This is a genomic window from Pseudacidovorax sp. NFM-22, assembly GCF_021401245.1.
In the GTDB taxonomy this organism is placed as follows: domain Bacteria; phylum Pseudomonadota; class Gammaproteobacteria; order Burkholderiales; family Burkholderiaceae_C; genus Xenophilus.
The window spans coordinates 393,375-584,287 of record NZ_JACBFY010000005.1 but is presented as its reverse complement, the minus strand read 5'-3'; the positions used below and the strand labels follow the sequence as shown (position 1 = coordinate 584,287).

Below are 190,913 nucleotides of genomic sequence, written 5' to 3'. Positions count from 1 at the left end.
CCTTTTTGTCCGCGTCATTTACATCCATCACGTTTGTGTGCTCCACGAGTAACAACGGTCGCCCTGAGAAAGTTGGTAGCTATTAGGATTTAAAGGAACCTTTTTGTCCAAGGCAGGTTCCTGCGGGCGGCGCGCGTGGGGGGCGTACTGGTCTAAACAGAGATCAGGCGGGGGTCAGCTTGCCCATGGGCGGGGCGCCGGCCGATGGCCTGTACGGGGGTATGGACGCCCCGCTGGCGCGGCACCTGGAGCGGCTTGAGCGGGAGCTTCGCGCCGTGCTGGAGACGGTACAGGCCTGCCGCGAGGTTCTGGGTGCGTCGCAAGAGGCTGACAGGGCCGATCGGGCCGGGTCTGCGGCCTCGAACACGTCGAGTGCGGCCTGCGCGCGGGCCACGTCCTTCGTGGCGTCGGCGCCGCTTCCGTCCTTACCCTTTTCGTCCCCGACTCTCTCCTTCCCGCTGTCGTCCCTGCTGGCCTCGCCGGCGGCTGCGAACGACCGGGGCGCGTGCGCTTCGAGCGCATCCGACTTCCTCTCTTCGGCGAGCGCGGCCTCTGGCAGCGGTGGTGCTGGCGGCGTGCTGCCGCGCATCGACGGGGCGCTGGGCGAGACGGGGTGGTCGCTGCTGCGCGACGGATGGGTGCTGGTGGCGCCGGATGGATTCCGGCTGAGGCTGAACCTGTGCGAGCGGGCGATCCTGAGCGCGATGGTGTGCGCGCCGCAGCATGCGCTGTCGCTGGGTGGGCTGATCGAGCTGCTGACGCAGACGCGGGCGAGCTTCGGGCAGAAGCCGCTGGCCACCAGCAGCATGCGCATGATCCTGATGCGGCTGATGAAGAAGCTCGAGCGCTCGGGCGCGCCGTGTCCGATCCTGTCGGTACATGGCTGGGGCTACCGGCTGAGGGTGGGTGACGAGCCGGCGGGCGGGCGTGGGCAGATGGTGCAGGTGGGCCAGATGGCCACTACTGCTGCTGCTGCTTGCGTGCCCATGGCGCCGGCCCTCACGCCGTCCAGGACGGCCTCCACTGCACTGTTGCAGACCTCGTCCTTCGGCGAGTCGTTGACCCCGTCCACCCCACCTTCCATCCCGCCGTCCTTCGCGGACGCCTTCGCTGTTCCCGCAGCCACTGCTGCTGCCGCTGCCTCACGCACGCCGGTGCAGCCGACCTCCCCGATGCCCGTTTCCGCTGCCCGACACGGCACGTCGTCCGTGCGTGCGGGCGTTGCGCAGCGGACGTCTGGAGCGCTTGGCGGATGACGCGCCGATGCGTGCCCGTGCCTGTGTGCCGCGTGCTGCGGCCGCCCCTGCCTTCGAGCGGCGCCCCTGTGAGGGCGCCCGCGTGTTTGACCCTGTCCTGTAGCAGCCCTGAAGACCTGAAAGAGGTGAAGACCATGAAACGCCGCCTGATGAATCCCTTGATGAACGTGCGCCTGATCGCGCCGGCCTTGCTGAGCGTGGTGCTGGCCGTGCCGGCCTTTGCGCAGTTGGCGCCGTCGGCGTCCGCCTCCGCTCCCGCGAAGGTCGAGCAGAAGGCCGAGCAGAAGCCCATCACGGTGGAGCTGACGCAGAAGAAGGTGGTCAAGGACGAGCGGGGCCGCGAGAAGCTGGAGGAGGTCGACGGGGTGCGCCCTGGGGACGTGCTCGAGTACCGGGCGGTCTACAGGAACGTGGGCAAGCAGGCGATGAAGGGGGTGGCAGCGAACCTGCCTCTGCCCGAGGGCCTGGAGTACGTGGCGCGCTCGGCACAGCCGGCCCGTGGCGCGCAGTTCGCGCTCAAGGCCGACGGGGCCTACGAGGCGGAGCCCCTGACGCACGTGCTGCGCCTGGACGAGACCACGCTGCCGGTGGGCGCGACGGTGGCGATCCAGGGCAACCGCAATGCCGGCACGCCGGGCAGCCGCTTCGTGGACCTCAAGAAGGGCGAATTCCACAAGGCCAACTTCCCGCTGCAGGGCTGCGGCAACGAGGCCACCCAGAAGGACGTGCAGGCGCGCCGCGCGGCCGCCGCCAAGAACCTCGACGCGGAGCTGGCCGGGCAACTGCGCAACCGGCTGGATCCCAAGGGCCAGGTGGTGGTGGCCAGCGACACGCGCGGCATGCCGGCCGCGGGCCAGATCAACGGCAGCGGCGGCGGCGCGGGCGCCTCGCTCACGGCCACCACGGGCCCGCTGATCGCGCTGCCCGGGGCGCCGCAGCGTGCGGCCGGGGCGGGTGCGGCCGGTGGCGGTGTAGGCGGGGGTGGCAACTTCCTGGACGGCACCGGCAGCGTGGGCGGCACCGGCACGCTGGCGGCCGCGCAGCAGGTCAAGTCGCTGCCGGCCACGGGCCAGGTCCCCAGCGCTGGCGTCGGCGTCGGCAGCCAGGCCGCCGGCCAGCCCGGCAGCGTCACCGCGGGCCTGGTGCCCCAGCCGGTGGCACCGAGCAGCATCGAGCTGGAGAAACTCCTGCCCGAGCTGGACAACAAGCCCGGCTTCGTGGAGCTGCGCGACGGCGACACCCTGCCCGGGCAGGCCATCAACGTGCGCGTGAAGGGCCCCGCGGGCGCCGTGCTGCAACTGAGCGTCAACGGCGAGGCCATCGACGGCCGCCGCGTCGGCAAGAAGGCCACCTTGCCCAAGACCGGGACCAGCGCTTGGGAGTACATCGGCGTGGCCTTCAAGCCCGGCATGAACCGCCTGCGCCTGCAGGTGATGGACGAGATGGGCAACGCCCGCGGCGAGCCGGTGGAGATCGGCGTGACGGCCCCCGACAAGCTGGGCCTCGTGCGCATCGTGGTGCCCACCGACGCGCGTGCCGACGCGCGCACCCCCGTGCCCGTGCAGATCGTGCTGACCGACGCGGCCGGCGTGCCCGTCACCGCGCGCACCCAGATCACGCTGGAGAGCGACGCCGGCCGCTGGCAGGAGGAGGACCTCAACGACAAGGAGCCCGGCCTGCAGGCCTTCATCGAAGGCGGGCGCGCGACCTATCACCTGATCCCGCCGGGCACCCCGGGGGACGTGCGCGTGCGCGTCACCGTCAACGCCATCGTGCAGGAGGCGCGCCTGGCCCTGCTGCCGGACCTGCGCCCCATGATCGCCGTGGGCATCGTGGAGGGCACGCTGGACCTGACCAAGCGCGGCAAGCTGGGCATCGACCAGCTGCCCGCAGGCGCCGCCTTCGAGCAGGAGCTGTCCTCATTGGGCAGCAACGGCGATAGCGGCAACAGCCGCGCCGGGGGCCGCGCCGCGTTCTTCCTGAAGGGCGCCATCAAGGGCGAGTACCTGCTCACGGCCTCTCTGGACACGGCCAAGTCCAGCGCCGACCGCATGTTCCGCGACATCCGTCCGGACGAGTTCTACCCCGTCTATGGCGACGCCTCCGAGCGCGGCTACGACGCGCAGAGCTCGCAGAAGCTCTACGTGCGCATCGACAAGAACCGCTCGTACCTGCTGTACGGCGACTTCCAGACCGCCAGCAGCACCGAGGTGCGCAAGCTCAGCCAGACCAGCCGCACGCTCACCGGCATGAAGGGCGTGTACGACGAGGGCGGCATGCGCGTGACCGCCTACGGCTCGCGCACCTCGCAGACCCAGCAGATCGAGGAATTCGCAGGCAAGGGCATCTCCGGCCCGTACTACCTCGCCGGCAACCTGGGCGACATGGTGGAGAACAGCGAAACGGTGGAGATCGTCTCGCGCGACCGCAACCAGGCCAACGTGATCCTGAAGGCGACCACGCTCACGCGCTTCGTGGACTACACGCTGGAGCCGAGCACGCGCCGGCTGATGTTCGTGAGCCCGGTCTCGGCGGTGGATGCGGACCTGAACCCGCAGTCCGTGCGCGTGACGTATGAAGTGGACGCGGGCGGCCCCAAGTACACCGTGGCAGGCGTGGATGCGCAGTTCAAACTGGGCGAGCGCGTGCAGGCCGGCGTGGTGGCCCATGTGGACGACGACCCCAAGAACCCGCGCCGCCTGGCCGCCGTGACGGGCCTGGCCCGCCTGGGCGAGAACACCAGCATGGCCACCGAGGCCGTGCGCACGCACAGCGACGACAAGGGCTCCGGCTCGGCCAGCCGCATCGAGCTGCGCCACCAGACGGAGAACCTGGGCGTCTCCGCGCAGGTCGCGCGCGCCTCCAGCAGCTTCGACAACCCCGCGGCCGGCTTCGGCGCGGGCAACACCGAGGCCAGCGTGCGCGCCGAGTACCGCATCGACTCCACCATGGCCGCGCGCGCCGAGGCGCTGTACAGCAAGAGCGAGGGCACCAGTGCCAGCCTGACCACTGGCAGCGACGGCACGAGCCTGAGCACCGCCACCGCGGCCACGCCGGCCGCGCGCGGGCAGAGCGTGTCGCTGCTCAAGCGCTTCAACGACTACTTCAGCGCCGAGGTGGGCCTGCGCCATGGGGCCACGGCCAACAGCAGCTCGGCCTCGATGTTCAGCTACGACCAGGTCTCCAGCTACAGCGGCGCAGCAGGTTCCTCGGTGACGGCCCTGGGCAGTGCGGCCAACAGCAGCAGCTCCCTGGCGAGCGACCAGAACAGCCTGACCACCGTGCGCGCGCGCCTGACGGCCACGCTGCCCGGCGCCCCGCAGGCGCAGGTCTTTGTGGAGGGCGAGCAGGACACCAAGGACAGCGGCCGCCACATGGCCGCCGTCGGCGGCAACTACGCCATCACCAGCAAGACCCGCATCTACGGCCGCTACGAGCTCAGCTCCAGCCTCTACGAGGACACGGACAGCACCACCAGCAGCACCAGCCGCAACGTGGGCATCCTGGGCGTGGAGAGCGCCTACATGGAGGGCGGGCGCGTGTACAACGAGTACCGCCTGGCCGATGCGGACAGCAGCCGCACCGCGCAGATCGCCAACGGCATCCGCAACACCGTCAAGCTCGGCGAGCACTGGCAGCTGACCGGCGGCATCGAGCGCACCCGCGCCCTGGGCACCGTCTCCAGCACCAGCCTGGCCTCGGGCCTGGGCAGCTCCACCGCCGTGACCAGCGGCGTGGAGTACACCCACGGCGCCTTCCGCGCGAGCGGCATCCTGGAGAAGCGCACCGGCTCGGACGCCGACACGGTGCTCAATAGCCTGGGCGTGGGCTACCGGCTGAACGACGAGTGGACGCTGCTGGCACGCAGCATCTACAACAGCAGCAAGGGCGTGGGCGACCAGCAGGGCAACGAGCGCACCCAGTCGCGCCAGCAGCTGGGCGCGGCCTACCGCCCGAAGGACGACGACCGCTTCAATGCGCTGGCCCGCTACGAGCACCGCAGCGAGACCATCCGCGGGGACACGGCCACGGCCGGCAGCATCAGCGGCAACGCCTTTGGCTCCGATGCGAGCCTGCCGGGCAGCTACCGCTCGGACATCGCCTCGGTGCCAGCAGCAGCGTGTAGCCATCGGGCGGCGCCTTCGAGACGTAGTTGACGGCGATGGTGCCTGCGGCGCCCGTGCGGTTGTCGACCACCACGGGCTGACCCAGCCGCGCCGACAGCTTCTCGCCCAGGAAGCGGGCGAGCACGTCGGAGTCGCCGCCGGCGGGATAGCCGACGACCAGCGTGATGGGCCGGGCGGGATAGCCGGCCGTGCCCTGCGCGAAGGCGGTCAGCGGTGCGATGGCCGCGAGCGGGGCGGCAGCGCAGGCCAGCAGGTGCTGGCAGAGGGAGCGGCGGTTCATGGCGATGTGCGGGTTCATGGGCAAAGGGGATGAGGGCGGAGGCGGACGGGCAGGCGCTCAGAAGGCATGGCGCACGCCCACGTTGAAGGCGCGGCTGCCCAGTCCCTGCTCGGTGGCATTGCCCACGCGGTAGAAACCGGTGGCGGCGCCGGCCGGGGCGTTGTTGTGGATGCGTGCGATGGACACGTACAGGGCGGTGCGCCGCGAGAGGTTGTGCACGTAGCCCATGGCCCACTGGTTGGCATCGTTGTTGGCGAGGGTGCGGTCGTCCTTGCGGATGTACGACGCAAGAAACCGGCCGGGTCCGTAGGGCACGGAGACGCCCAGCAGCACGTCGCGCGAATCGCGGTTGAGCACCCCGAACACCGACGAGCCCTTGTTGATCGCGTAGTTGAAGTGCGCGGTGAGCAGGCCGAAGTCGTACTTGGCCGCCAGCAGGCTCATGCTGCCCGGCCTGCCGTTGGCGTCGTTGACGTTGTGATGGCCCAGCTTGACGTACACCGGCCCCGACACGTAGCCGACCGCGGCGCCCCACTCGCGCGAGAGGCTGGCGTCGTTGGTCTTCTCGCCGAAGCCGTAGGCCAGGTCCACGGTGAAGCCCTGGCGGGTCTCCAGCGCATAGCGCACGGTGTTGTCCATGCGGTTGCTGCCGCCGGCGCCGCCGGGGCTGATCAGATTGGCCGAATCGCCGGCCAGCCCGGTGCCGAAGGGGTCGGACTCGGCCTGGAGGAAGGCCACCGGCGTGTACTGCCGGCCCAGCAGCACGCGGCCCCAGTCGCCCTGCAGGCCGACCCAGGACTCCCGGCCGAAGCCGCGGCCGCCCTGGCCCAGGGTGCCGGTGTCGGCATTCAGGCCCATCTCCAGCCGGTAGACGGCAGAGAGCCCGCCGCCGAGATCCTCGGCGCCCCGGAAGCCGAGCCGGGAACCGGCGGAGACCCCGCTGGTCAGCTTGCTGGCCTCGGCGCCGCCCGGCCCGCCGCTTTCGCGCACGAAGCCGAGGTCGACCAGCCCATAGACTGTGACGCTGCTTTGCGCCAGGGAGGAGGTCGCCGCGCTCGCAAGCGCCAGGGCAACAAGACAGGGGAGGGGACGTGCAGAGGTCATGGGACGGAAGGACAGGGATGCGAAGCGGCAAATGGGACGGATGAACCGATGCGTTTTTCATGTGGCGCTTCGGATTTCATGAAATCTACAAGTTTCATGAAATATTGCCGTTCGTATAATGGCGTATTTACTTCATGGAGGCATCCGTGTTAAACGAACCTGTGCCCGACGCCTCCGGCTCGCGGACGGAGCGCGCCTACGAGCGGCTGCGCCAGGAGATCCTGCGTGGCGAGCTGGCACCCAACGAGCGGCTGCGCGCCGCCGACCTGGACAAGCGCTTCCAGCTCGGCCTGACACCCATCCGCGAGGCGCTGGCCCGCCTGGGCAGCGAGGGGCTGGTGGCGATCGAGGCGCATCGGGGTGCGCGTGTGGTGGAGTCGTCGCCGGCCGAACTCATCGACCTGACCCGCACGCGCCGCGAGATCGAGCGGCTGTGCCTGGCCGATGCCATCGCCCATGGCGATGCGCGGTGGGAGGCCGGCATCGTGGCCGCATTGCATGTGCTGCACCGCACGCCGCTGCCCGACTTCACCCGCAGCGACGCCATGGCCTCGGAGTGGGAAGTGCACCACCGTGCCTTCCATGCCGCGCTGGTGGGAGCGTGCACCTCGCAATGGCTGCTGCGCTTCTGGAACCAGCTGGCGGACCATTCACAGCGCTACCGCAAGATCCGGCTGGAGAGTGCCCACCTGCAGGCGCGGGACGTGAATGCCGAGCACCAGGCCATCGTCGATGCGGTGCTCGCGCGCGACGCGGAGACGGCCATCGCGCTGATGGACCGCCACCTGCAGGAGACCGAGAACGCGGTCAGGCAGGCGGGGTCGTCCGCGCCAGACGCCGCCGGGGCGGCACCGGCGCTCAGCGCCCCGCGCGCACGGGCTGGGGCGAAAGCCGCACGCCCCAGCCCTGTTCCACCAGCGCGGGGCTCAGCGCGCTGAGTGCCTCGAACTCGATCTGGCGTGCGGCGGCGATGCCGTCGTAAGGGGTCGAGCCGATGGCCGGGTGGCACATGAGCACATCGCCGTCCTGGCACTGGGCGATCCACGCGTCCAGCGACCGCGCATAGGCCTGCACGTCGCGGTCGAAGCCATAGACGCCCAGCAGGCGATGGCTCAGGGGAATGCCCCGGCGCCGGGCGAGCCGCCGGGCGCCCGGCCCGCCCAGGCGGTGGATGAGCTGCTGCTTGAAGGCGACGGCGCCCGATGCCGGGCCGGGCCGCGTGCCACGCAGCCAGGGCAGTGCACGGCCGTAGCGCTGGTTCAGCAGCTCGGCCAGCGTCTCGCGCACGCCCGGCAGCTGGTGCACATGCCGGTGGCCGTCCACATGGCTGGGTGGCCGGCCCATCGCGTCCTCGAAGCGGTCCAGCTGTTGCCGCAGGAGCGGGCGCCAGTGGTCGGCGCCGCGGGGCATCAGCATGCTGCGTGCCGCGAGGCCCGCCAGGCTGGCCTCGCGGGCGGTGCCGTCCACGTTGGTCAGGTCCAGGTGCAGGCCCACGTCGACGAGGTCGGCCCTACGGGCGCGCAGCCAGGGCGCGTCGGCCGCCCAGGCCTGCCGCAGCACCATGCAACTCGTCGCCGTGACCACGCCCTGGTCGATCAGCGCCAGGATCGCGCGGTCGATGCCCTGGCTCAGGCCGAAGTCATCGGCGCACACGCACAGGCGGCGCAGGAAGACCGGGTGCGGTGGGCTCATGAGGCGCCGGCCCAGGCGGGCAGTGCCCCGGGCGTGCCGTGGCCCGACAGGCAGTCCGGCCCCTCGCCCGCGCGCCCGTCGTGGCGCCAGACCGCGATCTCGGTGTTGAAGGTGACCAGCTTCATGCCCAGCACCCAGGGCGCGGCGAGCTGCGCGTTGGAGGGGCCGATCACCCAGGTGCGGCCCGGGGCGCAGATCCGCGCCGGTTGGGCGTCGACGCCCTGCAGCCACGTGGCCCGGGTCGCGGGCTCGAAGGCGCCGGCGTCGGCCAGTTCCTTGCGCCAGTTGTCGCTGGCCTGGGCCACGGCGGGCCGCCAGTCGGACGCCACCGTGACGGGGCCGGGAAGCTGCCAGTAGAAGGGCAGTTCGTAGAAGTAGTGGTCGAGCATCACCACGCGATCCCCGGGCCGCACGGACTCGCCCGCGGGCAGCTGCAGCCGGGCGTCGGGCGGGGTGCCGTAGTGCCCGGCCGCCGCCACGCCTCCCACGCACAGCAGGGCGGCGAGCGCGCCGGTGGCGCCCAGCGCCCTGGCGCGCCGCGGCGAGCCGGCCAGGGCGCGCTCCAGGCCCAGCGCGACGAGGGCAGCCAGGGGCGGCAGGGCCGGCAGCACGTAGCCCACCAGCTTGGAGCGCGGCAGCGAGAAGAACACCACCACCACGCCCATCCACACCAGCATCAGCAGCGGCAGGCCCTGGGTGCCGCGCGAGGGCGCCGGCGCGGCCTTGCGCCACCACAGCAGCAGCCATGGCGTCCAGGGCAGGCACAGGCCCAGCACCACCGGTGCATAGAACCAGAACGGATGCTCGTTGTTGAAGCCGCTGGCCGCGAAGCGGCGGAAGTGCTGCGTGATGACGAAGTAGTCGAAGAACTCCGGGTAGCGCAGCTGCATGGCGACGAACCACGGTCCGGCGACGAGTGCCATCAGCAGCCAGCCCGGCCACCACACGGCCATGCGCAGCGCCACGCGGGTGCGGCGTGTGAGCAGGGCCCACAGCACGATCACGCCGCCCGGCAGCACCACGCCGATCAGTCCCTTGGCCAGCAGGCCCAGCCCGGCCGAGGCGAATGCCAGCCCCAGGGCGATGCGCCAGGGGCGCTCCTCGTCCAGGCACAGCAGCGCATCCGCGGCGCAGGCGACGGTGGCGGTGATGCAGCCGGCCACCAGCATGTCGAGGTTGGCGAACTGCGCGCCGACGAAGAAGAAGGGGCTGGTGCACAGCGCCAGCGTGGCCCCGCGCGCCAGGCGCAGGTCGGCATGCCGCCGCAGGAAGGTGTAGAGCGATGCGGCCGCCAGCCAGGCGCCCAGCACCGAAGGCAGGCGCGCGGCCCATTCGTGCACGCCGAAGAGCTGCATGGCCCCGGCACCGAGCCAGTAGAACAGCGGCGGCTTGTGGAAGAAGGGCAGGCCGTTGAGCCGCGGCACCAGCCAATCCCCGGACTCCAGCATGGCGCGCGCCACGCCGGCATAGCGGCCCTCGTCGGGGGCGGTCAGCGGGCGCAGGCCGGCCGTCCAGGCCAGCCACACGCCGACCATCAGCAGGAAGGCGGCATGCCCCTTCCACCACGACGACGTGCCGCGCGCCTGCGCGGCGGCGCTCACGGCGTGCGCTCCGCGAGGCCGTGGCCGTGTTCCTCGCGCACGAGGAACAGCGGCCGGGCCTTGACCTCCTCGAAGATGCGGCCCACGTACTCGCCCACGATGCCCACCGACACCAGCTGGATGCCCATGAAGAACATGAGGCTCACGACGATGGTGGACCAGCCCGGCACATCGCTGCCCGAGATGAAGTGGCTCAACACCAGGAAGACGCCATAGCCCAGCGCCGGCACGGCCAGCAGCAGCCCGATCACGCTGATCAGCCGCAGCGGCCAGGTGGTGAAGGAGGTGATGCCGTCCAGCGCCAGGTTCAGCAGTCGCAGCGCGCCGAAGCGGCTCTGGCCTTCGGCCCGCGGGGCCGGCGTGTAGGGCAGCGCCACGGTCTTGAAGCCCACCCAGGCGTACAGGCCCTTCATGAAGCGGTTGCGCTCGGGCAGCGCCAGCAGGGCATCCACCACCTTGCGGTCCATCAGCCGGAAGTCGCCCGCGTCCTCGGGCAGCGGCGTGCGGCTGGAGATGTTCACCGCCCGGTAGAAGAGCCGCGTGCCCACGCGCTTGAGGGCGCCTTCGTCGGCCCGGTTCTCGCGCACCGCGTAGACCACTTCGGCGCCGCTGCGCCACTGCTCGACCATCTTGCCGATGAGCTGCGGCGAATGCTGCAGGTCGCCATCGAGCAGCACCACGGCATCGCCGCGCGCGGCCTTGAGTCCGGCGCTCAGCGCGGCCTCCTTGCCGAAGTTGCGCGACAGCCGCACCAGCCGGAAGCCCGCCAGCTGGCACCAGGTGCGCGCCACGTCGGAGGTGTCGTCGCTGCTGCCGTCGTCCACCACGATGACTTCCCAGCGCAGGCCGATGCCCTGCAGCAGCTGCTCCAGCAGGGGCAGCAGCAGGCGCAGGTTGGCCGCCTCGTTGAAGCAGGGGATGACGCACGACAGTGCCGCCGCGGCGAGCTGCACGGGGGGCTGGGCGACGACCTCGTCGGTCTCGACGACCTTCAGGCGCGCGGTGGGGGCATGCACGGCGGCATTCATGGCAGCGGTTTCTCTCGATGCGAAGGGGCGATGGCCGGGGGCGTGAGCGGCGGCGCGACCGGTTGGGCGCCCAGGCGTATCCGGAGTTGCCACTGCAGAGCCAGGAAGCCGGTCAGCAGCGCCGCAGCGAGCCCCAGTCCTGCCACAACGTCCAGCGGGAAGTGCACGCCGACATGGATGCGGGCCCAGCCCGTGGCAAGCGCCAGGACCATGGCCGCCAGGCCATACCAGCGCAGCGGCCGGCGCACCAGCAGGCCGAAGGCGACCAGGCCCATCACGGTGGCATGGGTGCTCGGCAGGCCGTCGCTGCCACCATGGGGGAGATGGCTGGGTGTCAGGCCCAGCATGAAGGGGCGGGGATAGCCCAGCGTGCTGGCCAGCGCATGGGCCACCAGGGAGGCGATCGCCGCCATGCACAGCAGCGCGAGCAGGTAGCCACGTTCGTCGCGGTGGCGCAGGCCGGCGCCGAGCATGACGGCCGCGCTGAGCCAGGGACCGAAGCGCGCGAGTGCGCTGGCGATGGACAGCAGCCAGGGCGTGGGCGAACTGCCGGCCGTCATCGCGAGGAAGAGGGCCATGTCGGGGCGGGTCATCGCGCGACCCCGCAGCCGCATGCGCCGACGCGCCGCCCGTCACGGCGCATGCGCGTGAACGCGGGATGAACGGGCGCCGGAGAAGGGTCGGTCAGCATGGCGGCGGATGCTAGGAGTCCGCCGTGAATCCTTCCTGACCGTGCGTTTCAGACGCCGTTCAGGCTGGCCGGCGCGGGCCGGCCGCCGCGCTCACTCTTCCTTCATGCCGGTGGCCTTGACCACCGCGCCCAGGCGGGCCCGCTCCTCGTCGACGAACTTGACGAAGCTGGCGCGCGTGCCGCCGATGGGCTCGATGCCCATGCCCTTGAGGCGTTGCACGGTGGCCGGGTCCTTCATGGCCTTGTCCACGGCCTCGGCCATCTTGTCGAGGATGGCCGGCGGCGTGCCGGCCGGCGCATGCACGCCCGCCCAGTGGGCGATGCGGATGTCCTTGAAGCCCAGTTCCACGGCCGTGGGCAGCTCGGGGTAGGCCGAGATGCGCTGCGTCCAGGTGGTCGCCAGGGCCTTGAGCTTGCCGGCCTTGACGTAGGGCAGCACCACGATGCTGGCCTCCGACGTGGCATCGACCTGGCCACTGAGCACGGCGGTGATCGACTCGGAGCCGCTCTTGTAAGGCACCACGTCGAGCTTGGCACCGTAGTTCTTCTCCAGCAGGCCTTCGACGAAGTGCGGCGTGCTGCCCGTGCCGGCGGTGGCGAAGTGCAGGCCCTGGCCCTGCTTGGACTTGTTCACGAAGTCGGTCAGGTCCTTGTAGGGCGAGTTGGCCGGCGCCACGATCACCGAGGGTGCCAGGCCGATCATGGCCACGGGCACCAGGTCGCTGTCCTTGTAGGGCACCTTGCGGATCATGCTGTTGGAGACCACGCCCGCAGCGCTGATCAGGAAGGTGTAGCCGTCGGGCGCGCTCTTGGCGACCACGTCGGTGCCCAGCACGGCCCCGGCACCGGGCTTGTTGTCCACCACCACCGGCTGGCCCAGCGCCTTGGAGACGCCGTCGGCCGCCGCGCGGCCCATCAGGTCGTTGGCGCCGCCAGCCGAGAAGGGCACGACGAAGTGGATCGGCTTGGTGGGCCATTGCTGCGCCGAGGCGCCGGCGGCCAGCAGGCCGGTGGAAAGGGCGACGAGCAGCGCACGGCGGCGCGAAGGGGCGAGAGTCATGGCGAGGGTCCTGTCTGTCTAGGTGTTGGAATGCTTCAGGAACCGGCCGGAGGCCGGGCCGGGATCATGCCACCCGGCCCACGCCCTGCCATGAGGGGAGACCGCAGCACAAGGCGCCCTGGCCTGTGCCCGCAGGTGCTCAGCTTTCTACCCAGGTCAGCACTTCGTCCAGGCCCGCGCGCGTGGTGCGGAAGCCGTTGGCCGGATGCGTGTCGTCCGCAAAGCCGAAGGAGATTCCGCAGACCACGCGCCGGTCGGCCGCCAGGCCCAGTTGTTCGCGCAGCACGTCCGCGCGCGAAGCCAGCGCCGCCTGAGGCACGGTGGCCACGCCCAGGCTGGTGGCGGCCAGCATGAAGTTGGAGACGAAGGCGCCGCAGTCCACCGCGCCGTACACGCCCAGTGCCTCGTCGCTGGTGACGATGGCCACGTGCGGCGCGCCGAAGAAGCGGAAGTTCTCCAGCGCCTGCCGGGCCGAGGCCTCGCGGTCGCCCTTGGCGACGCCCACGGCGTCGTACAGCGCGAGACCGCATTCGCGCCGGCGCGCCTGGTAGACGCCGTGGTATTCGCGCGGCCAGGGGAAGTCGGGCTGGGGCGGCTGGGCCTGCGCCGCGAGCAGCGCCTCGCGCAGGCGCTCGGTGCCCGCGCCGCGGGTGACCACCACCTGCCACGGCTGGGCGTTACACCACGAGGCGGTGCGCTGCGACAGTTGGACGATGCGCTCGATGGTGGCGCGGGGCACCTCCTGCGGCAGGAAGCCGCGGCAGCTGTAGCGTTGGTCGAGCAGGGCCTGGAGCGCCAGGGCGGGCTCGGCGGGGGCGGGCGCAGGCTCGCCACGAGTGGAGGCTGGGTCGATGGGCATGGAGAGATGTTGCAGTGAAGGGGCAGGGTTCGGTGGCTACCGCTCGCACAGCCGCCAGTGCAGCAGCGAGAACGCGGGTTGCGTGTCGCGATGGTGCGCGAAAACGCCCTGCACCGCAGCACCGATGGCGACATCCTGCATCGGGTCACCCAGCAGGTTGCCCACCATGCGCACGCCGCCAGCGTGTGGCAGCGCGACCAGCGCCACGCGATAGGGGCGGTGCCCGCGCAGGGCCGCATGGGCCGGATGCCACACCCGCGTCCAGCTGTGGATGACGCCCTGCGGCGGCACCTCGGTCCACGCCGGGTCGAAGGCATGGCAGTGGTGGCAGATCCATTCGGGGCCGAACTGCCAGGTGCCGCAGTGCGTGCAGCGCTGCACGCGCAGCCGCTCCTCGCACAGGCCCTGCCAGTACGGGGCCGAGAGGCCGTCAGGCTCCGACACGGGAATCGGCAGGCCGGCGGGCAGCGGCGGGATCGAGGTCTCGCTCACAGCGTGGCCTCCGATCCCAGCAGAAGGTTGCTCACCGGCGACACCATGGGCGCGCCGATGACCAGTGCGGCGTCGCGCCGCGGTGCCTGGCTGGTGGAGGTGCCGCGCACCTGGCGTACGGCCTCCAGCACCAGTTCGAGGCCGTGCATGTAGCACTCGGCCAGGTTGCCGCCGCTGGTGTTCAGGGGCAGCCGGCCGTGGGGGCTGACGAGGTTGTCGAGGATGAGGAAGTCGTTGGCCTCCTCGGGCCGGAAGAAGCCGTGCTCCGCCAGCGCCATGACCACGCCGCCGGTGAAGTTCTCGTAGCTCTGCACCGAGCCCACGTCCGAGGGTCCCAGGCCGGCCATGCGCCACAGGTCTTCGGCGACGGCGGCGTAGCCGGCGCTGCCGTAATCGGGCGCGTTGTGGGCCGTGGCGGCGGCGCGGTGCGGTGCGCCGGCCGCGGCGCCGAGCAGGTAGACCGGCTCGGCCGCGAAATCGCGTGCGCGCTCTGCCGCGACCAGCACCAGCGCCGCCGCCCCGTCGTTCTCCATGCAGCAGTCGAAGAGATGGAAGGGCTCGGTGATCCAGCGCGAGGCGTCGTACCGGGCGGCGTCGAGCGGCCGCCCGTGCATCAGCGCGCGCGGATTGGCCTGCGCATGGTGGTAGCAGGCCAGGGCGATGGCGCGCAGCGCCGCCTGCTGCACGCCGTGCTCGTGCATGAAGCGTTGCACCCGCATGGCGAAGCGCTGCGGCGGGGCCAGCACGCCGTAGGGCATCAGGTAGGCCTTCTCGCCCGAGATGGTCGACACACCCGACACCTGGCCGAAGCGCCCGTGCTCGCCCTGGGCCAGGGCCCGGAAGACCACCACGCAGTCCGCCATGCCGGCCGCGATGGCGGCGGCGGCATTGGCCACCGCGGCGCAGCAGCCGCCACCGCCGCCGCCCCACTGCATCGTGGCCGAGCGCAGGCGGTGGATGCCCAGGGCCGTCGCCAGCCGCGAGGCGTCGTTGCGGTCGTCGCCATACGAGGCGAAGCCGTCGATCTCCCGCGGGTCCAGGCCGGCGTCCTGGCATGCGGCCAGGATGGCCTTGAGGGCCAGCTTGAATTCGGGGTCGGGCGACTGGCCATGGCGCCAGTAACCGCCCTCGCCGATGCCGATGACCGCCACCTGCCCGCGCAGCGTGCGGGCGGCGCGCGCCGCAACGGTGGCGCCGGCCCGGCGCGTGTGCGCTGGCATGGGGGTGCCGCTCACATCTGGATGTTGGCCTTGCGCACCACCGGGCCCCACTGCGCCGCCTCCTTGCGGATCAGTTGCTCCAGCTGCTCGGGCGTGCTGCTGCGCGCCTCCACCTTGCGATCGGCGAAGAGGCGCCGCACCTCGGGCCGTTCCACCGCCGCGCGCACGGCCGCGTTCAGCCGCGCCGCCACGTCGTCGGGAATGTTCCGTGGGGCCAGTACCCCGAACCAGGCCACGCTCTCGAAGCCGGGAACGACCTCGGCGATGGGCGGCAGCTCGGGCACCGCCTCGCTGCGCTGCGTGGTGCCCACGGCCAGGTAGCGCACGCGGCCGGAGGCCAGCAGCGTGGCGCCATCCAGGCCCGTGACGAAGGCTGCCTGGATCTGCCCACCGACGAAGGCGGTGGTCATGGGCGCGCCGCCGTTGTAGGGAACGTGCTGCATCTGCGTGCCGGCCAGCTCGTTGAAGTAGGCGCCGGTGAGGTGCGACAGCGATCCGTTGCCCACCGAGCCGAAGTTGAGCGCCGGGCCCTCCTTGCGCGCGTAGGCGATGAAGTCCTTCAGCGTGCGCGCCGGGCTGTCGGTGGGTACGGCCAGGATCATGGGCGTGATCGCCACGGTGGAGATCGGCCGCAGGTCCTTGAGCTCGTCATAGGGCACCTTGCGCATGAGCGAGACGATCGCATTGGGACCGCTGTTGCCGAACACCAGCGTGTAGCCGTCCGGCGCTGCCTTGGCGACGCTGTCCACGCCGATGGTGCCGCCGGCGCCGGGCTTGTTGTCGACGATCACCGGCTGGCCCAGGAACTCGCTCATCGGCTGCTGGATGGCCCGCGCCAGCTGGTCGGTGCTGCCCCCGGCGGCATAGGGCACGACGATGCGGATCGGCTTGCTGGGATAGGACTGCGCGAAGGCCGCGCCGACGGCGAGCAGGCTGATGGCGGCGAGCGCTGCGCGGCGGTTGAAACGGTTGAAGGGGGCAAGGGTCATGGGGCGTCTCCGGAATGTTCTTGGGATGAAGGGGCCGGCGCGGCATCGGCCAGCCGGTCGGTCCAGTAGCGTCGGGCGCGCTGCATGTGGCGCAGGATCAGGGCCTGGGCCTCGGGTGCGCTGCGCGCGCGCAGGTGGGTCAGCATCTGGCGGTGGTCCTGCTCCGAGGCCTGGCCCTGCGCCAGGTTATGGAACAGGGCCTCGCGCCGCAATGCGGTGAAACGGTAGAAGGCGTTGAGCACGCGCACCAGCACCGAGTTGTGCGTGGCCTCGACCAGGGCGAGATGGAACTCGCTGTCGGCCTCGGCGATGTTGCCGCCACCCGCCAGGATTGCGCGGGTGCGGGCCAGGATGCCTTCCATGCGCTGCAGGTCGTCCTCGGTGCGGCGCTTGCAGGCCAGGCCGGCGGCCAGCAGTTCGAGATGGGCGCGCACCTCCATCGTCTCGGCCACCTCGGTGGGCGTGGGGGTGGCGCCCATGTCGGCCAGCATCACCAGCGCCTCGAAGCTGCTGTCGCGGCCCATGTGGCGCAGGTAGACGCCCGAGTTGGGGCGGCAGTCCACCACCCGCAGCGTGCCGAGGATGGCCAGGGCCTCGCGCACCGCATTGCGCCCCACGGCCAGGCTCTCCGCCAGGTCGCGTTCCGAAGGCAGGCGGTCGCCCGGCTGCAGCCTGCGCTCGCGCAGATAGGCCAGCACGCCGGAGATCACCGTTCCGATCTGGCCGCCGCCGTCGCGCGGGCGCGCGGGCGCCTGGGCGCCACGCGCGTGCATGGGCTCGATGGCGGTGCGCGGGTCGGGCATGAGGACGGCTCAGGGCGTGTAGCCGAAGTCCTTGCCCAGTTCGGCACGCATGTGATCGCCGCCGAGCGTCATCCAGTCGCCGCCGGCGGGAATGGTGATGGACACGGCGCGCTTCATGAACAGCCCGGGCTCTGCTGCCGACACCGGCGGCGTGCCGGCCTTCAGCTGGCGCACGCCCTCCAGCAGCACGCGCCGGGTGCGCGCGATGCCGCTGTCGCTGGTGCCCAGGTGCTCCTGGCTGCGGTCGTAGATGGGCTGCACGCCCGATTGGCAGGCCGCGTCCTGGATCCACAGGCCGGGCATGCCCGCGTTGTATTTGCTGACCTGCTGCGCGTAGTCGAAGTGGTAGGCATTGCCGCGGTTGAAGCGGCTCCAGTACGTGTGATACGGCTCGGTCACCGGCCGCTTCTCGTAGGCGCCCTCGGAGTGATGGCCGGTCTCGCGGCCGGCGTGCCCGTTCTTGAAGACCTGGCGCGTCTTTTCGTAGAAGGGCTGGGCCGGCGTGTACGAGAACATCACGCACAGCGTGTGTTCGTCGTCGATGGGCACCCAGGCATGGCCGCTGAGGTCGGGGAACTGGGCCTGCGGCGGCACCAGCGTCCAGAACGGCAGCATGAACTGGTTGACGCGCACGTAGTTCTGGCCGTCCGGCGTCTTGCGGCGCGCGGCGATGCTCACGCCGGCATCGTGTTGCACGCATTCGAAGGTCGGCGTGAGGTCGGCGCCCTGCTTCCACTGGTTGATGGTGCCGCCGACATCGACGCGGCCATGCAGGATGGCGGCATGGGCCGAGTCGATCTCGCCTTCGAGGGCCTGCAGCCAGTTGCACTCCTGGACGCGCATGGAGATGGCCACCTGCGTTTCGGGCACCAGGTTCCATTCCACGGCGGGCAGCTCGGGCGGGTTCTCCTGGTCGGGGCCCATGTAGGCCCACAGCATGCCGTTGCGCTCGCGCACCGCATAGGCGGTCACGCGCATGCGCTTGCACATCGGGCTGCCGGCCGGCTCGACGGGGATGTCGAGGCAGCGGCCGTCCACGCCGAACTTCCAGCCGTGATAGACGCAGCGCAGTCCGTCGGCCTCGTTGCGGCCGAAGACCAGGGGCGCGCCGCGGTGCGGGCAGGCCTGGGCCACCAGGCCCACGCGGCCGCTGCTGTCGCGGAAGGCGACGAGCTCCTCGCCGAGCAGCCGCACGCGGTACGGCTGGCCGTCGGGCGCGACGTCCGAGGACTTGAGGAAGGGAATCCAATACAGCCGCATGAACTGGCCCATGGGCGTCTGGGGGCCGACATGGACGAGGGTTTCGTTGTCTTCTCGGGAGAGCATGGAGTTCGTGGGGCCGGGTGGGTCGGCCGGAGTAGATTGGTTGAGCCAAATTGGTAGAACCAATTCTATGAAACTCGTTCGGCACGTCAAGCGCCTCGGCACGAGGCGCGCAAAAGGAGCGCGGACCGGCACCTTGTGCGCGCCCCGGCCTCAGCTGCCACCGCGGCCCGCTGCGCTGGCATGGCGTGCGATGCGGTAGGCCTGGGCCATGCCAGGCCCCAGCGTCGTGCCGGGGCCGGGATAGTGGCCCTGCATCGGCGAGGCTGCATCGTTGCCGCAGGCATAGAGCCCGCCGATGGGGCGACCGTGCGCGTCGAGCACGCAGCCCTGGGCGTCGGTGGCCAGCCCGGCGCTCGATGCCGCATCCCCGGGCCATACCGCCATGGCGGCATACGGTCCCGGCCCTACCGGTCCGACACAGGGATTGGGGGCGTGTGCCGGATCGCCGTTGAAGCGGTCGAACACCGAGGCACCCTTGTGGAAATCCGGGTCCTCGCCGAGCCGGGCCCAGTGGTCGTGGCGCTGTACGGTGTCGGCCAGGGTGGCGGCCGGCAGGCCCAGCGTTTGCGCCAGCGCATCGAGCGTCGGCGCGACCACCAGCATTCGACGCGCCACCCAGGGCCGCAGGTCGCGCGTGCCGGGCGCGATGGCGCCCAGCCCGTGGCGCCGGATGAAGGCGGTGCTGCACACCAGCTGGGCGGGCACCGCGTCCGCACGCACCATGCCTTCGACGAAATGGTGGTACGACGCCGCCTCGTCCACGAAGCGGCGGCCCCGGCCGTCCACGGCGATCAGACCGGGCTTGGCCCGGTCCAGGAACAAGTGCGGAAAGAGGCCGGTCGAGCCGTCCTTGCGGTGCACCACCGACACCGGCTGCCAGAGGAATGGCCGCTCCAGGCCCGTCAGCGCCGCCCCGGCTGCGCGACCCGCACCCAGGCCGTCGCCGCGCACCGCCTCGGCCGCGAGCGCGAGCATGGTCGGCCCCTGCGGCGCAAGAAGATGCCGCAGCGCCGCGTCATGGCCCACGCCGCCCGTGGCCAGCACGACGCCCCGGCGTGCACGCATCACCCGCGTCTGGCCATGTGCGTCCACCCGTGCGCCCACCACGCGCCCGCCTTCCATCTCGAGCCCGCGCAGCCGGGTGCCGAAGTGCAGCTGCACACCCGCCGTGCGCAGGCTGTGCAGCAGTCGGCCCACGAGAGCATTGCCCATCACCCACCGGGCCCCGCGCGGATGCCGGATGCGCTCGCGGGCGTGGCGCAGCACCAGCCGCGCGCTGTGGATGAAGGCCCGCCATGAGCGATAGCGGCCGACCAGGGCGGCGATGTCTGCCTTGCCGAGCATCATGCCCCCCAGCACCATGAACTCGGCCAGGGGTGGGCGCACGCGTCCGAAGTCGGCGCCCAGCAGCCGTCCATCGAAGGGCAGGGGAGAGACGGCCCGGCCCCGGACGGCCGCGCCGGGCAGATGCGGAAGGTAGTCCGGATGCATGCCGGCACTCGCGAACCTCACGGCCGTGCGCGCTTCGAGGTAGCGCAGCATGGCGGGTCCGCTGCCCAGAAAGGCCTCGCGTCGGCCGTCGTGGTCGGGCTCGCCGATCAATGCATCGAGGTAGGTGCGTGCGGCGTCCACCGTGTCCCCATGGCCCGCGGCGACGCCCTGCGGATTGCCCGGAATCCACAGCGTGCCGGCGGAAGTGGCGGTGGTGCCGCCCACCTGCTGCGTGGCTTCGCACAGCACCACGCGCAGTCCCTCCAGCGCGGCGACGAGCGCGGCCGTCATGCCTGCGGCGCCGGCGCCGATCACCAGCAGGTCCGCTTCCGTCTCAGGGATGTCCAGGGTCATTTACCGATTGCCTCCCGGTGTGCTTGTGCAAGAATGGTAGAACCATACACATTTTCGAGGACGGACAGTGTTCGATCAAGCAAGAATCAACGCCTTGCCCGAGCAGCCGGTGCCCCCAGCGCGCACGCCGCAGGCGCTCCAGGGCATCCGGGTGGTGGACTTCACGCACTTCGTGGCCGGGCCGCTGGCCACCATGACGCTGGCCGACTTCGGTGCCGACGTCATCAAGATCGAGGCGCCGGTCAAGGGGGAGGACTTTCGCTACTACCCGCCGATGGACCCGGAGCTGCCCGCGCAGGGCGCGCCCTACATCTGGACCAACCGCAACAAGCGCAGCATCGGCGTGGACCTCAAGTCCGAAGCGGGCCGCGAGGTGGTGCGCGCCCTCATCGAGACCGCCGACGTGGTGGTGGAGAACTTCTCCACCGGCGTGATGGAGCGCTTCGGCTTCGACTACGACAGCTGCGCGCGGCTGAACCCGAAGCTCATCTACTGCTCGGTGTCCGCCTATGGCCGCACGGGGCCGCATGCAGACCGGCTGGGCTTCGATCCCATCGCGCAGGCCGAAAGCGGCTTCATCTCGATGAATGGCTACGCCGACCGCCAGGGCGTGCGCAGCGGCGCGGCGGTGATGGACGTGGCCACCGCCATGTCCGCCACCAATGCGATCCTGCTGGCGCTGATGGCGCGCACCCGCGACGGCCAGGGTCAGTTCGTGGAGGTGGCGCTGTTCGACACGGCAGTGCTGATGACCGGCTTCGGCGCCATGCAGCACCTGACCACCGGCTACGAGCCGCAGCGCAACGGCAACACCAGCCCGGACACCTGCCCATCGGGCGTCTTCCAGTGCCAGGACATGCCCTTCTACATCAACTGCGGCAACGATGGCATCTTCGTGCGCCTGTTCGAGCAGGTGCTGGAGCGGCCGGACATCGCGCACGACCCCGTGCTGTCCAAGCGCGCCAACCGCCTGCAGCAGCGCGACTACCTGTTCGACATCATGCAGGCCGAGTTCGGCAAGCATCCCTGGCGCCACTGGCAGCCGCGGCTGCGCGCGGCGGGCGTGCCATCGGGCGAAGTGCGCACGCTGGCGCAGGCCCTGGCCTCGGAGGAGGCACGCGACCGCCAGCTGGTCACGCGCATCCCGCATCCAGTCAAGGGATGGGTGCCCAATGTGGCGACGCCGCTTCGGCTGTCGCGCACGCCGGCCGTGGTGGAGCGGGCGGCACCGGCCGTGGGGGCGGACACCGAGGCCGTGCTGGCGGACGCGCTGGGCCTGGACGAGGAGCGCATCGAGGCGCTGCGCGCGGCCGGCGCCTTCGGCGCACCTGCTTTGGTGGCCCAGCCATGAACGCCCCGGTCCACGCCCGAGCGCGAATCCCGGGGCGCCCTGCGCGGAGGGCCGTCCCGTGAGCCGCGCCGTCGCCATCGTCGGCGCGAGCGCCATTCCGGTCGGCCGCCACCAGACGGCCGACGACGCCGCCCTGCAGACGCTCGAGCACGAGATCATGACCCGCCTGGTGGTCGAGGCCGTGCGCGATGCCGGCGTCGACAAGCAGGACATCCAGAGCCTGGTCTTCACGCTGCCGCGGCCCTACACGCGGCAGAAATACTTCCACACCTTCCTGATGGGGCAACTGCGCCTGGCCTGTCGTGGCAATGTGATGGAGGTGATGGGCAACGGCATGACCGCCGCCCTGGCCTTCGACCAGGCCTGCAACGACATCCTGCTGGGCCGGGCCAATGTGGCGCTGGCCCTGGGCATCAACATGGAAAGCGCGGTGTCCGCCACCGAGCACATGATGAGCAGCATGCGCACCACCGGCGACGTGGACTTCCACACCTCGGCCGGCTTCACGCCCATTGCCTGGTACGCCATGGACGCCATGCGCTACATGCACGAGCACGGCGCGACGCGCGAGCAGATCGCGGCGGTGGCGGTGAAGAACCGGCACCATGCCTCGCTCAACCCGCTGGCCCAGTTCCGCAAGCCGATCACGCTGGAGGAGGTGGTGGCCCAGCGCCCCATCGTCGAGCCGCTGGGGCTGTACGAGGTGCCGCCGCGTGGCGATGGTGCCGCCTGCCTGGTGCTGGCCAGCGAAGAAGTGGCCAAGTCGCTCGGCCGGCCCTACGTGCTCGTGCGCGGCCGCGGCTTCTGCCACGACGGCTCGCACCAGATCAGCGACGTGCCCAACGACATGATCGTCTTCACGGCGGCGCGCCAGGCCGCACAGGACGCCTACCGGCAGGCGGGCATCGGCCCGGAGCAGCTCGACCTGGCCGAACTCTATGCCCCCTGCACCATCGTGGAGGTGCTGGTGAGCGAGGCCATCGGCCTGCTGCCGCGCGGCCAGGGTGCGCGGGCCGCGGCCGAAGGCCAGACCCGGCTGGGCGGGCGCATTCCGATCTCGACTTCGGGCGGCCTCACCTCCCGTGGCCATCCGGCCTACGTGACCTCGCTCTACAACTATGTGGAACTCGCCGAGCAGTTGCGTGGCCGTGCGGGCGAACGGCAGGTGAAGAACGCCCGCTTCGGCCTGGCCACGGGCGAACTGGGCAACTACAACGCCGCCCTCATCCATGTCATGGAGGCCGTGCAATGACGCCGCCCCTGCCGCAACTCCCCGTGGCCGAGGACCGGGCCTATCCGCCGCGGGAATCGGCGTTCACGACCACCTTCTGGCAGGCACTGCGCGAAGGCCGCTGGATGAGTACGCGCTGCAAGTCCTGCGCGCGCCAGACCTTTCCGCCCAAGCCGGTGTGCCCGCACTGCTGGTCCACGGACGTCGAGTGGGCCCCGCTGGGGCGCACCGGCACGCTCTATTCCTGGACCCGCATCCACGCCGCCCCCGCGGTGTTCTCGGCCGAAGCACCCTATGCCTGCGGCATCGTCGATCTCGACGATGGCCTGCGGCTGGCCTGCCGCCTGGTCGAGGACCCCCAGCGTCCGCCGGTCATCGGCCAGGCCGTGGAGATGGTGGTGCTGCAGTACCGGGACGGCCCGCTGTTCGCCGCGCGCCCGCTCGGCTGAGAAGGGCCTTCGCCTTCAACCCGATTCGATACACAGGAGAAAGAAAGCCATGAGCTTGTTCAACACCACCGGCCTCACCGACGACCAGCGCATGATGCGCGAGGGCGTGCTCGACCTGCTGGGCCGCCATCTGCCCTGGGAGAAGATCCGCAAGATGGACGAGGCCCGCGAGTTCCCGCTCGAAGCCTATGAAGCGCTGGCCGATGCCGGCTACATCGGCCTCTTCTATCCGGAAGAGCTGGGCGGCACCGGCGGCTCCTACCGCGACATCGCCATCTTCCTGGAGGCCATGGGCTACCACTACACCGGCATCGCGCAGGCCATCACCACCTCGGCCGTGTATGCGGGCATGCACATCGCCAAGTTCGGCAGCCCCGAGATGAAGAAGGACCTGGTGCCCCGCATCATCGCGGGCAAGGCCAAGCTGGCGCTGTGCATGTCGGAGCCCGGCACGGGCTCGGACGTGGCCGGCGTCAAGACCTTCGCGCAGCGCGAGGGCGACGACTACATCCTCAACGGCAACAAGGTGTGGATCACCTGCGGCCATGTGGCGGACTACTTCGTCGTCATCACACGCACCGACCGCGATGGCGCCAACCGCCACCAGGGCATCAGCACGCTGCTGGTCGACGCCAGGACGCCCGGCGTGACGGTGCGGCCGCTGCAGATGCTGGGCCGCCGGACCTCGCATGCCAACGAGGTGTTCTTCGAGAACGTGCGCGTGCCGGCGCAGAACCTGTTCGGCGGCGAGGGCCGGGCCTGGAAGAACATCATGAGCTGCCTGGGCCTGGAGCGGCTGGGCCTGGCCGCCATCTCGGCCGGCCATTGCTTCAAGATCACCGAGTACGCCCGCGGCTATGCCAAGGACCGCGTGCAGTTCGGCCAGCCGATCTCTCAGTTCCAGGTGATCCAGCACAAGCTGGCGGACATGCTGATCCTGTCGGAGACGGCCCGCCAGATGGTCTACCGCGCGGCCGACGTGCTGGACTCGGGCACCCCGGCGGTGACCGAGGCCTCCATCGCCAAGATCGTCGCCACCGACAACAACTTCAAGTGCGCCGATATCGGCATGCAGATCATGGGCGGCGCGGGCTATTCGATGGAGTACGACATGCAGATGTTCTTCCGCGACTCGCGCGTGGGCCCCATCGGCGGCGGCACCAACGAGATCCAGCGCAACATCCTCGCCAAGCAGATGGACCTGGGCTGAACGGGTCGGCCCGACTCCATCAGGGGGCGCAAGCCCCCTTTTTCATGGCCGCTGCGCGGCTTCGCCTGGGACTTCCCCTGACAGCCTCGACGTGCGTGGACGTGCTAGTATTCGATTGGTTGAACCATAAGAAACGGCGCATGACCCATCCCCGCCTCGCCGCCCTCCGCCACCCCGACAAGGCGGCCGTCATCATGGCTGGCACCGGTGCTGTCCTCAGCTACGCCGCGTTGACAGCGCGCGCCAATCAGGGCGCGCACCTCCTGCGTGCCCTCGGGCTGCGCCCGGGGGACCACATCGCCGTGCTGATGGAGAACAACCTCCGCTTCTACGAGGTCTATTGGGCCGCGATGAGTGCGGGGCTGTACTTCACACCCATCAGCACGCACCTGAGCGCCGCCGAGGCGGCGTACATCGTCAACGACTGCGGCGCCGCGGCGCTGGTGTCCTCGGCGGCCATGCAGACGGTGGCACTGCAACTGCCGGACCTCTGCCCCGCCGTGGCGCACTGCCTGGCGGTGGACGCATCCTTCGGCGCCTTCGCGCGGTGGGAAGAAGCCGCGGGCACTCGCCCCGACACGCCCATTGCCGACGAGGTGGGGGGCCACAACATGCTGTATTCCTCGGGCACGACGGGTCAGCCCAAGGGCATCAAGGTGCCCTTCGCCAACAACCCGGTCGAGGCCATGGTGCCCATCATGGCGACCTTCGCGCGCACCCTGGGCTTCGACGAGGACACGATCTATCTCTCGCCGGCACCGCTCTACCATGCGGCGCCGCTGGGCTTCAGTACGACGGTGCAGCGCATGGGCGGCACCGTGGTGGTGATGGAGAAGTTCGACCCCGAGGGGTTCCTTGCCGCCGTCCAGCGCTTCGGCGTGACGCACACGCAGGTGGTGCCGACGATGTTCGTACGCATGCTCAAGCTGCCCACCGAGGTGCGCGCGTCCTATGACGTGTCCTCGCTGCGCTGCGCCCTGCATGCCGCGGCACCCTGCCCGGTGGACGTCAAGCAGCAGATGATCGACTGGTGGGGGCCGTGCATCGTCGAGCAGTACAGCGGCTCGGAAGGCTCGGGCTGCACCTTCATCACCTCCGAGGAATGGCTGTCGCACCGCGGCTCGGTCGGCAGGTCGCTGCTCAACACCATCCGCATCGTGGACGACGAGGGCCGGGTGCTGCCGCCCGGCGAGCCCGGAACCATCTACTTCGAGGGAAGCCGTCGCTTCACCTACCACAACGACCCCGGCAAGACCGAGGGCGTGTTCAACGCGCAGGGCTGGTCCACCCTGGGCGACGTGGGCTACCTTGACGAGGAAGGCTATCTCTACCTCACGGACCGCAAGGCCTACATGATCATCTCGGGCGGGGTGAACATCTATCCGCAGGAGGCCGAGGGGGTGCTCACGCTGCATCCGAAGGTCATGGACGTGGCCGTGTTCGGCGTGCCCAACGCCGAATTCGGCGAAGAAGTGAAGGCCGTGGTCCAGCCGGTGGACATGGACCAAGCCGGCCCCGCGCTGGAAGCGGAACTGCTGGCCTTCTGCCGCTCGCGCCTGGCCGCGCTCAAGTGTCCGCGCAGCATCGACTTCGAGGCCCAGATGCCACGCCAGGACAACGGCAAGCTCTACAAGCGGCTCCTGCGCGAGCGTTACTGGAGCGGCCGCAGCAGCCGCATCGTCTGAAGCCGGCCGGGGCCCGGCGTTCGACCCCATTCAGGGGCGGAGGGCGCCGCGGCACCCGGGTCCGCCGCCATTGCCATCAATCATTGGTTGAACCATAATTTTCTGCGGGCCGCCTTTCCGGGCCGGCCCCATCGAGAGGACTGGATGGATCTGGAGTTCACACCGGCGCAGCGCGCCTTCCGTGCCGAGGTACGGGCCTTCATCGACGAGCGTCTGCCGGCGGACATCCGCTCGCGTCTGCGCGCCGGCCATCCGGCGCGCAAGCAGGACACCGTGACCTGGCAGCGCATCCTCAATGAGCGCGGTTGGGCCGCGCCGCACTGGCCGGCGCGCTATGGTGGCGCCGAGCTGGGGCAGATGGAGCGTCTGATCCTCATGGACGAGCTCTACCGCGCGCCTGCACCGCTGCCGCAGGTGTTCAACCTCACCATGCTGGGCCCGGTGCTGATGAAGTTCGGCACGCCGGCGCAGTGCGACCACTTTCTGCCGCGGCTCGCCAACCTCGACCTGTGGTTCTGCCAGGGCTTCTCGGAACCGGGTGCCGGCTCGGACCTGGCCTCGCTGCGCACCCGCGCCGAGCGCCGGGGCGACCACTATGTGGTCAACGGGCAGAAGATCTGGACCACCACCGCCCACCTCGCCGACTGGGTGTTCGCGCTGGTGCGCACCGACCCCGAAGCCCGCAAGCAGGCCGGCATCTCCTTCCTGCTGATCGACCTGAAGTCGCCCGGCATCACCATCCGCCCCATCCGCTCCATCGACGGTGGCCACCACCTCAACGAGGTGTTCTTCGACGACGTGCAGGTGCCCGTGGCCAACCTGGTGGGCGAGGAGAACAAGGGCTGGGACTGCGCCAAGTTCCTGCTCGGCAACGAGCGCACCGGCATCGCCAACGTCGGGCTGTGCCGCGAGCGGCTGGACCTTGCACGCCACATGGCGGCCCCGGCGCTGCCCCAAGGCGGGCGGCTGATCGACGATGCCGGGCTGCGCGCCGAGATGGCGGCACTCGATGCGGAGATCCGCGCACTCGAGCTGACCAACTACCGCTTCCTGCTCACCCCCGCCGAGCAGCAGGCGCTGCCGGCCTTCGCGTCGGTGCTCAAGCTCAAGGGCGTGGCGCTGCAGCAGGCGGTGAATGCGCTGCTGGCGCGGCTCGCCGGTCCGGCCGGCCTGGAGCAGCGCGAGGGCGACGAGGAACTCGTGCACGGCCCGCTGGTGCCACGCTACTTCTACTCGCGCGCCGCCAGCATCTACGGCGGCACCAGCGAAGTGCAGAAGGACATTCTGGCCAAGGCCATCCTGGGATGAGGCAGGGAACCCGATGAATTTCGAACTCGACGATGAACAACGCGCGCTGCAGGACAGCCTGACGCGCCTGATGGCCGAGCGCTACGGCTTCGAGCAGCGCCGCGCCCATGCTGCCAGCGAGGGCGGGCAGGACCCGCAGACCTGGCAGCACCTGGCCGAGCTGGGCGTCACCGCGCTGGCGGTGCCGTCGGCGCACGGCGGCTTCGACGGCGGCGCCCGCGCCCTGCTGCCGGTGATGCAGGCCCTGGGTGGGGCCCTGTGCCTGGAGCCGCTGCTGCCCCAGGTGTTGGCTGCGACGGTGCTGCGACTGGGCGCCGACGAGGCACTGTGCGCCGAGCGGCTGCCCGCCCTGGCCGACGGCAGCGCGCGCATGGCCTGGGCCCATGACGAAATCGCCGGCCGGCACGCGCCCTGCTGGATCGAGACCCGCGCCACGCGCCGCGGCGGAGCGTGGGTGCTTGATGGCGCCAAGGCCCATGTGCTCGGTGCGGGCTCGGCCGGCCACGTCATCGTCAGTGCCCGCATCGACGGCAGCGCGGACAGCCCGGCTGGCCGTGCGCTCTTCCTCGTCGATGCCGGCGCCCCCGGGCTGCAATGGCGCACCTACCGGCTGGTGGACGACACGCCGGCCGCCGAACTGAGGCTGGTGGCCGTGCCGGCCCGTCCCCTGGCCGAACCCGCCGACGGCGATGCGGGCGGCCGTGCCATCGACGGTGCGGTCGCCATGGGCATCGCGCTCGCCTGCGCCGACATGCTGGGCGCGGCGGAGACCGCCAACCGGCTCGCGGTCGACTACCTTCACACCCGCAAGCAGTTCGGCCGCGCCATCGGCGAGAACCAGGCGCTGCGTCATCGGGTGGCCGAGATGCGCGTGGACCTGGAGATGGCCCGCAGCATGGCCATGGCCGCCGCGGTCGCGGTCGATCTGCCCGAGGGCGACGAGTCGAGCCTCGACCTGCACCGTGCCAAGCTGTGCGTCGGCCGCCATGCACGCGAGGTGGCGCATGGCGCCATCCAGCTGCACGGGGGTATCGGCATGACCGAGGAATACGCCGTCGGCCACTGCCTGCGCCGCATCCACGTGATGGACCAGCTGTTCGGCGACAGCGGTGCCCATACGGCGCGGCTGGCGACCGCGCTGGCGGCGTGACGGGCGCCGATGACCAGCCCCCGATAGAAACATCAGAGACAACGAGCAGAGCAAGACGGCCATGAACGAAGCCATGATCTATCTGGATGACCAGGGCGTGCCCCGGTCGCAGGTGCAATTGCAGGCCCGGCGCGCAGCCACCGGTATGGCCGAGCTGGGCGTTGCCGAGGGCGACTGCGTGGCGCTGCTGCTGCGCAACGACTTCGCCTTCTTCGAGGTGCAGCAGGCGGCGGCCGCCATCGGTGCCTACGCGGTTCCGCTGAACTGGCACGGCAAGGCGGAGGAACTGCTCTACGTGCTGGAGGACGCCCGCCCCAAGGTGCTGGTGGCCCATGCGGACCTGCTGGCGCCGCTGCGCGGCCGGCTGCCGGCCGGGCTCGTCGTGCGCGTGGTGCCCACGCCGCCGCAGGTGCTGGCGCGCTACGGCATCGACGCCGCGCAGGCCCGACCCGCGCCCGACGACGTGCTCTGGCCGCAATGGTGCGAACGCTTCGCGCCCTGGGACGCGGCGCCGCGGCCGAGCCGCGCGACCATGATCTACACCTCGGGCACCACCGGGCATCCCAAGGGCGTGCGGCGCCATCCCTCCACGCCCGAGCAGGCGCAGGCCTACCGGGAGATCATCGAGCGCGTGTACGGCCTCGTGCCCGGCGTGCGGGCGCTGATCACCGGCCCGCTGTACCACGCCTCGCCCAATGCCTATGGCCGCCAGGCCTTCGGTGCGGCCGAGCTGCTGGTGGTGCAGTCCAAGTTCGACGCCGAGGAAACCCTGGCGCTGATCGCCCGGCACCGCATCACCCATGCGGTGATGGTGCCCACCATGTTCGTGCGCCTGCTCAAGCTGCCGGCCGAGGTGCGCGCGCGCTACGACGTGGGCTCGCTGCAGTGGGTCACCCACACCGGCGCGCCGTGCCCGCGTGAGGTCAAGCAGGCCCTGATGGACTGGTGGGGGCCGGTGGTCTACGAGACCTACGGCGGCACTGAGGTGGGCACGGCCACGCTGTCCACGCCGCAGGACTGGCTGGCGCACCCCGGCTCGGTCGGCACCCCCACGCCGGGCACGCGCGTGGCCTTCTACGGCGAGGACGGCCGCCCGGTGCCCGAGGGCGAGATCGGCGAGATCTACATGCGCGTGTCCGCCTATCCCGACTTCACCTACCTCAACAACGACGCCAAGCGCAGCAGCGTCGAGCGCGACGGCCTGATCAGCGTGGGCGACGTCGGCTACCTCAAGGACGGCCGGCTGTACCTGTGCGACCGCCGCTCGGACATGGTGATCTTCGGTGGCACCAACGTGTATCCCGCGGAGATCGAGATGGTGCTGGCCCAGTGCCCGGGCGTGCGCGACTGCGCCGTCTTCGGCATTCCGGACGAGGACTTCGGCGAGTCGCTGGCTGCGGCCGTGGAGCGCGAGCCCGGCGCGCAGCTCACGGAGGCGGACATCCGCCACTACCTGGAAGCCCGCCTGGCCCGCTACAAGGTGCCGCGGCGCATCGACTTCCATGCCAGCCTGCCGCGCGAGGACAGCGGCAAGATCTTCAAGCGCCGGCTGCGCGATCCCTTCTGGCAGAACACCGGCCGGCAGATCTGATGGCCGCGTCGCCAAGCGACGAAGTCGCGGACGCGCTGGGCCGTGTGCTGGCGCGCCGCTCCGGTTCGACCGGCGAGGTGCGTGGCCTGCAGCGGCTGACGGCCGGCGGGACCAAGGCCACCTGGTCCTTCGACTGGGCCGTGCCGGGCGCGCCGCCGCAGCCGCTGATCCTGCAGCAGACGCCCCCACTCGGTGCCGCCGCCGGCCAGGTGCCCAAGCTGAACGGCCCGCAGGAGGCGGCGCTGATGCAGGCCGCCCGCGCCGCCGGCACGCCCGCGCCCGTGGTGGAGGCGGTGCTCGCGCCCGAGGACGGCCTGGGTGAGGGCTACGTCACCCGGCGCGTGGCCGGCGAGACGCTGGGCCGGCGCATCCTGCGCGACGAGGCCTTCGCAGCTGCCCGCACCCGCATGGCGGGCCAGTGCGGCGAGATCCTCGCCACGATCCATCGCACGCCCATCCGCGGGCTGTCCTTCCTGCAGGCCTTCACGCCGGCGCAGGAACTGGCGGCCTACCGCGCCCTGCTCGATGGCTGCGGCGTGCGCCATGCCGCGCTCGACCATGCCATGGCCTGGATCGGCCGCCACCTGCCGCCGCCGGTGGCGCCGGCGCTGGTGCATGCCGACTTCCGCACCGGCAACCTCGTCGTCGGGCCGGACGGTGTGTGCTGCGTGCTGGACTGGGAGATCGCCCGCATCGGCGATCCCATGCAGGACCTGGGCGTGCTGTGCATGCGCACCTGGCGATTCGGCGGCCCGGGCGAAGTGGGCGGCTTCGGCGCGCGCGAGGCGCTCTATGCCGCCTATGAGTCGGCTTCCGGGCAGCCCGTCGACCCGCAGCGGGTGCGCTTCTGGGAGGCCTTCGCCAATCTCAAGTGGGCCATCGCCTGCGCCCGCCGCGGCAGCCAGAAGCGGCCCGACGGCCGCCCCGCCAGCCTGGAACTGGCCGCCATCGGCCGCCGCATGGAGGAGCCGCTGTGGGACTTTCTGAACCTGGTCGCGCCGCTGGAGATGGCGCCGTGAGCGCCCCCTCCGCAGGCAAGGCCGAAGACCGCCCCGTGTCCACACGGGTGCCGCCCGCCGAGGTGCTGCTCGATGCCGCGGCCGACTACCTCGACCTGGAACTGCGCCCCTCGCTGGACGGCTATCACGCCTTCCAGCTGCGGGTGTGCGTCAACGTGCTGCGGCTGGTGGCGCGTGAGCTGCGCCTTGGCCCGGCGGCCGACGCGCAGGCGCGGGCCGGGCTGGCCGCGCTGCTCGGTGAGCGCTCGGCCGCAGAGGCGCAAGCGGATGCCCTGGCCCCGGACGACGCCCTGCGCGCGGAGATCGCCTCCGGCCGGCTGCCGCTCGATTCGCCAACCCTGCTGGCGTATCTGCGCGATGGGCTGCGGGATGCGCTTGCCATCAACAGCCCCCGCTGGGTGCAGCCGGGCGGCGACACCGGCGGCTAGGGATGCTCGCCCGACTCCGCAGATGCCGACGGCGCGCGCACTCGTGAAGCGCACCCGAAGGCCAGTCAACGCCATGCATCCGCTGCCGGCGAAGGCACACGGGGCGCCACCTTCGCGTTATTCCCGAGCGCGAGGCGCCTCCGTCCTGATAACGTAGATGGTTCAACCAATCAAAGAGACGCACACCATGGAATTTTCCCGGCGACAGGTGCTGGCGGCCGGCCTGGCCACCCTGGGCGGCGCCGCCACCACGGCGGCCCAGGCGCAGGGCTATCCCAACAACGTCATCCGCTTCATCATCCCCACGCCCCCGGGCGGCGGCCACGACATCATGATGCGGCTGGTGGGCCAGAAGCTCACCGAGCGGCTGGGCCAGCCGGTGATCGTGGAGTCCAAGCCCGGCGCCACCGGTGCCATCGCGGCACAGACCGTGGCCCGGGCTGCCCCTGACGGCTACACGCTGCTGCTGGCCTATAGCGCCTTTCTCAGCAACCTGCTGCTGATGTCCAAGCCGGGTTACCGGCAAGAGGACTTCAGCACCGTGGGCATGCTCGCGCTCACGCCCATCGCACTGGGCATCAGCGAAAACCTCGCGGCCTCCACGCTGCGGCAGTACGTGGCGCTGGCCAAGACCCGGCCGGGGCAGCTCGCCTACGCCTCCTACGGGCAGGGCTCGGGTGGGCACTTCGTCGGCGAGCTGTTCAACGTGGCGGCCGGCATCGAGACCATCCATGTGCCCTACAAGGGCGAGGCGCCTGCGCTGCAGGACGTGATCGGCGGCCAGGTGCAGGCCGTGTGCGCCTCCATCGGCGGCACCAAGCGCTACCCGGGTCGCATCCGCACGCTGGCCGTGGCCTCGGCCGAGCGCTCGCCCAGCTATCCCGACGTGCCCACCTTTGCCGAACTCGGCTATCCCGGCGTGGACATGCCGGGCTGGGCGGCGCTGATGGCACCCGCCGGCACGCCCAAGGCCGTGGTGGACCTGCTCACGAAGGAGGTCAACGAGATCGTGCTGCTGCCCGACGTCAAGGCCAAGATTGCCGAGCTGGGCTTCGACTCGGTCGGCTGGGCGCCGGATCGCACGCACGCCTTCTTTAAGGAGCAGCTGGCGAGTTCGGAGAAGCTGGTGCGCTCGGGGCGCGTCAAGCTCTGAGAAGGGGCCAAGCCGGCGGCCCGGGGCCTCTGGGGCCTGGAGCCACGGCGCCTGCGGGCGCCGCAGGCCTCACCAGCTGGGTCGCACCGTGCCGTCGCCGAAGGGTTCGTCCCGCCGACGTGCGGCGGCCTTGAAGCCCATCGCCGCCACGTCGGCATCGAATTCCCGCTTGGCGCGGCTCAGGTGGGCCCGGCTGTCCATCTCGGCGGCCAGGCGGGCGATGGTGCCGGCACCCGCGAGTTCCAGTGCGATGTTGACGATGCGCTTGTTGGTGGCCAGCAGCTCCGCATCGATGGTGGCGAGGCGGCGCGCCAGGCTCATCACCTCTTGCTCCAGCGCCTCGGCCGGTGCGCTGGCCACGGCCAGGCCGATTCGCGCCGCATCGGCACCGCTGACCACATCCCCGCTCAGCAGCAGCCGCTTGGCCCATTGCGGCCCCACGTTGTAGAACCACATGTGGTTGGGCGGCGAGCCCATGGCGCGCGTGGCCGGGAAGCCGATGCGGGCGTCGTCCGCGGCGATCACCATGTCGCAGTACAGCGCCAAGTCGGTGCCACCGGCCACGCAATGGCCATGCACCTTGGCGATCACCGGCTTGTGCAGCGTGAAGGGCGTGCGCAGCAGTTCCTGGAAGCGCTCGAGCTTCCAGGCATCGTCGTCGAAGGAGCCGCTGCCGCTGCGGTAGACGTCCGCGCCGGCCTCGCCGGCGGATTCGCTGGCATAGCGCGCGTAGGCCGACTGCATGTCGTAGCCGGCGCAGAAGTCCGGCCCTGCGCCTTCGAGCACGATGACATGCACGGCGCGCAGGTCGTCCGCCTCCAGCAGCGCGGCCCGCAGCTCGACCAGCATGTCCCACGACAGGGCGTTGCGGCGTGCCGGATGGTCGAGGGTGACGCGGGCGACCCCGTCGTCCACTGTCATGCCGACGAAGCGCGCTTCGGTTCGCCACTTGCCCATCACGCCACCTGCACCGGTTGGCCCGCCGCAACGCCTGGCATCGGCTGCCCGACTGGCATGGACGGCGCCGCCTTGCCGAGTTGCAGCGCCTGATCGGCAATCTGGTTGGCCGTGAGAAAGGCGAAGGCCATGTTGGGCCCGTGCGTGATGCCCGCGGCCGGGTAGTTGCCACCCATCACGCTGGCTCGGTCGTTGCCCGCCGCATAGAGGCCGGGAATCGTGCTGCCGTCACGGCGCAGCACTTCGCCGGTGACGGCAGTGCTCAGGCCGTCGAAGGTGCCCAGGTCGCCCATCAGCAGCTTGATGGCGTAGAAGGGCCCCTGGGCGAGGGGCGCCACGCAGGGGTTGGGTCCGTGTTCGGGGTCGGCCAGGTAGCGGTTGAAACTGGTGCTGCCGCGACCGAAGGCCGGGTCCTCGCCCCGCGCCGCGGGCTGGTTGTAGTCGGCCACGGTGCGGGCCAGACCGTCAGGGTCGATGCCGGCGTTGCGGGCCAGCTCTTCCAGCGTGCGGCCGCGCAGGAGATAGCCATTGCGCAGCAGCGCGCCATGCGGAATCGGCGCCGGCTTGACGTAGCCCAGGCCGTACTTGCTGAGCGCAGCCTGGTCGCAGACGAGCCACATCGCGGTCTCGGGCATGCCTTCGCAGGCCCGGTGCAGGGCGGCGCCGACGTCGTGGTAGGAGTTGGATTCGTTGGTGAAGCGCCGGCCGTTGGCCATCACGCCGATCACGCCGGGCTTGTAGCGATCCAGCAGATGCGGGAACACGCCGGTCTGGCCGCCGCCGAAATCCACATGGGTGACGGGCATCCAGGCGGCGGGCTCCTGGAAGCGGATCTCCACCACGCCGCCGGCCGCTTCGGCCATGGCGCAGCCGTCGCCGGTGTTGCTCTGCGGCGTGGGCGACAGGTGGCGGTGGCTGCGTCGAAGGTGCGGGTAGGCCTGCGCGATCCGGCGGGTGTCGTGCGGAAATCCGCCGCAGGCAAGGATCACCCCATGCCGTGCCCGCAGCGTGCGCTCGGCCCCGTCCGGTCCGGCCACCACGCCGGTGACGCGGCCGTCCTCCACCAGCAGACGTTGTGCCGGCATGCCGGTCAGGATGGGAATGCCCAGGTCCAGCGCGGACTGCGCCAGCCGTGCCGCCAGCGCATTGCCGCTGGTGACCTGCACGGCGCGGCGGTAGAGCAGCAGCTCCTTGAGGTGGTTGGCCAGGCGCCGCGCCACGTAGAAGAAGGAGGTGAGCGACTTGGTGGCCCGGAAGAAGTGCTTCAGGTCGGCGTTGGACGAGTTGAACATCATCCCCATGAAGGTGATGCTGCGCAGCGGCGGCTTGAGCCGGGCCATGTCCTTGCCCAGGCCGCGGATGTCGTAGGGCTTGGCCAGGATCGAGCGGCCGACGTCGGCGCCGCCCGGCGCGGTGGGGTGGTAGTCGGGGTAGAGCGTGGGCACGAACTGCATGGCCGTCTCGCGCTCCAGGAAGTCCACCATGCGCGGGCCGTTCTCGATGAAGGCGTCCACCGCGGCTGCGTCGTAGAACCGGCCGGTCTCGGCCTGCATGAAGGCACGTACTTGTTCTGCGGTGTCGGCCGGGTTCTGCCGCAGGCCGTGGTGCGTCAGCGGAATCCACAGCACGCCACCCGACAGTGCCGTGGTGCCGCCGAAGACGGGCTCCTTTTCGAGCACCACCACATCCAGCCCGCGCTTGCGGGCCGTGATCGCGGCGGTCAGGCCTGCTGCGCCAGAGCCGACGACCACCAGGTCGTGCTCCGCCGCTTCGGGGGCGCGCGCGTTCATTCCGCCTTGATGTTGAACTGGGTGACGATCTCGCGCAGCTGATCGGACTCGGTCCTCATCATCTGGGCGAACTCGGCCGGGCTGGTGGTGCGAGCCACGGCCCCGGTGGCGAGCAGCCGGGTCTTGAGCCCGTCGTCGGCCATGACCTTGCGGAAGGCGGCGTTGAGCCGTTCCACCACGGCGTCGGGCGTTCCCGACGGTGCCATGACGCCGAACCAGGCCTGGGCCTCGTAGCCGGGCACGGCGCGGTTCAGGGGCGGGGTGCCCGGTACCACGCTGGAGGGTTCCCGGGTGCCGACGCCCAGCAGCTTCAGGTTGCCCTGCTGCACCTGGCCCAGCATGGCGGAGGAGGGCGTGGTCACCAGCATCTGCACCTCGCCCGTGCGCGCCGCCATGGTGGAGGCCGCCTCGCCCTTGTAGGGAATGTGTTCGGCCTTGATGCCCGACAGCTGGATGAGGCGGGCCGTGGAGAGATGGCCGTAGGAGGCCGTGCCGGCGGAGGCGTACATGACGCCCTTGGGCTGCTTGCGCGCCCATTCGAAGAAGGACTTGGCGTCGTCCGCAGGCACGGCCTTGTTGACCACCAGCACCATGGGCACCACCGAGGTCAGCGTCACGGGCCGCAAGTCCTTGAAGGCGTCGTAGCCGGCCTTGTCGTTGAGCAACGGCGTGGTCAGCACACCGTTGTTGGGATAGAGCAGGGTGTAGCCGTCGGGCCGTGCGCGCGCCACCAGCTGGGCGGCGATGGCGCCCGAGGCGCCGGGGCGGTTGTCCACCACGATGGGCTGGCCCAGTTCCTTGCCCAGCGCGTCCTGGAACATGCGAACCTGGCCATCGCTGGTGCCGCCGGCCGCGTAGGGCACGACGATGGTGATGGGCCGAGTCGGATACGCCTCCTGGGCGGCGGCGAGTGCCGGCGCCGCGGCAGCGAAGGCCAGGCAGAGGATTCGGGCGGCGGTCGGGCGGTGCATGGGCTGTCTTCCTTTTGGCGGCGCGTCGGTGGGAAATCAATGGTTGGGCCAATAAGATTGTGGCCCGTCCCTGCGCGCTGTCCACCTAGGGGTTGACCGGAGGCCGCCCCCTGGCGGCGCATGCCCGGCCGTCGCCGCGGTCAGGCGGCCGTCGGCCGGCAGCGGTACATGTTGCCGATCACCATGGTGTGCACCGTCTCGCCGCGCTGGTTCTTGACGATGCGTTCGCAGGTCACGATGCCCTTCGTGCCGCTGCTGGTGAGCTTCTTCTCCACCGGCGTGATCAGCGCATGGATGGTGTCGCCCGCCTTCACCGGCAGGTGCATGCGCCACTGGTCCAGGCCCGTCATGGCGATGATGGTGCCGTCGTTGATGCCGGTGAGGCACTGCAGCCCGCCCACGATGGCCAGCACCAATGGACCGTGCGCGATGGGCTCGCCATAGGACTGGGTCTTGCAGAACTCATGGTCGACGTGCGGCGCGTTGTGGTCGCCCGACAGGCAGGCAAAGTTGACGATGTCGGTCAGCGTGACCGTGCGCCGCGAGGTGACGATGGTCCGGCCGATCTCGAAATCCTCGAAATACATCCCGCGCGGGGTGCGCTCGTAGGTGTAGGACATGGTGGTGGCCGCACGGCTGCAGGCCATGCATTTGTCAATGGTAGAGCCATTCTATGGCTCGAAGACGCATGCACGCAACGCGGCCGCACCGGGCAGGCGGCCGCGAGCATCCGCCTTCGCCAACGGCGAGGCAGGAAAGACAGGAAAAAGGAAGCGGGGCGCGACCCCGCGGCGCTCAGCGCTTCTTGGCCGGTGCGCGGCTGCGGGGCGCGGGCGCCGACGTAGCGTCATCGGTCGCCAGGTGCGAGAGGTAGCCCTTCTGCAGGCGCTTGAGGCTGGCCTCCATCTCGGCCACGGCGGCGTCGACGTCGCGCGCCTCCATGTGCTTGAGGAAGCGCTTGCGCGAGGGCAGCACAAAGGCGTTCTCGTACTCGCCCAGGGTCTGGATGAAACGGCTGAGCACGGCCATCAGGCTGTCCATCATCAGCACCATGAGCGGGTTGCCCGTCATGCGCGCCAGGATGCGGTGGAAGTCCAGGTGCATCTCGGCGCGGCGCTGGAAGTCGCCGTCCTTCGTGGCCTGAGCGGCGGCCTCGACGTTGTTGCGCAGCGCCTCCAGGTCCGCGGGCGTGGCGCGGCTGCAGGCCTCGCGCACGATCACCGATTCGAGCCAGATGCGCGCCTCGGTCAGGTGGGCGGGCGTGATGGTGCCGATGTGGTACAGGTCCATCAGGCTGGTGGTGATGGCCAGGCCCGAGCCTTCGCTGATGAAGGCACCGCCGCTGGCGCCCTTCTGCAGCCGCACCAGGCCGCCGTGTTCCAGCGAGCGCAGTGCCTCGCGCAGCGTGTTGCGCGACACGCCGAACTGCACCGCCAGGGCCCGTTCGGCCGGCAGGCGGCTGCCCACCTTCAGCCGGCCTTCGGCCAGTTCGGTGCGGATCTGGTCGGCGATCTCCTCGAAGGCGCGGGCCGAGCGCACGGCCTGGAAGCGCACGGCCGGCGCCGCCGGGTCGGGATGCGGCGCGGCGGAGAGAGCGGAGGGAGACGAAGTCTTGGTTGCCATGGGTCTGGAGAGCTGGGGCGTCAAGCGGCCCGGCGGGCAGCGGCGCGCTTGGTCGCGGCCTTCTTGCTTTCGCTTTCGAGGTAGTCGCTGATGAGCTTGAGGTGTGCCGTCATGGCCGCCGCCGCGGCCGAGGCATCGCGGGCGCGCAGGTGCGTGAGCACCTTGCGGCGCACCTGCATGAAGTCCTTGCGCGGACGCGGGTCCACCTGGGCCAGCAGGCCGCGGATGATTTCCGACAACGCATCGACCATCGCCGTGAACACCTCGTTGTGGGTGGCCTCGGCGATGAGCTGGTAGAAGCGGATCACCGAATGGGTATTGCGCGAGCCGTGGCCTTGCCGGAACAGGTCGGTGTGGTAGTCGATGTCGGCCTCGATGGCGTCGATCTCCTCCTCGGTGGCCCGCTCGCAGGCCAGGCGGATGGCCACCGCCATCAGCTCGATGCGGGCCTCGGTGACGTGGGCGATCGACGCCTGCTGCAGCGACACCATGTCGCGCACGGACTGGGTCAGGCTGGTGGGCTTGCCGTTGCGGATGAAGAAGCCGCCGTTCAGGCCGGTGAGGGCCTCCACCACGCCCGCCGACTCCAGGCTGCGCAGCGCCTCGCGCACGGCGCTTCGGCTGACATCGAACTGCTCGGCCAGGTCCTTCTCGGCGGGCAGCCGGTCGCCGGGGCGCAGCTCGCCGCGGGCCAGCTGTTCGCGGATCTGACTGGCGACCGCCTCGAAGGTGCGGCGCGTGCGCACCGGCTGGAACAGGGGCGTGACGGCCGGTTCTGCGAGGGCGGCTGTGGCGCCGGGGCCGGCCTTGGCGCGCGGAATGGACGGGGAGATGCGCTTCGTCGGCATTGGATGAACCTCTTTGGGCAATCGTAATACAGCGACGACGCGTCCCCGGGCCCCGGCAGGACGCTCGGGCGATCGCGCTCAGGCGGCTGGCGGGAAGCCGCGGTACGGCGGCGGCCGCCGGGCCAGCATGGCCTCGATGGCTTCGCGCGGCTCGGGCGCCGCGAAGGCGGCGGCCTGGCTGCCCGCCTCCATGCTGAACAGGGTCTGCTGGTCCGCATCGAGCGAAGCATTGAGCGCGGCCTTGGTCAGGGCCAGGGCCGTGGGCGCGGCCTGCGTGAGGCTGCGGGCGACGGCGGCGGCGCGGGCCTCCAGCGCTTCGCTCGGATGGACCTCCATCGCGATGCCCAGGCGCTGCGCCTCGTGCCCATCGATGTCGCGGGTGGAGAAGATCAGCTCCTTGGCCCGCTGCACGCCCACCGCGCGCGGCAGCAGGTACATCGCGCCCAGATCGGGCACCAGTCCCAGCCGCAGGTAGGCCATGCAGAAGCGCGCACGCTCGGACGCCAGCACGATGTCGGCCGTGAGGGCCAGCGCGAAGCCGGCGCCCATGGCCGGGCCGTCCACGGCGGCGATGACCGGCCGCCCCAGGTTCAGCATGTCCTGGACGAATCGCAGCCCGCCGCGGATGCGCTGCTGCCAGTAGGCCGGCCCGGAATCCATCTGCGCCTTGAGCAGATGCAGGTTGCCGCCGGCACAGAAGGTGCCGGGCGTGGCGGTGAGCACCAGCACGCGGATGCTGGGGTCGTCGCGGACCTGCTCCAGCACGGTCATCAGGTCGGCACGCAGGTCCGCGTCGAAGGGGTTGTGGATGGCGGGACGGGACAGGCGCACCCAGCCGACCTGGTCCCGGACCTCGAACTGCAAGGTGTCCATGGCGGCGCCTTTCAGCTGGGCGTGAACATGGGCACCAGCGTGCCGTCTTCGGCAGGCTTGAAGCGCACCTGCACGCGCTGGCCGATGTGCAGCGAATCGAGGTCGCAATCCACGATGTTGGTCAGCATGGTGATGCCCTCGTCCAGCGTCACATAGGCGATGGCATAGGCCACCGGACCCGCGCGGCGCGTCACGCTGACGCTGTAGATCGTGCCCTTGCCCGACAGGCTGCGCCACTCGGTGTCGCCCTGGCAGAAGGGGCAGACCGGCCGCGGGTACCAGTGGGGCTTGTGGCAGCTCGTGCACTGGCGCGTCAGCAGCAGGTGTTCGGCGGTGCCGGCCCAGAAGCGCTCGGTGGCGGCATCGTGCGGTAGCGTGGTGAGGGGGCGTTCGGTGTACGGGGTCGCCATGATGTCATTCCCTTTCCATGATGAGCGTGGCGCTGCCGTGGCGCGAGCCGAGCAGGCCGCCCGTGCCCTGTGCCAGCGCCAGCCGGCAGTCGGGCACCTGTACCTTGGGATGGGCCTCGCCGCGCAGCTGGCGCACCGCCTCGATCACCTTGGTGATGCCGCCCCGGTTGGCCGGGTGGTTGTTGCACAGGCCGCCACCGTCGGTGTTGAAGGGCAGCCTGCCCACGCCGGAGATCAGATTGCCGTCGGCCACGAAGCGGCCGCCCTGGCCCTTGGGGCAGAAGCCGAGGTCTTCCAGCTGCATCAGCACCGTGATGGTGAAGCTGTCGTAGATCGAGGCGTACTGGATGTCGGCCGGCTTCACGCCCGCCTCGGCAAAGGCGGCCGGGCCGGACACGGCAGCGCCCGACCAGGTCAGGTCCACCGCGCCGCCGAGCTGGCCCTTGATGGTTTCGCCGGCACCCAGCACCCGCACCACGGGCCGCTTGAGCCGGCGTGCGATCTCGGGCCGCACCACCACCAGGGCACCGCCGCCGTCGCTCACCACACAGCAGTCGAGCTTGTGCAGCGGGTCGGAGATCAACGGCGAGGCCAGCACCTCCTCGACCGTCACGGTCTCCCGCAGCATCGCATGCGGGTTGTGCTGGGCATGCTGCGAGGCGGCCACCTTGATCCAGGCCAGCTGTTCGAGGGTGGTGCCGTACTCGTGCATGTGGCGCGCGGCGGCCAGGGCGTACATGTTGACCGTGACCGGCGAGTACGGCATCTCCCACGCCGCGTCGGGCGTGGCGGCCGTCACCAAGCGGGCACCGACGCCCACGCCGCTGCCGCCTTCGGTGCGCGGCCGCCCGGCCAGGGTGATCAGCGCCACGTCGCACTTGCCGGCGGCGATGGCCTGCGCGGCATGCGACACGTGGATGAGGTAGGCGGAGCCGCCGGTATCCGTGGTGTCGACGTGGCGCAGGCGGGTCAGGCCCAGGTAGTCGGCCATGCTGTTGGCGCCGAGGCCGGGCGCGTCGCCGGCGCAGAAGTAGCCGTCCACGTCCTGCAGCGTGAGGCCGGAATCGGCCAGCGCGCCGCGCGCGCATTCGGCATGCAGCTGGGCCACGGTCTTGTCCGGCGCCTTGCGCGTCGGATGCTCGAAGGCCCCTGCGATGCAGGCCTTGCCCTTGATGGTCATCGGCGTTTCTCCTGTGAACCTTGAAAGATGATCGCCGCCATAATATTGGTTCAACCAAATAGGGACGAGACACGGACGCGACAGATGCGCGGGCCGGCCACCGGGACGACCGTTGACGTCTGAATCTGCCAACATCTAACATTGGTTCAACCAAACAAAATGGAGCACCGACTCATGAACCCTATCGTCACTCTGCAGGACCGCACGGTCGTCGTCACCGGCGCCGGCCAGGGCATCGGCAAGGCGCTGACCGAGCTGATCGTTCAGCTCGATGGCCGCGTGGTGGCGGTGGACATGAACGGCGACGGCCTGCGCTCCGCCATGGCCGAGCTGCCCGCCGACCGGGTGATGACGGTGGTCGGCAGCGTGACAGACGCCGCGCTGGCCACCCGCGCCGTGGACGAGGCGGTGGAGCGCTTCGGCGCGCTGCACGGCCTGGTCAACAACGCCGGCATCACGCGCCCGGCCATGATCGAGAAGATGACCGACCAGCAATGGAAGGACGTGATCGACGTGCACCTCACCGGCAGCTTCTACTGGCTGCAGGCCGTGGGCCGGCACATGGTGGCGCGGTCGCGCGGCGGCGACACCCGCGGCGGTTCGATCATCAACATCTCTTCGGACGCTGGCCGCAAGGGTTCCATCGGCCAGATCAACTACGCCGCCGCCAAGGCCGGCCTGCTGGGCATGACGATGACCGCCGCCCGCGAATGGGGCCGCTACAACATCCGCACCAACTCCATCTGCTTCGGCGTGGTGGAAACGCCCATGACCGAAGTGGTGCGCGGCGAGAAGTTCAAGGACGGCATGCTGGCGCAGATTCCCCTGGGCCGCTGGTCCACCGCCGAGGAGGCGGTGCGCATGCTGGCCTTCCTGCTGTCCGATGCAGGCAGCTACATGACCGGCCAGCACATCGGCGTCAACGGCGGCTTCCACATCAGCCTCTGAGCGCCGCGACCCGTCAGGAGCCCCCATGTACATGCCCCCCGACACGCGTCTGCGTCTCGATCCCCGGGACGAATACACCCACACGCCCGAAGCCGCAGGCAACTACAACGAAAGCATGTACTTCAATGCCTTCGACACGGTCGCGGGCATCGGCACCTGGTTCCGGCTGGGCAACCGGCCCAACGAGGGCCACGCAGAGATGACCTGCTGCATCTACCTGCCCGACGGGCGGGTGGCGTTCATGTTCGGGCGGCCGGCCATCGACAACAACGACGCCATGGACGCGGGCGGCATGCGTTTCGAGGTGATCGAGCCCTTCCGCCATCTGCGCTGCAGCTACACGGGCGAGCTGCTCATCATGGACGATCCCCTGGCCATGGCCGATCCGAGCCGGGCCTTCAAGACCTATCCGAAGAGGCCCGGCAGCTTCGTGCTGGACTTCGAGGGCATCTCGCCCATGCACGGCGGCGAGATCGTCACCCTCGACGGCCGGCCCATCGACGTCGACCCGGACCTGTCGGTCTACCGTGGCCACACCGAGCAGAACCTCGCCGTCACCGGCCACATCACGGTGGACGGGCAGCGCCACCACATCGTGCGCGGCACCGGCTACCGCGACAAGTCCTGGGGCCCGCGGCATTGGCACAGCTTCTTTTGGTACAAGTGGATCCCCGCCACCTTCGACCGCGACTTCGGCGTTCTGCTGTCGATCAAGGGCCGGCCCGAGGGCGGACCGCACTGCATCAGCGGCAACGTGCTGCGCGGCGGCGTCTACGAACCGGTCATCGATGGCCACATCGAGGCGGCGTACGACGAGGCTTGGTACCCGCGTGCGGTGACCGCCACCGTCACCACCGCCCAGGGTGTCTATGTCCTGCAGGGCAGGGTCCTGCGCACCGTGCCGCTGCGCCACAAGCGCCGCGGCAGCAGCGACTGGCGCAGCTACACCCGGATCACGGAGAGCCTGACCGAATGGCGCTGTGGCGACCGAACGGTGCTGGGCATGGCCGAGTTCTGCGACCTCATGGAAGACGGGGTCCCCGCCTCCGAAGCCCACCGCGCCACCGCCACCGCGGCAACGCCGGAGCCCGCCCGGTGAGCGACACCCACGGCCTGCAGGTGGGCCGCGAGGCCGCTGTCGCCGTGCTCACCCTCGACCGTCCCGGCAGCCGCAACGCGCTCAGCCCGGCCCTGGCCGAAGCGCTCACCGCCGCGCTGCGCGACGCCCAGCAGGACGATGCGGTGCGCGCCGTGGTGCTGGCCGGTGCGGGCGGCGACTTCTGCGCCGGGGGCGACCTCAAGGTCATGGCCGATGCCGGCCCGCGCACGGCCGAGCAGCGCCTGGCCGGCATGCAGCGCTACCGGATGCTGACCGAAACCCTGCTCGGCCTGGACAAGCCGCTCGTCGCCGCCATCGATGGCGTGGCCTTCGGCGCGGGGCTCAGCCTGGCCCTCACGGCCGACATCGTGCTCGTCAGCCGCCGTGCACGGCTGGCCATGGCCTTCCATCGCGTGGGCATGGTGCCGGACCTGGGCGCCTGGTACACGCTCCCGCGCGTCGTCGGTCTGCAAAGGGCCAAGGAGCTGATCTTCTCCGCGCGCGAATTCGGTGCCGACGAGGCGCGGCAGATGGGCCTGGCGCTGGAGGTGCTCGCGCCTGCGGCGCTGCTGCCGCGCGCCCTGGCCATCGCGCAGAGCTTCGGCGGCGCATCGCCGGTGGCCATGCGCCTGAGCAAGCGGGCCTTGCAGGCCTCGCTGCAAAGCGGGCTCGGCGCCATGCTCGACCTGGAGGTGCTGTCCAACCCCGTCGTCGCCGCGAGCGACTACGTGGCCGAGGCCGTGCGCCGCTTCGCCCACAAGGAGCCGGCCCAGTTCCAGTGGCCGGCTTCCCCTTCCGCCAACGACGCCTGAACCGGCGCTTTTCCCATGATCGATCCCGACAAGACCCGTGCCTGGAATTCCGGCGACGTGCGCCAGACCTACACCCCCAAGGACTGCATCCTCTACGCCCTCGGCCTCGGCGCGGGCGCCGATCCGCTCGACGCGCAGCAGCTGCGATTCATCTACGAGAAGGAACTGGCGGCGCTGCCCACCATGGCGGCGGTGCTGGCGTCGCCCGGTTCATGGATGCGCGAGCGCGCCGAACTGGGCATCGACTTCCTGAAGCTGGTGCATGGCGAGCAGGCCGTCACGCTGCATGCGCCGCTGCCGCCGGCGGCAGCGCTCGTCGGCCGCAGCCGCGTCACCCGCCTCGTCGACAAGGGGGAGGGCAAGGGCGCCGTGATGCATGTCGAAAAGGTGCTGACCGACGAGGCCACCGGCCAGCGGCTGGCCACCTGCGAGCAGGTGCTGTTCCTGCGGGGCAACGGAGGCTTTGCGCCCGGCGCGGCCAGCGACGCGCCGGCCCCGGCCCCGGCCGCCGTGCCCGACACGGCGCCCGACCTCAGCGTGACGGTGGCGACGCGGGCCGATGCGGCAGCGCTCTACCGCCTGTCCGGCGACCTGAATCCGCTGCACATCGACCCGGCCGTGGCCACGCGCTCGGGCTTTCCGCGGCCCATCCTGCACGGCCTGGCCACCTGGGGCATGGCCGGCCTCGCCGCCGTGCAGCACTTCTGCGATGGCGATCCGGCGCGCCTCACGGGCCTGCGGGCGCGGCTGTCCTCGCCCGTGTTCCCGGGCGAGACGCTGGCCGTCGACTTCTGGGAGCTGGGCGCCGGCGAGCTGGCCCTGCGCGCCCGCGTGCCGGCGCGCGACGTCGTCGTGTTGAGCCACGGGCGCGTCACGCTCCGCGCATGAGCGGTTGCGTTTCCATGAAGACACGCGTCACAGCAGCCCTGGGCATCCGGCTGCCGATCATCCAGGGCGGCATGCAGTGGGTCGGCACGGCCGAGATGGCCTCGGCCGTCAGCAACGCCGGCGGCCTGGGCACCCTCAGCGCACTGACCCAGCCCACCCCCGAAGACCTCGGGCGCGAGATCGAGCGCTGCCGCGGCATGACGGACCGGCCCTTCGGCGTCAACGTGACCATGCTGCGCACCATGAACCCGCCGCCCTACGAGCGCATCTTCGAGGTGATCGTGGCGCGGGGCGGACGCGTGGTGGAGACGGCGGGCAACGTGCCGGCCGAAATCTTCGACCGGCTCAAGGGCGCGGGCATCACGATCATCCACAAGTGCACCTCGGTGCGCCACGCGCTGGCGGCCGAGAAGCGCGGTGTGGACCTGGTGAGCATCGACGGCTTCGAATGCGCAGGCCATCCCGGCGAGGACGACGTGCCCGGCCTGGTGCTCATCCCGGCCGCGGTGCGGGCCCTGCGCGTTCCCGTGATCGCCTCCGGCGGCATCGCCACCGGCGCCGGCATGGCGGCGGCCCTGGCGCTGGGCGCCGAGGGCGTCAACATGGGCACCCGCTTCGTCGCCACGCAGGAAGCGCCCGTGCATGCCCACATCAAGCAGGCCCTGCTTGCCGCGCGGGAGACCGACACCCGGCTCATGTTCCGCACGCTGCGCAACACCGCCCGGGTGCTGCGCAACGCCGTCAGCGAAGAGGTGATTGCGCTCGAGAGCCGCCCCGGCGGCTGCAGCTTCGACGACCTGCGTCCGCTGGTGGCCGGCGCCCGCGGGCGCGCCACGCTCCAGTCCGGCGCCGTCGACGACGGCGTGGTGTGGGCCGGCCAGGTGGTCGGCCTGGTGGACGACGTCCCCTCATGCGCCGACCTGCTGGCGCGCATGGCCCGCGAATGCCGCGAGCGCCTGTCGGCAGCGGCGGCACTGGCGGCCAGTGACGACGTGGACGAGGCCGCCATGTCGGTTCGTCCTGCCGGCACCGTGCGCAGCGCCTGAATGCGGCGCCTCTCCTGGCGCGCCTTTCCCTTCATCCAGCCCCTACGAGGATTCCCATGAACGAAGCGATGATCTTCGACGCCATCCGCACGCCGCGCGGGCGCGGCCGTCCCGATGGCAGCCTGTACGAGGTCAACCCGGTCGACCTGCTGGCCGGCCTGATGCAGGCGCTGCAGCAGCGCAACGACCTGGACACCGCCGCCGTCGAGGACGCCCTCATCGGCTGCGTGATGCCCTATGGCGAGCAGAGCGGCTGCATCGCCAAGACCGCCGCCCTGCGCGCAGGCTGGGATCTGCAGGTGCCCGGCGTGCAGCTGGACCGCTACTGCGGCTCGGGCCTGGAGGCCATCAACATCGCCGCCGCCAAGGTCCGCTCGGGCTGGGAGTCGCTGATCGTGGCCGGCGGCGTGGAGTCGATGTCGCGCATCTCCATGGGCGGCGCCCCCGGCCCGCGCGACACCAAGCCCGAGATGGTGTTCCAGCTCAAGCCCGTGCCCACCGGCGTGGCGGCCGACCTGCTGGCCACGCTGGACAGGCGCAGCCGCGAAGACGTGGACCGCTATGCCCTGGCCTCGCACCAGCGCGCGGCGCAGGCGCGTGCCGAGGGCCGCTTCGCGCGCTCCCTCGTGCCGGTGAAGGACGCCAACGGCCTCACGATCCTGGCCGAGGACGAGGCCATCCGTCCCGACACCACGCTGGAGAAGCTGGGCGCGCTCAGGCCCTCGTTCCAGGCCATGGGCGAGCAGGGCGGCTTCGACGCGCTGGCCCTCATGAAGTACCCGCAGCTCGCCCGCATCGACCATGTGCACACCGGCGGCAACTCTTCGGGCATCGTCGACGGTGCAGCGCTGATGCTGGTGGGCAGCGAAGACCATGGCCGCGCGCTGGGCCTGGTGCCGCGCGCGCGCATCGTGTCGGTGGCGGCGCTCGGCACCGAGCCCACGCTCATGCTGGCCGGCCCCGCGCCCGCCACGCGAATGGCCCTGCGCAAGGCGGGCCTGGCGATGGGCGACATCGACCTGATCGAGATCAACGAGGCCTTCTCGTCGGTGGTGCTGCGCTTCCTCGAAGAGATGGATGTGGACCCGGCCCGGGTCAACGTCAACGGCGGCGCCATCGCCATGGGCCATCCGCTGGGCGCGACCGGCTGCATGCTGATGGGCACGCTGCTGGACGAACTGGAGCGCCGGCAGCTGCGGCGCGGCCTGGTTACCGCCTGCGTCGCTGGCGGCATGGGCATCGCCACCATCATCGAACGCGTCTGAGGAGATCGCCGTGAGCCAGGACTACATCCAGGAAGCCATCCGCTGGGACAAGGACGCCAGCGGCGTCGTCACCCTGACCTTCGACATGGCCGGCCAGTCGGCCAACACCATGAACACGGTGTTCCGCAGCGCCTATGCAGCGGCCGTGGACCGCATCGCCGCCGAGATCGACAGCATCACCGGCGTCATCCTCAGCTCGGCCAAGAAGACCTTCTTCGCCGGTGGCGACCTGAACAGCCTGCTGGCCGTGGGACCGGACGGCAAGGCGGCGCTGTACGAGCGCTCGCAGGCCATGAAGGCGGTGCTGCGCCGGCTGGAGACGCTGGGCCGGCCCGTGGTGGCCGCCATCAACGGCACGGCGCTCGGCGGCGGCTTCGAGCTGTGCCTGGCCTGCCATGCGCGCTTCGCCCTCGATGACCCGCGGCTGATGCTGGGGCTGCCCGAGTCAGGCCTGGGCCTGCTGCCTGGCGGTGGCGGCGTGGTGCGGCTGGTGCGCATGCTCGGGCTCGAGGCGGCGATGCCGCTGCTCGTCGACGGCACCACCTTCGACCCGGCGCGCGCGCAGGCAATGAAACTGATCGATGGCGTGGCCGCCGACGCCGACGTGCTGATGGCGCTGGCGCGGCAGTGGATCGCGGCCAACCCCGCCCCGGCGCAACCCTGGGACCGCAAGGGCTGGCGCCTGCCCGGCGCCACGGCCACCGCGCCGGCCTCGCTGACCTACCTGCGGACGGCGCCGGTGCTGCTGATGAAGAAGACGCGTGGGCGCTATCCGGCGCCGCTGGCCATCATGTCGGCCGCGGTCGAAGGCGCGGTGGTGGACTTCGACACCGCCACGCGCATCGAGAGCCGGCACTTCGTGGGCCTGGCCACCGGGCCGGTGGCCAAGAACCTGATCACCACCTTCTTCTTCCAGATGAACGAGGTGAAGTCCGGCAAGGGGCGACCGGCCGGCGTCCCCACCGGCACGGTCGGCCGCATCGGCATCCTCGGCGCGGGGCTGATGGGGTCGGGCATTGCCCAGGTGTGCGCGGCGCGGGGCATTGCCGCCGTGCTCAAGGACGCGACGGCCGAGCAGGCGCGCAAGGGCCTCGAGCGCGTCGCGGCCAACCTCGACAAGCGCGTCGCCAAGGGCGCCCTGGCGCCCGAGAAGCGCGATGCGCAGCTGGCGCGGATCACGCCGACGGGCGATGCCGCCGACCTGGCGGGCTGCGAGCTGATCGTGGAGGGCGTGTTCGAGAACCGGCCGCTCAAGGCCCAGGTGACGCGCGAGGCCGAGCCCATGCTCGCCCCCGGCGGCATCTTCGCCTCCAACACGTCCACGCTGCCCATCAGCGGACTGGCCGAGGCCTCCGAAAGGCCGGAGAACTTCATCGGCCTGCACTTCTTCTCGCCAGTGGACCGCATGCCGCTGGTGGAGGTCATCAAGGGCCGCAGGACCTCGGCCGAGACGCTCGCGCGGGCGCTGGACTTCGTGCAGCAGATCGGCAAGACGCCCATCGTGGTCAACGATGCGCGCGGCTTCTTCACCAGCCGCGTGTTCGGCATGTTCACCAAGGAGGGCGCCGCGATGCTGGCCGAGGGCGTGGCGGCGGAGGTCATCGAGAACGCGGCCCTGGCCGTGGGCATGCCGGTCGGGCCGCTGGCCGTGATGGACGAGACCTCGATGGCGCTGGCGATGTCCATGCGCCGCCAGACCGAGGCGGACCTGGCGGCCGAAGGCCAGCCGCTGCCGCAGCATCCGGCGTGGGCGGTGATCGAGCGCATGGTCGACGGCCTGAAGCGGCCGGGGCGCGCGGGCGGCGGGGGCTTCTACGACTATCCGGCGGACGGGCCCAAGCGGCTCTGGCCGGGCCTGGCGGCGGAGTACGGCAAGGGCGGTGCCGACGTGCCCATGGAGGACCTGCAGGACCGCCTGCTGTATGCGCAGGCCATCGAGTCGATCCGCGCCATGCAGGAGGGCGTGGTCGAGACGGCGCGCGACGCCAACATCGGCTCCATCCTGGGCATCGGTTTTCCGCGCTGGACGGGCGGCACGCTGCAGTTCGTCAACATGGTCGGCACCCGGGCCTTCGCCGAGCGGGCCATGGCGCTCGCGCAGAAGTACGGCGAGCGCTTCGAGCCCCCGGCGCTGCTGCTGAGCAAGGCCGAGCGCAACGAGCGCTTCGAGTGAACGGACGGCCTGCGGGCGACTCGGCGTGAACCCCGCCTCGACACAGCCCGGCTCGCACGGCCTTCGCTTCGACGGCCAGCGCGTGCTCGTGGTGGGCGGCACCAGCGGCATCGGCAACGGCATCGCGCAGGCCTTTCGCGCGGCGGGCGCGCAGGTGCACGTGTGGGGCACCCGTGCGCGCGCCGAGGACTACCGGGCCGAGGAGGGCAGCGATCTGCAGGGCCTGCACTTCTCGCAGGTGGACGTGGGCGATGTGCGGGCCATCGGCGCCTGGACGCCGCTTTTCGACCGGCTGGACGTGCTGGTGCTGTCGCAGGGCATCGTCGAGTACGGCCGGGCCGAGTTCGACCTCGACACCTTCCGCCGCGTGGTCGAGGTCAACCTCCACAGCGTGATGGGCTGCTGCATGCATCTGCACGGGCCGCTCAAGGCGGCGGGCGGCGCCGTGGTCGTCGTGAGCTCGGTCTCGGGCTACAGGTCGGCCGTCGGCAATCCGGCCTATGCCGCCTCCAAGGCGGCGGCGATCAACCTCACCCGCACGCTGGGCGTGGCCCTGGCGCCCGACGGCATCCGCGTGAACGGCATCGCACCGGGCCTGGTGGACACCAAGCTCACGCGCGTGACCACCCGCAATCCGCAGCGCCTGCAGGCCACCCTGCAGCGCATACCCGCCGCGCGCATCGGCACGCCGCAGGACATCGCCGCCGTGGCGATGTTCCTGGCGTCGCCGCTCGCGGCCTATGTCGTGGGCCACACCATTGCGGTGGACGGCGGCCTGACGGCCTGACAGCAGCAGGAGAGAACGCGATGGCCTGGGACTTCGAGACCGATTCCGACTTCCAGCAGCAGCTGGACTGGGTGGACCGCTTCGTGCGCGAAGAGGTCGAGCCGCTCGAGCATGTGCTCGTCAGCCCCTATGCGGTGCAGGATCCGCTGCGCAACCGCCTCGTCCGGCCGCTGCAGGCGCAGGTCAAGGCCCGCGGCCTGTGGGCCTGTCACCTGGGGCCGGCCCTGGGCGGACCGGGCTACGGTCAGGTCAAGCTGGCCCTGCTCAACGAGATCCTCGGGCGCTCGGCCTATGCGCCTACCGTCTTCGGCTGCCAGGCGCCCGATACCGGCAATGCCGAGATCCTGGCGCACTACGGCACGCCCGCGCAGAAGCGCCGCTGGCTCGAACCGCTGCTGGCCAACGAGATCGTCTCCAGCTTCGCCATGACCGAGCCGCACGGCGGCGCCGACCCGACGCTGATCCGCACCACCGCCCGGCGCGAGGGTGGCGACTGGGTGCTCAACGGCCAGAAGTGGTTCGCCTCCAGCTCCAACTACGCCGCCTTCTTCATCACGCTGGCCGTCACCGATCCGGAGGCCAAGCCGCACCGGCGGCTGTCGGCCTTCATCGTGCCCCCGGACGCACCGGGCCTGCGCCATGTGCGCGATGTGCACCTGGCCGGCCGCAAGCCGCAGGGCCATGCCCACGGCTACCTCGCCTACGAAGACCTGCGCGTGCCGGCGGACCACATGCTGGGCGGGCAGGGCGACGCCTTCCTGGTGGCGCAGACGCGGCTGGGCGGCGGGCGCATCCACCATGCCATGCGCACCATCGGCGAGGCCCGCAAGGCGCTGGACATGATGTGCGAGCGGGCGGTGTCGCGCCCGAGCCGGCGCGGCACCCTGGCCGACAAGCAGCTGGTGCAGGCCATGGTGGCCGATTCGTGGATCCAGCTGGAGCAGTTCCGCCTGCTGGTGATGCGCACCGCCTGGCTGATCGACAAGCACGACGATTACAAGAAGGTGCGCAAGGACATCTCGGCCGTCAAGGCCGCCATGCCCAAGGTGCTGCACGACATCGTGTCGCGGGCCATCCAGGTGCACGGCTCGCTGGGTGTGAGCAACGAGATGCCCTTCTTCGACCAGCTGCTGGCGTCCTACGTCATGGGGCTGGCCGACGGCCCGACCGAGGTGCACCAGATCACCCTGGCCAAGGAGCTGCTGGCGCAGGTCCGGCCGGGCGACGAGCTGTTCCCGAGCCAGCACCTGCCCACGCTGGCGCAGAAGGCGCGCGAGCGCTTCAGGGAGGCGCTCTGAGCAGGGGCGCCGACATCGCTGCGGATGCCGCCGCAGTCCTGCCGGTTGCGCTGGATCGGCTCCAGGACTGGCTCGATGGCCAGGGCGTCGGCCGCGGGCCGCTGGAGGGTTGCCGGCTGCTGACCGGCGGCACACAGAACATCCTCCTGCGCTTCGAGCGCGACGGCCAGGCCTATGTGCTGCGCCGGCCGCCCGCGCATCCCCGGCCCGAAAGCGACCAGGCCATGCTGCGCGAGGCCCGCGTGCTCGGCGCGCTGGCGGGCAGCGGCGTCCCGCATCCCGCGCTGGTCGCCGCCTGCGCCGACACGCAGGTGCTGGGCACCGCCTTCTTCGTCATGCGTGCGGTCGAAGGCTTCAACGCCGGCACCGGCGGTTTGCCGCCGCTGCATGCCGCGCGGCCCGACCTGCGGCGGCGCATGGGCCTGGCCATGGCCGAGGCCATCGCGGTGCTGGGCAACCTCGATCCCACGGCCCTGGGCCTGGCGGACTTCGGCCGCCCTCAGGGCTTCCTGACACGACAGGTGCAGCGCTGGAGCCGTCAGCTCGAAAGCTATGCCACCCATGCCGGCTGGCCGGGGCCGGCGGGCCTGCCGGATGTGGCGCCCATCGCCCAGTGGCTGCAGGCCCATCAGCCGGCGGACACGGCGCCGGGGCTGCTGCACGGGGACTTCCACCTGTCCAACGTCCTGTTCCGCCACGACAGCGGCGAGCTGGCCGCGGTGGTGGACTGGGAGATGTCCACCGTGGGCGATCCACTGCTGGACCTGGGCTGGCTGCTGGCCACCTGGCCGCGGCCCGACGGCTCGCACCACCTCACGCTCAGCATCGCCCCGTGGGAGGGCTTCGTGCGCGAGGAGGAACTGGTCGAGCACTACGCCCGCTTCACCCGGCGCGACATTGCCGCCTTCCGCTGGTATGCCGTGCTGGCCTGCTACAAGCTGGCCATCGTGCTGGAGGGCACGCATGCGCGGGCCTGTGCCGGCCTCGCGCCGGTGGCCACCGGCGAGCGGCTGCACCACGCCGCGCGCGGCCTGTTGCAGCGTGCCGCCGGGTGGATCGAGCGCTAAGGATGCCCGCGCCGAACCGCAGCGTCCGAGTGCCGCACGGTTCGTGAAGCGCAGCCCTGAGGGGCCGCGCCCGTTCAGCCCGCGCCGGCGCCGCGCAGGGCCGCGATCTCCGTGTCGCCGTAGCCGAGTTCACGCAGGATCGCGTCGGTGTCCGTGCCCGCGGACACCGGCGGGCGCGGCCGTTCGGGCGCCGAGCGGCTGAAGCGCGGCGCCGGCGCCGGCTGCGTCAGGCCGTCCTGCGTGTAGAAGGCGTCCCGCGCCACCTGGTGCGGATGGCGGGGCACTTCGTCCAGGGCCAGCACCGGCGCGAAGCACACGTCCGTGCCTTCGAGCAGGGCGCACCATTCGTCGCGTGTCTTCTGGGCGAACCGGCGCGCCAGTTCGGCTTTCAGTGCCGGCCAGCGGCTGGGCTCGTGCTGCGGCCAGGCCGCGGGGTCCTCGATGCCCAGCTTCTCCAGCAACAGGGCGTAGAACTGCGGCTCGATGGTGCCCAGCGAGATCCAGCCGCCATCCGCGCAGCGGTAGCTGCCGTAGAAGTGGCTGCCGCCGTCCAGCACGCCGGTGCCGCGCGGCTTGCTGCGGCCCGCGGCCTGCATGCTGTGGAACAGCGTCATGAGCAGCGACACGCCATCGACCATGGCCGCATCGACCACCTGGCCCTGACCGCTGCCACGCGCCTCGAACAGCGCGCAGGCGATGCCGAAGGCCAGCAGCATGGTGCCGCCGCCGTAGTCGCCGACCAGATTGAGCGGCGCCACCGGTGCCTCGGGCGTCCCGATCATGCCCAGCGCGCCCGCCAGCGCGATGTAGTTGATGTCGTGGCCCGCCGCCGCGGCCAGCGGCCCCTGTTGGCCCCAGCCGGTCATGCGGCCGTAGACCAGCCGTGGGTTGCGCGCCAGGCAGGTGTCGGGCCCCAGCCCCAGCCGTTCCATCACGCCGGGGCGGAAGCCCTCCACCACCACGTCGGCGCCGTCGATCAGTCGCAGCAGCACCTCGCGGGCGGCCTCCTGCTTGATGTCCAGCGCGATGGAGCGCCGGCCGCGGCGCGAGATGTCCTGGTGCGGCGGAACCATGCCTGCGCCGGCGGCCGGGCCGGGGCGGTCGACGCGGATCACTTCCGCCCCCATGTCGGCCAGCAGCATGGCGGCCAGCGGGCCGGGGCCGATCGAGGCGATCTCGATCACGCGTACGCCGTGGAGCGGGCCGGGCATCAGCGGGGCGCTCCGGCGGCGGGGATGGATGTGCAGAGGGACATGGGGTCTCCTGAGTTCGGTCGACGTAAATCAATGGTTGGACCAAGGAAATCTAACATGGCCGTCGGCGGCTTGTCGACGGGCGCTGCGAAGCCATCGAAGCCATCGAAGCCGTGATGGCGCCGCAGCGGCGGACGGCCGCCGCAGCGCATCGCTCAGCGGCCCTGCCAGACGGGCGGCCGCTTCTCGAAGAAGGCGCGCAGGCCTTCGGCCAGGTCCTCGCTGCCGCGGATGCGTGCGAGTGCGGCCTCGGTGGCCTGCCAGCCCGCCGCGTCGGCGGCGGCCAGAAGGCCGTTCATGGCCTCCAGGCTGGCCTGGACCGAAAGCGGTGCATTGGCGGCGATCTGTGTGGCCAAGGCGCGCGCATCGGCCTGCGCCTGGCCCGGCTCGCTCAGACGGTTCACCAGGCCCAGCGCATGGGCGCGGGCCCCGTCGATGGGCTGGCCGGTCAGCACCAGCTCGCGCGCGATGGCGGGCGGCAGTGCCTGCAGCAGGCGGAACAGCGCACCGCAGGTGGGCAGCACGCCACGCTTGACCTCGGGCAGGCCGAGCTGCGCATCGCGGGCCGCGACCACCATGTCGCAGGCCAATGCGATCTCCAGCCCACCGCCGAGCGCCAGCCCCTCGATGGCGGCGATGAGGGGCTTGCGCCGCCGTCGGCGGATGAGGCCGTATTCACCACCGCGGGCTGTCACGTAGTCGCCCTTCGCCGCCAGATCGCTGCCAGCGCAGAAGACCGACGGGCCGCCGTCGAGCACGCCTGCGCGCAGGGCGGGATCGTCGTCCAGCATGTTCAAGGCCGCGTCCAGGGCGTCGGCCATGGCGCGGTCCACGGCATTGCGCTTGGCCGGACGGTCTAGCGTGATGCAGAGCAGCGCGTCCTGGCGGGCGACGCGGACGCCGCCGCGCGTGTCGGAAGTGGGCATGGCGACGCGCCTCAGAAGGTGATGACGACGCGGCCCACGCCCTGGCGTTCCTGCGCCAGGGTGGCCGCCTCGTCGAAGCGTTCGACCGGCAGCACCTGCCGGACCAGGGGCCGCACCCGGCCTTGGGTGAACCAGCCGACGCTCTCGCGCAGCAGGGCTGCCGCGCGGGCCGGCTCGCGCTCGCCGAACTGCCGCACGTCCACCCCCACCAGGGCAGCGCCCTTGACGATAGCCAGGTTGGTCTTGAGGGCACCGATCTCGCCGCCGGCGAAGCCGACCATCAGGTGCCGCCCGCCCCAGCCCAGGGTGCGGAAGGCCGCATCGGTGGCCGGGCCGCCCACGGGGTCGAACACCACATCCACGCCGCGCGGAACGGCCAGGCGCTTGACCTGCTCCTTCCAGTCGTCGCTGGCACCGTCGATCACCGCGTCGGCGCCGGCATCGCGCGCGGCGGCGCGCTTGGCTTCGCTGGAGGCCAGGGCGAGCACGCGTGCACCGAGCGCCCGGCCGATCTGCACCGCCGCATGGCCGACGGCACCGGCGGCGCCCAGCACGAGCAGGGTGTCGCCGGCCTTCAGCGCCCCGCGTTCGCGCAGGCCGTACAGCGCGGTGTAGGCCGACGCGCTGGCCACCGCAGCCAGCGTCGGGTCGATGCCGGAGGGCAGGGGCTGCGCGCGTGCGGCCGGCAGGCAGATGTACTCCGCCCAGGCGCCCTGGCGCGTGCCGCAGACCGGGTCGCCCGGTGCCAGGTGCGTGTCCGTGCCCTCGCCGATGGCATCGACGATGCCGCTGTATTCGCTGCCTGGCACGAAAGGCGGCGGCGGGCGCACCTGGTAGGCGCCGCGCGCAAGCAGCAGGTCGACGTAGGAAATGCCGCAGGCCTGCACGCGGATGCGCACCTCGCCCGGCGCGGGCAGGGGCGGGGGCAGGGTCAGGAGGGTGATGCGGTCGTCGGGGCCGTAGCCGGGAACCTGCAGGGCTCTCATGGGGCGATGTCTCCGGGGCGGCGCGGGCGCCGCCAGTCAGCTCGGGTGGGTAGGCCCGAAGATGCTAGCCGATAAATCGTATGGTTGAACCTATTGACGTGCCGCGCCTGCTTTGAAACATTGGCGGGCGCGGCGCACGCGGGCCGCGCGCCACCCCTCAAGACGGAGACACCCATGCCCATTTCTCGCCGCCAGACCCTGGCCCTGCTCGGCATCGCCCCTTTCGCTGCCGGTGCGCAGGCCCCGGCCTTCCCCGACCGTCCCATCAAGTTGATCGTTCCCTACCCGCCGGGCGGGCAGACCGATGCCGTGGCGCGGATGTTTGCGCAGAAGGTGGAAGGGCTGCTCGGCCAGCCTGTGGTGGTGGACAACCGTCCCGGTGCCAATTCGATGATCGGCAGCGAGGCCGTGGCCCGCGCGCCGGCCGACGGCTACACGCTGCTGTTCAACATGACGGCGCTGGTCACGAATCCGCTGCTGCTGCCGCAGGTGAACTACGACCCCTTCCGCGACTTCGTGCCGGTGGCGCGCTGCTACGAGATCACGGGCATCTGGGCCGTGCCTGGACAGGGGCCCCGCACGCTGGCCGAATTCATGCAGCGCGCGCGGGAAGCCCCCAAGCCACTGAGCTTCGGCACCACCGGCCATGCCTCGACCTCGCACTACTTCGGCGAGATCATTTCGCGCGCCGGCGGCTTCAGCCTGAACCACGTGCCGTACAAGGGAGAGGCGCCGATCATTCCCGACCTGATCGCGGGGCGCCTGGATGCCGGCGTGGTGTCGGGCTACTCGGCCATGCAGTTCGCTGCCGATGGGCGCATCCGCGTGCTGGCCACGACCGGCGCGCGGCGCATTCCCTCGCTGCCGGACCTGCCCACCTTCCAGGAGCTGGGCATCGGCGGGCTGACGGCCGAATCCTTCGCCGGCGTGTTCGCCCCCGCGAAGACGCCGCAGCCGGTGGTCGACCGCCTTGCCGATGCCTTCAGCCGGGCCGGTGCGATGCCCGACGTGCGCGAGCGCATCGCCGGCTTCGGCCTGCAGCCGCCCACGCCCATCACGCCGACGCAGTTCGCCGCCGTGATGCGCAAGGCCTACGACGAGTGGGCGGGGATCAAGGGCAAGAGCGCGATCCAGCTGCAATAGCGTCGGCGCCGTCCGGCCGGGCCCCGGCGCGGCGCGGCGTCAGACCGCGCGCTGCGCCATGTCGCGGGCGATCAGCTCCTTCATGATCTCGTTGGTGCCGGCCAGGATGCGGTGCACCCGCACGTTCTGGTACAGGCGGGCGATGGGGTATTCGGTCATGTAGCCGGCGCCACCGTGCAGCTGCAGGCATTCGTCCACCACCTTGCCGCAGGCGTCGGTGACCCACCACTTGGCCATGGCGGCGGTCGCGGGCGACAGCGCGCCGGCCAGGAGGCGGCGGGCGCAGTCGTCGACGAAGGCGCCCGCCAGGTGGGCCTGGGTCTCGCATTCCGCCAGCCTGAAGCGGGTGTTCTGCATCTCGAGCAGCGGCTGGCCGAACACGCGCCGGCCTGCGGTGAAGCGCAGCGTCTCCTCGATGGCGCGCTCCATGCAGGCCAGGGACATCAGCGCGGTGATCAGCCGCTCCCGCGCCAGCTCCTTCATCAGCTGCCGAAAGCCCTGGCCCTCCTCGGGCCCCAGCAGGTTCTCGCAGGGCACGCGCATGCCGTCGAAGAACAACTCGCAGGTGTCCTGCGAATGCATGCCGATCTTGTGCAGCGGCTGGCCGCGGCGCAGGCCCGTCACCTTCGCGGCCTCGACCACCAGGATGGACACGCCGCGCGCGCCCTGCGACGGATCGGTCTTGGCGACCAGGCAGATCAGGTCGGCGCTGGTGCCGTTGGTGATGTAGGTCTTGGCCCCATCGACCACATAGTGATCGCCATCGCGCAGTGCCCGCGTGCGGATGGACTGCAGGTCGCTGCCGGTGCCCGGCTCGGTCATGGCCAGCGCACCGACCAGCTCGCCGGTGGCCATCTTCGGCAGCCAGCGGCGCTTCTGGTCCTCGCTGGCGAAGTTCTCGACGTAATGGGCCACGATGCCGCTGTGCAGCGAGTTGCCCATGCCGCCGGCGATGGCACGGGCCTGCTCGGCAAAGATCACGGCCTCGTGCAGGAAGCTGCCGCCGCCGCCACCGTAGGCCTCGGCGATGCCGGGGCACAGCAGGCCGGCGGCGCCGGCCTTGTACCAGACCTCGCGATCCACATGCTGCTGGGCGCACCAGCGCGGCTCGTGCGGCACCAGTTCGGTTTCGTAGAAGCGCCGCGCGGCATCGCGCAGCGACTCGAGCTCGGCATTCATCCAGTGGGGTTGGTGCATGGCGGGGCTTGCAGAAGAAGAAGGACGCCAGGCATGCTAGCACCTAATTGGTTGAACCATACTTGATTCGCAATGCGTCCCGGCGCACATGCGGCAAAGGCTCCGCGCCGGAAGGCCTTGCGAGCGGCATGGCCGCCTTCGCTGCGCGTAGGCGGCGGACTTCAACGGCATCAGCCGCCGTCCGCAGGGCCTGGATGTCAGGCTGGCCGGATCATCGTCGGCATTCGATCACCCACGAACGTCCGGGAGCCGGTCATGCATTCCATGGAAAAGTACCTTGCCGAAGAGCCCTTCGCCCTGCGTCGCAGCGAGCGCTCCGACATCAACGTCAACGACCGCACCGAGATCCGCCACTACGCCCAGGAACTGGGCGTCGACGAGCAGCACCTGATCGGCGCGGTCGACCGCGCCGGCCTGAACGGCCGTGCGGTGCAGGCGCACCTGGGCTGCTGCTGAGCGCACCCGCCCCTGGCCGAGTCTGAAGCCTCCCATGCCCGCGCCGCCTTCGTGCGAGCGCTGCACTTCCTCTCCCTGACTTCAGACGCCTGATGTCCGCCATCGCGCCCCCCGAACCCGTTGACCTTTCGCCCAAGCCCCGCGACCGCAGCCACAAGCAGCGCCGACACCGCGCCCCCACGCTCTCGATGGCGGCGTGGCGTCAGTTCATGGAAGTGGCCCGCCCCTACTGGGTGGGGGACCAGCGGGTCAAGGCCTGGAGCCTGCTGGGCGTGCTGCTGGTGGTGATGTTGTGCGAGACGCACCTGGCCGTGATGCTGATCTCGCGCACCGGCGAGATGACCTCGGCCTTGGCCGCCCGCGATGCCGACCGCTTCTGGAGCGCCGTACGCTGGAGCCTGGTGGTGCTGGCCTTCGCCGCGCCCATGTACGCCGGCTATTACTACCTGCGCGATTACCTCGGCAACCACTGGCGCCGGTGGCTCACGCACCGCTTCCTCGATGGCTACCTGCAGCAGCGGCGCTACTACGAGCTGGGCAGCCGGCAGGACTTGGACAACCCCGACCAGCGCATCAGCGAGGACATCAACACCTTCACCGGCCGCTCCATCAACTACGCGCTGATCTTTCTCGGCTCGCTGATGCAGCTGGTGGCTTTCAGCGCGGTGCTGTGGTCCATCTCGAAGATGCTGGTGCTCTTCCTGGCGATCTATGCCACGGTGGGCACGGTGGTGGCGCTGTACGTCTTCGGGGCGCCGCTCATCCGGCTCAACTTCTGGCAGCTGCGGCGCGAGGCGGACTTCCGCTTCGGGCTGATGCGCTTTCGCGAGAACGCCGAATCCATCGCCTTCTACCGTGGCGAAGCGCAGGAGCGCGTGGAGCTGGACAACCGCTTCCAGGCCGCCTTCTCCAACTACGGTCGGCTCATCAAGAAGCAGCGCTCGCTCAATCTCTTCCAGCGCGCCTTCAGTCAGCTGACGCTGGTGGTGCCCAGCATCATCCTGGCGGGCGAGGTGCTGGCTGGCAACCTGGAAGTGGGCCGCGCCGTGCAGGCCGGCGGCGCCTTCGCCGCCGTGCTCGGTGCCGTGGGCCTGATCGTGGACAACTTCGAAGGCCTGAGCCGCTTCGTGGCGGGCATCGACCGCCTGCACACCCTCGCCGGCGTGGTGATGCCGGGCAGCACGCGCGCGCCCTCGGCCGTGGCGGTGGCGAGCGCGCCGGCCGGCCAGATCCAGAGCGAATGCGGCAACGACGAGTTGTGCGTGGAGAACGTGACGCTCTACACGCCGCAGTTCAACCGGCTGCTGATCCGCGACCTCTCGCTGCGCCTCAATCCGGGCGAGGGTCTGATGATCGCGGGCCCCAGCGGCTGCGGAAAGAGCTCGCTGCTGCGCGCACTGGCCGGCCTGTGGCGCAACGGCAGCGGCACGGTGCGCACCCTGCCGCCCGAGCAGGTCTTCTTCCTGCCGCAGCGGCCCTACATGCAGCTGGGCACGCTGCGCAGCCAGATCCTCTATCCCGCCGATGCATCGAAGCACACAGACGCGCAGCTGCTGGACATCCTCGACGCCGCGCACCTGGGCGGCCTGGCCGAGCGCGTGGGCGGGCTCGACGCCGTCCACGACTGGGAGAAGCTGCTGTCGATGGGCGAGCAGCAGCGCATGGCCTTCGCCCGCGTGCTGGCCCGCCGGCCGCGCGTGGTCATCCTGGACGAGGCCACCAGCGCGCTCGATGCAGCCACCGAGGCCGCGCTCTACCAGCGCCTGCGCGACACGGGCGCCACCATGGTCAGCATCGCGCACCGGCAAGCGGTGCTGCGCTACCACACGCATGTGCTCGAACTGCTGGGCGGCGGCGAGTGGCGCATGCACGGCGCGCGGGACTATGCCGCCGGCGAGGGCTGATCGCGGTCCAGCAGGCAGTCGATGAAGGCGCGCAGCGGCGCCGGCATGTGCCGCCGGCTCGGGTGGTAGAGAAACAGGCCCGGCCGCGTGATGGACCAATCCGCCAGCACCTGCACCAGCCGCCCGTCGGCCAGCAGCGTGGCCACGCTCTCCTGATCGAAGGCGTAGGCGATGCCCAGGCCCTGCAGGGCGGCCGAGAGGCCCAGGCCGGCATCGTTGGTCACCAGGGGCCCCGTCACGGCGATCTCCAGGCGTTCGCGCCGTCGTTCGAACTCCCAGCGGTAGGCCCGGCCATCGGCCTCCAGCCGCCAGTTGATGCAGGCGTGGTGGTGCAGGTCCTGTGGGGTGGCCGGTGCGCCATGGCGCGAGACGTAGTCGGGCGAGGCCACGGCCACCATGCGGATATCCGGCGTCAGCCGGACGGCGACCATGTCCTTCTCCAGTCGGCCGCCCACCCGGATGCCGGCGTCGAAGCGGCCGGCGACGATGTCGCCGAGCGCATCGTCGACCACGATGTCCAGCACCACGTCGGGGTGCGCGCGATGGAAGCGGTCGAGCCGGGGCGCGATGAGCTGCCGTGCCGCCATGCCCAGCGTGTTGATCCGCAGGACGCCGCCCATCTGCCCGGCGGCCGATGACGCCTCGGCCACGGCGGCCGACAACGACTGCAGCAGCGGTGCCAGCTGCTCGTAGAGCCGGGCGCCGGCCTGCGTCGGCGCCACGCTGCGGGTGGTGCGGTTCAGCAGCCGCTGGCCCAGGCGCGTTTCGAGCTGCCGGATCGTCTGGCTCAAGGCCGAGGGCGAGAGGCCGAGCGCCGCCGCGGCCCGCGCGAAGCTGGCGCGCTCGACCACGGCGGCGAAGGCCTTGAGCTCCGCAAACTCCGATCCGCGCATTCTGTATCTCCTGCTTCATGACCCATGAAGATTCTGGCGGATTCTCTAATCACTCCGCAGCAGGCATCGTGAGGTCTTTCCAACCCAGGAGCACAGAATGAAGACGACCGAGCTTCCGCTACCCATCACCGCCTACTTCGCGGCAGACCGCCAGGACCCGGACGCCGTGGGCGCCTGCTTCACGGCGGACGCCACCGTGACGGACGAAGGACGCACCCATGCCGGCCGGGCGGCGATCCGGGCCTGGAAGGCCGCGGCGTCGACGCAGTACCGCTACACCGTCGAGCCCTTCGCGCTGGAGGCGCGGGACGACGTGTGTACCGTCACGGCGCATGTGCGGGGCGACTTCCCCGGCAGCCCGGTGGACCTGCGGTACCGCTTCCGCCTTGCGCAGGGCCTGATCGCCTCGCTCGAAATCGCGGTTTGATGCAGAGCGCGGCGGGGCGCGGGCGCAACGCCGCCACCCGTCGCTTCCACCATGCCGAGCGCTTCGCGAAGGCCCGGCGTGCCAGGGCGTTTCGTCAGACCCGGAAGCTGCGCGCCTGCGCGGCGATCTTGCCGGCGTCGAAGGCATTGATCTCGTCGATCAGGTCGTTGGTGAAGAAGTCCTGGGGCCGTTGCACCTTCGTCCAGCCGAAGATGTCGATCAGCGCAGCCACCGACTGGGGCCGGAAGTAGCCCCACTTGTGCGTGCTGTCGTTGTCCTGGAAGGACAGCGCCTCGATCTGCGCCGTCATCACACGCATCGCATCCTGCAGCGCCTTGTCGGGGTTGCCGCCCTGGGGCATCTGCTCGGGGAAGGCCTTCCAGTGCAGGCGGATGGCGGCCTCGGGGTTGTTGACGAGAAAGACCGTGCTCTTGGCGATGGCGCGTGCCACGCCCACCACCGTGCGTCGACTGCGGGCGATGTAGTCGCGCCGCGCGAAGGTGCTGGCGCCGAAGAGGTCCTTGAAGCGCGGCGGGGAAGGCAGGGCGCGCATGGTGATGCCCAGGCTTTCGAGCTGCCGCGTCTGCGAGCGCGGCGCGACATAGGCGGCCACCTGCCCCGAGCGCAGCGCCTGCCCGGCCTGCGCGCCCGAGCCCACCGCGATCACGCGCAGGTCCGTGCCGGGCACCATGCCCGCCTCGCGCGCCGCGAAGTCCACCATCGCCACGCCTTCGTTGGCGAGCGTCGGCACGCCGATGAGCTTGCCCCGCAGGTCCGCCAGGGTGCGCGCCGGGTGGTCGGTCGGCACCGCCACCTCCACGGGGTAGCTGCGGATCTGCTGGTAGAAGAAGGTGAGGCCCAAATCCTGGCCCGCGGCGGCGCGCGACATCACCGGAATGAAGGAGCCCGAGCCCATGTCCTGGTTGCCCGAGGCCACCAGCTGCACCGCCCCCGTGATGCCGGCAGCACCGGCGAGCACCGGCTCCACGCGCACGCTTTCCTCGTCGTAGTAGCCGAGCGCGGTGGGGATGGAGGTCTGGTTGGAGATCACCACCGACAGCGTGGGGATCGCCAGCACGTAGCGCACGCGCGAGGGCGCGGCCGCCAGTGCGCGCAAGGGCCCGGCCGACACCGTGGCGGCGGCTGCGGCACGCACGAGGGTGCGGCGCTGGATCAGGGATGCAGGGGTCATGGACGACGGCTCCGGTTCAAGGGTGGGATCGGGGTGCGGGCGGCGCCCGCGGGGCGCGGTCAGACGCTGGGCGTCGCCCGGCGTGCCTTCTCGGAAGGGTCCCAGAACAGCACGCGCCGGCGCAGCATCTTGATCAGGCGGTTGAGCACCAGGCCGATCACCGACAGCAGCAGCAGCACCGAGAACTGGCCGGCCACGTCCATGTTGAAGCTCATGGTCTGGATCAGCGTGCCCAGGCCCGCCTCGGCGCCCACGAACTCCGCCACGATCACGCCGATGAGCGACAGCACCACCGCCAGCTCCAGCCCGGCGATGACGAAGGGCAGCGCGCCGGGCAGGCGCAGGTGCCGGAAGACCTGCCAGGGCGAGGCGCCCAGCGACAGCATCAGGCTGACCCGGTCCTCGTCGGCCGAGCGCAGGCCGGCGATGGTGTTCACCATGAGCGGGAAGAAGCAGATGATGGCGGCGCTGAACACCTTGGACTGCATGCCCAGGCCCAGCCACAGCGCGAAGATGGGCGCCAGCGCCACCTTGGGCATGGACTGGAACATGATGATGTAGGGATACATCAGCATGTCCACGTAGCGGTAGGTGGCGATCAGCGTGCCCAGCAGCAGGCCCAGGCCGGTGCCGATGACGAAGCCCAGCAGCGTCTCCAGCAGCGTGACGGCGCCATGGCGCAGGTACATGCCCGAGGCCAGGCCGCGCACCAGCGCGGCGAACACCTCGCTGGGCGAGGGCAGCACATAGTTGGGCACCGCGCCCAGGCGGCACACCGCCTCCCACAGCAGGAGCGTGCACAGGAACAGCGCGATCACCATGGCCAGTTGTCGTCGGGTCATCATCAGTCCACGCCTCCGCGCAGGTTGAACAGCGCACGGATGTGCGCCACATGGGCCCCGAATTCCGGCGAGGCCATCACCTCCAGGCCCCGCGGCCGGGGCAGGTCGATGCGGATGTCGTCGATGAGCCGCCCCGGCCGCGGCGACATCACCAGCACGCGGTCGGCCAGGTACACCGCCTCGGCGATGGAGTGGGTGATGAGCAGCACCGTCTTGCGCCGCTCCAGCCAGATGCGCTGCAGCTCCACGTTCATGTGCTCGCGCGTCATGGCGTCCAGGGCACCGAAGGGTTCGTCCATGAGCAGCAGCGTGGGGTCGTTGACCAGCGCCCGGGCCAGGGCCGCGCGCTGCTGCATGCCGCCCGACAGCTCCCACGGATAGCGGGACGCGAAATCGGCCAGGCCGACCAGCGCCAGCAGCTCGCGCGCCACGGCGGCATGCCGGGCGGGATCGAGTCGCAGGATCTGTGCCGGCAGCAGCACGTTCTGCAGCACCGTGCGCCAGGGAAAGAGCACCGGCGACTGGAAGACGATGCCGATGTCCTTGCGCGGCCCCCGCACGGGCTCGCCGCGGATGGCCACGCCGCCTTCGGAGTAGGGCTGCAGGCCGCCAAGCGTCTTGAGCAGGGTGGACTTGCCGCAGCCCGAGGGGCCCACCACTGCGACGAAGGCACCTTCCTCGACCGTCACGTCGAAGGACTGCAGGGCGACCAGCGCCTCGCCCCCGTTGGTATAGCGCTTGGTGAGCGCCCGGATCTCGATGGCGGGACGGTTCATGGCGGGCCCGCCCTGCGGGTGATGCGCGTCGAAAGGGTCACGTTCAATCCTTGGTGACTGCAACCGGTTGCACTTGAAGAGAATCGTGCCGCACCTCGTAATGCCTGTCAAACGATTTTGTTTCTCGTACGTTCGCTTGCGCCGGACTGCGAGCTTTGCATATGATCATGCAACCGGTTGCATTCACGCCGGGCATTTCTCTGGAGGTTTCCATGAGCATCGAAGGACTGCCGCGCTTCAGCGACGGCGAAATGGCGCGGCGCCTGGCGGCCGTGCGTGGGCTGGCGCAGGAGCGTGGCGTGCGCGCCCTGCTGCTGTTCGGCCACAGCGGCTCGCGCCGGCACTACCAGGCGGACATCCACTACGTGACGGAAGTGGCGCCCTTCCACGAGGCCTACTGCCTCGTGCCGGTGGAAGGCGAGCCCGTGCTCTGGATCACGCACCACAACCACTTCGCCACCGCGCGGGACCTGTCGCGCATCGCCGACGTGCGCCGGAGCAGCCGCGACGCGCCGGCCGTGATCGCGGCAGAGCTGCGCAGCCGCGGCCTGGCCGATGCCGCCATCGGGCTGGTCGGGCCCATGTTCCATCAGGAGCACACGCGCCTGCTGGGCCTGGTGCCCGATGCGCAATGGAGCGACCTGAGCATGCCCTTCAAGCGCCTGCGCATCCGCAAGAGCGAGGAGGAGCTGGCCTGGCAGCGCGTGGCCGCGGCCGGCTGCGACCGGGTGATGGCGGCCCTGCATGCGGCCATCCGCCCCGGTGTGGAAGAGCGCGAACTGCTGGTGCTGAGCGAGGAAGTGGCCTGGCAGTTCGGCTGCCAGCCCAACTTCCTCTACCTCAACAGCACGCCCATGGCGGCCTCGGAAAGCTGCGTGCCCAACCAGATCCTGTCGCGTCGCAAGCTGCAGATGGGCGACGTGATCAACACCGAGCTGACCGTGAGCTACGGCATGTACTCGGCCCAGCTGCTGCGGCCCTTCTTCCTGGGCGAGCCCACCGCGCAGTACGCGCACCTGTATGGCGTGCTCAAGACGGCGCACGACGCGCTGGCCGAGGCCATGAAGCCCGGCGTCACGCTCGACGAGCTGCGCGAGGTGTCGCTGAGCATCCGGGACGCGGGCTACACCACGGTGGACGGGCTGCTGCACGGCTTCGGCGTCGACATCCTGCCGCCGGCCCTGGGCCCCAACTTCGCGCCGCCGCATGTGCCCTACACCCTGGAGCCGGGCGTGACCATCGTGCTGCAGCCCAACCCGACGACCGCCGACGAGAGGGTCGGCATGCAGCTGGGGCAGATGGGCCTGATCACGCCGCACGGCTACGTCTCCATGCATGCGTCGCCGTCCGAAGTGACCGTCTGCGGCTGAGGCAGCGCATGGCCATCCTCATCCACGGCGGCCATGTCGTCACGATGAACGCGGCGCGGGAGGTCTTTGCCGGCGGCTTCGTGCTCATCGGCGACGACGGCCGCATCGCCAGCACCGGGCCGCAGGCCCGCATTCCCGATGGCTTCGAGGGCGAGCGGCTGGACGCCAGCGGCATGATCGTGCTGCCCGGCCTGATCGATGCCAGCCACCGGCCCTGGGAGCATCTGCTGATGGGCTGGCCGGGCGCCGCAGACCCGGCCCGCTGCGCCGCGGCCGAGTCGATGCTGCACGACGAGGACGTGCGCGCCGCCGCGCAACTGGCGGCCGCCGAGCTGGCGACCGGCGGCGTGACCACCGTGCTGCACCACGTGCCCGGTGCTGCCACGGCCGCGCGGCTGGCGGCGGCCACCGCGGCCTTCGGTGCGCACGGCCTGCGCCAGGTGGCCTGCCTCGACTTCGCCGCCACGGGTGAAGACCTCGCCCGGCACGCCTGCAACGTCTCCGACCCACTGCTGCGCCTGGCCCTGTCGGTGCGCAGCGACCCGGTGTCGATCTGCACCGGCGCCGTGGACGAGGCGCAGCTGGTGCGCGCCGCCGCCCTTGCCGACCGGCACGGGCTTCGCCTCTTCACGCAGCCTGGGGGGCGTGCCGACGAGGCGTCCTGGCAGGCGGCCCTGCGCAGGCAGGGCCGCAGCGCCATCACGCATCTGATGGAGCTCGGCCTGCTCGATTCGCGCTGGCTGATCGAGGGTCTGGACCGGCTCGGGCCGGCCGACCTGATGCTCATGCTGGAGTCCGGCTGCACGGGCGTGGCGCAGCCGCTGGCGGACGCCGCCCTGGGCCGCGCCTGCACCAGCTGGACGGCGCTGCTGCGCCAGGGCGGGCACTTCGCCATCGGCACGGGCGGGCCGGCGGCGAGCTGCACCGTCGACATGGTCGAGGAGATGAAGGCGCTGGTCATGGTCCAGAACACCCTGAACCTCGATCCCACCGCGATGTCCGCCGAGGCGGCACTGGAGGCCGCCACCCTGGGCGGCGCGCGGGCGCTGGGCCTGCTGGACGAGATCGGCTCGCTGGAGCCGGGCAAGCAGGGCGACGTGGCGGTCTTCGACATGCGTGCGCCGCACTTCCAGGTCTCGCACAAGCCGGTCTCCACCTTCGTGTGCTGCGGGCGCGCGCGGGACGCGCATGCCGTCTTCGTGGGTGGTCGCCGCATCCATGCCGCCACGGCGCCGGCCCGGCACGACGACGCCGCGCTGGCCGAGGAAGGCCGGGCGCGACGTGCGGCACTGCTGGCCCGGCTTCACGGGGCGGCGGCATGACGCGAACCCCGGCCGGCCCCCATTCCGCACCGATCGAAGGAACCGCCATGCGCACCCTTTTTGCCAATGCCTGCGTGATCACCGGCAACGAGGCCGGCGACATCCATCCGCAGGGCTTCGTCCTGGTGGAGGGCGGACGCATCGTCGCCGTCGGGCCCATGGCGGCGCTGCCCGGCGTGCCGGACGGCGTGCGCACCGTGGACGCCGGTGGCCGCTTCCTGACGCCGGGGCTGGTCAACATGCACCAGCACCTGCACATGAACCTGCTCAAGGGCCTGGCGGACGGCATGCTGCTCGAACCCTGGGCGCGCGACTTCAGCGCCCACAGCCGACGCGCCATGCGCCGCCCGGCGGTGCGCAACTCGGCGCGGCTGGCCGCGCTGGAGATGCTGCGCACCGGCACCACCTGCGTGCTCAACCACCAGTCGCCCTTTTCCTGGCCCGAGCTCACGCACGACGCGGCCGAGGCCATGGCCCAGGCCGGACTGCGGCAGGTGCTGGCCATTCCCTTCCAGTGCCGCACGCCCAAGCTGCCCGAGCATCCCTGGGACGAGGCCGAGGCCACGCGGCAGATCGGCGCCCTGGTGCAGGCCCTGGAGGGCGGTGCCAACGGCATGACGCGCACGGCCCTGACCGTCGAATGCAATGCCCACCATACGGAGATGGGCCGCAGCTCCGACAGCCTGGTGCGCGCGGGCCATGCGCTGGCCCAGGCGCTCGACCTGCGCGTGGCGGTCCACATGTCCGGCGGCACGCTGTCGATGCGCATGGGCTTCACCAAGTACCGCCGCCAGACTGGCCGCAGCGACGTCGAATACCTGGAGCAGCTGGGCGTGCTCGACCACCGCTGGATCCTCAAGCACGGCATCCATTTCAGCGACGAGGATCTGCAGAAGGTGGCCCGGCGCGGCGCCTCGGTCGTCTACACGCCCACCTCCGAGTCGATCCGCGGCGGCGGCCTGGGGCCCTGGCGCGCCATGCACGAGGCCGGCATCCGCTGCGCGCTCGGCACCGACGGCCCGGCCGTCGACTACAGCGTCGACATGGTCGAGCAGATCAAGGCCTGCTGCTTCCTGCAGGCCGTGCGCTACGGCGACCGCGATGCCATCACGCCCCGCCAGGCGCTGGCCATGGCCACGCTGGGTGCGGCGCGGGCGCTGGGGCTGGAGCGCGAGATCGGCTCGCTGGAGCCCGGCAAGCGCGCCGACCTCGTGCTCTTCGACCGCCGCCGCGCCCATCTGCAGATGATCGAAGACCCGCTCACCGCCTTCGTGCGCGGCTGCCGCGGTGCCGACGCCACGCTGGTGATGGTCGATGGCCGCATCGCGATGCAGGACGGCCACTTTCCGCAGGTGCCCGATGCCGACGCCGTGATGGCCGCGGCACGGGCCGATGCCGCGCAACTGCTGGCCGAGGCGGGCTTCGAACGCCTCGCGCAGCCCCGCTGGCCCGCGCGCGCCTGACCGATTCCGAAGCAGGAGAAATGCATGTCCAGGACGCCCCCGCCTTCGCTGTCGCCGACCCCCTTCCTGCAGGGCCGTACCCCGCCATGCCCCTTGTATGATCCGCCGCTCCATGACAGTGCCGCCCTCTGCGCCCGCCACATTGCGGCAAGTCGCCAAGCATGCGGGCGTCCATCTCTCCACGGTGTCGAGGGCCCTCGATCCCGAGCGGCGCCACCTCATCAGCCGCGACATCGTCGCCAAGGTGGAGGCCGCGGCCAAGGAGCTGGGCTGGCGCCCCAACCGTGCAGCCGCCTCGCTGCGCCGGGGCCGCTCGATGGTCATCGGCGTGCTCGTGCCCGACATGACCAACATGGTCACCGCCCAGATCATGCAGGGCGTGGAGGCGGCCATCGTTCCGCGCGGCTTCTTTCCCCTGGTGGTGAGCATGAACGCCGTGCCCTCGGGCAAGGCGATGGTCGAGCGGCTGCTGTGGCAGCGGGTGGACGGCGTGGTGGTGGCCACGCTGGACGACGAGTTGCTCGCTGCCCTGGCCAAGGCCGGCCTGCCCGCCGTGCTCACCTCGCGGGCCGATCCCGATGGACGCTTCAGCGCCGTGCATGGCGACCGCGAGCGGGCCGCCAGCCTGGCCATCGACCATCTGCATGCGCTGGGACACCGGCGCATCGCGCTGCTGGCCACGCCGCAGAACATGCAACTGGGCATCGAACGGCTGCGCTTTGCGACGGCGGCCCTGGCCCGTCATGGGCTCGAACCCCAAGCCGTGGCCGTGGCCGATGGCACGGGCCGCGATGCCGGCCTGAAGGCGATGCAGCAGCGGCTGGCCGGGCACGGCCCACAGGCGCGCCCGCCCTTCACGGCCGTGTGCGCGGCCAACGACCTGCTGGCGCTGGGCGCCTACGAGGCGGCGCGCCAGGCGGGCCTGGTGGTGCCGCAGCACCTGTCGGTGGTGGGCCAGAACGACATGCTGATGGCCGACCTGGTGAGTCCACCGCTGACCACCGTGCGCATGCAGCATCTGGAGATGGGACGGCAGGCCGGCACCCTGATGATCGAGGAGATCGAGGCGCGCGCCACTGCCGAGGCACCGCGGCCGCCGCGCGTGATCGTGTTCCAGCCCGAGCTGGTGGTGCGCCAGTCCACCGGCGCCGCCGACGCCTGAGGCGCGCTGCCGCGCCTTGTGCAGCGAGGTGCGCATGACCGCCTATCCACTGCGCCTGCTGGCCTTCGACGGCGCCTTCAACCTGCCGATCTGGATCGGCCAGTCGCGCGGAGTCTTCGCCGCGCACGGACTCGCCGTCTCGCTGGCCTACACACCGAACTCGCGCTTCCTGGTGCAGGCGCTAATGAACGGCGAGGCCGACATCGGCCTGTGTGGCTTCGACAACATCGCCGCCTACCAGCTCGGCCAGGGCGAGGCCGAGTTGCCCGAGCCGCCAGACCTGCGGGCCTTCATGGGCGGCGACGGCGGCTTCCTGGCGCTGGTCGCGCGGCCCGAAATCGCATCGCTGCAGGCCCTGGCGGGTTGCACGCTGTCGGTGGACGCGCTCACCACGGGCTTTGCCTTCGTGCTGCGCGACATGCTGGCGCAGGCGGGCCTGGGCGGCGAGCACGTTCGCATCGTGAGCGCAGGCGGCACCGCGGCCCGTTACCAGCAACTGCTGGCCGGCGCGCACGATGCCACGCTGCTGCGCGTGCCCTACGAGCGGCTGGCCGCGTCGCGCGGCTTTCGCATCCTGGCCCAGGCCGGGCCGCTCATCGGCCCCTACATAGGGACGGTGGGGGCGGCGCGCCAGCGCTGGCTGGCGGCCCATGCACCGCAGGCGCAGGCCTTCATGCGGGCCTACCGCGAGGCCATCGACTGGCTGCACGTGCCAGCCCACCGCGCCGAGGCCTGCGACGTGCTCATGGCGCGGCACGAAGGCCTGGATGCGGCGGCGGCCGGTTGCGTGCTCGACGACCTGCTCGCGTCCGACGGCGGGCTGCAGCGCGATCTCTCGCTCGACCCGGCCCGCGTGCGCGGCGTGCTGGCCATCCGGGCACGGCATACGGCGCTGAAGGACATGCCCGCGCTGTCGGATCTGCTGGCCCCGGTCGTGCCGTCGAAGTAGGGCTGGGGCGGCGGGGGCGCGTAGGGCCGAGGGGGCGCTCCCTAGAATCCGTCGCCGCCCCATGCCCTCTGCCCCGCCCATCAACGTCGTCGTCCGTGCCCTGGCGTTGCTGCAGGCGCTCAACCGCCAGCCCGTCTCCACGCTGGACATGCTGCACCGGCAGACGGGCATTCCCAAGCCCAGCATCGTGCGCCTGCTGCACACCCTGCAGGCCACCGGCTTCGTGCGGCATGCGCCGCAATACGGCGCCTACTACCTCACGGCCGAGGTGGCCTCGCTCGCCAGCGGCTACCACAGCGAGCCGCGCATCGTGGAGGCCTCCTCGGCCATCGCCGACCGGCTGACGGCCGAGCTCAAATGGCCCGTCTCGGTGGCGGTGCACGACGGCGATGCGATGGTGGTGCGCTACAGCACCATCCCCCAGTCGCCGCTGTCCTTCTTCCATTCCACGATCAACATGCGGCTGAGCCTGCTCACGCAGGCGCTGGGCCGGGCCTACCTGGCCTTCGCCGACGTGCAGGAGCAGCAGGCGCTGATCGAGCTGCTGGCCCGCACGCCGCATCCCGAAGAGCGCGAAGTGGGCGATGCCGACGCCATCCGCGCCATGCTGGATGAGACCCGCGAGCGTGGCTACGCGTTGCGCGATCCGCGCGTGCGGCCCGAGTCCTCCACGGTGGCGGTGCCGATCTTCGAAGGCCCGCGCGTGGTCGCCACCATCGGGCTCACCTGGTTCTCCTCCGCACTCACGCCCGCGCAGGCCGTGGGGCGCTTCCTGCCGCCGCTGCAGCAGGCCGCGGCCGCCATCGCCCAGGCGCTGGAGGCGCTGGCGTCGCCGCGCGGCTGACTTTCCGCCGCGCGGAAAGTCCGCAATGCCCGCTTGGTCCGCGGGGCAGGGCTGCGCATGATCGCGGCATTCCAACGGAGACACACACGATGAAACGACGCCTTGCCGTGGCGCTGCTTGCCTGCGCCGCCGCCCTGCCGGCCCTGGCCGCCGAGTGGCCCGCCAAGCCCATCACCCTGATCGTTCCCTTCCCGGCCGGCGGCAGCACTGACGCGCTGGCCCGGCTCATCGGCCAGCGCCTGTCGGAGAAGCTGGGGCAGCCGGTGGTGGTGGACAACCGCGCCGGCGCCGGCGGCAACCTGGGCACCGACATGGTGGCCAAGGCCGCGCCCGACGGCTACACGCTGGCGCTCTCCACCTCGGGCCCGCTGGCCAACAACAAGTACCTCTACAAGAACCTGCGCTTCGACCCCCAGAAGGACCTGACGCCGGTGATCGCCATCGGCGAGATCCCGATGGGCATCGCCGTGAGTCCGGCGCTCAAGGTCGATTCGCTGCAGGCGCTGCTGGAGCGTGCCCGCGCCCAGCCCGGCAAGGTGAGCATCGCCAATCCGGGCAACGGCACCATCGGCCACCTCACGGCCGAGCTGCTCAAGAGCCAGGCCAGGGTCGAGGCGCTGGGCGTGCCCTACAAGGGCGACACGCCGGCCATCACCGACACCGTGGGCGGCAACGTCGATGCGGTGTCCATGCCCATCACCTCGCTGGTGCCGCAGATCCAGGCCGGCAAGCTCAAGGGCCTGGCCGTCACCTCGCGCCAGCGCTTCGCGGGGCTGCCGCAGGTGCCCACGGCCATCGAGCAGGGCATTCCCGTGGAGGCCACCGTGTGGATGGCCATCGTCGGGCCCAAGGGCCTGCCCGAGGCCGTGGTGACGCGCCTGAACACCGAGATCAATGCCGTGATCGCCACGCCCGAGGCCCGCGCCCGGCTGGAGCAGTACGGCGCCGCACCCATCGGCGGCAACCCGCAGCAGCTGGTGCAGCTGATGGCGAGCGACAGCGCCAAGTGGAAGAAGGTCATAGAGACCACCAACATCACCCTGGATTGACCCATGAGCGACACCCGTCCCCTGCTGTTCGATGCACATGCCCACCTCGTGGCCGACGACCAGCAACGCTATCCGCGCAACCCCATGCAACGTGCCGCCGATGCGCCCTACCGCCCGCCGGGCGTGATCGGCCGGCCCGGCGGCCACCACGGCCCCAACCCCATCAACGAGGTGCCCGACGTCTCGCGCATGCGCGTGTGGATGAAGGAGGAGAACGTGGACGGTGCCGTCGCAGTGCAGAAGCGCATGGTCTACCGCTACGACAACAGCTACATCCTGGACTCGTCGGACGCGCATCCCGAGCTCTTCTCCGCCGTGGTGATCCTCGATGCCGAAGACCCGGGCACGCCCGACCTGGTGCGCCGCTATGTGCGCGAGCACGACCTCGTGGGCCTGCGCCTCTTCGGGGGCCGCAAGCCCGACGGCAGCATGCCCTGGCTCGATTCGCCCCATGCGCTCAAGAGCTGGGAGGCCGTGGACGAGGCCGGCATCGTGATGGACCTGGAGGTGCTGGCCCAGGGCGGCGGCGGCCCGGCCGTGCCGGCGCTGCTGGCCCTGGCCGAGCGCTACCGCAACGTGCGCATCGTGCTCGACCACCTGCTGGAGCCCGAGCTGCACGACGGCCCGCACTTCGGCATGGACGCGCGCTGGGAGCAGCTGGCCGCCTGCGAGCGCATCTCCTTCAAGTTCACCTCCATCAACCTCGACCACTGCCGCGAGGAAGGCTTTCCCGCCAACCAGGTGCTGCGGCGCGCCGTCGACCTGTTCGGCGCCGAGCGGGTGATGTGGGGCTCGGACATCGGTACCTCGTCGGGCACCTACAAGGACATGGTCCAGCGCATGATCGATGCGTCGGACCTGCTCTCGCCGGCCGAGCAGCGGGCCGTGTGGCACGACACCGGCCGGCGCGTGTTCGCCAAGGGCGGCAGCAGGGCGCGCGCGTGAACGACCACGAGGAAGTCGCCGCTGGCGGCCTGGACACGGCCACGGCCTACCGCCTGATCTGCGGCATCGTGGTGCCGCGGCCGGTGGCCTGGATCACCACGGTCGACCGCGAGGGCCGCGTCAATGCCGCGCCCTTCAGTTCGTACAACTACGTGGCCCACAGCCCGCCCATGGTGGCGGTCAACATCGGCACGCGCCAGGGCACGCTCAAGGACACGGCGCGCAACATCCGCGACACCGGCTTCTTTTGCGTCAACGTGGCGACCGAGGACGTGATGGAGACGCTGCACCAGTGCGGCGCCGACTATCCGCCGGAGGTCGGCGAGCCCGAGGCCCTGGGCATCGCGCTACTGCCCGGCGTGCACACGCCGGTGCCGCGCATCGCGGCCTCGCCCATCCACATGGAATGCCGGCTCGACCAGTTCGTCACGCTGGGCCGCGGGCTCAACACGCTCTACATCGGCGAGGTGCTGAGCTTTCATCTGTCGCGCACCGTCTACGACGGGCGCAACGTCGACAGCCAGCGGCTGCGCCCCATCGCGCGGCTCGGCGGCCCGTACTACGCCGCGCTGGGCGAGACCTTCCACCGCCCGGCCCTGCAGCGGCCGCCGGGCGAACCTGCCGGAGACACCCCATGACCCGCGCGCTTCTTCCCACCGGTGACGACTGGCATGTCGGCACCTTCGTCAAGACCACCTCGCCGCAGTGCGTGGAGATCCTGGGCGGCACCGGCCTGGACTTCGCCGTGCTCGATGCCGAGCACGCGCCCTTCGATCGCGCGGCGCTGGATCTCGCGCTCATGGCGGGCCGCAGCTGCGGGCTGCCGCTCTTCGTGCGCGTGCTGGAGCGCACGGCCGCCGGCCTGCTCTCGGTGCTGGACATGGGCGCGGCCGGCGTGCTGGTGCCGCATGTGGACACCGTGGCCGATGCGCGCGAGGTGGTCGCCCATTGCCGCTACGTGGGTGGCGACCGCGGCTATTCCAGCTCGCCGCGCGCGGCCGGCTATGGCGCCCTGGGCATGAAGGAAGCCATCCGCCAGGGCGACCGCAGCGTGGTGCTGGCGCAGATCGAGAGCGTGGAGGCTGTGCGCAATGCGGCCGGCATCGCTGCCGTCGAAGGCGTGGCCGGGCTCTTCATCGGCCGCGCCGACCTGGCACTGTCGATGGGCCTGGACAGCGCCCAGGCGCCGGAGGTGGCCGAGGCCACCGAGCAGGTCATCCGCGCCGGCCTGGCCGCCGGCAAGCTGGTCGGCATGTTCGTCGGCAGCCAGGCCGAGCGCGAGCGCTACCGCGCACTCGGCGTGCGCTGGTTCATCCATGGCTCCGACCAGGGGCTGCTGCGCCAGGCGGCGCAGGCCATCGCCCGGCCCGCCGCGCCGACTTCCTCTTCCCCTTCGAAGGTGAACGCATGAGCACTTCCACGATCCGCCCGGCCTCTGTCGCCCGCCACCATGACGAGCCGCCGGCGCACGAGGCCGACGGCGCCCGCACCTGGGTGAGCCGCGGCGCCAACTTCATCGTGACCGTGAGCGAGGTCCAGCCCGGCGCGACGCTGGCGCGTCGCGATCAGCCCGACGAGTACTTCGTCTTCCTGCCCGATGCCGGCGCGACCATCCATACGGGCGACGCCCGCATCGAGGCCGGTGCCGAGTCCGTGACCATCGTGCCGCCCGGCGACAGCCGGGTCGTGATGAAGGCGGGCGGGCAGGTGGTCTGCGTCTTCTCGCACCGGGCGGCCGACCTGCTGGCGCTGGCCGGCAACGCGGCCGACTATGCCCGGCCCACGCCCGAGGTGGCGCCGCTCGTGCCCTGGCCCACGCCGGCCGACGGCTTCCGGCTGCGGCACTATCCGCTGGCGCAGCACACGCAGGCCGACAGCAACATGCGCATCTTCCGCAGCACCAACCTGATGGTGAACGTGATGACGCCGCGCATGGTGGCGCGCGACGTGCGCAAGCTGAGCCCGCATTCGCACACGGACTTCGAGCAGGGCTCGCTGGCGCTGCGCGGCGACTGGGTGCACCACATGCGCTACCCGTGGACGGCCGACATGAACGACTGGCGCGAGGACCAGGCCATCCAGGTCGGCAGTCCCTCGCTCACGGTGATCCCGCCCAAGGTGATCCACACCAGCCGCAACACCAACGACGGCGGCGCCTGGCTGCTGGACATCTTCGCCCCGCCGCGCATGGACTTCGCGGGCAAGCCGGGCAAGGTGGCCAACGAGCACGACTATCCGTTGCCCACAGCTTCATGAGCACGCCTCGGCCGAATGAAGCCGGCGGCGCAGAGCCGGCCGCCCCACGCATCTGCGTAGTCGGCGCGGGCGCCATCGGCGGCTGGCTGGCCGCGCGGCTGGCACTCGCCGGCGAGGCGGTCAGCGTGCTGGCGCGCGGCGCCACCCTGCAGGCCCTGCAGCAGCGCGGCCTGGAGCTGCGCAGCCAGGGCGAGCGCCAGGTGGTGCCGGTGCGCGTGGCCGATACGCCCGAGGCCCTGGGCCCGCAGGACATCGTGCTGCTGACCGTCAAGGCGCCCGCGCTGCCGGCGCTGGCGCCGCGCCTCGCGCCCCTGCTCCATCCCGGCACGCGGGTGCTGAGCGCCGCCAACGGCCTGCCCTGGTGGTACTTCCTGGCCGGCGGGCGCAGCTGCGCCGGCCTGCGGCTGCGCAGCGTCGACGCCGAGGGCCGCACCGAAGCGGCACTGCCGCAGTCGCAGGTGCTGGGCCTGAGCGTCTTCGCGGCCTGCCATTGCCCCGCACCCGGCGTGGTGCAGCACGACAGCGGTGGCCGGCTGCTGCTGGGCGAGCCGGCCGGCGGCGACAGCACGCGTGTGCAGGCGCTGGCGCAGCGGCTCAAGGGCGGAGGCCTCGACGCCCAGGTGAGCGAAGACATCCGCCGCGACATCTGGCTCAAGCTGCTGGGCAATGCCTGCTTCAACCCGGTGAGCCTGCTCACCGGTGCGCACACCGACGACATGATCGACACGCCCGAACTCCACGCCCTGTTCGTGCGCATGATGGACGAGCTGCTGGGCATCGGCGGGCGCATCGGCCTGGCGCTGGACATCGAGCCGGCGCGGCGCATTGCGCAGGCGAGGGCGCTGGGCCACATCAAGACCTCGATGCTGCAGGACTTCGAGGCCGGCCGGCCGGTGGAGATCGGCGCCATCCTCGGCGCGGTGCTGGAATGCGCCGCCGCGGTGGCGATGCCGGTTCCGGCCCTCACCACCATCCACGGCCTGGCGCGGCTGCGCGCGCAGAGCAGCGGCATCGCCGCCTGACAGGAAGAAGCGGACATGCCCATCACCAGCGAACAGGTGGCCCAGGTCGCGGCCGACCTCTACGAATGGTCCCTCAAGAAGGTGCCCGACGATACCCAGGCGGCCCTGCGCGACGCGGTGCCGCGCGAGGGCAACGACACCGGCCGCAAGACGCTCACCATCATGCTCAAGTCCGCCGAGGCGGCGGAGCGAACGGGCGGCCTGGTGTGCTCGGACGTGGGCATTCCCACCTACAGCATCAAGGTCGGCACGCGCGTGCGCTTCGAGGGGCCGGTGCGGCAGGCCATCGTCGAGGGGTTCGCACGCATGGCGGCCCGCAGCGATCCGCCCATCCTCAAGATGGTGACCAACCCGCTCACGCACGAGCGCAGCCATGCGGGCAAGGACATGCCCATCGTCACCTTCGACCTGCTGGACGAGGCCGACTACGTGGACATCACCTGCGCGCCCAAGGCCATGGGCACGGGCCGGTGGGAGGCGCTGGACACCTTCGTCTACCCCTCGCTGGAGACCATCGAGAACTACGTGCTCGACACGGTGGTGCGCGCCGGCTCGCAGCCCTGCCCGCCCATCGTCGTGGGCGTGGGCATCGGCGGCACCTTCGACCATGCGGCCCGCATCGCCAAGGAGGCGGTGCTGTGCCCCTTCGGCCAGACCAACCCGGAGCCCGTGCTGGCCGCCATGGAAGGCCGCCTGCTCGCCGCCATCAACCGACTGGGCTTCGGGCCCATGGGCACGGGCGGCGACACGACGGCCATGGCGGTGCACATCAACTACGCGGCCTCGCACGGCTTCGTGCCGGTGGCCGTGAGCCTGAACTGCTGGATCAACCGCCGCACGCGGGCACGCCTGCATGCCGACGGCCGCGTGGAGCGCATCGAATGAAAGCGCTGAGACTGCCCCTTCAGCGCGCCGAGGTCGAGGCCCTGACAGTGGGCGACCTGGTCACCGTCAGCGGCACGGTCACCATGTCCATCGGCCTGCCCACCCACCAGCGCATGGTGGACCACCTGGACCGCGGCGAGCCGCTGCCAGTGGATCTGCAGGACGGCGCCTTCTTCCACCTGAGCTGCTTCAACCGCGAGCGGGCCGACGGCGAGGGCCACGAGGCGCTGTACCTCAACCCCACCACCAGCACCCGCTACAGCCCCTACATGCCGCGCCTGATCGAAGGCGCGGGCCTGAGGCTGGTGGGCGGCAAGGGCGGGCTGGACGACGCCAGCGTGCAGGCGTTGCAGCGGCAGGGCTGCGTGTACCTGTCCTTCCTGGGCGGCGGCAGCACGTTGCTGTCGCAGGCCATCCGGCGCGTGGTGGCCGTGCACTGGACCGACTACATCGCCCAGTTCCGCCTGCTGACGCTGGAGGTGGAGGACCTGGGCCCCGCCACGGTGGCCATCGATGCCCATGGCCGCAGCGTGTATGCCGACCTGCGCCAGCAGGCCGAGCAGCGGCTGCAGGCGCTGCGCGCCGCGGGGGCCTGACAGGCCTGGCGCGAGCGAACCACCGATTCACGCACGGCGCCGTCTCTGGGGCCCATGCCGGGCCCGCGACAGGTCCACCTGCACCGTTCAGCGAGCCTTGCCCAGGTACGCCTCGATGACCTGGGCGTTCTTGGCCAGGTCCGCTGCTTCACCTTCCATCGCCACCACGCCCATTTCGAGCACATAACCGTAGTCGGCCACCTCGAGGGCTGCACGGGCGTTCTGTTCCACCAGGAGGATGGTGACGCCAGTGGCGCGCAGGTCTTCGATGATCCTGAAGATGTCGCGCACCACCAGGGGCGCGAGGCCCAGACTGGGTTCGTCGAGCATGAGCAGTGCCGGTCGGCCCATCAGTGCGCGGCCGATGGCGAGCATTTGCCGCTCGCCGCCCGACAGTGTTCCTGCCTCCTGCCGCCAGCGCTCCTTCAGCCGCGGAAAGAGCGCGTACACGCGTTCGAGCTCGGCTCCATCGCGCTGCTTCCTTTGTCTTGAGTAGGCGCCCAGCACGAGGTTGTCCTGGACCGACATCGTGGTGAAGAGTGCGCGCGTCTCGGGCACCAGGGCGATGCCGCTGCGCACGCGCTCTTCCAGCGTGGTTGCCGCCATCGGACGACCCTTGAAGTCGATACCGCCTTGCGAAGGGATGACACCCATGATGGCGTTGAGCAGCGTGGATTTGCCCGCACCGTTGGGTCCGACCACGGTCACGACCTGCCCCGCGGTCGCTCTGAGCGACACATCCATCAGCACCTGCGCCGCGCCGTATCCGGCGCGCAGGGAATGGATCGACAGCATTGGCGACCTCATGCCGGCTCCTCGTGGACGGTGCCCAGGTAGGCTGCCCGCACGGCCGGATCTGCCTGAACCTGCGCAGGCGTGCCGTCCATGAGGCGGGTGCCGAACTCCATGACGACGATCCTGTCGCAGAGATTCATCACCATGTCCATGTCATGTTCGACCAGCAGGATCGACAGTCCCTCGTCGCGCAGCTGACGCAGAACATCGGCCAGCTGCGCCTTTTCCCGATGGCGCAAGCCCGCTGCGGGCTCATCCAGCAGCAGCAGGACAGGATCGGCGGCCAGCGCCCGGGCGATCTCCATCAGGCGCTGCTGACCGAGCGCAAGGCTGCCCGCGGGCACATGCATGAGGCCGCCCATGCCGATGCGTTCGAGCTGGTCCTGCGCGGTCTTCATCAGCTGCCGCTCTTCCGCACGGTCGATGCGCATCATGGCGCGCCACATGCCGGCGTGGCCGCGCGCGTGCGCACCCAGTGCAACGTTCTCCAGCACGGACATGGTGGGCATCATCTTGACGTGCTGAAAGGTGCGCGCCATGCCGCGCAGGGCGATCTGCCGGGAGTTCAGTCCCTCGACCGGCGCGCCGACGAAGCTCACTTCGCCCGCGCTCGCCGGCAGCACACCGGTGAGCAGGTTGAAGGTGGTCGACTTGCCCGCGCCGTTGGGTCCGATCAGACCGACGATCTCGCCTGCATCGACGTGCAACTCGACGTCCTTGACGGCAACCAGCCCCCCGAAGACCTTGCGCAGTCCCTTCGCCGCCAGGACCGTCTGGCCGCGCGGGGGCTGCGCACGTCGCGGCAGGGGTGCCGCGTCCCGCCAGTCGACGCGACGGGGCAGGCGCGGCAGCTTGCGATCCACGAATTCCCAGACGCCGTCGCGCATGTACTGCAGGGTCAGGATCAGGATGATGCCGAAGCCGATGATCTCGAAATTGCCACTTGAGCCCAGCAGTGACGGAAGCAGCTCGCGCAACTGGTCTTCCAGCAGCTTGACCAGGGCTGCGCCGGCGACGGCGCCCCAGACATGACCGGCGCCGCCGAGCACTGCCATGAACAGGTATTCGATGCCTTTGTTCAGTGCGAAAGGCGAGGGGTTGACCGTGCGCTGGAAGTGCGCGAACAGCCAGCCTGACAACGCCGCCAGCAAGGCGGCCAGTACGAAGGCGTGGACCTTGGCCCTGAACGTGTCGACCCCCATGGCCTCGGCGAGCGTGGTGCCGCCCTTGACCGACCGCAAGGCGCGCCCCGCTCGGGAGTCGAGCAATCGCCTGACGGCCAACGATGCCACGATCAGCAGCGGCCAAACGAGGGCATAGAAGCTACGCCCCGAGTCGAGCGTGAGGCCGCCCGGCAGCGTGAGCGCGGGCACGTCGACGATGCCGTCGTATTTGCCGAAGGTGTCCAGGTTGCCCAAGAGGTAGTAGAGCGAGAGTGCCCAGGCCATCGTCGCCAGGGGCAGGTAGTGTCCGGACATGCGCAGCGTGAGCCAGCCCAGCATTGCGGCGATCACCGCCGTGGCAGAGAGGGCCAGCGGCAGCGTCAGCCAAGGCGAGAGCCCGTGACTCACGGTGAGCCATGCGGTGGTGTAGGCGCCAACGCCCACGAACGCGGCCTGGCCGAAGGAGGTCAGACCGACGATGCCCGTGATCAGAACAAGACCGAGTGCGACCAGGGCGTAGAGGCCGATGTAGACGGCTTGGGTGATCCAGAACTCAGGCACGGGCAGCAGGGGGAGCGCGGCCATGGCGAGCAGGAAGAGGATCAGGCCGGCGCGACGCAGGTCGGGGCCGGGCTGGTCGCTCGTGCCGATCTGCAGTTCGGGCGCGCGCGCCGAGGCGAGCGTGTTGGATGGACTGTGCGGGCGCGACATGGTCATTCCTCTTCGTCGGTGGTCGGATGCGCCCAACTGCGCCATAGCAGCACCGGGAGAATCAGGGTGAACACGATCACCTCCTTGAAGGAACTCGCCCAGAAGGAGCCGAAGGATTCCAGCACGCCCACCAGCAGAGCCCCGGCCGCGGCCAGCGGGTAGCTTCCCAGGCCGCCGATGATGGCGGCCACGAAGCCTTTGAGGCCAATGAGGAAGCCCGAGTCGTAGAACATGGTCGTGGTGGCCCCGATGAGCAGCCCTGAAACCGCACCGATGAAGGCGGCCAGCGTGAGGGCCTGGCTTCCGGCCGCCTGGGTCGAGATGCCCATGAGTCGTGCGCCGAGCCGGTTGACCGCGGTGGCACGCAGTGCCTTGCCTCGAAGGGTGGAGCCGAAGAAATAGAAGAGGGCCACCATGACGAGGGCCATCACCGCGAAGGTCAACAGCGTCTGGCCGCTCCAGGTGAGCGGCCCGGTGGTGAAATTGGCATCCCAGAATGCCGGGTTGCGAAAGCCCTCCGGGCCGAAGAAGTACAACGCCAGGCCCGTGAGCGCGAAATGCACACCCACCGACACGATGAGGAGCACGAGGACGCTCGCATCCGCGAGGGGTTGGTAGGCCAGCCTGTAGATCAAAGGACCGAGCGCCGTCACCAGCGCCACAGCGGCAAGGCTCTGGACCAGCACGGAAGGGCTCGGCGTCGTCGCCCCCACTGCCACGGCCACGGCCAGTGGCGGCCCCACGAGCGCAAGCCACTGCCGGGCGGCACGGCCCGGCGAGACGCCTCGGCGCAACAGTGCCGCGCCCTCCACCAGGCCGGCGAGTGCTGTCAGGCCAACCAGCAGCCACATCACGCCGGGCATGCGCTGGGCATGCAGCCCGGCGAAACACAGCGCACCATAGGCCACGAAGTCGCCTTGGGGAATGAAGATGATGCGCGTCACCAGAAACACCAGCACGGTGGCCAGCGCCAGCAGGGCGTAGACAGCCCCGTTGGCGGCGCCGTCCAGTGACAGGATCGCAGCGATGGAAAGGTCCATGGTCGGAAGAGCTCGGTCGATGACCCTCCGCAGCAGCGGAGGAAGCAGAAAAGCGGCAAGGGCCGCGGCCTAGTTCTCCAGAACCCAGCGACCCTGGGCGTACCGACCCACGCGCAGTGCGCTGGCGTCCAGCCCGGTGTGGTCCGTCGGGGAGGTGTTGTAGACCCCGCGCGATGCGGCCAGCTCCTTCAGGTTTTCCAGCGCGGTGCGCAGTGCCTCGCGGAACTCCGGCGTGCCCGGTGCAGCGCTCTTGGCTGCGACCGGCAGGGCCATGTCCAGGAGCTTGACCGCGTCCCATGCCGAGCCGGCAAAGATGTTGGCGGTATTGGCGCCGAACTTCCCTTCATAGGCCTGCACGAAGTCGGTCGCGCTCTTGCGGCCCGGATCGCCTTGTGGGAGCTGGCCAACGTTCATGACCGCCGCGAAGGGTGCATAGATGCCTTCGGCCTCGGCGCCCGCCAGCTTGATGAAGTCGCCGAAGGTGGCGCCAAGCGTCACGTAGATGCGCCCCTTGAAGCCGCGCTTCCTGAGTTCGAGCAGGGGCATGGCCGCGCCGCCGCCGGAGGCGGCGATCACGACGGCATCGGGCGTCTTCGAGACGATCTTGAGGACCTGCGACGCGACGGACGTGTCCGTGCGGGCATAGCGCTCCTCGGCCACGATCTGCAGTTGGTTCTCGCTGGCCAGTTGGCGGGACATCTTCACCCATTGCTCGCCATAGGAATCGGAGAAGCCGACGAAGGCCAGGTTCTTGACCCCATGGGCCTTCATGTGCTGGAACAGCGGTCGGCCTTCGTGGTCGTCATTGGTCGTCGTCTTGAACACCCACCGCTTCGGGCCCTCCGCGGGAGTCACGAGGATGTTGGCGGGCGCCAGCGAGATGACCGGTGTGCGGCCTTCCGCCACCACACCGATCATCGCCAGCGCGCCAGGCGTTCCGGTGGTGCCGATGATGGCGTCCACCTTGTCTTCCGTGATGAGCTTGCGGGTGAGGCGAGTCGCTTCCGAGGGGTCGCTCGCGTCGTCGACGTGGATCAGTCGCAGCTTCTGTGCCGACTGGTCGGCGGCTGTCGCGACACCGTTCTTCTCCAGAATGCCCAGCGACGCGGCGGGGCCGGTTGTGGACAGAACGACTCCGATGGTGGCCTGCTGCGCCTGCGCCGTCACGCCTAGCGTGAGTGCGCCGCAGGCGGCGAGCAGGCAGATGAACTTCTTGAGATGCATGTTTGTCTCCTGTTGGGGCTGTGGGCGGGCGCCCGAGGCTCAAAGAACTTCGTCTTTCACGGGGTTGCGCAGCGTGCCGATGCCTTCGACCTCGACCTCCACGACGTCTCCATCCTTCATCCACAGCGGCGGAGTGCGCTTGGCGCCCACGCCGCCCGGCGTGCCGGTGACGATCACGTCACCCGCTTGCAGGGGGGCAACGGTGGAGGCGTAGGCGATCAGGCGGGGAATGCTGTGGATCAGCATGCGCGTGGTGGCCCGCTGTACTTCTTGACCGTTCAGTCGCGTGACGATGGTCAGCTCGGCGTCGGGCTCGATCTCATCCGCGCTCACGAGCCAGGGGCCGAAGCCGCCCGTGGCGAAGAAGTTCTTGCCCGGGCCCCATTGGCTGGTGTGCAGCTGCCAGTCGCGAATGGTGGCGTCGTTGTAGCAGGCGTAGCCAGCGATGTGCGTCCAGGCGTCGGCTTCGGCGATGCGCCGGCCTGGCCGCCCGATGACCACCGCGATCTCGCCTTCGAAGTCGAGCCGCGTCGACTCTGGCGGGCGCAGGATGGGCGACAGATGCCCCACCTGCGAGTCCGCGAAGCGCAGGAAATAAACCGGCTTCTCGCTGACCTCCCGCCCGGTCTCGCGTACATGCTCGCCGTAGTTGAGGCCGGCGCACCAAATCTTGCCGGGGTTCGGAATGACTGGCAGCAGTCGCAGATCGCTCAGACGGTGGTCGGGCTCGCGGGCCTGGGCGGCCTGCGCTGCTTGCGACAGCGCGTCGCCAGCAATCAGCGACTTCAGATCGGGATAGCGACTGCCCAGCAGTGCGTGAATGTCGATCACGCCTTCGCCCGCGACGAGGCCGTAGCGCTCCCTGCCCTCGTGGACATAACTGACGAATTTCAAGATGGCACCTTTGATGAAAGAGGGGATCGATGCGTGGCCTTTCAGGCCAACGCGGAGCGGGAAAGGGTTGCGTTCGGCGTCTGCGCTTCCCTGCGCTCGAACGAACTGCCAAGTCCAGGCAGCAGGGTGTCGAAGCTGCGCAGCAACTGCGGCAGCTCGTCACGGCCTGCCACGGCTGCGGCGACATAGCGATCGGGCCTCACGAGCAGCACAGCGCCGCTGCCCGCCGCCTGTGTGAACAGTCCGTCAAGGTCTTCGACGGCGACGGGCGTCTCGCGATGCCCCGCCTGTGCCTCGCGGGTGACCTGCAGGCCGCCGTCCGGACGGAATTCCAGCAGGGCCCAGCCGGCGCCCAGCAGGCGATCGAGCCAGACCGTCTCGCCCTTCGCCGTTCGCACACGCGGCTGGGCCAGCGCCTTGCCGACCAGCGAGGCGACCGCTGGCTGCAAGTGCGGGGCAGGCTCGCGGACGCAGCCCTCGACGAAGTGAGGTTGCCGCAGAAACTTCATGCCCACGATCCACGCCTTGGCGGCGGGAACCAGCCCGAGTGCGGTCAGTGCCCAGTCCCGCATTGCCGTCGCGACAGGGTGAGTGCTCATGACCACCTTGCCGATCCGGTAGGACAGCCGAACCATGTCGGCGGCATGCGGCCGCCGCTCCTGCTCGTAGGTGTCCAGCAGCGCGTCGGTCGCCTGGCCACGGACCGCGGCCGCCAGCTTCCACGCCAGGTTGGCGGCGTCGCGCACGCCGGCATTGAGGCCCTGGCCGGCGAATGGCGGCATGAGGTGGGCCGCGTCCCCCGCCAGCAGCACGCGGCCTTGCCGGAATGTCGTTGCGATGCGCTGCTGGGCCACGTAGACCGCCGCGCGGCGGATGTCGCGCGGTTCGATCGCCTGATACGGCGCCACCAGGCGCACGACCGCATCGGGCTGCAGGATCGTCTGGGGATCGTCCTGCGCAAGCAGCATGAACTCGTAGCGGCAGCGGCCCTTGACGCCCGGCACCACCACGCACGGGCGCCGTCCGTTGCAGTGGAATTGCGAGAAGGGCTCGGGTTCGCCGCGACCGTTGAGCACGTCGATGACGATCCATCTCTGGACCTGGGTGGAGCCCTCCAGCGCGATGCCCAACTGGGTGCGGATGGTGCTGCGTCCGCCATCGCAGGCGACCAGCCAGCGGCTGCGCAGCGTGCGGGTGCCCTCTGGGCCTTTCAGGTCCACCGTCACGCCCTCGGGGTCCATGCGGATCTGGGTCGCTTCGGTGTTGAAGCACACATGGGCCTGCGCTCGCGCACGGGCCGCATCACGCAACAACTGCGCAAGCACGGGTTGGTCGAACTGGGACTTGGCCGGTTGCCCAAGCCGCGGCTGGCGTGCACGCACCTCGGCAAGCAACTGGCCCTTGCGGCCGAAGTAGCGTGCGCCGGTGTCCATCAGCATCTCGGGCGCGAGGCGATCCATGATGCCGATGTCCTGCATCACGCGCAGTGTCTCGTCGGTGATGCTGATCGCGCGGGGTTCGTCCGACACATCGCCGGCGCGGTCGACGAGCAGCGTGCGCACGCCGGCGTCGGCCAGCAGGTTGATCAGCGTCAGGCCGACCGGGCCGGCGCCCACCACGAGCACGTCGACGTCGTGCTGCATGCCCGCGCTCATGGTGCTTCCTCCTTCTGCGCCTTTGTCTCGTCAGAGGGCCGTTCGACGAAGTGCTGATGCGCACACAGCGGCAGGTAGTCCGCCCGCACCGGGGCGAATACATCCACGTTGAGCACGCGCTCCTCTCCGAGCGGCTCGGCACCGTGCAAGGCATCGCCGGGGATGTAGAGCATGCTGGGGGCCGTGATGTCGAAGACCTCGTCATCGACCCAGAAACGAAGGCGTCCCGTGAGCACGTAGCTGAGCTGATCGAAGGGATGGCTGTGGCGGCCAGTGCTGCGGTAGCCTGGCTCGAACCAGTTGACGGTGGTGATGCAGTCGTCCGCGCGAAGCCCGGTCCTTGCGAAGCCGGGGCGCACCGTCTCCAGGGGCATCTCGTCGAGCTTGTAGACCGCCGCGCGGTTGCGGCGCGTCGGTGCCGCGCCGCTCATCGCTGGCCCCCTGTCGCCGGGGCGGGCGCCACGCGCAGGGCCTTGGCGATGATCCGCTGGCGGATCAGCCAGGTACCGTTCACCTGGACATACTCGTCCAGGTAGTCGCCCACCATGAAGGGCCGGGTTTCGGTGGCCGGTTCGCTCTCGCAGCGGTAGACGGTTGCATACAGCGTTCCACGCAGGCGCTCACCGTCCCAGAAGAAGCGGTGATTCGTCTCCACATGGCGCGACACCCGCGGCAGCTTGACCCGGTCCGCGCCCCAGGCGCGTATCGCTTCCCGGCCGATGAGGTCGCGCGGCGGCAACTGCAACAACTCGCCGTCTTCGGCGTACAGCTCATGCAACGTGTCGGCCGCGCCGTGGTCCAGGCGCCAGGCATGTTCATGCGTGAGCGCCAGGAGGGCCAGGCGCAGCTCGGGTGTGATGGGGCGTTCGGGGTGGTTCATGGGTGTTGCTCCAGTTCGGCACAGGCAAGGGCGAAGCCCGTCATCCATTCACGCACCGGCCAGTAGCCTCTGTGCGTCATGCGGTAGGGGCCGATGGCATGCAGGGCGGCGAAGGCGGCGACCCAAGCGCGAATCTCGTGGCCAGAATGACCGCCCTCGGTTTCGATCTGCTCGTTGCGCCAGACGTCGAAAGCCTCCAGCGCGCCGGTGCTCAGCAGGTCGAGCACCTTCCTGTCGAAAGCGGGGTTGACTTCCTGGTAATGCCCGTGGCCCTGGGCATGCGTGCGTCCGGCCTCGATCACGCGCTGCTGGCGCAGCGCACGGGCCTCTGGCGTGGGATTGCGGCCGTCGATCAGGCGGGCCGCCACGTCGGCCGTAGCGTCGGCGAGTCGCGGCACCGGCGGATCATGGGACAGGCCGCCGGAGGCCACGAGCAGCACGCGCCTGTTCCAGCGTGCGACCTCCCGGCCCACTGCTTCGCCCAGCAGTCGAACGCGCTGCATGGGCCCGAGTGGCAGGCCGACGGCGTTGATGAAGACTGGGACCAGCGGCTGCATGAAGCCTTTCCCGAACAGGAACTCCATGGGCTGGGCGATGCCGTGATCGATTACCAGCCGTTCGGACTGGGCGATGTCGATGCCGCTGTCCAGCACAGCCTGTGTCAGGCGCGATGCAGCGGCTCGGTCCACGGCCAGCGGCCCCTCGCGCGTGCCCCAGTCGCCCACGGCCGTGGCCGCTCGACCGATGCAGAAGGCCGGCATCATGTCGTAGAAGACACCGTTGAAATGGTCGGGGCCGAACACGACCGTGACCTCCGGGTCGAAGGCCCGCGCAAAGGCTTGCAGGTGCCTCAGTCCTGCATCCACCTCCGCCAGGACGCCAGCGGCCGGTTCGGCGATGCCGTAGAGCGGCGAGTGGGAAAGTGCGCAAAGCGCCACCGTCATCGAAGTCTCCTGTTTTTGTCACACCGCCCCGCAGCGCATTGCGCATGGGCGGAGCGCCTGGTGTAGTGCACTATCATGAAATAATGCATTATTCGTGAATGATAGACTTAATCATGCCCAATGCAAGCCCTGAGACCCCGGTTCTTGAGCGGATTCGTCATGCCATCCTGGACGGCACTTGGCCGCCCGGGGAGCGACTCGGGCCCCAGGCCCTCGCCGATCAGTTCGACACCAGCTCGACCGTCGTGCGCGAGGCGCTCACGCGACTGGCCGGTGAAAGCCTCCTGGAGGCGAAGACGAACCGCGGTTTTTTCGTGCCACAACTCGACCTGCAGGAGTTCGCCGATGTGACCGAACTGCGGTGCGTGACCGAATCGCTGGCACTGCGCCTGTCGCTGGCCCGGGGCGACCTCCAGTGGGAGACGAACCTGCTGGCGGCCCATCACCGCATGTCGAAGACGCCGCGTCGCCTGCCAGACTCCAATCGCGTCAACGATGAATGGCGGCGTGCCCATTGGGGCTTCCATCACGCGCTGCTGGCCGCGTGCGCCTGCGAGCCAATGCTCCGGATCGCCGCTGGACTCGCGCAGTCCACCGACCTGTATCGGGTGTGGGCTGCCCCGGCCCGCGAAGCCAGCAGACGCGATGTCGAGCATGAGCATCAGGACTTGGTGGAAGCGGCACTGGCGCGCGATGCCGACAAAGCGAGCGCCCTGCTGCGGCAGCATTACGTGGAGACCGCCCGCATCGTGCTGGACGCCGGGCTTGCCGCCGCACCTGGCCGTCGATCCCGATAGCGTCTGCAGGCGCAGTCACCCCGGCGGGAGCGCCGGCAAGATGCGACTTCGGCATTCCCCGAAGCCGAGGGGCACGAAGCCTTCCCGCGTCGCCCTCGCGCGCAGCACCACTTCGTCGCCGTCCTCCAGCCAGTGGCGCCGCTCGCCGCTCGGCAGCGTCAGCGGCACCGTGCCGGCCGCGGTCATCTCCGTCAGGCAGCCCATGGCGCTGGCCTCCTCCCCCGACACGGTGCCGCTGCCCAGCAGGTCACCGGTGCGCATGTTGCAGCCATTGCTGGTGTGATGGGCGACCATCTGCTCGAAGCTCCAGCTGAGGTGACGCGGCGTGGTGGCCGAGAGGCGGACCGGCGCAGTCCCCGCCTCGCGCATCGCACGGGTCTGCAGCCACGCCTCCATGGCAATGTCGAGCGTGCCCTCCGCGGTGGCCAGGTGCTCTGGCGTCGGCGCTTGCCCTTCCGGCCGCGAGGGCAGTTCACCGCGGAAGGGGGCCAGCGCCTCGGCGGTCACCACCCAGGGAGAGACGACCGTCATGAAGCTCTTCCCAAGAAAGGGGCCGAGGACCTGTTCCCACCACTGGATGTCCTTGGCCGACCAGTCGTTCATCAGGCAGTAGCCGAACAGGTGCCGGCCCGCGTCGGCCACGGGAATGCGATGTCCCTGCTCGTTGCCTTGGCCGACGTAGGCGGCGAGTTCCAGCTCGAAGTCCATGGCTGCACTGGGCGCAAATCGCACGCTGCCATCCTTGGACCGGATCTGCCCCCAGGGCCGCACGGCGTCGGTGCCGCTGATACGGATCGACGAGGCACGTCCGTGGTAGGCCACCGGCAGCGAAAAGAAGGCCCGGGGGAGCGGCTCCTGCAGGCCCTTGAAGCGCCCGTGGCGCTCCGTATGCCAGGCGGAGGTGAGGAAATCGGTGTAGTCGCCGATGACCACGGGCAGCGCGAGCATGACCCCTGACATGGGCTCCAGACAGGGCGCGACGCGGCGGCGCAGCGGCGCGGACGCCGTCGTGGAGAGCGCTGCCGACAGCCGTGCGCGCAGATGCGAATGCTGCGCCGGGGGCAAGGCCATGAGCGCATTCAGCGATGGCTGATGCGCCGCATCACGCAGCGCATCGGAGGCAGAGAAGGATCCGGTCTCGAGCACCTTGGCAAGGTCCAGGATCCGGTCGCCCACCGCGACGCCGATCGCAAGTGACGGCCCCTCGAGGCGGCGGAAGACGCCGAAGGGCAGGTTCTGCAATGGGAAGTCGGTGTCTGCTTCGTTGGCGGTGTCCACCCAACTGGTGAGCGCCGGGTCATGGGTGTCGTTCAAATGCAAGATCATGGCGCTTACTCGACGCGGATGTTGGCGTCCCGGATCAGCGTCGCCCAGCGCTGCCTCTCGCTGCGCATGAAGGCGGCCATGTCTGCCGGCGAACTCGTGAGGATCTCGCCGCCCTGTTCGGCCACGCGCTGCCGGTTGGTGGGATCTGCCGCGGCCTTGGCATAGGCCGACTGGAGGCGGTTCACCACCTCCGCTGGGGTTCCGGCCGGTACCGACAGCCCCTGCCACGCCCAGGCCTCGTAGCCGGGCAGCCCCGACTCGGCGATGGTCGGCACGTCGGGCCAGTCCTTGAGGCGCCGGGGTGCGCTCACGGCGATGGCGCGCAGCTTGCCTGCGCGGATGTGCTGGGACGCCGAGGCCAGGTCCAGGAACATCACCGGCACCACCCCACCGAGCAGGTCGTTGGTCGCGGGTGCCGAGCCCTTGTAGGGCACATGGGTCATCGGCATCTTCAGCCCCTGGCGCAGCATCTCCATGGCGAGGTGGTGCGGCGAACCGGTACCCGGCGATGCATACGAGAGGTCGCTGCGGCGCGCCAGCGCGGCAAGGTCGGCCAGCGTGCGCACCGGCGTGGCATTGCCGACCACCAGCACGAGCGCGAACCGTGCCGTGAGGGAGACGGGGGACAGGTTCTCCTGAGGGTCGTAAGGCAGCTTCGGATACAGGCTGGGGTTGACGGCATAGGTCGCGCTGTCGCCCAGCAGCACGGTGTAGCCGTCGGGTGCTGCCTTGGCCACCATGTCCGCGCCGATGGCCGTGGCCGCACCGGGGCGGTTGTCGATCACGATCGGCTGGCCGAGTTCGGCCGCCATGGCCGGAGACACTGTCCTGGCGAAGACGTCCGATCCGCCGCCGGCGGGATAGGGCACGACCAATCGAAGAGGGCGGGTTGGATAAGGCTGGGCGGAGGCCGGGAGCACAGCCCCAGCCGTGAGCAGCAAGAGCGCAAGGGCCTTCCAGAAGCGTGGGCGGGTGAGGGTCATGGTGTCTCCTGTTCAAGTCGCGGGGTGAAGGGCGCGTTGCCCGGCGAGGGGGTGCGCTGATGTTTGGCCGCCGTCCAGGCAGCACATGCGGCATGCGCCTCCAGACGCGCCGTCGCCATGAATCCAGGATCGCCCGTCGGCGTGGTCAATTCCAGCCGCAAGCCGTTCGGGTCCATGAAGTAGATCGAGGACACGAAGCCGTGATCGGTGGGTCCGATCACCGCCACACCCGCGGCCAGCAGCCGGTGGTGGGCTGCCGCCAGGTCTCGTTCCGAAGCCACGCGCAGTGCCAGGTGGTGCACCCATGCAGGCGTGTTGGCGGAAGGCAGTGCGGCCTGGTTGTCGCCCAGGTCGAAGAACGCGAGGCAGGCGCCGTCGCCCAGCTCGAAGAAGACGTGGACGTAGGGGCAGTGCTCGCCGGTGCTGGGCACCTTTTCGGCGCGGATGACATGCACCAGCGGCAAGCCCAGCAGGTCCTCATAGAAGTGGCGGGTCTCTTCCGCATCGCGGCAGCGCCAGGCTGCATGGTGCAGCCCGCCGATCACAGGCATGGGGCGGTGGGTCATGGGGATCCTTGAAGGGGCATGGAAGAGGGGGGGCACGACACGGCGTGGCCCAGCAGGGTGTCGACCCGCTCGGGGTCGCCGCAGTCGAGGGCAAGAGCCAGGGCGACGCGTGCCAGCAGGGGCTCTCTGGCACCCTCCGGGGTTGCGGCCACCACCGCGCCGAGCGCCCGATAGATGCGCTCTGCGGGCGGGAGCACCTCCGTGTGGCGCGGTGCGGACGGATGGGCCATGGCGACACCGCTCGCACCGAGCGCCCGCGCCAGGGCCGCCGACAGCGTGGCGGGGTCCGGTGCGCGCCACCGCCCGGCCACGTGATGGTCGGGACGCAGCAGGTAGGTCGTGCCGTCAACGGCATCGAAGGCCTTGTGAAGGATGCCGCCCGGGTCCGCGATTGCATCCGGGTGCAACGCGGCGGATTCGTCGCGCGTGATGGACAGGCGCCTGCACGGGAGGGCGTCCGTCGCCGGCGCCGGCCCGACACCGGTTCGCGATTCATCGCCAAACACAAGCAGGGTGAATTGCGGACCCAACCAGTCGTGGAGCCAGCCTTGCGATCCGGCCAGCTTCAGGTCGGGAACGATCGCGCCGGGGTGGGGGCCGGCAGTGAACAGGTCGGGGATATCGATCGTGCTCAGCGGCGAGCCGCGAAGCGGCATCTCGCTCGTCTGGCGGGGATTGATGATGTCCGCCACGGTGGGCTGCGCTGGTGCCAACTGCAGAACCGCATCGCGCATCAGGCGCGCGCCCGCGTTGTGAGGGGTCATGAAGCGCGCGTTCCGGTCTGCCAGCGCCGCGTTGTCGGTGAAGGCGCCTCGGCGCTCCACCGTGTAGCTGTCGAGCAGCGCGTCGTCCGCCAGCCCCTGGTGCACGAGCGCGAGCTTCCAGCCGAGGTTCCACGCATCCTCCACCCCGGAGTTGAGGCCGCGGATGCCGAAGATGGGCATGAGGTGTGCCGCGTCGCCGGCAAAGAAGACCCGGCCGTGCCGGAAGCTGTCCAGTGCGCGGCTGTGGGCCCGATACACGCTGTTCCACAGCAGACGCCAGCGCCCATGTTCTCCGATGAAGTCGAGGTGGCGGGCGATGCGGGCCTCCACCGCTGCCGGCTCCTGGGCACCCCGTGGGTCCTCGTCGTCGCGCAGTTGAAAGTCGAGCCGCCACACGCCATCGGGCTGTCCGTGCATCAGCACCGTGGAGCCGGGGTTGGAGGGCGGGTCGAACCAGCAGCGACGGCCCATCTGCATGGCGGTGTCGAGTTCGATGTCCGCAATGAGGTAGCTCGCGTCATGGGTCGAGCCCTCGAGCCGCAGGCCCATGGATTCCCGAACCGTGCTGCGCCCGCCATCGCATGCGACGAGGTGCCGCACCTGCAATGTGTAGTCGCCCCGCGGCGTCTGCACTTCGACGGCGACCGCGTCCGGGCCCGCTTCGACTCGACGCACGCGATGCTGCCAACGCAGGTCGATGCAGGCGTGGCCGTGTGCCGCCTGGACGAGGTAGGCCTCGGCATGGCACTGCTGGATGTTGAGCATGGGGCGAAAGCGCAAGCGCTCGTCGTCGGGCAGGCGAAAGTGCAGGACCTCGCGGTCGCGCCAGAAGCTCCTGCCACCTTGCCACGTCACCCCTTGCTGTGCGATGCCGCTGGCAGCGCCGACGGCGCGCCAGATTTCAAGCGTGCGGCGTGACATGCCCAGCGCGCGGCTGCCCTCGCACACGCGCGCCTCGTCTTCAAGCAGCACGCTCGGCACGCCGTGTTGCGCAAGGGCGAGTGCAAGCGTCAGCCCCACGGGGCCGGCGCCCACGATTCCGATGGGATGCAAATCGACCGTGGCTTCGGCGATGCGAGGGAGAAGGCCCGTGGCAAACGGCCCGGGAAACGGCGTTGTATCGCTCATAAATTCCATTTTCTGGAATTTACATGGATTTATATCGCCTGTTTTATCAGTGCAAATACCATATCCGGGCTGGCTGGTTTGTGGATTGCGCCCCTTACGATGTGGAGATGTCCCAGTTGAACAAGGTGCTGCAGGTGTTGGCGGCATTTACCGAAGCGCGTCCCACCGCAAGTGCAGAAGAAGTGGCGCAGGCTCTGGCGATTCCGCGAACCACCGCCTTCCGTTACCTGGGCCAGCTCTGCGAAAGCGGCTTGCTGGCCAAGCAGGGAGGGCGGTACAGCCTGGGGCCGCGCATCATCCAGCTCGACTACCTCATGCGGCGTAGCGACCCGATGCTCATCGCGGCGCAACCTGTCATGGCGTCGCTGGCGGCCGCCACGCACTGCTCGGTCCTACTCAGCAGCCTGTTCGAAGACCAGATCGTCAACGTGCATCATGAGGCGGGTGCGGATGCCACGGTGTTCAGCTATGGGCGTGGCCGCACGCTGCCACTGCTTCGCGGTGCCGCGTCAATGGTGATCCTGGCCCACCTGCCGCCCGCACGCGTGCAGTCCATCTGCGAATCGCAGGCTGTCGCGCAGCAGGAGGACATGGCGGCGTTCGGCGAAAAGCTGCGTCGCGTACGAAAGGCAGGTCACTACGTCTCCCATGGCGAAGTCGACCCAGGCGTCACGGGCGTGGCGGTGCCTGTCTACGGAGCGGAGGGGCGGCTTTGGGGCAGCCTGTCGCTGGTGTTCGAGTCCCCGCGTGAAGGGCTCTTCAACAACGACCTGCTGGTGCGTCTGCTGCAGCAGGGTGGTCGCACGATCCAGTCGACTTTGAAGAGCCAATCGGGTGGCGGGGCCGAGCACTGACCGGCGGCTGCCGCGTCGCCGCCTGCTGATCGCCTGACGTTCCTGGTCAGAGCGCCGCGGGCGATAGCAAGTCCGGTCGCTGGGCGACGTGCCGCGGAGCCCGCCTGCTCACCTTCTGTCTCCATCCCGTCCGGAGATCGTCGGATGCGACGATATTCCGTCCCGTCGGACTGCTTATGGTTCGTTCCGCGCCGGCCCATGCCGGCACGCAGAACGAACAACGAGCAGGAGACAAACCATTGCTGGTACTGCAGATCGTCATCGCAGGCCTGGCGCAGGGCTGCGTCTACGGGCTGATCGCGCTGGGCTTCGTGCTCATCTACAAGGCCACCGAGACCGTCAACTTCGCGCAGGGCGACCTGATGATGCTGGGCGCCTTCGCCGGCTTCGCGGGCATGGGCCTGTTCGGCTGGCCCTTCTGGCTGGCCGCGCTGGCGGCGCTGGGCGCCATGGCGCTGCTCGGCCTGCTGATCGAGCGGCTGATCGTGCGGCCGGTACTGGGCCAGCCGCAGTTCACCATCGTGATGCTGACCTTCGGCCTGGGCTATGTGATGCGCGGGCTGATCACGATGGTGCCGGGCGTGGGCACCGACACCCACACCCTGGCTGTGCCCTACAAGGGTGAGACCGTGGCACTGGGCGGCGCGGTGGTGCTGGGGGCCGAGCAGCTGGTGGTGATCGTGGCGACGGCCGGCCTCTGCACGGCACTGTGGCTGCTGTTCCGCTTCACGCGCGTCGGCATCGCCATGCAGGCCTCGTCGCAGAACCAACTGGCGGCCTACTACATGGGCATTCCGGTGCAGCGCCTCAACGGGCTGGTGTGGGCGCTGGCCGCCGCGGTGGCCGCCGCCGCCGGACTGCTGCTGGCGCCGGTGACCTTCGTGCACGCCAACATGGGCTTCATCGGACTCAAGGCCTTTCCGGCGGCCATCGTGGGCGGCTTCGGCAGCCTGCCGGGCGCCATCGTGGGCGGTCTGATCATCGGCCTGGTCGAGGCGCTGTCGGGCTTCTACCTGCCCGAAGGCTTCAAGGACGTGGTGCCCTACGTGGTGGTGCTGCTCATGCTGGCCATCAAGCCCACCGGGCTCTTTGGCGACCGCGCCCGCAAGAAAGTCTGAAATGAAACCACCCCGTTTGGACTTCCTCACTGCGTGTGGAAGTCCCATCCCCCTCAAGGGGCGCACCCGGCGGCCGGGCAAAGCCCGTTCCGCGGGTGCATTGGCATGGCCTGCTCCGCGGCCCTTCGATCAGGAGGATGGCGCCGGTTTCATGCCGTGCAGGTGGCGCGTCGGCGCCGTGGACAACTGACATGCGCTTCATCTTCAAGACCCGCTACGACCAGGACATCGACCTGGCCCGCCACGGCGGCCAGCGCTTCTGGTACGGGCTGCTGCTCGTGGCCCTGCTGGCCGCGCCCTGGCTGCTGTCGACCTACTGGGTGGCGCAGCTGACCTTCGTCTTCATCTATGCCATCGTGGCCGTGGGCCTGATGCTGCTGGCCGGCTTCACGGGGCAGTTCTCCATCGGCCATGCGGCCTTCATGGGCGTGGGGGCGTACACCGAGGCCTACCTGATCGCCCGCGGCTGGCCGCTGCCCGTGAGCCTGGCCTGCTCGATGGCGCTGTCGGCGGCGGTGGGCGTGGTGGTCGGCCTGCCGGCCCTGCGCGTCAAGGGCATGTACCTGGCCATCGCCACGCTGTCCTTCGGCTTCATCGTCGAGGAGGTACTTGCCCGCTGGGAGAGCGTCACCGGCGGCAACGCCGGCAAGACGGTGGCCAGCGCCACGCTCTTCGGCCGGCCGCTGGACAGCACCGAGGCGCTGTACTTCCTGTGCCTGGTGTGCGTGGTCGGCGCCACGCTGGTGGTGCTCAACCTGCTGCGTTCGCCCACCGGCCGGGCCTTCGTCGCCATGCGCGATTCGGAGATCTCGGCGCAGAGCATGGGCATTCCGCTGGCGCGCTTCAAGTTCATGTCCTTCGCCATCTCCGCCGCGCTGGCGGGCCTGGGCGGCGCGCTGTATGCGCACAAGATGCAGTTCATCTCGCCCGACCAGTTCGGCCTGGTGCAGTCCATCGACCTGGTGCTGATGATCGTGGTGGGCGGGCTGGGCTCCATGCACGGTGCCTTCTTCGGCGCGATCTTCCTGATCGGCATGCCGCAGCTGATCTCGCTCGCCAAGGACTGGCTGCCGCCCGCCATGGCGCAGGCCGCGGGGCTGCAGAGCGTGGTGTACGGCGGCGTGCTGATCGCCTTCGTGATGCTGGAACCGCTGGGCATCTACGGCCGCTGGCTCAAGCTGCGCACCTGGCTGGAGCTCTACCCCTTCTACCGCCGCGGCATGTTCCGCCGCCAGAAGTCCTATGCCAAATCCGAAAGGCTGAAATGAGCACGCAGCCCCTTCTCTCGGCCCGGCACCTGAGCGTGCGCTTCGGCGGCGTGCTGGCGGTCAACGACGTGAGCTTCGATGTGATGCCCGGCGAGGTCTTCACGCTGATCGGCCCCAACGGCGCGGGCAAGACCACGGTCTTCAACCTCATCAGCCGCATCTACGAGGCCACCACCGGCGAGCTGCAGTTCGCCGGCCGGCGCCTCAACGACGTGCCGCCGCACGGCGTGGCCGCGCTGGGCATCGCCCGCACCTTCCAGAACATCGAGCTCTTCGAGCATGCGACGGTGCTGCAGAACCTGCTGATCGGCCGCCACATCCGCCGCCGCACCAGCGTGTGGAGCGAAATGCTCTTCCTGCCGCAGGTGCGCCGGGCCGAGCGCGAGACGCGCCGCAAGGTGGAGGAGGTGATCGACCTGCTCGACCTGCAGCACTACCGCGACGCCCAGGTGGCGGGCCTGCCCTACGGCGTGCGCAAGGTGGTGGAGCTGGCGCGCGCCTTGTGCACCGAGCCGCGACTGCTGCTGCTGGACGAGCCCTCGTCCGGCCTCAACGTGGAAGAGACCGGCGACATGGCCTTCTGGATCCAGGACATCCGGCGCGACCTGGGCGTGACGGTGCTGATGGTCGAGCACGACATGGGCCTGGTGTCCAAGGTGTCGGACCGCGTGCTGGCCATGAACCAGGGTGCCGTGCTGGCGCTGGGCGAGCCGGCCGCGGTGCAGGCCGACCCGGCGGTGATCGAGGCCTACCTGGGCACGGTGGACGACGTGGCCTCGCTGCGCCGGCCGCGCGCGGAGGTGGCGGCATGAGCGCGCTGCCGATCTCTGCACAGACCCCGCAGGCCGAGCTGCAGCCCACCCTGTCGCTCGCCAACGTCGAGAGCGCCTACGGCCCCGTGAAGGCCATCCGCGGCGTCAGCCTGCGCGTGATGCCGGGGCAGATCGCCGCGGTGCTGGGCTCCAACGGCGCGGGCAAGTCCACCATCCTCAAGACCATCAGCGGCATCATCGATCCGCAGAAGGGCAGCATCGTCTTCCAGGGCGAGGAGATCACGGCGCGCGACCCGGCGTGGATCGTGCGGCGTGGCCTGTCGCACGTGCCCGAGGGGCGGGAGGTGTTCCCGCTGCTGTCGGTGCGCGACAACCTGCTGATGGGCGCCTACACCCGGCGCGACCGCGATGCGGTGGCGCGCGACATGGAGACGGTGTTCGGCTACTTCCCCATCCTGCGCGAGCGGGCCGGGCAGGACGCGGGCCTGCTCTCGGGCGGCCAGCAGCAGATGCTGGCCATCTCGCGCGCCATCCTGGCCGGCCCCGCCATGATCCTGCTCGACGAGCCCAGCCTGGGCCTGTCGCCGCGGCTCACCAAGGAGATCTTCGAGATCGTGGTGCGCATCAACCGCGAGCGGGGCACCTCCATCCTGCTGGTCGAGCAGAACGCCAACATGGCGCTGAACGTGGCCGACCACGGCTACGTGCTGGAGAACGGCCGCATCGTCATGGACGACGCCTGCGACCGGCTGCGCGAGAAGGACGACATCAAGGAGTTCTACCTCGGCATGAAGGAAGCCGGCGCCCGCGGAGACCGGCGCTGGAAGAAAAAGAAGAACTGGCGGTGAGGCGGCGCATGGCACTCTGGAACCTCGATCACTTCGCGCCCACGGACGACATCGTCGTGCCGGGCGACACCATCTCGCGCATCTTCTGGGCCGGCGTCGCGGCGCGCGGCGAGCGGGTCATGATGCGGCAGAAGGACCTCGGCGTCTGGCGCGGCTGGAGCTGGAACGAGGTCGGCACCCTGGTGCGCGAACTCGCGATGGGCCTGGTGGCGCAGGGCCTGAAGCCGGGCGGGTGCGTGTCGATCCTGTCGAACACGCGCGTCGAATGGGTCTGGCTCGACCTGGCGGTGCTGGGCGCGGCGGGCGTGTCCAACGGCATCTATCCCACCGACGCGGCGGCCCAGGTGCACTACCTGTGCGAGGACTCGCGCACGACCGTGCTGGTGGTGGAGGACGAGGAGCAGCTGGACAAGGCGCTGGAGGTGCGCGCCCGGCTGCCGCTGCTGCACACCATCGTGCTCATCGACCCCAAGGGCCTGGCCGAGTTCAGCGACCCGATGGTGATGACGATGGACGCGCTGCGCGAGCGCGGCCGCGCGCACGATGCGGCGCACCCCGGCGAGTTCGAGCGCCTGCGCGAGCTGCGCGGCCCGGAGGACCTGGCCATCCTCATCTACACCTCGGGAACCACCGGCAAGCCCAAGGGTGCCATGCACAACAACCGCAGCCTGGTGACGGTGGTGCACGGGCAGAACCGCATCCTGCCGCAGGACGAACGCGACGAGCGCATGTGCTTCCTGCCGCTGTGCCACGTGGCCGAGCGGGTGGTCGGGCTCTATGCCTCGATCTACACCGGCACGCGCATGAACTTCGTCGAGAACCCCGACACCGTGCCCGAGAACGTGCGCGAGATCGCGCCCACCGTCTTCGCCGGCGTGCCGCGCATGTGGGAGAAGTTCTATTCGGCCGTCACCATCGCGGTCAAGGAGGCGGGCCCGGTCCAGCAGGCGCTGTACCGCTGGGCCATCGCCCAGGGCATGGCGGTGGCCGACCGCGTGCTGGCCGGGCAGCCGGTGAGCGCCTTGCTCAAGCTGCGCTACAGGCTCGCCGGGCTGGCGGCGCTGGACAACGTGCGCCGCTTCATCGGCATCCAGCGCTGCCGCTTCATGGCCACGGGCGCCGCGCCCATCTCGCCGGAGCTGATCCGCTGGTACCTCGCGCTGGGCATTCCCATGCTGGAGGCCTGGGGCCAGACGGAGTCCTGCGGCATCTCGACCAGCATGCCGCCCGGGCGCATCCGCCTGGGCACCATCGGCGCGGCCAGCCCCTACAACGAGGTCCGGCTGGACCCGGCCACCGGCGAGCTGCTGGTGCGCGGGCCCAACGTCTTCATGGGCTACCTCAACCTGCCCGAGAAGACCGCCGAGACCATCGACGCCGATGGCTGGCTGCACACGGGCGACGTGGGCACGGTGGATGCCGACGGCTACTTCCGCATCACCGACCGCATGAAGGACATCATCATCACGGCCGGCGGCAAGAACGTGACGCCCAGCGAGTGGGAGAACGAGCTCAAGTTCAGCCCCTACGTGACCGATGCGGTGGTGATCGGCGACCGCCGCGCCTACCTCACGGCGATCGTGATGATCGAGCAGGAGAACGTGGAGAAGTATGCGCAGGACCACGACATCCCCTTCTCCAACTACGCCAGCCTGACGCGCGCCCCGGAGATCCAGGCGCTGATCCAGGAAGAGATCGACAAGGCCAACCGCAAGTTCGCCCGCGTCGAGCAGATCAAGCGCTTCTTCCTGCTCGACACGCAGCTGTCGGCGGAGGACGAGGAGCTGACCCCCACCATGAAGCTCAAGCGCAGCTTCGTGCAGAAGAAGTACGCCGAGCAGATCGAGGCGATGTACCGCTGAGGCCGCCGATCCACCGTTCAACCGAAAGAGACACCGATGAGCCATTCAGAACTGCAAAGCACCGAACACCTGCTGGACGTGATCGAGCGCCTCACGCGCTGCTGGGACCAGCGCGACATCGAAGGCACGCTGAACTACTACACCGAGGACGTGCAGTACAGCGAACCCGGCGCCGGCGTGCGCATCGACGGCCGCGACCGGCTGCGCAACTACCTGCACAGCTACTTCAAGGCCTGGGACTCGCGCTGGACCATCTACGAGCACCATCGCCTGGAAGGCCAGAACGGCCTGGTCGTGTTCTGGGACATGGAAGTCTGGCGCCCGGGCTCGACCGACCGCGTCATGACCAAGGGCATGGACCTGGTGATGGTGCGCGGCGACCAGATCTCGCGCGACACGGTGTACTTCGACCGCATGCAGCTGAAGTCGCTGCTGGCCGCGGCCTGAGCCGCGGACGCACCCACGCTGCCGAGCCGGGTACGGCGGGCAGGCAAAGGACCGCGCCCCACGCTCGTCGGATACGACGATACCGGCCGCCCCCGCACGCCCTATGGTTCGGGCACGACAACATGCCGGCAGCGCACCGACCGGCCAGCCACTGACGGAGACAACCCCATGCGCACTTCGAGACGCCTTCATTCCTTCATCGGCGGCCTGGCCCTGGCGGCCTGCGGCCTGGCCGCCGCCCAGACCCAGGGCGTGACCAAGGACGAGATCCTCATCGGCACCTTGCAGGACCTGTCGGGCCCGCTGGCCGGCTATGGCAAGGACCTGCGCAACGGCATGCAGATGCGCATCGCCGAAGCCAACGACAAGGGCGGCGTGCACGGCCGCAAGCTGCGGTTGCTGGTCGAGGATTCGGGCTACGACCCCAAGCGCGCCGTGCTGGCCACGCAGAAGCTGGTGAACCAGGACCGCATCTTCGTCATGGCCGGCTCGCTGGGCACCGGCGTCAACAACGCCGCGCTGCCGGTGCTGGCCTCGAAGAACACCCTCAACTTCTTCCCGGCCGCGCTGTCGCGCGACATGTACGAGCCGGTGAGCAAGCTCAAGTTCGCCTTCCTCTCGTCCTACTACGACCAGATCGCGCCGGCGGCGGCGCGGCTCTACCGCGAGAAGAAGGCGGCCAGGCCCTGCATCATCTACCAGGACGACGAGTACGGCCTGGAGATCCTGCGCGGCACCGAGGCCGGCCTCAAGACCGTGGGCGCGGAGCTGGTCGAGAAGACCAGCTTCAAGCGCGGCGCCACCGACTTCTCGTCGCAGGTGGCGCGCATGAAGGCCGCGGGCTGCGACTTCGTGGTCACCGGCACGCTGATCCGCGAAACCGTGGGCACGCTCAACGAGGCGCGCCGCATCGACTTCAATCCCACCTTCCTGGGCGCCTTCGGCACCTACACCGACCTCATCCACAAGCTGGGCGGCAAGCCGATGGACGGCTTCTATTCCACGATGACGGTGCAGCATCCCTACGAAGACACCGTGTCGGACGCGCTCAAGCCCTGGCTCACGGCCTACCGTGGCCGCTTCAACGAGGCGCCGAGCGCCTATTCGATCTACGGCTACGTGATCGCCGACCGCCTGGTGCAGGCCCTGGACAAGGCCGGCGCGCAGCCCGACACCGACAGCCTGGCCCGCGCAGTCGAGGCGCTGAAGACGCCCGCCGACATGTTCGGCGTGCCCGAACTCTCCTTCGCGCCCGACCGCCACCTGGGCTCCAACAAGGCCCGGCTGTCGCAGATCCAGGACGGCCGCTGGAAGGTGGTGCTGGACTACGACCAGATGGCGCGCTGAGCCGTCGGCCCGCTTCGCCCTGCATCGCCACGGAGACACGGACATGCCGCTGCCTTCCTTCCTGCAACGCCCGCTGCGCAACGCCCTCGCGCTGCTCGGTGCCGGCCTGCTCGCCGCCCTTGCCCAGGCGCAGACGCCGCCCCAGGGCGTGACGCCCAGCGAGGTGTTGCTGGGCACCATCGCAGACCTCTCGGGCCCGGTGGCGCCCTATGGCCGCGACGTGCGCAACGGCCTGCAGATGGCCATCGCCGAGATCAACGCGCGCGGCGGCATCCACGGCCGCCAGCTGCGCCTGCTGGTCGAGGACCACGGCTACGACCCCAAGCGCTCGGTGCTCGCGGCGCAGAAGCTGGTGAACCAGGACAAGGTCTTCGGCATCGTCGGCAGCTTCGGCACGCCGCATTCGCTGGCGGCGATGCAGGTGATGTTCCCGAAGGGCGTGTTCAGCCTGTTTCCGATGGCGCTGGCGCGCGAGACCTACGAGCCGCTGAACCCGCTCAAGTTCGCCATGCTGCCGGCCTCCTTCGATCAGATCGCGCCGGTGGTGCCGGGCCTGTACCGCGAGCGCAAGGCCACGCGGGCCTGCGTGCTCTACCAGGACGACGACTTCGGCCATGAGGTGCTGAACGGCACCGAGGCCGGCCTCAAGGCCGTGGGCGCGACGCTGGCCGAGCGTGCCAGCTACAAGCGCGGCGCCACCGACTTCTCCTCGCAGGTGGCGCGGCTGAAGGCGGCCAACTGCGACTTCGTGGTGCTCGGCACCATCATCCGCGAGACCGTGGGCGTGATCGCCGAGGCGCGCAAGCTGGGCTTTGCGCCCACCTTCCTCATCTCGTCCACCGGCTATTCGGAGCTGATCCCGCGCCTGGGCGGCAAGGACATGGACGGGCTCTATGCGGTGCACACCGCGGCCTTTCCTTACCTGGACGACGCTTCCGCGCCGGTGGCCGACTGGGCGAAGCGCTACCAGGCGCAGTTCCAGTCGGTGCCCACCATCTTCGCCGTGTACGGCTACACCCAGATCAACCTGATCGCCAGGGCGCTCGAAGGCGCGGGGCCGCAGCTCACGACCGAGGGTTTCACGCGTGCGATGGAGGGTGTGGACGTGCCGGGCGATATCTTTGGCAACCCGCCGATGCGCTTCTCGGCCACGCAGCACCTGGGCTCCAGCCGCTCGCGGCTCTCGCAACTGCAGAACGGCCGCTGGAAGGTGGTGCTCGACTATGACCAGTTCCGCTAAGGCCATGCAGCCGGTGCACGTCGTCGGCGTGGGCATGCTGCCCTTCACCAAGCCCGGCGCCAGCGAGGCCTACGATGTGATGGGTGCCCGCGCCGCCCGGGCCGCGCTGGACGATGCCGGCGTCGACTACCAGTCGGTCCAGCAGGTGATGGCCGGCTATGTGTACGGCGACTCCTGCTGCGGCCAGGCGGTGTCGTACCGGCTGGGGCTGACGGGCGTGCCGGTCTTCAACGTCAACAACAACTGCGCGACGGGCTCCACGGCGCTGTTCCTCGCGCGTCAGGCGGTGGCCAGCGGCGCCGTGGACTGCGTGCTGGCGGTGGGCTTCGAGCAGATGGGCCGCGGCGCCATCGCCGCGCAGTGGACCGACCGGCCCGACCCCTCGCAGCGGTTGCTGGACACGCTGGAGCAGGTGCAGGGCCGCGACCCGCAGGCGCCCATCGCGGCCCAGCTCTTCGGCGGCGCGGGGCGCATGCACATGCAGCTCTACGGCACGCGGGCCGACACCTTCGGCCGCATCGCGGTCAAGGCGCGGGCCCATGCGGCGCACAACCCGCTGGCACTGTTCCGCACGCCGCTGACGCTGGACGAGGTCATGGCCTCGCCCATGGTGTTCGATCCGCTCACGCGGCTGCAATGCTGCCCGCCCACCTGCGGCGCGGCGGCGGCCGTGCTGTGCTCGGCCGCCTTCGCCCGCCGCCACGGCCTGGACATGCGCGTGCGCATCGCCGGCCAGGGCATGGCCACCGACGGCAACAGCAGCTTCGACGAGCAGGACCTGCGCAAGCTGGTGGGCTACGACATGGCCCGCCGTGCCGCTCGCACGGCCTACGAGGAGGCGGGCGTCGGGCCCGAGGACATCCCGGTCGTGGAACTGCACGACTGCTTCACCGCCAACGAGCTGATCAGCTACGAGGCCCTGGGCCTGTGCCGCGAGGGCGAGGCCGAGGGCTTCGTGCTCGATGGGCAGAACACGCATGGCGGGCGGGTGGTGACCAATCCTTCGGGCGGCCTTCTCTCCAAGGGCCATCCGCTGGGCGCCACGGGCCTCGCGCAGTGCGCCGAGCTGACCTGGCAGCTGCGCGGCGAGGCCGGCGGCCGGCAGGTGCCGGGTGCCCGCCATGCGCTGCAGCACAACCTGGGCCTGGGCGGCGCCTGCGTGGTCACGGTGTACGAACTCGGTTGAACCCTGTGCGCACCGGCGCGCATCGCCGGTAGTATTCCAGTCCCATGAGACTGCTAATCGCCGATGCCGGCGCGCCAGCGCCCGCGCCCGCCGCACCGCTGCCGGTGCCGCTGGCCGGCAAGCTGCGTCCGCCGCTGGACACCGCCTTCGAGCTGCCGCGCACCGAGGTCTGCGAGCGCATCTTCAACGCCGGGGCCGCCCGCCTCGTGCTGCTGCGCGCGCCGGCCGGCTTCGGCAAGACCACCGTCATGCTGCAGGTGCGCCGCCGCTTCGAGGAGACGGGCCTGCCCCATGCCTGGCTGACGCTGGACCGGGCCGACAACGACGTGGGCCGGCTGCTGGCCGTGCTGATCGCGGCGCTGGAGCCGCTCATCCCCGCCCTGCGCCGCCTGCAGCCCGGCGGCCCGGCCGGTGCCGACGAACTCGCCTTCGCGCTCATCGACGCGGTGGCTGCCCATCCCACGCCCTTCGCGCTCTTCCTCGACGACCTGGAGGAACTGCAGGGCGCCGTCGGCCTGGGCCTGCTGCAGGAGCTGATCGCGCAGCTGCCACGCGGCGCGCAGCTCATTGCCGGCTCGCGCGGCGCGCCCGAGCTGGGCCTGGGCCGGCTGCGCGCCCGCGGCCGGCTGCTGGAGATCGAGCCCGAGCAGTTGCGCTTCTCGGAAGCCGAGGTCGACGGCTACCTGCGCGAGCGCCGCGGCCTGGCCCTGCAGCCCGAAGACATCCGCCGCCTGCACCGCAGCACCGAAGGCTGGGTGGCGGCGCTGTGGCTGGCGTCGGTCACGCTGGAGGACCGGGACGAGCCCGGCCGCTTCATCGCCGGCTTCTCGGGTTCGAACGCGGCTGTCATGGACTACCTGATGGAAGACGTGCTGGCCCGCCAGAGCGAGACCGTGCGCGCCTTCCTGCTGCACACCAGCATCCTGGCGCGCTTCGATGCCTCGCTGTGCGATGCCGTGTGCGCCGCGGTGGGCGAGCAGCACGACAGCGCCGGACTGCTGCGCGCCATCGACCAGGCGCACCTCTTCCTCATTCCCCTGCAGGCCGACCGCAGCGAGTTCCGCTACCACGGCATGTTCGCGGAGTTCCTGCGGGCGCAACTGCGGCGCCAGCATCCGGGGCGCATCGCCGTGCTGCACCGGGCCGCGGCCGACTGGTTCCTGGCCAGCGCAAGGCCGGTGCCGGCCATCGAGCATGGCCTGGCCGCGGGCGACCTGGACTTCGCGCTGCCCCTGCTGCGCGCGCATGCGCAGCCGCTGCTCGATCAGGGGCGGGTGCGCATGCTGTCGCGCTGGCTCGATCCGCTGCACAAGGCCGGCCGGCTGCACGACCAGCCGCTGCTGCAGGTGGTGCATGCCTGGGCCGTGTGCCTGGCCGACGGCCCGCGCGCGGCCGGGCCGCTGGCCGATGCGCTGGGGCCGGCGGTGCATGACGATCCGCACAGCCATGCCATCCTGCTGGCGCTGCAGCCATTGCTGCTGGTGCTCACCGACCGCACCGACGAGGCCATGGACAGCGTGGCGCCGCTGCTCAAGGCGCTGCCGTCCAGCGCCAGCTTCGCGCGCAGCTTCCTCGAAGTGGTGCTGGCCAACCTGTCGATGATCGCCGGCCGCTATCCCGAGGCCCTGCGTCTGGCCGATGCCGCGCGCAGCCGCCAGCCGGCGCATGCCAGCAGCTTCAACTTCGCCATCTCCGAGGCGGCCGAAGGCGCCGTCGACCTGACGCAGGGGCGCCTGCACAAAGCCCTGGCCCGGCTGCGGCTGGCGGTGAGCGCGGGCGCCGCCGATTCCACCCGCGCCACCAACGGCAATGCCATGGCCGGCGTGCTGCTGGCCGAGGCGCTGTACGAGGCGGACCAGTGCGAGCAGGCCGAGCGCCTGCTGGCGGTCTACATCCCGCTGATCCGCCGCGTGGGCATTCCCGACCAACTGATCAGCGCGCACATCGTCATGGCCCGCATCGCGCGCGAGCAGGGCGATGCCGACCGCGCGCAGCGCCTCCTGACCGAGCTGGAGCACATCGGCCATCGCGAGGGCCTGCCGCGCGTGGTGGCCTGCGCGCGGGTGGAGCGCGCCCGCTCGCTGGTGGTGGAAGGCCGTCTGGCCCAGGCCCATGCCGAGCTGGAGCGCTGCAACGACAAGGCGCTGTGGCGGCGGGTGAGCCGGCTCTCGCTGCGCGCCAACGAGGTCGAGACGCACGACGTGGGCCTGGCGCGCTGGTCTATCGCCAGCGGCCATGCGGATGAGGTCGCCGACCTGCTGCGCCGCCAGCTGGATGCGGCCGAGCGCGCGCACCGCGAGCGCCGCGCGCTCACGCTGCGGCTGCTGCTGGCCCAGGCCCTGTACCGGCTGGACCAGCGCAATAAGGCCATGCGCGTGCTGGCCAAGGCCGTGCGCCAGGCCGCGGCCGAGGGCTATGTGCGCGCCTTCCTCGACGAGGACGCCTACCTGCTCACGCTGCTGCGCGACCTGCGCGCCGTGCCCACGCTGCTGCTCGATGGCGCAGGGGAGGGCAGTGCCGACGCGCCGCTGGCCTTCATCGACCGCCTGCTGCGCGAGCCGCCCGCGGCGGCGGCCGAGGCCCGGCCCAGCGAGGCACCCGGCGTGCGCAGCGCGGCCGCGGCCAGCGAGCTGCTCACCCGCAAGGAGATCCAGGTGATGCGCCTGGCGGCCGAGGGCCTGTCGAACGACGACATCGCCGAGCGCCTGTTCGTGGCCGAGACCACCGTGCGCACGCACCTGCGCAACATCAACGTCAAGCTCGATGCGCGCAACCGCATGGAGGCGATCGCGCTCACGCGCAAGGCTGGCTTGATTCCCTGAGCGGACGCATTCCGGTGCGGCCGGCCCCGCAATCTCGTCGCAAGCGACGATACCGGCGCGGCCCTGCTTTTCGACACTGCGGCGCATGACGCAGACGAGCGAGCTCTACCGCCCCGACCACGAACTTTTCCGCGACAGCGTGCGCCGCTTCATGGCCGAGCGGGTCGGCCCCCGGCTGGACGCCTGGGCCGAGCGCGGCTGCTTCGACCCGGCCATCTTCCGCGAGGCCGGCGAGCTGGGCCTGCTGTGCCCCACCGTGCCCGAGTCGCTGGGCGGGCCGGGCGCAGACCTGCTCTATTCGGCGGTGCTGCTGGAAGAAGCCGCGCCGTACAGCAACTTCGGCCTGTCGCTGACGATGCATTCCGAAATCGTCACCAACTACCTGCTGCACTTCGCCAGCCCGCCGCTGCAGGCGCAGTGGCTGCCGCGCATGGTGACGGGCGAGGCCATCGGCGCACTGGCCATGACCGAGCCCGACGGCGGCTCCGACGTCAAGGCCATCCGCACGCATGCGGTGCTGGAGGACGGGCACTTCCGCCTCAACGGCGCCAAGACCTTCATCTCCAACGCCACCACCTGCGACCTGGTGATCGTCGTGGCCCGCACCGAGCCCGATGCCGGCGCCCGCGGCATCAGCCTGCTGGTGGTGGACACCACGCTGCCCGGCGTGCGCAAGGGCCAGCCGCTCAAGAAGATCGGGCTCAAGTCGCAGGACACGGGCGAGCTCTTCTTCGAGGACGTGCGCGTGCCCGCCGACCAGCTGCTGGGCGAACGCGGCCAGGGCTTCGTCTACCTGATGAAGGAGTTGCCCTGGGAGCGGCTGCAGATCGCCGTCTCGGCCGTGGCCGCGGCCGAGGACGCCTACCGCCAGACCCTGGCCTATGTGCGCGACCGCCGCGCCTTCGGCCAGGCGGTGGCCGACTTCCAGCACACGCGCTTCCTGCTGGCCGAGCTCAAGACCGAGATCCGCATCGGCCGCACCTTCGTCGAGCGCTGCCTCGCGGACCTGATGGCCGGCCGCCTGGATGCGCAGGCCGCCTCCATGGCCAAGTACTGGTGCAGCGATCTGCAGGGCCGCGTGGTCGATGCCTGCGTGCAGCTGCACGGCGGCTACGGCTTCATGGCCGAGGTGCCCATCGGCCGCGCCTATGTCGATGCGCGCGCCCAGCGCATCTACGGCGGCACCAACGAAATCATGAAGGAACTGATCGCCCGCGATCTTTGAAGGACAGCCGCATGCGTGCATCCGAATCTCCATCCGCCTTTGCCCGCGACGGCATCGCCGTGCGTCACGACGGCCCGCTGGCCGTGGTCGAACTCGATCTGCCGCAGCCGAAGAACAGCTTTCGCGCCGGCAACGCGCAGGCCCTGTCGGCAGCGCTCGACAGCGCGCTGGCGGATGGCGCCCGCGCCGTGCTGCTGCGCGGCGCCGGCCCGGTCTTCTGCGCGGGCTGGGACGTGGCGTCGATCCAGCCCGGAGATGCGGACCCCATGGCCGTGATCGCCGAGGTGGTGGGCCCGCTGCTGCGCCAGCTGCGCGAACTGCCCGTCCCCACGGTGGCCGAGGTGGCCGGCCCGGCGCTGGGCTTCGGCTTCGGCCTGGCGCTGTGCTGCGACATCGTGCTGGCGGTCGAGGACGCGCTGCTGGGCAGCCCCTTCCGCAACCTCGGCATGGTGCCCGACAGCGGCACGCACCACCACCTGCTGAGCCGCCTGGGCCTGGGCCTGGCGAGCGAGCTGATCTACACCGGCCGGCTGCTCAAGGGCAGCGAGGCCGCGGCCCTGCGCCTGGTCAATCGCGCGCTGCCGGCGGCCGATCTGCCTGCCGAGGCGCGGCGCCTGGCCGAGGACATCGCCCACGGCCCCACGCGGGCCTTCGCCCTCAGCAAACAGCTGCTGCTGCAGGGCGGCGACTTCGACTCCATGGTGGCGCACGAGGGCCGGCAACTCCAGCAGGTCTTCGCCACCGCCGACCTGTGCGAAGGCATCGCCGCCTTCCAGCAGCGGCGCAAACCGCAGTTCCAGGGCCGATGACCGGCCGCTCCTTTCTTTTCCCGCTCCCTTCGAACCCATGACCGATGCCTTCATCCTCGACGCCGTGCGCACGCCGCGCGGCAAGGGCCGCGCCAGCGGACGCCTGCACGAAGTGCCGCCCGCCCGCCTGGCGGCCGTGACCCTGGACGCGCTGCGCACGCGCAACGGCTTCGCGCCCGAGCAGATCGACGACGTGATCCTCGGCTGCGGCGAGCCTTCGCTGGAGCAGGCCTCCAACATCGCCAAGGCCGCCACGCTGGCCACGCCGGGCTTTCGCGAGGTGCCGGGCGTGCAGCTCAACCGCTTCTGCGGCTCGGGCCTGGAGGCCTGCAGCTTCGCCTCGGCCATGGTCATGGCCGGCCAGGCCGATCTCATGATCGGCGGCGGCGTGGAGAGCATGTCGCGCGTGCCCATGTTCGCCGGCGGCGGTGCCTGGGTGACCGATCCGCAGATCACGCTGCCCAACCGCCTCGTGCCGCAGGGCATCTCGGCCGACCTGATCGCCACGCTGTACGGCTACGGCCGCCGCGACGTGGACGCCTATGCCGCCGAAAGCCAGCGCCGCGCCGCGGCGGCCTGGGCCGAAGGCCGCTTCGCCCGCTCGGTGGTGCCGGTCAAGGACATGCACGGCAACCTGCTGCTGGACCGCGACGAGCATGTGCGCGGCGACACCACGGTGGACTCGCTGGCGCAGTTGGCGCCCTCCTTCACGCAACTGGGCGAGAAGATGGGCTTCGACGCCGTCGCCCTGCAGCGCTATCCGCAGGTGGGCGCGATTGCGCATGTGCACCATGCCGGCAATTCCTCCGGCATCGTCGATGGCGCCTCGGCGGTGCTGATCGGCAGCCGCGCGATGGCCGACCGGCTGGGCGTCAGGCCCCGCGCCCGCGTGCGCAGCTTCGGCGCCGTGGGCAGCGAGCCCACCATCATGCTCACCGCGCCGGCCGCCGCGGCCGAGGCCGCGCTGCGCCGTGCGGGCATGACGGCCAGCGACATCGACCTCTTCGAATGCAACGAGGCCTTCGCGGCCGTGGTGCTGCGCTTCATGGAGGCGCTGGGCGTGCCGCACGACAAGGTCAACGTCAACGGCGGCGCCATCGCCATGGGCCATCCGCTGGGCGCCACGGGCGGCATGCTGCTGGGCACGGTGCTGGACGAACTGGAGCGCCGAGATCTGGCCACGGGGCTGGTCACGCTGTGCGTGGGCGGCGGCATGGGCTCGGTGATGGTGATCGAGCGGGTGTGAGGAGCAACGAGGACATGGACATGATCGACTACCAGGTGGACGCGGACGGCGTCGCCACCCTGCGCTGGAACGTGGCCGACCGGCCGATGAACGTGATGAACGCCGAGAGCACGGCGGCCTTCGACGCCGCGGTGCGGCGGGTGCTGGAAGACCCGGCGGTCAAAGGCGCCATCGTGACCTCGGCCCGGCCGGAGTTCGTGGCCGGGGGCGACCTGGACCTGATCCGGGGCATCGCCGACGCGCAGCAATCCTTTGCCGCCTCCGGCCCGGTGAGCGCCACGCTGCGCCGGCTGGAGACGGGCGGCAAGCCCTTCGTCGCCGCCATCAACGGCACAGCGCTGGGCGGCGGGCTGGAGCTGTGCCTGGCCTGTCATCGCCGCATCGCGGCCGACAACCCGCAGGCCCAGTTCGGCCTGCCCGAAGTGACGCTGGGCCTGCTGCCCGCCGCTGGCGGCACGCAGCGGCTGCCGCGCATGATCGGCATCAAGAACGCGCTGCCCTATCTGCTGGAAGGCCGCAAGGTCGGCCCGGCCGCTGCGCTCGCCGCCGGCATCGTCGACGAGGTCGTGCCGGCCGAGCAGTTGCTGGCCCGGGCCCGCGAATGGCTGCTGGCCGAAGGTGCCCAGTACGCCGTCAAGCCCTGGGATGCCAAGGGCTTCAAGTTCCCAGGTGGCTCGCCCCAGACGCCCGGGCCCACGCAGCTCTTCTTCGGCGTGGGCGGCGGGCTGCTGCAGAAGACGCAGGGCCTGTACCCGGCGCCCGAGGCCATCCTGGCCTGCGTGTACGACGGCTGCCAGGTGGACATCGACACGGGCCTGCGGATCGAACAGCGGCAGTTCGCGCGCCTGGCCACCTCGCAGGCCACCAAGAACATGATCCGCACGCTGTTCTACGCCATGGGCGAGGCCAACCGCCTGGCCGACCGGCCGCGCGGCGTGCCGGTGCGCAGCTACTCGCGCATCGCGGTGCTGGGCGCCGGCATGATGGGCGCGGGCCTGGCCTATGTGTCGGCGCAGGCCGGGCTGGACGTGGTGCTGCTGGACACCAGCCTCGAGGCGGCCGAGAAGGGCAAGGCCTACGGCGCGAAGATCATGGACGCGCAGGTGGCCAAGGGCCGGCTCGCCGGGGAGAAGCGCGACGCCACGCTGGCCCGCGTGCACTGCACCACCGACTATGCGCAGTTGGCCGGCTGCCAGCTGGTGATCGAGGCCGTGTTCGAGGACCGCGCCGTCAAGGCCGAGGTCACGCGCCGGGCCGAGGCTGCCATGGATGCCGATGCCGTCTTCGCCACCAACACCTCGACGCTGCCCATCACGGGGCTGGCCGAGGTGTCCTCGCGGCCGGCGCAGTTCGTGGGCCTGCACTTCTTCTCGCCGGTGGAGAAGATGCCGCTGCTGGAAGTGATCCGCGGCGGGCAGACCACCGAAGAGACCATCGCCCATGCGCTGGACTTCGCCAAGCGCATCCGCAAGACGCCCATCGTGGTCAACGACTGCCCGTCCTTTTATGCCAACCGGGCCTTCGCCATGTTCCCCTACGAGGCCATGACGATGCTGGGCGAGGGCGTGGACCCGGTGCTGATCGAGAACGCCGGCCGCCAGGCGGGCATGCCCATGCCGCCGCTGGCGCTGATCGACGAGGTGTCGGCCGAGCTGCTGCACAAGGCCATGAAGCAGCTGCGCGCCGACCAGGGCGCGGCCTACCGCGAGCAGCCGCAGGACCATGTGCTCACGACCATGGTGGAGCGCCTGGGCCGGCTGGGCCGCAAGGTGGGGCAGGGCTTCTACGACTATCCGGCCGACGGGGCCAAGCAGCTGTGGCCCGGCCTGGCGGAGGTCTTTCCGCGCGCGGCCGAGCAGCCCACGGTGGAGGAGGTGCGCGAGCGCCTGATGTATTCGCAGTCGCTGGAGGCCGCGCGCTGCGTGGCCGAGGGCATCGTCAGCCCGCGCGATGCGGATGTGGGCTCGCTGCTCGGCTGGGGCTTTCCGGCCGTGCTGGGCGGGGCGCTGGGGCAGATCGACACGGTCGGTTCTGCCGCCTTCGTCGAGGCCTGCGACCGCCTGGCGCGCCGGCATGGCGAGCGCTTCGAGGTGCCACCGGCTCTGCGCGATCTGGCCGCGAGCGGCGGGCGCTACCACCCCGCCTGAGCACCACGCATGGACTACTCCGGCCGCTTCCGCCCGGTGCGCCCGCTGCGGCCGGAGGACGACTTCAACCATGCGGTGGAGGCGCATCCCTTCTTCAACGAAAGCCGCTACCTGCACCTGGTGGACGGCGCCCAAGGGCTGGGCGGCTGGTTCCGCGTGGGCCAGCGGGCCAACCAGGGCTTCGGCGAGATGACGGTGTGCCTCTACCTGCCGGACGGGCGCGTGGGCTTCCACCATGCGCGGCCACAGGGTGTGGACCCGCAACAGGCCGAAGCGGCCGGGCTGCGCTTCGAGGTGATCGACCCCTTCGCGCAGCGGCAGCTCAGCTACCGCGGGCCGCTGCATGTGCTGCCGCACGGTGCGCTCATGGAAGACCCGCGCGCCGCCTTCCAGGCCCATCCCGCCGTGCACTGCGAGGTGGAACTGACCGTGGAATCCGTGGCGCCCCCGCATGGCGGCGAGCTGCTGGACGACGCGGGCCAGCCCTACGACGAAGGCGAGGGCCGTTACTTCGCCCGCGCCCACATCGACCAGTCGCTGCGCGGCCAGGGCCGCATCACCGTCGGCGGCGAATCGTGGACGCTGCAGGGCCATGGCCTCATCGACCATTCCTGGGGGCCGCGCATCTGGCAGGCCATTCCCTGGTATCGCTGGTTCCCGTGCACCTTCGGCACGGACTTCGCCTTCTGCCTGATGGTGGTGCGCCAGGCCGATGGGCGGCTGCTCAAGACCGGCTACCTGCATGACGGCGGGCCCGCGCTGCTGCATGTGGACGAGATCGCGCTGGAGAGCCGCTACGGCGCCGACGGCTACCCCACCGGCTTCAGCCTGCGCTTCGTCGACGAGCGGGGCCGTGCGCACACGGTCGAGGGCGAGACGGCGAATGCCGTGCCCTGCCGCCATGTGCGCCGGCTGGACGACGGCCGCAGCGACCGCACCCGCATCATGGAAAGCCTGACCCGCTACCGCTGTGGCGACCGCGAGGGCTGGGGCCTGGCCGAGTACATGGACCATGTCGATGCGCAGGGCCGCTTCGAAGGCATGGCCGCGGGATGGTGAGCGCCGGGACGGACGCGCTGGCGCCCGCGCTGCTGCGCCACCTGCGCGCGCACGATCCAGCCATCGACGCCGTGGAGGCGCTGCGGCCCGTCACCACCGGCGCCAGCCAGGAGATCTGGACCTTCGACGCCTGCCACGCCGGTACGCGCGAGGCCCGCGTGCTGCGCCGGGCGCGGGTGTGGAGCCGGGACAGCCAGGCCATGAGCGCCGGCATGCCGGCCGAGGCCGCGCTGCTGCGGCTGGCGGGCCGCCATGGCGTGCCGGTGCCGATGGTGTTCAGCGAGCTGGCGGACGACGAAGGTCTGGGCGCGGGCTATGTGATGGCCCATGTGGCGGGCGAGACCGCCGGGCCGCGCATCCTGCGCGAGCCTGCCCTGGTGGCCGCCCATGACCGACTGCTGCAGGACTGCGCGGCGTCGCTCGCGCGGCTGCATGCCATTGCCCCGGCCGCGCTGCCGCCGCTGCGCGGAGGACAGGCGGCCGAGGAGCTGCGCCACTGGGCGCAGGCCCATGCGGCCAACGGCACGGCGCGGCCCGTCTTCACGCTGGCGCTGCGCTGGCTGGAGGCGCACCGTCCGCCTGAGGTGCCGCCGGTGCTGGTGCATGGCGACCTGCGCACCGGCAACCTGGTCGTCGGCCCCGAAGGGCTGCGCGCCGTGCTCGACTGGGAGCTGGCCCACCGCGGCGATCCCATGGAAGACCTGGGCTGGTTCTGCGTGAACGCCTGGCGCTTCGGCGCCACGCAGCGCCCGGCCGGTGGCTTCGGCACGCGCGAGCAGCTGTTCGCGGCCTACGAAGCGGCGGGCGGCGCTCGGGTGGACCCGCAGCGCGTTCGCTTCTGGGAAGTGCTGGGCAACCTCAAGTGGGGCGTCACCTGCGATGCCATGGGCCTGGCCTGGCGCAGCGGACAGGACCGCCGTATCGAACGCCTGGCCATCGGCCGCCGCGCCACCGAGGTCGAGGCCGACCTGCTGCAACTCATCGCGCCCCGCGGCGCCCTTTCATCATGAGCCTGCCTGTCCAGCCCGAGGAGATCCTGGCCGCGGCGCAGGCCGCCATCGAAGCGGCCGTGCGCAAGGGGGAGGGCGCGGGACGGTCCGACTTCGACCTGCGCGTGGCCGCACGGTTGCTGGCTGTGCTGCAGCGCGAGCAGCGGCAGGGCAGGGCGGCCGAAGCGGCGGAACGCGCGGGCCTCCTGCAGCTGCTCCGCACGCAGGGCATGGACGACACCGAGGTCGACGCAGAGGCCGAACCGGCCGGGGCGAACGCGCCCGCCCTGGACGCCCTGCGCCAGCGGCTGTGCGAGGGCATCGCCGCGGGCCGCCTGCCGGCCGACGACCCGGCGCTGTGTGCCCATCTGTGGCACACCACCCTGGCGCGCCTGGCCATCGACAACCCGGCCTACCGGTGGTGAGCAAGCGATCCGCCGCGCAGTTTCAATAAACCGACGCGTCGGGTTATAAACGACGTCGTCGTCCGACTTGCTGTCCGACCCCGCTGGGCGCCGCGCCCCGCATGGCGTCCCGCCGCCGATGCCCGCCCTCATCGCATTCCAAGCCAGGAGCCCCTTCCGTGAACGTGCTGATCGTCCATGCCCACCCGGAGCCGCGCTCCTTCAACCGCGCCTTGCTCGACACGGCCGTACGCACGCTCGGCGAGCAGGGCCACCGGGTCGTGGTGTCCGACCTCTATGCCATGGGCTTCAACCCGGTGGCCGGACCCGACGACTTCAGCGAGCGCCGCTTTCCCGATGCGCTGCAGTACGACCGCGAGCAGAAGCAGGCCTCGCAGCGCGGCAGCTTCGCGCCCGACATCCAGCAGGAGATCGACAAGCTGCTCGCCTGCGACCTGCTGATCCTGCAGTTCCCGCTGTGGTGGTTCTCGGTGCCCGCCATCCTCAAGGGCTGGATCGACCGGGTGTTCGTCAACGGGCTGGTCTATGGCGCGGGCGGCAAGCGCTTCGATCAGGGCGGGCTGCGGGGCCGGCGGGCCATGCTGTCCTTCACCACCGGCTGCTTCCCCGCCATGATGGACAGCGACGGCCTGCTGGGCGAGCGCGACGTGATCCTGTGGCACCTGCAGCATGGCGTCTTCGGCTACAGCGGCCTGCAGGTGCTGCCGCCTTTCGTGGGCTGGGCCATCCAGTACAGCGACGAGGCCCAGCGCGCCGCGCACCTCGACGCATGGGCCGAGCGGCTGCGCGGCATCGCGCACGAGCGCCCCATGCCCACGCATCCACTCTCGGACTTCGGCCCCGACTGGCGGCTCAAGCCCGAGGTCGCGCCGCGCACGGCCGGGCACCGCCGTGCGACACCCGCGCCGGATGCAGGGCTGGACCGATGAGCGCCAGCGCGACGGTGCCCGCCCTGGCCGATCGGCTGCAGCTGCGCGCGGCGGGGCCCGGCCGCTGGCGCAACCTGCACGGCGATGCCAACCAGAACGGCCGCGCCTATGGCGGCCAGCTGCTGGGACAGGCGATGCGTGCGCTGCTGCTGGACATGCCGGCCGGCCGCGCGCCCACGATGATGCAGTTCCTCTTTCTGCAAGGCGCCATGCCCGAGCAGCCCATCGTGTTCGAGGTGGCGCGGCTGCAGGAAGGCAAGCGCTTCAGCGCCCGCCATGTGCGCAGCACGCAGGGCGACCGCACCGTGCTGGATGCCCATGCGACCTGCGCCGCCCCCATGGAAGGGCCGGCGCATCGGCTGGCCAGCACCGCGCCGCCGGGCGAGCAGCCGGCGTCGCTGCCCACGCTGGACGATGTGCCCGCCGCCACCCGGGAGGCCCTGGCCCGCATGGGCGGCTATGGCCAAGGCTGCGATGCCGCCATCGACTTCCGCATCCCGGACATGGACCTTCAGCTGGACCCGCAGCGCGCCGGCCCGCAACTGCGCTACTGGCTCAGGGCGCCGCAGCCGCTGGGCGACGACCCGGCCGTGCAGACCGCGGCCTTCGCCTATCTGTCGGACTGGTGGCTCAACGCCTGCATGCTGCTGCCGCACCTGAGGCAGGCGGGGGAACGCGCCATGTACATCTCCAGCCTCAACCATGCGCTGTGGCTGCATGCCTCGCCGCGCGCCGACGCGTGGCTGCATGTGCAGACCGCCTGCGTGCATTCGGCCGGCGGGCACGGCCTGGCGGTGGCGCAGTACCACGATGCCCACGGCCGCCATGTGGCCACCGCGACTCAGGATTGCCTGATGGCCTTCGCGGGGCGCTGACTCTCAGCCTCTCAGCCCTGCTTCACACCTGCTCGTCGGGCAGTTGCACCCGCACGCCTTCCAGTTCGGCCTGCATGCGGATCTGGCAGCACAGCCGGCTGGTCTCGCGCAGGTCGGGCACGCCTTCCAGCATGAAGGCCTCGGTCTCGGTGCGCGCGGGCAGCAGCGGCAGGAAGGCCGGGTCCACATAGCCATGGCAGGTGGCGCAGCTGCAGGCGCCGCCGCAGTCGCCCAGGATGCCGGGCACGCCGTGGTCCACGGCCACCTGCATCAGGCTGCGCCCCACCGGCGCGTCGACGGCATGTTCGGCACCTTGGGGGTCGATGAAAACAACGGTGGGCATGGGGCTGGGTCCTTGATGAAAGTCGCTGAAACGGGGTTTGACATAGTCCGTCTCGTCGGACTATTATTCCATCAACACAAACGTCGGACAACACACATCCACACCGAACGGAGGACCCCTGGCATGGACCCTTGCGCCCACGTGATCCCCATCGCTCCCGTCGCCTCTGCCGCCGCTGCGGCAGCGCCGCGTTGGGACCAGCTCGTGCGCGACGGCCACGTGCACGGCTCGCTCTACACCGATCCGGCCATCTACCAGGCCGAGCTGGAGAAGATCTGGTTCCGCACCTGGGTCTACGTCGGCCACGAGAGCGAGATCCCCGACGCCAACGACTACGTCATGAAGGCCATCGGCCCCGAGCCGGTGCTCATGACGCGCGACCGCGCCGGGCAGATCCACCTGCTGCACAACCGCTGCCCGCACCGCGGCAACCGCGTGTGCATGACCGAGCAGGGCAATGCGCGCTCCTTCACCTGCCCTTATCACGGCTGGACCTTTGCCAACGACGGCGCCCTCAAGGGCTGGCCCTTCCCATCCGGCTACGAGGGCGTGGACCGCAAGGACCATGGCCTGGGCAAGGTGGCGCGCGTGGCCAGCTACCGCGGCTTCGTCTTCGGCTCCATGGCGGCCGAAGGCCCCAGCCTCGAAGAGCACCTGGGCGCGGCCATGAAGTCCATCGACGCGCTGTGCGAGACCTCGCCCGAAGGCGAGGTGCAGATCACTGCCGGCTTCCTCAAGCACAAGGTCAAGGCCAACTGGAAGTTCCTGGTCGAGAACGAGACCGACGGCTATCACCCCTCCTTCGTGCATGCCTCGATCTTCGAAGTGGCACAGAGCGGCATCGGCACGCTCTACAGCGCCGAGTCGACGGCGGTGTCGCGCGACTTCGGCAACGGCCATACCGAGAACGACCTGCGGCCCGAGTTCCGCAAGCGCGACGAGCCCATGTCCTGGTTCGGTACCACGGCCGACCGGCTGCCCGACTACACCGCGCGCATGAACGCGGCCTATGGCGAGGAGAAGGCGCGGCGCATCATGATCGACGGCACGCCGCACATCATGATCTTCCCGAACCTGTTCATCGCGGAGATCCAGATCTTCGTGCTGCAGCCGCTGTCGGTGAACGAGACCGTGCAGCACGTGACCGCGCTGCAGTTCAAGGGCGCACCCGACCTCAACCGCCGCATGCGCCAGCAGACCATGGGCTCGGTGGGGCCGGCGGGCTTCCTGCTGGCCGACGATGCCGAGATGTACGAGCGCACGCAGATGGGCGTGCAGATGCGCAAGCCCGAGTGGCTGTTCCTGGGCCGCGGCAAGCACCGCGAGCGCCGCGACGAGGACGGCTTCCTGATCGGCGACAACACCGACGAGGTGCCCAGCCGCGGCATCTGGCGCCACTACCGGCAGATGATGGAGGCCGCGTGATGCCGATGAGCCCCGAGCAGCGCGCCGCGCTGGAAGACGTCACCCAGTTCATCTACCGCGAGGCCCGCCTGCAGGACGAGCACCGCTACGACGACTGGGAGGCGCTGTGGACCGACGACGGCGTGTACTGGGTGCCCGCCAACGGCGACGGTGGCGACCCGGAGCAGGTCATGTCCATCATCTACGACAACCGCTCGCGCATCGCGCTGCGCATCCGCCAGTACCACACCGGCAAGCGCTTCAGCCAGACGCCGCAGTCGCGCCTGCGCCGCCTGGTGTCGAACATCGAGGTGGAAGAGGACGACGGCCAGGAGCTGTCGGTGGGCTGCAACATGCTGATCTTCGAGAACCAGACCCGCGGCGACGTGCTGTGGGCTGCGCGCACCGAATACCGGCTGCGCCGCGTGGACGGCACGCTGCGCATGGTGCGCAAGAAGGTGAACCTGGTGAACAACCAGGACGCCCTCTATTCCATGGCCTTTCTGGTCTGACAGCGCCACGACCGCCCCACACGGAGACAAGCATGAACACCCCGACCCAACCCGGCCCCGAGCGGCTGGTGGCCGATGGCCCGGTGCTGCTGAGCCTGCATGCGGATGGCGTGGCCCATCTGCACCTGAACCGGCCCGACGCGGCCAATGGCCTGAACGTGGAGCTGCTGCGCGCCCTGCACGAGGCCGTGCTGCGCATCCATGGCGACGGCCGGGTGCGCGCGGTGCTGCTGACCGGCGAAGGCAGGCACTTCTGCGCGGGCGGCGATGTCCACACCTTCCTCTCCAAGGGCGAGGCGCTGCCCGACTACATCCGCGTGGCGACCGCGCTGCTGCAGCTGGCCACGGCGGCGCTCATCCGGCTCAACCCGCCGGTCGTCACTGCGGTGCACGGCTTCGCAGCAGGCGGGGGCGGCATGGGCCTGGTCTGCTCCAGCGACTTCGTGCTGGCGGCCGAGTCGGCCAAGTTCCTGGCCGGCGCGACCCGCGTGGCGATGGTGCCCGATGCGGGCGTCTCGGTGACGCTCACCCAGCTGGTGGGCTTCCGGCGCGCCATGGAAATCCTCATGCTCAACCCGACGCTCAGTGCGGCCGAGGCGAAGGAGATCGGCCTGGTCACCCGCGTGGTGCCCGATGCCGAGCTGCAGGACGCCGCCTGGGCGCTGGCCCGCGAACTGGCGGCCGGCGCGCCGGCTGCGCTGGCCAACACCAAGCGCCTGCTGTGGAACGGCATCGGTCAGGGCGTGGAGGCCGCGATGCCCGAAGAGAACCATGCGCAGGCCTTCCTCTCGGGCATGGCCGATGCGCGCGAGGGCCTGGCCGCCGTGATCGAGAAGCGCGCCCCGCGCTTCACGGGGCACTGAATGCCGGGCGCGACCGCAGCGCGGCGACGCGCACTGGTGACCGGCGGCGCGCGCGGCATCGGCGCCGCCATCGTCCGGCGCCTGGCGGCGGATGGGCTGGAGGTCTGGTGTGCGGACCTGGATGCCGAGGCGGCCCAGGCACTGGCGGCCGAGACCGGCGCCCAGGCCTGCGCGCTCGACGTCTGCGACTTCGACCGCGTGCACGCTGCGCTGGCCGAGATCGGTCCGCTCGACGTGCTGGTCAACAACGCGGGCGTGGACCAGCGTGCCTTCTTCACCCAGACCACGCCCGCCGACTGGCGCCGTCTGCTCGCCGTGAACCTGGAGGCCGTGCTCAACACCACCCATGCCGTGCTGCCGGGCATGCAGGCCCGCGGCCACGGCCGCATCGTCAACGTGGCCTCCGAGGCCGGCCGGCTGGGCTCGCGCGGCGGCTCGGTCTATGCGGCGGCCAAGGGCGGCGTGATCGCCTTCACCCGCTCCATCGCACGCGAGAACGGCCGCAAGGGCATCACCGCCAACGTGGTGGCGCCGGGGCCCATCGACACACCGCTGCTGCGGCAGGCCGTGGCGTCGGGCGGCGAGCGGCTGATGGATGGGATGACCGGCGCCACGCTGCTGGGCCGCCTCGGCAGCGCCGAGGAGGTCGCGGCGGCGGTGGCCTTCCTCGCCTCGGAGCAGGCCAGCTACGTGACGGGCGAGGTGCTGGGCGTGTCCGGCGGCATGGGGTGCGGGGCATGAGCGCGCCCCGGCTTCGACAGGCTCAGCCCGAACGGATCGCGGGGGATGCACGGTGAACGACCATCCGATCAATGTCGCTGGTGTCGACGCCGTCATCGCCAAGGTCCGCGCCGTCTATGGCCGCTGGCGGCGCGACACGCCGGTGGCGCAGATGCGCGCCGATTGGGACCAGCTCTTCGGCGCCACCGGCGACGCGCGCTTCACGCCCGTGCAGGCCGACGGTGTGCCCTGCGCCTGGGTCGCCGCGCCAGGCGTGCGCGCGGACCGTGCCATCGTCTACTTCCATGGCGGCGGCTTCCAGGTCGGCTCGTTGCAGTCGCACCGCGAGCTGATGGGCCGGCTTTCCGCCGCGGCGGGCGTGCGTGTGCTCGGCGTGGACTACCGGCTCGCGCCGGAGCACCACCATCCCGCACCGCTGGAGGATGCGCTCACCGTGATGCGCTGGCTGGGCACGCAGGGCCCGCCGCTGCCGCACATCGCATTGGCCGGCGACTCCGCAGGCGGCGGGCTCGCACTGGCCACGCTGCTGGCCCTGCAGGCGCAGGGCGACGCGGGCCCGGCCGCCGCCTTCCTCATGTCCGCCTGGACCGACCTGGCCGCCACCGGCGAGAGCTACGAGACCCGTGCGAAGGCCGACCCGATCCATCAGCGGCCCATGATCCAGGCCATGGCCCGCAACTTCCTGGGCCCGCAGGCCGAACCGCGCGATCCGCTGGCTTCGCCGCTGTATGCCGATGCGACGGCGCTCGGCCGGCTGCCGCCTCTGCTGCTGCAGGTGGGCGACCGCGAGACGGTGCTGAGCGATTCGGTGCAGTTCGCGCAGCGCGTCAATGCCGCCGGCGGCCGGGCCGCGTGCCAGGCCTGGCCGGAGATGGTCCACGTGTTCCAGCAATTCCCGAACGAGCTGCCCCAGGCGCGCGCCGCGCTGGCGGAGGGCGGCCTCTTCCTTGCCACCCACCTGGGTGGCGCTTCCACCGGAGACATCGCCCCATGATCGGAATCACCGCCTACGGCGGCTACATCCCGCGCCTGCGCCTGTCGCGCCAGGCCGCGGCCCAGGCCAATGCCTGGTACGCGCCGCAATTCGCCGGCCGCAAGGGCACGCGCGCCTTCGCCAACTGGGACGAGGACAGCATCACGCTGGCCGTGGCCGCCGCCCGCGACGCGCTGGGCCCCGCCACCCAGCGCGACCGCAGCCGCGTGCGCGCACTGCTGCTGGCCTCGGACACGCTGCCCTTCGCCGAGCGGCTCAATGCCGGCGTGGTGGCCGGCGCGCTGGCGCTGGGCGAGGACATCGAGGCCCTGGACCTGGGCGGCACGCAGCGCGCCGCGCTGTCGGCCTTCACCCAGGCCGTGGCCCGGGTGCGCGCCGGCGGCGGCGACACGCTGGTGCTGGCCGCCGACAACCGCCGCACCCGCGCCGCCAGCGCGCAGGAGCTGGACTATGGCGATGCCGCCGCAGCAGTGCTGGTGGGCACCGAGGAGGTGCTGGCCGAGTACCTCGGCGCCGGCACCGTCACGGCCGACTTCGTGGACCACTTCCGCGCCACCGGCGAGGACGTGGACTACCACTGGGAAGAGCGCTGGGTGCGCGACGAAGGCATCGCCCGGCTGGTGCCGGCGGCCGTGAAGGCGGCGCTGGCACAGGCCGGCGTGGCCGCGGCCGAGGTCGACCACTTCCTCTTTCCCACCACCTTCGCCAAGATGGACCAGCAGCTGGCCAAGGCCTGCGGCATCCGCGCCGAGGCGGTGGCCGACAACCTGGCCGACAGCGTGGGCGACAGCGGCGTGCCACACGGCCTGCTGCTGCTGGCGCGGGTGCTGGAGCAGGCCACGCCCGGCCAGTGCATCGTGCTGGCCCAGTTCGGCAGCGGCGCGCAGGCGCTGGTCTTCCGCGTGACCGAAGCGATCCGCCGCTTCGCGCCGGCCCGGGGTGTCTCGCGCTGGCTGGCGCGCGGCGTGGAAGAGCGGCACTACACGCGCTTCCTCTCGTTCAAGGGCCAGCTGCAGCTGGAGCGCGGCATGCGCGGCGAGGCCGACCGCAAAACGGCGCTTTCCACCGCCTGGCGCCACCACCAGGCGCTGCAGGGCCTGGTGGCCGGCCGCTGCGAGGTGACCGGCAGCGTGCACTTTCCGCCCTCGCGGCTGAGCTACGACGCCACGCCGCTTCAGGACACGCAGAAGCCGCATCCGCTGGCGGACCGGCCGGCGCGCATCCTGAGCTGGTCGGCCGAGTACCTGTCATGGCACCCGGCCCCGCCGCACCACTACGGCCAGATCGACTTCGAGGGCGGGGGCCGCATCCTGATGGACTTCACCGACCTGGAAGTGGGCGAGGTCGATGCCGGCACCGCCATGGAGATGGTGTTCCGCATCAAGGACATCGACGAGCGCCGCGGCTTCACGCGGTATTTCTGGAAGGCCACGCCGGTGCGTGGCGAGACGCAGGCTTGAGGAGCACGCACACCATGGCACAAGGCATCAAGGACAAGGTCGCCATCCTCGGCATGGGCTGCAGCAAGTTCGGCGAGCGCTGGGACGCCAGCCCCGAAGACCTCATGCTGGAGGCCTACAACGAGGCCATGGCCGACGCCGGCATCGCGCCCGAGCAGCTCGGCGCGGCCTGGTTCTCGACCCACATGGACGACGTGGGCACCGGCCGCGGCGGCACGCCCATGGGCATCGCGCTGCGCCTGCCCAACATCGGCGTGACGCGGGTGGAGAACTTCTGCGCCGGCGGCTCCGAGGCGGTGCGGGCGGCGGCGTACGCCGTGGCGGCCGGCGCCTGCGACATCGCGCTGGCGCTGGGCGTCGAGAAGCTCAAGGACACGGGCTACGGCGGCCTGCCCATGGCCACCGTCGGCACCTACATCCCGCAGTGGTACCCGAACGCGGTGGCGCCCGCCAACTTCGCGCAGCTGGCGACCGCCTACCGCGCCAAGCATGGCGTGGATGCGGCGTTGCTCAAGCGGGCCATCTCGCATGTGTCGGTCAAGAGCCATGCCAACGGCGCCAAGAACCCCAAGGCCCACCTGCAGAAGCCGATCACCGAGGAGCAGTGCCTCAAGGCGCCGACCATCGCGGCGCCGCTGGGGCTGTTCGACTGCTGTGGCGTCTCGGACGGCGCAGCGGCGGTGATCGTCACCACGCCGGAGATCGCGCGCAGCCTGGGCAAGACGGACCTCGTCACCTTCAAGGCCCTGCAGATCGCCACCTCCAACGGCTGGGAACTGCAGTCCAGCGAATGGGACGGCAGCTACGTGCACACGGCCCGCGTCGCCGCCCGCCGCGCCTATGCGGAGGCCGGCATCGCCGATCCGCGCACCGGCATCAGCATGACCGAGGTGCACGACTGCTTCTCCATCACCGAGTTGGTGACGATGGAAGACCTGGGCCTGTCGGACGAAGGCCGCGCGGTCTACGACGTGCTCGACGGCGCCTTCGACGCCGACGGCCGCGTGCCCTGCCAGATCGACGGCGGGCTCAAGTGCTTCGGCCATCCGGTGGGCGCCAGCGGCATCCGCATGCTCTACGAGATCTACCTGCAGCTCCAGGGCCGGGCGGGCGCGCGGCAACTGGCCAATCCCAAGACCGGGTTGATCCACAACCTGGGCGGGCAGCCCTCGCAGAACGTCTGCGCGGTGTCCATCGTGGGGCTGGAAGGGGTCTGATGGTGGATGCCATCGCAAGCACGCCGGTCGTGCTGCTCGACCATCCGGCGCCCCATGTGGCGCGGCTGCGCATCAACCGGCCCGACAAGCGCAACGCCATCGACCAGGCCGTGCGCCAGGGCTTCATCGACCACCTCACGGTGCTGCTGGCCGAGCCGCAAGTGCGCGCGCTGGTGCTGGGCGGCGTGGAAGGCGTGTTCTCCGCCGGCGGCGACATCCCGAGCATGGTGGGCCTGTCGCAAGCGCAGGCGCGCGAGCGCATGCAGCACATCCACGGCCTGTGCCGGCTGGTTGCCCATGCGCGCATTCCGGTGGTGAGCGCGATGGAGGGCGTGACGGCCGGCGCGGCCGTCGGCCTGGCCCTGCTGGGCGACCGCATCGTCATCGGCCGCGGGGCGCGGGTGCTCTTTCCCTTCCTCAAGCTGGGCCTGGCGCCCGACTGGGGCCAGTTGCTGACGCTGCCGCGCCGCGTCGGCCTGCCCGTGGCGCGGCGCCTGCTCGGCGACGGCCAGGCCGTGGGCGGCGAGGAGGCCGTGCGCCTGGGTCTGGCCGATGCCGTGCACGACGACGGCGAGGTGATGGCCGAGGCCGTGGCGCTGGCCGCTGCGCTGGCCCGCCTGCCCGGCGAGGCTTTCGCCCGCATGAAGCAGCGGCTGCACCATCCCTCCGCCACGCTCGACGAGGAGCTCCAGCGCGAGGAAGCCGACCAGGCCGTGTGCCTGACCGGGGAGGACTTCCGCGAGGGCTACGACGCCTTCATGAACAAACGCAGCGCGGACTTCATCGGCCGCCCTGGAGCCGCACGATGAGCACCGATGCCAATGGCGTGAGTGCCTGCGCCGAACTCGTCTTGCGTAGCCGTGAAGGCGCCGTGGGCCTGCTCGTGCTCAACCGGCCCGACAAGCGCAACGCGCTGGACCTGGCCATGCGCGCCGCCATTGCCGAGGCCATGCGCGCCATGGAGGCCGATGACCAGGTGCGGGCCATCGTCATCACCGGCGGCGACCAGGTGTTCGCGGCCGGGGCCGACCTCAACCTGCTGGTGGACAAGGGCGCGCAGGACGTCGCCGCGCTGGACCTGGGCCAGTACTGGGCGCCCGTGGCGCAGTCGCGCAAGCCGGTCATCGCAGCCGTCAGTGGCTTCGCGCTGGGCGCGGGCTGCGAGCTGGCGCTGATGTGCGACTTCATCGTGGCCGACGCCACGGCGCGGCTGGGCCAGCCCGAGCTGGCCGTGGGCATCATGCCCGGCGCGGGCGGCACGCAGCGGCTGGTGCGCAGTGTCGGCAAGCAGGTGGCCAGCTTGATGCTGCTGACGGCCGAGCCCTTGAGTGGCGAGCGCGCCTTCCAGCTGGGCCTGGTGGCCGAGCTGGCACCCGAAGGCCAGGCGTTGGCGCGGGCGATGGAACTCGCGCGCAAGGCCGCGCGCCTGCCGCCGAAGGCGGTGGAGGCCACCCGGCGCGTGCTGCGCCAGGGCGCCGACCTGCCGCTGGAGGCCGCGCTGGCGCTGGAGAACCGCGAGTTCCTGCTGCTCTTCGACACCGAGGACAAGACCGAGGGCATGCGTGCCTTCCTCGACAAGCGCAAGCCGCAGTTCAACGGCCGCTGAAGGCCGTCCTCCCCCCACGGCGTTCATCTCTCCCATGGCCAATCATTCAACCCCCACCACGATCGGCGTCGTCGGCGCCGGCACCATGGGCCGCGGCATCGTGCAGCTCTTCCTGCAGGCCGGCCACACCGTGCGCTGCCACGATGCGCTGCCGGGCGCCGCCGCCAAGGCTGTCGATTACGTGGACGGCATGCTCGCCCGCGCGGTCGAGAAGGGCCGCATGACGGCGGCCGACCACCAGGCCGCGCGTGGCCGGCTGCATGCCTGCAACGCGCTCGACGAGCTTGCCGACTGCACGCTGGTCATCGAGGCCATCGTCGAGGACCTGGAGGCCAAGCGCAGCCTGTTCCGCCAGCTCGAAGCGCTGGTCGCCGACGATGCCATCCTGGCCAGCAACACGTCCTCGCTGACGGTGGCCGAGATCGCTGCCGCCTGTGTCCGGCCCGAGCGCGTGGCGGGCCTGCACTTCTTCAACCCGGTGCCGCTGATGAAGGTGGCCGAGGTCATCGCCGCGGTGCGCACCGCGCCGGCCGTGGTGCAGCGCCTGAGTGTGCTCACCGAGTCGGCCGGCCACCGCGCGGTGGTCACGGCCGACCAGCCCGGTTTTCTGATCAACCATGCCGGTCGCGGTCTCTACACCGAGGGGCTGCGCATCGTCGAAGAGCAGGTCGCCAGCCCTGCCGATGTGGACGACGTGCTGCGCGAGGCGCTGGGCTTTCGCATGGGGCCCTTCGAGTTGCTGGACCTGACCGGCCTGGATGTGTCGGCGCGGGTGATGGCCTCGATCTACGAGCAGTTCCAGCAGGAGCCGCGCTTCCGTCCTTCGTCGCTGGTGCCACCGCGGGTGGCGGCCGGCCTGTTCGGCCGCAAGAGCGGGGAGGGCTGGTACCGCTACGTCGATGGGCAGCAGCAGCGGCCCGCAGCGCGCGCGGTGCCTGACTTGCCCGCCGGGCTGGCCGTGTGGGTGGACCCGCAGGCCAGCGGCGCGGAAGCGCTGCGCGCGCTGGCCGAGGCCGCGGGCGCACGCACGGTGTCGCAGGCGGCCGATGCCGACCTGCTGCTCCTGCAGCCCTGGGGCGAGGACGCCACCTCCGCCGCGCTGCGCCTGGGCCTGGAGGCCACGCGCTGCGTGGCCGTGGACCCCCTGCCGCCGCTGGCCCTGCGCCGCACGCTGATGCTCACGGCGGTCACCGCGCCAGCGGTGCGCGATGCCGCCCACGCGCTGCTGGCGGCCGACGGTACCGCCGTCACCCTGATCAACGACAGCCCCGGCTTCATCGCGCAGCGGGTGATGGCGACCATCGTCAACATCGCCGCCAACATCGCGCAGCGCGGCATCGCCACCGTGGCCGACCTGGAGGACGCGGTGCGCCTGGGCCTGGGCTATCCGCGCGGGCCGCTGGGCTGGGGCGACCAGCTGGGCGCCGCTCGTCTGCTGCAGGTGCTGCAGGCGCAACTGGCGGCCACGGGCGATCCGCGCTATCGCCCCAGTGCCTGGCTGCAGCGCCGCGTGGCGCTGGGCCTGCCGTTGACCACGCCAGAGGCGCAGCGCTGAGCCGTCCCGTGACGCGGCGCTCGCCCATTACCAACGAACTTCCCGAGGAGACAAGACCATGACCCAACCCCAGTTCGACGCCATCGTCATCGGCGCAGGCGCAGGCGGCATGAGTGCCGCCGCCCACCTGGTGGCCGCCGGCCGCAAGGTGCTGATCGTGGAGTCGCAGGACCGCCTGGGCGGCCGCGCCTCCAGCGAGGAGATCGACGGCTTCATCGTCAACCGCGGCGCCATCGCCATCGAGCGCGGCAGTGGCTTCGAGCAGACCTTCGAATTGCTGGGCGTGCCGCTGGACGTGCGCGAGCCGCAGCCGGCCACCGTCTTCCGCATCGACGGCAAGATCATCGACCCGAGCAAGGGCGGCGGCTGGAACCTGATCATCGGCGGGCTGACCAAGGCCGCCGCCAAGATCGGCGCCACCTTCGGCGACGTGCGCAAGGGCAACACCGAGCTGCCCGAAGAGGCGCTGAGCACCGAGGAATGGCTGCGCAAGTTCACCAAGAACCAGACGGTGCACAAGCTCTTCCGCAACCTGTGCGCCGCCATCTGGGCCGCCAATGCCGACGAGCTGCCGGCCCGCGCCTTCCTCACCTACTTCTCCTTCAAGGGCGCGTTCAAGCGCTTCGGCTTCTGTCCGCGCGGCACCATCGGCCTGTGGAACGACCTGGGCGACGCCATCCGCGCGCGCGGCGGCGAGATCTGGCTGGACACGCCGGTCACGCGCATCCATGTCGAGGGTGGCCGCGCCACGGGCGTGGACGTGGTGCGCAACGGCCGCACCGAGCGCGTCGATGCACGCGTGGTCATCAGCAACATCGGCCCCGCAGCCACGGTGCCGCTGGCGGGCGAAGAGGTACTGGGCGCCGACTACGTGGCCAAGGTGCGCCGCGTGCTGCGCCCCGCGGCCAACATCGTCGTCAACTTCGCCACCCGCGAGCGGCTGATCGACCTGCCCGGCCTGGTCACCTTCGCCAACACCGAGCGGCTGTGCAACATGGGCGAGCTGACGGCCATGTGCCCCGAGATGGCACCGCCCGGCTGGCACCTGTACGTGGCCTATGTGGTGCCCAAGCCGGCGCTGGGCGACTTCGACGAGAAGGCCGAGACCGAGCTGGGCCTGCAGGACCTGCGCAACGAATTCCCCGGTTTCAAGGACGCGAAGATGCTGTCGATCCGCGTCATGCGCGGCGAGTGGCCGGCCCAACGCTCCTGCGCCGGCTACGACCTGCCGCAGGAAACGCCGCTGCCCAATCTGTGGAACGTGGGCGATGCCGTGAAGGACTACGGCGGCGGCGGCACCCAGGCCTGCGTCGACACGGGCCGCGAGGCCGCGCACAAGGCGCTGGCGGTTCTGGGTGTGGGTGTGCCGGCATGAGCGCCGCGTTCGCGCCCCGGCTTCGACAGTCTCAGCCCGAACGGGTCGTGGGGGCTGCACGATGAACAGCCTCGCACCTGCCCAACCCGCTCACCCTGAGCTAACGTCCCAATCCGTTTGCTCTGCGCCAACCTCCGAATCCGTTCGACCTGAGCCAAACTCCCACTCCGTTCGCCCTGAGCCTGTCGAAGGGCAGAGCGGCGCGCAGCCTTTGCATCGAAGCGCCGCCCACGCCCGCGAGGTGCTGGCCCACCTCCGCGCGCTCTTCGACCAGTCCGTCCGCACCCTCGCCGAGCACTGCCTGGAAGCCGGTCGCTTGAGCGCCGCCCGCCTCGACGCCCACCAGATCGCCGCCTTCGAACTGGCCTGGGCCGGCGCCGAACTGCTGGCCGCCGAGACCGCCATCGCCTCGCTACCCGCGCAGGCCGATCCGCTGGAAGCCCGACTGGCGCTCGTCTTCACCACCGACGCCGTCGTCGCCCTGCTGGACCGCCTGGACGTCATCGCCGCCGAAGCCGGCATGGATGCGACAGCCGTCGACGCGCTGCGCAGCCTGCCCGCGTGGCGCGCCCTGCGCGCCGCCACCGGCAACGCCCCGGCCCTGCGCACAGCCGGCCGCGGCGTGATCGAGGCCCAGGGCCTGATCGGCGAGATCGCGCTCGACGAGCCGCATGCCCTGGCCCAGGACGCCTTCCGCCGCTTCGCCGCCGAGGTGGTGGCACCGCAGGCCGAGGCCATCCACCGCCACGACCTCACGGTGCCCGAGTCGCTGCTGCAGCCCATGCGCGAAATGGGCGTCTTCGGCCTGGCCATTCCCGAGTCGCACGGCGGCAGCGCCCCGGACGACCGCGAGGACACGCTGCTCATGGTGGTGGTAACCGAGGCGCTGTCGGAAGGCTCGCTGGCCGCCGCCGGCAGCCTGATCACCCGGCCCGAGATCCTGACGCGGGCACTCATGGCCGGCGGCACCGAGGCGCAGAAGGCGCACTGGCTGCCGCGGCTGGCGGCGGGCGACCCGCTGTGTGCCATCGCCATGACCGAGCCCGACTGCGGCTCGGACCTGGCGGCCTGCCAGCTCAAGGGCACGCGCACCGAAGGCGGCTGGCTGCTCACCGGCGCCAAGACCTGGTGCACCTTCGCCGGCAAGGCCGGCGTGCTGATGGTCGTGACCCGCACCGACCCCGACCGCAGCCTGGGCCACAAGGGCCTGTCGGTGCTGCTGGCCGAGAAGCCCGCCTTCGACGGTCACAGCTTCGAGGTGCAGCAGCCCGGTGGCGGCAAGCTCAGCGGCCGGGCGATCCCGACCATCGGCTACCGTGGCATGCATTCCTTCGACCTCGCCTTCGAAGACTACTTCGTGCCCGACGCCAACGTGGTGGGCGGCGAGGCGGGCCTGGGCAAGGGCTTCTACTACACGCTGTCGGGCATGGTCGGCGGGCGCATGCAGACCTCGGCGCGGGCCTGCGGCGTCATGCGCGCCGCCCTGCGCGCGGCGGTGCGCTACACGCAGGACCGCAAGGTCTTCGGCGCGCCGCTGGCCGACCTGGCGCTCACGCAGGCCAAGCTGGCGCGCATGGCCGCACGCCTGGCCGCCTGCCGGCGCCTGGCCTATGCGGTGGCCCGCATCGTGGACACGGGCGAGGGCCGCATGGAAGCCAGCCTGGTCAAGCTGCTCGCCTGCCGCTCGGCCGAACTGGTCACGCGCGAGGCGCTGCAACTGCACGGCGGCATGGGCTATGCCGAGGAGACGGCCGTGAGCCGCTACTTCGTCGACGCGCGCGTGCTGTCGATCTTCGAAGGCGCCGAGGAGACGCTGGCGCTCAAGGTGGTGGCGCGCAGCCTGATGGAGCGCGCGCTTGGCCTCGGATCATCAGGGGGATGAGATGGAACAGCCCCCACGCTCCCCCGCTTCGCGCGGTGCGCTGACATGAGCAACGGCATCCTCGCCGGCCTGCGCGTGGTGGAGGCCGCGGCCTTCGTGGCCGCACCGCTGGGCGGCATGACCCTGGCGCAGATGGGCGCCGACGTGATCCGCATCGATCCATTGCACGGCGGCCTGGACCATCGCCGCTGGCCGGTCACGGCCGACGACACCAGCCTCTTCTGGTGCGGCCTGAACAAGGCCAAGCGCTCGGTGGCGCTGGACCTGGCCTCGGCCGAAGGGCGCGAGATCGCGATGGCCCTGGCCTGCGCGCCGGGCGAGGACGCGGGTCTCTTCCTCACCAACTTCCCGGCCCGCGGCTGGTTGGCGCACGAGGCGCTGCGCGCGCGCCGCCCCGACCTGATCCAGCTCACGCTCACCGGCGACCGGCATGGGGGCTCGGCGGTCGACTACACCGTCAATGCCCGCCTGGGCCTGCCCCACATGACGGGGCCGGTCGATGCCGAGGGCGTGGTCAACCATGTGCTGCCCGCCTGGGACCTGATCACCGGCCAGATAGTCGCCGTCGGCCTGCTGGCCGCCGAGCGCCACCGCCGCCGCACCGGCGAGGGCCAGCATGTGAAGCTGGCGCTGGAAGACGTCGCGCTGGCCGTGATGCAGCACCTGGGCTTCATTGCCGAGGCGCAGCAAGGCCGGCCGCGCGAGCGGCACGGCAATGCACTGTTCGGCGCCTTCGGCCGCGACTTCGAGACGGCCGATGGCGAACGCGTGATGGTGGTCGGCCTCACGCTCAAGCAGTGGCGTTCGCTGGTTGAGGCCACCGGCTGCGCCGAAGCGGTGGCGGCGCTGGCGCGGCAACGCGGTGTGGACCTGGACCGCGAGGGCGAGCGCTTCCGCGCCCGCGAGGAACTGGCCGCGCTGATCGGCCCGTGGATCGCTGCGCGACCCGTCGCCGAGGTGGCGGCGGCCTTCCAGCAGCACGGCGTGTGCTGGAGCCGCTACCAGGACGTGGCCGCCCTGGCACGCGATCCCGAGTGCTCGCCGGCCAATCCGCTCTTCACCCGCGCCGCGCAGCCCGGCATCGGCGAGATGCTGCTGGCCGGCCTGCCGCTGGACTTCGGCGCCGCGCCGCGCCAGCCGGCCCGGCCGGCGCCGCAGCTGGGGGCGGACACCGAAGCGGTGCTGGCCGAAGTGCTGGGCATCGATGCCGCCGGCTTCGGCCGCCTGCACGACCGGGGCGTGGTGCGGCAGGCGGCGGGCTGACGCGGCTACCAGGACAACAGGCGCTCAATGCATCGAGCGAAAAAAAGGAACCCATGCAACTGACCCAAGCCTTGACCCGTGCCGTGCAGACGCGTCATCGTCATATCGCCACGCTCTGCAACGACCGTGCGCGTACCTGGGGAGAAGTCGGCGCGCGCGTGCCGAGACTGGCTGCCGGCTTGCGCAGCCTGGGCCTGCAGCCCGGAGAGCGGCTTGCCGTGCTGGCCCTCAACAGCGACAACTACATCGAACTGTTGTTCGCTGCGGCCTGGGCCGACCTCGTGCTGGTGCCGCTCAACACCCGCCTGGCCGTCCCCGAAATCGTCTACAGCCTCCAGGACGCAGACTGCGTCGGCCTAGTGGTCGACGACGCCTTCGTGGACCAGGTGCCTGCGCTGCGGGCCAGCCATTCGGTCGCGCAGGTGGTGCACATGGGAGATGCGGCAACGCCGGCCGGCATGGCGGACTACGAGGCGCTGATCGCCCGCTCAGCGCCCATGCCGGACGCTTGCGGGCGCGACGACGCCCTGTGCGGCATCTACTACACCGGTGGCACGACGGGTACCCCGAAGGGCGTGATGCTTTCGCACCGGAACCTGGTCGCGGCGTCGATCAACTGGGTCGCCACGTTCGCGCTCTCAGCCGAGACCCGGTTCATGCACTCGGCGGGGCTGTTCCACCTGGCCGGAACCATGCCTGTTCTGGCCATCACCATGGCAGGCGGCACGCACGTGTGTCTGCCCAAGTTCGATGTTGTGCCGGCCTTCCAGGCGATCGAGCGGCACCGGGTCAGCGCCTTGCTGCTGGTTCCCACCATGCTCAACATGATGTTGAACCATCCAGAGTTCAGCCGCTACGACCTCAGCAGCATCAACCATTGCGAGTACGGCGCCTCGCCGATTCCCGACGCGGTGCTGGCCGCGGCCATCGAGAAGTTGCCCGGGTGGCAGTTCTTTCAGGGCTATGGCATGACCGAGAGTTCTGCGTTGACGCTGAGTTTGCCTTGGCGCTTCCATTTGGACGGGGAGCATGGGCTGCACAGGCGCAAGGCAGCCGGTTGGGCCTCCTACGGCGTCGATGTGCGGGTCGTCGATCCCGAGGGCGGCGAGGTGCCCCGTGGCACGCCCGGCGAAGTCGTCATCCGCGGCGCGCAGGTCATGCTGGGCTACTGGAAGCGTCCCGAGGACACGGCGGCCGTGCTGCGCGACGGCTGGATGCACACCGGCGACGGCGCCTGGATGGACGAGGACGGCTTCATCTACATCGTCGACCGCGTGAAGGACATGATCATCAGCGGCGGCGAGAACATCTACTCGCGCGAGGTGGAAAACGCCGTGCATGCGCATCCGGCTGTGCGCGAGTGTGCGGTGATCGGCATTCCCGACGAGAAGTGGGGTGAGGCCGTACTGGCCGTGGTGGCGCTGAAGGCCGGCCACGCCGCGACAGAGCAGGCGCTGATCGCCCATTGCCACACGCTGATCGCCAACTACAAGTGCCCGCGGCGCGTGGCGTTCTGCGAGGCGTTGCCGCTGTCGGGCGCCGGCAAGATCATGAAGAACGTGCTGCGCGCACCCTACTGGGCAGGCAAGGAGCGCTCGGTCCACTAGCGCTGCCCGCAAGCCGCGCGCAGGGACGTCGGGTCACAGGGCGCGCCAGTGCCCCGCCTCCTGGCGCACCTGACCGGCCGCCTCCAGCGCCGCCAGGTGCTGCCCGATCATCCGGCGCTCGGCATCGTCCACGAACAGGTCCTCGAAATGGGCCGGGTACACGAAGCGGTGCCGCGCCAGGCCCTCCAGCGTGGCGGGTCCACCGTCGCGCAGAAAGTCCAGCAGCGCCTCGTCGCGGCGGTCGAGCACGGCGCCGAACTGCGCCAGGCGCTGCAGGAAGACCGCCCGGTCGGTGATCACCCCGCGGTGATGCGAGGTGATCCAGCAGGCGGCGTCCAGCTCCTTCACCAGCCGCAGGCTGCAGCGGAACGCGGCAAGGTCTGACGTGGCGTCGCCGTAGTAGGGCCCGAAGCCGGTCAGGTCGATGTCGCCGATGAAGGCGATGCCCTGCGGCTCGACCATCAGGATGCAATGGCCCGAGGTGTGGCCGGGCGCATGCAGCGCCTGCACGTGGATGCCACCGCCCAGCGACCAGATCGCCCCGTCCGCATAGGCCTGGGCATCGGGCCGCGGCCGGTAATGGAACTCGGCGGCCGCCCGCTCGCACAGCGCCGCGTTCACCGTCGGGCTGTAGCCGTAGTGCACGGCCAGGCCTGCCCGGCTGCGCAGCGCCTCCACGTCGCCGCCGTGCACATGCACCGGCGCGTCGGGCAGCAGGCCGAGGCCGGCCGTGTGGTCCTCGTGCACATGGCTCAGCACCACCATGTCGCGGCCCAGGGCGTCGGGCGGCAGCGTGTGGCAGCCCATCGGCATGTCGAATGAGGCGGTGGTGTCGCCGCCGCGCACCACCGCGTAGTTGCCGTCGGGGTATTTGCCGCCGGCGCCCGTCACATGCACGTCCACCGGACCGAGGCGGATGACCTGGACGGGCTGACCGTCCAGCGCGGTGATCTGTCGAAGCTCAGGCGTCATGGGCACCAGGAAGAAGAGGGCAGAGGGGAGGAGGGTAGACGAGACCCGTGCAAAACCAGCTTGCACCGTCCGACGTGTCGGATTATAAAATCAAAATTCGATTCGAAAAAATGAGACATGCCCGTGAGCGCCATTCTGGAACCGCCACCCCTCCTGCGCTACGGCGAGCCCGGCTTCTTCGAGGCCTACGGCGCAGCCTGGGGCTTTCGCGACACGCTGATCGGCTTCTATGCCGAAGACGGCACCTACACCGACAAGGCCTCGAACGTGACCGTGCAGGGCCACGCCATGCTCGGGCGCTTCATGAAGGTCTACCTGGGCTTCTCGCCGCGCTGCACCGTCACCTTCACCCACTGGATGGCGACGGAGCGCGGCTTCGCGGCCGAATGGATCTGGGCCGGCAGCAACGACGGCCCGCTGCGCCTGCACGGCCTGGCGTCGCCGCAGGACGGCTCGCCCTGGCGCATCGAGGGCATCTCGCTGTGCACGGTGAATGCCCAGGGCCGGATCCAGACCCATGTGGACTACTGGGATTCGGACCACCTGCTGCGCACCTGGCGCCGCTGATCCCCCGAGCGCGTCCCACGGCAGAACCAAGAACGAGAACGGAGACAACCCATGAAGATGCATTTCCTGGCCGCCCTGCTGGCGGCCCTGTCGATCCAGGCCACGGCCGCTTTCGCCGAGCAGCAGGGCGTGACGGACACCGAGATCGTGATCGGCGACGTGATGCCGCTGACCGGCCCCCCGGCCCTGGCCGGCATCGCGCACAACATGGGCGTGCGCGTGGCGGTGGCCGAGGTCAACGCCGCCGGCGGCATCAACGGCCGCAAGGTGCGGCTGATCACCGAGGACGACGGCTACGTCAACACGCGCACCATCCAGGCCGCGCGCAAGCTGGCCACGGTGGACAAGGTCTTCGGCATCACCACCGTGTCGGGGGCCAATCAGGGGCTGGCGGCGCTGCCGGTGATCGAGCAGACGGGCGTGCTCACCTTCAGCGTGATGGGCTTCTCGAAGCAGCTGTACGAGCCGGTGAAGAAGAACATCTTCGTGATCGGCCAGACCTACGACGTGCTGTTCGAGGAACTGACCACCTTCATGGCGCGCGAGTACCCGGGGCGCAAGTGGGGCATCGTGTCGCAGGACGACGAGTCGGGCGAGATCGTGCGCGACGGCTTCGAGCGGGCCGCCAAGGCCAACAGCCTGCAGGTGGTGTCGCGGCAGATCTACAAGAAGGGCCAGCAGGACTTCTCGTCCGAGATGGCGCGCTTCAAGCGCGATGGCGGCGAGGCGCTGATCGCCGGCGGCATCGTCAACGAGAACGTCGCCATGATGAAGGAGCTGGAGCGCCTGGGCCTGCGCGTGCCCACCGGCATGTTCTACGTCGGCCGCTACCCCGTCACGCTGGAGCTGATGGGCCCGGTGGGCAACGGCACCTTCTGGGCCGACTACGTGGAGGCCGAGACCGGACCCAAGGGCGCCGCCTTCATGGACCGCGTGCGCAAGGTCGTGGGCGACGAGGAGGCGAAGAAGGCCAACCGCTTCACCCTCACCGGCTATGCCTCGGCCCGCACGATGTTCGAAGCCATCCGGCGCTGCGGTAAGGCCGTGACCTGGGCCTGCGGCATCGACGAGCTGGAGCGCATGAACGGCTTCGACACGGGCGTGATGGGCCCCATCTCCTTCAGCAAGACCTCGCACTTCTCGGTGCAGAAGCCGATCCTGATGGAGGCGGTGTACGAGACGCGCTCGTACAAGCCCGCGCAATGACGAGGCTGAGCGACGAGGGAGCCGAGGCCGGGCAGGAGGCGGTGCCGGCCGGCTTCCGTCCGGTGGCGGGGCTGTGCGGCCCCTTCATCGCGGAGGCCGCGCCGCTCTTCGGCCGGCTGGACGGGCAGACGCTGGAGCTCGGCTTCCGGGTGCAGCGCCGCCACACCAATCCGCTGGACTGCGCCCATGGCGGCATGCTGACCTCGCTGGCCGACATGCTGATCGCCGCCAGCGCCATGTACCGCGAGGAGGGCTGGGGCCGGGTGCTGCCGACCGTCTCGCTGCAGCTCGACTTCCTGGCACCCGCGCCGCTGGGCGCCTGGGTCCAGGGCCGGGCCGAGGTGCTGCGCGCCACCGGCGCGCTGGTCTTCGTGCAGGCCCTGGTGCATGCCGATGGCGAGGCCGTGCTGCGCGCCAGCGGTGTGCTGCGCCGGGGCGAGGCGCGCCACGCGGAGTCGCACCCGTGGGATCCGCTGCAGCTCAGGGGCTAGGCGTGCGGGCCAGCGCCGCACGCGTCATCGAGACGGCCGCGAACACCAGGTCGTCCAGCGGCATGTCGGTCGCGTTCCACCACTCCACCGACCAGTTGAGCCCGCCAAGGATCAGCAGCCGCAGGGCGCGGCGCTGCGTGCGGGTGCGGTAGGTCGTGCCTTCGGCCGCGTCGTCCACCAGGCGCTGCCAGAGGCGGCCGTAGCGCGCGATCTCGTCGCTGAGCTTGCTGCGCACATGCTCGGGAACCTGGCCGGTGTTGCGGATCACGGCCTGCGTGTAGTTGGAGATCTCCAGCACGTAGCGCAGGTGGCATTCGACCGCGGCGCAGAGCCGGTCGGCGGCGCTGGCGCCCGGATCGAGCGCGTCCAGTGCCTGCTGCGTATGGCGGCGCACGTCTTCGCTGCCGCTCACCATCACGGCCTCGACCAGCGCCTCGCGCGAGGGGTAGTAGTAGTAGAGCGTGGCGATCTTGAGCTGGGCCTCGTGGGCGATGTCCACGAGCTTGGTGCCGGCGAAGCCTTCGCGGCTCAGCACCAGGGCGGTCGCATCCAGGATGCGCTGGCGCGTGGCGTCCGACTTGCGCTGCTCTTCGGGCGCGCTGGCGGCAACGGCGGTCTTGCGCGCGGCGCGCTTGGCGGGCTTTGGGGGCTTGGGGGGCTTGGGGGGCTTGGGGGGCGGGGTCTTGGTCGTCGTCATGGACCTCGGATCGGTGTCGTGCGGCAAGCCGCCGAGTTTGCACCAGAAGCCGAAGCTCCATAAAATCGAAATTAGATTCGAAAACCATGAAGGAGACGAAGCCGATGCTGAGCACCAAGGAAGTCAACCGCATCGTCCAGGAGCGCTTCGCGGCCTGGGCGGATGGCCCGCTGGCGCGCGTGCTGGACCTCTACCACGACGAGGCCCGCTACTGGGACACCCGAACGCCCGATGCCGTCGTCGGCAAGGCCGGCCTGGCGCGCCACCTGGGCACCTTGATGGAGGACTTCGACCTGCGCTTCGCCGTACTGGAGGAGCACCGTCTCGAAGGCCGCGATGCGGCCATCGCGCTGTGGGAATGCGCCGTGCGCCGGCGCCATGCCGACGGCCGTGCCGGCCAGGCGCTGATGCTGCAGCGGGGCATGAACATCCTGGAGATCCGCGACGGCCTGATCGTGCGCGACGAATGCTTCAACGACGCGGCCGCCCTGCAGGCCCTGCCCGCCAACCCCGCCTGAACCAGGGAGCCGCCATGCTGAGCGACCAGGAGATCTTCGACGCCACCCGCCGCTGCATCGACATGTGGAACACGCTGGACCTCGAGGCCACGCTGGACACCTACACCGACGACGTCATCTACTGCGACCCGAAGACCGGCAAGCGCATCATCGGCAAGGACAACCTGCGGCGCTACCTGCGCAAGTTCTTCGAGCGTTGGGACATGCAGTTCGTGGTCACCGAGGAATACCGCCTCGAAGGCCAGGACGGCCAGGCGGTGCTGTGGGACTGCACCATCCGCCGCCGGGAGGGCGGGCCCAGCCGCCGCGTGCGTGGCATGGACATCTGCATGGTGCGCGGCGGCCAGCTGTGCCGCGACGAGGCCTACATGGAGACCTCCGTGCTTCAGGCGTTGATGGGCCTGCCTTCGGCGTCGAGCTGAGCGAAGCCCGCCGTCCACAGCGCGGACACCCGCGCGGCCAGCTCGCGCGGCGGGATCTGGCCGCTCTTGCGGTACCAGGTGAAGGTCCAGATCATCATGCCGAAGAGCAGCAGCGAGTAGGGCTTGCGCGCCTTCGGGTCGCGCATGACGGTGGGGTTCACCTCGCCGAGCAGCTGCTCCAGCAGGTCGGCCAGCTCCACCTCCATCACGCGGATCTGCTCGCGCTCGGCGCGGGGCAGGAACTTGAGGTCCGCCATCAGGATGAGGTGCTCGCTGCGCGAGCGCGCCGCGCCCTGCACGAAGCTGTCGACGAAGCGCGCGAAGCGCTCCTCGGCCGGCAGCGGCAGGGCGACGATGGCGCGCAGCTCCGCGGTCTGCTGCGCGATGTGTTCGTGCACCACGGCGAAGAGCAGGTCCTCCTTGCTGGGGAAGTAGTGGTACAGGTGGGACTTGGAGGCATTGCAGGCCTTGGCCACGTCCATCATCGTGGCCTGGTCGAAGCCCTTGCGGGCGATGAGCGCGGCCGCCTTCTCCAGGATGGCGCGCTTCTTGTCCTCATAGTCGTCTGCCCGAGTGCGTGTCACGTTGCGTGTCCTTCGCCGGTTGTCTTGCCACTTGTTGACCCAGTCGATATATTAGACCGACCGGACGGACTATAAGGCGCCGATTCGAGGCGGCACACAGGATGAACATGGAGACAGCAGCACAAGCGCACTGGGATCTGATCGTGATCGGTGCGGGCCATGCCGGCAGCGAGCTGGCCGTGGCCACGCGTCAGGCGGGTTGGGCGGGCAGCATCCTGCTGCTCGGCGACGAGCCCGGGCTGCCCTACCACCGGCCGCCACTGTCCAAGGCCTACCTCAGCGGCGAGATGGACACCGAAGCCCTGGCGCTGCGGCCCGATGCCGCTTACGAGCGGGCCGGCGTGGTGCGCCGCAGCGGCGTGCGTGTCGTGGCCATCGATCGGGCCCGGCACGAACTGGTGCTGGCCGACACGGGCGAGCGGCTTCACTACGGCAAGCTGGCCCTGTGCACCGGCGGCCGGCCCCGGCCCTACCGCTGCGAGGGCATCGATCCGGCGCATCCGCCGTCCAACCTGCTGTACCTGCGCACCGCCGCTGACGCGGACCGGCTGCGCGCGTTCGTCAAGCCGGGCGCACGGCTGGTGGTGGTGGGCGGTGGCTATGTGGGCCTGGAGGTGGCGGCCTCGGCCACCAAGGCCGGCATGCAGGTGACGGTGCTCGAAGCGCAGCCGCGCGTGCTGGCGCGCGTGGCCGGCGCTCGGCTGTCGCAGTTCTACGAGGACGAACATCGGCGCCACGGCGTGGACATCCGAACCGGCATGCAGGTTCGCGCCGTGCAGTGCAAGGACGGCGCCATCACCGCGCTGGAGGGCACGAATGGCGAGCGCATCGAGGCCGACGTGGTGGTGGCCGGCATCGGCATGGAGCCCGAAGTGCACCTGGCGGTCGATGCGGGCCTCGGCGCGGCCGACGGCATCCCGGTCGACGCGCACGGCCAGACGGCCGACCCCGACGTGTTCGCCGCGGGCGACTGCACGCGGCATGTGCACCCGGCCTATGCGCGGGATGTGCGCATCGAGTCGGTACCCAACGCGCTCGAGCAGGCCCGCGCCGTCGCCGGCTGGCTGGGCGGCAAGCCCAAGCCGTACACCGCCATCCCCTGGTTCTGGTCCGACCAGTACGACCTCAAGCTGCAGATGGCGGGCCTGGCGCAAGGGCATGACCAGTGCGTGCTGCGCGGCGATCCGGCCACGCGCAGCTTCTGCGCCTTCTACCTTCGGGGCGACCAGCTGCTGGCCATCGACGCGGTGAACCGGCCCGCCGACTTCATGCTCGTGCGCCGCGCCATGGCCCAGCCGCTGCAGGTGGATGCGGCCCGCCTCGCCGACGAGTCGCAGCCGCTCAAGGCGCTGCTGCAGCCTTGACTTAGGTGTAAGCCCCAGGTGGTGCCACAGGCCCGCATGCGCAAAATCGCGCCCAATTGATAGTCCGACTCGTCGGTCTAATTATATGGACTCAGATCACAACAACCCCACTCCGGCGGCCGCAGCGCCGCCCGCGCTGGCGATCCGCAGCCTGCAGGTCGTCTACGGCGGCGCCATCGAGGCCGTGCGCGACGTGTCGCTCGAAGTGCGCCCGGGCCAGATCGTCGCGCTGCTGGGCTCCAACGGCGCCGGCAAGTCGACGGTGCTCAAGGCCGTGTCGGGCGTGCTCGATGCCGAGGACGGCGAGATCGACAAGGGCAGCATCGAGCTCTTCGGCCGCCCCATCAAGGAAGCCGGTGCACCCGACATCGTGCGCCAGGGCATGGTGCAGGTGCCCGAAGGCCGCCGGCTCTTCGCCACGCTCACGGTGGAAGAGAACCTGATGGCCGGCGCCCACACGCGCAGCACCGCCGAACTGGCCGAGGCCCGCGAGCGCGTGTTCCGGCTCTTTCCGCGGCTGGTCGACAAGCGCAGCACCGTGGCCGGCTACCTCTCCGGCGGCGAGCAGCAGATGGTGGCCATCGGCCGCGCCCTCATGAGCCGGCCGCGTGTGCTGGCGCTCGACGAGCCCTCGCTGGGCCTGGCGCCGCTGGTGGTGGCCGAGATCTTCGACAGCGTGCAGAAGCTGCGCGCGGCCGAGGGCGTGACCATCCTGCTCGTCGAGCAGAACGCCAGCCGCGCCCTCGCGATCTGCGACTACGCCTACATCATGGAAAACGGCCGCGTGGTGCTCGACGGGACCGGCGAGCAGCTGCGCCGCAACGCCGACGTGCGCAAGTTCTACCTGGGCCTGTCCTCCGCGTCGGGCCGCACCCACATGAAAGACGTGAAGCACTACAAGCGCCGCAAGAGGTGGCTGTCATGAGCGCCGCGCCGGGCCGCCCCCAACAAGCTCGCTCCGAAGGCGAAGCCGAAGGTACTCCCGTGACCGCCATTCGTGATGTGCCCGTGCTGGAGGCACGCAACATCTCCAAGCGCTTCGGCGGCGTCAAGGCCGTCAACGACGTGAGCCTGCGCGTGATGCCCGGCGAGATCGTGAGCCTCATCGGCCCCAATGGCGCGGGCAAGACCACCACCTTCAACCTGGTCAGCGGCGTGCTGCCGCCCAGCGCCGGGCAGATCCTGTTCGAGGGCCGCGACACGGCGGGCCTGAAATCCTCCGACTTCGCGGCGCTGGGCATCGGCCGCACCTTCCAGAACCTGGCGCTGTTCCGCAACGGCACCGTGGTCGAGAACCTGCTGGTGGGCCGGCACATCCACTTCCGCTACAGCATCCTGGAGTCGCTGGTGTTCTGGGGCCGGCCGCGGCGCGAGGAGATCGCGGCCCGCGAGCGGGTGGAGCAGATCATCGAGTTCCTGGAGATCGAGGAGCTGCGCGACAAGCCCGTCTCGCAGCTGGCCTATGGCCAGCAGAAGCGGGTGGAGCTGGGCCGCGCACTGGCCTGCGAGCCCAAGCTGCTGCTGCTCGACGAGATCGTCGCCGGCATGAACCGCGAGGAGAAGGAGGACATCGCCCGCTTCACCCTCGACATCCGCGACGAGTTCGGCATCGCCGTGCTCATGATCGAGCACGACATGCAGGTGGTGATGGACCTGTCGGACCGCATCTACGTGCTGGACTTCGGCGCCCTGATCGCCGAGGGCACACCCGCGGAGATCGCCGCCAATCCGCAGGTGCTCAAGGCCTACCTGGGCGAGGAGGGCAGCCATGCTTGAGCATGCACAGCTGATCGAAGGCGCGACCACACTGCCCGCGCTGCTGCGCCTGCATGCGCGCGAGCGCGGGGACCAGGTGGCCCTGCGCGAGAAGGACCGTGGCATCTGGCGCGCCCGCACCTGGGCCGACTACCACCGGCAGGCACGCCGCTTCGCGCTCGGCCTCATGCGCCTGGGCCTGGCGCGTGGCGACCGCATCGTCATCGCCGCCGAGGGCGTGCCCGAATGGTTCTATGCCGACCTGGGCGCCCAGATGCTGGGCGTGCAGGTGGTGGGCATCTACCCGACCAACCCCTGGCCCGAACTGCAGTACATCGCGCGCCACTGCAAGGCCAGGCTGGCGATCACGGGCGACCAGGAGCAGACCGACAAGGTGCTGGACGCCCAGGCCCAGGGCGACGGCCTGCCCGAGCTGCAGCACCTGTTCTGCGTGGACATGAAGGGCCTGAGCCGCTACGCGCCCGGCCGCCCCGGCAGCTTTGACGACCTGCTGGCCCTGGGCGATGCGCTGGTCGCCGAAGACCCGCAGGCCGAGCAGCGGCTGGACCGCGCCATCGACGACCTGACGCCGGACGACATCAACATCCTGGTCTACACCTCGGGCACCACCGGGCCGCCCAAGGGCGCGATGCTCACGCACCGCAACATCGTCTTCAGCGCCTATGCCTATGCCTCGGCGCGGCAGATGATCGGCCGGCACTACGAGTCGGTGTGCTACCTGCCCCTGTGCCACCTGGCCGAGCGCACCTACTCGACGGTGCTGCACCTGGTCACCGGCGGCTGCGTCAACTTCGCGGAATCGGTGGACACCGTGGCGGCGAACGTGCGCGAGATCGCGCCGACCTATTTCCTCGGCGTGCCGCGCATCTGGGAAAAGCTGCAGCAGGGCCTGGAATTCCGCATGAAGGACAGCTGGAAGTTCCAGCGATGGGTCTACCGCCAGGGCATGAAGCGGGGGCGCCGGCTGTCGGACCACCGGGCGCAGGCGGGCCGCCTGACATCGCTGGGGGACCGGCTGGAGTTCGCCTTCTGGTACGTCGTGCTGTTCCGCAACCTGCAGCGCCACCTGGGCCTCAACCGCACGCACACCCGCATGTGCGGCGGCGCCTCGGTGTCGCCGGAGACGCTCAAGTACTTCGACATCATCGGCCTCACGGTGGCGCAGGGCTTCGGCCTCACCGAATCGGGCGGCCTGGCCTTCGTGCAGGTGCCCGACCGGCCGCTGATTTCCGGCAGCAGCGGCCCCGCGATGGAAGGCGTGCAGTGGCGCGTGGCCGAGGACGGCGAGATCTTCATCCGCTCCAACGGCGTCTTCCGGGGCTACCTGTACGACGACAAGGGCACGGCGGCGGTGCTGTCCGACGATGGCTGGCTGGCCAGCGGCGACATCGTCGAGGTGCGCGGCGGCGACGAGGTGGCGGTGGTCGATCGCAAGAAGGCCATCATCATCACCAGCGGCGGCAAGAACATCGCGCCCTCGGAGATCGAGAACGCACTCAAGGACAGCCCCTTCGTGCGCGAGGCCATCGTGGTGGGCGACGGGCGCCACTTCCTGGGCGGCCTGATCCAGATCGACTTCGAGACGGTGGGCCGCTGGGCGACGGAGCAGGGCCTGCAGTACACGACCTTCAAGTCGCTGACCCTCATGCAGGAGGTGGTGGCGCTGATCCAGGGCGTGGTGGACGAGGTCAATGCCCGCTTCGCCCGCGTCGAGAACATCCGCAAGTTCGTGCTTCTGGAAAAGGAGCTGGACCACGACGACGGCGAGCTCACGGCCACGCAGAAGGTGCGCCGCGGGCTCATCGACAAGAAGTTCGCGCGCGAGCTGCAGCTCATCTACGGCAAGTCCTGAGGAACAAAAGCATGGGCTATTTCACTGAACTCGTGCTGTCGGGCCTGGCCATCGGCGCGATCTACGGCCTCATGGCGATGAGCTTCGCCGTGATCTACAAGGCCACCGGCATCGTGAACTTCTCGCAGGGCGAGCTGGGCATGCTGACGGCCTACCTCTCCTGGTCCATCGCCGTCACGCTGGGCACCGGTGGCGTCGTCACGGTGCTCATCGCGCTGGTCTGCGGCGCGCTGCTGGGCATGCTGTGCGAGCGGCTGATCATGCGGCCCATGCTGGGCGAGCCGGTGCTGTCGGTGGTGCTGGTCACCGTGGGCCTCGCCGTGGTGCTGCGCGCCATCGTCACCATGGTGTGGGGCGCGGCACCGCGCAAGTTCGAGGTGGCGGGGGCCGATGTCGTCGTGCATGTGCTGGGCACCGGCATGCGCGTGAGCCAGCTGGGCGTGATCGGGGTGCTGCTGCTGGTGCTGGCGGCCTTCTGGTGGTTCCTTCGCTACAGCCGCTTCGGCGTGGCCATGCGCGCGGTGGCCGCGGACGAGAACACGGCCCGCCTGATGGGCATCTCCACCGCGCGGGTGCAGTCGGTGGCCTGGGCCTGCGCCTCGGCCCTGGCCGGGCTGGCGGGCGTGTTCTTCGCGGTGATCTACGGGCTCTCGCCCATGATCTACGAGCTGGGGCTCAAGGCCTTCCCGGCCACGGTGCTCGGCGGTTTCGACGCGGTGATCGGCTCCGGCTTCAGTGGTCTGATCATCGGCGTGTTCGAGAACCAGGTCGGTGGCTACCTGTCCAGCATCCTGAAGGACGTGGCCGGCTTCGTCCTGATCCTGGTGGTGCTGATGGTGCGGCCTTTCGGGCTGTTCGGCGAAAAGCGGATCGAGAGGGTCTGATGAGAAGCGGTTTCTTCAAGCAGCGCTACGGCGAACTGGTCGTTCTGACCGACTCGAAGGCCGTCAAGGCCTGGACGGCGGCCCTGCTGCTGGCACTGGTGCTGGCGCCGCTGGTGCTCAGCCCCTTCCTGATGGCGCACATGACGACGATCTTCTTCGTCGCCATCGGCGCCCTGGGCATCACGGTGCTCACCGGCTTCGCGGGCCAGATCTCCCTGGGCCATGTGGGCTTCCTGATGCTGGGTGCCTACACCTACGCCATCGCCGTCGCGCGATTGGGCCTGCCGGCCGAGCTGGCGCTGGTGGCGGCGGCGGTGGTGCCGGCGGTGTTCGGCCTCATCGTCGGGCTGCCCTCGCTGCGGCTGCACGGGCTCTACCTGGCGATCACCACACTGGCCTTCAGCCACATCGTGGGCGCCGCGCTGCTGGCCGGCGGCAGCTTCACCGGCGGCGGGCGCGGCATCGTCATCACGCGGCCGGTGATCCTGGGCATGGACCTGGGCAGCGACCGCGCCTTCTACTGGTTCTGCCTGGCCATGTGCGTGCTGGCGGTGCTGGTCACGCTCAATCTGCGGCGCTCCTATGCCGGGCGGGCCATGGTGGCGATCCGCGACAACGACATCGCGGCGCGCACCATGGGCATCAACCTCATGCGCTTCAAGCTCATGGCCTTCCTGCTGAGCGCCGCCATCACCGGCGTGGCCGGCGCGCTGATGGCCATGTACATCAGCATCGTGAGCGTGGAGAGCTTTCCCTTCCTGCTGTCCATCGAGGCGCTGGCCATCATCATCGTGGGCGGGCTGGGCTCGGTGCTGGGCGCCATCCTGGGCACGGTCTTCATCCTGACGCTGCCCGAGGTGTTCTCTGCGCTCATGTCCTTCCTGGGCGGGCGCTATGCGGACCTGATGACCACCAGCGCCCACGAGGTCAAGACCATCCTTTATGGCCTGGCCATCATCGCCTTCCTGCGCTTCGACCCGCGCGGCCTGCGGGGCATGTGGCACGACCTGCGCCATGCCTGGGTGCACTGGCCGCTGCGTTATTGACAACCCCCCGAGCAAGACGACTTCCACAGGAGACAACCATGAACCGGAGACTCGCCACCGCCGCGCTGGGCCTGCTTGCCGCAGGCGCCTTCCTGCCCGCCGCTGCCCAGCAGCAGGGCGTGACCGACACCGAGATCGTGATCGGCGACATCCTGCCGCTGACTGGCCCGCCGGCCCTGCTGGGCGTGGCGCACAACCTGGGCGTCAAGCTGGCCGTGGCCGAGGCCAATGCGGCGGGCGGCATCCAGGGCCGCAAGCTGCGCCTGATCTCGGAGGACGACGGCTACGTGCCCTCGCGCACCATCCAGGGCGTGCGCAAGCTGGTCAACAGCGACAAGGTGTTCGCGCTGACCTCGATCTCGGGCACGGCGCAGGCGCAGGCCGCCATGCCGCTGATCAAGCAGACCGGCCTGCCGGCCATGGCGCCCATCACCACCTACGAGGGCCTGTACAAGCCCCCCATCAAGAACGTGTTCGCCGTGGGCTACGACATGCGCGATGCCGTCTACGAGCTGGTGTCGCGCATGGCCGAGCGCTTTCCGGACAAGAAGTGGGCGCTGATCTCGCAGGACGACGACTACGGCGAGAACGTGCGCGAGGGCTTCGAGCGCGCCGCCAAGGAGAAGAAGCTGCAGGTGGTGTCCACCCAGGTCTACAAGAAGGGCCAGTCGGACTTTTCCTCCGAGATCCTCAAGGTCAAGCAGTCCGGCGCCGAGGCCCTGATGGCCGGCGGCGTGCTGGGCGAGAACGTGACCATGGCCAAGGAACTGGAGCGCGTGGGCCACAAGATCCCGATGGGCGTGACCTACGTGTCGCGCGTGCCGGCCAGCGCCAAGATGATGGGCAGTGCCGGCGACAACGTGTATACGGTCGACTACGTGTACCTGGAGAGCGCGCCAGAGGCCAAGGGCTTCATGGACAAGATCGAGAAGTATCTGTCGGCCGAAGAGCGCGCCCGCGTCAACCGCTACACCTTCACCGGCTACGCCTCGGCCCGCGCCCTCTTCGCCGCCATGGACCGCTGCGGCAAGGCGCTGACCTGGGACTGCGCCAACGCCGAGCTGGCCAAGGTGAGCAACCTGGACACCGGCGCCATGACGCCGATCGGCTTCACGCCCACCAACCACCTGGCGGCGCCCAAGCTCTTTCTGTTGAAGGCAGATCCGGCCGGGAGTACGTACAAGCCGGTGCCCTGAGCGGGTCGGACACTCGCCAATGCAGAAGGGGCACCCGCGGGTGCCCCTTTCTGCTGTGTGGCGGCCAGACTTACTTCTTGACGCCGACGAACCCGTCGAGGAAGAGCCGCGTCAGCCGCTCGCACAGCTCCTGCGGCTTGACCGCGCCGGTGGGCTTGTACCAGAAGTCGGTCCAGTTCAGCATGCCCACCAGCATCATGGCGTAGGGCTTGTAGAGCTCCTCGGGCAGGCCCTTGTTGACCTCTCGCAGCAGCTGCGCGAACAGCTCGGTCAGCTGGCGCTGCAGTGCGATCAGCGGCGTCTGCTTGGGCTTGGGCAGGAACTTGACGTCGTTCATGGCCACCATGTGCCGACGACGCGACTGGTTGGACTTCTGCGTGTAGGCCTCCACCACCATCTGCAGCTTGGCGCGGGCACCGGCCTGGCTGTCCACCGCCTCCTGCAGTGCGCCGATCAGGCGCTGCAGGTGCTCCTGCAGCATGGCGAAGAGCAGGTCGTCCTTGGTCGGGAAGTAGTGATACAGCATCGACTTGGTCGCGCCGCAGGCCTTGGCCACGTCCTGCATCTTGGCCGCCGGATAGCCTTCCTTGGCAAAGATGGCGGCTGCCGAATCCATGATGGCCAGGGCCTTGGTTTCGTAGTCGTCCGAGCGGATTCGCGGCATGTCGTTCCCTGAAAAATGGCCTTCGCGCTTCCCACGCCGTGTGGTGGGCGTTCCCAGAAGTGTCTCTTTCCATCCGGGGGCGGGGCAGCGATGAAAAAGCGGCGCGAGTTTATCAAGCGGTGTTGCACGCCCCGGATGCGGTCCATAAAATAAACCGACACGCCGGACTATCAATGAGTGCCGGGCATCTGTCCTTGATCTGCATCAGACGCCATCCATGACCGAATTCGAATTCCTCGAACCCGACCTGCTCGACGAAGACCTGCGCATGGTGCGCGACCAGGTGCGGCGCTTCTCCAAAGAGCGCATCGTGCCCTTCGCCGACGAATGGGAGGCCACGGGCGAGATCCCGCGCTCGGTCTTCCTCGAACTCGGCGAGATGGGCTTCCTGGGCATGCGCCATCCGGTGGAGTACGGCGGCGGCGGCATGGGCGCGCTGGCTTCCGTCGTGCTGGGGGAGGAGCTGTCGCGCTCCGGCTATGGCGGCGTGGCCTCGGCGCTGACGGTGCACAGCGACATGTCGATCAGCCACATCGCGCACCGCGGCTCGCCGGCGCAGAAGCAGCGCTACCTGCCCGACGCCTGCGCCGGCCGCAAGGTGGGCGCCATCTGCGTGACCGAGCCTGGTGCCGGCTCCGACGTCGCCGGCATGCGCACGCGGGCCGTGCGCACGGCCGAGGGCTGGGTGCTCAACGGCTCCAAGACCTTCATCACCAACGGCGTGCATGGCGACATCTACATCGTGGCCGCGCGCACCGACCCGGAGGCCAAGGGCAGTCGCGGCATCTCGATGTTCATCGTCGAGAAGGACAACCCCGGTCTCAAGGTCACGCGCAAGTTCGACAAGCACGGCTGGCGCTCGTCGGACACGGCCGAGCTCTTCTTCGACGACCTGGCCCTGCCGCCCGATGCGCTGCTGGGCGAGGAGGGCAAGGGCTTCTACTACATCATGAGCACCTTCCAGAACGAGCGGCTTGTGGTGGGTGCGCTGGTGTCGGGCACCTGCGCCCGCGCCATCGAGCTGACGGTGGACTATGTGCGCCAGCGCCAGGCCTTCGGCAAGCCGCTGTGGGACCAGCAGGTGGTGCGCAACAAGCTGGCCTGGGTCGCTTCCAAGGCGGCTGCCGTGCGCGCGCTGACCTATCAGTGCGCCCAGATGATCGACCAGGGCAAGGACACGGTGCGCGAAGTGTCGATGCTCAAGGCCTTCGGTGCCGAGACGCTGCAGGAGGTGGTGCATACCTGCCTGCAACTGCATGGCGGCAGCGGCTACATCATCGGCACGCCGGTCGAACGCATGGCACGCGACGCCCGCATCCTGACCATCGGCGGCGGCGCCACCGAGGTGATGCTGGAAGAAGTCGCCAAGCGCATGTGAGGCCGGCCATGCCCGGACCGCTCGCCCATCTCACCGTCATCGAACTCGCCGGCATCGGCCCGGGGCCCTTCGCCTGCATGCTGCTGGCGGACATGGGCGCACGCGTGATCCGCATCGACCGGCCGCCGACCCCGGCGCGCAGCGACCTCGATGCGCTGATGCGCAACGACAGTGTGGTCGACCGCGGCCGCGAGTCGTTGGCCCTGGACATGAAGGACCCGCGCGCCGTCGAGGCCGTGCTGCGGCTGGTGGCGCAGGCCGACTTGATGGTGGAGGGCTATCGGCCCGGCGTGGCCGAGCGGCTTGGGCTGGGCCCGGCCGCCTGCCACGCGCGCAACCCCCGGCTGGTCTATGGCCGCATGACGGGCTGGGGCCAGACCGGCCCGCTGGCGCAGACGGCGGGGCACGACATCAATTACGTGGCGCTCTCCGGCGCGCTGCATGCCATCGGCACCGCGCAGCAGCCGCTGCCGCCGCTCAACCTGGTGGGCGATTACGGTGGGGGCGGCATGCTGCTGGCGCTGGGCCTGCTGGCCGCCCATGCCCAGGTGCAGGCCGGTGGCCAGGGCCAGGTGGTGGACGCGGCCATGACCGATGGCGCCGCATTGCTGATGGCCGCCATCTACGGCATGAAGGCCAAGGGCTTCTGGCAGGACGCGCGCCGGTCGAACTTCCTGGACGGGGCGGCGCATTTCTACGGCACCTACGAATGCAGCGACGGACGGCATGTGGCCATCGGCGCCATCGAGCCGGCCTTCTACCGGCAGTTGCTCGAACTCTGCGGCATCGCCGATCCCGCCTTCCAGCGCCAGTGGCAGCGCGCTGAGTGGGCATCCCTGCGCGAGAAGCTGGCGACAGTGTTCCGCACCCGCACGCGCGACGAATGGTGCGCCGTGTTCGAAGGCAGCGACGCCTGCTTCGCGCCCGTGCTGTCGATGGAGGAAGTGGCCGGTCATCCGCACAACGCCGCACGCGGCACCTTCGTCGCGCCGGGCGGCGTGCTGCAGCCCGCGCCCGCGCCGCGTTTCGATCGCACACCGTCCGTGTTGCCCGAGGCCGCCCCCCGCGCGGGCGCCGACACCGCCGCGCTGCTGGCCCTGGCCGGCTACGGTGCCTCGGAGGTCGCGGCCCTGATGGCCGACCGGGTGGCCTTCGCGGCGACGGCGGCATGAGCCAGGCCACCCCCGCCGCACCGCGGCGTCCCCTGCATCTGCGGCGCATCCAGTGCGAGGCGTTCGAGCGCGACGACCGGCTGATCGACATCGACGCCGTGCTCATCGACACCCGGCCCATCCGCACGGGGCTGGTGACCGGCCGCGAGATCGAGGCCGGCCAGCCCATCCATCGGATGCGCCTGCGCCTGACCATCGACCGCGAGCGCCGGATCGTCGATGCCCAGGCCTTCAGCGAGGCGCGGCCCTACCGGGAGTGCGAGGCCGTGGAAGGCGCCTACGCCCGGCTCATCGGCCTGCGCATCGAGGCAGGCTTCACCCAGACGGTCAAGCGCCTGTTCCGCGGCGAAGCCGGTTGTACCCACCTCACTGAACTGCTGCCCACCATGGCCACCACGGCCTTCCAGGTGCTCTGGGCGGATGTGGACGCCACCGATGCGGACAGTGGCTCCGGGGGGACGCCCGTCGGCGGTTGCCATGGGCTGCGGACCGATGGCGAGGTCGTGCGGCTGTACCTGCCGCAGTTCGCCAAGGGGCGCACGCCATGAGCGCATCTCCGGCCAACGAAGGCCTGGTGCTCTACGCCCTGCAGGACGGCGTGGTCACGCTCACGCTCAACGACGGCGCCCGCATGAATCCGCTCGGGGATGGCCTGATCGACGCCCTGGCGCCGGCCCTGCAGCGGGCGCGGCAGGAGTCGGCCATGCGTGCGCTGGTGCTTACCGCCAAGGGGCGCGGCTTCAGTGTGGGCGCCGACCTGGCGGACTACCGCGCGCTGCTCGACGCGTCCGTTGGCGCGCCCTCCTTGGGCGCGCATGTCGGCCGGCTGATGGCCCGCATGCAGCCCCTGCTGCTGGACCTGAAGGCCTGGCCGGTACCGGTGGTCTGCGCCGTCAACGGCGTGGCCGCCGGTGGCGGCGTGGGCCTGGCGCTGGCGGGCGACATGGTGATCGCCGCCGAGTCGGCCTACTTCTACCTGCCCTTCCTGCCCGTGCTGGGCGCCGTCCCCGACATGGGCACCACCTGGCTGCTGCCGCGCGCCCTGGGCACACCGCGCGCCATGGGCCTGGCGCTCACCGGCGACCGGCTACCCGCGGCGCGGGCGGTGCACTGGGGCCTGATCTGGGACTGCGTGCCCGACGACCGCCTGGCGGACGAGGCCCAGGCCTTGGCGCTGCGACTTGCGGCCATGCCGGCCCACGCCGTCGGCGAAGCGCGTGCGGCGTTCGCCGCCTCGGCCCACCAGAGCCTGGCGCAGCAGCTCGAGTGGGAGCGGGCGCGCCAGATGGTGCTGGTGGAAGGCCCCAGCTTTGCGGAGGGCGTGCGCGCCTTCGGCGAGCGCCGGGCGCCGCGGCATCGCTGAACCTAGTCCCACCCCCGAATCGTCGTTAGCGACGATATGTCCTGCGCACGCGTTGTCGATCATGCGGTCATGAACGGCGGCCTGTGCCGGCGCCCGCCGCACAGGGCCTGCCGACCCCGAGTGCCGCCGCGAGCCTCCCGGCAGCGGCCGGCATCCGACGGCCGGTGCGCCCCTCCTGGACCTCGCGGACCGCAAAGCACGCTTCGGTCGGAGCAGGTCGCCCCATTCGAAAAGCACAAGGAGACACGACATGGAAACACTGCGCACGGCGCCGCTCATCGGTCAGCTTCTGCACCGCGCCTACGAGCGCCATGCGGACCGGACGGCCTTTGTCTGGGAGGGCGGCTCGCTGAGCTACCGCGGGCTGCGCGACTGGAGTGCCCGCACCCAGGGCGTGCTGGCTGCCGCCGGCTGCGGCCGCGGGACCCGCATCGCCTTCCTCGCCGGCAACCGGTGGGACGTCTGGGCCGCCAACAGCGCGGCGCTCGCGTACGGCATGTGCGTGACGATGCTGCACCCGCTCGGCAGCCTGGACGACCATCTCTTCCAGCTGCGCGACGCCGCCGTCGAGGTCCTGGTGGTCGATGCGGCTGCCTTCGGCGCCCGGGTCGAGGCGCTGGTGGCAGGGTATGAAGGCCTTCGCCACGTCTATACGCTGGGGCCGTCCCCCCTGGGCACGGACCTGCATGCAGCGGTGGAGCGGATCGGAGAAGTCAGCCTGCGGTGCGAGGGCGCGCCCAACGATCTCGCCATCGTGCAGTACACCGGGGGCACCACGGGCCGCGCCAAGGGCGCCGCACGCAGCCAGGCGGGCTACTGTTCGATGTTCCTCGACATCCTGGCCAGCTTCGATCTGCCCGAGCGGCCGCACTTCCTGGCCGCGGCGCCCATCACCCACGTGGCCGGCAGCTTCGTGCCCCCCACGCTGATGCGCGGCGGCACCGTCAGGCTGATGAATGGCTTCGCGCCCGACCGCTGGCTGGAGCTGATCGCCAGCGAGCGATGCAATTTCTCGCTGCTCGTCCCCACCATGATCTACATGGTGCTCGATCAGCCATCGCTGGGCGACGCCGACCTGAGCAGCCTGCAGACCCTGATCTACGGCGCCAGCCCGATGTCGCCCTCCAGGCTGATCGAAGGGCTGGAGCGCATGGGCCCGGTCTTCGCGCAGCTGTATGGCCAGACGGAGGCCTACCCCATCACCTTCCTGCGCCGGGAGGACCACGATCCTGCCCGGCCGGCGCTGTTCTCCAGTTGCGGCACCCCCACCGCGATGGCTTCGGTGGCCGTGCTCGACGAGGAGGACCGCCCCGTCCCGCCGGGCGGCGTCGGCGAACTGTGCGTGCGCGGCCCGGGTGTCATGCAGGAGTACCTCAACGCGCCGGCGCTGACCGCCGAGACGCTGCGCAATGGCTGGCTGCACACCGGTGACATGGCCCAGGCCGATGATCGCGGCTACATCTACATCGTCGACCGCAAGAAGGACATGATCGTCTCGGGGGGCTTCAACGTGTATCCCCGCGATGTCGAGGATGTGATCTCCAGCCATCCGGCGGTGGCGATGGTGGCGGTGATCGGCGTGCCCGATCCCAAGTGGGGCGAGAGCGTGATGGCCGTCGTCCAGTGCCGGCCGGACGCGTCCGCCCTGGACCGCGCCGCACTCGGCGAGGAACTGAAGACGCGGGTGCGCGAGGCCAAGGGCGCGGTCTGCGCGCCCAAGGTCGTCGCATTCAACGACCAGATTCCGCGCACCGCCGTCGGCAAGATCGACAAGAAGGCGTTGCGTGAGCCCTACTGGAAGGGGCAGGCGCGTGCCGTCGCCTGAAGCACGCACGATGAGCATTTCCGACGAACTTGCGGCGCGTCTGCGCCTGCCGCTCATCGCGGCGCCGATGTTGCACGTGTCCGGCCCCGAGCTCGTGATCGCCGCCTGCCGCAGCGGCGTGATGGGCGCCTTCCCCACCGCCAATGCGGCGCGCGCCGGCGGGCTCGACGCTTGGCTCGAACGCATCTGCGGCGCGCTCGGCCCCACCGACGCGCCGTGCTGTCCCAACCTGATCCTGCATCGCCCACGCCCGCAGATCGAGGCCGACATCGAAGCGATCCGGCGATACCGGGTGGAATGGGTCATCACCAGCGTCGGCTCGGCCGCCCCGGTGGTCGGCCCGCTGCATGACGCCGGCTGCCGGGTACTGGCGGACGTGGGCACTGTGGCCCATGCGCGCAAGGCCGTGCAGTCTGGCGTGGACGGGCTGGTGCTGCTCAGCGCCGGGGCCGGCGGCCAGACCGGCTGGCTCAACGGCCTGGCCTTCGTCCGCGCGGTTCGCATCTTCTTCGACGGACCGCTCGTGCTGGCCGGCGGCGTGGCCGACGGCGCGGCATTGTGGGCCGCGCGGGCGGCGGGGGCCGACCTGGCCTACATGGGCACGCGCTTCATCGCGACGCGCGAGTCGATGGCGGCGCCCGGCTACAAGGCCATGCTGGTCGAATCCGGTCCCGACGACGTGCTGTTGACACGCGCCTTCACCGGCCTGCGCACGAACATGCTTCGGGCGTCCATCGAGGCGGCCGGCCTGGACCCCGACGCGCTGCAGGAAGACGTGACACCCGAGCAGGCCCGCGCGCTTTTCGGCGGTGCGCGCGCCACCTTCGAGATGGCGCAGGATCCGGCGGCCGCGCCGCAACGCTGGCGCGACATCTGGAGCGCCGGCCACTCCGTCGGCGGCGTGCATGCCGTGACAGGCGTGGCCGAGCTGATCCAGGCGACCCGCCAGGAGTACCGCGCTGCGATGGAGCGCTCGCTCGCCGACCTGCGTGCCGCAGGGCTGGCACGCTGAGCGCGGCCCCCACGCCGGACAGGCTCCGCTTTCGTCGGATGCGACGATTTGCCCGATTCGCCTGCGCTGACAGACTGGGGCAGTGAGGACGCGTCGCGAAGCCGCGACGCGATCCGACAGGACAGACAAGAACGGAGATCCCTTTTCACGGAAGCTGCCTTCATCTACGACCATGCGCGCACGCCGCGCGGGCGGGGCCGCGGCGACGGCTCGCTGCACGAGATCACGCCCGTGCAGCTGGCCGCGCAGGTCCTGGCCGGACTGCGCGACCGCCACGGGCTGGACACCGCCCTGGTCGACGACGTGATCCTCGGCTGCACCAATGCCTACAGCGAGCAGGGCGCCGACATCGCCCGCCTGGCCGCCCTGGTGGCGGGCTACGGGCAGCACGTGCCCGGCATCCAGATCGACCGCTTCTGCGCCTCGGGGCTGGAGGCGGTGAACCTCGCGGCCGCCCAGGTCGTGGCCGGCCAGGCCGATGCCATCGTGGCGGGCGGCGTGGAGTCGATGTCGCGCGTGGCCTCGCTCTCGGGCGGCGGCGCCTGGGTGAGCGACCCGCAGGTCATCTGGCAGTCGTACTTCACGCCCACCGGCGTCTCGGCCGACCTGCTGGCCACGCTGGACGGCTACACCCGCGAGCAGCTCGATGCCTATGGCCTGGAAAGCCAGCGCCGCTGTGCGGCCGCGGTGGCCGACGGCCGCTTCGCCCGGGCGCTGGTCCCGGTGCGCGACGTGATCGGCGAGGTGGTGCTGGACCACGACGAGTTCCCGCGGCCGGCCACCACGGCCGAGAGCCTGGCGGCGCTGAAGCCCGCCTTCGACACCGTGGGCGAGCAGGGCGGCTTCGACGCCGTCGCGCTGCAGCGCTATCCGCACCTGCCGGGCATCCGGCACCTGCACACGGCCGGCACCTCCAGCGGCGTGGTCGACGGCGCCTCGGCGGTGCTCGTGGGCTCGGCCGAGTTCGGCCGCCGCACCGGCCTCAAGCCGCGTGCCCGGGTGCGGGCCTATGCGGCCGTGGGCAGCGAGCCCACGTTGATGCTCGACGGTCCCGCCGCCGCCACCGAGAAGGCGCTGCGCCGTGCGCGCATGACCATCGGCGACATCGACCTGTTCGAGGTCAACGAAGCCTTTGCCGCCGTCGTGCTGCGCTTCATGCGCGCCACCGGCGCACCGCACGAGCGGGTCAACGTCAACGGCGGCGCCATCGCGCTGGGCCATCCGCTCGGCGCCACCGGCGCCATGCTGGTGGGCACCGTCATCGACGAGCTGGAGCGCCGCAACCTGCGCACCGGTCTGGTCACCCTGTGTGCGGCGGCCGGCCAGGCCACCGCCACCATCATCGAACGTGTCTGAGCGAACCCCATGAACACCCTGGAACTGCACATGGGCGACGACGGCATCGCCCTGATCCGCATCGACTTGCCCGGCCGGCCGATGAACGTGCTGACGCCGGAGCTGGTGGCCGATCTGGCCGCGGCGGTCGAGCAGGTGGCGGCGACGCCCGGCATCGCCGGCGCCATCATCACCTCCGGCAAGCCGGGCGCCTTCGTGGCCGGTGCCGACATCAAGGGCCTGCTGGCCCTGCTCGACGCGGGACCGGTGCCAGCCACGCAGGGCGCGGCGCTGGGCGAGGCCTTCAGCCAGGTGGCCCGCCGCATCGAGACCTGCGGCAAGCCCTTTGCGGCGGCCATCGAGGGCCCGGCCCTGGGCGGTGGCTTCGAGCTGGCGCTGGCCTGCCACCGCCGTGTGATGACCGACACGCCCAAGACGGTGGCGGGCCTGCCCGAAGTGGGCATCGGCCTGCTGCCGGCCGGCGGTGGCACGCAGCGGCTGCCGCGCCTGATCGGCATCGAGAAGGCGCTGGGCCTGCTGCTCACCGGCCGCCACGTGAAGGCTGCCGAGGCGCTCAAGCTGGGCATCGTGCACGAGCTGGCTCCGGCCGGCGAAACCGTGGCCGCGGCCCGGCGCTGGCTGCTGCAGAAGCCCGAGGCCGTGCAACCCTGGGACGCCAAGGGCTTCCGCCTTCCCGGCGGTGCCGGCCCGACGGCGCCGCATGCGAGCCGCAGCTTCACTGCCGGCACCACGCTGCTGGCAGGCCAGACGCAGCGCAACATGCCGGCCCCGCTGGCCATCCTGTCCTGCGTCTACGAGGGCACGCAGCTGCCGCTGGATGTGGGTCTGCGCATCGAACGCAAATACTTCGGACGCCTGCTGGCCGACCCGGTTGCGCGCAACCTGATGCGCACGCTCTTCGTCAACAAGGGGCGCATCGACAAGCTGGTCAGCCGGCCCGCCGGCGTGCCACCGTCCAAGGTCGCGCGGCTGGGCGTGCTGGGGGCGGGGATGATGGGCGCCGGCATCGCGCATGTGGCGGCCGGTGTGGGCATCGACGTGGTGCTGATCGACAGCACGCAGGCCCAGGCCGAGCGGGGCAAGGCCCATGCCGTCCGTCAGCTCGAGCAGGCCGTGGCGCGCGGCAGGACCACGCGCGAGCAGGCCGATGCCGTGCTCGCGCGCATCCACCCCGCCGTCGACCCTGCTGCATTGTCCGGCTGCGACTTCGTGATCGAGGCCGTGTTCGAGAACCGGGAGGTCAAGGCCGAAGTGACGCGCAAGGCCTGCACGGCGATGCCGGCCACGGCCGTCTTCGGCAGCAACACCTCCACGCTGCCGATCACCGGGCTGGCGCAGGCCTTTGCGCGGCCCGAGGACTTCATCGGGGTCCATTTCTTCTCGCCGGTCGAACGCATGCCACTGGTCGAGTTGATCGTGGGCGAGCAGACGAGCCCGCAGACGCTGGCCCGTGCGCTGGACCTGGCGGCGCAGTTGCGCAAGACGCCCATCGTCGTCAACGATCGCCGCGGCTTCTTCACCAGCCGCGTCTTCGGCACCTTCATCAAGGAGGGCATCGCCATGTTGCAGGAGGGCGTGGCGCCAGCCCTGATCGAGAACGCCGCGCGCCAGGCCGGCATGCCGGTGGGGCCGCTGGCGGTGGTGGACGAGGTCTCGCTCGAGATCACGCTCAAGGTCCACGCCCAGTGGCTGGCGGACGGCGTGCATCCGCCGCACGAGCCGGCGCTGTCGATCAATGCCACGCGCAAGATGGTCGAGCAGCTGGGCCGCCGAGGCAAGGCTGCTGGCGCCGGCTTCTACGAGTACCCGGAAGGCGGCCGCAAGTTCCTGTGGCCGGGCCTGGCCGAACACTGGCCGGTGGCGGCGCAGCAGCCACCGGTCGAGACCCTCAAGCGCCGCTTCCTCACCATCCAGGCGCTGGAGGGCGCGCGTTGCATGGAGGAGGGCGTGGTCATGGACCCGGCGGACGCGGACGTCGGCTCGATTTTCGGCATCGGCTACCCGGCCTGGACGGGCGGGGTGCTCTCGTACATCGAGACGGTGGGGCTGCCGCAGTTCGTCGCGCAGGCCGAGGAACTGGCACGGCTGCACGGCGAGCGCTACCGGCCCTCGGCCTGGCTGGTCGAGCGCGCCCGGCAGGACGCGCGCTTCCATCCACCCATGTCGGCACTCGCCTGACGGCCGCGGGCTCAGGCCTGTGCGCGGGCCCGCGCGTGGCTCACCGCCGTGCGCAACGCGAGTCGATAGCTGTCCACCCCGAAGCCCGCGATCTGCCCCTGCACGATGTCCGCGAACACCGAGTGGTGCCGGAAGGCCTCGCGCGCATGGATGTTGGACATGTGCAGTTCCACGATGGGACAGGTCAGGATGGCCAGCGCATCGCGGATGCCGTAGCTGTAGTGCGTCCAGGCGCCTGCGTTGAGCATCACGCCGTCCACGCCGTCGAAGTAGGCCTGGTGGATGCGCTCGACCATCGCGCCTTCGTAGTTGGTCTGGAAGGACTCTACCGCCACGCCCAACTCGCCCCCCAGCGCCTGCAGCTCGCCGTCGATCTGCGCCAGCGTGGTCGTGCCGTATTGCTTCGGGTCGCGCTTGCCGAACATGTTGTGGTTGATGCCGTGCAGCATGAGGAACTTCATCGCGCTGTCTCCTGCTTGTCCTGCACTCAGCGCAGCGGTACGGTCAGCCGGGCGATGACCGCGGCGGTGTCGGGCCGCACGCCGCGCCACCAGTCGAAGGCCTCGGCGGCCTGCTCCACCAGCATGCCCACGCCGTCGGCCAGGCGCTTCACGCCCGTCTGCTGCGCCATGCGCAGGAAGGGCGTCAGGCCCTTGCCATAGGCCAGCTCGTAGGCCAGGCCCTCCGCCGTGAACACCGTCGCCGGGACCGGTGGCAGTTCGCCGCGCAGGCTGGCCGAGGTGGCGTTGAAGACGAGGTCGAAGCGCTGGCCGTCCAGGTCATGGTAGCCGCAACCGCGCACCGGGCCGTGGGCGCGCAGCTCGGCGGCGAGGGCGGTGGCCTTGTCGACCGTGCGGTTCGCGATCACCAGTTCGGCCGGGCCTTGCTCCAGGAAGGGCAGCAGCGCGCCGCGCGTGGCGCCGCCTGCACCTAGGATCAGCACGCGCTTGCCGCGCATCGCGCAGCCCAGGTTGTCGACCACGTCGCGGGTCAGTCCCACGCCGTCGAAGTTCTCGGCCAGCACGCGCTCGCCGTCGAACTTCAAGGCGTTGACGGCGCCGGCCAGGCTGGCCCGCGCGGAGCGCTCAGTGGCGAAGGCAAAGGCATCGAGCTTGAAGGGCGCCGTGACGTTCATGCCGCGGCCGCCCGCCGCGCGGAAGGCCTGCGCATCCTCGGCGAACTGGCCCAGGCGACCTTCGATGGCGGCGTAGACCAGGTCCTGGCCCGTGGCCTCGGCGAACATGCCGTGGATGAGCGGCGACTTGGTGTGGCCGATGGGGTTGCCGATGACGGCGTACTGGTCGTGCATTGAATTACCTCCGGCTTCGCCTGCGGTGCGAGCGCCCTTCGGAACGGCCGTGCGGGCACTCATCACTTCATCTCCTGGGTGTAGAGCACGCCGTCGGCCTGCATGGCCGCGATCTCCTCGGCGCTGAAGCCCAGCGCGGCGGCGATCTCGGCGTTGTGCTGGCCCAGGTCGGGCGCGACCTGGCGGATGGTGGTGTCGCAGTCCGAGAACTTGAAGGGCAGGTTGGGCAGACGGATCTTGCCGAGCACCGGATGCTCCTGCTCCACCACCATGCCGCGGGCCTGGATCTGCGGATCGGCCAGCACCTCGTCGATGCGCTGCACCTTGGCGCAGGGCACGTCGATGCCGTCCAGCAGCGCCAGCACCTCGGCCACGCGGCGCGACGCCACCCAGGGCTTGACCACGGCCAGGATCTCCAGCCGGTTCGCATTGCGGCCCGTAGAGGTGTGGAAGCGTGCATCCGCACCGAAGCCGGCCGGGCCGCCATGGGTCTCCACCAGCGCGGCGAAGCGCTTCCACGCATCGTCCACCTGCGCGGCGATCACCAGGTCGCCGTCGGCCGCGCGGAACACGCCGTAGAGCGTGGACGTGGGCATGTCGTGCCCCGTCTGCTCGGGCAGCACCTGGCCGCCCGACAGCGTGTAGCACTGCACCGCGTATTCATGCATGGAGACCAGCGTGTCGTACAGGGCCATGTCGATGTGCTGGCCCCGGCCCGTGCGGGTGCGGCCCAGCAGGGCGGCATTGATGGCCGCCACCGCGTGGATGCCGGTGTACATGTCGCCCAGCGAGATGCGCAGCAGTGGCGGTGCCTCGCCCGGCGTGCCCACCATCTGCATGATGCCGCTCTTGGCCTCGGCGATCAGGCCGAAGCCGGCGCGGTGCGCGTCGGGCCCGGTGTGGCCGTAGGCGGAGATGGAGCAATACACCAGACCCGGGTTGCGCGCGCTCAGCTCGGCATAGCCCAGGCCCAGCTTGTCGAGCGCGCCGGGGCGGTAGTTCTCGATGAACACGTCGGCGCTGTCCACGAGCTTGTGCATCAGCGCCTTGCCGCGCGGGTCCTTGGTGTTGACCGACAGGCCCTGCTTGCCCATGTTGAGCTGCAGGAAGTAGCCGGAATAGGCATCGTCCTCGCCCACGAAGAAGGCATGGTGGCGGCCGGCGTCGCCGCTGCCGGGGCGCTCCACCTTGATGACCTCGGCGCCCAGGCCTGCCATACAGCGGCCCACGTAGGGGCCGGCCAGGAAGTGCGAGTAGTCGATGACGCGGATGCCGGCCAGCGGCAGCGGCTGGGTGTTCTCGGGCGCCGCGCTCATGCAGGCCTCCGCGGAATCATCAGGCGATGCTCGCCCTTGTGCACGACCTCGCCATGCTGGTTGACCAGCTCCGAGGGCAGGATGACGATGCCCCAGCCCGGCCGGCTCTTCGAGGCGCGCAGGCCGGTGACGGTGAAGCGCACATGCAGCCGGTCGTTGATCTTGATGGGCAGCAGGAAGTCCCAGGTCCAGCCCAGCGACATGCCGGGCAGGAAGCGGTATTCGCTGCGGGTCTTCAGGCCGTCGGCGATCGAGAGACCAAACAGGCCGTGCGCCACGCGGGTGCCGAAGGGCGTGGTCTTGGCGTAGTCCTCGTCGATGTGCACCGGCGTGTAGTCGCCGGTCAGCTCGGCATAGGCATTGATGCGGGCCTCGGTCACCTCGTACTCGGGGCTGGTGCAGGTGTCGCCTTCGCGGGCGTCGTCCCAGTACTTCTCGGGCGTCGAGAAGTGCTGCGGGGGCGGGGTCAGTTTCATGGGTGTTCGTCTCCGGAATCGAAAGAGTTCAGCCGCGCGGCTTCACGGCCAGGGCCTGGGCCACGCTGCCGGGCGCGGCCTGGATCAGCTCGACGGCCAGGCCGTCGGGCAGCTGCAGCCAGTTGCGGCCCTGCGGCAGCGGCTTCACGCCCCAGGGTTCGGCGGCGGCCAGCGCGGCTTCCAGGTCGTCCACCATCACGCCCAGGTGGGCCAGCCAGCCGGCGTCGTTGCTGGGCGCGGCCTCGAAGTCGGGCGTGGCCATCAGCTGCAGGCCGCCGAGCGTCCAGTACTGGCGTGGGTCGTCGGTGGGGCCGTCGATCTCGCGCACGTCCATGCCGAGCACTTCGTGGAAGAAGCGGATGTGCCAGTGGATGTCGCGCACGCGGATGGCGACGTGCTCGACATAGGCGGTGGTGGGCGGGGTGAAGGGGGGCATGTCGTGTCTCCGTGGAATGAGGTCGGCCGGGCAGGGTCAGCGGCAGTGGCGGGCATGCTCGATGCCCTTGATGCAGGCCACCAGCGTGGCGTTGACCGGCGTGGGCACGCCGCAGCGCTGGCCCCAGCGGACCACGGCCCCGTTGATGAAGTCGATCTCGGTGATCGAGCCCTTCTCCAGGCTCTGCAGCATCGAGGTCTTGAAGTCCGCGGGCAGGCCGGCGGCGGCCTTGGTCCAGGCAGCTCTGGGGTCGGTGTACGACAGCGCCACGCCGCTGGCGCGGGCCACGTCCATGGCCTCCTGCACCGCGGCCAGGGCGGTGGCCTCGATCTCGGGGATGGCGTAGAGCGGGCCGTAGCCCAGGCCGGTGATGCCGCTCACGGCACCGGTGGCGACGTTGATGAGCAGCTTGTCCCAGATCGTCCCCATGATCGTGGTGCTGACCGTGGTGCGCAGGCCGGCGGCCTCGAAGATGTCGGCGATGCGGCGCACGCGCGGGCTGTCGCTGCCGTCGAGCTCGCCGATCAGCGTTTCCTTGCCGGCCACGCCGGCCTGCACCTGGCCGGGCGCCAGCATCACGCCGCCCACGTAGGTCTTGCCGGCGATCACGCGCTCGCGGCCCACGGCCTCGGCTAGGACGTCCTCGTGGCCCAGGCCGTTCTGCAGCGACAGCACCAGCGTCTGCGGCCCGATGAGCGGCGTCGCGGCGGCGATGGCGGCCTGCGTGTGGAAGGACTTGACCAGCACGATCACCAGGTCGACCGGGGCGAGTGCGCGGCAGTCCGTCTCGGCCTGCACGGCCACGCGGCGTTCGCCCTCGGGCCCGCGCAGCCGCAAGCCATGGGTGCGGATGGCATCGACATGGGCCGCGTTGCGGTTGATGAGCACCACGTCGTTGCCGGCCGTGGCCAGCGTGCCGCCGATGGCGCAGCCGAGTGCGCCGGCGCCGAGAACTGCGATCTTCAAAAGGAAGTCTCCTGGAACTGGCCGGCATTCTTCGGCGCGACCTCCATCCAGTAAATCGCATGGGCCAAATACACTCCATGTCGTTTTCACATGGAGGTGCTCGATGAGCGAGCTTCAACTGCTGGACGGCCGGCAGCTGCAGCTGATCGACCTGCTCTACGCCACCGGCAGCGTCACCCGCGCGGCCGACCAGCTGGGGCAGAGCCAGCCCACGGTGAGCCTGTGGCTGGCCCGCCTGCGCGAGCAGCTGGGCGATCCGCTGTTCGTGCGCACGGCCCAGGGCATGCTGCCCACGCCGCGCACCGAGGCGCTGATCGGCACCGTGCGCAGCGTGCTGGCCGGCCTGCGCACCATCGCCGAGGTGCCCGCGGCCTTCGACCCGGCCACCATGCAGCGGCGCTTTCGCATCTTCATGACCGACGCCAGCCACATCACGCTGCTGCCCCGGCTGTTCTCGCATGTGCGGGCGCTGGCGCCGGGCATCGCGCTGGAGGCCGCGGCCATCCACGCGGGCATGGCGGCCGAGCTGGAGTCGGGCGCCGCGGACCTGGCCCTGGGCTTCATCCCGGCGCTGGACGCGGGCTTCTACCAGCAGACGCTCTACGACCAGGACTGGGTCTGCCTGGTCCATCCGGACCACCCCCGGATCCATCCTGCCGCCTTCGGGCTCGAGGACTACCGCCGCGAGGCGCACGCCGGCATCGTGCAGGGCACCGGCGCTGCGCTGCTCGACGCCACCGTGCGGCGACTGCAGATCGAGCGACGCGTGGTGCTGAGCATCCCGGGCTTCCTGGGGCTGCCGGCCATCCTCTCGACCACCGACCTGATCGCCACCCTGCCGCGGCACATCGGCGAGACGCTGGCGGCGCTGGGCGGTCTGCGGGTGCTGCCCTGCCCGGTGCCCATCCCTGCCTTCCCGGTGCGGCAGCACTGGCATGCGCGCTTCCACCAGGATGCGGGCAACCGCTGGCTGCGGGGCGTGTGCGCGGAGCTGTTCCTGAAGGCGGGGTAGGGCGCGTCTGCGTCTGCGCTGCATCACGCGCGGGCCGGCATCGGCGCCGGACAATCGCGCCGCCTCGATCCGGGGCGACACCGGCAAGGAGCCGCCCATGAGTGTTTCGACAGCCTTCGCCCTGTTCATGAAGGAAGCGCCGGCCCAAGCCGCGGCCTGGTCGCAGGCCGCCCAGGCGCTGGGCGCCGCCAGCAGCCTCGACGCCAAGACGCAGGCACTGAGCTACCTCGCGGTGCTGGCCGCGACCGGCAACACGGCGGGCGTGCCCTTCCATGCGCAGGCCGCGCGCGACCTGGGTGCCACGCGGCAGGAAGTGGCCAGCGCCGTGCTGATCGGGCTGCCGGCTGCGGGCGCCACCGTCATTGCGTCGCTCCCGGCGGCCCTGGCGGCGTACGACGCGCCGTCCGCCTGATCCCTGCGGCGGAGCATGTCCTTCCCCGTCGTTCCAAATAAAAACAATTATCATTTGAATGATGTAGAACGACGAGGGTGCGAGGGACACGATGTCCACGGCTTCCATGGCGGCAGTGCCCGCCCAACCGGCGCAGGACATCGGCCTGCTCTACCGCGACCATCACCTCTGGCTGCGCAGCTGGCTGCTGCGCCGGCTGGGCTGTTCGGAACACGCGGCCGACGTGGCGCACGACACCTTCATGCGCTTGCTGGGCGCGCGCGCCGCGCTGCCGCTGCTGCGTGAACCCCGCGCCTACCTGCGCACGACGGCCCAGCGGCTGCTGGTGGACCGGGCGCGGCACGACGCCATCGAACGTGCCTGGCTGGCCGAGATGCAGGCACGCGCCGAGCATGACCAGGCCTACCCCTCGCCGGAGGAGGCGCTCGACGCCCTGCGCACCCTGCAGACGCTGGCGCGGGTGCTCGACGCCGTGGCGCCGCGGGCACGTGCGGCCTTCCTGCTGCACCACCTGGACGGCCTGACGCACGAGGCGGTGGCCGCGCAGCTGGGCGTGTCCGACCGCATGGTGCGCAAGTACCTGGCCCAGGTGCTCGTGCAGGTGGCCGTCGAAGCCGCATGAGGGCCCAGCCCGCCGACGGCAGCGCGCAGGAGCAGGCCGCCGACTGGCTGGTGGCGCTGACGGCCACCGACCCGCACGAGCGCGAGCGGGCCCGCCTTGCCTTCGAAGCCTGGAAGGCCGCCGATCCCCGGCACGCCGCGGCGGCCGCGCCCATGGAGCGCCTGCTGGGCGGCATGCAGTCCCTGCGCCACGGCCATGCGGCCGGCGCGCGGGCGGCGCTGCGTGCCGGCGAGGCGGCCGCCGGCCGCGGAACACGCCGGCGCCGCGCATTGGCCACCGGCGTCATGGGCGTGCTCCTGGCCGCGCTGGTGGCAGCGCCGCTGTGGCGCAGCGAGTGGCCCCAGAGCCTTGCGGCCGACCTGCGCACGGCGCCCGGCGAATGGCACACGCAGCGCCTGCCCGACGGCAGCCTGCTCACCCTGGCCGGCGGCAGTGCCGTCGACCTGCACTTCGACCGCGGCCGTCGCCAGGTGCGGCTGCTGCGGGGCGACGTGCTGGTCGACGTGGCCCCCGACGCCGCGCGGCCCTTCGAGGTCCGCACCCGTGACGGCGAGATCCGCGCCCTGGGCACCCGGTTCGTGGTGCGCCGCGAGGCGGACGCGACCCGGCTGGCGATGATCGAGTCGGTCACCGCCGTGCGGCCCGACCAGGCGCTGGCCCGGCCGCTGGAAGAGGCCGTTCGTGTCCATGCGGGCGAACAGGTGCGCATCCGGCCCGACGCCGTCCAGCGGCTGCCTGGCATCGAGCCGGCCGCGCTGGCGCGCGCGTGGTCGCGGCACGAATGGGCCGTGGTGGACATGCCGCTGACGCAGGTCCTGGAGGAGCTCGGCCGCCACCGGGCCGGGCGCCTGGGCTACGACGCATCGGCGCTGTCGGCGCTGCGCGTCAGTGCGGTGCTGCCGCTGGACGACACCGACCGCGCGCTCGCGTTGCTGCAGGCGAGCTTCCCGCAACTGAAGGTGCACCGCGTGACGGCGTGGTGGGTGCAGGTGGGCACGGCCGATTGAGGTCCCGGCCCCGGCCGCGCCCGGGTACCGGGGCTTTTTTCGGCGAAGGCGGTTCCGGATGTGCGGGCCGGGCCGTCAAGGGAAGTGAACACCGCTTCTTTACGCCAAGACCTCCCGCCCATCATGACCGTCGCGCATCCCGCCGCCCTTCGCCCCACCGCCGTGGCCGCCGCCCTGGCCCTGGCCTGCCTCGTGGGGCTGCCCGCCGCCGCCTGGGCGCAGCCCGCCCCGTCCACCGCGGTGGCGCCGTTCGACATCCCGGCCGGCCCGCTCGACCAGGCACTGGTGCGATTCGCGCAGCAGGCCGGGGTCGGCCTGTCGGTGGATGCGTCCCGCGTGGCGGGCCTGCGCAGCGATGGGCTGCGCGGCCGCCACGGCGTGGAGGAAGGCTTTGCCCTGCTGCTGCGCGGCACCGGCCTGCGAGCCCTGCCCGCCGCGGGCGGCTATGTGCTGGCGCCTGCCGCACCGCCGGCCGGCCAGGCCGGCCCAGCCGCGACCGGCGCGGCGCCCACGCTGGCCACCATCACGGTCAGCGCCGAGGCGGATGGCAGCGCCACCACCGAAGGCACCGGTGCGTACATCGCGCGCAGCACCAGCCTGGCCACGCGCCTGCCGCTGGCGCCGCGCGAGACCCCCCAGTCCATCAGCGTCATCACCCGCCAGCGTCTGGACGACCAGGGCCTCACCCAGCTCACCGATGTGGTCCAGCAGACGCCGGGCCTCACGCTCGCGCAGGCCGGCAATGCCGGCAGCGACAGCTCGCCCATCTATGCGCGCGGCTTCCAGGTCGACAACTACCTGGTGGACGGCGTGCAGCTGGTGGACTCCAACTACACCGACATCTTCCAGACCTTCGACACCGCCCTGGTCGACCGCGTGGAGGTGCTGCGCGGCGCCAGCGGCCTGCTCAATGGCATCGGCTCGCCGGGCGCAGCCATCAACCTGGTGCGCAAGCGGCCCACCGCCACTTTCCAGGCCAGCGTGCGCGGCGAGCTGGGGTCGTGGTCCCACCGCCGCGGCGAGCTCGACGTCTCGGGCCCGCTCAATGCGGCCGGCACGCTGCGCGGGCGCCTGGTCGCCGCCAAGCAGGACAACGCGTCGTACATCGACCGGCTGCACGAGAAGAAGGACGTGTTCTATGGCGTGCTCGAGGCCGATGTCGGGCCCGACACCCTGCTGCATGCCGGCCTGTCGTGGCAGCGCTTCGATGCGACCGGGCACGCCCGCGGCGGCCTGCCGGCCTACTTCAGCGACGGCAGCCGCGCCGTGTGGGACGTGTCGGCCTCGGCCGCGCCGCCCTGGGCAACCTCGCACCGCGAATACAGCAGCCTCTTCGGGGGGGTGGAGCACCATTTCTCGCCGGACTGGTCGCTCAAGGCCACCGTGGCGCGCAGCTTCAACGCCTACGACGAGGTGATCGGCTATGCGTCCAACGGCGATCCGGACCGGCTGACCGGCGCGGGCGTGGGCCTGTGGGCCGGGCGCTGGGCCGCCACGCCGCGGCAGGACGCGGCCGACGTGCAGGTCAACGGTCGCTTCAACCTGCTGGGGCGCCAGCACGATCTGGTGTTCGGCGCGACGGCCGTGCGTACCGCCTACTTCGCGCCGGCCTACACCAACTGGCGGCATGCCGGCTGGGATCCGGCGATCCCCAACATCTACCTGTGGAACGGCCTCTCGCCACTGGAACCCTACAACCCGCAGGTGGGCACCGACGACTCGGACGAGCGCCTCAACAGCGCCTACGGCACGGTGCGTTTCGAGCCACTGGATGGCGTGGCGGTGCTGCTCGGCGCCCGCGTGACCGACTGGCGGCGCCAGCAGCGCAGCCAGAGCTGGACCGGCGCAAGCCTCACCGCCACCGACCGGCGCGAGCGCGGCGTGGTCACGCCCTATGCCGCCGTCACGTGGGACTTCGCCCGTGACTGGACGGCCTACGCCAGCTACACCGACATCTTCAAGCCGCAGGATTACAAGACGCCCACGGACGACCAGATCGATCCGCAGACCGGCGCCAGCCGTGAGCTGGGCATCAAGGGCAGCGTGCTCGACGACCGGCTCAACCTGAGCGCGGCCGTCTATGAGAGCAAGCAGGACAACCTGGCCGTCTCCATTCCCAACACCTTTGCGCCCGACGGCTCGCAGGCCTACCGCGCCGTGTCGGGCACCCGCACGCGCGGCTTCGAGCTGGAAGCCAGCGGCGAGCTGCGCCCGGGCTGGCAGCTGTCGGCCGGCTTTTCGCGCAACATGACGCGCGACCGCGAGGGCCAGCGCCTGCTGACCCACGTGGCGCAGAACAACTTCAAGCTGGCCACCAGCTGGCGCATGGCCGGCGTGGGCAACGGCCTGACCGTTGGGGGCGCGGTGCGCTGGCAGAGCGGGATCTACACCGACGACCTCGGGCCGGCGCGCAACCAGCGCTTCGAGCAGTCCGCCTATGCGGTGGTGGACCTGATGCTGAAGTACCCCTTCACGCCGCAGCTCAGTGCCACGCTCAACGTGTTCAACGCTTTCGACAAGCGCTACTACAACACCACGGGCAACAGCTACTGGGGCGCACCGCGGCAGCTGCGGCTGGGCGTCGAAGCCCGCTTCTGATCGGCCGCGGTCCGCCGCGTGCCCGTGTCTTCCAACGGATCTCGTGCTGCCGTCGACGACGCGCAGCGTCCTCGCTTCCTTTCCATTTCCACGGAGAACCATCGATGGCCCACCGCGCCTTCTTCGCCCTTGCCCTGGCTGCCGCCGCGATCGGCAGCGCCCAGGCCCACCAGCTCTGGATCGAGCGCGCCGCGCCCGGCACGGCCCGTGTCTACGTCGGCGATGTCGATGGCGAGCGCGACCGCGGCGACGAGGTCGCCAGGCTGGGTGCCAGCACTCGACTCTTCGCGGCCGATGCCGCCGCACCGTTGCCGCTCGCGGTCCGCGAGGACCATTTGCTGGCGGCCCCCGTGCCCGCGGATGCGGACCTGCGCCTGATCAACGACCAGGTCTGGAAGCCCTGGCGCGGCAAGGACGGGGTGCTCAAGGCGGCTGTCTTCAATGCCCGTGAGGGCCGGCGCGACACGCGCGCCGTGCTCGACTACGAGTTCGTCCCCGAACAGGCCGGGGCCAGCCGTTTCCGCCTGGTCTTCAAGGGCCAGCCGGCGGGCAGCCGCGCAGTGACCGTGGTCGATCCCGCGGGCTGGAGCCGGCGCCTGCAGACCGACGCCGATGGCTGGCTCACCGTGCCGGACCGCGGTGCCGGCCGTTATGTGCTGATCGCCGCCCACACCGACCGCCATGCCCAGGACGTGGCTGGCACCCGCGTGGACGCCGTCGACTACACCGCCACGCTGAGCTATGTGGCGCGCTGAGGCCGGAATGCCAGTCCGGCCGGGGTTCGTGCAGTGAGCGCCGTCTCGCCGTTGATGCACGCGGCGCTGCTGGCCGCAGGCGCCGGGTTGCTCTCGGTGGCGGCCGCCCCGGCGTTGGCCGGGCCGCTCTGGCTGCAGCCCACGGCCCAGGGCGCGCGCCTTCGCGCCGGTCCGCCCGACCAGCCCGCCCTTGCCCTGCCACTGCTGCAGGCGCTGGCCGCGCCCGGTGCGGATGCCGCGCACGTGCCCGGGCCTGACGGCCGCATCGCACGCGGCAACGCGGCGGCTGGCGACCTGCGCCTGACGGCGGTCGAGACCGAAGGGCAGCGCGTGCTGGTCCACCATCAGGCCCGCCTGGGCCGGAATGAGACGTTGCCCGTCAATGACCTGGAACTGGTGCCGACCGAGCCCGAGGGCCGGCGCTTCCGCCTGATGTGGAAGGGCCGCCCCGTGGCGGCCACCCAGGTCGAGGTGCAGACGGATGCAGGCTGGCAACGGCTGCTGCGGCCCGATGCGGATGGAACGGTGACGCTGCCCACGCCCTTTGCCGGGCTCTACGTGCTGTCCGTGATGGCAAGCGTGGATGGCGGCAAGGCGCGCTTCGAGGGTCAGGACTATGACGAGGTGCGCCACAGCGCCACGCTGAGCTTCGAGGTGACGTCTCCGTGAAGCGGCGCTGGATCATGGCCGCCGTGGTGCTGGCCGCGGGCGCGGGCCTGACGGCATGGATGGCGCAGCCCACCGTGCAGCACCAGACCGAGACCGTGCGCCGCCACGACGTGGAGGCCAGCGTGACCGCCATCGGCACCCTGCAGCCGCGCCGCTTCGTGGACGTGGGGGTGCAGGTCTCGGGGCAGATCCGCCGCCTGCACGTGGCGGCCGGCGACACCGTGCGCCAGGGCCAGCTGCTGGTGGAGATCGACCCCAGCGTGCAGCAGGCCGTGGTCGATGCCGGCCGTGCCCAGCTGCAGGCCCTGCGCGCGCAGCTGGCCGAGGAAGAAGCGCAATGGCAACTGGCCCGCGACCAGGCCGCGCGGCAGCAGCGGCTGGATGCCGACGGCGCCACGCGCGGCGAGGACGTGCAGACCGCGCAGGCCGAGCTGGCCGTGCGCAGCGCCCGCCTGGACCAGTGGCGCGCCCAGATCGCCCAGACCCGCGCCACCCAGCGCGCCGACGAAGCCCGCCTGGGCTACACCCGCATCTACGCGCCCATGGACGGCACGGTGATCGGCGTCGAGGCGCGCGAGGGGCAGACCCTCAACGCCACCTACCAGACGCCGCGCGTGCTGCGCCTCGCCGACCTGGCCACCATGACCGTGTGGACCGAGGTCTCCGAAGCCGACATCGGCCGCGTGCGCGCCGGCATGCCGGCCAGCTTCACCACGCTGGGCGGCGAGGACCAGGCGCAGCCCCGGCGCTGGCACAGCCGCGTGCGCCAGGTGCTGCCCGCCCCGCCGCTGGCGGACAAGAGTGCCGAGGGTGCTGCGGCCGCGCCTGCCGCCACCAAGGCCGTGACCTACACCGTGCTCTTCGACGTGGACAACGCCGACGGGGCGCTGCTGCCGCAGATGACCGCCCAGGTCGGCCTGCGCGTGGCGCAGGCGCCGCAGGCCGTGGCCGTGCCGCTGTCGGCGCTGCAGCCGGTGCCCGGCCCGCCCGGGCGCACCCAGGTGCGGGTGCTGGATGCACGCATCGGCGCCCAGGTCCGCGAGGTGCAGCTGGGCGTGCGCAGCCGCCACCTGGCCGAGGTGACGCAGGGCCTGGCCGAAGGCGAGCAGCTGATCGTCGGCGAGACGCAGGTGTCCCGGTGGCCCGCGTGGCTGCAATGGTGAGCGCGGCGTCCGGGGCTGCACCGCCGCTGATCGCGCTGGCCGGCGTGCGCAAGCGCTACGGCGGCGGCAGCAGTGGCCAGCCCGAGACCGGGGTGCTGCATGGCATCGACCTGGAGATTCGCGCGGGGGAATTCGTGGCCATCGTGGGCCAGTCCGGATCGGGCAAGTCCACGCTGATGAACCTGCTGGGCGGCCTGGACCGGCCCAGCGCCGGCCACTACCGCTTCGAGGGGCGCGACGTCGCCTCGCTGAGTCCGGACGCGCTGGCCCGGCTGCGCCGCGAGGCCTTCGGCTTCGTCTTCCAGGGCTATCACCTGATCGCCAGCGAGACGGCGCGGGAGAACGTGGAGCTGCCGGCCCTGTACGCCGGCCTGCCGCCGCCAGCGCGCGCGCAGCGGGCGCAGGCCCTGCTCGCGCGCCTGGGCCTGGCGGACCGGGTCGGCCACCGGCCGCACCAGCTTTCGGGCGGGCAGCAGCAGCGCGTGGCCATCGCCCGGGCGCTGATGAACGGCGGCCGCGTGCTGCTGGCCGACGAGCCCACCGGCGCACTCGACAGCGCCAGCGGCGCCGAGGTGATGGCACTGCTGCACCAGCTCGCGGACGAGGGCCACACCATCGTGCTCATCACCCACGACCGCGGCGTGGCCGAGCAGGCGCGCCGCGTGGTGGAGATCCGGGACGGCCGCATCGTGGCCGATGGCCCGGGGCCGGGTGCGGCGTCGTCGGCGTCGACGTCGGCCGGAGCGGCCGCGGCAGGTGGCACGCAGGCCGCTGCCGCGCCGATGTCGCCCGGCTCGCCCAGGCCGGCCCGGCCCTGGCATGCCGACCTGGGCGAGGCCGCGCGCGCCGCCTGGCGCGGCATGGGCCGCAATCGCCTGCGCACCGGCCTCACCCTGCTCGGCATCGTGATCGGCGTGGCCTCGGTCATCGTCATGCTGGCCGTGGGGGAGGGGGCGCGCCAGCGCGTGGTGCAGCAGATGGGCACCCTGGGCACCACCATCATGTACCTGGGCGGCAGCGCGCCGGCCGAAGGGGGGCCGCCCGGCCGGATCACCGAAGAGGACCTCTCGGCCATCGCCGGCCTGCCGGACGTGGCCCATGTCATGCCCGTCATCGGCGACCCGATCCCGGTGCGCCGCGGCCGGCTGGAGCGACAGGTCTACGTGTTCGCGGCCGAATGGTTCATGCCCGAGGTGCACCAGTGGCCGCTGGCGCAGGGCCGCTTCTATACCGAGGCCGAGGACCGTGCGCTCACGCCGCTGGTGGTGCTGGGCCATCGGGCGAAGGCGCATTTCTTCCCCGGCGATCCGGACCCGCGGGGCCGGCAACTGCTGATCGGCGACTCGCCCTTCGAGGTCATCGGCACCCTGGCCGAGCGGGGCGCCGAGTCCGGCGCGCAAAGCTACGACGACATGGTCTTCATTCCCTACCGCGCCGGCCGGGCGCGCGTCTATCGCGTGCAGACGCAGCCCGACTACACGGTCGTCGCGGCCGCCTCGCCGCAGCAGGTGGCGGCGGCCGAAGCGGCCATCCGCCGCCTGCTGCTGGCGCGCCACGGCCGCGCCGATTTCGAGATCAGCAACGCCGCGGCGCGCCTGCAGGCCGAGGCCCAGACGCGCCGCAGCATGACGATGATGCTGGGCCTCATCGCCGCCGTGTCGCTGGTGGTGGGCGGCATCGGCGTGATGAACGTGATGCTGATGACGGTGCGCGAGCGGCTGCGCGAGATCGGCATCCGCATGGCCGTCGGCGCCCGCCAGCGCGACGTGCAGCGGCAGTTCCTGACCGAGGCGGTGCTGCTCACGCTGGCGGGTGGCGTGGCCGGCGTGCTGGCCGGCGGCATCACGGGCGCCGTGCTGGTCGCCAGCGGCGTGCCGGTGGTGTTCTCGGTCCGCGCGATGGCCGGCGCGTTCGCCTGTGCGCTGGCGGCCGGGCTGGTCTTCGGCTGGGCGCCGGCGCGTTCGGCGTCGCGCCTGGACCCGGTCGTGGCCCTGGCCGGAGACTGAGCATGCGACCCCTCATTCCGATGGCGCGCCGCCCCGGCGCGCGTGCACTGGTCCTGGCGCTGGCCGGGCTGCTGGCCGCCTGCGCCGCGCCGACGCTACCGGCCGGCCGGGCTGCGGCGCCGGTCCTGCCCGAGCGGTGGTCGGCCGCCGATCCGGCATCCGTTGGCGCCCTGCTGGCCGAGGAGGGCTGGTGGACGCGCTTCGGCAGTGCCGAACTCGACGCCCTGGTCGCGCGCGTGCAGTTCGGCTCGCCGGACCTGGCCGCCGCGGCGGCACGGCTGCGTCAGGCGCAGGCCCGGGCGCGCCAGGCCGGCGCCAGCCGCTGGCCTGCGCTGGAGGCTCAGGTGCAGGTCCGTGGCCAGGGCGGCCTCGGCGGGCAGGCGGTCGACGCCGAGCCGCGCCACGCGCTGGGCCTGAGCGCGGCCTGGGAATGGGACCTGTGGGGCCGCCTGGAGGCCGGGCGCGACGCGGCGCACGCCGCCGTGCAGGCCAGCGCGCTCGATGCGCAGGCGCTGCGCCTCCTGCTGACGGCCACGGCAGCCGATGCATGGCTCGAGGCCGTGGGCCTGGCCGAGCGCATCCGGCTCGGCGAAGCCAGCCAGGCAGCGGCCGAGCGCATCGCCGCACTGACCGAGGTGCGGCTGCGGGCCGGGCGTGCCACCGCCCTCGAAGCCAGCCGGCAGCGCGGCCTGGTGCAGGCGCAGCGCGCGCAGGTGCAGGCGCTGCACCAGCGGTGGGCGGAGCTTCGCGCCACGCTCGCGGTCCTGACGGGCCGACCCGACCCGGGCCCGACGCCGACCAGCCGGCTGTCCGAACTGACCCTGCCTGCGGTCGCCCCTGGCCTGCCCGCATCGCTGCTGGCGCGCCGCCCCGACATCGCCCGCGCGGCCGCCTTGCTGGCCGCCGCCGACGCGCAACGCCTGGCCGCGGAAGCCGCACGCTGGCCCCGCCTCACGCTGACCGCTGGCCTCGCTGCCGAGAGCGCCTCGTCGCGCACGCTGCTGCGCGATCCCGCCTATGCGCTGGCGGCGGGGCTGGTGGCGCCCCTGCTCGACGGTGGCCGCCTGGCGGCCGAACGGGACGAGGCGGAGGCGGTGCAGGACGAGCGGCTGGCCGCGTACCGGCACGCGGTGGTGCAAGCCTTCGCCGAGGTCGACGCGGCGCTGCAGTCGCAGGCTGCGTTGCGGGCCCGGCGCGAGGCGCAGGCCGGCGCACTGGCCGAGGCCCGCCGCGCCCATCGCCTGGCCGAGGCGCGCTGGCGCGCCGGGGCCGACGACGCGCTGGCCCTGCTGGACGCGCAGCGCACGCTCTTCCAGGCCGAAGACGAGGCGGCCTCGCTGCACCAGGCCCTGCTGCAGATGCAGGTGCGGCTCTACCGTGTGCTGGGCGGCGGCTGGCGCGACGCCGTCTGACAAGGTGTGACCGAACCCGCCATGCCCGCTCGTTCTGCCAAAACACGCCCACTCCGCGTTGCAAATGCTCGCCATAGCCCGAGCTATGGCTGCGCTTTGCGCCTTGATTGGCCGCGTTTTGGCAGCCCGCTCGGCCACGTCGGATTCATTCACACCTTGTGACCGCGCACCCGGTCTTCAGCGCGCCGTCTGGTAGCCGGTGCGCAGCGTCGGCGTGAGTGCGCCGAAGCGCGGCCAGGCCAGCATCACGCCCTGGCGCTGCAACAGGCGCTGGAAGTCGGCCAGCAGGCCCGGTGTGCTGCGCACGGCCCGCGGCAGGGTGCGGCGCTGCCGCGCGAAGGCCGCGAGCAGGCCGGCGGCCTCGCCGATGCTCCATTCGGTCTGGTGTTCGCGGTAGGCGCCGTTGGTCACGCGCGTGGTGCCAATGTTCTTGCAGGCCGGCAGCAGGTTGTCCACCCGCACCGGCAGCAGGGCGCCCAGCGGGATCTGGAACGGGTAGGCGTCGATGTCCACCGTGTTGCGCCCGCGTGTGCTCGGGTGCAGGTCGATGCGGTAGCCGCCCAGGCCCACGCTGTCGGCGAAGACTTCGGCGCCGTCATCGCCCGGGCGGGCCTGCACGCCGATGTGCTGCTCCAGCACGGTGAACTCGGCCACGATGCGGCGGCCTTCGCGGTAGTAGGCCTGCTTGGCCAGTCCGTCGGCCGTGCCCAGCACGTCGCCGCGCAGGCGCAGCTCCGGATAGCCTTCGCCGCCGTCGTGGCGCGGCGCCTCGGTCTGCATCCAGTAGAAGAAGGCCAGGCTCAGTTCGCGCGCGGCCTGCAGGGCCTGCTGCTGCGCCGTGCGGTCCACGCCCACCACCGGCTGCTCCCAGTAGTCCATCTGCGGCCAGTTGGCCAGCGTGATGTCGCTGGCATAGGCGCCCGGCGCGAAGTGCCCGCGCCAGGCGATGCGCCGCGCATGCCACAGGTCGTACAGCCCCTCTTCATCGGTCGGGCCCACGAACAGCGGGCGCACGCGGGGCTGGTGGGTCACGAAGTCGCTGAGGGTCCAGCTCAACTGCGGGCCGGGCCAGCAGGGCAGCTGCAGCATGCGCAGGCGGTCGTAGTCGCGCGGGCGCTCGATGGTGTGGTCCTCGCCGGGCCGAAGCTCGGCCGCCAGGCACCAGGTGATGGCCTGCTGGTCGTACGGATCGGCCTCGTCCAGCGCATGCGGCTCGCCCGTCTGCGCGCGCGCCTCGGCGCCGAACACATGCTCGACGCCGGCCAGCGGCAGCAGGTCGCCTATCTCGGTGGCGTCGATGAACATCGGGGCCTGCAGCACGCGCAGGCGGCCTTCGCGCAGGTCGAAGGCATGCAGGGCGCGCACGGTGTCGCCCGCCACCTCGGCCGCATCGATGCGGTGCTCGCGCAGCACGACGAGGCGGCCCGCCGCCTCGTGCGGTGCCAGCAGCGCGTCGATCACCCGCACGGCCACCCAGGGTTCGTGGCAGAGCGTGCTGACGTTGCCCTGGCCCGGGTTGAGCCGCGGATGCAGCCGCGCCTCGGGCGTGAGGGGCAGGTGGTCGCGGTAGTAGGCCCGGATGCCCTGGCGCAGCTGCGCATAGCTGAGCGAGGCGCTGACATGCTCGATCCACGGATGCTCGTCGAAGGGCACGCCCTGCGCGGTGAGCTGGCCTCCGAGCCAGTCGAGCTCTTCGACCAGCACCACGCGCAGCCCCTGGCGCAGCGCGGCCAGGGTGGCGGCGATGCCGCCCAGCCCGCCGCCCGCCACCACCAGGTCGGCCTGCAGCTCATGGCCGAGGCCGGCCCCTGCGTGCACTGCGCGCGTCATTCGGCCCGCAGCCCCAGGCGGCGGATGGCGTCGCCGTAGCGCACCGTCTCGGTCGCGATCAACTGGCCGAAGGCCGCGCTGGTGCCGCCGCCGGGCTCCACGCCCAGCGCCTGCAGGCGCTGCTGCACGGCCGGCTGGGCGAGGGCAGCGTTCACCTCGCGGTTCAGGCGGTCCACGATGGCCGGCGGCGTGGCGGCCGGGGCCAGGATGCCGAACCAGCCGGTCACCTCGAAGCCGGGCAGCGCCAGCTCGGCCACCGTGGGCACCTCGGGCAGCACGGCCGAGCGCTTCGCCGTCGTCACGGCCAGCGCGCGCAGCTTGCCGGTCTGGATGTGGGGCAGGGCGCTGGACGGGATGTCGAAGCCCAGGTCCACCTCGCCCGCCAGCAGCGCCGTGAGGGCCGGGCCGGAGCCCTTGTACGGAATCATCTGCATGTCGACCTTCGCGTCGCTCTTGAGGAATTCCGCGGCCAGGCTGGTGGTGGTGGCCCCGCCGCCGCCCGCGGCGTAGTTGAGCTTGCCGGGCGACTTGCGTGCGGCATCGAGCACGGCGCGGAAGTCCTTGAAGGGCGAGGCCGCCGGCACCACCACGACGACCGGCGAGGCGCCGACCTTGGCCACCGGCGCGAAGGTCTTGACGGTGTCGTAGTTGAGCCTGGGGTAGAGCGAGGTGCTGCCCGGGAAGCCGCTGGTCACGAACAGCAGCGTGTGGCCGTCCGCCGGGGCGGTGGCCACATAGCTGGTGGCGATGGTGGCGCCCGCGCCCGGGCGGTTGTCCACCACCACGGTCTGCCCGAGCGCCTTGCCCAGTGCGTCGCCCATGAGCCGGGCCAGGATGTCGCCCGAGCCGCCGGGCGCGAAGCCCACCACCAGGGTGATCGGCTTGGAGGGATAGCTCTGGGCCCAGGCCGTGGGCGTCAGGGCGGCGGTGCCGAGGGCGGTGGCGGCGGCCACCGCCAGCCAGCGGCGGCGAAGCATTCGTTGCATGGTTGTCTCCTTGGAAGGTGTGGCGCCGATGCTAGGAACCGCTGGCCCCGGCGCCCAATACCAAGGCTTTGGCGGGGCATACCTGGCTGTTATGGTTGGGCGTGTCGATGAATCTCTGTTGTTCTGGCCTTCGTGGCCTCGGCCCCTCGCCATGAACCTGCGCCAGATCGAAGTCTTCCGGGCCGTGATGAGTGCCGGTTCGATCACCGGCGCCGCCCGGCTGCTGCATGTGTCGCAGCCCGGCGTGAGCCGGCTGGTCCGACACCTGGAGCTGCAACTGGGCGTGGCGCTGTTCGAGCGGCGCAATGGCCGGCTCTTCGCCACACCGGAGGCGCGGGCGCTGCAGGTGGAGGTCGACAAGGTTTACCGGGGCGTGCGTCATGTGCAGGACGTGGCGCAGCACCTGCGCTTCGGTGCCCACGCGACGCTGCGCGTGCTCTCCAGTGCCAACACCGCGCTGGAACTGGTGCCGCGCGCCACGGCGCGGCTGCTCGCGCGTTTCCCGGATGCGCAGGTCGGCTTCGAGGCGCTGCCCACGCGCGAGATCGTCAAGCTGCTGGTGGCGGAGGACGCGGACCTCGCCGTCTCCTCCGCGCCGCTGGAGCATCCCGTGCTCGACCTGCGCGAGATCGGCCAGTGGCGTCTGATGTGCGCCCTCGCGCCGGGCCATCGGCTGCTGGCGGCACCGGTCTTCGATTTCGATGCGGCGCTGCGCGAGCGGCTGGTGCTCTACAGCCCCGAGGCACCCCAGAGCCAGGTCATCGACCGCTGGCTGGCCGAGCGCGACATCGTGCCGCGGCGTGCGGTGGAGGTGCGCTCTGGCCACGCTGCCTGTGCCATGGCGGCCAGCGGCGCCGGCGTGGCCTTCGTCGACGACCTGTCGGCGCGCAGCTTCGCGCCGGGCCGCCTGGTGCTGGTGCCCGTGCCCCAGGCGCCCGCCTTTCCGTTGCTGGCCGCCAGCAACACGCACCGGCCGCTCTCCACGCTCGGCCAGGCCTTCATGCAACTGCTGGACGAGGAGTTCGCCGCGCTGGCCGCGCCGGGATGACCCCGGCACACGGCGGCCGGGGGGCTGCTGCACAATCGCGCGGCCGCGCCCGCCGGCGGCCGGCCCCACCCCCCTGAGGAGACGCATGCGCATCATCACGATGCAGGGCCGGCTGATGCTGATCGCATCGATGGCCATTCTTCCGCTGGCCATCGTCTGCGGCCTGGCGCTGTACGCGCTGGCCGAAAGCCAGCAGGACCAGCACCGGGCCAGCACCCTGGGCGTGGCCCGCGCCGTCGCCACCGCGGTGGACAGCGAACTGCGCCTGACCATCGCCGCCCTCGACGCCCTGGCCCTGACCGAGCCGCTGGGCACCCAGGCCGGCGACGGCCTGAGCCAGGCGACGCGGCTGGCCACCGCCGTGCGGCGTTCGCATCCCGAATGGCTGGCGCTGGTGCTCGCGGCGCCGGACGGGCGTCTGCTCTTCAACACCGACGGCGGCGTCTCCGGCCCGCTGCGGCGCGTGGTCGACGACGACAGCCTGCAGCGGGTGCTGCGCACCGGCCAGCCTGCCGTCGGCGCCCTGGTGCCGGGGCCGGCAGGCCGGCTCGCCTTCGCGGTGCGCGTGCCCGTGATCCGCGATGGCCAGACCCTCCAGGTGCTGACCGCGGTCGTGCGGCCGGAGGCCATCACCGCCGTGCTGGGCCGCCAGCGCGTGCCCGAGGGCTGGTCGGTGTCGGTCTTCGACTCGCGCGAGCGCCGCGTGGCGCGCAACATCGACGACGCACGGTTGCGCGGCAGCGGCCCGAGCGACACGCTGCGCCGCCTGCTGGCGCAGATGGGCGATGCGCCCGACGGCGTCGGACGCTCGACCAACGTGGACGGCGTGCGCTCGCAGACCGCCGTGGCCCGGCTGGAGTCGGCGCCGTGGTTCGTCGTGCTGGGCGCGTCGGCCGACCTGGCCGAGTCGCCGCTGCGCCGCACCTATGTCGCCTATCTCGGCGGCCTGCTCTTCTCCCTGGCCTACGGGGCGCTGGCCGCGTGGTGGATCTCGCGCGGCGTCACCGGCCCCATGGCCCGGCTGCGCCAGCAGGCCGACGCGCTGGGCCGGGGCGAGCCGGTTGCGATGGCGCCTTCCCGCGTGCCCGAGGTGGATGCCGTGGCGGACGCGCTGGCGGCGGCCTCGCTGCAGCGCCGGCGCAGCGAGGCCGAGCGCCAGCAGCTGCTGGAGGCCGAGCGCGCGGCCAGCACGGCCGCGCAGGCGGCCCAGCAGCGGCTGGCCCGGCTGGTCAGTGCCGGCGCGGTGCTGTCGCAGTCGCTGGAGGAGGAGGCCACGCTGCGCGCCATCGCCGCGCTGATCGTGCCCTCGGTGGGCGACCTCTGCCGCATCGACCTGCTGGACGAACACGGCGTGCTGCAGCGCAAGCTGACGCACCACTTCGACCCCGCGCGCACGGCCGCCATCGCAGCCCTGGTGGAGACGCGCGCCGCGCCAGCGGATGCGCCCGGCGCCTTCCCGTGGGCCGTGGCCACCGGCCGCAGCTTCCTGCGCAACATCGAGGACGAGGGCATGCCCGAAGCGCTCGATCCGCAGTTGCGGGAGTTCGTGCAGGCCTTCGGCGTCACGGCCGGCTGCATCGTGCCGCTGGTCGCGCGCGGCCGCACCATCGGCGCGATGGCCGTGCTGCAGGCCGAGTCGGGCCGCCGCTTCACGCCCGAGGACGGCGCGTTGATCAACGATCTGGCCCAGCGCGCCGCGCTGGCGCTGGACAACGTGCGGCTTTTCGCCCGGGCCCGCGCGGCGCAGAAGCAGGCCGAGGACGCCAACCAGGCCAAGGACGAGTTCCTGGCCATGCTGGGCCACGAGCTGCGCAACCCGCTCGCGCCCATCGCGCTGGCGCTGCAGCTGGTGCAGCGCCGCGACCCGCAGGCCTTCCCGCGCGAGCGGCAGATCATCGAGCGGCAGGTGCGCCACCTGTCGCGCATGGTGGACGACCTGCTGGACGTCTCGCGCATCGTCTCGGGCAAGATCGTCCTGCGCCCCGAGACGCTGGACCTGCGCGACGTGGTGGCGCGGGCGCTGGAGCTCACGCTGCCCGTGCTGCAGCAGCGCCCAGAGATGCCCGTGGTGAGGCTGCCCGCCGAGCCCGTGCCGGTCCATGGCGATCCGCTGCGCCTGGCGCAGGTGGTCGGCAACCTGCTGAACAACGCCGCCAAGTTCACCGAGGCGGGCAAGGCCATCCGCGTGGTGCTGGCGGTGGACATGGCGGCTGCGCATCCGCAGGCGGTGCTGCAGGTCATCGACGAGGGCATCGGCATCGCGCCCGAGCTGCTGCCGCGCGTCTTCGAACGCTTCGTGCAGGGCGAGCAGCCGCTGCAGCGGGCCGCGGGCGGCCTGGGGCTGGGCCTGGCGATTGCGCAGAGCCTGGCCGGGCTGCACGGCGGTGCCATCACCGTGCACAGCGCGGGCGTGGGTCGGGGCAGCACCTTCGAACTGCGCCTGCCCCTTCACGCACTGCCCGCAGCCGCGGCAGAGGCGGCCGCGCCCCCTGCGCTGCCGCGGCAGGTCCTGTCGCTGCTTGTCGTGGACGACAACCAGGACGCGGCCGATTCGCTGGCCAGTTGGCTGGAGCTGGAAGGGCACCGCGTGCGCGTGGTGTATTCGGCGGAGGCGGCCCTGGACGCCCTGGCCGACGAGCCGGGGGAGGGGGCCATCGTGGACATCGGGCTGCCGGGACTGAGTGGGCATGAACTGGCCACGCGTCTGCGCGCCCAGCCCGCCACCGCCCGGATGGCGCTGATCGCGCTCACCGGCTATGGCCGCGAGGCCGACCGGCAGAAGGCGCTGGCCGCCGGCTTCGACGACCACTTCGCCAAGCCGGCCCAGGTGGAGATCCTGCTTGCGCGCCTGCTGGCGCTGGACGCCGGGCGTCGCGCCGCCCACGGCGCCTGAAGCCCCCGGCGGGCGGCGCGGCCCGGCACGAGCGCGCTCAGGCGGCCCGCATCATCTGGGCGACGTGACGGGTGGCTTCCAGCCCCGCCGGCCCCCAGTGCATGGCCGGTCCCAGCAGCCGGCGCAGCGCCGCGCCGCGACCGGCCACATCGTCACCGTCCAGCATCTGCCGCAACGCGGCCAGGTCCGGGTCGAGCGTGCTGCCGTCCTCGGCCAGCGTGGCCAGCGACAGTGGCGTCTGGCCCTGAGCGGCCCGCCGGACATGCCGGAAGGCGCGCGGGGGCGCCGGCGCCCGTGCTGACGGGCCGGCGCGGACGAACGCCGCCCCATCGGCCGCGGCATCGCCGCGGATCCAGTCGTAGATGACCTGCAGCTCGTAGTCGCCGAAGACGCCGAACATGCTCGCGTGCTCGCCCTGCAGCAGTGCCCAGAAGCGGCTCTGCGCGGGGTCGCTGCCCCGCACCAGCCACCCCTTGCGTTCGAGGGCGGCCACGAAACCGCCGATGGCGGGCGGATCGGCCAGCCACTGGTTGACCGTGCGGCCTTCGATGCGGCAGTAGTCGGAATGAGCCAGGCTGCCTTCGCCGGCCCGGCCCCCCAGCACCTGCAGCAGGGCTTGGTGGGGGTCGAAGGTGGCGATGGCGTCCGTGGTGCCCTGGCCGGCGTTGCTCAGCATGTAGCCGTCGGCCACCCGGGCCCAGAAGGCCTCGCGGTCGGCCAGGGCGGGCAGGTTCTCGGCTGCGGCCCGCAGGGCGCGCTGCGCATGGCCGCCCGCGGCGTTGTCCACCGTCACATGCAGCGTGAAGTAGGTCGGGTCGATGCCCAGCTCGTCCAGCTCGTAGGCCGTGATCAACAGGTGCAGCGGCAGCTGCTCGTAGCCCAGGTTGAAGCCGATCACCTCGGGCAGCAGCTCGGTGGTGCAGGCGGCCAGCGACAGCTGCAGCGCACCCTGCACGTAGGCCTCGTCGGGCTGTTCGGCCCAGTCCACGATGCCCATGGCATCGAGCAGGCGGCGGTAGAGCAGCACGTGGTTCTTGTCGGGGTCGCCGTCGCCCAGTTCCTCCACGTACGTGAGGATCAGGTCGTTGAGGTGCGGGTTGGCGGCATCGGGCAGCAGGCCATACAGCCAGGCGCCATCCACCAGCTTGGTGGGCGCGACCGCGCGCAGGAAGTTGAGCGCATGCGAGCGACTGCCGAAGTAGCGCCGTGGCCCGCCCGCCTTGCGCACGGCCAGATAGGCCTGGTAGGCCGCGCCGGTCGAGGCCAGGTTGGCCTGCTGCCAGGTGGCCAGGCCGTCGGGCGAAGCGGGCAGGTCGCAGGGCTGCGTCCGCATCTCCGCGCGCCAGCGCTCGATGAAGGCGCGCGCCTGGGCGCGCAAAGCGGCGTCGGGCCGGTCGTTGGCCTGCAGCAGCGCCTCGTAGAGCGCGCGGGCGCCGTGGGCCAGTGCCCGGCCGTCCTCGTTCGCGGCAGGGGCGGCAGCCCGGGGCTGTCGCGGCGCCGGGGGCGCGGCGGGGGTGAGGTGGAGCATCTGGGCTTCTTCGGCGGCCCTTCGGGCAAGGCGTGTGTTCTGCATGGGTCCACCATCGGGGTGTTGGCCGGTCGCGTCGGCAAGGGCGCAGCGCGGGTGGCTGTCGGCCGCGACCGACCCCCCGCCCCCGGACTACACCCGCCGCCGCGCGATGCGCGGCGCCCTGGCGGTGCCGTCCTACGAGCCACCCGCTGCGGGCTGCGCGGCCTTCATGGGTTTCGGCGTGCGCGACAGCCCGCATGGGCCCGCTGTGGCAGCATCCGCGCTCCCACGGCGGACCTGCCGCCGTTCCAGCGGCGCCCGTCGTCGGCCACGACCTTCGCGCACCTGCGGGTGCTGCCTTTCTCTTGCATGCCTGCCTTTCCCACCGCTTCCACGTCCTCCCGCCCGCGATCCGGCCCCGTTGCGCAGAACCTGGGGCTGCTCGCCCTGTCGATCGTGCTCATCGCCTTCAACCTGCGGCCGGTGTTCTCCAGCCTGTCGGTGGTGCTGCCCGATATCGTGGCGGCCACCGGCATGTCGGCGGCCGCGGCCAGTGCGCTGACCACCCTGCCCGTGATCTGCCTCGGTGCCTTCGCGATGGTGGCGCCTTGGCTCGGCCGGCGCCTGGGCATCGAGCGCACGCTGCTGGCCTGCATGGTGCTCATCACCGCCGGCACGCTGCTGCGCGGCTCGGCGCAACTGCCACTGCTGTTTGCGGCCTCGGCGCTGGCGGGCGTGGGCATCGCGGTGGCCAACGTGCTGCTGTCGGCCCTGGTCAAGCGCGACTTCGACAGCCGCACGGCGCTGATGATGGGCCTGTACACCATGGCCGTGTGCGCCGGCGCCGCCAGCGGGGCGGGCTTCACCGTGCCCTTGCAGCAGGCGCTGGGCCTGGGATGGCAGGGCGCGCTGGCAATGTGGACCGTGCCGGCCGCGGTCGCCCTGGCGCTGTGGGCGCCGCGTGCCTGGCCGGCGCGGCGGGATGCCGGCGATTCCGCCTTCCGGGTGCGCGGCCTGTGGGGCGACGGGCTGGCCTGGCAGGTCACGCTGTTCATGGGCCTGCAGTCGGCGCTCGCCTATTCGGTGATGGGCTGGCTGGCGCCCGTGCTGCGCGAGCGGGGCCTGGCTGCGGCCACGGCCGGCTTCGTGGTCTCGCTGTCGGTGCTGGTGCAGGTGCCCACCTGCCTGGTGCTGCCCACGCTGGCGCAGCGCCAGCGCAACCAGGTGGCGCTGGCCGTGGGGCTGGCCGTGCTCACGGTGGCGACGCTGTGGGCCTGCATGTTCGCGCCGCTGGGCGGCATCTGGGGCTGGGCGGTGCTGCTGGGCATCGCGCAGGGCGGCACCTTCTCGCTGGCGCTCACGATGATCGTGATGCGCTCGCCCGACGCGCGCGTCGCCGCCCAGCTCTCGGGCATGGCGCAGGGCGTGGGCTACCTGGTGGCCGCGACGGGGCCGATGCTGGTGGGGCTGCTGCGGGCCTGGACGGGCAGCTTCCGCGCCTCGGCGGTGCTCTTCGGGTTGATCGGCGTGGCGCTGGCTTTGGCTGGCGCAGGTGCCGGCCGCGCACGCGTCGTCCGCGCCGCGGCGATGCCCCGCTGAGCGCCCAGCCTCGCTCAAGCGAAGTCCGACATGACCCGCGTCTCCGTCAAGTCGCTGTGCGCCTTCGCGGCCAAGGCGGGAGACCTGGACATCCGCTTCGTGCCGGCGCCCACCGCGCACGAAGGGCAGGCCGGCCATTCGCTGGTGCAGTCGCGGCGCGGACCGGGCTACGAGCGCGAGGTGGCGCTGGAGACGGTCGTCGACGGCCTGCAGTTGCGCGGCCGGGCCGACGGTTACGACGCCGGCCAACGGCGGGTGGAGGAGATCAAGACCTTCCGCGGCGACTTCGCGCGCATCAAGGGCAACCACCGCGCGCTGCACTGGGCGCAGGCCAAGACCTATGCGGCCATGCTGTGCGAGCGCGATGCGCTCACGTCGATCACCGTCGCCCTGGTCTACCTCGACCTGGCGAGTGGCGAGGAGACGGTGCTGCAGGAGCATTGCGAGGCGACTGCCTTGCAAGCTGTGCTGCAGGCCATGTGCGCCGCCTATGCCCGCTGGGCGCAGCAGGAGGAGGCCCACCGCGCGCAGCGCGATGCGCAGATGGCGCAGTTGGTCTTTCCGCTCGGTGACTTCCGCGCCGGCCAGCACAAGCTTTCGCGCGACGTCTACCGCGCCGCCGCGCGCCGGCGCTGCCTGATCGCCCAGGCGCCCACGGGCATCGGCAAGACGCTGGCCACCACCTATCCGCTGCTGCGTGGCCTGGCGGCGCACGGCACGGACAAGGTGTTCTTCCTCACCGCCAAGACGCCCGGGCGGCAAGTGGCGCTCGACGCCCTGCGCCAGTTGGGCGAGGACCGGGCGCTGCGGGTGCTGGAGCTGAGCGCACGCGAGTCGGCCTGCGAGCGCCCCGGTGCCGCCTGCCATGGCGACAGCTGCCCGCTGGCCAAGGGCTTCTACGACCGCCTGCCGGCGGCCCGCGCCGAAGCCGCCGAGGCCCGCTGGCTGGACCGCGAGGGCCTGCGCCGCATCGCCGCCGGCCATGGCGTGTGTCCCTACTTCCTGAGCCAGGAGATGGTGCGCTGGAGCGACGTGGTGGTGGGCGACTACAACTACTACTTCGACGGCAGCGCGATGCTGCATGCGCTCGCCCGCGAGGAGGAGTGGCAGGTGGCCGTGCTGGTCGACGAGGCCCACAACCTGGTGGACCGGGCACGCGCCATGTACTCGACCACGCTGGCCTTCACGCTGCTCGACGGCGGCGAGGCGGTGGCGCCGGCCTTCGTGCAGGCGGCCTTGCGAAGGCTGCGGCGCGAATGGCGGCAGGTGTCGCGCGCCCAGGCCGTGCCCTATGCCGCGGCCACCGACCTGCCCGAGCCGCTGGTGCGCAGCCTGGCCGATGCGGTCGCGGCCCTGTCGGAGCATGCGGCGCAGTCGTCGCCGGAGCTGCCCGGGCCGCTGCAGGAACTGTTCTTCGGCCTGCTGGCGCTGGTGCGGCTGGCCGACGTCTTCGGGCCGCATTCGGTCTTCGAGGTGACGAACACGCCCGAGGGCGAGCCGCTGACCCTGGCCGTCCGCAACCTGGTGCCCGCCGGCTTCCTGCGGCCGCGCTTCGCGGGGGCGTCCACGACCGTGCTCTTCTCGGGCACCATCGCGCCCTTCGGCTACTACCGCGACCTGCTGGGCCTGCCCGAGGACACGGTGGAGCTGGAGGTGGACTCGCCCTTCCGCGCCGAGCAGCTGCGCGTGGAGGTGGCGCGCGACGTCTCCACGCGCCTGCGCGACCGTCCGCGCTCGCTGCCGCGGATCACGGCCGCGATGGCCCGGCAGTTCGCGCAGCGGCCGGGCAACTACATCGCCTTCTTCAGCAGCTTCGCCTACCTGGACATGGCTTTCGAGGCCTTCGCGCGCCAGCATCCCGGGGTGCCGGTCTGGCGGCAGTCGTCCGGCATGCCCGAACGCGAGCGCACCGCCTTCGTCGCCCGCTTCGCGCCAGGCGGACAGGGCATCGCTTTCGCGGTGCTGGGTGGCGCCTTCGCCGAAGGCGTTGACCTGCCCGGCGACCGGCTGGTGGGCGCCTTCGTCGCCAGCCTGGGCCTGCCGCAGCACGACGAGGCCAACGAGGTGCTGCGCGAGCGCATGGAGGCCATGTTCGGCCAGGGCTATGCCTACACCTACCTCTACCCCGGCCTGCGCAAGGTGGTGCAGGCGGCGGGGCGGGTGGTGCGCACCGAGCAGGACACGGGCGTGGTGCACCTGCTGGACGACCGCTTTGCCCAGCCCGAGGTGCTGGCGCTGCTGCCGCGCTGGTGGCAGGTGAGCAAGGGCCCCGCGCCGTAGCTTTCGTGGTGGCCGCAGGCAGGCCGCTACGCAGCCGTCCTGCGCCGGTTTGTAGGACGAATCGCAAAGTGGCCGGCCGCGGATTGACCCTGGCGGGCCAGCACGGGCAGAGTTCGGTCGCCGCCTCAACGCTCATCCGAATGGACAAGCCGCCTTCCCTGGCCAGCGTCAGCCCGCTGCCCCGACGCTCCGCGACCCCCACGCCCGACTACCGGCGCATGGTCGAGGCCGTCGAGGACTACGCCATCTTCATGCTCGATGCCCATGGCGTGATCCTGAGCTGGAACCGCGGCGCGCAACGCCTGAAGGGCTACGAGGCCGACGAGATCATCGGCCGCCATTTCTCCGTCTTCTATCCGCCCGAGCTGCTGGCGCGGCGCTGGCCGGAGCACGAGCTGGCCGTGGCCGTCCAGGTCGGCAAGTACGAGGAGGAAGGCTGGCGGCTGCGCAAGGACGGCACGCGCTTCTGGGCCAGCGTCACGATGACGCGCATCGACGGCGACCGGGGCCAGGTGCTGGGCTTCGTGAAGGTCACGCGCGACCTCACCGAGCGCCAGCGGCAGGAAGAGGAGGTCCGCGCCAGCGAGCAGCGCTTCCGGTTGCTGGTGGACAGCGTCAAGGACTACGCCATCTTCATGCTCGATCCCAGTGGCCACGTCGTGAGCTGGAACGCGGGCGCACGGGCCAACACCGGCTACGAGGCCGCCGAGATCATCGGCCAGCACTTTTCGGTCTTCTATCCCGACGAGGTGCGGGCCACCGGCTTTCCGGAGCGCGAGCTGAAGGAGGCCCGCACGGTGGGCCGCTTCGAGGACGAGGGCTGGCGCCTGCGCAAGGACGGCACCCGCTTCTGGGCCAATGTGGTGATCTCGGCCATCTTCGACGCGGGCGGGGTGCTCAAGGGCTTCGCCAAGGTGACGCGCGACCTCACCGAGAAGCGCCGCGTGGCGGCGCTGGAGACCGAAGGCCGGCGCCTGCAGGAGTTCCTGGCGCTGCTGGGCCACGAGCTGCGCAATCCGCTCGCGCCCATCGCCACCGCCGCCGAGATCCTCGGCCGTGGCCAGGCCGACGCGACCGTGGCGCGCATGGCCGGCATCATCGGGCGGCAGACACGCCAGCTGACCCGGCTGGTGGACGACCTGCTCGACGCCGCCCGCATCGCCAACGGCAAGATCCAGCTGGAGCGCAGGCCGGTGGAGATCGCCACCGTCGTCGAGGAGGCGCTCGAAGCCTTCCAGGCGCGCATCGCGGCGCGCGAGCAGACGCTTTCGGTCGACCTCGCGCCGGGGCTCTGGACGGTGGGCGACCGGGCGCGGCTGATACAGGTCGTCTCCAACCTGGTCGCCAATGCGGCCAAGTACACGCAGCCGCGCGGCCACATCCGCGTCGAGACGGGGAGCGACGAGTCCGGCGCGCGCGTGTGGATCCGCGTGCGCGACAACGGGCCGGGCATCGCGCCGGAGCAGCTGCCGCGCATGTTCGAGATGTTCGAGCAGGGCCAGCAGGGCAGCGAGAGGGCACCGGGCGGCCTGGGCCTGGGACTGGCGCTGGTGAGGCAGCTGGTGCAGATGCACGGCGGCGAGGTCGAGGCGCGAAGCACGGGTGTGGCCGGTGAGGGTACCGAGTTCGTGGTCGCGCTGGCTGCGCTGGAGGCGGTGGACGAGGGCGGCGCAGAAGGGGCGGCGGCCGCCATCGCTGCACCACTGGTGCTGGTCGTCGACGACCTGCCGGATTCCGCCGAGACGCTGGGCCTGCTGATCGAGACCATGGGCTATGCCGTGGCCCGCGCGCACGACGGCGTGGAGGCCCTCGACAGCATCCGGCGCCTGCGGCCCCAGCTGGTGGTGCTTGACCTGGGCCTGCCCGGGCTGAGCGGCTGGGCGGTCGCCGATCAGGCACATCTGGCGATGCGCGAGCCGCCGCTCTTCATCGCCGTGAGCGGTTACGCCTTGCCGACGCACCGGGCCGCCACGCTGGAGCGCGGCTTCGCGGCGCATCTGGCCAAGCCGGTGGATGTGGAGTTGCTGGAGCGCACGCTGCGGCGCCTGGCGCCCACGGGGTCCGCCGCGCCGCGGCCTGGCGCGGGGCAGGGGCCGTGAACCGACTCGCCGGGCGGGCGCGAAGCCGCCATCGTCGCTGTCGTGCTTTCAGTCGAGCTTGATGGCGACCATCCGGTTCACCTCGGCCCATCCGTCGTGCACCCCCTTCATGGTGGTCTGGAACGACTCGACGGTGCTGCCGGAGCGCGACTCGAAGCCCATCTCTTCCACCCGCTGCTTCATGGCGGGCAGTGCCGCGATGCGGTTGAGCTCCCGGGCCAGCTTCTGCACGATCGGTGTCGGCGTGCCACGGGCGACAAAATAGCCGATGAAGCCTTCGATGTCGGTGCCGCGCACGCCCTGCTCCGCCAGTGTCGGCACCTGCGGGAGCGCCGTCGCGCGTTGCTTCAGGCTGGCACCCGCAAGGATGCGGATGCGACCCGAGCGCGAGTACTGCAATGCCGGCGCGCCCGAGATGAAGCCGGCGTCGAGCCGGCCGGCAAGCAGGTCCGGCAACATCGGTACCTCGCCCTTGTAAGGAATGTGGTTCATGCGCGCGCCGGTCTGGACGGCGATCAGCTCGCCGTAGAAATGCGAACCGGAGCCTTGTCCCGTGGTGCCGTAGCTCAGGGGCTGCGGGGTCGACCTGGACAGCGCCACGAACTCCGTCAGTGTGGTGGCCGGGCTGCTGGCCGGCACCACGAAGAAGATCGAGGTCGACGCGATGTGCGCCAGGGGGACGAACTGCTTGAACGGGTCATAGCTGATGTTCGAGTAGATCATCGGCGCCCGCACCATCTCCGTGGTCGTCAGCAGCAGGGTGTAGCCATCCGCAGGGGAGGCGATCACATTGCCCACGCCGATCGACATGTTGGCGCCGGGCTTGTTGTCGACCACGATGGGCTGGCCCAGGGTCTGCTGCAGTTCCTTGGCGTATTCGCGGGCGATCACGTCGATCGTGCTGCCGGATGAGGTGGGTACGACCAAGCGGATCGGTCGGTTCGGATAGTCGCCGGATTGCGCCTGTGCGAACGGCGCGGCGGCGGCGAGCGCGCCGGCAAGGCCGCTCGCCACGAATGTTCTGCGTCGGGTGTTCATACGGTCTCCTGAGGGTGGGTTCGCGAGTGGCGCACGTGTTGACAGGTCATGCCTGGAGCTGCTGGCACCGCATTCAAGAAAGAGGGGCGGGCGGCGTGCTCATGGCCAGCCTCCGCCGGCGCGCGTGATCGACTCGGTGGCACTTATCGCCTCCAGGTACTCGGCCCGGGTCTGTTCCACCAGCTGGGCCGTTGGCACGATCGCGTCCACACCGCTCACGCTGTGACCCGCACTCCAGATGTCGCCCCAACGCTTGGGACCGAAGGGCTGGCGCGTGTCCGTGAACTTGCCGCGCGAGTCGCTGAACATCTCCTTCGCGCGCTCCGGGCTGATGCCTTCGTCCAGCGTATCGGGGTCCAGTCCAGCCGCAACGATGGAGGGCCGCAGGATGCTGGCGGGCAGGCCCGAGAAGGCGCGGGTGAGCTGCACATCGTCCGCCTCGGACTGCACCAGCATGGCCTTGTAGGCGGCAGAGGCCATGGACTCTTCAGTGGCAATGAACCGGGTGCCCATGTAGGCAAGGTCGCAGCCGAGCGCACGTGCGGCCCACAAGGCCGCGCCATCGGAGACGCCGCCTGCCAGGATCAGTGGGCCGTGGAAGAAGCTGCGCAGGGCACGCACGAAGGCCATGCCGTTGAGCCAGCCGGTCTGGCCGCCCGCGCCGGCACTGAGCAGCACCAGTCCGTCCGCCCCGGCGGCGATGGCCTTGCGTGCATGAGCGACGGTCGCGACGTCGGCGAACACGAGGCAGCCGGCGGCGTGCAGCGGTGCGATCACGGGTGCGGGCGAGCCGACGCTGGTGATCACCATCTCGACCCCGTGCCGGACCAGGCACTCGACGTCGGCGGCGAGCGCCCGCGGCTCGCGATGCATGATGAGGTTGGGGCAGAAAGGGGCGGCAGCGGGCTCGCGTCCGTGCTCGCCCGAGGTCGCCTGCACGATGCGG

The 190,913-nt window shown here is 70.9% G+C and carries 171 protein-coding genes and 1 pseudogene (1 of these 172 only partly in view); 112 read left to right on the top strand and 60 right to left on the bottom strand.

Annotation, left to right across the window (positions count from 1 at the left end):
* Positions 1 to 221: 221 nt before the first annotated feature.
* Both L0984_RS20280 and L0984_RS20275 read left to right on the top strand, forming a co-directional pair.
* Positions 222 to 1,256 carry a helix-turn-helix domain-containing protein gene (locus tag L0984_RS20280; RefSeq protein WP_234195805.1) on the top strand — a complete coding sequence of 345 codons (1,035 nt, stop codon included), beginning with the start codon at positions 222 to 224 and terminating at the stop codon, positions 1,254 to 1,256.
* 134 nt (positions 1,257 to 1,390) lie between these two features.
* Positions 1,391 to 5,413: a hypothetical protein gene (locus tag L0984_RS20275; protein ID WP_234195803.1), complete on the top strand. Its 4,023-nt coding sequence runs from the start codon at positions 1,391 to 1,393 to the stop codon at positions 5,411 to 5,413.
* Here L0984_RS20275 and L0984_RS20270 read toward each other — a convergent pair.
* Positions 5,361 to 5,663, bottom strand: a pseudogene (locus L0984_RS20270) (tripartite tricarboxylate transporter substrate-binding protein); the annotation flags it as partial. The gene L0984_RS20275 and the pseudogene L0984_RS20270 sit on opposite strands and share 53 nt — an antisense overlap.
* A 57-nt stretch (positions 5,664 to 5,720) precedes the next feature.
* Positions 5,721 to 6,767: a porin gene (locus tag L0984_RS20265; RefSeq protein WP_234195801.1), complete on the bottom strand. Its 1,047-nt coding sequence runs from the start codon at positions 6,765 to 6,767 to the stop codon at positions 5,721 to 5,723.
* Between the two features lie 146 nt (positions 6,768 to 6,913).
* Between L0984_RS20265 and L0984_RS20260 the strand changes: the two genes are divergently transcribed.
* Positions 6,914 to 7,705, top strand: a complete 792-nt coding sequence (locus L0984_RS20260; RefSeq protein ID WP_234195799.1) for a GntR family transcriptional regulator — start codon at positions 6,914 to 6,916, stop codon at positions 7,703 to 7,705.
* On the opposite strand, the gene L0984_RS20255 is transcribed toward L0984_RS20260, so the two are convergent.
* From L0984_RS20255 to L0984_RS20200, 12 genes are all read right to left on the bottom strand, one after another.
* On the bottom strand, positions 7,626 to 8,459 hold the full coding sequence (locus L0984_RS20255) for a ChbG/HpnK family deacetylase (protein WP_234195797.1): 834 nt from the start codon (positions 8,457 to 8,459) through the stop codon (positions 7,626 to 7,628). The genes L0984_RS20260 and L0984_RS20255 overlap by 80 nt on opposite strands.
* Complete coding sequence (locus L0984_RS20250; RefSeq protein WP_234195796.1) at positions 8,456 to 10,060, bottom strand: ArnT family glycosyltransferase; 1,605 nt, start codon at positions 10,058 to 10,060, stop codon at positions 8,456 to 8,458. The genes L0984_RS20255 and L0984_RS20250 overlap by 4 nt, the downstream gene beginning before the upstream one ends.
* A complete protein-coding gene (locus L0984_RS20245) occupies positions 10,057 to 11,088 on the bottom strand; it encodes a glycosyltransferase family 2 protein (protein ID WP_234195794.1) in 1,032 nt (343 codons plus the stop codon). The genes L0984_RS20250 and L0984_RS20245 overlap by 4 nt, the downstream gene beginning before the upstream one ends.
* Positions 11,085 to 11,681 carry a phosphatase PAP2 family protein gene (locus L0984_RS20240; RefSeq protein WP_305079917.1) on the bottom strand — a complete coding sequence of 199 codons (597 nt, stop codon included), beginning with the start codon at positions 11,679 to 11,681 and terminating at the stop codon, positions 11,085 to 11,087. Before L0984_RS20240 ends, L0984_RS20245 begins: the two co-directional genes overlap by 4 nt.
* A gap of 189 nt (positions 11,682 to 11,870) precedes the next feature.
* Positions 11,871 to 12,839 (bottom strand): Bug family tripartite tricarboxylate transporter substrate binding protein, encoded by a 969-nt coding sequence (locus L0984_RS20235; protein WP_234195792.1) that lies wholly within the window; start codon positions 12,837 to 12,839, stop codon positions 11,871 to 11,873.
* Positions 12,840 to 12,978: 139 nt separating this feature from the next.
* The gene (locus L0984_RS20230) at positions 12,979 to 13,698 is read right to left on the bottom strand and encodes a nitroreductase (RefSeq protein ID WP_234195790.1); all 720 of its coding nucleotides are present in this window, start codon (positions 13,696 to 13,698) and stop codon (positions 12,979 to 12,981) included.
* Positions 13,699 to 13,734: 36 nt separating this feature from the next.
* Positions 13,735 to 14,190 (bottom strand): Zn-ribbon domain-containing OB-fold protein, encoded by a 456-nt coding sequence (locus L0984_RS20225; protein WP_234195789.1) that lies wholly within the window; start codon positions 14,188 to 14,190, stop codon positions 13,735 to 13,737.
* Positions 14,187 to 15,425, bottom strand: coding sequence for a thiolase C-terminal domain-containing protein (locus tag L0984_RS20220; protein WP_234195788.1), 1,239 nt, complete (start codon positions 15,423 to 15,425; stop codon positions 14,187 to 14,189). Before L0984_RS20220 ends, L0984_RS20225 begins: the two co-directional genes overlap by 4 nt.
* Positions 15,422 to 16,399, bottom strand: a complete 978-nt coding sequence (locus L0984_RS20215; RefSeq protein WP_234195787.1) for a Bug family tripartite tricarboxylate transporter substrate binding protein — start codon at positions 16,397 to 16,399, stop codon at positions 15,422 to 15,424. The genes L0984_RS20220 and L0984_RS20215 overlap by 4 nt, the downstream gene beginning before the upstream one ends.
* Positions 16,396 to 17,202, bottom strand: coding sequence for a FadR/GntR family transcriptional regulator (locus L0984_RS20210; RefSeq protein ID WP_234195785.1), 807 nt, complete (start codon positions 17,200 to 17,202; stop codon positions 16,396 to 16,398). The genes L0984_RS20215 and L0984_RS20210 overlap by 4 nt, the downstream gene beginning before the upstream one ends.
* 9 nt (positions 17,203 to 17,211) lie before the next feature.
* The gene (locus L0984_RS20205) at positions 17,212 to 18,528 is read right to left on the bottom strand and encodes a Rieske 2Fe-2S domain-containing protein (protein WP_234195783.1); all 1,317 of its coding nucleotides are present in this window, start codon (positions 18,526 to 18,528) and stop codon (positions 17,212 to 17,214) included.
* Positions 18,529 to 18,678: 150 nt separating this feature from the next.
* Positions 18,679 to 20,373, bottom strand: coding sequence for an FAD-dependent oxidoreductase (locus L0984_RS20200; RefSeq protein ID WP_234195781.1), 1,695 nt, complete (start codon positions 20,371 to 20,373; stop codon positions 18,679 to 18,681).
* 67 nt (positions 20,374 to 20,440) lie between these two features.
* Here L0984_RS20200 and L0984_RS20195 point away from each other — a divergent pair, with 67 nt between their 5' ends.
* From L0984_RS20195 to L0984_RS20145, 11 genes are all read left to right on the top strand, one after another.
* A complete protein-coding gene (locus L0984_RS20195) occupies positions 20,441 to 21,724 on the top strand; it encodes a CaiB/BaiF CoA transferase family protein (protein WP_370646100.1) in 1,284 nt (427 codons plus the stop codon).
* 58 nt (positions 21,725 to 21,782) lie between these two features.
* Positions 21,783 to 22,976 carry a thiolase family protein gene (locus L0984_RS20190; RefSeq protein WP_234195778.1) on the top strand — a complete coding sequence of 398 codons (1,194 nt, stop codon included), beginning with the start codon at positions 21,783 to 21,785 and terminating at the stop codon, positions 22,974 to 22,976.
* Positions 22,973 to 23,404, top strand: a complete 432-nt coding sequence (locus tag L0984_RS20185; protein ID WP_234195776.1) for a Zn-ribbon domain-containing OB-fold protein — start codon at positions 22,973 to 22,975, stop codon at positions 23,402 to 23,404. Before L0984_RS20190 ends, L0984_RS20185 begins: the two co-directional genes overlap by 4 nt.
* Positions 23,405 to 23,453: 49 nt before the next feature.
* Positions 23,454 to 24,614 (top strand): acyl-CoA dehydrogenase family protein, encoded by a 1,161-nt coding sequence (locus tag L0984_RS20180; RefSeq protein WP_234195773.1) that lies wholly within the window; start codon positions 23,454 to 23,456, stop codon positions 24,612 to 24,614.
* Positions 24,615 to 24,754: 140 nt separating this feature from the next.
* On the top strand, positions 24,755 to 26,299 hold the full coding sequence (locus L0984_RS20175; protein ID WP_234195772.1) for an acyl-CoA synthetase: 1,545 nt from the start codon (positions 24,755 to 24,757) through the stop codon (positions 26,297 to 26,299).
* 144 nt (positions 26,300 to 26,443) lie between these two features.
* On the top strand, positions 26,444 to 27,607 hold the full coding sequence (locus tag L0984_RS20170; RefSeq protein ID WP_234195770.1) for an acyl-CoA dehydrogenase family protein: 1,164 nt from the start codon (positions 26,444 to 26,446) through the stop codon (positions 27,605 to 27,607).
* A 13-nt stretch (positions 27,608 to 27,620) separates the two neighbouring features.
* Positions 27,621 to 28,757 (top strand): acyl-CoA dehydrogenase family protein, encoded by a 1,137-nt coding sequence (locus tag L0984_RS20165; protein ID WP_234195768.1) that lies wholly within the window; start codon positions 27,621 to 27,623, stop codon positions 28,755 to 28,757.
* 61 nt (positions 28,758 to 28,818) lie between these two features.
* Complete coding sequence (locus L0984_RS20160) at positions 28,819 to 30,348, top strand: acyl-CoA synthetase (protein WP_234195766.1); 1,530 nt, start codon at positions 28,819 to 28,821, stop codon at positions 30,346 to 30,348.
* Positions 30,348 to 31,367: a phosphotransferase family protein gene (locus tag L0984_RS20155; RefSeq protein ID WP_234195764.1), complete on the top strand. Its 1,020-nt coding sequence runs from the start codon at positions 30,348 to 30,350 to the stop codon at positions 31,365 to 31,367. The genes L0984_RS20160 and L0984_RS20155 overlap by 1 nt, the downstream gene beginning before the upstream one ends.
* Entirely contained in the window at positions 31,364 to 31,795 is a 432-nt protein-coding gene (locus tag L0984_RS20150) for a DUF6285 domain-containing protein (protein ID WP_234195762.1), read from the top strand. The genes L0984_RS20155 and L0984_RS20150 overlap by 4 nt, the downstream gene beginning before the upstream one ends.
* Positions 31,796 to 31,982: 187 nt before the next feature.
* Complete coding sequence (locus tag L0984_RS20145) at positions 31,983 to 32,948, top strand: Bug family tripartite tricarboxylate transporter substrate binding protein (RefSeq protein WP_234195760.1); 966 nt, start codon at positions 31,983 to 31,985, stop codon at positions 32,946 to 32,948.
* A 69-nt stretch (positions 32,949 to 33,017) separates the two neighbouring features.
* On the opposite strand, the gene L0984_RS20140 is transcribed toward L0984_RS20145, so the two are convergent.
* The 9 genes from L0984_RS20140 to L0984_RS20095 form a co-directional block, all read right to left on the bottom strand.
* Complete coding sequence (locus tag L0984_RS20140; protein WP_234195758.1) at positions 33,018 to 33,905, bottom strand: crotonase/enoyl-CoA hydratase family protein; 888 nt, start codon at positions 33,903 to 33,905, stop codon at positions 33,018 to 33,020.
* Entirely contained in the window at positions 33,905 to 35,695 is a 1,791-nt protein-coding gene (locus tag L0984_RS20135; RefSeq protein ID WP_234195756.1) for an FAD-dependent oxidoreductase, read from the bottom strand. Before L0984_RS20135 ends, L0984_RS20140 begins: the two co-directional genes overlap by 1 nt.
* Positions 35,692 to 36,666: a Bug family tripartite tricarboxylate transporter substrate binding protein gene (locus L0984_RS20130; protein WP_234195755.1), complete on the bottom strand. Its 975-nt coding sequence runs from the start codon at positions 36,664 to 36,666 to the stop codon at positions 35,692 to 35,694. The genes L0984_RS20135 and L0984_RS20130 overlap by 4 nt, the downstream gene beginning before the upstream one ends.
* A 140-nt stretch (positions 36,667 to 36,806) precedes the next feature.
* Positions 36,807 to 37,313 (bottom strand): MaoC/PaaZ C-terminal domain-containing protein, encoded by a 507-nt coding sequence (locus L0984_RS20125; RefSeq protein WP_234195754.1) that lies wholly within the window; start codon positions 37,311 to 37,313, stop codon positions 36,807 to 36,809.
* 148 nt (positions 37,314 to 37,461) lie between these two features.
* Complete coding sequence (locus tag L0984_RS20120) at positions 37,462 to 38,289, bottom strand: FadR/GntR family transcriptional regulator (protein ID WP_234195753.1); 828 nt, start codon at positions 38,287 to 38,289, stop codon at positions 37,462 to 37,464.
* Positions 38,290 to 38,309: 20 nt separating this feature from the next.
* Positions 38,310 to 39,137, bottom strand: coding sequence for a FadR/GntR family transcriptional regulator (locus L0984_RS29830; RefSeq protein ID WP_255697503.1), 828 nt, complete (start codon positions 39,135 to 39,137; stop codon positions 38,310 to 38,312).
* 78 nt (positions 39,138 to 39,215) lie between these two features.
* Complete coding sequence (locus L0984_RS20105; RefSeq protein WP_234195752.1) at positions 39,216 to 40,010, bottom strand: enoyl-CoA hydratase/isomerase family protein; 795 nt, start codon at positions 40,008 to 40,010, stop codon at positions 39,216 to 39,218.
* Positions 40,011 to 40,021: 11 nt separating this feature from the next.
* A complete protein-coding gene (locus tag L0984_RS20100; protein ID WP_234195750.1) occupies positions 40,022 to 40,420 on the bottom strand; it encodes a Zn-ribbon domain-containing OB-fold protein in 399 nt (132 codons plus the stop codon).
* 4 nt (positions 40,421 to 40,424) lie between these two features.
* Positions 40,425 to 41,600 (bottom strand): thiolase domain-containing protein, encoded by a 1,176-nt coding sequence (locus tag L0984_RS20095; RefSeq protein ID WP_234195748.1) that lies wholly within the window; start codon positions 41,598 to 41,600, stop codon positions 40,425 to 40,427.
* 174 nt (positions 41,601 to 41,774) lie between these two features.
* On the opposite strand from L0984_RS20095, the gene L0984_RS20090 reads away from it, so the two are divergent.
* Genes L0984_RS20090 through L0984_RS20045 form a run of 10 tightly spaced genes read left to right on the top strand, consistent with a single transcriptional unit; the run spans position 41,775 to position 52,983 of the window.
* Positions 41,775 to 42,548: an SDR family NAD(P)-dependent oxidoreductase gene (locus tag L0984_RS20090; RefSeq protein ID WP_234195746.1), complete on the top strand. Its 774-nt coding sequence runs from the start codon at positions 41,775 to 41,777 to the stop codon at positions 42,546 to 42,548.
* 25 nt (positions 42,549 to 42,573) lie between these two features.
* Positions 42,574 to 43,647 (top strand): DUF7064 domain-containing protein, encoded by a 1,074-nt coding sequence (locus tag L0984_RS20085; protein WP_234195744.1) that lies wholly within the window; start codon positions 42,574 to 42,576, stop codon positions 43,645 to 43,647.
* A complete protein-coding gene (locus tag L0984_RS20080) occupies positions 43,644 to 44,459 on the top strand; it encodes an enoyl-CoA hydratase/isomerase family protein (protein ID WP_234195742.1) in 816 nt (271 codons plus the stop codon). Before L0984_RS20085 ends, L0984_RS20080 begins: the two co-directional genes overlap by 4 nt.
* 15 nt (positions 44,460 to 44,474) lie before the next feature.
* Entirely contained in the window at positions 44,475 to 45,347 is an 873-nt protein-coding gene (locus L0984_RS20075; protein WP_234195740.1) for a MaoC/PaaZ C-terminal domain-containing protein, read from the top strand.
* A gap of 14 nt (positions 45,348 to 45,361) precedes the next feature.
* The gene (locus L0984_RS20070; RefSeq protein ID WP_234195738.1) at positions 45,362 to 46,393 is read left to right on the top strand and encodes an NAD(P)H-dependent flavin oxidoreductase; all 1,032 of its coding nucleotides are present in this window, start codon (positions 45,362 to 45,364) and stop codon (positions 46,391 to 46,393) included.
* A gap of 56 nt (positions 46,394 to 46,449) precedes the next feature.
* Positions 46,450 to 47,658 (top strand): acetyl-CoA C-acetyltransferase, encoded by a 1,209-nt coding sequence (locus L0984_RS20065; RefSeq protein ID WP_234195736.1) that lies wholly within the window; start codon positions 46,450 to 46,452, stop codon positions 47,656 to 47,658.
* Positions 47,659 to 47,668: 10 nt separating this feature from the next.
* On the top strand, positions 47,669 to 49,831 hold the full coding sequence (locus L0984_RS20060) for a 3-hydroxyacyl-CoA dehydrogenase NAD-binding domain-containing protein (protein ID WP_234195734.1): 2,163 nt from the start codon (positions 47,669 to 47,671) through the stop codon (positions 49,829 to 49,831).
* A 25-nt stretch (positions 49,832 to 49,856) separates the two neighbouring features.
* A complete protein-coding gene (locus L0984_RS20055) occupies positions 49,857 to 50,618 on the top strand; it encodes an SDR family NAD(P)-dependent oxidoreductase (RefSeq protein ID WP_234195732.1) in 762 nt (253 codons plus the stop codon).
* 20 nt (positions 50,619 to 50,638) lie between these two features.
* On the top strand, positions 50,639 to 51,916 hold the full coding sequence (locus tag L0984_RS20050; RefSeq protein WP_234195730.1) for an acyl-CoA dehydrogenase family protein: 1,278 nt from the start codon (positions 50,639 to 50,641) through the stop codon (positions 51,914 to 51,916).
* Positions 51,913 to 52,983, top strand: a complete 1,071-nt coding sequence (locus L0984_RS20045) for a phosphotransferase family protein (RefSeq protein ID WP_370646110.1) — start codon at positions 51,913 to 51,915, stop codon at positions 52,981 to 52,983. The genes L0984_RS20050 and L0984_RS20045 overlap by 4 nt, the downstream gene beginning before the upstream one ends.
* 74 nt (positions 52,984 to 53,057) lie before the next feature.
* On the opposite strand, the gene L0984_RS20040 is transcribed toward L0984_RS20045, so the two are convergent.
* The 3 genes from L0984_RS20040 to L0984_RS20030 form a co-directional block, all read right to left on the bottom strand.
* Positions 53,058 to 54,194: a CaiB/BaiF CoA transferase family protein gene (locus L0984_RS20040; protein WP_234195728.1), complete on the bottom strand. Its 1,137-nt coding sequence runs from the start codon at positions 54,192 to 54,194 to the stop codon at positions 53,058 to 53,060.
* Between the two features lie 197 nt (positions 54,195 to 54,391).
* Positions 54,392 to 55,162 carry an enoyl-CoA hydratase-related protein gene (locus tag L0984_RS20035; RefSeq protein WP_234195726.1) on the bottom strand — a complete coding sequence of 257 codons (771 nt, stop codon included), beginning with the start codon at positions 55,160 to 55,162 and terminating at the stop codon, positions 54,392 to 54,394.
* Positions 55,163 to 55,173: 11 nt separating this feature from the next.
* Complete coding sequence (locus L0984_RS20030) at positions 55,174 to 56,148, bottom strand: NADPH:quinone oxidoreductase family protein (RefSeq protein WP_234195724.1); 975 nt, start codon at positions 56,146 to 56,148, stop codon at positions 55,174 to 55,176.
* A 174-nt stretch (positions 56,149 to 56,322) separates the two neighbouring features.
* Here L0984_RS20030 and L0984_RS20025 point away from each other — a divergent pair, with 174 nt between their 5' ends.
* Positions 56,323 to 57,291 carry a Bug family tripartite tricarboxylate transporter substrate binding protein gene (locus L0984_RS20025; protein ID WP_234195723.1) on the top strand — a complete coding sequence of 323 codons (969 nt, stop codon included), beginning with the start codon at positions 56,323 to 56,325 and terminating at the stop codon, positions 57,289 to 57,291.
* Between the two features lie 39 nt (positions 57,292 to 57,330).
* Here L0984_RS20025 and L0984_RS20020 read toward each other — a convergent pair whose 3' ends face one another.
* On the bottom strand, positions 57,331 to 58,488 hold the full coding sequence (locus L0984_RS20020; protein ID WP_234195721.1) for an acyl-CoA dehydrogenase family protein: 1,158 nt from the start codon (positions 58,486 to 58,488) through the stop codon (positions 57,331 to 57,333).
* Positions 58,489 to 58,743: 255 nt separating this feature from the next.
* On the opposite strand from L0984_RS20020, the gene L0984_RS20015 reads away from it, so the two are divergent.
* Together L0984_RS20015 and L0984_RS20010 are read left to right on the top strand one after the other, a co-directional pair.
* A complete protein-coding gene (locus L0984_RS20015) occupies positions 58,744 to 58,944 on the top strand; it encodes a DUF3606 domain-containing protein (RefSeq protein WP_234195719.1) in 201 nt (66 codons plus the stop codon).
* Positions 58,945 to 59,153: 209 nt separating this feature from the next.
* Entirely contained in the window at positions 59,154 to 60,848 is a 1,695-nt protein-coding gene (locus L0984_RS20010; protein WP_234195852.1) for an ABC transporter ATP-binding protein/permease, read from the top strand.
* Here L0984_RS20010 and L0984_RS20005 read toward each other — a convergent pair.
* Complete coding sequence (locus tag L0984_RS20005) at positions 60,827 to 61,741, bottom strand: LysR family transcriptional regulator (RefSeq protein WP_234195717.1); 915 nt, start codon at positions 61,739 to 61,741, stop codon at positions 60,827 to 60,829. The genes L0984_RS20010 and L0984_RS20005 overlap by 22 nt on opposite strands.
* 97 nt (positions 61,742 to 61,838) lie before the next feature.
* On the opposite strand from L0984_RS20005, the gene L0984_RS20000 reads away from it, so the two are divergent.
* Positions 61,839 to 62,168 carry a nuclear transport factor 2 family protein gene (locus tag L0984_RS20000; RefSeq protein ID WP_234195715.1) on the top strand — a complete coding sequence of 110 codons (330 nt, stop codon included), beginning with the start codon at positions 61,839 to 61,841 and terminating at the stop codon, positions 62,166 to 62,168.
* A 94-nt stretch (positions 62,169 to 62,262) separates the two neighbouring features.
* On the opposite strand, the gene L0984_RS19995 is transcribed toward L0984_RS20000, so the two are convergent.
* From L0984_RS19995 to L0984_RS19985, 3 genes are read right to left on the bottom strand one after another with little or no spacing between them, the layout of a single operon-like run.
* The gene (locus L0984_RS19995) at positions 62,263 to 63,360 is read right to left on the bottom strand and encodes an ABC transporter substrate-binding protein (protein WP_234195713.1); all 1,098 of its coding nucleotides are present in this window, start codon (positions 63,358 to 63,360) and stop codon (positions 62,263 to 62,265) included.
* Positions 63,361 to 63,419: 59 nt separating this feature from the next.
* Positions 63,420 to 64,205 carry an ABC transporter permease gene (locus L0984_RS19990; RefSeq protein WP_234195711.1) on the bottom strand — a complete coding sequence of 262 codons (786 nt, stop codon included), beginning with the start codon at positions 64,203 to 64,205 and terminating at the stop codon, positions 63,420 to 63,422.
* Positions 64,205 to 64,978 carry an ABC transporter ATP-binding protein gene (locus L0984_RS19985; RefSeq protein WP_234195709.1) on the bottom strand — a complete coding sequence of 258 codons (774 nt, stop codon included), beginning with the start codon at positions 64,976 to 64,978 and terminating at the stop codon, positions 64,205 to 64,207. Before L0984_RS19985 ends, L0984_RS19990 begins: the two co-directional genes overlap by 1 nt.
* Before the next feature lie 212 nt (positions 64,979 to 65,190).
* Between L0984_RS19985 and L0984_RS19980 the strand changes: the two genes are divergently transcribed.
* The 14 genes from L0984_RS19980 to L0984_RS19915 all read left to right on the top strand — a co-directional run bounded on the left by L0984_RS19980 (position 65,191) and on the right by L0984_RS19915 (position 78,841).
* Positions 65,191 to 66,348: a M24 family metallopeptidase gene (locus tag L0984_RS19980; RefSeq protein WP_234195707.1), complete on the top strand. Its 1,158-nt coding sequence runs from the start codon at positions 65,191 to 65,193 to the stop codon at positions 66,346 to 66,348.
* An 8-nt stretch (positions 66,349 to 66,356) separates the two neighbouring features.
* Positions 66,357 to 67,670, top strand: coding sequence for an amidohydrolase family protein (locus L0984_RS19975; protein WP_234195705.1), 1,314 nt, complete (start codon positions 66,357 to 66,359; stop codon positions 67,668 to 67,670).
* Positions 67,671 to 67,717: 47 nt separating this feature from the next.
* Positions 67,718 to 69,133, top strand: a complete 1,416-nt coding sequence (locus tag L0984_RS19970) for an amidohydrolase family protein (RefSeq protein WP_234195703.1) — start codon at positions 67,718 to 67,720, stop codon at positions 69,131 to 69,133.
* 112 nt (positions 69,134 to 69,245) lie between these two features.
* Entirely contained in the window at positions 69,246 to 70,295 is a 1,050-nt protein-coding gene (locus L0984_RS19965; RefSeq protein WP_234195701.1) for a LacI family DNA-binding transcriptional regulator, read from the top strand.
* Between the two features lie 34 nt (positions 70,296 to 70,329).
* Positions 70,330 to 71,244: an ABC transporter substrate-binding protein gene (locus L0984_RS19960; RefSeq protein ID WP_234195699.1), complete on the top strand. Its 915-nt coding sequence runs from the start codon at positions 70,330 to 70,332 to the stop codon at positions 71,242 to 71,244.
* Positions 71,245 to 71,305: 61 nt separating this feature from the next.
* Positions 71,306 to 72,088, top strand: a complete 783-nt coding sequence (locus L0984_RS19955; protein WP_234195698.1) for a DNA-binding transcriptional regulator — start codon at positions 71,306 to 71,308, stop codon at positions 72,086 to 72,088.
* An 89-nt stretch (positions 72,089 to 72,177) separates the two neighbouring features.
* A complete protein-coding gene (locus tag L0984_RS19950; protein WP_234195697.1) occupies positions 72,178 to 73,137 on the top strand; it encodes a Bug family tripartite tricarboxylate transporter substrate binding protein in 960 nt (319 codons plus the stop codon).
* Positions 73,138 to 73,140: 3 nt separating this feature from the next.
* A complete protein-coding gene (locus tag L0984_RS19945) occupies positions 73,141 to 74,082 on the top strand; it encodes an amidohydrolase family protein (RefSeq protein WP_234195695.1) in 942 nt (313 codons plus the stop codon).
* Positions 74,079 to 74,720: a flavin reductase family protein gene (locus tag L0984_RS19940; RefSeq protein WP_159444739.1), complete on the top strand. Its 642-nt coding sequence runs from the start codon at positions 74,079 to 74,081 to the stop codon at positions 74,718 to 74,720. Before L0984_RS19945 ends, L0984_RS19940 begins: the two co-directional genes overlap by 4 nt.
* The gene (locus L0984_RS19935) at positions 74,717 to 75,493 is read left to right on the top strand and encodes an HpcH/HpaI aldolase family protein (RefSeq protein ID WP_234195693.1); all 777 of its coding nucleotides are present in this window, start codon (positions 74,717 to 74,719) and stop codon (positions 75,491 to 75,493) included. The genes L0984_RS19940 and L0984_RS19935 overlap by 4 nt, the downstream gene beginning before the upstream one ends.
* Entirely contained in the window at positions 75,490 to 76,338 is an 849-nt protein-coding gene (locus L0984_RS19930) for a hypothetical protein (RefSeq protein WP_234195691.1), read from the top strand. Before L0984_RS19935 ends, L0984_RS19930 begins: the two co-directional genes overlap by 4 nt.
* Entirely contained in the window at positions 76,335 to 77,360 is a 1,026-nt protein-coding gene (locus tag L0984_RS19925) for a ketopantoate reductase family protein (protein WP_234195689.1), read from the top strand. The genes L0984_RS19930 and L0984_RS19925 overlap by 4 nt, the downstream gene beginning before the upstream one ends.
* A gap of 15 nt (positions 77,361 to 77,375) precedes the next feature.
* Positions 77,376 to 78,245 carry a fumarate hydratase gene (locus L0984_RS19920; protein WP_234195687.1) on the top strand — a complete coding sequence of 290 codons (870 nt, stop codon included), beginning with the start codon at positions 77,376 to 77,378 and terminating at the stop codon, positions 78,243 to 78,245.
* The gene (locus tag L0984_RS19915) at positions 78,179 to 78,841 is read left to right on the top strand and encodes a fumarate hydratase C-terminal domain-containing protein (RefSeq protein ID WP_234195850.1); all 663 of its coding nucleotides are present in this window, start codon (positions 78,179 to 78,181) and stop codon (positions 78,839 to 78,841) included. The genes L0984_RS19920 and L0984_RS19915 overlap by 67 nt, the downstream gene beginning before the upstream one ends.
* An 87-nt stretch (positions 78,842 to 78,928) precedes the next feature.
* Here L0984_RS19915 and L0984_RS19910 read toward each other — a convergent pair whose 3' ends face one another.
* The 9 genes from L0984_RS19910 to L0984_RS19870 form a co-directional block, all read right to left on the bottom strand.
* A complete protein-coding gene (locus tag L0984_RS19910) occupies positions 78,929 to 79,648 on the bottom strand; it encodes an ABC transporter ATP-binding protein (RefSeq protein ID WP_234195685.1) in 720 nt (239 codons plus the stop codon).
* On the bottom strand, positions 79,645 to 81,384 hold the full coding sequence (locus tag L0984_RS19905) for a branched-chain amino acid ABC transporter ATP-binding protein/permease (protein ID WP_234195848.1): 1,740 nt from the start codon (positions 81,382 to 81,384) through the stop codon (positions 79,645 to 79,647). The genes L0984_RS19910 and L0984_RS19905 overlap by 4 nt, the downstream gene beginning before the upstream one ends.
* A gap of 128 nt (positions 81,385 to 81,512) precedes the next feature.
* Entirely contained in the window at positions 81,513 to 82,550 is a 1,038-nt protein-coding gene (locus L0984_RS19900; protein ID WP_234195683.1) for a branched-chain amino acid ABC transporter permease, read from the bottom strand.
* Between the two features lie 69 nt (positions 82,551 to 82,619).
* Positions 82,620 to 83,717 (bottom strand): ABC transporter substrate-binding protein, encoded by a 1,098-nt coding sequence (locus L0984_RS19895; protein WP_234195680.1) that lies wholly within the window; start codon positions 83,715 to 83,717, stop codon positions 82,620 to 82,622.
* Positions 83,718 to 83,813: 96 nt separating this feature from the next.
* On the bottom strand, positions 83,814 to 84,668 hold the full coding sequence (locus L0984_RS19890; RefSeq protein WP_234195678.1) for a fumarylacetoacetate hydrolase family protein: 855 nt from the start codon (positions 84,666 to 84,668) through the stop codon (positions 83,814 to 83,816).
* A gap of 41 nt (positions 84,669 to 84,709) precedes the next feature.
* Positions 84,710 to 86,323: a bifunctional 3-(3-hydroxy-phenyl)propionate/3-hydroxycinnamic acid hydroxylase gene (locus L0984_RS19885; RefSeq protein WP_234195676.1), complete on the bottom strand. Its 1,614-nt coding sequence runs from the start codon at positions 86,321 to 86,323 to the stop codon at positions 84,710 to 84,712.
* Entirely contained in the window at positions 86,320 to 86,754 is a 435-nt protein-coding gene (locus L0984_RS19880; protein ID WP_234195674.1) for a cupin domain-containing protein, read from the bottom strand. Before L0984_RS19880 ends, L0984_RS19885 begins: the two co-directional genes overlap by 4 nt.
* A complete protein-coding gene (locus tag L0984_RS19875) occupies positions 86,751 to 87,203 on the bottom strand; it encodes a nuclear transport factor 2 family protein (RefSeq protein WP_234195672.1) in 453 nt (150 codons plus the stop codon). The genes L0984_RS19880 and L0984_RS19875 overlap by 4 nt, the downstream gene beginning before the upstream one ends.
* Positions 87,200 to 88,147, bottom strand: a complete 948-nt coding sequence (locus L0984_RS19870; protein ID WP_234195670.1) for a 3-carboxyethylcatechol 2,3-dioxygenase — start codon at positions 88,145 to 88,147, stop codon at positions 87,200 to 87,202. The genes L0984_RS19875 and L0984_RS19870 overlap by 4 nt, the downstream gene beginning before the upstream one ends.
* 113 nt (positions 88,148 to 88,260) lie before the next feature.
* On the opposite strand from L0984_RS19870, the gene L0984_RS19865 reads away from it, so the two are divergent.
* Positions 88,261 to 88,944 (top strand): GntR family transcriptional regulator, encoded by a 684-nt coding sequence (locus L0984_RS19865; protein ID WP_234195668.1) that lies wholly within the window; start codon positions 88,261 to 88,263, stop codon positions 88,942 to 88,944.
* A gap of 15 nt (positions 88,945 to 88,959) precedes the next feature.
* Here L0984_RS19865 and fahA read toward each other — a convergent pair whose 3' ends face one another.
* The 4 genes from fahA to L0984_RS19845 are packed head-to-tail and all read right to left on the bottom strand — an operon-like array spanning position 88,960 to position 93,711.
* The gene (gene fahA, locus L0984_RS19860; protein ID WP_255697501.1) at positions 88,960 to 90,270 is read right to left on the bottom strand and encodes a fumarylacetoacetase; all 1,311 of its coding nucleotides are present in this window, start codon (positions 90,268 to 90,270) and stop codon (positions 88,960 to 88,962) included.
* A gap of 5 nt (positions 90,271 to 90,275) precedes the next feature.
* Complete coding sequence (locus tag L0984_RS19855; protein ID WP_255697500.1) at positions 90,276 to 91,253, bottom strand: Bug family tripartite tricarboxylate transporter substrate binding protein; 978 nt, start codon at positions 91,251 to 91,253, stop codon at positions 90,276 to 90,278.
* Positions 91,250 to 91,819 carry a VOC family protein gene (locus L0984_RS19850; RefSeq protein ID WP_234195664.1) on the bottom strand — a complete coding sequence of 190 codons (570 nt, stop codon included), beginning with the start codon at positions 91,817 to 91,819 and terminating at the stop codon, positions 91,250 to 91,252. The genes L0984_RS19855 and L0984_RS19850 overlap by 4 nt, the downstream gene beginning before the upstream one ends.
* Positions 91,816 to 93,711: an FAD-dependent monooxygenase gene (locus tag L0984_RS19845; RefSeq protein WP_234195662.1), complete on the bottom strand. Its 1,896-nt coding sequence runs from the start codon at positions 93,709 to 93,711 to the stop codon at positions 91,816 to 91,818. The genes L0984_RS19850 and L0984_RS19845 overlap by 4 nt, the downstream gene beginning before the upstream one ends.
* A gap of 23 nt (positions 93,712 to 93,734) precedes the next feature.
* Between L0984_RS19845 and L0984_RS19840 the strand changes: the two genes are divergently transcribed.
* The 20 genes from L0984_RS19840 (at position 93,735) to L0984_RS19745 (ending at position 117,180) form a co-directional block, all read left to right on the top strand.
* Positions 93,735 to 94,565, top strand: a complete 831-nt coding sequence (locus tag L0984_RS19840; RefSeq protein ID WP_234195660.1) for an IclR family transcriptional regulator — start codon at positions 93,735 to 93,737, stop codon at positions 94,563 to 94,565.
* A 239-nt stretch (positions 94,566 to 94,804) separates the two neighbouring features.
* On the top strand, positions 94,805 to 95,683 hold the full coding sequence (locus L0984_RS19835; RefSeq protein ID WP_058641019.1) for a branched-chain amino acid ABC transporter permease: 879 nt from the start codon (positions 94,805 to 94,807) through the stop codon (positions 95,681 to 95,683).
* A gap of 191 nt (positions 95,684 to 95,874) precedes the next feature.
* Positions 95,875 to 96,951 (top strand): branched-chain amino acid ABC transporter permease, encoded by a 1,077-nt coding sequence (locus tag L0984_RS19830; RefSeq protein WP_234195658.1) that lies wholly within the window; start codon positions 95,875 to 95,877, stop codon positions 96,949 to 96,951.
* Entirely contained in the window at positions 96,948 to 97,763 is an 816-nt protein-coding gene (locus L0984_RS19825) for an ABC transporter ATP-binding protein (protein WP_234195657.1), read from the top strand. The genes L0984_RS19830 and L0984_RS19825 overlap by 4 nt, the downstream gene beginning before the upstream one ends.
* Entirely contained in the window at positions 97,760 to 98,572 is an 813-nt protein-coding gene (locus L0984_RS19820; protein WP_234195655.1) for an ABC transporter ATP-binding protein, read from the top strand. Before L0984_RS19825 ends, L0984_RS19820 begins: the two co-directional genes overlap by 4 nt.
* Before the next feature lie 8 nt (positions 98,573 to 98,580).
* Positions 98,581 to 100,434 (top strand): AMP-dependent synthetase/ligase, encoded by a 1,854-nt coding sequence (locus L0984_RS19815; protein WP_234195653.1) that lies wholly within the window; start codon positions 98,581 to 98,583, stop codon positions 100,432 to 100,434.
* Between the two features lie 36 nt (positions 100,435 to 100,470).
* The gene (locus L0984_RS19810; protein WP_234195651.1) at positions 100,471 to 100,881 is read left to right on the top strand and encodes a nuclear transport factor 2 family protein; all 411 of its coding nucleotides are present in this window, start codon (positions 100,471 to 100,473) and stop codon (positions 100,879 to 100,881) included.
* A 168-nt stretch (positions 100,882 to 101,049) separates the two neighbouring features.
* Positions 101,050 to 102,228, top strand: coding sequence for an ABC transporter substrate-binding protein (locus L0984_RS19805; protein WP_234195649.1), 1,179 nt, complete (start codon positions 101,050 to 101,052; stop codon positions 102,226 to 102,228).
* 43 nt (positions 102,229 to 102,271) lie between these two features.
* A complete protein-coding gene (locus L0984_RS19800) occupies positions 102,272 to 103,468 on the top strand; it encodes an ABC transporter substrate-binding protein (protein ID WP_234195648.1) in 1,197 nt (398 codons plus the stop codon).
* Positions 103,452 to 104,654: a lipid-transfer protein gene (locus tag L0984_RS19795; RefSeq protein ID WP_234195646.1), complete on the top strand. Its 1,203-nt coding sequence runs from the start codon at positions 103,452 to 103,454 to the stop codon at positions 104,652 to 104,654. Before L0984_RS19800 ends, L0984_RS19795 begins: the two co-directional genes overlap by 17 nt.
* Before the next feature lie 44 nt (positions 104,655 to 104,698).
* Positions 104,699 to 107,476: a LuxR C-terminal-related transcriptional regulator gene (locus L0984_RS19790; protein WP_234195644.1), complete on the top strand. Its 2,778-nt coding sequence runs from the start codon at positions 104,699 to 104,701 to the stop codon at positions 107,474 to 107,476.
* Positions 107,477 to 107,561: 85 nt separating this feature from the next.
* Positions 107,562 to 108,701 carry an acyl-CoA dehydrogenase family protein gene (locus L0984_RS19785; RefSeq protein ID WP_234195643.1) on the top strand — a complete coding sequence of 380 codons (1,140 nt, stop codon included), beginning with the start codon at positions 107,562 to 107,564 and terminating at the stop codon, positions 108,699 to 108,701.
* An 11-nt stretch (positions 108,702 to 108,712) separates the two neighbouring features.
* Positions 108,713 to 109,510 carry an enoyl-CoA hydratase/isomerase family protein gene (locus tag L0984_RS19780; RefSeq protein WP_234195641.1) on the top strand — a complete coding sequence of 266 codons (798 nt, stop codon included), beginning with the start codon at positions 108,713 to 108,715 and terminating at the stop codon, positions 109,508 to 109,510.
* 37 nt (positions 109,511 to 109,547) lie between these two features.
* Positions 109,548 to 110,756 carry an acetyl-CoA C-acetyltransferase gene (locus L0984_RS19775; RefSeq protein ID WP_234195639.1) on the top strand — a complete coding sequence of 403 codons (1,209 nt, stop codon included), beginning with the start codon at positions 109,548 to 109,550 and terminating at the stop codon, positions 110,754 to 110,756.
* A gap of 20 nt (positions 110,757 to 110,776) precedes the next feature.
* Positions 110,777 to 112,903 (top strand): 3-hydroxyacyl-CoA dehydrogenase NAD-binding domain-containing protein, encoded by a 2,127-nt coding sequence (locus tag L0984_RS19770; protein ID WP_234195844.1) that lies wholly within the window; start codon positions 110,777 to 110,779, stop codon positions 112,901 to 112,903.
* A 9-nt stretch (positions 112,904 to 112,912) separates the two neighbouring features.
* Positions 112,913 to 113,962, top strand: a complete 1,050-nt coding sequence (locus L0984_RS19765; protein WP_234195637.1) for a DUF7064 domain-containing protein — start codon at positions 112,913 to 112,915, stop codon at positions 113,960 to 113,962.
* Positions 113,956 to 114,972 (top strand): phosphotransferase family protein, encoded by a 1,017-nt coding sequence (locus tag L0984_RS19760; RefSeq protein WP_234195635.1) that lies wholly within the window; start codon positions 113,956 to 113,958, stop codon positions 114,970 to 114,972. The genes L0984_RS19765 and L0984_RS19760 overlap by 7 nt, the downstream gene beginning before the upstream one ends.
* Positions 114,969 to 115,376 carry a DUF6285 domain-containing protein gene (locus L0984_RS19755; protein ID WP_234195633.1) on the top strand — a complete coding sequence of 136 codons (408 nt, stop codon included), beginning with the start codon at positions 114,969 to 114,971 and terminating at the stop codon, positions 115,374 to 115,376. Before L0984_RS19760 ends, L0984_RS19755 begins: the two co-directional genes overlap by 4 nt.
* Positions 115,377 to 115,534: 158 nt before the next feature.
* On the top strand, positions 115,535 to 116,305 hold the full coding sequence (locus L0984_RS19750; protein WP_234195631.1) for an NAD(P)H-dependent oxidoreductase: 771 nt from the start codon (positions 115,535 to 115,537) through the stop codon (positions 116,303 to 116,305).
* Positions 116,302 to 117,180 carry an acyl-CoA thioesterase gene (locus L0984_RS19745; protein WP_234195630.1) on the top strand — a complete coding sequence of 293 codons (879 nt, stop codon included), beginning with the start codon at positions 116,302 to 116,304 and terminating at the stop codon, positions 117,178 to 117,180. Before L0984_RS19750 ends, L0984_RS19745 begins: the two co-directional genes overlap by 4 nt.
* 22 nt (positions 117,181 to 117,202) lie before the next feature.
* Here the strand turns inward: L0984_RS19745 and L0984_RS19740 are convergent, their stop codons facing one another.
* On the bottom strand, positions 117,203 to 117,523 hold the full coding sequence (locus L0984_RS19740; protein ID WP_234195629.1) for a 2Fe-2S iron-sulfur cluster-binding protein: 321 nt from the start codon (positions 117,521 to 117,523) through the stop codon (positions 117,203 to 117,205).
* Between the two features lie 123 nt (positions 117,524 to 117,646).
* Here L0984_RS19740 and L0984_RS19735 point away from each other — a divergent pair, with 123 nt between their 5' ends.
* From L0984_RS19735 to L0984_RS19670, 14 genes are all read left to right on the top strand, one after another.
* On the top strand, positions 117,647 to 118,948 hold the full coding sequence (locus tag L0984_RS19735; protein ID WP_234195627.1) for an aromatic ring-hydroxylating oxygenase subunit alpha: 1,302 nt from the start codon (positions 117,647 to 117,649) through the stop codon (positions 118,946 to 118,948).
* Positions 118,948 to 119,439 carry an aromatic-ring-hydroxylating dioxygenase subunit beta gene (locus tag L0984_RS19730; RefSeq protein WP_234195625.1) on the top strand — a complete coding sequence of 164 codons (492 nt, stop codon included), beginning with the start codon at positions 118,948 to 118,950 and terminating at the stop codon, positions 119,437 to 119,439. The genes L0984_RS19735 and L0984_RS19730 overlap by 1 nt, the downstream gene beginning before the upstream one ends.
* 32 nt (positions 119,440 to 119,471) lie before the next feature.
* On the top strand, positions 119,472 to 120,302 hold the full coding sequence (locus L0984_RS19725; protein WP_234195623.1) for an enoyl-CoA hydratase/isomerase family protein: 831 nt from the start codon (positions 119,472 to 119,474) through the stop codon (positions 120,300 to 120,302).
* Positions 120,303 to 121,043, top strand: a complete 741-nt coding sequence (locus L0984_RS19720) for an SDR family NAD(P)-dependent oxidoreductase (RefSeq protein WP_234195621.1) — start codon at positions 120,303 to 120,305, stop codon at positions 121,041 to 121,043. It abuts the gene before it with no gap.
* A gap of 52 nt (positions 121,044 to 121,095) precedes the next feature.
* On the top strand, positions 121,096 to 122,037 hold the full coding sequence (locus tag L0984_RS19715) for an alpha/beta hydrolase (RefSeq protein WP_234195619.1): 942 nt from the start codon (positions 121,096 to 121,098) through the stop codon (positions 122,035 to 122,037).
* Positions 122,034 to 123,497, top strand: a complete 1,464-nt coding sequence (locus tag L0984_RS19710; protein WP_234195617.1) for a hydroxymethylglutaryl-CoA synthase family protein — start codon at positions 122,034 to 122,036, stop codon at positions 123,495 to 123,497. The genes L0984_RS19715 and L0984_RS19710 overlap by 4 nt, the downstream gene beginning before the upstream one ends.
* A gap of 14 nt (positions 123,498 to 123,511) precedes the next feature.
* Positions 123,512 to 124,714 (top strand): acetyl-CoA acetyltransferase, encoded by a 1,203-nt coding sequence (locus L0984_RS19705; protein WP_234195615.1) that lies wholly within the window; start codon positions 123,512 to 123,514, stop codon positions 124,712 to 124,714.
* Positions 124,714 to 125,523, top strand: a complete 810-nt coding sequence (locus tag L0984_RS19700) for an enoyl-CoA hydratase/isomerase family protein (RefSeq protein ID WP_234195613.1) — start codon at positions 124,714 to 124,716, stop codon at positions 125,521 to 125,523. The genes L0984_RS19705 and L0984_RS19700 overlap by 1 nt, the downstream gene beginning before the upstream one ends.
* Positions 125,520 to 126,320, top strand: coding sequence for an enoyl-CoA hydratase-related protein (locus L0984_RS19695; protein WP_234195611.1), 801 nt, complete (start codon positions 125,520 to 125,522; stop codon positions 126,318 to 126,320). Before L0984_RS19700 ends, L0984_RS19695 begins: the two co-directional genes overlap by 4 nt.
* A 34-nt stretch (positions 126,321 to 126,354) precedes the next feature.
* On the top strand, positions 126,355 to 127,875 hold the full coding sequence (locus L0984_RS19690; RefSeq protein ID WP_234195609.1) for a 3-hydroxyacyl-CoA dehydrogenase: 1,521 nt from the start codon (positions 126,355 to 126,357) through the stop codon (positions 127,873 to 127,875).
* Between the two features lie 58 nt (positions 127,876 to 127,933).
* Complete coding sequence (locus tag L0984_RS19685; RefSeq protein ID WP_234195607.1) at positions 127,934 to 129,250, top strand: phytoene desaturase family protein; 1,317 nt, start codon at positions 127,934 to 127,936, stop codon at positions 129,248 to 129,250.
* A gap of 241 nt (positions 129,251 to 129,491) precedes the next feature.
* Complete coding sequence (locus L0984_RS19680) at positions 129,492 to 131,132, top strand: acyl-CoA dehydrogenase family protein (protein WP_234195606.1); 1,641 nt, start codon at positions 129,492 to 129,494, stop codon at positions 131,130 to 131,132.
* A 45-nt stretch (positions 131,133 to 131,177) separates the two neighbouring features.
* The gene (locus L0984_RS19675; protein ID WP_234195605.1) at positions 131,178 to 132,395 is read left to right on the top strand and encodes a CoA transferase; all 1,218 of its coding nucleotides are present in this window, start codon (positions 131,178 to 131,180) and stop codon (positions 132,393 to 132,395) included.
* Positions 132,392 to 134,002 (top strand): acyl-CoA synthetase, encoded by a 1,611-nt coding sequence (locus L0984_RS19670; protein ID WP_255697522.1) that lies wholly within the window; start codon positions 132,392 to 132,394, stop codon positions 134,000 to 134,002. Before L0984_RS19675 ends, L0984_RS19670 begins: the two co-directional genes overlap by 4 nt.
* A gap of 33 nt (positions 134,003 to 134,035) precedes the next feature.
* Here L0984_RS19670 and L0984_RS19665 read toward each other — a convergent pair whose 3' ends face one another.
* Positions 134,036 to 134,974, bottom strand: coding sequence for an MBL fold metallo-hydrolase (locus tag L0984_RS19665; protein WP_234195602.1), 939 nt, complete (start codon positions 134,972 to 134,974; stop codon positions 134,036 to 134,038).
* Positions 134,975 to 135,097: 123 nt separating this feature from the next.
* On the opposite strand from L0984_RS19665, the gene L0984_RS19660 reads away from it, so the two are divergent.
* The 3 genes from L0984_RS19660 to L0984_RS19650 are packed head-to-tail and all read left to right on the top strand — an operon-like array spanning position 135,098 to position 137,238.
* Positions 135,098 to 135,541 carry a nuclear transport factor 2 family protein gene (locus L0984_RS19660; protein ID WP_234195601.1) on the top strand — a complete coding sequence of 148 codons (444 nt, stop codon included), beginning with the start codon at positions 135,098 to 135,100 and terminating at the stop codon, positions 135,539 to 135,541.
* Positions 135,542 to 135,592: 51 nt separating this feature from the next.
* Positions 135,593 to 136,747: an ABC transporter substrate-binding protein gene (locus tag L0984_RS19655; protein ID WP_234195599.1), complete on the top strand. Its 1,155-nt coding sequence runs from the start codon at positions 135,593 to 135,595 to the stop codon at positions 136,745 to 136,747.
* On the top strand, positions 136,744 to 137,238 hold the full coding sequence (locus L0984_RS19650) for a PaaI family thioesterase (protein ID WP_234195597.1): 495 nt from the start codon (positions 136,744 to 136,746) through the stop codon (positions 137,236 to 137,238). Before L0984_RS19655 ends, L0984_RS19650 begins: the two co-directional genes overlap by 4 nt.
* Here the strand turns inward: L0984_RS19650 and L0984_RS19645 are convergent.
* Positions 137,228 to 137,935, bottom strand: coding sequence for a TetR/AcrR family transcriptional regulator (locus tag L0984_RS19645; protein WP_234195595.1), 708 nt, complete (start codon positions 137,933 to 137,935; stop codon positions 137,228 to 137,230). The genes L0984_RS19650 and L0984_RS19645 overlap by 11 nt on opposite strands.
* 104 nt (positions 137,936 to 138,039) lie before the next feature.
* Between L0984_RS19645 and L0984_RS19640 the strand changes: the two genes are divergently transcribed.
* Both L0984_RS19640 and L0984_RS19635 read left to right on the top strand, forming a co-directional pair.
* Positions 138,040 to 138,453 (top strand): nuclear transport factor 2 family protein, encoded by a 414-nt coding sequence (locus tag L0984_RS19640; protein ID WP_234195593.1) that lies wholly within the window; start codon positions 138,040 to 138,042, stop codon positions 138,451 to 138,453.
* Between the two features lie 14 nt (positions 138,454 to 138,467).
* Positions 138,468 to 138,875, top strand: coding sequence for a nuclear transport factor 2 family protein (locus tag L0984_RS19635; RefSeq protein ID WP_234195591.1), 408 nt, complete (start codon positions 138,468 to 138,470; stop codon positions 138,873 to 138,875).
* Here L0984_RS19635 and L0984_RS19630 read toward each other — a convergent pair.
* The gene (locus L0984_RS19630; RefSeq protein WP_234195589.1) at positions 138,839 to 139,459 is read right to left on the bottom strand and encodes a TetR/AcrR family transcriptional regulator; all 621 of its coding nucleotides are present in this window, start codon (positions 139,457 to 139,459) and stop codon (positions 138,839 to 138,841) included. The two genes, L0984_RS19635 and L0984_RS19630, sit on opposite strands and share 37 nt — an antisense overlap.
* A 107-nt stretch (positions 139,460 to 139,566) precedes the next feature.
* Between L0984_RS19630 and L0984_RS19625 the strand changes: the two genes are divergently transcribed.
* From L0984_RS19625 to L0984_RS19595, 7 genes are all read left to right on the top strand, one after another.
* Positions 139,567 to 140,823 (top strand): NAD(P)/FAD-dependent oxidoreductase, encoded by a 1,257-nt coding sequence (locus L0984_RS19625; protein WP_370646108.1) that lies wholly within the window; start codon positions 139,567 to 139,569, stop codon positions 140,821 to 140,823.
* Positions 140,824 to 140,908: 85 nt separating this feature from the next.
* Positions 140,909 to 141,748 (top strand): ABC transporter ATP-binding protein, encoded by an 840-nt coding sequence (locus L0984_RS19620; RefSeq protein ID WP_234195585.1) that lies wholly within the window; start codon positions 140,909 to 140,911, stop codon positions 141,746 to 141,748.
* A 59-nt stretch (positions 141,749 to 141,807) separates the two neighbouring features.
* Positions 141,808 to 142,599, top strand: coding sequence for an ABC transporter ATP-binding protein (locus L0984_RS19615; protein ID WP_234195584.1), 792 nt, complete (start codon positions 141,808 to 141,810; stop codon positions 142,597 to 142,599).
* Positions 142,592 to 144,451, top strand: a complete 1,860-nt coding sequence (locus L0984_RS19610; RefSeq protein ID WP_234195581.1) for an AMP-dependent synthetase/ligase — start codon at positions 142,592 to 142,594, stop codon at positions 144,449 to 144,451. The genes L0984_RS19615 and L0984_RS19610 overlap by 8 nt, the downstream gene beginning before the upstream one ends.
* An 11-nt stretch (positions 144,452 to 144,462) precedes the next feature.
* The gene (locus tag L0984_RS19605) at positions 144,463 to 145,335 is read left to right on the top strand and encodes a branched-chain amino acid ABC transporter permease (RefSeq protein WP_234195579.1); all 873 of its coding nucleotides are present in this window, start codon (positions 144,463 to 144,465) and stop codon (positions 145,333 to 145,335) included.
* Complete coding sequence (locus tag L0984_RS19600; protein ID WP_234195577.1) at positions 145,335 to 146,381, top strand: branched-chain amino acid ABC transporter permease; 1,047 nt, start codon at positions 145,335 to 145,337, stop codon at positions 146,379 to 146,381. The genes L0984_RS19605 and L0984_RS19600 overlap by 1 nt, the downstream gene beginning before the upstream one ends.
* A gap of 38 nt (positions 146,382 to 146,419) precedes the next feature.
* A complete protein-coding gene (locus L0984_RS19595; RefSeq protein WP_234195575.1) occupies positions 146,420 to 147,577 on the top strand; it encodes an ABC transporter substrate-binding protein in 1,158 nt (385 codons plus the stop codon).
* A gap of 70 nt (positions 147,578 to 147,647) precedes the next feature.
* Here L0984_RS19595 and L0984_RS19590 read toward each other — a convergent pair whose 3' ends face one another.
* A complete protein-coding gene (locus tag L0984_RS19590) occupies positions 147,648 to 148,241 on the bottom strand; it encodes a TetR/AcrR family transcriptional regulator (protein ID WP_234195573.1) in 594 nt (197 codons plus the stop codon).
* Between the two features lie 217 nt (positions 148,242 to 148,458).
* Here L0984_RS19590 and L0984_RS19585 point away from each other — a divergent pair, with 217 nt between their 5' ends.
* The 8 genes from L0984_RS19585 to L0984_RS19550 all read left to right on the top strand — a co-directional run bounded on the left by L0984_RS19585 (position 148,459) and on the right by L0984_RS19550 (position 158,525).
* On the top strand, positions 148,459 to 149,619 hold the full coding sequence (locus L0984_RS19585; protein WP_234195572.1) for an acyl-CoA dehydrogenase family protein: 1,161 nt from the start codon (positions 148,459 to 148,461) through the stop codon (positions 149,617 to 149,619).
* An 8-nt stretch (positions 149,620 to 149,627) separates the two neighbouring features.
* Positions 149,628 to 150,791 carry a CaiB/BaiF CoA transferase family protein gene (locus tag L0984_RS19580; RefSeq protein ID WP_234195570.1) on the top strand — a complete coding sequence of 388 codons (1,164 nt, stop codon included), beginning with the start codon at positions 149,628 to 149,630 and terminating at the stop codon, positions 150,789 to 150,791.
* Positions 150,788 to 151,339, top strand: a complete 552-nt coding sequence (locus L0984_RS19575) for a DUF2889 domain-containing protein (RefSeq protein ID WP_234195568.1) — start codon at positions 150,788 to 150,790, stop codon at positions 151,337 to 151,339. Before L0984_RS19580 ends, L0984_RS19575 begins: the two co-directional genes overlap by 4 nt.
* Positions 151,336 to 152,154: an enoyl-CoA hydratase-related protein gene (locus tag L0984_RS19570; RefSeq protein ID WP_234195566.1), complete on the top strand. Its 819-nt coding sequence runs from the start codon at positions 151,336 to 151,338 to the stop codon at positions 152,152 to 152,154. The genes L0984_RS19575 and L0984_RS19570 overlap by 4 nt, the downstream gene beginning before the upstream one ends.
* A gap of 250 nt (positions 152,155 to 152,404) precedes the next feature.
* Complete coding sequence (locus L0984_RS19565; RefSeq protein ID WP_234195564.1) at positions 152,405 to 153,979, top strand: AMP-binding protein; 1,575 nt, start codon at positions 152,405 to 152,407, stop codon at positions 153,977 to 153,979.
* Between the two features lie 10 nt (positions 153,980 to 153,989).
* Positions 153,990 to 154,991 carry an NAD(P)H-dependent flavin oxidoreductase gene (locus L0984_RS19560; RefSeq protein WP_234195562.1) on the top strand — a complete coding sequence of 334 codons (1,002 nt, stop codon included), beginning with the start codon at positions 153,990 to 153,992 and terminating at the stop codon, positions 154,989 to 154,991.
* A 111-nt stretch (positions 154,992 to 155,102) separates the two neighbouring features.
* On the top strand, positions 155,103 to 156,347 hold the full coding sequence (locus L0984_RS19555; RefSeq protein WP_234195842.1) for an acetyl-CoA C-acetyltransferase: 1,245 nt from the start codon (positions 155,103 to 155,105) through the stop codon (positions 156,345 to 156,347).
* A gap of 9 nt (positions 156,348 to 156,356) precedes the next feature.
* A complete protein-coding gene (locus L0984_RS19550; RefSeq protein ID WP_234195560.1) occupies positions 156,357 to 158,525 on the top strand; it encodes a 3-hydroxyacyl-CoA dehydrogenase NAD-binding domain-containing protein in 2,169 nt (722 codons plus the stop codon).
* Between the two features lie 11 nt (positions 158,526 to 158,536).
* Here L0984_RS19550 and aroQ read toward each other — a convergent pair whose 3' ends face one another.
* From aroQ to L0984_RS19520, 6 genes are all read right to left on the bottom strand, one after another.
* Entirely contained in the window at positions 158,537 to 158,986 is a 450-nt protein-coding gene (aroQ, locus tag L0984_RS19545; RefSeq protein WP_234195558.1) for a type II 3-dehydroquinate dehydratase, read from the bottom strand.
* Between the two features lie 26 nt (positions 158,987 to 159,012).
* A complete protein-coding gene (gene aroE / locus L0984_RS19540) occupies positions 159,013 to 159,834 on the bottom strand; it encodes a shikimate dehydrogenase (protein WP_234195556.1) in 822 nt (273 codons plus the stop codon).
* 62 nt (positions 159,835 to 159,896) lie between these two features.
* Positions 159,897 to 161,150, bottom strand: coding sequence for a CaiB/BaiF CoA transferase family protein (locus L0984_RS19535; RefSeq protein WP_234195553.1), 1,254 nt, complete (start codon positions 161,148 to 161,150; stop codon positions 159,897 to 159,899).
* Positions 161,147 to 161,626 (bottom strand): MaoC family dehydratase, encoded by a 480-nt coding sequence (locus tag L0984_RS19530; protein WP_234195552.1) that lies wholly within the window; start codon positions 161,624 to 161,626, stop codon positions 161,147 to 161,149. The genes L0984_RS19535 and L0984_RS19530 overlap by 4 nt, the downstream gene beginning before the upstream one ends.
* 28 nt (positions 161,627 to 161,654) lie before the next feature.
* Positions 161,655 to 162,062, bottom strand: coding sequence for a VOC family protein (locus tag L0984_RS19525; protein ID WP_234195550.1), 408 nt, complete (start codon positions 162,060 to 162,062; stop codon positions 161,655 to 161,657).
* Positions 162,063 to 162,098: 36 nt separating this feature from the next.
* Positions 162,099 to 163,028: a ketopantoate reductase family protein gene (locus tag L0984_RS19520; protein WP_234195548.1), complete on the bottom strand. Its 930-nt coding sequence runs from the start codon at positions 163,026 to 163,028 to the stop codon at positions 162,099 to 162,101.
* Between the two features lie 103 nt (positions 163,029 to 163,131).
* Here L0984_RS19520 and L0984_RS19515 point away from each other — a divergent pair, with 103 nt between their 5' ends.
* From L0984_RS19515 to L0984_RS19470, 10 genes are all read left to right on the top strand, one after another.
* Positions 163,132 to 164,040 carry a LysR family transcriptional regulator gene (locus L0984_RS19515; RefSeq protein ID WP_234195546.1) on the top strand — a complete coding sequence of 303 codons (909 nt, stop codon included), beginning with the start codon at positions 163,132 to 163,134 and terminating at the stop codon, positions 164,038 to 164,040.
* 97 nt (positions 164,041 to 164,137) lie between these two features.
* Complete coding sequence (locus L0984_RS19510; protein ID WP_234195544.1) at positions 164,138 to 164,452, top strand: carboxymuconolactone decarboxylase family protein; 315 nt, start codon at positions 164,138 to 164,140, stop codon at positions 164,450 to 164,452.
* 91 nt (positions 164,453 to 164,543) lie between these two features.
* On the top strand, positions 164,544 to 165,074 hold the full coding sequence (locus L0984_RS19505; RefSeq protein ID WP_234195542.1) for a sigma-70 family RNA polymerase sigma factor: 531 nt from the start codon (positions 164,544 to 164,546) through the stop codon (positions 165,072 to 165,074).
* Positions 165,071 to 166,081: a FecR family protein gene (locus L0984_RS19500; RefSeq protein ID WP_234195540.1), complete on the top strand. Its 1,011-nt coding sequence runs from the start codon at positions 165,071 to 165,073 to the stop codon at positions 166,079 to 166,081. Before L0984_RS19505 ends, L0984_RS19500 begins: the two co-directional genes overlap by 4 nt.
* Before the next feature lie 123 nt (positions 166,082 to 166,204).
* A complete protein-coding gene (locus L0984_RS19495) occupies positions 166,205 to 168,679 on the top strand; it encodes a TonB-dependent siderophore receptor (protein WP_234195539.1) in 2,475 nt (824 codons plus the stop codon).
* Between the two features lie 104 nt (positions 168,680 to 168,783).
* Positions 168,784 to 169,434 (top strand): DUF4198 domain-containing protein, encoded by a 651-nt coding sequence (locus L0984_RS19490; RefSeq protein WP_234195538.1) that lies wholly within the window; start codon positions 168,784 to 168,786, stop codon positions 169,432 to 169,434.
* A 33-nt stretch (positions 169,435 to 169,467) separates the two neighbouring features.
* Positions 169,468 to 170,103, top strand: coding sequence for a DUF4198 domain-containing protein (locus L0984_RS19485; protein WP_234195537.1), 636 nt, complete (start codon positions 169,468 to 169,470; stop codon positions 170,101 to 170,103).
* A 14-nt stretch (positions 170,104 to 170,117) separates the two neighbouring features.
* A complete protein-coding gene (locus tag L0984_RS19480; RefSeq protein ID WP_234195840.1) occupies positions 170,118 to 171,266 on the top strand; it encodes an efflux RND transporter periplasmic adaptor subunit in 1,149 nt (382 codons plus the stop codon).
* Positions 171,260 to 173,272 (top strand): ABC transporter permease, encoded by a 2,013-nt coding sequence (locus L0984_RS19475; protein ID WP_234195838.1) that lies wholly within the window; start codon positions 171,260 to 171,262, stop codon positions 173,270 to 173,272. Before L0984_RS19480 ends, L0984_RS19475 begins: the two co-directional genes overlap by 7 nt.
* A 2-nt stretch (positions 173,273 to 173,274) precedes the next feature.
* Entirely contained in the window at positions 173,275 to 174,684 is a 1,410-nt protein-coding gene (locus tag L0984_RS19470) for an efflux transporter outer membrane subunit (protein ID WP_234195536.1), read from the top strand.
* Positions 174,685 to 174,861: 177 nt separating this feature from the next.
* Here L0984_RS19470 and L0984_RS19465 read toward each other — a convergent pair whose 3' ends face one another.
* Positions 174,862 to 176,514 carry an FAD-dependent oxidoreductase gene (locus L0984_RS19465; RefSeq protein WP_234195535.1) on the bottom strand — a complete coding sequence of 551 codons (1,653 nt, stop codon included), beginning with the start codon at positions 176,512 to 176,514 and terminating at the stop codon, positions 174,862 to 174,864.
* Entirely contained in the window at positions 176,511 to 177,500 is a 990-nt protein-coding gene (locus tag L0984_RS19460) for a tripartite tricarboxylate transporter substrate binding protein (protein ID WP_234195532.1), read from the bottom strand. The genes L0984_RS19465 and L0984_RS19460 overlap by 4 nt, the downstream gene beginning before the upstream one ends.
* Before the next feature lie 151 nt (positions 177,501 to 177,651).
* On the opposite strand from L0984_RS19460, the gene L0984_RS19455 reads away from it, so the two are divergent.
* Positions 177,652 to 178,548 (top strand): LysR family transcriptional regulator, encoded by an 897-nt coding sequence (locus L0984_RS19455; protein WP_170159471.1) that lies wholly within the window; start codon positions 177,652 to 177,654, stop codon positions 178,546 to 178,548.
* An 85-nt stretch (positions 178,549 to 178,633) separates the two neighbouring features.
* Positions 178,634 to 181,441, top strand: coding sequence for a hybrid sensor histidine kinase/response regulator (locus L0984_RS19450; RefSeq protein ID WP_234195531.1), 2,808 nt, complete (start codon positions 178,634 to 178,636; stop codon positions 181,439 to 181,441).
* Positions 181,442 to 181,478: 37 nt separating this feature from the next.
* Here L0984_RS19450 and L0984_RS19445 read toward each other — a convergent pair whose 3' ends face one another.
* A complete protein-coding gene (locus L0984_RS19445; protein WP_234195529.1) occupies positions 181,479 to 182,969 on the bottom strand; it encodes an iron-containing redox enzyme family protein in 1,491 nt (496 codons plus the stop codon).
* A 351-nt stretch (positions 182,970 to 183,320) separates the two neighbouring features.
* On the opposite strand from L0984_RS19445, the gene L0984_RS19440 reads away from it, so the two are divergent.
* The 3 genes from L0984_RS19440 to L0984_RS19430 all read left to right on the top strand — a co-directional run bounded on the left by L0984_RS19440 (position 183,321) and on the right by L0984_RS19430 (position 188,929).
* The gene (locus L0984_RS19440) at positions 183,321 to 184,550 is read left to right on the top strand and encodes a CynX/NimT family MFS transporter (RefSeq protein WP_234195527.1); all 1,230 of its coding nucleotides are present in this window, start codon (positions 183,321 to 183,323) and stop codon (positions 184,548 to 184,550) included.
* A gap of 30 nt (positions 184,551 to 184,580) precedes the next feature.
* Positions 184,581 to 186,830, top strand: coding sequence for an ATP-dependent DNA helicase (locus L0984_RS19435; protein WP_234195525.1), 2,250 nt, complete (start codon positions 184,581 to 184,583; stop codon positions 186,828 to 186,830).
* Positions 186,831 to 186,970: 140 nt separating this feature from the next.
* Positions 186,971 to 188,929 carry a PAS domain-containing hybrid sensor histidine kinase/response regulator gene (locus L0984_RS19430; protein ID WP_234195523.1) on the top strand — a complete coding sequence of 653 codons (1,959 nt, stop codon included), beginning with the start codon at positions 186,971 to 186,973 and terminating at the stop codon, positions 188,927 to 188,929.
* A gap of 48 nt (positions 188,930 to 188,977) precedes the next feature.
* Here L0984_RS19430 and L0984_RS19425 read toward each other — a convergent pair whose 3' ends face one another.
* Both L0984_RS19425 and L0984_RS19420 read right to left on the bottom strand, forming a co-directional pair.
* Entirely contained in the window at positions 188,978 to 189,967 is a 990-nt protein-coding gene (locus L0984_RS19425; protein ID WP_234195521.1) for a Bug family tripartite tricarboxylate transporter substrate binding protein, read from the bottom strand.
* Between the two features lie 99 nt (positions 189,968 to 190,066).
* Positions 190,067 to 190,913, bottom strand: partial view of an NAD(P)H-dependent flavin oxidoreductase gene (locus L0984_RS19420; protein WP_234195519.1) — the 3' portion only. 164 nt of this gene lie beyond the right edge of the window; 847 of the gene's 1,011 nt are visible here — the last part of the coding sequence; its start codon lies off the right edge, out of view — the gene reads right to left on this strand; it ends in the stop codon at positions 190,067 to 190,069.

Coding starts and splice junctions, on each gene's coding strand:
- L0984_RS20280 (WP_234195805.1), top strand. CDS start 222: ATGGACGCCCCGCTGGCGCGGCACCTGGAGCGGCTTGAGCGGGAGCTT.
- L0984_RS20275 (WP_234195803.1), top strand. CDS start 1,391: ATGAAACGCCGCCTGATGAATCCCTTGATGAACGTGCGCCTGATCGCG.
- L0984_RS20265 (WP_234195801.1), bottom strand. CDS start 6,767: ATGACCTCTGCACGTCCCCTCCCCTGTCTTGTTGCCCTGGCGCTTGCG.
- L0984_RS20255 (WP_234195797.1), bottom strand. CDS start 8,459: ATGAGCCCACCGCACCCGGTCTTCCTGCGCCGCCTGTGCGTGTGCGCC.
- L0984_RS20245 (WP_234195794.1), bottom strand. CDS start 11,088: ATGAATGCCGCCGTGCATGCCCCCACCGCGCGCCTGAAGGTCGTCGAG.
- L0984_RS20240 (WP_305079917.1), bottom strand. CDS start 11,681: ATGACCCGCCCCGACATGGCCCTCTTCCTCGCGATGACGGCCGGCAGT.
- L0984_RS20235 (WP_234195792.1), bottom strand. CDS start 12,839: ATGACTCTCGCCCCTTCGCGCCGCCGTGCGCTGCTCGTCGCCCTTTCC.
- L0984_RS20230 (WP_234195790.1), bottom strand. CDS start 13,698: ATGCCCATCGACCCAGCCTCCACTCGTGGCGAGCCTGCGCCCGCCCCC.
- L0984_RS20215 (WP_234195787.1), bottom strand. CDS start 16,399: ATGACCCTTGCCCCCTTCAACCGTTTCAACCGCCGCGCAGCGCTCGCC.
- L0984_RS20210 (WP_234195785.1), bottom strand. CDS start 17,202: ATGCCCGACCCGCGCACCGCCATCGAGCCCATGCACGCGCGTGGCGCC.
- L0984_RS20205 (WP_234195783.1), bottom strand. CDS start 18,528: ATGCTCTCCCGAGAAGACAACGAAACCCTCGTCCATGTCGGCCCCCAG.
- L0984_RS20200 (WP_234195781.1), bottom strand. CDS start 20,373: ATGACCCTGGACATCCCTGAGACGGAAGCGGACCTGCTGGTGATCGGC.
- L0984_RS20185 (WP_234195776.1), top strand. CDS start 22,973: ATGACGCCGCCCCTGCCGCAACTCCCCGTGGCCGAGGACCGGGCCTAT.
- L0984_RS20180 (WP_234195773.1), top strand. CDS start 23,454: ATGAGCTTGTTCAACACCACCGGCCTCACCGACGACCAGCGCATGATG.
- L0984_RS20175 (WP_234195772.1), top strand. CDS start 24,755: ATGACCCATCCCCGCCTCGCCGCCCTCCGCCACCCCGACAAGGCGGCC.
- L0984_RS20170 (WP_234195770.1), top strand. CDS start 26,444: ATGGATCTGGAGTTCACACCGGCGCAGCGCGCCTTCCGTGCCGAGGTA.
- L0984_RS20165 (WP_234195768.1), top strand. CDS start 27,621: ATGAATTTCGAACTCGACGATGAACAACGCGCGCTGCAGGACAGCCTG.
- L0984_RS20160 (WP_234195766.1), top strand. CDS start 28,819: ATGAACGAAGCCATGATCTATCTGGATGACCAGGGCGTGCCCCGGTCG.
- L0984_RS20155 (WP_234195764.1), top strand. CDS start 30,348: ATGGCCGCGTCGCCAAGCGACGAAGTCGCGGACGCGCTGGGCCGTGTG.
- L0984_RS20145 (WP_234195760.1), top strand. CDS start 31,983: ATGGAATTTTCCCGGCGACAGGTGCTGGCGGCCGGCCTGGCCACCCTG.
- L0984_RS20140 (WP_234195758.1), bottom strand. CDS start 33,905: ATGGGCAAGTGGCGAACCGAAGCGCGCTTCGTCGGCATGACAGTGGAC.
- L0984_RS20135 (WP_234195756.1), bottom strand. CDS start 35,695: ATGAACGCGCGCGCCCCCGAAGCGGCGGAGCACGACCTGGTGGTCGTC.
- L0984_RS20130 (WP_234195755.1), bottom strand. CDS start 36,666: ATGCACCGCCCGACCGCCGCCCGAATCCTCTGCCTGGCCTTCGCTGCC.
- L0984_RS20125 (WP_234195754.1), bottom strand. CDS start 37,313: ATGGCCTGCAGCCGTGCGGCCACCACCATGTCCTACACCTACGAGCGC.
- L0984_RS20120 (WP_234195753.1), bottom strand. CDS start 38,289: ATGGCAACCAAGACTTCGTCTCCCTCCGCTCTCTCCGCCGCGCCGCAT.
- L0984_RS29830 (WP_255697503.1), bottom strand. CDS start 39,137: ATGCCGACGAAGCGCATCTCCCCGTCCATTCCGCGCGCCAAGGCCGGC.
- L0984_RS20105 (WP_234195752.1), bottom strand. CDS start 40,010: ATGGACACCTTGCAGTTCGAGGTCCGGGACCAGGTCGGCTGGGTGCGC.
- L0984_RS20100 (WP_234195750.1), bottom strand. CDS start 40,420: ATGGCGACCCCGTACACCGAACGCCCCCTCACCACGCTACCGCACGAT.
- L0984_RS20095 (WP_234195748.1), bottom strand. CDS start 41,600: ATGACCATCAAGGGCAAGGCCTGCATCGCAGGGGCCTTCGAGCATCCG.
- L0984_RS20090 (WP_234195746.1), top strand. CDS start 41,775: ATGAACCCTATCGTCACTCTGCAGGACCGCACGGTCGTCGTCACCGGC.
- L0984_RS20085 (WP_234195744.1), top strand. CDS start 42,574: ATGTACATGCCCCCCGACACGCGTCTGCGTCTCGATCCCCGGGACGAA.
- L0984_RS20075 (WP_234195740.1), top strand. CDS start 44,475: ATGATCGATCCCGACAAGACCCGTGCCTGGAATTCCGGCGACGTGCGC.
- L0984_RS20070 (WP_234195738.1), top strand. CDS start 45,362: ATGAAGACACGCGTCACAGCAGCCCTGGGCATCCGGCTGCCGATCATC.
- L0984_RS20065 (WP_234195736.1), top strand. CDS start 46,450: ATGAACGAAGCGATGATCTTCGACGCCATCCGCACGCCGCGCGGGCGC.
- L0984_RS20050 (WP_234195730.1), top strand. CDS start 50,639: ATGGCCTGGGACTTCGAGACCGATTCCGACTTCCAGCAGCAGCTGGAC.
- L0984_RS20040 (WP_234195728.1), bottom strand. CDS start 54,194: ATGCCCGGCCCGCTCCACGGCGTACGCGTGATCGAGATCGCCTCGATC.
- L0984_RS20035 (WP_234195726.1), bottom strand. CDS start 55,162: ATGCCCACTTCCGACACGCGCGGCGGCGTCCGCGTCGCCCGCCAGGAC.
- L0984_RS20030 (WP_234195724.1), bottom strand. CDS start 56,148: ATGAGAGCCCTGCAGGTTCCCGGCTACGGCCCCGACGACCGCATCACC.
- L0984_RS20025 (WP_234195723.1), top strand. CDS start 56,323: ATGCCCATTTCTCGCCGCCAGACCCTGGCCCTGCTCGGCATCGCCCCT.
- L0984_RS20020 (WP_234195721.1), bottom strand. CDS start 58,488: ATGCACCAACCCCACTGGATGAATGCCGAGCTCGAGTCGCTGCGCGAT.
- L0984_RS20015 (WP_234195719.1), top strand. CDS start 58,744: ATGCATTCCATGGAAAAGTACCTTGCCGAAGAGCCCTTCGCCCTGCGT.
- L0984_RS20010 (WP_234195852.1), top strand. CDS start 59,154: ATGGAAGTGGCCCGCCCCTACTGGGTGGGGGACCAGCGGGTCAAGGCC.
- L0984_RS20005 (WP_234195717.1), bottom strand. CDS start 61,741: ATGCGCGGATCGGAGTTTGCGGAGCTCAAGGCCTTCGCCGCCGTGGTC.
- L0984_RS20000 (WP_234195715.1), top strand. CDS start 61,839: ATGAAGACGACCGAGCTTCCGCTACCCATCACCGCCTACTTCGCGGCA.
- L0984_RS19995 (WP_234195713.1), bottom strand. CDS start 63,360: ATGACCCCTGCATCCCTGATCCAGCGCCGCACCCTCGTGCGTGCCGCA.
- L0984_RS19990 (WP_234195711.1), bottom strand. CDS start 64,205: ATGATGACCCGACGACAACTGGCCATGGTGATCGCGCTGTTCCTGTGC.
- L0984_RS19985 (WP_234195709.1), bottom strand. CDS start 64,978: ATGAACCGTCCCGCCATCGAGATCCGGGCGCTCACCAAGCGCTATACC.
- L0984_RS19980 (WP_234195707.1), top strand. CDS start 65,191: ATGAGCATCGAAGGACTGCCGCGCTTCAGCGACGGCGAAATGGCGCGG.
- L0984_RS19975 (WP_234195705.1), top strand. CDS start 66,357: ATGGCCATCCTCATCCACGGCGGCCATGTCGTCACGATGAACGCGGCG.
- L0984_RS19970 (WP_234195703.1), top strand. CDS start 67,718: ATGCGCACCCTTTTTGCCAATGCCTGCGTGATCACCGGCAACGAGGCC.
- L0984_RS19965 (WP_234195701.1), top strand. CDS start 69,246: ATGACAGTGCCGCCCTCTGCGCCCGCCACATTGCGGCAAGTCGCCAAG.
- L0984_RS19960 (WP_234195699.1), top strand. CDS start 70,330: ATGACCGCCTATCCACTGCGCCTGCTGGCCTTCGACGGCGCCTTCAAC.
- L0984_RS19955 (WP_234195698.1), top strand. CDS start 71,306: ATGCCCTCTGCCCCGCCCATCAACGTCGTCGTCCGTGCCCTGGCGTTG.
- L0984_RS19950 (WP_234195697.1), top strand. CDS start 72,178: ATGAAACGACGCCTTGCCGTGGCGCTGCTTGCCTGCGCCGCCGCCCTG.
- L0984_RS19945 (WP_234195695.1), top strand. CDS start 73,141: ATGAGCGACACCCGTCCCCTGCTGTTCGATGCACATGCCCACCTCGTG.
- L0984_RS19935 (WP_234195693.1), top strand. CDS start 74,717: ATGACCCGCGCGCTTCTTCCCACCGGTGACGACTGGCATGTCGGCACC.
- L0984_RS19930 (WP_234195691.1), top strand. CDS start 75,490: ATGAGCACTTCCACGATCCGCCCGGCCTCTGTCGCCCGCCACCATGAC.
- L0984_RS19925 (WP_234195689.1), top strand. CDS start 76,335: ATGAGCACGCCTCGGCCGAATGAAGCCGGCGGCGCAGAGCCGGCCGCC.
- L0984_RS19920 (WP_234195687.1), top strand. CDS start 77,376: ATGCCCATCACCAGCGAACAGGTGGCCCAGGTCGCGGCCGACCTCTAC.
- L0984_RS19910 (WP_234195685.1), bottom strand. CDS start 79,648: ATGAGGTCGCCAATGCTGTCGATCCATTCCCTGCGCGCCGGATACGGC.
- L0984_RS19905 (WP_234195848.1), bottom strand. CDS start 81,384: ATGGCCGCGCTCCCCCTGCTGCCCGTGCCTGAGTTCTGGATCACCCAA.
- L0984_RS19900 (WP_234195683.1), bottom strand. CDS start 82,550: ATGGACCTTTCCATCGCTGCGATCCTGTCACTGGACGGCGCCGCCAAC.
- L0984_RS19885 (WP_234195676.1), bottom strand. CDS start 86,323: ATGAGCGCGGGCATGCAGCACGACGTCGACGTGCTCGTGGTGGGCGCC.
- L0984_RS19880 (WP_234195674.1), bottom strand. CDS start 86,754: ATGAGCGGCGCGGCACCGACGCGCCGCAACCGCGCGGCGGTCTACAAG.
- L0984_RS19875 (WP_234195672.1), bottom strand. CDS start 87,203: ATGAACCACCCCGAACGCCCCATCACACCCGAGCTGCGCCTGGCCCTC.
- L0984_RS19870 (WP_234195670.1), bottom strand. CDS start 88,147: ATGACGGTGGCGCTTTGCGCACTTTCCCACTCGCCGCTCTACGGCATC.
- L0984_RS19865 (WP_234195668.1), top strand. CDS start 88,261: ATGCCCAATGCAAGCCCTGAGACCCCGGTTCTTGAGCGGATTCGTCAT.
- fahA (WP_255697501.1), bottom strand. CDS start 90,270: ATGATCTTGCATTTGAACGACACCCATGACCCGGCGCTCACCAGTTGG.
- L0984_RS19855 (WP_255697500.1), bottom strand. CDS start 91,253: ATGACCCTCACCCGCCCACGCTTCTGGAAGGCCCTTGCGCTCTTGCTG.
- L0984_RS19850 (WP_234195664.1), bottom strand. CDS start 91,819: ATGACCCACCGCCCCATGCCTGTGATCGGCGGGCTGCACCATGCAGCC.
- L0984_RS19845 (WP_234195662.1), bottom strand. CDS start 93,711: ATGAGCGATACAACGCCGTTTCCCGGGCCGTTTGCCACGGGCCTTCTC.
- L0984_RS19840 (WP_234195660.1), top strand. CDS start 93,735: ATGGATTTATATCGCCTGTTTTATCAGTGCAAATACCATATCCGGGCT.
- L0984_RS19830 (WP_234195658.1), top strand. CDS start 95,875: ATGCGCTTCATCTTCAAGACCCGCTACGACCAGGACATCGACCTGGCC.
- L0984_RS19825 (WP_234195657.1), top strand. CDS start 96,948: ATGAGCACGCAGCCCCTTCTCTCGGCCCGGCACCTGAGCGTGCGCTTC.
- L0984_RS19820 (WP_234195655.1), top strand. CDS start 97,760: ATGAGCGCGCTGCCGATCTCTGCACAGACCCCGCAGGCCGAGCTGCAG.
- L0984_RS19815 (WP_234195653.1), top strand. CDS start 98,581: ATGGCACTCTGGAACCTCGATCACTTCGCGCCCACGGACGACATCGTC.
- L0984_RS19810 (WP_234195651.1), top strand. CDS start 100,471: ATGAGCCATTCAGAACTGCAAAGCACCGAACACCTGCTGGACGTGATC.
- L0984_RS19805 (WP_234195649.1), top strand. CDS start 101,050: ATGCGCACTTCGAGACGCCTTCATTCCTTCATCGGCGGCCTGGCCCTG.
- L0984_RS19800 (WP_234195648.1), top strand. CDS start 102,272: ATGCCGCTGCCTTCCTTCCTGCAACGCCCGCTGCGCAACGCCCTCGCG.
- L0984_RS19795 (WP_234195646.1), top strand. CDS start 103,452: ATGACCAGTTCCGCTAAGGCCATGCAGCCGGTGCACGTCGTCGGCGTG.
- L0984_RS19790 (WP_234195644.1), top strand. CDS start 104,699: ATGAGACTGCTAATCGCCGATGCCGGCGCGCCAGCGCCCGCGCCCGCC.
- L0984_RS19785 (WP_234195643.1), top strand. CDS start 107,562: ATGACGCAGACGAGCGAGCTCTACCGCCCCGACCACGAACTTTTCCGC.
- L0984_RS19780 (WP_234195641.1), top strand. CDS start 108,713: ATGCGTGCATCCGAATCTCCATCCGCCTTTGCCCGCGACGGCATCGCC.
- L0984_RS19775 (WP_234195639.1), top strand. CDS start 109,548: ATGACCGATGCCTTCATCCTCGACGCCGTGCGCACGCCGCGCGGCAAG.
- L0984_RS19770 (WP_234195844.1), top strand. CDS start 110,777: ATGATCGACTACCAGGTGGACGCGGACGGCGTCGCCACCCTGCGCTGG.
- L0984_RS19765 (WP_234195637.1), top strand. CDS start 112,913: ATGGACTACTCCGGCCGCTTCCGCCCGGTGCGCCCGCTGCGGCCGGAG.
- L0984_RS19760 (WP_234195635.1), top strand. CDS start 113,956: ATGGTGAGCGCCGGGACGGACGCGCTGGCGCCCGCGCTGCTGCGCCAC.
- L0984_RS19755 (WP_234195633.1), top strand. CDS start 114,969: ATGAGCCTGCCTGTCCAGCCCGAGGAGATCCTGGCCGCGGCGCAGGCC.
- L0984_RS19745 (WP_234195630.1), top strand. CDS start 116,302: ATGAGCGCCAGCGCGACGGTGCCCGCCCTGGCCGATCGGCTGCAGCTG.
- L0984_RS19740 (WP_234195629.1), bottom strand. CDS start 117,523: ATGCCCACCGTTGTTTTCATCGACCCCCAAGGTGCCGAACATGCCGTC.
- L0984_RS19735 (WP_234195627.1), top strand. CDS start 117,647: ATGGACCCTTGCGCCCACGTGATCCCCATCGCTCCCGTCGCCTCTGCC.
- L0984_RS19730 (WP_234195625.1), top strand. CDS start 118,948: ATGCCGATGAGCCCCGAGCAGCGCGCCGCGCTGGAAGACGTCACCCAG.
- L0984_RS19725 (WP_234195623.1), top strand. CDS start 119,472: ATGAACACCCCGACCCAACCCGGCCCCGAGCGGCTGGTGGCCGATGGC.
- L0984_RS19720 (WP_234195621.1), top strand. CDS start 120,303: ATGCCGGGCGCGACCGCAGCGCGGCGACGCGCACTGGTGACCGGCGGC.
- L0984_RS19710 (WP_234195617.1), top strand. CDS start 122,034: ATGATCGGAATCACCGCCTACGGCGGCTACATCCCGCGCCTGCGCCTG.
- L0984_RS19705 (WP_234195615.1), top strand. CDS start 123,512: ATGGCACAAGGCATCAAGGACAAGGTCGCCATCCTCGGCATGGGCTGC.
- L0984_RS19700 (WP_234195613.1), top strand. CDS start 124,714: ATGGTGGATGCCATCGCAAGCACGCCGGTCGTGCTGCTCGACCATCCG.
- L0984_RS19695 (WP_234195611.1), top strand. CDS start 125,520: ATGAGCACCGATGCCAATGGCGTGAGTGCCTGCGCCGAACTCGTCTTG.
- L0984_RS19690 (WP_234195609.1), top strand. CDS start 126,355: ATGGCCAATCATTCAACCCCCACCACGATCGGCGTCGTCGGCGCCGGC.
- L0984_RS19685 (WP_234195607.1), top strand. CDS start 127,934: ATGACCCAACCCCAGTTCGACGCCATCGTCATCGGCGCAGGCGCAGGC.
- L0984_RS19675 (WP_234195605.1), top strand. CDS start 131,178: ATGAGCAACGGCATCCTCGCCGGCCTGCGCGTGGTGGAGGCCGCGGCC.
- L0984_RS19665 (WP_234195602.1), bottom strand. CDS start 134,974: ATGACGCCTGAGCTTCGACAGATCACCGCGCTGGACGGTCAGCCCGTC.
- L0984_RS19655 (WP_234195599.1), top strand. CDS start 135,593: ATGAAGATGCATTTCCTGGCCGCCCTGCTGGCGGCCCTGTCGATCCAG.
- L0984_RS19650 (WP_234195597.1), top strand. CDS start 136,744: ATGACGAGGCTGAGCGACGAGGGAGCCGAGGCCGGGCAGGAGGCGGTG.
- L0984_RS19645 (WP_234195595.1), bottom strand. CDS start 137,935: ATGACGACGACCAAGACCCCGCCCCCCAAGCCCCCCAAGCCCCCCAAG.
- L0984_RS19640 (WP_234195593.1), top strand. CDS start 138,040: ATGCTGAGCACCAAGGAAGTCAACCGCATCGTCCAGGAGCGCTTCGCG.
- L0984_RS19635 (WP_234195591.1), top strand. CDS start 138,468: ATGCTGAGCGACCAGGAGATCTTCGACGCCACCCGCCGCTGCATCGAC.
- L0984_RS19625 (WP_370646108.1), top strand. CDS start 139,567: ATGGAGACAGCAGCACAAGCGCACTGGGATCTGATCGTGATCGGTGCG.
- L0984_RS19620 (WP_234195585.1), top strand. CDS start 140,909: ATGGACTCAGATCACAACAACCCCACTCCGGCGGCCGCAGCGCCGCCC.
- L0984_RS19610 (WP_234195581.1), top strand. CDS start 142,592: ATGCTTGAGCATGCACAGCTGATCGAAGGCGCGACCACACTGCCCGCG.
- L0984_RS19605 (WP_234195579.1), top strand. CDS start 144,463: ATGGGCTATTTCACTGAACTCGTGCTGTCGGGCCTGGCCATCGGCGCG.
- L0984_RS19600 (WP_234195577.1), top strand. CDS start 145,335: ATGAGAAGCGGTTTCTTCAAGCAGCGCTACGGCGAACTGGTCGTTCTG.
- L0984_RS19595 (WP_234195575.1), top strand. CDS start 146,420: ATGAACCGGAGACTCGCCACCGCCGCGCTGGGCCTGCTTGCCGCAGGC.
- L0984_RS19590 (WP_234195573.1), bottom strand. CDS start 148,241: ATGCCGCGAATCCGCTCGGACGACTACGAAACCAAGGCCCTGGCCATC.
- L0984_RS19585 (WP_234195572.1), top strand. CDS start 148,459: ATGACCGAATTCGAATTCCTCGAACCCGACCTGCTCGACGAAGACCTG.
- L0984_RS19580 (WP_234195570.1), top strand. CDS start 149,628: ATGCCCGGACCGCTCGCCCATCTCACCGTCATCGAACTCGCCGGCATC.
- L0984_RS19575 (WP_234195568.1), top strand. CDS start 150,788: ATGAGCCAGGCCACCCCCGCCGCACCGCGGCGTCCCCTGCATCTGCGG.
- L0984_RS19570 (WP_234195566.1), top strand. CDS start 151,336: ATGAGCGCATCTCCGGCCAACGAAGGCCTGGTGCTCTACGCCCTGCAG.
- L0984_RS19565 (WP_234195564.1), top strand. CDS start 152,405: ATGGAAACACTGCGCACGGCGCCGCTCATCGGTCAGCTTCTGCACCGC.
- L0984_RS19560 (WP_234195562.1), top strand. CDS start 153,990: ATGAGCATTTCCGACGAACTTGCGGCGCGTCTGCGCCTGCCGCTCATC.
- L0984_RS19550 (WP_234195560.1), top strand. CDS start 156,357: ATGAACACCCTGGAACTGCACATGGGCGACGACGGCATCGCCCTGATC.
- aroQ (WP_234195558.1), bottom strand. CDS start 158,986: ATGAAGTTCCTCATGCTGCACGGCATCAACCACAACATGTTCGGCAAG.
- aroE (WP_234195556.1), bottom strand. CDS start 159,834: ATGCACGACCAGTACGCCGTCATCGGCAACCCCATCGGCCACACCAAG.
- L0984_RS19535 (WP_234195553.1), bottom strand. CDS start 161,150: ATGAGCGCGGCGCCCGAGAACACCCAGCCGCTGCCGCTGGCCGGCATC.
- L0984_RS19530 (WP_234195552.1), bottom strand. CDS start 161,626: ATGAAACTGACCCCGCCCCCGCAGCACTTCTCGACGCCCGAGAAGTAC.
- L0984_RS19525 (WP_234195550.1), bottom strand. CDS start 162,062: ATGCCCCCCTTCACCCCGCCCACCACCGCCTATGTCGAGCACGTCGCC.
- L0984_RS19515 (WP_234195546.1), top strand. CDS start 163,132: ATGAGCGAGCTTCAACTGCTGGACGGCCGGCAGCTGCAGCTGATCGAC.
- L0984_RS19510 (WP_234195544.1), top strand. CDS start 164,138: ATGAGTGTTTCGACAGCCTTCGCCCTGTTCATGAAGGAAGCGCCGGCC.
- L0984_RS19505 (WP_234195542.1), top strand. CDS start 164,544: ATGTCCACGGCTTCCATGGCGGCAGTGCCCGCCCAACCGGCGCAGGAC.
- L0984_RS19500 (WP_234195540.1), top strand. CDS start 165,071: ATGAGGGCCCAGCCCGCCGACGGCAGCGCGCAGGAGCAGGCCGCCGAC.
- L0984_RS19495 (WP_234195539.1), top strand. CDS start 166,205: ATGACCGTCGCGCATCCCGCCGCCCTTCGCCCCACCGCCGTGGCCGCC.
- L0984_RS19490 (WP_234195538.1), top strand. CDS start 168,784: ATGGCCCACCGCGCCTTCTTCGCCCTTGCCCTGGCTGCCGCCGCGATC.
- L0984_RS19480 (WP_234195840.1), top strand. CDS start 170,118: ATGGCCGCCGTGGTGCTGGCCGCGGGCGCGGGCCTGACGGCATGGATG.
- L0984_RS19475 (WP_234195838.1), top strand. CDS start 171,260: ATGGTGAGCGCGGCGTCCGGGGCTGCACCGCCGCTGATCGCGCTGGCC.
- L0984_RS19470 (WP_234195536.1), top strand. CDS start 173,275: ATGCGACCCCTCATTCCGATGGCGCGCCGCCCCGGCGCGCGTGCACTG.
- L0984_RS19465 (WP_234195535.1), bottom strand. CDS start 176,514: ATGACGCGCGCAGTGCACGCAGGGGCCGGCCTCGGCCATGAGCTGCAG.
- L0984_RS19460 (WP_234195532.1), bottom strand. CDS start 177,500: ATGCAACGAATGCTTCGCCGCCGCTGGCTGGCGGTGGCCGCCGCCACC.
- L0984_RS19455 (WP_170159471.1), top strand. CDS start 177,652: ATGAACCTGCGCCAGATCGAAGTCTTCCGGGCCGTGATGAGTGCCGGT.
- L0984_RS19450 (WP_234195531.1), top strand. CDS start 178,634: ATGCGCATCATCACGATGCAGGGCCGGCTGATGCTGATCGCATCGATG.
- L0984_RS19445 (WP_234195529.1), bottom strand. CDS start 182,969: ATGCTCCACCTCACCCCCGCCGCGCCCCCGGCGCCGCGACAGCCCCGG.
- L0984_RS19440 (WP_234195527.1), top strand. CDS start 183,321: ATGCCTGCCTTTCCCACCGCTTCCACGTCCTCCCGCCCGCGATCCGGC.
- L0984_RS19435 (WP_234195525.1), top strand. CDS start 184,581: ATGACCCGCGTCTCCGTCAAGTCGCTGTGCGCCTTCGCGGCCAAGGCG.
- L0984_RS19430 (WP_234195523.1), top strand. CDS start 186,971: ATGGACAAGCCGCCTTCCCTGGCCAGCGTCAGCCCGCTGCCCCGACGC.
- L0984_RS19425 (WP_234195521.1), bottom strand. CDS start 189,967: ATGAACACCCGACGCAGAACATTCGTGGCGAGCGGCCTTGCCGGCGCG.